Below are 227,811 nucleotides of genomic sequence, written 5' to 3' on the forward strand. Positions count from 1 at the left end.
CGTACGACAGTGCCGCCCTCCCCGGCAGCCGGGGAGGGCGGCACTGTGCTGTGCGCGGGCCGGTCACGCGGGCGTCATGTCGTCCCGGGTCACCTTGCGCTCGCGGATCTTCCAGTCGCCGCCGTCGCGGACGAGGACGTCCTCGCACACGCAGCTCATCCGCAGCGCGGAGGCGCCGCCGCGCGGCGTCTCGAAGACGAGCGCGTAGCACCGTACGTCGAGGGTGTCGGCGTCGCGCGGGGCGACGGCGACCATGCCGTGCCAGTGGCGGCGCTGCGCGCCCTTGGCGGTCAGCTCGGCGTGGGTGCGGCGCACGCCCTCGGTGAGGGCGGCGTGCCCCTGGACGGGCCGGTCGAGCACCTCCGGGTGGAAGTAGCCGTCCTCGGTGTAGGTCCGCGCCCATTCCTCGGCGCGGCCCGCGTCCAGGAGGTGGAAGTGGCGGGCGTAGAAGTCCTGGACCTCGGCGTAGATACGGCCGAAGTCGGTGTCCTGGGCGAGGGTCTGCACGGTCATGTGTGGCTCCTGGGTGGGCGGTTATAGGCGGGAAGCGGTGGGCGGGGCGGGGTCAGTCCTCGACGATCGCGGCGGCGCGGGCCCAGCCCGCGCCCGCGCCCGCGATCTTCACGGGGAGGCAACTGAGGGTGAATCCGTACGGGCGGGGCAGCTCGCCGAGCCGCGCCAGCCGCTCGATCTGGCAGAACTCCCGGTCCCTGCCGATGAAGTGGGCCGGCCACAGCACGCTCCGGTCCTTGGTCTCGGCGTAGGTGCGCAGGATGTGGCCGAAGGGCGCGTCGAGGCTGAAGGCGTCGGTGCCGATCACCTTGATGCCCAGGTCGAGCAGGTAGTGGGTGGCGGAGGCGTCGAGGCCGACGAAGTCGGTGAAGAAGGCCTCGGTGCCCTGGAAGCGGTCGGCGCCGGTGTGCAGGAGCGCGATGTCCATCGGCCGCGGCTGGTAGCCGATGCGGGCGAGTTCCTTGGCGATGTCGTCGGCGGTGAGCGTGGCCGGGCCCGGGACGCCGGAGAAGTCGAGCACGAACGCCGGGCGGTGGAACCAGTCGAGCGGCATCTCGTCGATGGTGCGGGGGCGCCCGTCGCCGTAGCCCGCCCGGCTGCCGTAGTGGGAGGGCGCGTCGATATGGGTACCGGTGTGGCTGTTGAGGCTGAGGTTGTCGATGGACAGCAGCTCGCCGTCCGGCAGTTCGGCCGGGTCGAAGTCGAGCCCGAAGTGGTCGCGCATCTCCTTGGCCATATGGGCGGCGCCCTCGGCCGGGGTCACGATCTCGTGGCTGACCGGCTCGGGCTCCCACCGGGAGGCGTCGATGGCGGAGGACAGATCGATCAGGCGCATGGTGCGGTACTCCTGTCGGCGGGGCGGGAGGTCGGACGGAACAGGTCGTCGCGGATACGGATCGACGGGTTGCCCAGGGCGATGCGGCGGGTGATGCGGTCGCCTATCGGGGTGCGGCTGATCAGCCGCGCGACGCGCGGCCGCAGCGCCCCGGCGATCCGGCCGCCGCCGAACATGCCCTTGGACTGCATGACTTGGAGCTTCATCACGGCATCGATGTCGGGGGAGCGGGCCTGCTCGTACGCGGCCAGGGAGCCCGCCCCGGTGTCGCCGTCGCGCAGGGCGCGGACCAGGACCGGGTGCAGGACCGCGGCGTCCTGGATGGCGAGGTTGATGCCCTGGGCGCCCAGCGGGCTGTGGGTGTGGGCGCTGTCGCCGATCAGAACGAGGCCGTCGCGCACCCAGGTACGGGCGCGGGCGGCGAACACGTCGAGCAGGGTGAGGTCGGTGAGCGCGCGGATGTGCTCGTGGATCGCGTCGGCGTACTCGGGCAGCGCGCGGGCCGCCTCGGCCCGGACGTACTCGATGCCGCGGGCGGCGATCTCCTGGTAGCCCTTGTGCGGCAGGGTCCAGCCGATCTGGATGCGGTCGGGCCACGAGTCGTACGCCAGGGCGGGGGTGGCCGCCGAGCGGTGGATACGGACGACGCCGGTGGGGCCAGCGGGCGCCGGGATCTTGAACCAGAGCACGTCGAGGTCGAACACGTCGTGCCGGTCGTTCTCGATGCCGGCCAGCATCCGGGTCTTGGAGTAGCGGCCGTCGGCGCCGACCACGACGCGCGCGCGGACGGTGCGTTCGCCGCGGCTGTCGCGGAGGAAGGCGCCGCGCACCGCGCCGCCGTCCTCCACGAGGCCGCTGACGCGCGTGCCGTCGAGGTAGGTGAAGCCGTCGTACGGACGGCAGGCGTCGAGCAACTCCTCCAGCAGGTGCCGCTGCGGCACGCTCAGCAGGTGGTCATGGGGCGCCGGCAGCTTCTTGTAGTCGATGTCCATCAGGACGCGGCGGCTGTCGCCGAGCCGGAAGTGGCGCAGCTCGTGGGCGCCGCGCTCGCGCAGGCCCGGCAGCACGCCGAGCCGGTCGAGCAGGGCGAGGCCGCCGGGCTGCAGGATCTCGCCGCGGTACTCGCGCTCGAAGGACCTGGCCCGCTCGACGACGGTGACCGTGGCGCCGGAGCGCAACAGCAGCAGCGCCAGGGTCAGCCCGGCCGGGCCGCCGCCGACCACGCACACGTCGGACGTGGTGTCTTCCACACTCGCTCCTTTCGGATACGTATACGGATGCCTCTACGGAAGGCAGGCCCGGTCCCGGCGTCACGCCGGGACCGGGCCTCGGGGGGGGGTGGGCAGTTGGCTCGGTCAGGCGGCGAGCGCGGTGCCGCCGTCCACGGTGAGGACCTGGCCGTGGATCCAGGCGGCCTCGTCGGTGCACAGCAGCGCCACGGCGTCCGCCACGTCCTCCGGCCGGGTCAGGCGCCCCGCGGGGACGCGGGCCACCAGGCGCTCGACCACCTCCGGGTCGACCGGCGGGCCGCCGGCCTTGTCGAGCTTGGAGGCGGCGACCGCATTGACGGCGACGCCGCGCCCGGCGAGCTCGGCGGCCAGGTAGCGCACCAGGCTCTCCAGGGCGGCCTTGGCGATGCCGAGGCTGACGTAGCGCGGCACGACGGCCCGCGCCCCGGTGCTGGAGACCGCCACGATCCGGCCGGGGCCGCCCGCCATCGCCTCGGCGATCAGCGGGGCGCCGCCGAGCAGCGGGTCGAGGGCCGTGGCGAGATCGGCGCGGACGCCCGCCGGGTCGGCGTCGAGCGTCCGCATCGGGTGGAAGGTCGCCGCGTTGTGCACGAACACGTCGAGCCTGCCGTGCCGCCGGACGACCGTATCGAGCAGGCCGGGAAGGGTCGCCGGGTCGGTGATGTCGCCGCGGTGGGCCCGCGCCGTGCCCTTGAGCCCGTCGAGCGAGCGCAGGGCCGCGTCGGCCGCGGCGTCGTCGTGGGCGTAGGTCAGATGGACGTCGCAGCCCGCGGCGCAGAGCCTGCGGGCCGTGGCGAGACCGAGGCCCCGGGTGCCGCCGGTCACGATGACCGCGCGGCCCTCAAGGCCCAGCGTGGAACGCTCCTGGGGCGCCGGCTCGGCGACGGCGGCCGGGGCGTCCACGTCAGCCCGCCAGGGCGGGCTCGACCGGCTCCGCCACGTCGGCCAGCGCCTCGTTGATGAGGTCGAGCAGCACGCGCGGCGTCTCGGCCTCGCTCACCGCGTCGTCCACGAGGGTGACGCCGTAGATCCGCTCGACGCGGCCCGCGGTCTCCAGGAGGGCGAGCGAGTCGTAGCCGATGTCGATGAAGGGGACGTCGAGGACGTCGCCGGACAGATCGACGCTCTCGTCCTCACCGGCGCTCTCGCGCAGGATCTGCTTCAGCTCGTCCAGGGTCAGTGCGGCCATGGTCAACTCCTTGTACATGCGGTGTGTCGCTGGGTTCTGCGGTGTGCGGTCAGCACGCCGTGCCGCGCACGACGAGCGCCGAGTTGAAGCCGCCGTGGCCGCGCGCCACCACCAGGGCGGTGTCCGCCCGTGTGGCGCGCGGCTCGCCGGTGACCAGGTCGAGCCGGTCGCCGAAGGCGGGCTTGGTGATGTGGGCGGTGTGCGGCAGCACGCCCTCGCGCAGGGCGAGCAGCGCGGTGGCCACGTCGAGCGGGGCGCCGCCCGAGCAGAGCCGCCCGGTCAGCGTCTTGGGCGCGGTGACCGGGACGCCGCGGGGGCCGAACACGGCGCTCAGCGCGTCCGCCTCGGCGCGGTCCAGGTCCGCGGTGCCCGCCGCGTCGGCGAACACCACGCCCACCTGGTCCGGGGCGGTGCCCGCGTCGGTCAGGGCGCCGCGTATGGCGCGCTCCAGCCCGGTCGAGCAGGCCGCGGCTCCGCGCTCCGGCCGCGGGTCGAACGTGGCCGCGTACCCGGCGATCTCCCCGTAGGCCCGGGCGCCGCGCTCGGCGGCCGCCGAGCCGTCCTCCAGGACCAGGAACGCGCCGCCCTCGCCCGGCACATGGCCGGCCGCGTCCTCGTCGAAGGGAAGGTACGCGCGCTCGGGGTCGTCGCCGCGGGCGACCCGGCCGCCCGCCAGGTGTCCGGCCCAGGCGAACGGCGACAGCGAGCTGTCCACCGCCCCGGCGAGCATCAGCCGCGCGCCCTTGCGCAGCGAGCGCCGCCCCTGGGCCATCGCGTCGAGGCCGCCGGCGTGGTCGGCGACGACGGCGGCGCACGGGCCGCGCATATTGTGCCGGATGCCGATCTGGCCGGTGTTGACGGCGTAGAACCAGGCGAACGACTGGTACGCGCCGACGTGCTTGGGCCCCTTGCTCCACAGGTTCTGCAGCTCGCGCTGGCCGAAGTCGTAGCCGCCCGCGGTGGCCGCGGTGACCACGCCGCGCCGGTCGGCGGGCACGGTGTCGAGATCCACGTCCGCGTCGTCCAGGGCCCATTGGGCGGCGGCGAGCGAGAGGCGGGTCATCACGTCGGTCTGCGGCAGCAGCCTGCCGGGGATGTGCTCCTCCGGGACGAAGTCCTTGATCTCGCCGGCCAGCGTCGCCGGGTAGCCGCTCGTGTCGTAGCGGGACAGCGGCGCGACGCCGTTGTCGCCGCGCAGCAGCGCCTCCCAGTACGCCTCGGCGCCGAGGCCGTTGGGCGCGGCGATGCCGATCCCGGTCACCACTGCCGCTGTCATGCCGTCCGCCTTTCGGGCCGTGCGAGCACCATCGCGCTCTGGAATCCGCCGAAGCCGCTCCCGACGCTGAGGGCCACGTCGGTACGGTGCTCGCGGGCGGTGATGGGTACGTAGTCGAGGTCGCACGCCGGGTCCGGCTCGCGCAGGTTGGCCGTGGGCGGGATCACCCCGGTGTCCATGGCCAGCGCGCAGGCCGCGATCTCCAGGGAGCCGATGGCGCCGAGCGAGTGCCCGATCATCGACTTGATGGAGCTGACCGGCGTGGCGCGTGCGTGCTCGCCGAGGGCCAGCTTGAACGCCGCGGTCTCGTGCCGGTCGTTCTGCTTGGTGCCGGAGCCGTGGGCGTTGACGTAGTCGACCGCCTCGGGCGCCAGGCGCGCCTCGTCGAGGGCGGCGGTGATGGCCTGCGCCATCTCCACGCCGTCCAGGCGCAGCCCGGTCATGCTGTACGCGTTGGAGCGGGACGCGTAGCCGGCGACCTCGGCGTAGATGTGGGCGCCGCGCCGCCGCGCGTGCTCCAGCTCCTCCAGAATCAGCACCGCGGCGCCCTCGCCGAGTACGAGGCCGTTGCGGGTGCGGTCGAAGGGCCGGGAGGCGGTCTCCGGCTCGTCGTTGCGGGGGGAGGTCGCCTTGATCGCGTCGAAGCAGGCGACGCTGATCGGGGTGATGGGCGCCTCGGCGCCGCCGGCGACCAGCACGTCGGCCGCGCCCTCGCGGATCAGGTCGGCGGCGTGGCCCAGCGAGTCGAGCCCCGAGGTGCAGCCGGTGGAGACGAGGGCGACCGGGCCCTGGGCGCCGGTGTCCCAGGCGACGTCCCGCGCGATGGAGCTGGGTACGAAGTAGTCGTAGGCGTACGGGGCGGCGTACGTGTGGTCGACTTCCCACTGGCGGCCGCCGTCGCTGGCGGCGACGTACTCCTCCTCCAGGCTGACGCTGCAGCCGACGGCGCTGCCGATCGCCACGCCGGTCCTGGCGGGGTCGAGCTCGTGCAGTTCCAGGCCGCTGTCGGTGACCGCCTCCCGGGATGCCACGAGGGCGAACTGGGTGACCCGGTCGAGCCGCCGGATCTCCTGCGGGGTCAGCCCGTGCGCGGCCGGGTCGAAGTCGACCTGGGCCGCGATGCGCGACCGGAACCGGCTGACGTCGAATCCGGTGAGCGCGCGGGTCGCGGTGCGACCGGCCGTCATCTGCTCCCAGAATTCCTTGGTGCCGAGACCGCCGGGGGCCACGGCCCCGATCCCGGTTATCACTACTCGCCGCGTCATGGCGCCTTCTCCTCCTGTCATCGGCCCGGTCAGCATCCGGCCAGCGGCTCGACGGCCTCTGGAGCCGTCCTGGACACGGGGCGCGGGTCGGCCGGGGCCAGCGCCGCCTGAAGGGCCCCTTCGGTCAACTCCCGCCCGCGGGCGGCCACATAGCCGTCCGGGCGGACCAGCAGCCAACTGCCGGCGCGCGCGCCGAGCGTGCCGCGCAGTACGCCGCCGGGGTCGGCGAGCGGCCCGGGGCCCGCCTCGCCGCGGGCGGTGGCGGTCCGTACGGTCAGCCAGGCGCCGTAGTCGTCGTGCGCGCGCAGGGCGGCGCCGGTGGCGGCGGCCGCGTCGGCGTCCTCGCCGGGGAAGTGCAGGAGCGTCCAGGCCGGCTCGCGCAGTTCCGCGACGAGCTGCCGCCATCCGGGGGACGCGGCCTGCTCGGGCGTCGCCTGGGTGACGCGCTCCCCGGGGGCGGGCCCGGTCGTGCGGCCCGGCTCGTCGGCGCCGGTCAGCGGCGAGTCGGGATAGGACACGTTCAGGCCCGCGACCCGGCCCAGCGCGGTGCGCTGCATCTTCACGCGCAGCGGCGGGACGCGGCGGGCGAGGCCGAAGACGACCGGGAGCGCCACCCCGGCCAGGGCGTTCTTCAGGGCGACCAGCTTGGTGGCCTTGCGGGTGCTGTCGAGCAGTTCGGCGCCGATCGGGACCCTCTCGGGCGAGTAGCTGTCCAGCAGCCGGTCGCCCGCGTGCCCGTGGATCACCGAGGCCAGCTTCCAGGCGAGGTTGTACGCCTCCTGGATGCCGGTGTTCATGCCCTGCCCGGACGCGGGGCTGTGCACGTGGGCGGCGTCCCCGGCGACGAAGCAGCGGCCCACGCGCATGGCCGGGACCATCCGCTGCTGCGCGGTGAACACGGAGATCCAGCCGGGGTCCGCGACCCGCACCGGGTGGCCCAGGCCCGCGGTGAGCTTGCGGGCGAAGCGGTCGGCGACGGTGCGGGCGCAGCCGTCGTAGGCGACGTCCGCGGTGTCGAGCATGCGCCAGCGGGTGGCGCCGGGCATCGGCGCCATCATCAGCATGGTGCCCTCGGCGCGGATCAGGTAGATGCTGTTGCGCGGCAGTTCGGTCTCCACCTCGGCGTCGGCGAGCAGCCAGGTCTCGTTGGCGTCGCCGAGCAGCGCCAGGCCGAGCTGCTTGCGCACGGTGCTGTGTCCCCCGTCCGCGCCGATCAGCCAGGGCACCCGGGTGTCCTGGGCGCCGCCGTCCGCCGTGCGCAGGGCGACGCGCGCGCCGTGGTCGTCGTGGCTCAGGGACTCCAGGCGGGTGCCCCACTCGACGCTCACGCCGGCCGCGGCGAGCGCGTCGCGCAGCACCTCCTCGGTCAGCACCTGGTCGATGGTGGTGCTGAAGGGGAAGCGGGTGGGGGTGGCGGTGTAGTCGGCGTCGAGCCGGATCAGCCGACGGCCGCCCGCGAACACGGTGAACGCGGTGATCCGCCGCATCCGCCGCACCATCTCGTCCAGGACGCCGATCTGGTCGTACGTCTCCAGCGTGCGCGGGTGGACGGCGATGGCGCGGCTGGTGACGGCGGGCCCGTCCGCCGCGTCCACCACCCGTACCCGCACTCCGCGCCGGGTCAGTTCGAGGGCCGCGGTCAGCCCGACCGGGCCCGCGCCCACGACGAGAACGTCTGCTGTTGCCTGCACGGCGTTGCCCCTCCCGTTTCCCCGTCGGTGGATGATCAGGCCGCGACGGCCTCGTGGATGACCTCGTACAGGTCCGGGGTGGGCTTCTCGATCACCCCGGCGAGGCCGGTGACGCGGCTGCGGAAGCCGTCGCTCTGCACGGCGGCCCGGTGGTCCTCGGCCCGCTCCCAGGTGGCGAGCTCGACGAAGACGTTCGGGTCGCGCAGGGAGCGGAGCATCTGGTGGCTGACGTAGCCGGGCCGGCGGCGCATGTAGTCGGTGAGGTCACCGGTGACGCGCTCGAAGTCCTCGATGCTGCCGATGACCTTGAGGGTGTTGACGAGGGTGACTGCCATGACGGTCTCCTAGGCGGTTGCGGTTGCGGTGGGAACAGTGAGAAGAGGGGCAAGGGGGGCCGCGTCGGCGGGCGCGAACTGCTCGCGCAGGGCACGGCGTTGCACCTTGCCGTTGCGCGAGCGGGGCACGGCGTCGACGACGGTGACGTGCCCGATGCGCTGGTACACGGCGAGGCGGGCGTCGGCGAACGCCCGTACGGCATCGGCGACGTGCTGCCGGCCGGCCGCGTCCCGCGGTGGTTCGCGCAGCGCGATCAGGGCGTGGGGCACCTGGCCGCTGAAGGGGTCGGGGTGGCCGAAGACGGCGCACTCGCGCACCGCGGGGTGGGCGGCGACAGCCTCCTCCACCTCGGCGGGGGCGACCAGCTCGTTGTCCCGTTTGAAGACGTCGGAGCGGCGGTCGGTGACGTAGAGGCGGCCGTCGGCGTCGAGGCGGCCCACGTCGCCGGTGGCCAGCCAGCCGTCGGCGTCCAGGTGGGCGCCGGCGGGCTCGCCGAGGTAGCCCTTCATGATCTGCGGGCCGCGTACGTGGATCTCGCCCTTGGCGCCGGGCGGGGCCGCGGCGCCGGTGTCGAGGTCCACGACGCGTACGTCGGTGCCGGCGACGGGGAAGCCGCAGGAGCCGACGGCGGAGCTGCCCGGCGCGTCGATGGTGACGATCGGCGACGCCTCGGCCAGGCCATAGCCCTGGACGACGGGGATGCCGAAGTGGTCTTCGAGCGCCCGGGCCGCGCGGGGCGGCAGGGCGGAGCCCCCTGAGAAGATCCCCCGCGCGCTGCTCAGCCGCAGCCGCTCCAGGCCCGGGTCGGCCGCCAGATGGGCGAGGCGCACCGGCAGGCTGAAGTAGTGCGTGGCGCCCGCCTCATCGGCCGCGGCGAGCGCCGCCGGGGTGTCGCCGCCGGGGAAGAGCACCTGGGCGGCGCCCGCCCAGACGGCGGAGTTGAGGTGCATGAGGTGGAACAGCGGCAATTGGTTGAGCGTGACCGAGGTGTCGTCCAGGCCCTGCGCGTGCGCGGTCTGGGCGGCGTTCACGGTGAGGTTGCGGTGGGTGAGCTGGACCGCCTTGGGCGCCCCGCTGGTCCCGGAGGTGAAGTGCAGACAGGCTGTCGCGTCCGGGTCGGGCGGGGCCGGGCGGCCGCCGCCCGCGGCGCCGGGGTCGTCCGGCGCCGCGAGCAGCGAGCTGACGGTGGTGTCGCCGTCGGCGAGGGTGATACCCGCCGCGTCGAACACCACCACGTACCGCAGATCCGGGAGGTCGTCCCGGAGCCGCGTCACGCGGTCGTACGTCTCCGCGGTGACCACGGCCACCGTGGAGCGCGAGACCGCAAGCACATGGCGCAGCCCCTGTTCGCGCATCATCGGGTTGAGGGACACGATGACGTTGCCGCTGCGGGCGGTCGCGTAGTAGAGGGCGGCGAAGTCGGGGTCGAGCGGGGTGGCGACAGCGATCGCGGCGCCGTCGCCGCCGGTCAGCCGGCGCAGCCCGGCGGCGAGGGCGTCGACGCGCGCGTCGAGTTCGGCGAAGGTGACGGTGCGGTCGCCCAGGCGCAGCGCGGTCCGCCCGGGCCAGCGGCGGGCCGCCCTGCGGGCGAGACCGTCCACGCTCAGCCCCTCGGGGAGAGCGGGCTGCTCAGGCATCGACGGTCTCCTTGCGCCCGTTGTCGGCGATGTCCTCGGCGTACTCCTTGGCGAAGCGCAGGTTGGCGACGCTGTTGGCGCTGAGCACACGGCGCAGGTAGGCGCGGGCGTCCTGGACGGTGGCGCCGGGCCTCAGCAGCTCCAGGTTGGCCGGGTCGATGGTGGCGGTGTGCCGGGCCTCGGCGAGCGTGCCCTCGGGGGTCTCCTCGAAGACCCAGTGGCCGGTGTGGGCGGTGAGCAGCGGCGCCAGGCTGATCTGCTTGTAGACGATCTTCCCGTGCGGGAAGCAGATCCGCACCGAGCGCGTGGTGTGCGGGCGGCCGTCCGGCGTGAGGGTGTCCATGTCGAAGAACTGGACGTTCGGCACGTCCTCCGTCATGTCGATGCGGGTGACGTGCGGGAAGCGGTCGGGCCACTGCTCGGCCCGGTACAGCAGCTCGTACGCGTCCCGCGGCGCGCCGCCGATGAACAGCGGGTCGGCGAACTCGATGGTCAGCTCGGCCAGTTCGGCGTGGCGCTCGGCGGCCTCCTTGAACTCGGCGAGCTGCGCCTCGATGTGCGGCACCGCCCCCCGCGCGGCGGCCGGCACGGCGAAGTCGTGACCGACGGTCAGGGTGGCGGTGCCGTCGTCGCGGGCCTCGACGCGCCACTCGCCCTCGGCGAGCGGGTTGGCGAAGCCGATGCGCAGCGCGTCGCGGTCCAGGGTGCGGTGGTTGGTCCAGTTGCGGACCTGGTTCTCGCCGCGCAGCGCCCAGATCTCCACCTCGTCGGTGCCGGCGTCGGCGCCCGGCGTGTGCTCGACGTGTACGACGGAGGAGAGCAGTTGGGGCCAGCGGGCCACGTCGGCGACGGTGTCGTAGACGACGTCCGCGGGCGCCGCGACCACGGTGCTCCGCACCACGGCGGCGTCCGGTGCGGCTTCGGGGGCCTGGGTGTTCGGCACGAGTGCGGTCCTCTCAGTTGCGGTGACGTTGCCGCAACGTTCGGCCCCGGGCCTCGAACGGTTCTGGACCGGCGGTGGACCGGCCGCCCTCGACCGGGCGTCGAGAGGGCGGCCCAAGGGTCTGCGCATGGACATACGAACTCTGGGCCGCGCCCAGGTCGGCGCCCTCGGTCTCGGCACGCTCGCCCTCACCGGCGGGTACGGGTCCGTGGGCGCCGCCGACGCGATCGCCACCGTGCGTGCCGCGCTCGACTGCGGCGTCAGTCTGCTCGACACCGCCGACTTCTACGCCGGCGGCGCGGTGGAGGAACTGCTCGGCCGGGCCGTCGCGGGCCGCCGCGACGAGGCGTTCCTCGCCACCCGCGGCGGCGCCCTGTTCTCGGGACCGGCGCGGCCCACGTCCTTCGACGGCTCCCCCGGCTATCTGCGCCGGGCGTGCGAGGCGTCCCTGCGGCGCCTGGGCACGGACCGGATCGACCTGTACTGCCTGGCCCGGGTCGACCCGGCGGTGCCGGTCGAGGAGAGCGTCGGCGGCCTCGCCGAGCTGGTCGCCGAGGGCAAGATCCGGCACATCGGGCTCAGCGAGGCGAGCGCCGCGCAGTTGCGGAGGGCGGCCGCCGTGCACCCGGTCACCGCCCTCGCCACCGAGTACTCGCTGTGGTCGCGGGACGTGGCGGACGAGATCCTGCCGACCGCCCGCGCACTGGGCTGCGCCCTGGTGGCGTGCAGCCCGCTGGGCCGCGGCTTCCTCACCGGCGCCCTGACCGGCGCCGACCTGCCGGCCGGCGACTACCGGCGCAACCACCCCCGGTTCAGCCCCGCCAACCTGCCCCGCAACCAGCGGCTCCTCGCCCGCGCCGAACGGATCGGCCGCGCGCACGGGGTGCCGCTGCGGCACCTGGCGCTCGCCTGGGTGCTGTCGCGGGGCGAGGACATCGTGCCCATCCCCGGCACCCGGAGCGTGGCCCACCTCGATGACAACCTGGCCGCCGCCGCGCACCGGCTGCCCGACCGGGCGGCACAGGAGCTCGCCGAGCTGTTCGCCCCGCGGGCCGTGGCGGGCTCGCGCATCCCCGCCCCGCGTGCGGCGACCGTCCGCACCTCGCCGTCCACCGTCAAGGAGGAATCGTGATCGTGGCCTTCAACGTGACCGGGCTCTACCTCGTACTCGTCGGCCCGTCCGGCGCCCCCGAGATCTGGCCGGCGTTCATCGACGTGCCGCCGGACTGGACGGTGTCGCTGGGGGCGTCGTCGCGGGCGGCGTGCGTGGAGCACATCGACGCCTGGTACGGGGGCGTGCCCGAGGAGCCGGCGGCAGTGGCCGCGTGAATCGCCCCGTACGGTACGCGAAGGAGGCCGCCACCCCGAAAAGGGTGGCGGCCTCCTTCGTACCGCGCTCAGCTTCTGCGGCGGCGGCGCCCGAGCAGCAGCGCGCCGATCGCGGCGCCCGCCAGCGCGGCGGGCCCGTGGATGTCCCTGGTCGCCGAGGTCGCGGCGTAGACCGCGGCGCAGGCGCCGACGCCCACGACGGCGGCGAGCGTGCGGCGGACGCCCCGCGGCAGCCGTACTGGCAGCACCTTGCTGCCCTCCTCGGACAGCAGGTACACGGCGAGGGCGCCGATCATGCCGCAGTCGGCGACGGAGTTGCCCGCGCCGTGCGGCTGGAGCGCGTAGCCGATCGCCTCGCCGGCCAGGCCCGAGCCGAGGTATACGGCGAGCATGCCGGCGCCGCCGTAGAACCGCTCGACGTTGACGCCGAGGATCACGATGCCGGTCACCGTCGCCACCGCCTGCCACGGCGGGTCCTGCACGAGGAGCGGGGTGAAGGACCGCCACCACTCACCGTTGGTCACCAGGTCGGGGTCGCGCCGTAACTGGTCGAGGAGGTGCGGGTGGAGGAACTGCCAGACCGTGAACGCGCCGGTGACGAGCAGCACGGTCAGGGTGGCCCGCGGGATGCGTCCGCTCTTCTCGGCGCGGGCAACGGCGGCCGAACGGCGTTGGGGCGTGGTCGAGTCGCGCATGCGCATCACGATGACACAGCGCTGGGACGGCGGCCGATCAGTGCGCTGAGGGGCAGCCCGGGGCGGCTGTGGTGGTCGGCCTCGGTGAGCCCGGCACCGGCCAGCATGGCGCGGTAGTCGGCGGTGGAGTGCATCTCGCCGCCGTCGGTCCACGACAGCATCAACAGCCCCAGGAGGTGGGCGTGTTCCTGTTCCACGGCCGGTGCGTCGCCCGCGGTGAAACCGACCACCGCGAGCCGTCCGCCGGGCGCGAGGAGCCCGGCGAGCCGCTCGACGAGCCGCGCGGCGCGCTCCGCGCCGAGGTGGAAGAGGAGGTTGGCGACGACGACCACGTCGTAGGGGCCGCCGAGGTCCACCCGCTCCACGTCGCCGGGCAGGTACGCCACCCGCTCCCGTACGCCCTGCCGCTTGGCGTGCCCCTCCGCGACCTCCAGCACCTCGGGCCAGTCCTGGGAGACGATCCGGGCGTCCGGGTGCCGGGCGGCGATCTCGTACCCGAACAGGCCGTGCCCGCAGGCGGCGTCGAGCACCCGCGGCGCCTCCGTCTCCGCCAGGTACGGGTCCAGCGCGTCGGCGAGGAGCTCGGCGCCGCGGCGGGTGCCGAAGGTGGTGTGGGTGGCGAAGTCCACCCAGTAGTCGAAGCCGGGGCCGAGCGCGTCCCGGCCGGGCAGCGGCCCGCCCTCGCGCACGGTGCGGGCCAGCACGCCGAGCGCCGTCCACTCACCCGTGCTGCACGCTACGTCGACGATGCCGCCGCAGTACCGCGGGCTGGTGGTGACGAGCAGTTCGGCGCCGCCGGGCGGCAGCCCGTAGCGGACGCCGTCGTGCTCGGCCAGCAGCCCGGCCCCGGCGAGCGCGCCGGTCAGGGCGCGGGCGCCGCGCGGGGCGAGGCCCAGCCGGCCGGCGAGTTCGGCGGCGGTGAGCGGGGCGTCGGCGACGGCGTCGAAGACGCCGAGGGCGACCCCGGTGCGCAGCACGGCGGTCGCCTTGAAGCCGGCCATCATGTGAAAGAGCCGTTGTGGGGTCAGCGGGTTGAGCTCTGCCGTGGCGGAATCGGCCATCCCGGCCTCCTCGGATCGATCCGTTCGTCATGTGCCAAGTGCGCTGGATCGTTCCCGGCCGTACTCAAGGACCGCTCAAGCCGCGGGCGCGACGCTGCCACCCGATGGAGAAGGCGATACGCAGGCGCTGCTCGGGAGGCTGCCTTGAAAGTACTGTTCACGGTCTCGGCGTGGCCGGGCCACTACTACCCCCTGGTGCCGCTGGGCTGGGGGTTGCAGGCCGCCGGGCACGAGGTGCGGTTCGCCTGCGCCCCCTCGCAGCAAGGCACCCTGGCGCGGGCCGGCCTGACGCCCGCGCCGGTGCTCGCCGAGATCGACATGGCGTTCCTGGCCCGGACGCAGAACGTCCGCAAGGCCGCCGAGGGCGCCTGGCCGTACCCGTCTTTGCCGCCGCACCCGGTGACCGGGCGACCCATGGCGGACCTGGCGGAGTTCTCCTTCGAGCGGGAGATCGTGCCGCGGTACGTCAAGCCGCTCAAGGAGAGCTACGCCGCCGCCGTCGAGTACGCCGGCCGCTGGCGCCCCGACCTCGTGGTGCACGAACTGCTCAGCATGGAGGGGCTGCTGGCGGCCCGCGTCCACGACGTGCCCTCGGTGCTGCACCTGTGGGGCCCCGTCGGCACCACGGAGGACCCGGCCCTCGGCCTGGTCCCGCGGGACTTCACCGGAGCCTTCGGCTCCTACGGCGTCGGTGAGCTGGGCCCCGACCTGATCGAGCGGGCGATCGACCCGTGCCCGGCGCCGCTGCGGGGCAGCCTGCCGGCGGGCACGCAACGGCTGCCGATGCGGTATGTCCCGTACAACGGCCCCGGCGCCATGCCCGAGTGGCTGCTCGACGCCCCGGACCGCCCCCGTGTCTGCGTGGTGTGGGGGAACTCGCCGCGTCGCATGGTGGGCGCCGACGCGTTCGCGCTGCCGCGCATCCTGCGGGCGCTGGACGGGCTCGGAGTGGAGGTGGTGCTCGCGGCGGGGCCGAAGGACGCGGCGGAGCTGGACGACCTGCCCCCGTGGGTGCGGCTGCTGGAGGACTTCCCGCTGCAGCAGTTGCTGCCGGCCTGCCGCGCGGTGATCCACCACGGTGGGGCGGGAGCGGTGATGACCGCGGTGGCGCACGGGGTGCCGCAGCTCGTGGTGCCGCACGCGATGGACCAGTTCGCCAACGCGAGCCGGGTCGCGGCGAGCGGCTGCGGCCTCGTGGTGCCGGGCCCCGAGATGTCGGCGGAGGCGGTACGGGAGGCCGTGGTCCGGCTCCTGGACGAGCCGTGCCTCTCGGCCGCCGCCGGGGAGCTGCGCGCCGAGGTCGCGGCGATGCCCAGCCCCCTGACGGTCGCGAACGAGCTGTGAAGGGGGCGGGGAGCCGCGCGGCCGGCCGCCGGGGAGCGCGGTGCCGCCTGGGCCGATGGCGCGGTTCCCCGCCCCCGGGACGGCGCTCTACACCCGTACCTCGTCGCGGCGGTAGAGCCACGCGGCGCCCGCCACGGAGACGAGCAAGTACACCGCCAGCACGGCCACATCCGTGGTGGCGGGCCAGTCCCCGTTCTGGGCGACGTGGCCCAACTGGGCCAGGTGGTACGTGGGCGTGGCCTCGGCCACGAGGCGGAGCCAGTGCGGGAAGCCGTTCACCGGCCAGAACAGGCCGCCCAGCATGGAGAAGCCCATGTTCACGACCATGAGCCCCACCGTGATCGACGTGCTCGTGAAGAGGTAGCCGAGCAGCACGCTGAGCACGCACAAGACCCAGCTCCCCGCCCATACCAGGCCCGCGGACATCACCCACTCCCGGATCGGCATGTGCACGTCGTTGACCAGCGACCCGAGGACGAAGATGGCGACGATCGAGACCAGGGTGACCACGGCGGCGGCCATCAGCTTCACCACGACGTACCGCACGCCCGACATGGCGGTGAGCCGTAGCTGACGGGTCCAGCCGATCTCGCGCTCCATGGCCACGCGCGGGCCGCCGATGGACAGCGCGGCGCCGATCGCGCCGAAGACGGCCATGGAGACCAGGAGATACCGGGCGACCGGCGTGCCGTCGATCGGCTCGTCGAACTGCGCGGCGGTCGCCAGGTAGATCACCATCGGCATGCCGATGGTGAAGAGGATGAGCCGCCAGTCGTTGAAGGCCCGCTTGAGTTCCAGTTCCAGCATGACGTTCATCGGTCGGTCTCCTACTCGTGCGCGTGCGCGGCGGCCAGGGGCGCGGTAGCCTCTTCGGTGATGCTGAGGTAGGCCTGTTCCAGGCCGAGCCCGGTGATCTCCAGGTGGCGTGGGCGCAGCCCGCCCAGGAACAGGGCCTCCGCCGTGGCGTCCGAGTCGGTGCTGCGCAGCCGCACCACGCGGCCGCGCTCGACGACGACGTCCACCGTGCCCGGCAGGGCGCCGAGCACCCGCGGGTCGGGGTCGTCGAGTTCGAAGACCAGTTGGCGGGAGCCGGCCCGGGACTTCATGCCCTCGGGCGTGGTGTCGGCGAGCAGCCGGCCCTGGTGCATGACCAGGACGCGGTCGGCGGCGCCGTCCGCCTCCTCCATGTAGTGGGTGGCGAACAGGACGGTGCGGCCCTGGTCCGTCAGGCCGCGCATGTTCTCCCAGAACCGGGCGCGGGCCTTGACGTCCATGCCCGCGGTGGGCTCGTCGAGGACGATGAGCTCCGGGTCCTCGATGATCGCCAGAGCGAAGCGCACCCGCTGCACCTGCCCGCCGGACAGCTTGTCGACGGGCCTGGCCGCGATCTCCTCGATGTCGGCGCGCCGCATGATCTCGTCCACCGGGAGCGGGTGCCGGGCCACGCGGTGGGCGAGGCGCACCAGGTCGCGGACGCCGACGCCGGGCATGAGGCCGCCGCGCTGGAGCATGGCCCCGGCCCGCCCGGCGCGGATGGCGGCGGACGGGCTCTCGCCGAAGAGGCGCACGTCGCCGTCGTCGGGGCGGAGCAGGCCGAGCAGCATGTCGAGGGCGGTCGACTTCCCGGCGCCGTTCGGCCCGAGCAGGGCGACGGTCTCGCCGGGCCGGACCTCGAAGTCCAGACCGTTCACCGCGCGGACGTCGCCGTAACTCTTGCGCACCCGCCGGAAGGCGATGGCCGCTGTTCGGGTCATGGGGTGGGGTTCCTTTCCTTGGATCGGGGGTGGGGGCCGGGGGGCCGCAGGATCTCGACGACGGCGCTCGACCAACTGAATCCGGCGCCGACCCCCATCAGGAGCACCCGGTCGCCCGGTGCCAGGCGCCCTGCCGCGACGAGCCGGTGCAGGCCCGCCAGTTGGTCGCCCGCCCCGAGGTGGCCGACGGTGCGGGCCCAGTCCCAGGTGGTGCGCCGCTCGTCGATGCCGAGCTGGGCGAGGTAGTTGGCGGTGAGCCTGCGGTGGCCGAAGTGCGGCAGCACGAAGTGGTCGATCTCGCCGAGTTCGGTGTCGGCGTCGGCGAGCGCCTGTTTGAGGGCGCGCTCCTGCCCCGCCCTGCTCCGGGCCACGGTGAACGCCATGCCGGCGCTCCGCAGGTAGGCGCGCTGCGCCTGCTTGAGGTCGACGGTGCGGCGCGCGGCCAGCGGGGCGTCGGCGAACGGGTCGTCGCCGCGGTGCATGCGCTCCAGTTCGGGGTCGCTGACCAGGCTCACCGGGTGCAGCCGCGCGAAGCCGTCCCGGTTGTCGAGGACGCAGGCGGCCGCGCCGTCGGCGAAGACGGTGCCCGGGTCGCTGTGCCAGCGGTCGAAGGACGGCGCCGGGAACCGGTCGCCCGCCGCGACCACGGCCGAGGCCCGCCCGGCGGCCGCCCGCAGCCGGTCGCGGGCCAGGGCGAGGGCCGCCATGCCGCCGTTGGACAGTTGGCGGATCTCCACGGCCGGGCAGTCGTTGCCCAGGGCGGCGCGCTGGATGTACGACGCGGGCGCCCACATGTCGTGGCCCTGGTACCAGACGGTGGCGTACAGCAGGAGGTCGATCTCGTGCGGCGGCGCGCCGGCGGCGCGCACCGCCTCGGCGACGGCGCGCGCCGCCATCTCGGGGGCGGGCACGTCGTCGGAGACGGTCACGGACTCCATCCGCGCGGGGGCCGCCACCGCCGGCCGGCACAGTCCGCGGCGTATCGCGTCGTGCGTGGCGAGCCGGGGCGGCAGCCAGCTTCCGGTGCCGCTGAGGTAAATGCCGTCGGATCCCATGGGCGCAGGCTCGCGGTAGCCGCTTGAGCCCGGCTCGATCAGGCGCCGCCGGGCCCTGGGGCGCTTCTGATGGTTCTCCGTGGGTGAAGGAGCGGCGTCCGGGGCCCTGGCGCGGTCGACCGGGGTTCGAGGCGGCTGGGGCACGGTGCCGGGCGACCGGAACCATCCCCGTGAGCCGAGAGGGACCGTCGTGACCAGCACCGACAACCGCACCGGAAGCCGCATGCTGCGGTGGGCCGCCCCTGACGACGAGGCCGAGGAGGAGGTGCGCGACGAGCTGGCGGCGCGGCTGCGGGCGGCCGGCGGCGATGGCTTCGCACGGGTCGCCGACGACTGGGGCGACGGCCCGGGCGCCGGACCGGTGCGCGGGGCGCTGGTGGCGGCCGACCGGGACGAGGCGCTCGCCGCGCTGGGCGGTACGCGGCCCGGCCGTTGCGCGCCCCGGCACCCGGACCCGGCACGCCCGGTGGCGCTGCTGCTCGCGGGCCAGGGGGTCCAGCAGCCCGGCATGGCGAGCGGCCTGTACGGGACCGAGCCCGCGTTCACCGCGGCGATGGACGCCTACTTCGAACGGCACGCCGGGGACGGCGAGTCGCTGCGCGACGAGTGGCTGGCGGCGCGGCCCGGCCCCGAACTGGACGACATCACCCGCGCCCAGCCGCTGCTGTTCGCCGTCGGCTACGCCGTGGGCCGGATGCTGCTCGACTGGGGCGTGCGGCCGGACGTGCTGCTCGGCCACAGCGTCGGCGAGGTCGCGGCGGCGACGCTGGCCGGGGTCTTCACCCTCGACGAGGCGGCCGAGGTGATGGCGGAGCGGATCGACCAGCTCGGAGCCACCCCGCCGGGCGGGATGCTGGCGGTGGCCGCGTCCGCGGAGCGGCTCGCGCCGTACGTCGCCGGGCCGGTGGCGGTCGGCGCGGTGAACTCCCCGAGCCAGGTGATGCTGGCGGGCCCCGACCCCGAACTGCTCGCCGCGGAGCGGGCGTTGCGCCGGGACGGCTTCACGGTGCGGCGGGCGAGGGCGACCACGGCGTTCCACAGCCCGGCGGTGGCCGAGGCGGCGGCCCTCGCCGTGCCGACCCTGACCCGCATCGGGCCGCGCGCCCCGCGGATACGCATGGTGTCGGCGTACACGGCCGCGGAACTGACGGCACGGCACGCCGAGTCGCCCCGCTTCTGGGCGACGCAGCCCGCGGAACCGGTCCTGTTCGGCCCGGCCCTCGACGCGCTCCTCGCCGAGGGGGACCATTTCCTGGTCGACGGCGGCCCCGCCCAGTCCCTCGCGGCTCTGGCCCGCAGGCACCGCGCGGTGGTCGGGTCCGGCAGCACGGTGGCGGCCGCCCTCCCCGCGGGCCGCCGCGCCCCGGCGGACGACCTCCGCACCACCCTGACCCTCGCGGCCCGGCTGTGGGCGGAAGGGCGCCTCGGGGCGCGGGAAGCCGCGCGAACGGACCACGACGCGCACACGAGCTTCGCCGACGTCCGGTAGCGCCTCGGCACGGTGCACGTCGGCGCGTCCGCCGCCCAGGAAGCCGGCGGCGGACGCGACCGTCACCCTCGCCACCGCCGCCGGGCATGCCGGCGGCGCGCGCTCAGCCCGTGGCCACCCGCCGCCGGACCTCGTTCAGGCAGGGCAGCCCGGCCAGCATCCGCTCATGGTCCGCCACGAAGTCCACCAGGCACGCCACCTCGTCCGCCCCGGCGTCCCGCACCTTCGCGGCGACATCCACGCACTCCTCCACCGACCCGATCAGCGACGTCCCGGCCAGGTACCGGTTCACGCCCAGTTCGGCCACCCGCCGCCGCCCGTTCTCCTCCGCCATCAGCGGATTCCCGCTGCGCCCCCCGCTCATCGACCCGCCGGAGGAGACCGCCCGGGTCTCCAGGTCGAGCGCCGTGAGCAGATAGCGCTTGAGCCAGGGCACCGCGACCTCGCGGGCCTCCTCGGTGGTCGGGGCCACGTACGTGTGCATCATCACGGTGACCTTGCCGCGGCCGCCGACGCCGTGCGCCGCGAACTCCTCGCGGTAGGCGCGGACGTTCTCGCGCAGCGCGCCGAGGTCCTGGTTCTCCAGGTGCGTGAGGACGTTCGTGCCCAGGCGCCCGGCCTGGCGGAACGTCGCCTCGCTGCGGGAGGCGGTCAGCCAGATGGGCAGGTCCTTCTGGACGGGCCGCGGGTACAGGTCGAGGGTGACCTCGACGCCGCGCGGGTTCTCGCCCGTCCAGGTGCCCTCGCGCCAGGCCCGCCGGATGGCCGCCACGTCCTCGGTCACCCGCTGCTTGCGGGTGTCGTAGGCGTCCTTGGCGAGGACGAAGTCGTTGACGTTCCAGCCGGAGCCGATCGAGATGGCCGCGCGCCCGCCGGACACGCTGTCGACGACGGCGAAGTCCTCGACGACCCGCGCCGGGTGGTGCAGCGGCGTGACGACGGAGCCGGCCCGGATCTGTACGTTCTCGGTGACCGCGGCGACGGCCGCGGAGGTGACCGCCGGGTTGGGGAAGGCGCCGCCGAACCGGTGGAAGTGGCGCTCCGGCGTGGAGACGAACGCGAACCCCAGCTCGTCGGCGCTGCGGGCGCCGTCCAGCAGCATCCGGTAGGTGTCGGCGGCCTCGTCGCCCACGGCGGCGAAGAAGAAGATCCCGAAGTCGAGGCCGGAGCCCGTTCCGGCGTCGTGCGCGTGGTCCATCAGATGGTCCTCACTTCCTGTGCTGCGGTGCCCGCCGCCACGGCGGGCAGGACGTAGCGGTCGAGGACCGCTCGGTAGTAGCCGGGGCCGAAGCCGAGGCGCGCCGACTCGGGCACCAGGCGGCGCAGTCTGGTGATGTCGACGGTGTGCGCGCCGCGCACGTCGACGTACGAGCGTTCGGCGCGCACCCCGAGCCGCGCCTGGAGGTGGTCGACGATGCGGTCGACCGGCACGGCCGCGCCGGAGGCCACGTTGACCGTGGCGCGCGGGCCGCACCGCTGAAGCACGGCGTCGACCAGGGTCACCAGGTCGTGGATGCCGATGAGGTCGCGGGCGGCGCCCCGGTGCAGGACGACCCGGCCGGCGGCGAGCTGGGCGAGCAGGCTCGGCAGGAGCTGGTGCGGGGGCTGGCCGGGTCCGACGACGTGACTGAGGCGCAGGATCACGTGGTCGGTGCCGCCGGCGGCGAGCTCCTGCTCCAGGGAGTGCTTGTGGGCGCCGTACGGGGTCTGCGGCGTCACCGCGTCGTCCTCGCGGCCCGTGCCGCCCGATCCGCCGTACATGCCGGAGGAGGCGGTGGAGAAGAAGACGAGCCGGCGCCCCTCGGCCCGGCAGCGTCGCGCGGTCTCGCGGACCAGCTCGGCCTCTCTGCGGAACTGGTCGGCGGCGGTGTCCGCGGCGCACGAGACGCCGGCGGCCAGCACGGTGGTGCCGGGGTGGCGGTGCCGGATGGGGGCGAGGTGCCCGGCGAGGAAGCCGCGCCCGATGATCTCCATCGGTCAGCACGCCCCTTCGGGGGCCGGCGCGGGCACGGCCGTGGTGGTGACAGCCCGCTCGCGTACGGCGTCCAGGAGCCGGGCCTGGCGGACGATCGCCGGGTCCGGGCGGACGCGACCGTCTCGCACCGCGCGCGCGAACGACCGTACGGACAGCGCGAACTGGTGGTGCGGGGCGACGGTGCGCTCGGTGACCGTCCCGTCGCCGTGCTCGACGCGGACCACGGCCGGCCGGTCGTCGGGCGGGGTGAAGGCGCGGTCGAGTACGATCCGGCCCCGCTCCCCGGCGAGCTCGTAGCGGCTGCGGTACGCGTCGGCCATCCCGAAGGTCAACTGTGCGGTGCGTCCGGTGCCGGTGGTGAGCAGCGCGGCGCCGCCCGTGTCGACGCCGTGGCGCGGGTCGTGGCCGAGCACGGCCCCGGCGACGGCGAGGTCGTCGCCGAGGTGCAGTTGGGCGGCGCGCAGCGGGTAGACGCCGAGGTCGAACAGGGCGCCGCCGCCGAGACCGGCCCGGTAGCGGATGTCGTCGGGAGCGAACGGGGGGACGCTGAACGCCGAGGAGAACGAGCGGAGTTCGCCGATGACACCCTCGTCGAGCAGGTCCCGGACCACCTGGTGCTGCGGGTGGTGCAGGAACATGAGGTTCTCGGCGAGGAGCAGTCCGCGGCCGAGCGCCCGCGCGGTGAGGGCGCTCGCCTCGGCCGCGGTGGTCGCGAGGGGCTTCTCGGCGAGCACGTGCTTGCCCGCGGCGAGGGCGCGGGAGATCCACTCGGCGTGCAGGCCGGTGGGCAGCGGCACGTAGACGGCGTCGATGTCGTCGCGGGCGAGCAGCCGCTCGTACCCCACGACGGCCTCGATGCCGAACCGCCCGGCGAACTCCTCGGTCCGGGAGCGGTCGCGGCCGGCGACCGCGACCGGCGTCACCTCGTCGACCCGGGCCATGGCGGGCAGCATCCGCCGCCCGGCGATGGAGGCGCAGCCGAGGACGCCGAACCTGACCGGCCGCACGGCGGCGCTCATGACAGGCTCCGCAGGCAGGCGGTGAGGGTGCGGGCCTCCACGTCGAGGAAGTTGCCGTAGCCGAGCAGCTCGTGCAGTTGGTGCTCGGCGACCCACTGGAACCCCTCGGCGGCGTCGGCCGGGTGGTCGTCCGCGGCGATCAGGGCGTACCGGTTCTCGGCGTGGAGGAAGCGGCCGCCCTCCTCGGAGTGCACCACGTCGTACAGGACCCGGTCCCGCTCACCGGTGAGGGCCCGCCGCACCTCGTCCAGGTACGGCGGCGGCTCGGGGTGGTTGCCGGGGGCGCACTGCACGGTCGGGGCCAGCTCGGCGACGCTGTGCGCGCCGGCCTCGACGCGGGCCCGGGCGAGGACGTGGCGCACGCCCGCGATCCGCTTGACCAGGAACGCGGCGAGGCCCCGGCCGGCGGGGGCCAGGATGGGCTGGGTCCAGGAGGCCACCTCGCGCCCCGTGGCCCGTACGTCGAGGGCGGCGATGCGGAAGAAGCGGCCGTCGTCGCGGGCGATCTCGGTGCCGCCGCGGTGCCATCCGGCGCCGTAGACCTCCCGCAGCGGCACCAGCCGGCGCACCAGTTCCCGCCGGGCCCGGACCTCGGTGAGGGTGCTGAGCACGTCGACCGTGGAGTGCACCGAGAACGCCCCGGGGTCGGCCCCGGTGGGGAGCACCGACAGGACCGTGCGGGAGTCCATGTTGACGAGGTTGTCCTCGGCGAGCAGCCGGTGGAGCTGGCCGAGGGTGAGCCAGCGGAAGTCGTCGTGCTCCTCGACGCCGGCCGTGGTCTCGACGACGAGGTTGCGGTTGCGCTTGGCCAGGAACCAGGAGCCCTGTTCGGACTGGAGCCCGTCCGCCAGGACGCGTCCGGTCCGGCCGGGAGCGAAGTGCTCCAGGTAGCGGATGGGCGAACCGCGGTGGACGCCGGTGTAGTTGGAGCGGGTGGCCTGCACGGTGGGCGACAGTTGGAGGGAGTTGATGTTGCCGGGCTCCATCTTGGCCTGCATCAGCAGGTGCGGCACCCCCTCGAACTCCTTCACCAGGATGCCGAGCAGCCCGATCTCCGGCTGGTTGATGACCGGCTGGACCCAACTGCCGCCGTGCGCCTCGTCGGTGCGCACCCGCAGCCCCTCCACGGAGAAGAAGCGGCCGCTGTCGTGCACGAGGTTCCCGGTGGGCTCCTCGAACCGCCAGCCCTTCAGCTCCGCGAAGGGGATCTCGGTCACCGAGAAGCGGTGGGCCGCGGCGCGCCGGGCGAACCAGGCGCGGACGTCGGCCAGGGAGCCCGCCACCCCCTCGGTGGCCGCGGCGGACACCGCGAGCCGACGGGCGGTCTCCGCGGACCGGCCCGTCCGCGCGGCGGGGACGTCGAGCATGTTCTCCTCCTGTACCTGGAACGGATGGCGGGTGTCGGGGCGGACGGTCAGCGGGCGAGGCGTTCGAGCAGCGGCACGACGGCCGCGGGGGACGGCTGGGCGGCGATCCGGTCGGCGAGGGCGGCGCCGCCCTTGGCCCACTGGGGCTCGTCGAGGAGGCGCGTACAGGCGTCGGCGACCTCGGCCGTGTCCGCGGCGTCCGGCGGCAGGGCGAGGCCCGCGCCCTGGTCTGCGAGCCAGTCGGCGTTGGCGAACTGATCGGCCGTCTGCGGGAGCACGACCTGCGGCACCCCGTGCACGGCGGCGGTCAGCGTCGAGCCCATCCCGCCGTGGTCGATCACCACGTCGCAGGCGGGGGCGACGAGCTCCAGCGGCAGCCAGCCGGCCGCCCGCACCCCCGGCGGCAGCGGGTCCCAGCGCCGGGCCACCCCCTCGTCGACGGCGACCACGACCTCCAGGCCGCGCCCGGTGAGGGAGTCCATCAGCCCGGCCAGCCGCCCGGGGAAGTCGAGCCGCCCGATGGTGGGCAGCATGCTCCCGAGGGTGAGGCAGACCCGGGGACGCTCCCGAGGGGCGAGCGCCCAGTCGGGCTGCACGGCCCGCCCGCTGTAGGGCACGTACCGCAGCGCGGCCGCGCCGTCCGCCGGGTCGGGGCGGAGGCTGAGCCGGGCGGTGGGCTCGGGGAGCCCGTCGCCGAGCCCGAGGGCGTCGAGTTCGGCGGCGAGTTCGGCCCGCGCCCCGACCCGGTATTCGGGCATCGCGGACAGCCAGTCGACCCGTACGGTGGGCACGCCGCGGGCGGCGCCCGCCAGTTGTCCCGCGTACTCGGTGGCCTCGGAGACCACCAGGTCGGGGCGCCACCTCTCGACGAGGTCGAGCGTGCCGTCCAGGGTGCCGGCGGCGAGCCGCCCCCAGCCCCGCCCGCTGTGCGTCAGGCGGGTGGCGCGGTCCGTGCCGGGCGCCGGCGGCGGGACCGCGGCGCCGGAGCGGTCGTGGAACATGAAGCGGACGAAGGGCAGCTCCTCCGCGGTGGGGGCGGCGGGCAGCCCCGCCGCCACGACGGTGGGGGAGAAGTCGCCCGGCGCCGCGACGCGGACCTCGTGGCCGGCGGCCCGCAGCGCCCAGGCGAGCGGCACCAGCGGGAAGAAGTGGCCGCACAGGGGGCCGGTGCCGATCAGGACGCGCATGGCGCGCCCTCCGCCCCCGCGTCCTTGAGCGGCTTCCACCACCGCGGGTTGTCCTGGTACCAGCGCACGGTGTCGGCGAGCCCGGTGGCGAAGTCGACGCGCGGCTCGTAGCCGAGCTCGGCGCGGATCTTGCTGTCGTCGAGCGCGTACCGCAGGTCGTGGCCCTTGCGGTCGGCGACGCGGCGCACCATCGACGGGGCGGCGCCGCAGAGTCGGAGCAGCCGCTCGGTGATCTCGGTGTTGCTGCGCCCGTCGCCGCCGCCGATGTTGTAGACCTCGCCGCCGCGGCCCTTGGTGAGGACCAGGTGGAGGGCGCGGCAGTGGTCGTCGACGTGCAGCCACTCGCGCACGTTGCGCCCGTCGCCGTACAGCGGCACCTCAAGGCCGCTGAGCAGGTTGGTGGTGAACAGCGGTATCAGCTTCTCGACGTGCTGGTAGGGCCCGTAGTTGTTGGAGCAGCGGGTCACGGACACATCGAGGCCGTGGGTACGGGCGTAGGAGCGGGCGATCAGGTCGCTGCCCGCCTTCGACGCGGCGTAGGGCGAGTTGGGCAGCAGCGGCCGCTCCTCCGTCCAGGCGCCCTCGTCGATGGAGCCGTACACCTCGTCGGTGGAGACGTGCACGACGCGGGGCGTGCCCGAGCGGTACGCGGCCTCCATGACGGCCTGGGTGCCGCCGACGTTGGTGCGCACGAACTCGGCCGCGCCGTCCAGGGAGCGGTCCACATGGGACTCGGCGGCGAAGTGCACCACCGCGTCATGGCCCGGCACCAGGTCGCGCAGGAGCGGCAGGTCGCAGATGTCGCCCTGGACGAACTCCAGACGGTCGTGTGCGGCGGGCAGGCTGGCGCGGTTCCCCGCGTAGGTCAGCTTGTCGAGGACGGTGACGTGCGCGTCCTCGAAGCCGGCGTGGCCGCCGTCGAGGAGGGTGCGTACGTAGTGCGAGCCGATGAAGCCGGCGCCGCCGGTGACGAGGATTCTCACGCGGCCACCTCCACGCTGGTGTGGTCGCCGATGACCAGGCGGTGCCGGGTGCCGGCCGTCCCGTCGAGCTCGGCGCTGGCGACGCTGGCGGAGCGGCCGATGAGCGAGCCGTGGATGCCGCGCACGCCGCGCACCGAGACCCCGTCGAGGGTGATCGAGTACTCCATGCCGGCGCCCGCGAGCAGGCAGTCGCGGCCGACGGAGGTGTGCGGGCCGATCCGGGAGTCGGTGACCACGCTGCCCGCGCCGACGATCAGCGGCCCGATCAGTTGCGAGCGCACCACCTGGGCGCCGGGCTCGATGACGACGGGGCCCTGAACGGTGGAGTCCGCGTCGACCGTGCCCTGCACCCGCGGCGGCAGCCCGTCCAGGTACTCGCGGTTGCACTCCAGGACGTCCTCGAAGCGGCCGGTGTCCTTCCAGTAGCCGCGGTAGCGCTCGGCGTCCACGGCGTGCCCCTGTTCGAGGAGCCACTGGAGCGCGTCGGTGATCTCCAGTTCGCCGCGGGCGCTCGGCTCGATCGCGGCGACGGCCTCGTGCACGGCCGCCGTGAAGAAGTACACCCCGATCAGGGCGAGGTCGCTGCGGGGCTGGGCGGGCTTCTCCACGAGGCGGGTCACGCGGCCGTAGCCGTCCAGCTCCACCACGCCGAACGCGCGCGGGTCGGGCACCTGGACGGTGACGACCTGGGCGGCGGGACGGCGGGAGCGGAACCGCTCGGCCTGTTCGCGCACCCCGCCCAGCAGCATGTTGTCGCCGAGGTACATGAGGAAGTCGTCGTCGCCGAGGAAGTCGGCGGCCACGGCCACGGTGTGGGCGAGGCCCAGCGGGCACTCCTGGTGGATGTAGGTGATGCGCAGGCCGAGATCGGCGCCGTCGCCCACGAGGGCGCGGATCTCGTCGCCGCGGTCGCCGACGATGACGCCGACCTCGGTGACACCGGCGTCCTTGACGTTGTCCAGGCAGTGCAGCAGCACCGGCCGGTTGGCGATCGGAATGAGCTGTTTGGGCATCGAGTAGCTGAAGGGTCGCAGGCGGGTGCCCGTCCCTCCGGCCAGTACCAGGGCCTTCATGGTCCCTCCTCGGTCGAAGAACGGTACGGCGCCGACCTTGGGCCCGGCCGGTGGAACCCGCCTCGATCGGCGCCGGACCGGCCGGGTGCCCCCCCGGCGTCAGAGCCTGTGTCATATCCCTGGTCGGATCAGCGCACGGCGTCTGGTGCGTGCGATCGCAAGGCGCCGGAAGGTCCTCGTAGCGGAGCTACTAGGGCAGGGTTCGAGGCCGAACTCGTCGACGAGCGTCTCGCGCAGCCGGCGGTAGACGTCGAGCGCCTGCCACTGCCGCCCGGTGTGGTAGAGCGCGACCATGTAGTGGACGTGCAGGTTCTCGTGCCAGGGGTGCTGGGCGACGAGGACCGACAGTTCGCCGAGGACCGAGTAGTGACGCCCCAGCAGCAGATCGGCCTCGATGCGGCTCTCCAGGGCGATGAGCCGGCTCTCCTCAAGGCGGGTCTGCTCGACGGCCAGCCGGGACCCGGTCCACACGTCGGCGAGCGCGGGGCCGCGCCATACGTCGAGGGCCTCGCGCAGCAGCCCCGCGGCCCGCTCGGCGTCGCCGCCCTCCAGGGCGCGCCGGCCCCGCGCGGCCAGGTCCTCGTACGCGTACACGTCGACGTCCCGCGGCTCGGCGTCGATCAGATAGCCGTTGAAGCGGCTGCGCAGGACGTCCTTGGCGTTGCGGGTGCGGTCGCTCTCCAGGGCGCTCTCCAACTGGCGGCGCAGTTGCAGCACGTACGTCTGCAGGGTGGTCGCGGCGCTGCGCGGGGGCCGCTCGCCCCACAACTCCTCCATCAGGACCGGTACGGACACCACCTGCCCGACGTTCAGCGCGAGCATCGCGAACACCTGCCGCGGCTTGCTCGCCGTCGGCACCACGCACACGTCGTTGACGCGTCCGTCGAGCGGTCCCAGAACCTTGATCTCCATGCTGCTTCTCCCCGTCGTCGAATCCCGGATCAGGACGTCCTCAGGGTGGGCGGAGCGGGGCGCGGGCACCAGTGACGACGACCTCGACCGGGCGTGAGATCGCAAGGGCGCCGGATGTGTTCGTTTCACATATGCCCCATGACGCCCACACTGGCAGCCGGTCCCGGCGCCGGACGAGACTGTGACCACACCCGCGACCGACACACGACAACGGAGTGGACCGATGAACATCGAGAGCACCGGCGTTGCCCCGGCCGCCCACGAGGCGCACCCCGCGGACCTGGTCGTCATCGACGAACTGGACCGCTGGACCGTCCCCGCCGGCGCGCTTTCGGCGCAGACCTGGATCTGCATCCGGGAGGACCGCGGCGCATGACCGTGATACGGGGGACGTCACAGGAAGCGGATACGCCGGCACGCCATGTGCTCGGCTTCGTACGGCACATGAGACCCGAGGTGGTCCCAGGGGTGGCCACCTTCCTCTTCTCCGAGCAGGGCGTGACGGCCCTGCAGGCACCGGCCCTTGAGGAGCTGGCACCACTGCTCGCGACCGGCGCCGACCCGGCCGCGCTCGCGGACGACGCCGCGGCCGGCCGGATCCTGGCGCAGCTCGCCCGGCGCGGCCTGGTCACCCGGCGCGACGGCGCGGCGCGGCGAGAGGGCCCCGACCTCGCGTACTGGCAGGCGGCGGGGCTCGACCCCGTACCAGCGGCCGAGCGCACCGCGGACGCCCGGATCCGGCTGCTCGCCGCGGGCGGCGCGGACGACACCGCGGTCCGCGCGGCCCTGCACGGCAACGGCCTGCGGGTCACTCCGGCGGACGGCGACCCGTCGGCCGCCGAACTGACCGTGGTGGTCTGCGACGACTACCTGGCCGACGACCTGGAGCGGATCGACGCGGCGCAGCGCGCGGCGGGCGCGCCGTGGCTGCTGGCCAGGCCCGACGGCCCGACGCTGTGGCTCGGCCCGGTCTTCGAGCCCGGCGCGGGTGCCTGCTGGCACTGCCTGGCGCACCGGCTGTGGGGGCACCGCGGCGCCGAGAGGTACGTGCAGGAGCGGCTGGGCCGCAGCGGCCCGGTGCCCCGCCCCGCCGCGTCGGTGCCGGCGCTCACCGGCGCCGGGGCGCATCTGGTGGCGCACGCGGCCGCCCGCTGGGTCGCGGGTCACCGGGCGCCGGACCAGTCGGCGGTGTGGACCCTGGACACGTTCACCATGGAGGGCCGCCACCACGACCTGCGCGCCCGCCCGCAGTGCCCGCGGTGCGGCGACCCGGGCCTGATGGCCGAACAGGCCGAGCGGCCCGTGCGGTTCGCCTCGCGCCGCAAGGCCGCCGACGGGGGCAGCGGGCACCGCTCGCGCACCCCGCAGGAGGTGCTGGCCGCCTACGGGCATCTGATCAGCCCCGTCACCGGGGTGGTGAAGGAGATCCGCCGGATCCCCCGGGGCCCCGCCTTCCTCAACTCCTTCGTCGCCGGTTCGAATACGGCGGCCGGCGGCCACAGCATGGAGGCGCTGCGGGCCGGGCTCCGCTGCGCCAACGGCGGCAAGGGCACCACGGCGCTGCACGCCGAGGTCAGCGCCCTGTGCGAGGCCCTGGAGCGGCACTCGGGCCATTTCCACGGCGACGAGCGCGTGATCCGGGGGACGCTACGCGCCATGGGCGAGGCGGCCGTGCATCCGGACGCGTGCCAGCTCTACGACCCGCGGCAGTTCGCGGGCCGCGCCGACTGGAACGCCGCGCACGGGCTGTTCCAGCAGGTGCCCGAGGCGTTCGACGAGCGCGCCGAGGTGGACTGGACGCCCGTGTGGTCGGTGACCGAGGGCCGGCACCGCCTGCTGCCGACCGCGATGCTCTACTACAACACCCCGGCGGGCATGGCCGGTTCACGCTTCTTCCGGGCCGACTCCAACGGCGCGGCCGCGGGCGCCAGCCTGGAGGACGCGGTGCTGCAGGGCTTCCTGGAGCTGGTGGAACGGGACGCGGTGGCCCTGTGGTGGTACAACCGCGGCAGGCTGCCGGGCATCGACCTGGACGGCGACGACGATCCGTGGACCGCGGAGTTCCGCGCCGTGCACCGCTCGCTGAACCGGGAAACCTGGGCGCTCGACCTCACCTCGGACCTGGGCATCCCCGTCGTCGCGGCCTTCTCCCGGCGCACCGACAAGGCGGCCGAGGACATCACGTTCGGGTTCGGCGCGCACTTCGACCCGCGGATCGCGCTGCGCCGCGCGCTGACCGAGGTGAACCAACTGCTCCCGGCCGTGGTCGAGGCCCGCGCCGACGGCACCGGCTACACCTGCGACGACCCGGAGGCGCTGCGCTGGTGGACCCGGGCCACCACACAGAACCAGCCCTACCTGCGGCCCGCCGCGCACGCCCCCGCGCGGCGCGCCGCCGACCTCCCGTACACCCACCACGAGGACCTGGCCCAGGACCTGGACCACGTACGACGGCTGTGCGACCGGCACGGCCTGAACCTTTTGGTGCTGGACCAGACGCGGCCGGACATCGGGCTCCCGGTGGTCAAGGTGGTCGTCCCGGGCCTGCGGCACTTCTGGGCGCGGTTCGCGCCGGGGAGACTGTTCGACGTCCCGGTGGCGCTCGGCCGCAGGGCGGAGCCCCTTCCGTACGGCCAACTGAACCCGGTACCGCTGTTCGTCTGAGCGAACACCGTAAAGGAACGCCGTAAAGGAACGCCGTAAAGGAACGCCGTAAAGGGTCGTTTCACATCTCCCTCACAGACTGCCCATTCGTCGCACACGATGGCTAGAATCGCTCACTCGTAGCCAGAGCACCTGGCGATCGTTTCAGCGAGGGGGACACTGTGACGATAGGGGCCGTGGAGGGCGCCGGGCCGCCTCCCGACGGGGAGCCCGGTGGCAGACACGACGTGAGCCGGCTCGCGCCGCGCCTGACAAAGACCGTGGTCAGCGTGGTGGTATGCGGTCTGGGCCTGGTCGCTCTGCTCAATACGATGGCGGCTGGGCCGGGCGTCGGCGGGGTGTTTCTCGCGCTGGGCTGCATGGGAGTGCTGCTCTTCTTCCAACTGGCGTACTTCACGCGCAGCGCGATCCTGCTCACCTCCCGATGGCGCATTCCGATCTTTCTGCTCAAGGCGGTCTGCGCGTTCGCGCCGCTGTTCGTCTTCCATCAGACCTGGGTGGGCATGCCGGGCTTCATCGCCGGGGACGCGCTCCTGGTCCTCGACAGCACCTGGTGCTGGACGCTGTTCACCGGGGTGGTGGTCGCGATGGGCGGCATGCAGTGGTCGTTCACGCCGGACCTGCCCGACACCGCGTACACGGCGATCTCCACCGCCCTGACCGGGCTGATCGTCTACGGCCTGATCCGGCTCACCGACATGGTCGCCGAGGTGCACCGCACCCGGACGGCCCTGGCGGAGATGGCCGTGGCGCAGGAGCGGCTGCGGTTCGCCCGCGACCTGCACGACCTGCTCGGCTACAGCCTCTCGGCGATCTCCCTCAAGAGCGAGCTGACCCGGCGTCTGATCGGCCACGACGACGCCCGGGCGGTGGCGGAGGTGTCGGACATCATCGAGATCTCGCGTCAGGCCCTCGCCGACGTACGGGACGTGGCCAGCCAGTACCGGGACCTGTCGCTCGTCGCCGAGACCCGCTCGGCCCGTTCGGTCCTCGACGCGGCGGGCATCGAGGTCAGCATGGCCGTGGTGCACGGCTCACTGCCCGACCGGGTGGGCACGGTGCTCGCGACGGTGCTGCGCGAGGGGGTGACGAACGTGCTCGGCCACAGCAAGGCCGAGCACTGCGAGATCACCATCCGGCAGGAGTCCGGGACGGTGCTCATCACCATCGTCAACGACGGCGCGCAGCCCGAACCGGCCGCCCTGCCCGCCCGCCACGGCCTGGGCCTGGCCAGCCTGACCACGCGGGTGGAGGCGCTCGGCGGCCGCCTCACCGCGGGCCTCACGGACCCCGGCCACTTCCGTCTCCAGGCCGAGATCCCCCTGCACAAGCCGATGTTCCCCAAGCAACAGGCTCAGGCTCCGGAAGGCCGCCGCCGCATCGCGCAGTGACGGGGTGCCGGTCAGGAGTACCCGAACGCACGGAGCACCTCCGTGTCCAGCACGCTGCGGCCTGGGTACTCCACTCCTCCGGTCCCGGTGTCGTACAGGGCCACCGCCGCGATGTGCCGGCCGTGCAGCCAGTGCGTGGCGAAGCGCCACTCCTCGCCGGTCCCCTCCGCGCGCGGCGCCCCGTCGGCGCCGCGCAGGCGTGGCGCGCCGTCCTCGTCGCCGAAGCAGAACCCGTTGACCGGGAAGCGCAGGCCCTGCCCGATCGCCTTCGTATACGCCTCCTTCAGCGTCCAGAACCGTACGAGCGCGGGACCGCGCTCCTGTTCGGGCAGTGACGCGAGATAGTCCTGCTCCCACGGGGTGCAGATGTGCGGCGGCGCCTGGCCGCCGGCCAGCTTCCGGTCGGCCTGCTCCACGTCGACGCCGATCAGGCCCCGCGTGGTGACCCCGACGACCAGCATCCGCTCGGTGTGGCTGAGCGTGATGTCCACCTGCCCGTGCCCGCGCAGATAGGGCCGGCCGCTGGGCGCGACGCTCAGTTCGAGCAGTTCGGCCGGTGTCCGCAGCACGGCGCCCGCCGCCTCCTTCAACAGGACCCGCGACGCCGCGAACCGGCGGCGGATGGCCTCGTGCGGCAGCGCGGACCAGCGCTGCCATTCGGTCCCGAGGAGGCGGCGCAGCCGTGGCCCCTCCTCGGTCCACCAACCTGTCGCGGGCCAGACGTCGAGCGCCGCGGCCAGGACGCAGCTCCCGGTCCGCGCCACCTCGTCGCGCACCACGTCCCAGGGCCCTTCGGGCCCGTCGATGTAATGGGGACGCCCCGGCCCCGCCGTGTCCGGCTCCGGCTTTACCTTCGCCCCCGCCTTTACCTCCGCCCCCGCCTTTACCTTCGGCTTCGCCGGTGAAACGGTCACCGCACCTCCATAGGTCGTGCCGCGCCCGCTCATCCGGCGAGCGCCATGCCGTACAGGTCGAAGCTGCGCCGCCGCGCGGCCCGGTCCAGCGCCTCGCCCTCGACCGCCGGCCGGTGCCGCCGCGCCGCCTCGGGCACGGGCAGCCCGAGCCGCCCGCAGATCCGCGCCAGGCAGGCCACCGCCCACGAGGGGTCCGCGAGGAGCGGAGCGTCCGCGCCCCGCCCGTGCCGCCACACCCCGGCGACCGCTCCGGCGGCGAGGAGCAGCATGTAGCGGTCGGCGAGCGCGAACGCCCGGGGATCGGCGGACTCGGCGCGCCCCTGGAGGCACGCGTCGCGGAGCCCGCCCAGCTCCTTCGCCAGCAGCCCGAGCAGCGCGGCCAGGTCCTCCGGCGCGTCCCCGGCGTCCGTGAGGGCGGCGGTCAGGCCGTCGCCCGCCCGGCCGGTGACCGGCAGCGGGGCGAGCGCGGGCAGGTCCTCGCCCGGCCGGAACACCATGGCCGGCGCGGGCGCCTGCCGCAGCCACGCGCGCTCGGCGAGCACCGGCAGCCGGGGCACGACGATGGTGTGGAAGACCGAGGCGCCCGCGTGCCCGCCGGACAGGGCGGGCAGGTCTCGCAGGTGCTTCTCGAAGAGCGCGTGCCCGGCCCGCGCCCCCTGCCCGGTGTCCGCGCCGAACAGCCGCCCGCCGAACACCACGGACAGGTCGTGCAGCGTCTCGCCGAGGACGCGCGGCACCAGCGTGGCCGCCGCGGCCGTATACAACGCGGCCTCCTCGGGCAGCGCATGGGCCGCCCGAGTCGCGACGAGCGCCAGGCAGTCGCAGAGCAGCAGGTCGGCGAAGGCGTCGGCGAACCGTCCGCGCAGCCGCCGCCCGCGCGGCCCGCTCCGGTCCACCTGGCCGTCGGCGACGGCGAACCGCACGGCGGTGTGGAGCGCCGCGTCCGCGGTGCCGAGCGCCATGGACGCCCGTACGCCGTGGACCAGCGGGATCACCGACAGCGCCTGGGCCAGGCCGCTGCCCGGCTCGCCTATCAGCGCCGACGCGGGCGCGCGCAGGCCCTCGAAGCGGGCGCCCGCGGTGGTCAGCGCCCGCAGTCCGGCGGCCGGCCGGTGGCCGGTCACCACCAACTCGCCCCGTTCGCGGGCGGCTTCGGCGTCCAGCAGGACCGCGGACCACTCGGAGCGCCGCTCGCCGGAGTCGGCGCACACCACCAGGGCCTCCGCCCCGTCGACGCAGGGGATCACCGCCTTCTGGCCGAAGACCCGGACGCCGTGGTGGCCGGGGTCGCGGCTGATCCGGACGCGGTTTCGGGTCAGGCCGTTGGCCTGCGCGAACTCCGGCGGGGCCATGGCGATGCGGCCGCCGCGCAGCAGCAGCCCGGACAGCTCGTCGCGCTGCGGCCGCGACCCGGCCGGCCACACGTGCACCGCCGCGGCGAACTGCCCGACGCCGAGCCCGAGTCCGAGCGCCGCGTCCCGGCGCGCGATCGAGCGCAACACGCCGGCCAGCACGTCCGTGCGGTGGAAGCGCCCGCCGTAGGCGCGCGGCACGAGTTCGGCGCCGAGCCCGGCCTCGTGCAGCAGTGCGGCGGCGCCCTCCGGCAGCCGGGCGGCCCGGTCGGCGGCCACGACCGGGGCGCGGCCGAGCGGGCCCGTCGGGTCGCCCGGGTCGCCGAGCGCCACCTCGAACGCACCGACCCGCGCGTCGTCCCCCGCCCGTACGGGGGCGGCGGCGCCGGGTCCGGTACGCGTCACAGCCCCACCCGGCGGACCGTGCCGAGCTGCCGGCTGAGGGCCAGCTCCACCGGGGACAGGGGTATTTCGGGGCACAGCCGCTCGGGGTGGCCGGTCGGCGGCCCCCCGGGTTCGTCCGGCGGCCCACCGGGTCCGGGCGGAGCGTCGTGCGGCATGGCCGGCTCGATCCAGACCGCGCCGAGCGCCACGAAGGAGCGCCCGACGCCGTACATCGCCGCCCGGACGGACCGCCGGACCATCATCCACAAGGTCACCCGCATCATCAGCCTCCAGTCGGCACCGTGGTGGTTCGGGGTGCCGTCAGGCTGAGCAGCGGTACTTGAGATCCGGTCCAGCCGCGCTAAGGCAAGGGGGCGCGCCGGACGGAAGCGGGATTCTCACGTCCGGTTTCGCACACGTGTCTGACTTTGCGGTTACTCTGTGGGCATTCGATCCGGAGATCACAAGGGGGCAAGGTGATACGGATTCTCCTGGCCGAGGACATGCACATGGTGCGCGGCGCCTTGGTGGCGCTGCTCGGCATGGAGGACGACATCGAGGTCGTCACCGAGTTCGACAACGGGGCCGCGGTACTGCCGGAAGCCCTCAAGCACCGGCCTGACGTGGCGGTTCTGGACATCGACCTCCCTGGACTCGACGGCCTGTCCGCCGCCAAGTGCCTCGTGGAACAGGTGCCGGGCTGCCGCGTACTGATCCTGACCAGCCTCGGCAAGCCGGGGATGCTGCGCCGTGCGATGCAGGCGAAGGTCAGCGGCTTCGTCCTGAAGGACGCCCCGCCCTCGCAGTTGGCCGACGCCATCCGGCGCGTCGCCGCGGGCGAGCGGGTCGTCGACCCGCAGCTCGCCCTCGCCGCCTGGGAGGAGGCCGAGTCGCCGCTGACCGGCCGTGAGCTGGATGTGCTGCGCATGGCCGCCGAGGGCGCGGAGGCCCCGGAGATCGCCCGCGACCTGTTCCTCTCCGTGGGCACGGTGCGCAACTACCTGACGACCATCACCACCAAGCTGGGCGCCCGCAACCGCGTCGACGCCATCCGCATCGCCCACGAGCGCGGCCTGCTGTTGTGACGGCGGCCCGCCGCTGACCCCTCCCTCGTTCACCACGTTCCGGCCCCCTCGCCCGCGGGGGTGCCGACGGCGAGCGCCGCGACGCTCGACTCGGCCCGCCAGTCCAGGCGCAGAGCCCGCGCGTCCGTGTCGATGTCCAGCATGGCCAGCGGCACCGCGGCGAGCCGGGCGGCCGCCGCGACCAGGCGCAGCGTGTGCAGGGCGGCCCCGGCGGAGCGCAGCACCAACGCGTATCCGGGTCCGGTGAGTTCACGCTCGATACGGTCGAAGCGGGCGGTGACGGTGATCAGGACGGCGGGGGGACGGGCGAGCTGTGCGCCGATCCTGGCGTGCTCCTGCATCTCGCCACGGGCCGCCGCGTCGGAGTTGACCAGGACCAGGCTGACGTCGGCGCGGTCGTAGCGGTAGATGCCGGGCGCCAGCCCGGCGCAGTCGTCCACGCTCACATACAGCTCCAGTGGACAGCAGGAGCCGGTGGCGGCCGGTGCCGCGTGGAAGAGCAGTTCGGCCAACTGCTCACGGCTGGGGCTCTTCGCCCCGAACTCCCGCTGCCTGCCCGCGCGTGCCATGAGACCGGCGACGCCGGCCGCCTCGCCGCCCCGGACCGGGCGCGGCAGCGGGACCCGCCGGCCCTCCGCCATGGTGGCGCGGGAGCCGGCGCCGCCGCGGCCCGCGCGGCGGCGCACCGCCCCGAAGTCGTAGTCGTGCCGGCCCAGCGTGCTGCGGGTGTGGAAGAGCAGGTCCATGGCGGTCCAGGAGGCCAGCGTCTCGTCCTGCTCCTCCTCGAACGGCGGTCGCCCGCCCGGTGCCACCGTCACCAGTCCCGCGGCGGCGAGCAGCCCGAGGACGCGGCGGACCGCGTCGAGCGGCAGCCCGGCGGTCACCTCGGCCGGGGTCGTCGCCCGGCCCACCATGCCGACCAGGGCCATCGCCTCGGGGCTCGCGAGCCGCGCCCGGTACAGGGACAGCGGCGACTCCATGACGAACCCGTCGCCGGTGGAGCGCAACACGGCGAACCGCGACAGCCGTACGGGCGTGTCCGCCCCCACCTCGCCGCCGGATACGTCGACTTCGGCGTGCGGCGACATCGTCACGAGGCTCAGCAGCGGCCGCACCCCGCCCTCGAACTGAAGGCTGCACTCCAGCAGCGGCCGCAGCCGGTCGACCAGGTCGTCGAGCTCGCCCCCGCTCCGGGCCCCCGGCACGTTCGCCAGGTTCACCGGGCCGAAGTTCATCCGCCGCAGCGCCTCCTGCACCACCGCACGCGGCCGCACCAACCGCTCCGTGCCCCACCGGTGATGCAGCACCACATCCTCGCCGCACTCCAGGTGGGTCCCCGGCCGCAGCGACCACAGCGTCAGCAGACGCCCGCGGGCCAGGGGATGCCGGTCTGAGCTGTTCATTCTGACTCCACGGAGCGGGACGCTGACCCGACAGAGTCTGCGTGCGCCCGACGAGCCTTCGACAGTGCCGCCGTCACCGCCCGACCATGAAGAACTCACGGCCGGCGCATCCCCCTCGTGGCCGGGCGGGGGCCGGGCTCCTGTGCGGCCGGCTCCTTCGGCGAGTCAGGTGTCGTAGACGGTGGAGCGATGGCCGACGTGTACGACCCAGACCACCAACTCGCCGTTGTCGAGGGTGTAGATGACGCGGTAGTCGCCCACTCGCAGGCGGCGGCGGTCGGGCCGGGAGGCGAGGGCGGTGGTGTTGAAGCCGGTGGGGTCGTTCTCCAGCTCGGCCAGTTTGGCGAGAATGCGGAGAGCCGTCTCCCGCGGCACCTTGCGGAGCTCGGCCTGGGCCTCGGGGCGGAAGAGGGTGCGGTACTTACTCACTGCGCTGCAGCGTCTCCCTCATGACGTCCTCGATCGGGACGCCGGGCGCCGGGTCGGCCAGGCGCTCGTCGATGATGCGGTTGATCTCGCGCTCTTCCCATTCCTGGTACTTGCGCAGCACCTCGATGGAGACCACGGCGGCGACTTGCTTGCCGCGCCGGGTGATGACGGTGGGTACGTCGTCCCGGTCGGCCCGCTCCACGACCTCGGCCAGGTGTGCCCGGACATCGCGGATGGACTCTATGGGCATGGGCTGTGTCATGCGCCCAAGGGTACCGAGTGTCCCATGTGTACACAATGGGGACCGGGTACCTCTCTTGCTCCGCGCGGAAAAAATCAGGGGCTGGGTGGGGGGAAACGTGTCAGGCTCTGGGGAGCGTCTAGTTCAGGAGGAGCTCATGGCCGCAGGTGGATCTGCTCAGGACAAGCCTGAAGATGAGATGAAGCGGAAGTTCCGAGAGGCGCTGGAGCGGAAGCGGGGCGCTCGGGGGGAGGGGGCTTCGGGGGGAGCGGGGGCCAGTTCCTCCAAGATTCATGGGGCCCATGGACCCGCCAGTACTCAGCGTTCCTTCCGACGGAAGAGCGGCGGCTGAGTTTCGCACGGATTCAAGTACGGAAAATACCCCCGCCCTCTTTCGGGCGGGGGTTTTCGAGTGTGCCGAATTCTTAATTCGGCGCACCCCTTTCAGGCTGTCCGTCAGACCTTCTCGAAGATCCACTTCTGGTGCTGCTCGCCGGCCCAGGAGGGGAGGGTCAGTTGGGTGCTCTGCTGGCCGCTGGCGAGGTCGACGACGCCGTCCTGGTACGGGAAGTGAATCCGGTACAGGCCGCCGCCGGCGGGCTCGATCGACCACAGCACGTACGTGAACTGCACCGCGATGGACGGCGGGTACTGCCGGGTGCTGCCCAGGTTCAGGTAGATGTCGCCCAGCTTGCTCTTGATGATGTACTCGTTGGCCTGGTTGACCGACTCAAGCTCCCACTGCTGGTTCTCCCCCTTGTGGTAGGGGTAACCGATAATGGGCGTGTTGGGTCGCTTGTCGCTCCCACTCACATCGATGACCCGGTCGTCGTACGCGGCATTCTTGATGGCGTACGTGCCGGGCTCAATGATCGGTGCCACGGGGCCTCCAACCAGAGACGGGATGATGGTCTTTCCGACCCCGCTCACCGTAGGAGGAAAGCCCCTCCCGCGAAACAGGTAGTTTCAGCCGAAGCGCCCCGTTGATTTATTCGGGTCGGGATGTGGAAGTCCTTGCGTCTCCTTCGTGGGTCTGCCGGTGTTTATTGGTATTGGGCTTTCTCGCGTTATCTTTTCGCCTTGTCGTGTTTCTCGTTCGGGGTGGGGCCGGTGGGGTTCGGCCGGCGGCCGGGCCTCCCGCTGGGGCCCGGCGCGGTGGCTCCGCTACCTCCGAACCACACCTCCCTGAGCTGCAATTCACTACATCTAGTGAATCCTTGGCCTTAAGTTGCGAGCCACAACCGACGGTTGCCAAGCTGTTGCGGACTGTCAACCTGTTGGGAGTGGACGTGGCCTTCGGTGACCAGCCCGCATACCTCCGCGTCGCCGGGGATCTTCGGCAGAAGATCGTCGCCGGGGAGTTGCCGCCGCACACCCGGCTCCCCTCGCAGGCCCGCATCCGCGAGGAGTACGGCGTCTCCGACACCGTCGCGCTCGAAGCCCGCAAGGTGCTGATGGCCGAGGGGCTCGTCGAAGGCCGCTCCGGCTCCGGTACGTACGTACGCGAGCAGCCCGTGCCGCGCCGGCTCTCCCGTGGCGGGTACCGCGCGCTCGGCGAGTCCACGCCCTTCCGGCAGGAGCAGGCCGACGAGCGCGTCAAGGGCACCTGGGAATCGCGCAGCGGGCAGGAGGCCGCCGACGCCTCCGTCGCCGGGCGGCTGCGCATCGCCCCCGGCGAGCGCGTGATGCGCACCGACTACGTCTTCCGCGCCGTCGGCGAGCCCGCCATGCTCTCCACCTCCTGGGAGCCGCTCGCCCTCACCGGCCGTACGCCCGTGATGCTGCCCGAGGAGGGGCCGCTGGCCGGGCGCGGCGTGGTCGAGCGCATGGCCGCCATCGACCTCGTCGTCGACAACGTCGTGGAAGAGGTCGGCGCCCGGCCGGGCCTCGCCGAGGAGGCCCTCGCCCTCGGCGGCGTCCCCGGCCACTCCGTGCTCGTCGTCTCCCGTACGTACTTCGCCGGCGGCTGCCCCGTCGAGACCGCCGACGTCGTCGTCCTCGCCGAGCGGTACCGCGTCTCCTACCACCTGCCGGTCAAGTAACCGCCCGGCGGGACCGCCCCCTCGCCCCGCGGTATCGCGTCCCTTACCAGCCACCCGTCGCGCGGCCCGCCCAGGGCCGCTTCGACCTCGCCCCGCCCAGTTTTCCAGTCGGTTATCGGCCATTGGTCGCTGTCTTCCCTCATCTTGGCCATTTCGCCTGCTTCCTGGTTCCCTCGCAGGTCAGTAGGGGGTTCGGGGGTTCTCCGGGCTTCGTCACAGGTCTGTGCCAAGTTGCCGCGGCAGGCCGCTATCACCCTCTTTGCCCCGGTAAGGCCGCCACCCACCCGGTGTTGCAAACCTCACATACGCCCAGGTCAGGGCCTCGTCGCGGAATTTTCGCCCCGTGATCGCTCGTAGGATGGCGCGGTTTGCGTCCTGCCGTGGGAGAGAACGAAGAAAAGGAGATCCGGGGCTTGAGTACCGAGCAGGGTTCCCACTCGAATTACCGCCGCACGCTCGGACCGGTGGCCCTGACGGCCGTCGGTCTCGGGTCGATCATCGGCTCCGGCTGGCTCTTCGGCGCCGAACGCGCCGCCTCCATCGCCGGTCCCGCCGCCATCCTGGCCTGGGTCATCGGCGCCGCGGTCGCGCTGACCATCGCGCTGACCTACACCGAGCTCGGCTCGATGTTCCCGAAGGCCGGCGGCATGGTCCGGTACGGGCAGTACTCGCACGGCTCGCTCGCCGGGTACCTCGCCGCCTGGGCCAACTGGATCGCCATCGTCTCCGTCATACCCGGGGAGGCGACCGCCTCCGTCCAGTACATGAGCTCCTGGGACTTCTCCTGGGCCGCGGGTCTCTACAACGGCAAGGAGCTGACCGGCAGCGGCGTCGCGCTCGCCAGCGTCCTGCTGGTCTTCTACTTCTTCCTCAACTGGTTCGCGATCACGCTGTTCGCCAAGACCAACAACGCGATCACCGTCTTCAAGGTCGTCGTCCCGATCCTGACCGCGGGCGCCCTGATGCTGGCGCACTTCGACACCAGCAACGTCAAGGACAACGGCGGCTTCACGCCGAACGGCTGGAGCGCCGTCTTCACCGCCGTCGCCGTCTCCGGCATCGTCTGGGCGTACAACGGCTTCCAGTCCCCGCTGAACATGGCGGGCGAGGCCCGCAACCCCGGCAAATCGCTGCCCAAGGCCGTCATCGGCTCGATCGTCATCGCGCTCATCATCTACGTCGCGCTCCAGATCGCCTTCCTGATGGCCGTCCCCGCCGCCGACCTCAGCGAGGCGGGAAGCTGGGCGCACCTCTCGTACAACTCCCCGCTCGCCGACCTCTCCCTGGCCTGGGGCCTGAACTGGCTGGCGATGCTGCTGTACGCGGACGCCTTCATCTCCCCGTCCGGTACGGGCATGATCTACGCGGCCACCACCTCGCGCATGATCCACGGCGTACAGGAGAACGGCCACCTGCCGGGCATCTTCGGCAAGGTCGACCCCAAGACCGGCGTCCCGCGCCCGGCGCTCGTGCTCAACCTCGTCGTCGCCTTCCTCTTCCTGGCCGTCTTCCGCGGCTGGGGCTCGCTGGCCGAGATCGTCTCCGTCGCGACCGTCATCTCCTACATCACCGGCCCCGTCGCCGTGATGTCGCTGCGCCGCCTCGCGCCGGACCTCAAGCGCCCGGTCAAGCTGCGCGTCATGCCGGTCGTCGCACCCATCGCGATGGTCTTCGGCTCCCTGGTGCTCTACTGGGGCCGCTGGCCGCTCACCGGCAAGGTCATCCTGATCATGGCCGTCGGGCTGCCCGTCTGGGCCTGGTACGAGCTGCGCAAGCCCTGGGCCGAACTCAAGCCGCACCTCAAGGCGGGCGCCTGGATGGTGGCCTACCTCCTCGTCATGGCCTGCGTCTCGTGGGCCGGCGGCACCGACTTCGGCGGCCAGGGATATCTGGCCGAGGGCTGGGACATCGTCACCGTCGTCCTGATCGGCCTCGTCTTCTACGTGTGGGGCGTGCGCAGCGCGTGGCGCAACCCCTCCCTCGTGGCCGTGGAGCGGGAAATGGCCGCCGCGGCCGAAGCCGAGGCCCAGGCCGAGGCCGCCGGCGCCGCCGATGCCGACGCGGCCCGGCGCGCGTAGCGGGGCAGCGGGGCCGGCCGGGGCAGCGCGGGCGTGAGGGCAGCGGGCAGCGCCGCGCGGGCGGCGCTTCCGGTGGCCGGATGAATGCCTCTTCGTGAATTCCTGTATCCGCTGAGTAAAGGTCGGGCGTAGGCTCGGGCATATGCGGATTGCGGTTTCGTCATGAGGAGTCGAGGGGCGTACGCCGGAGTGCGCCGCGACGGAGAGGGCGGGGCTATGAATGACGGCGACCCGACCCTGCCCTGGCTGGTCGTCCGGCAGGACGACAACGGCAACAGCTACCGCGTGGGCCGCTACGCCACCAAGTCGGAGGCCGAGCAGGTCATCGGCCGGCTCGGGGTGTACGGGCAGGAGCGGCTCTACATCGTCGAGCGGGTCGGCCGCGCGGTCTCCTAGCGGGTTGGGCGTGCGGGCTACGCGCCCCGGCCCGGCTTGGCGCGCCCCGGCCCGGCTCGGCCTGCCCCGGTCCCGGCTTTGTAGGCTCCGCCCATGACGACGGCGCGTGTGGTGGTAGGCGGAGCGGTGCTCGACCAGGGGCGGCTGCTCGCCGCCCGGCGCAGTGCTCCGCCGGAACTCGCGGGCCGCTGGGAGCTGCCCGGCGGGAAGGTCGAGCCCGGCGAGACGCCCGAGCAGGCGCTCGTACGCGAACTGCGCGAGGAACTGGGCGTGGAGGTCGAGCCGCTGGAGCGGATCCCCGGAGAGTGGCCGCTGCGCCCGCCGTACGTGCTCCACGTCTGGACGGCGGGGCTCCTCGCGGGCGAACCGCGCCCGCTCCAGGACCACGACGAACTCCGCTGGCTCGCCCCCGCCGAGGCCGACGACGTGCCCTGGCTCGACTAGGACCGCCCGGCCGTCGCCGAGGCCGTCCGCCGGCTCCGAGCACGACAGTGACGGAGGCGGTGGCGGTGGCAGCGGCGTGGTGGCGGTGACAACGCCGTAGCCGGTCCGTCAGCTCCCGCCGTCGCCGAGGCCGTCCGCCGGCTCCGAGCACGACAGTGACGGAGGCGGTGGCAGCGGCGTGGTGGCGGTGGCAACGCCGTAGCCGGTCCGTCAGCTCCCGCCGTCGCCGAGGCCGTCCGCCGGCTCCGAGCGTGCCAGCCATGAGAAAGCCGTAGCCGGTCCGTCGGCTCGCGCCATCGAAGTCGTATCCGGCGTTCCCGCCGACGCGCGGCCCGTGCGATGTACCGTCAGGTCCCCGGCGCGGGCCTCGGCGCCTCGACGCACGGCGTCGAGGCGCACGGCGTCGAGGCGCACGGCGTAGAGCTGCGCGAATACGCCAATCGTGCCACCGACTTCCCGGGCAAAAGGTAGCAATTGCCCTATAGCGGGTATGTGCTGATTAACTTCCCCGAAGTCGGGCAATCCGGCGGGGCCTGCGAGAGGTCTGGGACGTGGTCGGCGTGAGCGAGAGCGCAGTGCCCCTGGCGTGGACGCCCGGGTTCGCGGAATGGAGCTTCCCCGCCGAGGCGGGTGCCGTGCGCACCGCGCGCACGCTGGTGCGCGACACGCTGGCCGAGTGGGGTCTGGAGTCGGTCAGCGATGTGTCGGTCCTGCTGGTGAGCGAGCTGGTCACCAACTCCCTGCGGCACGCCAGCGGGCCCATCGGCGTCCGCATGTACTCCCGCCGTACCCGCCCGGAGGACGCCCTCCTCCTCGTCGAGGTCTCCGACCCGCTGCCCGATCCGCCGCGGGAGCGCGTCGCCCGGCCGGAGGACGAGGGCGGACGCGGTCTCCAATTGGTGGCATGCGCCTCGCGTCGCTGGGGAACCCGGCGCGGCAAGACCGGAAAAACCGTGTGGTTCGAGCTGACCTTGCCTGGTTAGGAGTCCTACGGCGCGGGTTGAGATCGTGCTGTGATCGTGAAGGCCGTGTTCCGGATGGCCGCGGTGCTGGATACTCGGCCTTCTGATGCCGGTGCGAGCACGAGAGGCCGGAGGGGACGGGCACGTGAGCGAAACGCCAGCGGGGACCACGGGTACGCCGCAGGGAACAGATGCCGCGGTGGTGTGGCAGAGCAGCCTTCCGGGCTCGCTCTACGACTACATCCGGGTCGCCTCGTTCTCGCTAGGAGCGGACGGCCGTATCGAGCAGTGGAGCGAGCGGGCGGCCGACCTGTTCGGCGTGCCGGCGCGGGAGGCCGTGGGCAGGGACCCGGGGGAGGTCTTCCCGCCGCCCGAGGCGGCGGGCCCCGCGCAGGAGGGCGGCGCCACCGCCGGCGAGCGTGAGCGGCGGCGAGCGGCGGAGCGCGCGGACGCCCTCCCCGGTTTCCTCGGCGAGCGCGGCCTCGACGGGCACGAGCGGGTCGCCCTCGTCCCCTACCGCGCCGCCGACGGCCAGTCGGGCCTCGCCGAGATCTTCCTGATGCCGACCGAGAACGAGCGCGGCGAACGCACCGCCCTCTGTATCGTCGTCGACGTACGGGCCCTGCGCGGCATCGAGACCGACCTCGCCGCCTCGCAGGCCGTTTTCGGACAATCTCCCCTCGGGTTCTTCTTCTTCGGCACCGATCTCACCCTGGTGCGCGTCAATGAATCCTTCGCGCAGGCTTTCGGACAGCCCGTCGAGTGGCACCGCGGCCGCACCCCGCAGGACTTCCTGCCCCGCGCCGAGGCCGAGCGGCTCTCCGCCGCCCTGCGCCAAGTCCTCGACACCGGAAAGCCGGTGTCCGACCTCCAGCTCGTCGGGGCGGTCCCCAGCCGTACGGAGCGGCGGCGCTGGTCCGTATCGCTGTACCGGCTGCACAGCGGCAGCGGGCGGCCGATCGGGGTGGCGGGGCTCGCCAGCGATGTCACCGGCCGCCGCCGCGCCGAGCGCGAGGCCGCGGGCGTACGGCGCAACCTGGCGCTGCTCAACGAGGCCGGGGCGCGGATAGGCAACTCGCTCGACCTGGAGACCACCGCCCGCGAACTCCTCGACGTCGCCGTTCCGCAGTTCTGCGACCTGGCCACCGTCGACCTCTACCAGGGGCTGCTGGTCGGCGACGAGGCGCCGCCGGGGCTCGCCGACGGCAGCGCCGAGCTGCGCCGCGTGGCCTTCTCCAGCGCCGTCTCGGGCGCGCCGATCGGTTCCGAGGACGGGGAGTCGAAGCCCATTCAGGTGGGCGAGGTGCATCGTTTCCCCTTCCACTCACCGTGCGCGGTGGCGCTGCGCACCGCGCACCCCAAGGTGGTGCCCGGCCGGGAGGCCGACGAGAGCCCCGAGCTGGGGGCCGTCGTCCAGTCGACGCTGATCGTGCCGATGGTGGCGCGCGACACCGTGGTCGGGCTCGCGCAGTTCGCCCGGACGAAGGGCAGCGAGCCGTTCGGGGAGCGGGACACGGCGCTCGCGGTGGAGCTCGCGGCGCGCGCCGCCGTCTGCATGGACAACGCCCGCCTCTACCGCCGCGAGCACGAGCGCGCGCTGATCCTCCAGCGCAGCCTGCTGCCGCCGGGCGACCCCGAGGCCGCCGGCATCGAGATCGCCTGCCGCTATCTGCCGGGCAACACCGCCACCGAGGTCGGCGGCGACTGGTTCGACGTCATAGAGCTGCCCGGCCACCGGACCGCCATCGTCGTCGGCGATGTCATGGGCCGCGGCCTGCGCGCCGCCGTCGCCATGGGCGAACTCCGGACGGCCGTACGGACGCTGGCGCTGCTCGACCTGGAGCCGGCCGAGGTGCTGTCCGCGCTCGACGAGGTCGCGCACGGCCTCGGCACGCCCGGCGGGAAGCAGTCCTCGGCGCGTTCGGCGCGCGGCAGCGGCAAGGACGCCGACCTCTCCGAGGTGTACCTCGCGACCTGCGTCTACGCCGTGTACGACCCGGTGACGCGGCGGGCCACGTTCGCCAACGCCGGGCATCTGCCGCCCGTGCTCGTCGAACCGGGCGAGCCCGCCCTGCTGCTGGACGTACCGCCGGGCATGCCGCTCGGCGTCGGCGGCGAGCCGTTCGAGGAGACCGAGGTCGACCTGCCGGACGGCGCGCTGCTCGCGCTCTACACCGACGGCCTGGTCGAGTCCCGCGACCAGTCGCTCGACGACGGGCTGCGCGCCTTCCGCGAGGCGCTCACGGACCCGTCGCCCGTGCTGGAGGACGTCTGCGACCATGTGCTCGGCGCGCTCGACACCCACCACGGCGAGGACGACATCGCGCTGCTGATGGCGCGGGTGCAGGGGCTGCCCGCCGAGTCGGTGGGGGACTGGCACCTGCCGCCGGAGCCGCGCTCGGTGGCCCGCGCCCGGGAGCTGGCGCGCGAGAAGCTGACGGCCTGGGGCCTGGACAACCTCGTGGACACGGCGGAGCTGCTGGTCAGCGAGTTGGTGACGAACGCCCTGCGGTACGGGGAGGGCGAGATACGGCTCCGGCTGCTGCTCGATCGCACCCTGGTCTGCGAGGTCTGGGACGGCGGTCTCGTGCAGCCCCGCCGCCGCCGGGCCCGCGACACCGACGAGGGCGGCCGCGGCCTCCAGCTCGTCGGCCTCCTCAGCGCCGCCTGGGGCAGCCGCCGCACCCCGCACGGCAAGACGGTCTGGTTCGAACTCGCCCTCCCGGACGGCGATTCGCCGGGCGTGGACGCGGTGGAGGCGTTGCTGAGCCTGTACTGACGGAGCTCAGCCTGTACTGACGGAGCTCAGCCGGTACGGACGGAGTTCAGCCGGTACTGACGGACGCGGCGGAGCGGGTCACTCCGCCAGCCGTCCCCGGGTCCCCCCGCCGCCGAACGTGGCGGGGAGCAGGCCGCCGAGGATGATGCCGCCCAGCAGCGCGCCGCCGATCGCCCCGGCGGGGTGCGGGGACTGCGGGGCGTACGGGCCGGCGTGGGCGTTCTGGTCGGCGAAGCCGCGTACGTCCCGCTCGGCCAGCTCGCGCGCCTGCCGGGCCAGCGCCTCCGCGCGCCGCGCCTCCGGCAGCAGCCGGGCGGCGGCCGCGTCGTCCGTGGCGTCGGCGGCCTCCTCCGCCCGCGTCAGATGGCGCTCGGCCTCGGCCAGCCGGGTGCGGGCCCGGCTGCCGATCGCCCCGCGGTGGGTGCACACGAAGTCGCGCGCGGCGGCGACGTCGCCGCGCGCCGCGAGCAGGGCGCGCGCCCCCAGCGCCCAGGCGCGCCGCTCGCGCGCCTCCGTCCCCTCTTCGTTCAGCAGCTCGTCGAGCCCGGCCGCCGCGTCCTCGACCCGCTGGAGGGCGGCGAGCGGGTCGTAGCGGCCGCCCGCCAGGTCCCGTCCGGTCTGGGCGAGCGCGCGCTCCGTACGGGCGATACGGGCGCACAGCTCGCTCGCCCGCTCGCCGCCGAGGTCCCCGGCGCGCAGGCCGCTGCGGTCGGCCAGCAGGGCGCGGGCGCGGGCCAGGTCGGCCTCGGTCTCGGGCAGCAGGGCGCGCAGCCGCTTCGCGGCGCGGAGCACGCCGTGCGTGTGGCGCAGTACGGCGGTGGTGAGCGTACGGGCCTGGGCGAGCGCGGCCTCGGCGGCGCGGATGGCGGGGGCCGCGGCGGCCGGGTCGCGCTCGGCCAGCGACCGGCGGGCCTGGGCGAGCCCCGCCGTGGCGAAGGCGAGGCGGTCGCGGGCCTCGGCCGGGTGCTGCGCGACGGGCGCCAGCGCGGACGCGGTGCAGCCGCGCGCCAGATCGGCCAGGGCGGCCTCGGCGTGGTCGATGCGCGGCGCCAGCGCCTCGGTGGCCTCCTCGGCGCGGGCGAGCAGTTGGGGCGCGTTCTCCTTGAGGGCGCGGAGCCGGTCGAACGCGTCGGACTCCGCGTCGAGCCGCCGGTTGGCGCTGGTGCAGCGGGAGAGGATCTCGTCGAGCGTGTACCGGCGGGTTTCGGCGTCCTGGTGGGGCGCGTCGTCGAGCCGCTGCCGCAGCCGGAAGGCGCGTGCGGCCTCCCCCCGGGCGTATGCCACGGCCTCCGCGAACGGCAGCGCCGCCCGCCGGCCGAATTGGTCGATGGCGAGGTCCAGTTCCTCCTCGCTCGTACGGATGGCGTCATCCGTCTCCACGAGTATCTGTGCCGCCTCGGCGTCCAACGCGGTCAGCGGGGTGAGCGGTTGGGCCAACCGGGTGAATCCGGCGAGGGCGGGGGCCGGGGCGGCGGCGCGGCGGTCCCGGGCGCGGCGGCCGCGCCGGGCGAGGAGGTAGCCGCCGAGCGCGCAGGAGCCCATCACGAGGAGGGCGGGCAGCCAGACGCCGCGCCCGCCCGGCACGAGCGCCTCCCCGCCGGGGTCGTCCGCGCCGGGGGTGAGGGCGGGGGTGCGTACGGGCCGCCCTTGGAGCACCGCCTGGTACCCGGCGGCGGCGCCGATGGCCGCGTCGGCCCAGGCGTGCGACGCCAGCGCGGGTTCGATGGCGGCCGTGGCGACGCGGTCGAGCTGGGCGGGGCGGAAGCCGGAGTCGTCGGCGGCCGAGACGGCGTAGCGGCGGTCGTGGGTGGCGATGGCCAGGACCAGGTCGCGGGGGCCGAGGCCGTTGCGGTCGGCGGTGGCGTCGGCCCAGTCGTGGCCCGCGCGGCCGGAGAAGTCCCGCACGTAGGTGACGAAGAGCTGCACCCGCGCCTCGCGGCGCAGCCGTTCGAGGGCCGTGGCCACCTCCGCGCGCCGCTCGCGGAGCGCCCCGACGGTGTCGGTGATCCGGCCCGTGCGCGCCAGGTCGAGGGGGCCGTCGGCGCGCGCGGGGGGCGCCAGGAGCAGGACGCACAGCGCCAGGAGGGCGCACACCGTGGCCCAGCCGGGTGCCCCCGATCCGTACCGCCTCAGAAGCCGCGTCACATTTGGGAGCGTATGACCGTTCCGCCTGCTCCGCGACCGGTCGCGGGGGCCGGGGCGGGAACCGGCCGAGGGCCCCGGGGCGGGGGCCGGACGAGGGACCCGGGCGAACGGGCGCGCCCGGAGCAGCGCCCGCCCCGGCCCGCCGCAGGAGCCATGCCGCGGGAGCCATGCCCGCCACGGGCGCTGTGCCCCTCACTCCCCCCGGCGGCGGATCTTGTTCCCCAGCCAGACCAGCGGGTCGTACTTGCGGTCCACCGCCCGCTCCTTCAGCGGGATCAGCGCGTTGTCGGTGATCTTGATGTGTTCCGGGCAGACCTCCGTGCAGCATTTGGTGATGTTGCAGTAGCCCAGGCCGTGCTCCTCCTGCGCGCTCCGCTTGCGGTCGACGCCCATCTCGTCCGCCGCGTCCAGCGGGTGCATGTCCAGCTCGGCGACGCGCATCAGGAAGCGGGGGCCCGCGAAGGCGGCCTTGTTCTCCTCGTGGTCGCGCACCACATGGCAGGTGTCCTGGCACAGGAAGCACTCGATGCACTTGCGGAACTCCTGCGAGCGCCCCACGTCCTCCTGGCGCATCCGGTACTCGCCCGCCTTCAGGTCCGCGGGCGGCACGAACGCCGGGACCTCGCGCGCCTTCGCGTAGTTGAAGGACACGTCCGTCACCAGGTCCCGTACGACCGGGAAGGCGCGCAGCGGCGTCACCGTCACCGTCTCGTCCTGGCCGAAGACCGACATCCGCGTCATGCATAGCAGCCGCGGCCGGCCGTTGATCTCGGCGCTGCACGAACCGCACTTGCCCGCCTTGCAGTTCCACCGGACGGCCAGGTCGGGCGCCTGGGTGGCCTGGAGGCGGTGGATGATGTCGAGGACCACCTCGCCCTCGTTGACCGCGATCTCGAAGTCCGCGAGGCCCCCGCCGACCGCATCACCCCGCCACACCTTGAAGTGGGCCTGATAGCTCACGGCGTCAGCTCCTCGTCCGTCAGGTACTTGGCCAGTTCGTCCCGCTCGAAGAGGGCGAGCAGATCGGGCCGGATGGGCGGCGACTCGCGCCGCTCCAGGGCGATCTGGCCGAGCGCCGGGTCCGCGGCCGCCGGCCCGGCCCCCTCCTGGGCTGCGGCGAACCGGCACACCAGATTGGCCCGCCGCCACCGCCGGTCCATCTCCGGATAGTCGTCGCGGGTGTGTCCGCCCCGGCTCTCCGTGCGCTCCAGGGCCGCGCGCGCCACGCACTCGCTGACCAGCAGCATGTTCCGCAGGTCGAGCGAGAGGTGCCAGCCGGGGTTGAACTGCCGGTGCCCCTCGACGCCCGTACGCCGCGCCCGGCCCCGCAGATCGGCGAGCCGGTCCAGCGCCTCGCGCATCTCCGGGGCCTTGCGGATGATGCCCACCAGGTCGTTCATCGTCTGCTGGAGCTCCTGGTGCAGGGTGTACGGGTTCTCGGCCGGGCCGCTCGCCCGCGGGTCCGGGCCGCCCTCGGCGCTGAACGGGCGCAGCGCCTCGGCCGCCGCCGCGGCGACGTCCGCCTCGGTGGGGCGGGGCCGTTCGCCGCCGGTCAGCGAGGCCGTGTACTGGGCCGCGTACAGCCCGGCGCGGCGGCCGAAGACCAGCAGGTCGGAGAGGGAGTTGCCGCCGAGCCGGTTGGAGCCGTGCATGCCGCCCGCGACCTCGCCCGCCGCGAAGAGGCCGGGCACCCCGGCCGCGGCGGCGGTGTCGGGGTCCACGTCCACGCCGCCCATCACGTAGTGGCAGGTGGGGCCGACCTCCATCGCCTCGGCGGTGATGTCGACGTCCGCCAGCTCCTTGAACTGGTGGTGCATGGACGGCAGCCGGCGCTTGATGACCTCGGCGGGCATGCGCGTGGAGACGTCCAGGAACACGCCGCCGTGCGGGGTGCCGCGGCCCGCCTTGACCTCGGAGTTGATGGCGCGGGCCACCTCGTCGCGGGGGAGCAGCTCGGGCGGGCGGCGGTTGTTGTCCGGGTCCTCGTACCAGCGGTCGCCCTCGTCCTCGGACTGCGCGTACTTCTCCTTGAACACATCCGGGACGTACCCGAACATGAACCGCTCGCCCTCGCTGTTGCGCAGCACCCCGCCGTCGCCGCGCACGGACTCGGTGACGAGGATGCCCTTCACGGACGGCGGCCAGATCATGCCGGTCGGGTGGAACTGCACGAACTCCATGTTGATCAGCGGGGCCCCGGCGAGCAGCGCCAGCGCGTGCCCGTCGCCCGTGTACTCCCAGGAGTTGGACGTCACCTTGAAGGACTTGCCGATGCCGCCGGTGGCCAGCACCACCGCCGGCGACTCGATAGTGAAGAAACGGCCGGACTCGCGCTCGTACCCGAAGACGCCCGCGACCCGCTCGCCGTCCTTGAGCACGCGGGTGACCGTGCACTCCTGGAAGACCTTCAGCCGCGCCTCGTAGTCGCCGAACTCGCGGAAGTCCTCCTGCTGAAGGCTGACGATCTTCTGCTGGAGGGTGCGGATCAGCTCCAGCCCCGTACGGTCGCCGACGTGCGCGAGGCGCGGGTACTCGTGTCCGCCGAAGTTGCGCTGCGATATGCGCCCGTCCGCCGTGCGGTCGAAGAGCGCGCCCCAGGTCTCCAGCTCCCACACCCGGTCCGGGGCCTCGCGCGCGTGCAGCTCCGCCATCCGCCACTGGTTGAGGAACTTCCCGCCGCGCATCGTGTCGCGGAAGTGCACCTGCCAGTTGTCGCCCTCGTTGACATTTCCCATGCTGGCCGCGATGCCGCCCTCGGCCATCACGGTATGGGCCTTGCCGAACAGGGACTTGCAGATCACCGCGGTCCGCATGCCCTGCTCGCGCGCCTCGATCGCCGCCCGCAGCCCGGCGCCGCCCGCGCCGACCACGACCACGTCCCAGCTCTGCCGTTCCTCGTGCGTCATCAGCCGCGCCCCATCAGAAGAACCTCGGATCGTCGAATACGCCGCTCGCCACCAGATACACATAGAGGTCGGCCGCCATCACGCTCACCAACGACGCCCAGGCCAGCAACGCGTGACGGCTATTCAGTTTTCCTGCCCAGCTCCACAGGCGATAGCGCACCGGATGCTTGGAGAAGTGCTTGAGCCGGCCGCCGACGATATGCCGGCACGAGTGGCAGGAGAGCGTGTACGCCCAGATCAGGACGATGTTGGCGAGCAGCACGAGGGTGCCCAGACCCATGTGGCCCCACTCGCCCCGCTCGTCGCGGAAGCCGAGCGCGGTGTCGTAGGTGAGGATCAGCGCGACGATCACCGCGAAGTAGAAGAAGTAGCGGTGGACGTTCTGGAGGATCAGCGGGAACCGCGTCTCGCCGCCGTACTTCTTGTGCGGCTCGGCCACCGCGCAGGCGGGCGGCGACGCCCAGAAGCTGCGGTAGTACGCCTTGCGGTAGTAGTAGCAGGTCAGCCGGAAGCCCAGCGGGAAGATCAGGATCAGCAGGGCGGGGGACAGCCCCCACCACGCGCCGAAGATCTCCCAGTCCGCGCCGCCCTTCATGGGCACGCAGTTCTCCGCGACGCAGGGCGAGTAGAACGGCGACACATAGGGCGCCGCGTAGTAGTCGTCACCGGCGAACGCCCGCCACGTCGAGTAGACGACGAAGACGAGCAGTCCGGCCGCGGTGCCGGCGGGCACCAGCCACCAGCGGTCGGTGCGCAGATGGCGGGCCGGGATCGCGGCGCGCGACGCGTGGTGCACGCCGCGCGCGGTCATATCGCCGGGCGTGACTTCGGGGTCGGTACCAGTGGTCAAAGGGAACTCCGGAAGGAGTGGGGGTGGAAGTCGGCGTACGGGCTCGGGGCCGCCTCTTCGCTACGGGGCCCCGCGGTCGCGCGCGCCCAGGCCCTCGTCCTCGGCGTCCGCCCACAGCGAGCTGTCGTACGGCGCGTCGGGGATCGGCACCATCACGGGCTTAGGCCGCTCCGGCGGGGCGCTCTCGCGCAGCAGGGCGACGCTCTCGCGCAGATGGTCGGCGTCGGTGCGGACGCGCCTGATCTCCAGGTCGCCGCTGCCGACCCGCTGCTCCAGCCGGACCACGGACCGTACGAGGTCGTCGAGGCAGCGCTGAACAGCCGTCAACTCATCGTTCAGGGACATGACTTGCTCACACCTCCGCGCTGGCGGGTGGCGACGCTCATGCGACTGCGAGTGTTGCGCGTCACACCCCTCAAGGGGAAGACGGCGGTCCCGATCGCGCCTTCGCGGCGGCGCGTTCGGGACGCGGGCCGTACGCGCGCCTGCCCCCGCCGCCGGCCCCGCGCCGCGTCCCTCGCGCCCCCTCGCGCATTCCCGACTCGCACGCCTGTGCGCTTACGCCGTGTTCGTCCAGCCGGGTGGCTTGCCGCCCCGCCCCGCCGTGTCGGCGCGCCATCGCCCGGACCGTCGCCTTCAGTGGCTGGCAGTACATGTGATCAGCGGCACATTAAGCCGAATGTGCCGTACGCGTCCGGGGCCCCGGACCCCAGCCGGGGCCCCGGGAACCCGGCACCGCACCCGTCAGTGAACGAACCAACCCGGCCGCGTCGCAGGAGGCCGGGCGGGCGAGCCCCGGAGGTACCAGCCATGGCCCACGACGGCGTCCCGAGAGGCACCGCACCCCGCACCGGCCCCTGCCGCCGGGCCCGCCGGCGCCGCCGCGCCGCGCTGCTGGCGGCCGGCGCGCTGCTCCCGCTGCCCGCCCTGGCCGGCTGCTCCTCGGACGACGGCCCCGCCGCCGCGCCCCCGGCCCCCATGGACGTGGCGCGCACCGCCCGCGCCGACGTCGCCGACCGGGGCACCCTGCGCTGGGCCGTGGACGAGCTGCCCGGCACCCTCAACGCCTTCCAGGCCGACGCCGACGCCGCCACCGAGCGTGTCGCCGGGGCCGTACTGCCCGCCCTCTTCACCCTCGACCAGCGCGGCCGGCCCCGCCGCAACCCCGACTACCTGCGCGGCGCCGAGACCGTCGAGCGCGAGCCCAAGCAGATCGTCGTCTACAAGCTCAACCCGAAGGCCGTCTGGAGCGATGGCCGCGCGCTGGGCGCCGCCGACTTCGCCGCCCAGTGGAAGGCCCTCAGCGGCAAGGACCACGGGTACTGGACGGCCCGCAACGCCGGCTACGACCGGATCGAGAAGGTCGAAGCGGGCGTTAAGCCGCACGAGGTCAAGGTCACCTTCGCCCGGCCGTACGCCGACTGGGCCGGGCTCTTCACGCCGCTGTACCCGCGCACCGTGATGGGCTCCCCGGACGCCTTCAACGACGACGCCCGCAAGGACCTCAAGGTCGCGGCCGGACCCTTCGCGGTCGCGGGCCGCGACTCCGGCGCCGGCACCCTGACCCTCGCCCGCAACCCGAAGTGGTGGGGCGACCGCGCCAAACTCGACAAGCTCGTGCTGCGGGCCGTACCGCGCGAGCGCCGCGCCGCCTCCCTCACCGCGGACACCGTCGACCTCGCCGCCGTCGACGCCGCCACCGCCGCGCACATCAACGCCGCCCACCGGCCCGTCGGACAGGGCCGCAAGGGCGCCGCCGGATCGCCCGCCGACGGCACGGGCGGGCGCGCGGCGGCGGCCGCGATGCGGGCCTGGGCCGAGGCGCACGGCACGCCGGAGGGGAGCGCGAAGGTCGCCGCCGACGCGCGGCACCGGCGCGAGGAGGCCGCCCGGACCGCGGCCCGCTCGCGGGCCCTGCGCGCGTACACCGTCCGCAAGTCCCTGGAGCCCGCCTACACCCAGCTCGCGCTCAACGGCGCGTCCGGGCCGCTCGCCGACGAGCGGGTGCGGCGGGCCGTCGCCCGCGCCATCGACCGCGAGGGGATCGCCGCCGAGGTGCTCGGCCCGCTGGGGCTGCCCTCGGAGCCGCTCGGCAGCCATCTGCTGATGGCCGGCCAGCAGGGGTACGAGGACCACAGCGGCGCGATCGGCGGCGCGGACGCCCAGGCGGCGCAGGCCCTGCTCGCCGACGCGGGCTGGCAGCAGCACGGCGGCCCGATCGCGCGGAAGAAGGTCGGCGGGAAGGCCGAGGCGGACCTCGGCGCCGGCGCCAAGGCCGACAGGGACACCAAGGGGGCGAGCGGCGAGGGCAGCGACAAGGGCAACGGGAAGGGCAGCGACGGCAAGGAGCATGTGCACGGCCGCTCCGGGCCCGAAGGGCCCAAGGACCCCAAGGGCGTCGCCGCCCCGGTCCGCATGAAGAACGGCCAGAAGCTGTCCCTCCGCTTCGTCCTGCCGCGCGGCGCCGCCGCCGAGCCGCTGCGCGCCGTGGGCGACCGCATCGCCCGCAGCCTGGACGCCATCGGGGTGCGCACGGAGATCACCAAGGTCGCCGACGACAGCTACTTCAAGGACTACATCGCCTCGGGCGGCTACGACCTGGCCCTGTACTCCTGGCCCGCCACCGCCTATCCGGCGACCGACGCCCGGCCGATCTTCGCCAAGCCGCAGCCCGCCCCCGACGGCTCGCTGCTCGTCGAGCAGAACTACACCAGGGTCGGCACCGACCAGATCGACCAGCTCTTCGACCAGGCCGCGGCCGAGCTGGACGCCGGCGCCTCGCGGGACCTCGTCGAGCGCGCGGACGCCCGGATCTGGGCGGCGGCCGGCTCGATCCCGCTCTACCAGCGCCCCGAGCTGATCGCCGCCAAGTCGGACGTCGCCAACGCCGGTGCCTTCGGCTTCGCCACCCCCCGTTACCAGGACATCGGTTTCCGGAAGTGAGCCGCCCGGGGCTCCGGGTGCCGCGCGCCGGGACGCCAGGTGTACGGAACGTGGCGGTGAGACGAATCACCGCAGGTCAGGGCCGGTACGTACGGGCTGAGGCGGCCTAGGTCGCCGCAGCCACGTACCATGGGGTGAGGCCGTGGCGTGATCTGCCCGGCAGGCACGCGTACCGGACCGTACGCGGAGCCACCCACGATTCCGGGAGAAGCGCCGCAAGTATGCCCACGCGCCACGACATTCGTAACGTAGCCATCGTCGCCCACGTCGACCACGGCAAGACGACCCTCGTCGACGCCATGCTGAAGCAGGCCGGCGCCTTCGCTGCCCATCAGCACCTCGACGAACGCATGATGGACTCGAACGACCTTGAGCGCGAGAAGGGCATCACCATTCTCGCGAAGAACACCGCCGTGAAGTACCACCCCAAGGGCGGCGGCGATGTCATCACGATCAACATCATCGACACCCCCGGCCACGCCGACTTCGGCGGCGAGGTCGAGCGCGGTCTGTCGATGGTGGACGCGGTCGTGCTGCTGGTGGACGCCTCCGAGGGCCCGCTGCCGCAGACCCGCTTCGTGCTGCGCAAGGCGCTGGACGCCAAGCTGCCCGTCATCCTGTGCATCAACAAGACGGACCGCCCGGACTCCCGCATCGACGAGGTCGTCAACGAGACGTACGACCTCTTCCTGGACCTGGACGCGGACGAGGACCAGATCGAGTTCCCGATCGTCTACGCCTGCGCGCGCGACGGCGTCGCCTCGCTGACCAAGCCGGAGAACGGCACGGTCCCGGCGGACAGCGACTCCCTGGAGCCGTTCTTCTCCACCATCCTGGGCACCGCCCCGGCCCCCGAGTACGACGAGGGCGCGCCGCTCCAGGCGCACGTCACCAACCTGGACGCCGACAACTTCCTCGGCCGTATCGCGCTCTGCCGCGTCGAGCAGGGCGAGCTGCGCAAGGGCCAGCAGGTCGCGTGGATGAAGCGGGACGGCTCCGTCCAGAACGTCAAGATCACCGAGCTGCTGATGACCGAGGCGCTCACCCGCAAGCCGGCCGAGGTGGCCGGGCCGGGCGACATCTGCGCCGTCGCGGGCATCCCGGACATCATGATCGGCGAGACCCTGGCCGACCCCGAGAACCCCGTCGCGCTGCCGCTCATCACCGTCGACGAGCCCGCGATCTCGATGACCATCGGCACCAACACCTCGCCGCTGGTCGGCAAGGGCGGCAAGGGCCACAAGGTCACCGCCCGCATGGTCAAGGACCGCCTCGACAAGGAGCTCATCGGCAACGTGTCGCTGAAGGTCCTGGACACCGAGCGCCCCGACGCGTGGGAGGTGCAGGGCCGCGGCGAGCTGGCGCTGGCCATCCTCGTCGAGACGATGCGCCGGGAGGGCTTCGAGCTGACCGTCGGCAAGCCGCAGGTGGTCACCAAGGAGATCAACGGCAAGGTCCACGAGCCGACCGAGCGGATGACCATCGACTGCCCCGAGGAATACCTCGGCGCGGTCACGCAGCTCATGGCCACCCGCAAGGGCCGCATGGAGACCATGACGAACCACGGCTCCGGCTGGGTCCGCATGGAGTTCGTCGTCCCGGCCCGCGGCCTGATCGGCTTCCGCACGGAGTTCCTCACGGACACCCGCGGCACCGGCATCGCGCACTCCATCTTCGAGGGCCACGAGCCGTGGTTCGGCGACCTGCGGACCCGTAACAACGGCTCGCTGGTGGCGGACCGGGCGGGCGTCGTGACGCCGTTCGCGATGATCAACCTCCAGGAGCGCGGCGTGATCTTCGTCGAGCCGACCACCGAGGTCTACGAGGGCATGATCATCGGTGAGAACTCGCGCTCCGACGACATGGACGTGAACATCACCAAGGAGAAGAAGCTCACCAACATGCGCGCCGCGTCCGCGGACTCCACCGAGAACGTGGTGCCGCCGCGCAAGCTCTCCCTGGAGCAGTCCCTGGAGTTCTGCCGCGAGGACGAGTGCATCGAGGTGACCCCGGAGACGGTCCGTATCCGCAAGGTCGTCCTCGACCAGAAGGAGCGCGGCCGCGCCGCCGCCCGCGCCAAGCGCTGACATTCCGCTTTCCGCGCCAGGCGCTGACGCATCGCGGCCGGCTACGGCCGGTGCGTATCGACGGCCCGGCATTCCGCATCACGCGGGGTGCCGGGCCGTCGGCGTGATGGGTGATCATGTGTTCGCCGCGCAAGGGAATTAAGAGTGCGTCGTGTCCGGATAGCGGCGATCACTGTCCGAATGGAGTGCTAACAGTCCGTTTCGCGGTTGTCTGTCTGTGATGCGTTTGTCCGGATATCGGGTCTTCGCGCGTAACTGATGTGACCAAAGCGAGACCCTTTAAGTGTGGTTTACGGGCCGCGCGTACTTAATAGTTGGCTCCATTGGGCTCGGGTCAATGGGTCACGCGCTGTGGGGAGCGCCGACTCACGAGCACACTCGGGGGCTCTCTCAGCGCGGTTGTCAGGGGTGTCAGCCACTGCTTTGGGAGCCCGTTTCATAACGACAGTGGACTCCTGAGGAGGCAAACCCATGCGCGGTGCGAAGAGCGCAGCTTGGGTCGCAGGTGCGATAGCCGTGGCGCTGACCGCGACGGCTTGCGGTGGCGGCAGCAGCAGCAAGGACAGCGCCGGTGGCGCCGTGGACCCGGACGGGGTCTTCAGCTACCAGGGCGTCGAGCCGCAGAACCCGCTCCAGCCGGCCAACGCCAACGAGGTCGGCGGCGGTCGCGTCCTGGACAACCTCTTCCGGGGTCTGACCGAGTTCGACCCGAAGACCGGCGCGCTGAAGATGGCCGCCGCCGAGAAGATCGAGACCAAGGACTCCCAGCACTTCACCGTCACGCTGAAGCCGGGCTGGACCTTCCACAACGGCGAGCCCGTCACCTCCAGCTCGTTCGTCGACGCCTGGAACTGGGGCGCGAACACCAAGAACGCGCAGATCAACAGCTCCTGGTTCGAGGACATCAAGGGCTACGAGGACGTCCACCCGGCCAGCGGCGACCCGAAGACCGACAAGATGTCGGGTCTCCAGGTCAAGGACGACAAGACCTTCACCATCGAGCTGAAGCAGCCGGTCTCGTACTTCCAGTACAAGCTGGGCTACGTGGCGCTCTCGCCGCTGCCCAAGGCGTTCTTCAAGGACCCGAAGGGCTTCGGCCAGAAGCCGGTCGGCAACGGTCCCTACCAGTTCGTGAGCTGGGACCACAACGTCAAGATCACGACGAAGCGCTTCGACAACTACAAGGGTGACGACAAGGCCAAGAACGGCGGCGTCATCTTCAAGGTCTACCCGAAGCCCGAGGCCGCGTACCAGGACATCCTGTCCAACAACCTCGACACGCTGGACCAGGTCGACCCGACCGACCTCAGCAAGTACAAGCAGGACCTCGGCGACCGCGCCATCGACCAGCCGATGGCCGGCACCGTCAACATCGGCTTCGCGATGTACGACGACGCCTGGAAGGGCGTCGACAAGGCCAAGGTCCGCCAGGGCCTGTCGATGGCCATCGACAGGAAGAGCATCGGCGAGAAGGTCCTGCAGGGCTCCCGTGAGCCCGCGACCGGCTTCGTGGCGCCCGGCACCGTCGGCTACCAGAAGAACGACAGCGACGTCTTCAAGTTCAACCCCGACAAGGCGAAGCAGCTCATCAAGGAGGGCGGCGGCGTCCCGGGCAACAAGCTCACCATCCTCTACAACAGCGACGGCGGCCACCAGGGCTGGGTCGACGCGGTGTGCAACTCCATCACCCAGGCCACCGGGATCGCCTGCGACGGCAACCCCAAGCCGGACTTCAAGACCGCCCGTGACCTGATCACGTCCAAGAAGCTCAAGGCCGGCGAGATGTACCGCACCGGCTGGCAGGCGGACTACCCGCACAACGCGAGCTTCCTCGCCGATGTCTTCCGTACCGGGGCGGCCTCCAACGACTCCGGCTACAGCAGCAAGGAGTTCGACGAGATGGCGGACAAGGCCGACAAGGCCAAGACGCCCGAGGAGTCGGCGAAGCTGTACGGCGAGGCGGAGAAGATCCTCGAAAAGGACATGCCGCAGATCCCGCTCTGGTACTACAAGTCGAACGCCGGTTACTCGACGCACGTCAAGAACGTGACCTACGACTGGATCGGCCAGCCGGTCTGGACGCAGGTCGAGGTTCTCAAGAAGTAAGTCCGGCCGGCCAACCGCGCGGCGATGCGCGAACGCCGCCGTTAGCGGTCAGACAGATCGCGCGACTGCCGTCGACTCCCCTGAAGGACAGACAGGGGGGTCGGCGGCAGCCGCGCCGATCGCATTGGAGGAACGATGGGGCGTTATATCCTTCGACGCCTGCTCCAGATGATCCCGGTGTTCATCGGCACCACATTGATCATCTTCTTGATGGTGTACGCGCTGCCCGGCGACCCCGTGAAGGCGCTGTTCGGTGACAAGGCCGCGGACCCGGCCACCGTCCTTCGGCTCAAGCACCAATTCGGCTTGGACAAGCCGCTGCTGGAGCAGTACTGGACGTACCTGACCAACCTGGTCCAGGGCGACCTCGGTACGAGCTTCAGCCAGCGTCCGGTGACGGACATCCTGACGGACGCCATCCCCGTGACCATCCGGCTCTCTCTCGTGGCGTTCGCCATCGAGATCGTGCTCGGCATCGGCCTCGGCATGCTCGCCGGCCTCAAGCGGGGCAAGCTCGTCGACCAGCTCGTCCTCGTCGTCACCCTCGTGGTGATCGCCATTCCGGTCTTCGTGCTCGGCTACGTCGCCCAGTCGGTCCTCGGCAACGAGCTGCATCTGATCGATCCGACGGTCAACGACTCGAACGACCTCAGCCAGCTCCTGCTGCCCGGCATCGTGCTCGCGTCGGTCTCCCTCGCGTACGTCTCGAGACTGACCCGGACGAGCATCGCGGAGAACATCCGCGCGGACTACATCCGCACCGCCATCGCCAAGGGCATGCCCAAGCGCCGCGTGGTCGGCATCCACCTCATGCGCAACTCGCTCATCCCCGTGGTCACCTTCCTCGGTACGGACCTGGGCGCGCTGATGGGCGGCGCCATCGTGACGGAAGGCATCTTCAACGTCCAGGGCATCGGAAATACGCTCTACAGGGCAGTCCTCCAAGCCGACGGCCCGCTCGTGGTCGGCCTCGTCACGTTCCTGGTCGTCGTCTACCTCGTCGCCAGCCTGCTGGTCGACCTGCTCTACGCCGTTCTGGACCCGAGGATTCGCTATGTCTGACACCAGTGGCATCACGAGCCCGAGCCACTCCTCCCCCGCGGGCGACTACGCCGCCAAGGAAGAGGTGGCACGCCAGAGCGGCACCGCCCCGCAGCCGTCGGAGCCCAAGAAGACCCAGGCCAGCAGCCTGTGGGCGAACGCCTGGCGCGATCTGCGCCGGCGGCCCGTCTTCATCGTCTCCGGCATCATCATCGTGCTGCTGATCGTCATCGCGATCGCGCCGTCCCTGTTCACCAGCACCAACCCCAAGCCGGGCGACCTCGCGCACTTCATGCAGAAGCCGAAGCTCGGCCACTTCTTCGAGGCCGACTGGTTCGGCTACGACGGCCAGGGCCGCAGCATCTACGCCCGCGTGATCTACGGCGCCCGCGCCTCGATGACCGTCGGCGTGTTCGCCACGCTCTTCGTGACGGTCGCCGGCGGCCTGATCGGCATCCTCGCCGGCTACTTCGGCGGCTGGGTCGACGCCCTGCTCTCGCGGCTGACCGACATTTTCTTCGGCATCCCGCTGCTGCTCGGCTCGCTCGTCATGCTCCAGGCGTTCACCGGCCGTACGGCGTGGACCGTGGCGCTGGCGCTCGGCGTGCTGGGCTGGACGCAGGTCGCGCGCGTGATGCGCGGCTCCGTGATCACGGTCAAGCAGGCGGACTACGTGCAGGCGGCGCGGGCGCTCGGCGCCGGCAACGGCCGCATCATCTTCAAGCACGTGCTGCCGAACGCCATCGCGCCCGTCATCGTCGTCGCCACCATCGCGCTCGGCATGTACATCTCGGCCGAGGCGACGCTGTCGTACATGGGCATCGGCATCCAGAACGGCATCTCCTGGGGCGCCGACATCTCCACCGCCTCCTCGCAGATCCGCAACTCCCTGCACGTACTCCTCTTCCCGGCGGGCTTCCTGACCGTGACCGTGCTGGCGTTCATCATGCTCGGCGACGCGGTCCGCGACGCCCTCGACCCCAAGCTGCGCTGAGGGAGGCGTACGTGACCACCAACGAAACACCCGCGAACGTCCCCGAGCCGGCCGCCGGCAAGGGCGCTCCGCTGCTCGAAGTCCGCGACCTGCACGTGGAGTTCCACACCCGCGACGGCGTCGTCAACGCGATCAACGGCGTCAACTACTCCGTCTCCGCCGGTGAGACGCTCGCCGTCCTCGGCGAGTCCGGCTCCGGCAAGTCGGTGACCGCGCAGGCGATCATGGGCATCCTCGACATGCCGCCCGGGAAGATCCCGAAGGGCGAGATCTTCTTCCGCGGCGACGACATGCTCCGCATGTCGGACGAGGAGCGGCGCAAGATCCGCGGCAGCAAGCTGGCGATGATCTTCCAGGACGCGCTCTCCGCGCTCAACCCGGTGCTCAGTGTCGGCTACCAGCTCGGCGAGATGTTCCGCGTGCACCAGGGCCTGTCCCGCAAGGACGCCAAGGCCAAGTCCATCGAGCTGATGGACCGGGTGCGCATCCCCGCCGCCAAGGCGCGCGTGAACGACTACCCGCACCAGTTCTCCGGCGGTATGCGCCAGCGCATCATGATCGCGATGGCGCTCGCCCTGGAACCGGACCTGATCATCGCGGACGAGCCCACCACCGCGCTCGACGTGACCGTGCAGGCGCAGATCATGGACCTGCTCGCGGAGCTCCAGCGCGAGTACAACATGGGCCTGATCCTGATCACGCACGACCTGGGCGTCGTCGCGGATGTCGCCGACAAGATCGCGGTGATGTACGCGGGACGGATCGTGGAGAACGCGCCCGTGCACGAGCTGTACAAGCGGCCCGCGCACCCCTACACCCGCGGCCTCCTCGACTCGATCCCGCGCCTGGACCAGAAGGGCCAGGAGCTGTACGCGATCAAGGGCCTGCCGCCCAACCTGCAGCACATCCCGGCCGGCTGCGCCTTCAACCCGCGCTGCACCATGGCGCAGGACGTCTGCCGCACCGACGTGCCCGTACTGCACCAGGTGACGGAGCGGGACGGCGCGGAACTGCCCGGCCGCGGCAGCGCGTGCCACTTCTGGAAGGAGACGATCCATGGCTGAGATGAAGAAGAAGGCCGGGGCCGTGGCCGACTCGACGCCGAGCGTCTCCGACGTGGTCGAGAGCGACGCCAGCACCACCACCGAGGTCGAGGCCGCCCTCGACAAGCGGGTGGCGCGCGGCGAGCCGATCCTCCAGGTACGGAACCTGGTCAAGCACTTCCCGCTGACCCAGGGCATCCTCTTCCGGCGGCAGGTCGGCGCGGTCAAGGCGGTCGACGGGATCTCCTTCGACCTCTACCAGGGCGAGACGCTGGGCATCGTCGGCGAATCCGGCTGCGGCAAGTCCACGGTCGCCAAGCTGCTGATGACCCTGGAGAAGGCCACCGCCGGCGAGGTGTTCTACAAGGGCCAGGACATCACCAAGCTGTCCGGCCGCGCGCTGCACGCCGTGCGTCGCAACATCCAGATGGTCTTCCAGGACCCGTACACCTCGCTCAACCCCCGCATGACGGTCGGCGACATCATCGGGGAGCCGTACGAGATCCACCCGGAGGTCGCCCCCAAGGGCAGCCGCCGCAAGAAGGTGCAGGACCTGCTGGACGTGGTCGGGCTCAACCCCGAGTACATCAACCGCTACCCGCACCAGTTCTCCGGCGGCCAGCGGCAGCGCATCGGCATCGCCCGCGGCCTGGCGCTCAACCCGGAGATCATCATCTGCGACGAGCCCGTCTCGGCGCTGGACGTGTCCGTACAGGCCCAGGTCATCAACCTGATGGAGAAGCTCCAGGACGAGTTCAACCTCTCCTACCTCTTCATCGCGCACGACCTCTCCATCGTCCGGCACATCTCCGACCGGGTCGGCGTGATGTACCTCGGCAAGATGGCCGAGATCGGCAGCGACCAGGAGATCTACGAGCACCCCACGCACCCGTACACGCAGGCGCTGCTCTCCGCCGTCCCCGTGCCGGACCCGGAGGCCCGCGAGGGCCGCGAGCGCATCATCCTGACCGGCGACGTGCCGTCCCCGGCCAACCCGCCGTCGGGCTGCCGCTTCCGCACCCGCTGCTGGAAGGCCGAGGAGAAGTGCTCCAAGGAGGAGCCGCTGCTGGCCATCCCGCAGCGGTTCGCGACGACGGACTCGCTGGCGGCGCACGAATCCGCGTGCCACTTCGCGGAGGAGAAGGACGTGGTGGGCGCGGCGTAGCGCATTGGTCGTCTGATAGGCCGCTCAACGCGGGTGGGGCTTCCCGGATCTACGGTCCGGGAAGCCCCACCCGCGTTTGCGCACCGCGATATCGGGAGGCCGCTCGCGACGGCTTCCGCTTAGGGTGAGGGCATGACGATCACGGAGAACGCCGCGGGGGCAGGGGCCGTGAGCCCGGTGGAGGCGCTGATACTGGTGGACGCCCAGGCGGCGTTCATGACGGGCGACGAGGCGGTACCGGCCGCCGCGGAACTGCTCGTACAGCTCAAGAGCCTCCTCGCGAGGGCCCGCGAGGCCGGCGCGCTGATCGTCCACCTCCAGAACGACGGGGCCCCGGGCACGGTCGACGAGCCGGGGACGCCGGGCTGGGAGCTGTACCTCCCGGTGGAGACCGGCCCGCGGGAGAAGGTCGTCCGCAAGACGGAGGACAACGGCTTCGACGGCACGAACCTCGGCGAACTGCTGACGGGGGAGGGCGTGCGCTCCATGGCCGTCTGCGGCGTCATGTCGGAGATGTGCGTCCTGGCGACGGCCCGCGCCGCCCTGGAAGACGGCTACCGCGTGCTCCTCGCGCACGACGCCCACGCCACGTACGACATTCCGGCGGGCCCGGGCAGCGAGGGCGTACCGGCGGCGACGGCTTCGCGGGTGGCGGAGTGGGCGCTCGGCGACGAGATCGAGATCGTGGCGAACGCGTCGTCGGTGTCGTTCACCGAGCCGACTGCGTCACCTATGTAGCCTGCGTCGTCTACGTCGCCTGCGTCGCCTAAGTCCCGAGGCTGAACCAGACGGCTTTGCCGGGCGAGTCGGGGTCGCCCTCGTGGCTCTGCACCCCCCACGCGTCCGCACACGCCTGTACGAGCCCGAGACCCCGCCCATGCTCGTCCTCTCCGGTCGGCGAGTGCCGTCGCGGCAGCCCGGAGCCGGTGTCCCACACGGCGACCCGCAGATCGTGCGGCACCCAGTCGACGCTGACGTACGCGTCGGTCTTGCTGTAGCGGTACGCGTTGGTGGCCAACTCGGACACCAGCAACTCGGCCGTATCGACGACGCAGTGCAGCCGCGCCGCTTTGAGGATGGCCCGCACGGTGGTCCTGACGATCCCGACCGCGCGAGGGTCGTGCGGGATGAACAGGCCGTAGGACCAGGGTTCGTGGGGGTTGGGTGGCTCGGGGGGCTTGTGGGTCTCATCGGGCATGCGCATGGCAGCCTCCAGTTGAGTGCAGTCTGTGACTGAAGCCATACTTAAGGTAGCGTGCATCGTGTTACGACTACAACCCGCCCGGCGGTAGCGGGAGTTCCGCGCGCGGCAGCGGGTTCGTGAACAGGGAGGGCGTATGGGGCTCAGGAGCAACCCCACCTACCGGCAGCGCCGGTTCGGCGCGGAGGTGCGCAAACTCCGCGAACTGGCCGGACTGTCCGTCGCCGAGGCGGCGGGCCGCCTGGGGATGAAGCCGCCGTACCTCAGCAACGTCGAATCGGGCCGTACGGGCCTCTCGGAGGAACGGCTCCGCATACTCATGCAGGATGCAGGTGGTACGACTAAGCCATTCGCCGATGCCTTAACGGAGTTGGGGCGGAGTTCAGGCAAGGGGTGGTGGAGCGAATATCGCGAAAGGCTGCGTCCCTCCCTCATGGATGTAGCTGAACTCGAAGCGAAGGCCACGGCCATCTTCAACTACGAGCCGATGTTTGTGCCGGGCCTTCTTCAGACGCCGGAGTACGCAACTGCCACCGCCAGGGGCGGATATGCGCGGGCATCGCATCATGAGCAGGACTTGGATGTTGAGTTCCGTATGCGCAGGCAGGGGGTTCTGGAGGGGGACGGGGCACCGCGATTTCACGCGGTTATCCATGAAGCGGCCCTGCACGCCTCGATAGGGGGTCAAGGGGTGATGCGCGGCCAACTCCTCCGGCTGGTGGAGGCGTCGAGGATGCCGAATGTGACCATCCAGGTGCTGCCATTCGACGGGGCGGTGGGCTTCGGAACGTCCTTCACGATGGTCGAGCCGGTAGCTCCGGAACTCAGCACGGTCATCGTGGCGCACGTCGAGAGGTCCCTGTACTTGGGCGACCCCGAGTCTATTGCCAGGTACACGGACTGGTTCGCTAGGCTGCGAGAAGTGGCCCTGCCCTCGCTGGACGCGACAGTCCTGCCGGAGGCGCACGTCGCGAAAGACTCGCTGGGGCTGATTCAGCGGCTCCTGTACCCCCTGCTCTAGGAAGGCGTACATGTCTCAGCTCACGTGGCAGAAGTCCAGTTTCAGCGAGCCAGGTTCCGATACGTGCGTCGAGGTCGCCACTGATCTGTCCGGCGGGGCCCACCTTCGCGAGAGCGACGCCCCGACTCAGGTGATCGCCACCACCCCCGCCGCGCTCCGCGCCCTGCTGCGGGCCGTCAAAGCCGGCACCGTCGGCCGGGGGGCCGTCTAACTGGGCGCCCCAGTTGGCGAACGGTGCCAACTGGGGCGCCCAGTCACGCCCGTACGGCATCGCGCGCCGTATAGAGGCAAGCTCAGTCTGCGGCGGTCGACTCGCCGAGAGCCTTGAGCATCAAGGTGTGCAGGGTCTGCTGTTCCTCGGGGGTGAGCCGTTTCAGGAACTGGTCCGTGACCCGCTGGGAGATCTCCTCGGTGCGTGCGACGGCGCTCCGCCCCTTGTCGGTGAGGGTCAGAACGTGCCGGCGCCGATCCTCCGTGTCGCGTTGGCGGGTGACCTTGCCGGCTTCTTCCAGGCGGTCGAGGAGTTTGACGAGGTCGCTGCGGTCCATGCCGAGCCGGTCGGCGACCTGCTGTTGGGCCAGCTTAACCTTCTCGGTCAGGCAGACCAGGACGTAGTAGTCGCGCGTCGACAGCCCCTCTTCCTGGAGGGCCTCGTCCAACATCCGGATGCCCTGGCGGCGGAGCTGGCCCATGGCGTAGGTGGGCCAGCGCAACAGGGCTTGGGGGCGCTGGGAAGTGGTGGGAGTTGCCATGGGTGCACTTTACCGGGGATTCCGCAGGTTGCATCAATTGTGGGGCGCTCCTACAGTTGGGTCATACCGCAAATAACGAAGAAGCATGTCGCGAGCACGGCCGACTCCGGCCTCACGGAGATCCCGCGCCACGTATGGACGGTGACCTGGGTCGTCGTCTTCGGCGCGTTCATCGCCGCGCTCGACTCGTCCCTGGTCAACGTCGGACTGAACAGCATCGGCAGCGACCTCGCCGCCTCCCTCACCTCGGTGCAGTGGGTGGCCAGCGCCTACCTGCTCGCCCTGGGAGCCGCCCTGCCGGCCTCCGCCTGGCTGGGCCGGCGCCTGGGAACCGGGCGCCTGTGGATGTGGTCCCTCGCCGGATTCGTGGTCGCCTCGGTGCTGTGCGCCGTCTCACCGAACCTGACGGTGCTGGTGATCGCCCGCATCCTGCAAGGCGTCACCGGCGGCCTGCTGGTGCCCGCCGGGCAGTCGGTGATCGGGCAGATCGCCGGGCCCAGCCGGCTCGGCCGCGTGATGAGCACAGCCGGCCTGGCGGTCGTGGTCGCCCCCGCGATCGGCCCCACCCTCGGCGGCCTGCTCATCGACTCCCTGTCGTGGCGCTGGCTGTTCCTGATCAACCTGCCCATCGGCCTGATCGCGCTCGTTCTGGGCTTCAGGTTCCTGCCGCTGGAGGGCGGCGCGAGAACCCCGCTGGACGTGCGGGGCCTGGCGCTGCTCGGCGTCGGCATACCGGCCCTCAGCTACGGGATCATCGAGGCCGGCGCCCCGGGCGGCGGCCACACGGCCCAGGTGATCGCCTCGCTCGCTGTCGGCGTCGCGGCCATCGTCGGCTACGTCCTGAGCAGCCGCCGCAGCGCCGAGCCGATCTTGAGCCTGACCCTGTTCAAGAACCGCGTGTACGCGGCCGCCGGCGTGGCCGTGTTCTTCACCGGGGCCGGACTGTTCGGCGGCGTCATCATCCTGCCGCTGTACTTCCAGGTGCTGCGCGGGCACAGCGTGATGGACACCGGCCTGCTGCTGCTGTCCTTCGGCGCGGGCACCGCGCTGACCATGCGCACCAGCGGCAAGCTGACCGACCGGTACGGCGGCGGCATCGTGGCCACCGCCGGTCTGGCGCTGAGCGCCGTGACGATGCTGCCGTTCGTCTTCATGCCCGCCGACGCCAACATGGTGCTGGTGCAGGTGATCCTGTTCCTGCGCGGCATCGGCATGGGCCTGGCCGGCATGCCGCTGATGTCCGCGGCGTTCGCCACCGCCCCCAAGCGGCTGCTGTCGCACGCCACCGCGGAGATCAACATCCTCCAGCGCGTCGCCGGAGCCCTCGGCAGCGCCATCTTCGTCGCGATCCTCTCCGAGAACGGCACGCCCGGCATCGACGCCTTCCACACCACCTTCCTGTGGCTGACGCTCACCTCCGTCGCCGGAACCGGCATCGCCGCCTGGGTCGCCCTCGAAGGACGACGCGCCGGAGCCGCTTCCCGTTCCGTCGCGTAGCGGGGCGTGGCCGGCCTGCGCGGGGCGACTGAGAGCACGGACGCGGAACCGAACGCCGATGCCGCCGTTTCCGGAGGACCCGGTGGACAGCGCGATCGCACGCGAGAATTCCCGCGACGTCGGCGATCATCACCCGGATACTGGTCGCCCATGGATGAGGTCATGGATGAGGTCAAAGTCGTCGTCGCCCATTCCGAGCGCGCGACGCTGCGCGTGGGCGACGTGTTCCTGAAGGTGGACGCCGATCGGGCGCGCGTCGATGCCGAGGTCGAGGCGATGGCCTTGGCGCCCGTTCCGACTCCGGAGGTCCTGTGGCGAAAGCCGCCGGTACTCGCGATCGCCGCACTCCCGGGGGCCGCGCTCGGCCGCCTCGGTGAGCCGTCGACCGCTTCGCCGGAGGCGTGGGCCGCGGCGGGCGCCGCCATCCGGAAGCTGCACGAGGCGCCGCTGCCGCCTTGGTCCGGGCGGCGCCGCAGGGACCCCGGCGAGCTGGCGGCGGAACTCGACGGCGAGTGCGAGTCGCTCGTGGCGAACGGCGTCCTGTCCGCCGATCTGGTGGCCCGCAACCGCGAAGTCGCCGAGGCCGCGATCCGGCCGTGGACACCGGTGTTCACCCACGGCGACCTCCAGATCGACCACGTCTTCGTCGACGGCGACGAGGTCACCGGCATCATCGACTGGTCCGAGGCGGGCCGGGGCGACGCCCTGTTCGACCTCGCCACCTTCACGCTCGGGCACGAGGAACACCTCGGCGACGTCCTCGCCGGCTACGGCACCGATGTGGACGTCGACGTGATCCGCGCGTGGTGGTCGCTGCGCAGCCTGCTCGGGGTCCGCTGGCTGGTCGAGCACGGCTTCGACGCGTTCGCGCCGGGCTGTGAGGTCGACGTACTGAGAGCCCGGATGTGAGGCCACGCACCGGCCCGTTGTCAGTGGTCGCCAGTATGTTCCCGGGCATGGCGACGATGAGAAGACCCTCCCAGCGGTGGCGCGCAGCGGTTGCCGAGGAGGCACGGGGACTGGCGGCCGGCGAACTGGCGCCGCAGGACGCGAGGTTGGCCCAGTACTACCCCGAGACATTGATCCAGGCCGTGGACGACGCCTTCCGTGCCTACGAGGCCGAGGTGGCGGGGCTGGCCGCCGCGTCGGCGGACGCCGACGTACTGGGGGCGGTCGAGCGCGTGGTGCTCGCGCTCAACGACATCAACGAAGACCCCCAACACGGGAACCCCGGATTCGACACCATCGACCGGGAGAACCTGTGCGAATACATCTACGGCGCGCTCGTCGGACGCGGCATAGACATACCGGCCCTCGCCGCGCGCAATGGCATGGAGCCCTACGAGATCACCGACGAGTGGCGTGACTGGTGACGGATGTGGGGGCGAAGATGGACGAAGCTCACGAGGCTGACAAGGCCGATCGCCGCGGAACGCTGGCCCGGCTTGAGCGGTATTACGACGCCGTACCCCGGTCGGGGGCGCGGGCCGAGGACTTCGGACCGCTGACGCTGTTCGTACGGGAAGGGGACGGGGCCGGGTGGCCGTACTACGCGCGGCCGACGCCGGGCCATCGCGGGCCGGTCACCGCCGCCGACGTGGACCGCGTACGGGCGAGGCAGCGGGAACTGGCGGTGCCGGAGAGCTTCGAGTGGGTCGCGGAGACCACGCCGGGGCTCAGGGCGGCGGTCGAGCAGACCGGGCTGGTGGTCCATGAGCACCCGTTGATGGTGCTCGATCCGACAGCGGCGGCGGCCCCTGCCGCGGCCGGCGAAGCCGACGGCGTGGCGGTGCGGGTCCTGCGGCCGGGGGACCCGGCACTGCCCAGCGCCCTCGCCGTCCCCCACCTGGCGTTCGCCGCTCCCGGTACGGGCGTGGGGGCGGCCGGTGCCGCCGAGTTGGCGGAGCTGGTGCGGAGCCAGGCCGGTGACGGCTCGGTGGAACGGATAACGGACCGCATCCGCGCCGGACTGACCTGCCTGGCGGCGGCCGTGGCCGACGGAGCGGCCCTGTGCGCCGGGCAGCACCAGCCCGTCGGGGACGTCAGCGAGATCGTCGGCGTGGGCACGCTGCCGTCGGCACGCCGCCGCGGGCTGGGACAGAAGGTCACAGAGGTACTGGTGGCCGATGCCCGGTCGCGCGGGGTGGAGACGGTGTTCCTGTCGGCCGGCGACGACGACGTCGCGCGGATGTACGCGCGCCTCGGCTTCCGCCGCATCGGTACGGCGCTGATCGCGGAGCCTGCCGAGTAGTTCGCGTTTCCGTGCTGTTTACGAGGATTGCCCGGCCCCGTACGCCCCCGTGGTTGACTTTCCGTTGCGTAAGCGCGTCGCGCGGCCGGCCGGTCGTCCGCCCGCGGCCGGAAGAACGGGGGAGTGCGTGAGGGACGTGAGGAAACAGCGCACCAGGGGCAGCGGTGAGGCTCCAGACGAGGGGCGCGCCCCGCCCCCGGTACCGCCGCGACGGGGGCAGCCCGCATGAGCGCTGAACCACCCCGGCCCCCGGCCGCCGCCCTCGACGAGGCGTTCCACAACACCACGCGCCTGGCGATCGCGGTGTTCCTGTCGGCGTGCTCGGAGGCGGAGTTCGCGATGGTCCGGGACCACTGCCGGGTCTCCGACGCGGCCCTGAGCAAGGCCGCGTCGACCCTTGAGGCCGCCGCGTACGCCGAGACCCGCCAGGGCTACGTCGACAAGCGCCCCCGAACCTGGCTCTCCCTCACCCCCACCGGCCAACTCGCCCTGACCCAACACGTCACAGCCCTCCAGAACATCGTCGCGGCAGCCCGAGCAGCCAGCCTCAACAACGGCGGCCGCCTGTCCTGACACCCGAGCAAGCGAGCTGAAACGACGCGCCACCGCCGGGCGGCGCGCACCTTCCAGACAGAGGAACGCCGCCCCGGATGCGCGCCCACCACGCCGCTCGGGCAGCACACCGCGCTCATAGGAGGAGGGGCCAGGGCTCGCGGGGCGGGGACGTTGACGGGGGCGGCCGGGTGGTAAATCGGGTGCGTGGTGGGTGGGGGCGTGTTGGGATCGGGGGTTATGAACGCTCCCTTGCTCGGTGACGACGACCTGCCGGACCAGATGGAACAGAACCTGGCGGAACACGCCTGTCATCTGCATCGGAGCATGGCGGGCGCGACCGTCACCGAGACGGGTGACCTGCTGGTCGCCGACAGCGGGCTGAACGACGACACCTTCAACATCGTCGCCGCGGCGCGTTTCAGCACCGCCACCGCCCCGGCGCGTATCAGCGTGACCGCCGCCGCGCTGGCCCGTACCGGGCGGCCCTTCTCCTGGTGGGTCGGGCCCGCGTCGCTGCCGGGGGATCTCGGCGCTCGCCTGGCGGCGGCCGGTCTGCCGGCCTCCGAACGCGAGACGGCCATGTGGGCCGAGCTGGACGACACCCTGCCCCCGCCCGCCGCTCACGGGCTGGACATCCAGCCCGTGACCACGCCCGGACAGCTCGACGACTACGCCGCGGTACTCGCCGCGAACTGGAACCCGCCCGCCGACACCGTCCGCCGCTTCTTCGCCCGAGCCGCCCCGCAGGCGCTGGCCACTGACTGCCCGGCCCGCTATCTCGTCGGGTACGCGGAGGGCCGTCCGGTCTGTTCGGCCGAGGTGTTCCTGCACGCGGGCGTCGCCGGGATCTACAACATTTCCACCCTGGCCGATCACCGACGGCGCGGCTACGGCGGAGCCATCACGCTCGCCGCCCTCCACACGGCCCGCGACCACGGCCACCGCATCGCGGTCCTCCAAGCGTCCCCCGATGGCGAACCCGTCTACCGCCGCCTGGGCTTCCGCTCCTGCGGCCAGTTCACCGAACACGCCATCACCCCCTGATCGCTCCCTGAAGAACCCATGTGCGCGTGGGCTCACCGCCGTGGCCCCTGATTACGCCCTGGTCGCCCCGCCCCGGCCCGGCCCGACCCCTGCCCTCCGCGCTCCCAGGGCCACGCGACGCCCCCGGGCCCCGCCCTCAGCCCTCAGCCCTTCGTGGTGCTGTTGAAGAGGGAGCGGGACCAGACGTAGCCGACGAGAGCGATGGCCGCGCACCAGGCGAGGGATATCCAGGCGCTGTTGCCTATTTCGGTGCCGGAGAGGAGGCCGCGGAGTGTTTCGATCATGGGGGTGAAGGGCTGGTACTCGGCGAACCAGCGCAGCCCCGGCGACATCGAGTCGGCCGGAACGAATGCCGAGCCGAGGAACGGCAGGAACTGGATGAGCAGCGGTTTGTTGCTCGCGGACTCGACGGTCTTGGAGATCAGGCCGAGCGCCACGGAGAGCCAGGTCACCGAGAAGGCGATGGCGGCGAGGAGGCCGGCCGCGGCCAGCCACTCCAGCGGGGTCGCGTCGGACCGGAAGCCGACGGCGAAGGCGACGCCGACGACCGGCACGGCGCTCACCATCGTCTGGACGACGCTCCCCAGGACATGCCCGGTCATGAAGGACGAGCGCGTGATGTTCATGGTGCGGAAGCGGTTGATGATGCCTTCGGTCATGTCCGAACAGACCGCGATCGAGGTGGACATCGAGCCGGCGGCCACGCCCATGATGATGATGCCGGGCGTCAGATAGTTCAGATACGCGTCCCGGCCGCCGCCCATGCCGGCACCGATCGAGTCCCCGAAGGCGTACACGAACAGCAGCAGCATCAGGATCGGCGTCATGGCGCTGCCGAGGCCCACGGACGGATAGCGGATCGCGTGCTTCAAATTTCGCCGCAGCATCGTCATCGAGTCGTGCACGGCATAGGTGAGCGTGCTCATCGCTGGGTCTCCTTCGCGCTGGGCGCGGTGTCGGGGTCGGTTTCGTTGATGCCAGTGCCAGTGCCAGTGCCAGTGCCAGCGCCAGCGCCGGTGCCAGCCCCGGTGGCGGTGCCAGCCCCGGTACTCGGGGCCCTGCCGTTGGCACCGTCGCCGGTCAGGGCGAGGAACACGTCGTCGAGGTCGGGGGTGTGCACGGAGAGGTCGGCGGCGCGGACGCCGGCCCCGTCGAGCCGGTCGAGCAGGGCGCGCAGCGCGTCGAGCCCGCCGTCGCCCGCCACGCGCAGCGCCAACTCCTCGTCGTCGCGGGCCGCTTCGGGGAATGCGGCGGCAGCCCGCCCGTACTCCTCGGGGCCGGTGAACCGCAGGCGCACATGGCTGCCGGGTATCTGGGCCTTGAGCTCGTCGGCGGTGCCCTCGGCGACGATCCGCCCGCCGTCGAGGACCGCTATCCGGTCCGCCAACTGGTCGGCCTCCTCCAGGTATTGCGTGGTGAGGAAGACCGTGACGCCCCCGGCGACCAGCGACCGCACGGTCTCCCACATCGTGCGGCGGCTGCGCGGGTCGAGCCCCGTCGTCGGCTCGTCGAGGAAGATCACCTCGGGGTCGCCGACCAGCGTCATGGCGATGTCGAGGCGGCGCCGCATGCCGCCGGAGAAGAACGCGGCCCGCTTGTGCGCGACGTCCGCGATCTCGAACCGCTCCAGCAACTCCCGGGCCCTGGCGCGCCCTTCGCGCTTGCCCAGGCGCAGCAGGTCGGCCATGAGGAGCAGGTTCTCCTCGGCGGTGAGCAGGTCGTCCAGCGCGGCGAACTGCCCCGTGACGCCGATCGCCGCCCGTACGCCGTCCGGTGCCGTCGCCACGTCGTGCCCCGCCACCTGGGCCTGCCCGCCGTCGGCCGCGATGAGCGTGGACAGGATCTGCACCGTCGTTGTCTTGCCCGCGCCGTTCGGCCCCAGCAGCGCGAACACGGTGCCCGCCGGTATCCGCAGGTCGATCCCGTCGAGGACGGTCTTGTCGCCGTACGACTTCCGCAGGTCGGCGGCGGACACCGCGGCCGGCCGCCGCTCGACGTCCTGCTGCTGGACGGCGAGCCGCTGATCGGCCCGCTGCCGGCTGCCCTGCCGCCGGCCGGCCTGCTGGTGCCGCCGGCCCCTGTCGTGCCCGGACGTGGGCGAGGGGTCGGTAGCGCGCCTGAGCGCGGAGGGGGGTGTGGGCGCGGGCGTGACAGGGGAGGGCATGAGGTCCCGTCCTTCTTCATCGTCGTGGCGTCGCCGCCGATGTCGGTGACGCCATAGTGGCACCATCGTGGCGTCACCCGCAACCCCACCCAAGGGTGAATGTGGACCGCCCACCCCTCGACCCGCTTTGATCTGCGGATTCATCTCGGCTCCACCTTCGCGCCAATGTGGCGCCACGCGGTGCCGTAACCCTTCCGACTCCCTCAGCGGCGCCGCGCGGCACCCAATGGCGCCACCACGGCAGCACACTGGCCCCTCACCGCCCCCGAAAACCGGCCCCACGTCCCCGCCTCACGCGTACGGGGGGTTTCCGCGAGCGATCGCCCACGTACGGCATCCACCAAGATGCAGCGCGTAACCACATGGGGTCTTATTTGGGCCTAAGCGAGTCCTGGGACCCGGAGGAGGCACTTCATGCGCGGAGCCACGCGCGCCAAGTGGGCCGTATGGGTGATGGTCGTCGTCGCCCTGGCCGCGGCGGGCTGCGGGGGCGGCAGGAGCGTGGGAAAGGGCGGGGCCGTACGGGCGTCATGGGGTGATCCGCAGAATCCGCTGGAGCCCGCGAACACCAACGAGGTCCAGGGCGGCAAGGTGCTGGACATGATCTTCCGGGGGCTGAAGCGGTACGACCCGAAGACCGGCGAGGCCGTCGACGTCATCGCCGACCGGATCGAGACCGAGGACCAGCAGCACTTCACCGTCACCATCAAGGACGGCTGGTCCTTCAGCAACGGCGAGAAGGTCACGGCGCACTCCTTCGTGGACGCCTGGAACTACGGGGCGGCGATCGGCAACGAGCAGAAGAACGCGTCCTTCTTCCAGTACATCGACGGCTACGACAAGGTCCACCCGGACTCGGGGAGCCCGAGCGCCAAGACGCTCTCCGGGCTGGCGGTCAAGGACGACCGGACGTTCACGGTCAAGCTCAACCAGAAGTTCTCCACCTGGCCCGACACCCTGGGCTACGCCGCGTTCTCGCCGCTGCCGAAGGCGTTCTTCGACGACCACGACGGCTGGATCAAGAAGCCGATCGGCAACGGCCCGTACACCGTGCGCTCGTACGACAAGGGCACCGTGATGCGGCTCGCCAAGTGGGACGCGTACCCGGGGCCCGACAAGGCCCGGAACAACGGCGTCGAGCTGCGGGTCTACACCGACAACAACACCGCCTACACCGACCTCCAGGCCGGCAACCTCGACCTCGCCGACGACATCCCGGCCCAGCAGCTCAGGAACGTCAAGGCCGACCTGGGCGACCGCTACATCAACCAGCCCGCCGGCATCGTCCAGACGCTGGCCTTCCCGATGTATGACAAGGGGTGGTCCAAGAGCGGCATGGCGAAGGTCCGCAAGGGCCTGTCCATGGCCATCAACCGCAAGCAGATCACCGACGAGATCTTCCAGAAGACCCGGGTCCCGGCCACGGACTGGACCTCGCCGGTGCTCAGGGCCGAGGGCGGCTACAAGCCGGGGCTGTGCGGAAGCGCCTGCTCGTACGACCCCGCCCGGGCGAAGCGGCTGATCGCCGAGGGCGGCGGGCTGCCGGGCGGCAAGGTGACCGTCACCTCCAACGTCGACACGGGCTCGCACCGGGTGTGGATGGACGCGGTCTGCAACAGCATCAACAACGTCCTCGACAGCGAGAAGGCGTGCACGGTCAACCCGATCGGCACGTTCGCGGACTTCCGCAACAAGCTCGGCGGACACCAGATGACCGGCCCCTTCCGGGCCGGCTGGCAGATGGACTACCCCCTCATCCAGGACTTCCTCCAGCCCCTCTACTACACCGACGCCTCCTCCAACGACGGGAAGTTCAGCGACCCGGAGTTCGACCGGCTGGTGGACAAGGCGAACGGCGAAAGCGACAAGGCGAAGGCGGTGTCCGACTTCCAGGACGCGGAGAAGGTGCTCGCCGACCAGATGCCGGTGATCCCGCTCTGGTACCAGAACGGCAGCGCGGGCTACTCCGAGAGCATCAGCAACGTCGCGCTGAACCAGTTCAGCGTCCCGGTCTACAACGAGATCAAGGTCAACTGACCGCAGGCAGCCAGGGGTCCGGCGGGCCGCACCGCCCACCGGGCCATCCCCTCCCACCACCCCCGGAGCCCCCATGGGACGCTATGTGATCCGGCGGCTGCTTCAGATGATCCCGGTGTTCATCGGCAGCACGTTCCTGATCTTCTTCATGGTGTACGCGCTGGGCGACCCCGTCGCCGCCCTCTTCGGCGACAAGGCGCCCGACCCCGCCACCGCCGCCCAGATCCGCAAGGACCTCTACCTCGACGAGCCGCTGTGGAAGCAGTACCTGCACTACATGGGGCAGGTGCTGCAAGGGAACTTCGGCACCGCCTTCAACGGCCAGAAGGTCACCGAGCTGATGGGCACCGCCTTCCCCGTGACGTTGCGGCTCACCCTCGTGGCGATCGTCCTGGAGATGGTCATCGGCATCGTGCTCGGCGTCTTCAGCGGGCTGCGGCGCGGGCGCGCGGTGGACACGACCGTACTGCTGCTGACCCTGATCGTCGTCTCCGTCCCGACGTTCGTCAGCGGCTACCTCCTCCAGTACGTGTTCGGCGTGAAATGGGAGACGGCCGCGGCCTCCGTGGCCCCCGAGGCGCCCCTGGGCGAACTCCTGCTGCCCGGCCTCGTCCTGGCGCTGGTCTCCCTCGCGTACGTGACCCGGCTGACCCGCACCTCGATCGCCGAGAACGCGCGCGCCGACTACGTCCGTACGGCCGTGGCCAAAGGGCTCCCCAGACGCCGGGTGATCATCCGGCATCTGCTGCGGAACTCGCTCATCCCCGTCGTCACCTTCATCGGCACCGACATCGGATCGCTGATGGGCGGCGCCATCGTCACCGAGCGGATCTTCAACATCCACGGCGTCGGCTACCAGCTCTACCAGGGCATCCTGCGGCAGAACTCGCCGACGGTGGTGGGCTTCGTGACCATCCTCGTCATCGTCTTCCTGCTGGCGAACCTGCTCGTGGACCTCCTGTACGCCGTGCTCGACCCGAGGATTCGCTATGCCTGAGCCGTACGTTCCCAAGGAAGCCATCTCGCACGGCGACGGCGCCACCGCCAACCTCGCCATGAGCGAGGCCGAGTCCCTGGAGAAGCCCCCGGGGCCGGGCGGCGGACCCGGTGACCCCTCCCTCAAGGCCCGCAGCCTCTGGTCCGACGCCTGGCACGATCTGCGCCGGAACCCGATCTTCATCATCTCCGCGCTGGTCATCCTCTTCCTGATCGTCATCGCGATCTGGCCGTCGCTGATCGCGAGCGGCAGCCCCTACAAGGCGGACCTCTCCAAGGCGCAGCGCGGCGCCTCGCCCGGCCACCCCTTCGGCTACGACACCCAGGGCCGCGACGTCTACACCCGCGTCGTCTACGGGGCGCGGGCATCGATCACCGTCGGCATCTGCGCCACCGCGGGCGCCGCCCTCCTGGGCAGCGTGCTCGGCGGCCTGGCCGGGTTCTTCGGCGGCTGGTGGGACGCGCTGCTGTCACGGATCGCGGATGTGTTCTTCGGCATCCCGATCATCCTGGGCGGCCTGGTCTTCCTGTCGGTGGTCACCAGCGGCTCGGTCTGGCCGGTGGTCGGCTTCATCGTGCTGCTGGGCTGGCCGCAGATCTCCCGCATCGCGCGCGGCTCGGTGGTGACGATCAAACAGAACGACTTCGTGCAGGCGGCGCGGGCGCTGGGCGCGGGCAACGGGCGGATGCTGCTGCGGCACATCGCGCCGAACGCCGTCGCCCCCGTCATCGTCGTCGCCACCATCGCGCTCGGCACCTACATCGCGCTGGAAGCGACCCTGTCGTTCCTCGGCGTCGGTCTGAAGCCGCCGACCGTCTCCTGGGGCATCGACATCTCCGACGCCGCGACCCGTATCCGCAACGCCCCGCACATGCTGCTGTGGCCGGCCGGCGCGCTGTCCATCACGGTGCTCGCGTTCATCATGCTCGGCGACGCGGTCCGCGACGCCCTCGACCCCAAGCTGCGCTGAGGAGACGGCGGATGACGACATCGGTGGATGGTGGGAACGGTCGTAGCGGAGGGAACGGCGGTCCCGGTGGGGTCGGCGGGACCGGTGGTTCCCGTGGGACCGGTGGTCCCCGTGGGACCGGTGGGACGGGGCCCTTGCTGGATGTACGCGACCTCCAGGTCGAGTTCCGTACGCGGGACGGCATCGCCAAGGCCGTCAACGGCGTCTCCTACAGCGTCGACGCGGGCGAGACCCTGGCCGTGCTGGGCGAGTCCGGGTCGGGCAAGTCGGTGACCGCGCAGGCCGTGATGGGCATCCTCGACTCGCCGCCCGGGTTCGTCACGGGCGGCGAAGTGCTCTTCAAGGGCGAGGACCTGCTCACCATGGGGCGCGAGGCGCGCCGCAAGGTACGCGGCGCCAAGATGGCGATGATCTTCCAGGACGCGCTCTCCGCGCTGAACCCCGTGGTCTCGGTGGGCGCCCAGCTCGGCGAGATGTACGAGGTGCACCGGGGGATGTCCCGCAAGGCGGCGCGGGCGAAGGCCGTCGAGCTGATGGAGCGGGTGCGCATCCCGGCCGCGCACCAGCGGGTCGGGGACTATCCGCACCAGTTCTCCGGCGGTATGCGCCAGCGCATCATGATCGCGATGGCGCTGGCGCTCCAGCCGGACCTGATCATCGCGGACGAGCCGACCACCGCGCTCGACGTGACCGTGCAGGCCCAGGTGATGGACCTGCTCGCGGAGCTGCAACGCGAGTACAACATGGGGCTGATCCTGATCACGCACGACCTGGGCGTGGTCGCGGATGTCGCCGACAAGATCGCGGTGATGTACGCGGGCCGGATCGTGGAGACCGCGCCCGTCCACGAGTTGTACAAACGGCCGGCCCACCCGTACACCCGCGGCCTGCTCGACTCGATTCCCCGGCTCGACCAGAAGGGCCAGGAGCTGTACGCGATCAAGGGCCTGCCGCCCAACCTCGTCGCGATCCCGCCCGGCTGCCCCTTCAACCCGCGCTGCCCGCGCGTCCAGGACGTCTGCCGTACGGACCGGCCGCCGCTGTACGAGGTCGCCGAGGACGACGGCACGCCACTGCCCGGCCGCACCAGCGCCTGCCACTTCTGGAAGGACGAGCTCGCCGATGCCTGAGCAGACCGTGGAGAAGGAAACGGCGGCCCCGGCGCGTACCGAGCCGATCCTCGAAGTGCGCGACCTCGCCAAGCTGTACCCGCTGACGCGCGGCATCCTGATGAAGAAGCAGGTCGGGGCGGTACGAGCGGTCGACACCGTCTCCTTCGGGCTGGCCCGCGGCGAGACGCTGGGCATCGTCGGCGAATCCGGCTGCGGCAAGTCCACCGTCGCGAAACTGCTGGTCAACCTGGAACGGCCGACGAGCGGCCAGATCTTCTACAAGGGCGAGGACATCACCCGGCTCTCCGGGCGCGCGCTCAAAGCCGTACGGCGCAACATCCAGATGGTGTTCCAGGACCCGTACACCTCGCTCAACCCCCGGATGACGGTCGGCGACATCATCGGCGAGCCGTACGAGATCCACCCGGAGGTGGCCCCGAAGGGCGACCGGCGGCGCAAGGTGCGGGAACTGCTGGACGTGGTCGGCCTCAACCCCGAGTACATCAACCGCTATCCGCACCAGTTCTCCGGCGGCCAGCGGCAGCGCATCGGCATCGCCCGCGGGCTGGCGCTGCGCCCCGAGGTGATCGTCGCCGACGAGCCCGTCTCGGCGCTGGACGTGTCCGTACAGGCGCAGGTCGTCAACCTCCTGGAGCAGCTCCAGGACGAGTTCGACCTGTCCTATGTCTTCATCGCGCACGACCTGTCCGTGGTGCGGCACATCTCCGACCGGGTGGCGGTGATGTATCTCGGGCGGCTGGCGGAGATCGGCACCGAGGACCAGATCTACGAGCACCCGACCCACCCGTACACCCAGGCGCTGTTGTCGGCCGTACCCGTGCCGAACCCGGAGGCGCGGGAGCGGCGTGAGCGGATTCTGCTCACCGGCGATGTGCCGTCCCCCGCCAACCCGCCGTCCGGCTGCCGGTTCCGCACCCGGTGCTGGAAGGCGGAGGCGGTGTGCGCCGAGAAGGTGCCCGCGCTGGCGGTGCCGGAGTGGTTCCGGGAGGCCGGCGGTCCGGCGGCGCACCCGTCCGCGTGCCACTTCGCGGAGGAGCGGCGGATCGTGGATACGGGGCGGGGCGGGGGTGGGGAAGCCGGTGGGTCGAAGCGGCCCGCCGGGCCGGCCGGATCGGGGGGAAGCGGTGGTTCGGGGCGGTCGGGGGCCTCGGCGGAGCCGCCGGCCGATGGCTAGCAGCTTGCCGGTCGGTGGTCGGCCGCTGGGCAGCCGGTGGTCGGCCGGTGAGTGGCTTCGGGCCGCTGATGAGTGGCCTTCGGGCCGCCGATCAGTGGCCTTCGGGGCGTTGACGAGCGGCTTCGGGCTGGTCGGGCGGGTGTGACGTTCCCGACGCGGGACGATCGGGGGCCGGTTCCGCGCCTATCGTGATCTCGCTGTACGGACAGCGGTACCGCGGGAAGGTGAATGGCGATGAGCGAGCACGAGATCTACTACCGGGACGCGACCGAACTCGCGGAACTCATCGCGGAACGGCAGGTCTCCGCGGTCGAGGTGGTCCGTGCCCACCTGGACCGCGTCGAATCGGTCAACCCGCGGCTCAACGCCGTCGTGACGGTCGCCGCCGAGCAGGCCCTCGACGCGGCGGGCGCCGCCGACCGGGCGATCGCGGCGGGCGAGGCGACCGGCCCGCTGCACGGCGTCCCGTTCACGGTCAAGGACTCGCTGGACGCGGCGGGGACGGCGGCGACGCGCGGCTCGACGCTGTTCCGCGACCGGGTGCCGACGCGGGACGCGACGGCGGTGGCCCGGTTCCGGCAGGCCGGCGGGGTCCTGCTGGCCAAGACGAACCTGCCGGAGTTCTCCTACTGGACCGAGACGGACAACCCGCTCGTCGGCAGGGCCCACAACCCCTGGAACGGCGAGCGGACCCCGGGCGGCTCCAGCGGCGGCGAGTCGGCCGCGATCGCCGCCGGGATGTCGCCGCTCGGTCTCGGCAGCGACGTCGCCATCTCGGTACGGGGCCCCGCCCACGACACCGGCATCGTCGCCCTGAAGGCGACCCGCGGGCGGATTCCGGTCACCGGGCACTGGCCCGAGGTCCCCGGCCGCTACTGGCACGTCGGCCCGATGGCGCGCAGCGTCCGGGACATCGCGACCGCGCTGAAGGTGCTCGCGGGACCGGACGGCGTCGACGGCTACGTACGGCAGGTGCCGCTCGACGCCGATCGGCGGGACGGGTGGCGGGAAGATGGGGGAGCCGGCGGGCGGGACGGCCTTCCGAGCGGGTTGGCCGGGCTGCGGGTGGGGTGGGCGACCGAACCCGCCTTCGGGCCGGTGGACCGCGAGGTCGCGGCCACGGTCACGGCCGCCGCCGACGCCCTGCGGACGCTGGGCTGCACCGTCGAGCCGGCCGAGGCGAACGGTCTGGCCGGGCTCGCGGACATCGACGCCACCGCGCTGAGCGCCGTGCTGTTCACCGCCGAGATCGTGCCGTACTTCCGACGCGCCGCCGCCGGCCACGAGTCCGAACTGCACGGCGTCATCCAGCGGACGCTCGCCGCCCCGGACGTCACGATGGCCGACTACATCGACGCGCAGCACCAGGTCGAGCGGCTCAGCTCGCTGTTCGCCGGGTACTTCGAGCGCTACGACGTGCTGCTGTGCCCCGTCTGCCCCATCCCCGCGCCGCCGCACGCCCTCTCCAAGTTCGACGTCGACGGGGTCACCGTCCCGGCGCGCGGCATCATGCGCGCGACCGTTCCGTTCAACCTCACGGGACTGCCCGCGCTGTCGCTGCCGTTCGGGTCGAGCGGCGAGGGGCTGCCGATCGGCGTGCAGCTCGTCTCGCGCTGGTACGACGAGGGGACCCTGCTGCGGCTCGGCGCCGCGCTCGAAGGGATCAGCCCGGTGCGGGGGCTCCGGCCCGAGCTGGGGTGACGGGGCGGGGGCTGTCGGTGGGCCGGGGCGCGTGGGCGGTCGGCCGTACGTACTCGGCCGGGCTCAGGCGCTCGACCGGCTGTACGTGCGCGGCCTGGCGTACGTACCGTGCCGACGCGTTGGCGTACGTACCGTGCTGGCGCCTTGGCGTACGTACCGTGCCGACGCGCCTTGGCTTACGTATCGTGCCGGCGCCCTGGCGCCCTACGACGGCGCGTCCGTGAGCCGCAGCCGTAGCGTGTCGTACGCCCAGGCGGCGAGCGTGGTCGGGGTGGTGGTGCGGACGGTGCGGGGCTGCTCGGGCACGAAGTCCTCGCGGAGGCCGGTGGACATGCCCAGCACGGCTTCCACCAGCCCGTCCGTCATCCCGGCCTGCCGGAGCAGACCCCGCATGGCGTCGTCGGAGATCCGCTCGGCGCGGACCGGGCGGCCGGTGGCGGCCGTCAGGATGCCGGCGACCTGCCGCCAGGTGAGGTCGGCGGGCCCGTGGACGGCCTGGACGCGCCGCCCGGACCAGTCGGAGGCGAGCAGCCGGGCGGCGGCGACTTCGGCGATATCGCGGGGCGCGACCCATGCCATGGGCAGGTCGAGCGGGAGGATGACCTGGAGGACGCCCGCGCGCAGGGCGTCGAGTTGGAGTTCGAGGTTGGTGAAGAAGTAGCCGCAGCGCAGGTGGGTGACATCGATGCCGAGACCGTCCAGGGCGGTCTCGGTGTGCGCCAGGCCGTCGATCTCCCCCGCGCCCGTCCGCTTCTCGGCGCCGACGCTGCTCTGGAAGACGACGCGGCCGATGCCGTTGTCGGTGACGGCCCGGACCACGCTGCCGGTGGCGCGGGCGTAGTCGGCGAGCGGGTCCGCGCCCTCGGAGGGCGGGTCCACCCAGAACAGCGCGTCGACGCCCTCGGTGGCCGCCGCCACCGACGCGGCGTCGTACTGGTCGACGCGCACGGCGTCCACCTCGTCCCGGATCTCGGGGGAGAGCCGGCCGGGTTCGCGCAGCAGAACGCGCGGCCGGACCCCGGCCCGTACGAGCGCGGTGACGACGTGGCGGCCGACGTTGCCGGTGGGGGTGGTGACGGCGATACGCATGAATTCCTCGCGATCGGTGTTAACGGCGTCAGAGTGCAAATGGCTCAGTGCAAATGGCTCAGTGCGGATGGCGTCAGGGCGGGGAGCTTTCGGCGATTCAGGCTAGGAGCAGAGGCGGCCCGAAACTGTCCGCCTCTCCGGGAAGGCTGGACGCATGGAACTCGACCCGACGATCAGAACCCTGACCCTGCTGACCCTCTTGCAGTCCGGCGGCGAATGGACCGCCGCCGAGCTGGCCGAACGGCTGGGTACGAGCGCCCGTACCGTACGGCGCGACGCGCAGCGGCTCCGCCGGCTCGGGTACACCGTGGAGGCCCGGCCGGGCCCGGGCAGCGCGTACCGGCTGCGCCCCGGAGTCAAGATCCCGCCGCTGCTCTTCACGGCCGACGAGATCACCGCGCTGGTGGCCGGGCTGCGTCTGATCCGCGCCTGGCTCCCGCAGGAGACGGTCGCGTCGAGCGCGCTGCTCAAGCTCGACCAGGTGCTGCCGCGGCCGCTGCGCCGCCGCGCGGCCGCGACGGATCTCGCGACCGAGGTGTTGCAGCAGCCCGGCGCGGCGGTCGAGGCGGCGACGGTCGGGGTGCTCGCCGACGCGGTCGCCGGGGACGGCCGGGTGCGGTTCCACTACGTCGACCAGCACGACCGGCCGTCGGTCCGGCTGGTCGAGCCGTACCGCCATTTCCTGCGCGCCGGACAGTGGTATTTGGTGGCCTTCGATGTCGACCGGGACGACTGGCGTACTTTCCGCCTCGACCGCATCACCGATATCTCAGCGGTGGAGGGCGTTTACGAGCCGCACGAATTTCCCGACGAGTCCATTGAGCACTGGCTGACCACCGACTTCGGGCGCGCGCCGGAGAGTCCGCCGGGCCGCTCGGGCCCGTGCCCGTTCGGTGGCTCCGGCCCGTGCCCGTCCGACGGCTCTGGCCCGTGCCCGCCCGGCCGCTGATCGGCTTGCCCGCTCGGTGAAGGCCCCCCGCTTCCCTGACCAGGCCCAGGCGCGTTCTCGGCCGTGACGACCGAGGCGAAGCCCTCGCGGCGCATGCGTTCGGCTCCCCAGGCGCCGAGCGCCCCGAGTGCTTGATTGAGGGTGCGGCGGCCCGATGGGGCAGGCGATGGTCCGTACCCTCCTCGCCCCTGTCCGGGCTGATGCACGCCACGGCGAGGTGTTGAGGTGCAGGGGCGTACGTACGGGAGCGGGGCGACGGGACGGCCCGTGCTGTGTGTACGTACGGGAGTGGGGGCGGCGGTTCACGCTCTGTGACCGCGACGGCGTACCTGGGGCCGCCTGTTCGGCGGGGCGGCTCGCGAGGGCGCGATCTCGTACACCCGTACGCGCGGAGGGGACCGTCCGTTCCCGTCGGGTGCGGTCGGCAGGGCAGAGGCGGCTGTGCGGCCGGGCACACTTGGGCACTGGGCCGACAAAACGGGCTTAATGCGCGGCAGTTGGCGGCGGAGGCTGAATAGAGGGGGACGGGTGAGGCGGTTGCGCCTCAGGGGAATCGGCCGGACACCGCCCGCGTATGGCCTCACAAGCCCCACAGGCCGCCTGCACACCGCCTTCACAGGGGTCGGAGGCCGTTACGGGGCTATGACAAAGCCAACTTGACAGTCGCTGTCATCACGCAAGTAGGTTCGGCGTGAATCTAGTTTCGACTACAGACCGGCGTCCCCCGCGCCGGGAGAAGGGATGCCCATGGGTTCCCACGCCCGTCCCAACCGGATACACCGCACCGGGGTCCGGGTCGCGATGGTCGCGCTCGTCGGCGCCGCCCTGCCGATCAGCGCCGCCGGACTCGCCGAGGCGGCCACCCCCGGTACGGCGCACTCCGTCGACGAGAAGGGTCAGCAGGGCGCCGAGAACACCGCCCCGGCCGGCCACACGCAGGACGCGCAGCGCCAGGGGCACCCGACCCAGGCGACGCAGACGCAGCAGGCCGTCAAGGACCACCACGGCACCGAGGCCGACCAGCAGACGCACGCCAGGACGGACACCCAGGCCGGTCCCGGCGCCAAGACGAACGACCGGGCGAACGCCAAGACGGACGCCCAGGCGAACGGCAAGTCGGACCACAAGGCGGACAAGGCCCCCGCCGCGCAGGACCCGAAGGACCAGGCCGCCCCCCAGATCAAGGCCGACCACGCCTTCCTGCTGGACGCCCGCGACGGCAGCCAGGAGCGGCCGATGTGGGGCGGGGCCAAGGCCGACGAGAGCGTGCCGATGGCCAGCACCACCAAGATCATGACCGCCGTCGTGGTGCTCAAGCACCCGGAGTGGCTGAACCGTCAGATCGAGGTGAAGCAGGAGTACCGGGACTACGTGCAGAAGGAGGGCGCCAGCACCGCCGACCTCCAGACGGGCGACAAGCTCACCGTCAAGCAGATGCTGCACGCCATGCTGATTCCGTCCGGGTCCGACGCCGCCCGCGCCCTGGCCGACAACTTCGGTTCCGGCGACACCGAGGAGGCGCGGATCGCCGACTTCGTGCGCCAGATGAACGACGAGGCGCAGCAGCTCGGCCTGAAGGGCACGCACTTCGACACCTTCGACGGCATCTCGCACGGCAACAACCACAGCACCGCCCGCGACCTGGCCAAGCTCGGCCAGCGCGCGATGCTCCAGCCGACGTTCGCCGAGGTCGTGAAGAACAAGCAGTTCAAGACCGAGGCCCCGGCGGCCAACGGCCACACCCGGTACTACACCTGGAACAACACCAACGAACTGCTCGGTAGCTACGACGGCATCCTCGGCATCAAGACCGGCAGTGGCCCCGAGGACGGCTACTGCCTCGTCTTCGCCGCCAAGCGCGACAACCGCACGCTGGTCGGCGCGATCCTCCGCGACGACGAGGGCCGCTTCGACGACGCCACCAAGATGCTCGACTGGGGCTTCGCCCACTGACCCCCGCACCAAACGGCCCCCAGGCCCCCGCACCGTCCCCACCCCCACGGTGGACGAGCGGGGGCCTCCGGCGCCCCTTCCCGCTACGCGTCGCTACGGGCCGCGAACGCGACGAACGCCGCCCACGCACCGGGAGATACGGCGAGAACGGGCCCCTCAGGGTCCTTGCTGTCACGGACGGGAACGACGCCATGAGCTACAGCGCCGGGCGCCCACTCGACACACTGCCCGCCCTCGGGCCCGCTGTACGACGACCGGACCCATCCGTCGGCCGTCACGTTGATTGCGTTACGCATAAGTCCGCTCCTTGAACATGCCTTGATGTAGGCGATTGATGTAGGCGATCGACTCATCGGGAGAGACGTGCGCCCGCAGGCGGTAGTAGGTGTCGGAGGCGGTGGCCCCGACGCGGTCCCTGTGGTGGGAGTGTCTGCTTCGGGGGAACACGTGGATGGTGATGTGAGGCGACTCAGGTTCCTGCACGAGGTGTTCGAGCTGCTGGGCCATGACCTGCGGACCTCCCACGCTCGTCATCCCCAGGATGAACATCGTCGAGTAGTCGAGGGCGCTCGCCGCCCGGCGTTCCGGTTGTACGTAGGGGATGAACCATTCGGATGGCCGTCTTCGAGGATGCGCCGAAGCTGGCGTACGAACAGTGTCCCTGTACCGAATGCGTGGTCGCATCCCGCCGCGAACCTTTCACTTGAGGTCACCGTCGCCGACTCGACCTCGCTGACGCAACTCTCCGAATAGGCCGTTGCGTTGCCGAGCCCGCGCTGGCTCATCTTCCGGGACTCCCGCACCTTCGAAGCCCTCATCGAAGCCGGGGGCCTAGCGCTCCTCGTGCCGCAAGTGATCCCTCGGCCCCACGAATTCGCCGCTCCCACCAGCGCGTTGATCGCCCGTGTCAGGGACGGTCTCCGGAGGCGGTTCGGGTGAAGAGTTCCGCGCGTGCGCCCCCGCCCCGCGGACGGCCCCCGAGGAGTTCCGTTGAGCCGTACCTTCCGCTGCGTGCCGTTCACCATCGCCCAGGACACCGCCGCTCACCCCGAGTACCGGGCTGTATGCGTGACGGGTGAGGAGGGGGACTGCGGCGAGATGGTCCGTTCCGGTAGCCCTGGCTGGGTTGAGGAGTGGATGCGTCGCCACACTCAGCACACCGGGCACACTCGCTACTGCCGCACCATTGACGACTACGCCGTTCTCGAACCGCCGCCGGAGTGCGTTGGCCGGCCGGTCATCGGGCAGATGGGGGCCGCCCGGCCCGCCATCCCCGACTCCGGCGGACCGGCGAAGTGCGAAGGGGCCGAGGGGGACGAAGGAGCCGAGGGGAGCGAGGGGACATGAACCGGCTGCATGCCCTTCTTGCGATGGTGAGCGCTTTCGTCAGTGTTCTCGCGTTTACGTTCGTCGTCGCTCGCGGTCGCTGACAGGGGCGCGTCCCCCTGCCCTCAGCCGTCCTCCCCCGCCCCCTCCCCCCCCTGGGCCCGGAGGGCCGGGTCCAGGACTACGGGTTGGGCTATTTCCATGGTGGGGGCCTCGGGGAAGTGGCAGGCGGACAGGTGGCCTTCTTGGTTGCCGTCGAGGCGTTCGAGGGGTGGGGTGACGTGGGAGCAGATGTCCTGGGCTTTCCAGCACCGTGTGCGGAAGCGGCAGCCGGAGGGGGGTGATACGGGCGAAGGGACGTCGCCGGCCAGGCGGATGCGTTGGCGGGGGGCGGTTTCGTCCTCGTCGGCCAAGGACGCCTCCGGGACGGCCGAGAGGAGGGCGCGGGTGTACGGGTGGCGGGGGCGCTGGTAGATGTCGTCCCTGGGGCCGACCTCGACGATCTTGCCCAGGTACATGACGGCGACGCGCTGGGAGAAGTGGCGGACGACGGCGAGGTCGTGGGCGATGAAGAGGAAGGCGATGCCCAGTTCGCGCTGGAGTTCCTGGAGCAGGTTGACCACTTGGGCCTGGATGGAGACGTCCAGGGCGGAGACGGGTTCGTCGGCGACGATGAGTTTGGGGTCGAGGGCGAGGGCCCGTGCCACGCCGATGCGCTGGCGCTGGCCGCCGGAGAACTCGTGCGGGAAGCGGTTGTAGTGCTCGGGGCTGAGGCCGACGATCTCCAGGAGTTCGCGGACGCGGGCCTCGCGGCCGCCCGGCGGGGCGATGCCGTTGATCTCCATGGGCCCGGAGATGATCGTGCCGACGGTCTGGCGCGGGTTGAGGGACGAGTACGGGTCCTGGAAGATCATCTGGATCTCGGAGCGGACCGGGGCGAGCGCCTTGCGGCCCGCGTGGGTGATGTCCTGCCCCTGGTAGGTGATCCGGCCGGCCGTCGGTTCCAGGAGTCGGGTCAGCAGCCGGCCGGTGGTGGACTTGCCGCAGCCGGACTCGCCGACCAGGCCGAAGCTCTCCCCGGCCCGTACGGTCAGGTCGATGCCGTCCACGGCCTGCACCGCTCCGACCCGCCGTTTGATCGGGAAGCCGCCCATGATGGGGAAGTGCTTGGTCAGCCCCTCGGCGACGAGGATCTCGGTCATCTGCGTTCGCTCCTCAGCCCAGCCGGGGCTTGATCTGCTCGGTGAACGTGGTCCGCTTCTGTTCCGCCGTCAGGTGGCAGGCCGCGCCGCGGCCGGCCGGCAGCTCCGGGCGCTCCGTACGGCACCGGTCGCCGGGAACGTCGCCGGAGAAGCCGCAGCGCGGATGGAAGGGGCAGCCCGGCGGCGGCGCCAGCAGGCTCGGGGGCGCGCCCGGTATCGGGGTCAGCGGCTCCGCGACGTTGGAGGCGAGCCGCGGCATCGAGCCCAGCAGGCCCCACGTGTAAGGGTGCTGGGGCGCCCTTAGCACCTCGCGGACCGTGCCGCGCTCGATGACCCGGCCCGCGTACATCACCAGCAGGTCGTCGGCGGTGTTGGCGACCACCCCCAGGTCATGGGTGATCAGGATGATCGCCGAACCGGTCTGCTGCTGAAGGTCCTTGATCAGGTCGAGGATCTGCGCCTGCACGGTGACGTCGAGCGCGGTGGTCGGCTCGTCCGCGATCAGCAGCTCCGGGTCGCAGACCAGCGCCATCGCGATCATCGCGCGCTGCCGCATGCCGCCGGAGAACTGGTGCGGGTAATCGTCCACGCGCAGCGACGCGTTGGGGATGCCGACCTTCTCCAGCATCTCGATCGCGCGCAGCCGCGCGTCCCGCCGGGAGGCGCCGGTGTGCTTGCGGAACGGCTCGGCTATCTGGCGGCCCACCGTGTAGTACGGCGAGAGCGCGGTCAGCGAGTCCTGGAAGATCATCGCCATCTTGTTGCCGCGCAGCCGCTCCAGCGCCCGCTCGCCCGCGCCGGTCAGCTCCTGCCCGTCCAGCAGGATCTCGCCCTTGACCTCGGTGTTGCGCGGGTCGTGCAGGCCGAGGACGGTCAGGTTGGTGACGGACTTGCCGGAGCCGGACTCGCCGACGATGCCCAGCGTGCGGCCCCGGGCGAGGTCGAAGGAGAGGCCGTCGACGGCCTTGACGACGCCGTCCTCGGTGCCGAAGCGCACATACAGGTCGCGTACGGACAGGAACGCGTCGTCCGGGCCGGCGCCCGCGTCCGGGGCGGGGCCGGCGGCGCCGGGCTGGGTCACAGTGGTCACGTCGGTGGTTCTCCAGGCTCCTGGGATGGACGGGGCGGGCTCGAAGCGGCGCTCACGCCGGACGTACGCGGCGCTCACGCCAGACGTACGCGGCGCTCACGCCAGCCGCGCGCGCGGGCGTTCACGCCAGGCGCACGCGCGGGTCGATGAAGGCGTACGCCGCGTCCACGATGATGTTGGCCACGACGATCGCCGTGCAGCCGACGAGCATCACCGCCATCAGCGTCGGCAGGTCCGTCTCGGTCACCGAGGAGACCGCGAGCCGCCCGAGCCCGTGCAGGTTGAAGGTGAACTCGGTGATCATGGCGCCGCCGAAGAGCGAGCCGAGGTCGATGCCGAAGATGGTGACGATCGGCGCGAGCGCCCCGCGCCACGCGTAGCGGAAGAAGACGGCGCGGCGCGACAGCCCTTTGGCCCGCGCCGTCCGTACGTGCTCCTCGCCGAGCTGCTCGATCATCTGGGAGCGCGTCATACGGGTGTAGTTGGCGACGAAGATGATCGACAGCACCAGCCAGGGCAGCAGCATCCCCATGAACCATTTGCCGGGGTTCTCGGTGAACGGGTGGTAGCCCGGTTCGTCCAGGATGCGCAGCCCGCCGCTGACGAACAGGCCGAGCGCGATGACGCCCACGAAATAGATCTGGAGAGAGTTGCCGATCAGCGACAGCGAGCTGAAGAGCTTGTCGACGACCGTGCCGCGGCGGGCCGCGGCGATCATGCCGAAGCCGACGCCGACGATCAGGAAGACGAACGCGCCGCCGAGCGCGAGCGAGAGCGTGGTGGGGTAGCGGTCGACGATGGTGCCCCAGACCGGCTGCTGATTGGAGAAGGAGTAGCCGAAGCAGGGGGCCGGGCAGTGGCCCACGGTCAGGTCGCGGCCCGCGAAGATGCCGGTCATGTAGTGCCAGTACTGGACGGGTACGGGCTGGTCCAGGCCGAGGTTCTTGTTGATGACGGCGAGCGCGTCCGGCGTGCAGTTCTTGCCGCAGGACATCAGGGCCGGCTCGGAGGGCAGCGCGAAGAACAGGAAGAACGTGATCGCGCTGATCAGCAGGATGATGACGAGCGCGCCGAGTGAACGGCGGGCGAGGAAACGAAGCATGGCATCGCGGTTCTTCCGGTACGGGCGCCGTCCGGTACGGGCGCGCGGCGCGTTCTGTGTGGTAGGGGAGTGGCCGTGCCCGCGGGCGGCGGGCACGGCCGTACGTGCGGCCGGGGCTACTTCACGTAGACGCTGGTCGGGTCGACCGTTCCGTACACCGGCTGGTACTTGATGCCGCCGAGCCCCGAACCCCACAGCGAGAACTGCCGGTTGTAGAACGTCGGGATGCCCGGCACGTCCTCCGTGAGGATCTTGTCGGCGAGCTTCATCCACTGCGGCGCGGCCTGCTTGATGTCCGTGATCGCGTTGATGCGGTCGATCTCGGAGTTGACCTTCGGGTTGTCGAGGTGGCCGTAGTTCTGGCTGCCGTCCGCGATCTGCCGGCCGTCGAAGAGCGGCGGCACGACCGTCGAGGGGACCGGCCAGTCAGCGCCCCATGAGGTGCGGTAGATGTCGAACTTGTTGTCCACCTGGGAGATGGCCGTCCGCCAGGTGTTGGCGTCGACCTCCTTCTTCTGGACCGTGAAGCCGGCCTTCTGGAGCGCCTGGGTCACCACCACCGCGACCTTCTGCTCCACATCCGTGTTGCGGTAGGCGTAGACGATCTCCTGGCCGATCTTCCCGGCCTCCTTCAGGAGCGCCTGGGCCTTCTCCGTGTCGCCCGCCGGGTGCGCCTTCTTCCCGTACGGATCGGTGGCCTGGTAGCCGTCCATCGCCGGGGACAGGTAGTTGGTGGCGATGGTGCCGGCGGTCGTGCCGCCGTTCTGCTGGAGAATCTGCCCGTTGGGCATCGCGTACGCCAGGGCCTTGCGGACCTTGACGTCCTTGAGCCGCGTCATGTTGAAGCTGATGTAGTCGACGTACGGCTGGATCTCCACGAAGCGGCGGGCCTTGGTGCCGGCGTCGTTCAGGACGTTCTGCGTCATGCCCGGGTCGACGGCGTTGCTGAACGACATCGCGTTCTTGTCGGCGCCCTGCTGCGCCAGGATGCGCCGCGTCTGGTCCTGGAGCTGATGGCCGAAGCTGACGTCGAACCGGTCGGCGTACTGGTGCCGGATCGGGTCCGTCGCCGGGTCCCAGTTGGGGTTCTTCACCAGCGTCAGCGACTTGCCGACCTTGAAGTCCGCGACCTGGTAAGGACCGGAGGAGAAGGGCGCGTTGTCGTACTTGCGCTGGGTGTCCTTGGCGGCCTTCACCGCCCCGATGTTGGGCATCGCGGTGGCGAACGGGGTGTCCGCGTGCGGCTTGCGGAAGTGCAGGATGACGGTCTTGTCGTCGGGCGTGTCCAGCACCGAGGCCGGCAGATGATCGCCCTTGTACGGGCCGTCCGGCAGCGCCTTGCGGAAAGAGGTCCCGTCGCCCGAGAGCCACTGCGGGATATACATCGGGCCGTCGGTCTCGAAGTCGGCGTAGAGCCGCTCGATGCCCCACCGCACGTCCTTCGAGGTGATCGGCGAACCGTCCTGGAACTTCAGCCCGTCCTTGAGCTTGAACGTCCAGGTCTTGCCGCCGTCGGAGGCGGTGCCGGGGCCGGTGGCGAGGTCGCCGACGACCTTGGCCTTGCCGGAGGGCTCCACCTTGTAGGCGGTGAGCGAGCGGTTGTAGAGCATCTGGGCGGTCAGCATGTCGGAGTAATAGATCTGACCGGGATCGAGATGGTTGAAGGCGTCGCGCTGGAGCACGGTGACGGCGCCGCCCTTTTTCGCTCCGGGCACCGCGGGGGCCGGGCCCTTGGAATCCGCCTCCGTGCCGATCGTGAAGTTGGAGGACTTGTTCTTGTCCGTGGCCGGGCCGCTTTCCTTTCCGTCGCCGCCGCCCCCGCCGCCGCCGCTGCACGCGGTGAGCACGAGGGCTCCGGCGGCCAGGGCTACGGCGGCGAGCCGGGCTCTGTTCTGGTGAGACGAAGTCATGGGTCGTTGCTCCTGCCTCGGGTGTCGGATGGATATCCGCGGCCTTATCCGTAGGTGGGTCCGTAGATGAATCCGTAGCTGAGTCCGTCGGCTAGCGGTTCGTCTTCGGGTCGAACGCGTCCCGGACCGAATCCCCGAGCAGATTGAAGGCGACCACAAAGATGATCATGGCGATGCCCGGGAAGAAGATATAGGTGAGATCGCTCTCGTAGTAATCGGCGCCGGCCTTGAACATGCGGCCCCAGTCGGGCGTCGGCTCGACGATCCCGACGCCGAGGAAGGACAGCCCCGCCTCCACGGTGACCATCGTCGGCAGCATCAGCGTCGTCTGCACCAGGATCGGCGTCCACAGGTTGGGCAGCAGCTCCTTGGTGATGATGCGCCAGGGCGAGGCCCCGGTGACCTTCGCGGCCTCCACGAACTCCCGCTCCCGCAGGCTGAGCACCTGACCGCGGAGCAGCCGGGCCATTCCCATCCAGCCGAGCAGCCACAGCACGAGGATCAGCGTCATCACCCGCAGATACGTGGGCGTCTCCTTCTCCGGGGAGACGAAGAGCGAGTAGACGACGGGCGTGAAGGCCACAAAGGACAATTGGCTGGGAAAGGCCAGCAGCAGATCGATGAAGCGGCCCAGGAAATAGTCGGTACGGCCGCCGATATAGCCGGCGGTCACGCCGATGAGTACGCCCGTGGCCACGCAGAGCAGGGTGGCGATCGCGGCGATCAGAAGCGAGGTGCGGATTCCGTAGACGAGCTGGGTGAACACATCGCGGCCCAGCGTCGGCTCGATGCCGAACCAGAAGTCGCCGGAAATCCCGCCGTTCGGTCTGATCGGATATCCGAACTCATTGAGCAGGCCCGGCCGGTCCAGCCCGTACGTGGTCGTCGGGTCCTTTCCGTACAGCTTGGATATCAGCGGCGCGGCGACGGCGACGAGCAGGAAGAAGAGCACGATGAACGCCGATATGACGCCCGTACGGTCGCGCTTGAAACGCCGCCACATCAACTGACCGGGCGACCTGCCGACCAGTTTTCCCGAATCCCCGCCGCCGTCCGGGGTGATATTCAGCGGGTCGAGAGGGGAGGAGCCGCCGGCGCCCGCCGCCGCGGCCTGGGAAGGACTCGTCATCGCGTGAAGCCCCCGCACTGGTCGTCCGCACTGTCGTCCGCACTGTCAACTCGTGGAGCCGTCGCGGGCGCTGTGTGCGCCGCGAGTTGAGCGGACTTTTGCAATGAAGCCACAGGCAGGTCAAGAGGGCGTCAGCAGCGGATGCGGCGTTCCTCCGTATCTTGAGCGAAGGTTTTGCAGATCGAGGTGACGGCGTGCTTGACAATGGCTTTCGGCGCGCTATCGCGAACCGAATAGCGCGGTGCGCCAGAGGTATTGGGATATTCCGGCGGCTGGATGGACGCAGCGGTTCCGGACGGCGAGCGGCAGCCGGGGCGACGGGCGGTGGGCGGCGAGCGGCAGCCGGGGGCGGCGGACGGCGGGCGATGAGGGATAGCCGGGGGCGACGGGCGCCGGTCGGCTCAGCGCTTGAGCGACGCGGCGTCGCCCATGACGACGACGGGCTTACGGGCCGGGTCAAGGGTCCGCAGCAGCTCGGCCATCCGGTCCTGCGCGACGCTCACACAGCCGTGCGTGGGCCCGCCGTGGTCGACGTGCAGCCAGATGCCGCCGCCGCGGTCCGCGCCCATCGGGCGCGTCCAGTCCAGCGGCGAAGTGCCCGCCTTGCGGTTGTAGTTGATCGCCACGACGTAGTCGAAGGAGCCCGCCAGCGGCTCGTTCGCGAACCCGGTGCCGCCCACGGTGAAGCCGTTGGAGCGGTTGTACGGCAGCTTCGCGCCGGGATCGGCGAGCTTGCCGCCCGCGTCGGTGAGCGTGAACACCCCGATCGGCGACCGCAGATCGCCCATGCGGTGATGGTCCGACCAGCCGCGCAGCGCGTTGTGCGCGGGCCAGGACGCGCCCGCGCGCCAGCCCTCGGACGTCCGCTCGTACACCACCACGGTGGACTTCGGCGAGTCCTTCCCCTCCCCGGTCACCACCACGGCCTGCCGGGTGCCGGTCGGTATCTTCGCGAGCGTGCGGGGCCCGAGCCCGGGCAGTTCGCTCGGCAGGGCCGGGGTGGCGGCGGCCGGCGCGGGCGGGGCGGCGGACGGTGAGGCCGGGGCGCTGCGCACCCCGCCGGCGGACTGCCCGCCGCACCCGGCGAGCGAGCCCGCGCAGACCAGGGCCAGCAGGGACGCGCACAGCGGGCGCGCTGCGAGCGGGAGACGTCGTACGGACATGGGAGCGCCCTTTCAGTAGGCGGGTTGAGTAGGTGAGGGGGCGGGACGGGGCGGGCACGAGGAGCGACGCCCGCGAGCGGCTGGACGTACGAGGTGCCGTGCGCACGGGGCGCCACGTGCACGAGCGCTGATGCGCGTACGAGCCGTGAGGCGTGTACGAGCGAGGGCGCGCGTATGGGCGGTGGCGCGGCTCGGCTCGCTTCACGGCCAGGGTTCCGCCGGGCCGTAGGCGCGGCGCGGCCCGGTCAGCGGCCGGGGGCGTGCGTCCCCGTGGGCGAGGCGCCGGCGAAGACCGCGGTGGCCAGCATCTCGCGGGCCTGCGCCAGCGACGCCTCGGCGGGCTCCCGCAGACAGACGGAGACGGTGACCGCGCGGTCCTCGCCGGTCCCGAGGTCGGGACTGGCCTCGCGCAGGACGGTGCGGGCCGCCGTCAGCTCCCGGGTGCCGCCGATCTTCCGGCACGCAGGCGCCGGCGACTTCGCCGCCTGGAGGCGGAAGGCCGTCTCCGTCGCCGACTTGCCGCCGGGCGCCCGCCCGAACGTGACGAGCGCACCGCCCCTGTCCAGCGCGTCCAGCGGCCCGCAGGGGGCGTCGGCGGCGGTCTTCTCGGTGCACGCCGGCCGCCGGGACAGCGGCTGGGTGGCGGCGAAGGCCATCGGCGAGGGGGCGCCCGGCTGCGTGACGGGGCCCTGCGCGTACCAGCCCGGTGGGAGCCGGTAGCCCAGGCCCAGCAGTTCGGAGTAGTGGACGGGGCGCCCGGTGGGCGCGGAGGCCGCCGGCACCGGCTCCTCGCGCGTCGGTGCGGGGGCGGCGGACGGCCACGACAGCACCGCGGCCACCGCCGCCGCGGCGACGCCCGCGGACAGCCCCGCCGCGCGCCGTCGTCGGCGGCGCAGCACCCGGCGGCGCACCTGGCGCATCCGCTGCTCCGGGGCGGGCAGCCGGGGCACCGCGCGCTCCAGGAGGCGGCGCAGCTCCCGCTCCTCATCGGCCTCGGTCATCGCGCGCACCCCCCTCCGCCATCGCCGCCGGCACCTGAGCGCGCAGCGCCTTGAGCGCCTTCGACGCCTGGCTCTTGACCGTGCCCGGCCGGCAGCCGAGCGTCGCGGCCGTCTCCTCCACGCTCAGGTCCTCGAAGTAGCGCAGCACCACCACCGCGCGCTGCCGCGCCGGGAGCCGCCGGACGGCCGCGCCCAGGAAGGTCTCCAGGTCCACGGCGTCGTACGGGTCGGGCGCGGCGACCGTGTCCGGGAGCTTCCCGTGCGGCACCTCGCCGCGCCACCTGCGCTGCCACCACGAGGCGTGCGTGTTCACCAGCGCCTTGCGGACGTACGCCTCCGGGTTGTCCGCCGTGATCCGGTGCCATTTCGGCCAGACCTTGGCGAGCACCGTCTGGAGCAGGTCCTCGGCCTGGTGCGCGTCGCCCGTGAGCAGCCACGCGACCCGCAGCATCCGTGGCCCCCGCGCGGCGACGAACTCCTCGAAGTCCGGCTCGCCGCCGCCCGTCACCGTCGTGTCCTTGCCATCGAGTCCCTGTCCGCGTCGCTCCTGTCACACTCCTTCGACAGGGTGGGCCGCGGATCGGGTTGCCCCATGGGCCGCGGGAGTTTCGCAACGGCCGACCGGGGGAAGGGGCAGCCGTTTTCCAGCGATCGCTCCGGAGGGTCAGCTTCTGAGCGATCGCTCCGGGGCGTCGGAGATCGCCCCGGAGCGTCAGAGGCCCCCCGGGGCGTCAGGCGATCTTCAGGGACCGCTTGAGGAAGTCCACCTGGAGCAGCAGCAGGTTCTCCGCCACCTGCTCCTGCGGCGTCATGTGCGTCACGCCCGACAGCGGCAGCACCTCGTGCGGGCTGCCCGCCGCGAGGAGCGCGGAGGAGAGTCGCAGGGTGTGCGCGGCCACCACGTTGTCGTCCGCGAGGCCGTGCACGATCATCAGCGGCCGGGCCTCCCCCGCCGCCCCGGACAGCCCCTCGTCCGTGATGAGCGAGTTGGCGTCGTACACCTGCGGCTGCTCGTCCGGGTGGCCGAGATAGCGCTCCGTGTAGTGGGTGTCGTACAGCCGCCAGTCGGTGACCGGCGCGCCCGCGACGCCCGCGTGGAAGACGTCCGGGCGGCGCAGCACCGCGAGGGCCGCGAGGTAGCCGCCGAACGACCAGCCGCGGATGCCGACCCGGCCGAGGTCGAGCGGGTAGCGCTCGGCGAGCGCCCGCAGGGCCGCGATCTGGTCGTCGAGGACCACGTCGGCCATGGTGTCCCGGATGGCCTTCTCCCGGCCCGGCGAGTGGCCCGGCGTGCCTCGGCCGTCGGCGACGATGACGGCGAACCCCTGGTCGGCGAACCACTGCGAGGTCAGGTGCGCGTTGTGCGCGGCGACGACGCGCTGGCCGTGCGGGCCTCCGTAGGGGTCCATGAGGACCGGGAGCGGGCCGTCGCCGTCGCGGTAGCCGGCGGGCAGCAGCACGGCGCACGGGATGCGGTCCGGCCCGGCCTCCGTCAGCTCCGGGCGGGCGGTCAGCTCGGGCCGCTCGGCGTACGACGCCACGACGGCGGCCCGCTTGCCGTCGCGCAGCACCTCGACCGTCGCCCCGCTGCGCTCCAGGACCGCGCCGACCAGCACGCAGACGTCGCCGGACCGTACGGCCGAGTGCACGCCCCGCCCCTGCGAGACGCGCTCCACGCCCAGTTCGTTGACGCGGTAGACGTGCACCTCGCCGGTCTCCGGGTCGGCGGCCTCGGGCCCCGCGGACGCCGAGACGAGCACGTCGTTGCCGCCCACGTGCAGCACGGACCGTACGTGCAACTGCGGCCCGGTCAGGGCGCGGTCGCCGACGACGAGGACCCGCGCGCCGCCCTCGTCCGCGATCCGCAGGAGCTGGCCGTCCGGCGTCCAGGCGGGCACGCCGGGGAACAGATCGAGCCACACCGGGTCCTCGTCGGCGTGCAGCATGCGGGTGGCACCGGTCTCCGGGTCCACGGCCAGGTGGAGTTGGGAGCGCTGGTCGCGGGCCTGCACGAGGAGCAGCGGCGGCCCGTCCGCCGACCAGTGGACGCGCGCGAGGTAGGGGTAGCGGTCGCGGTCCCACACGATGTCCGTGCGGGTGCCGTCGAGGCGCAGCAGGGCGAGGGACACGTCGGCGTTCGGGGTGCCGGCGGCCGGGTACGCCTGCTGGGCGGGGTCGCGGTCCGGGTTGGCGGGGTCGGCGACCCACCAGCGCTGCACGGGGGAGTCGTCGACGCGCGCGGCGAGCAGCGCGTCGCTCTCGGGGGACCACCAGAAGCCGCGGTAGCGGTCCATCTCCTCCGCCGCGATGAACTCGGCGAGCCCCCAGACGGCGGGGTCCTCCGGGCCGTCCGGCCCGGCCAGCGCCCGGTCGCCGGAGCCGTCCGCGGCGACGAGCCGCAGCGCGCCGCCCGCCGCGTAGGCGATGTGCCGCCCGTCGGGGGAGGGGCGCGGGTCGACGACCGGCCCGGGCACGGGCAGTTCGCGCGCCGCGCCCGAGCGCAGGTCGGTGGCGAAGAGCCGGCCGGAGAGCGCGAACGCCGCCAACTCGGCCGCCGTGTCGGTGGCGTAGCCCACGACGCCCGCCGAGCCCTCGCGGGTGCGCTCGCGCCGCGCGCGCTCCTCGGCGGACAGGTCCTCGCCCGCGCCGCCGAGCAGCGCCCCCGGGTCCGCCGCCGGGTACTCGCGGTTCTCGTCGAGGTCGAGGACCCATAGGACGTTCGCTCGATCGGTGCCCGTTCGAGAGCGCAGGAAGACGACGCGAGAACCGTCGGGGGACACCGTGAAGGCGCGCGGGGCGCCGAGGGAGAAGCGCTGGGTACGCGCGTGCTGCCGCGGAAAAGTCATGCCCTGACCCTACGTTTCCCCATCTGACCCCGCGTTTCCGGCCGGGAGTCGGGGTTCTTCACTCGATCTTGCCGTTTGAAACATCAACTGGCTTACGGACGGGGGCATATCCGCCGGGTACGGATGCCGTGGCCGGCACGCGTGTGCGCCCCGGTTTGCTCCCGTGCACCGACTCATGCGCGCGTACGGAAAGTTATGATCACTCGCGCATAGTGGGTATGCATCTCCTCGGCTGCCCCATGCCTGCGTCCCTTGCTGTCCATCCGACCGCGCGTCCCTGGAGGTGAACCGCTGTGGCACTCTCGATTTCGGCGGTGGTGCTGCTGGCGATCATCGTCTTCCTGCTGGTCCGGAAGTCCGGACTGAAGGCGGGACATGCGGCGGTCTGCATGCTGCTGGGGTTCTACCTGGCCAGCTCGTCCGTCGCCCCGACCCTCCACCAGCTCACCACGAACGTCGCGGGGATGATCGGCAACCTCAAGTTCTGACCGGGCGGCGAGTCGTTTCCGGCCGCCGCCCCCGGGTCGAACTCCGACCCGGGGAAGAGCCGGTTCCGGCCGCCCGCCGGGTGAAGCTCCGCCCCGGCGGTGAGCCGGTTCCGGCCGCCCCCCGGCGGCGCGCGGCTCGTACGCTGTTCCCATGAGTGACCTTCCGGCCCGCCGACTGCTCCTGGTGCACGCCCACCCGGACGACGAGACGATCAACAATGGCGCGACCATGGCCACGTACGCGGCCTCGGGCGCCCATGTCACGCTCGTGACCTGCACCCTCGGCGAGGAGGGCGAGGTGATCCCGCCCGAGCTGGCGCACCTCGCCGCCGACCGGGACGACGCGCTCGGCCCGTACCGCTTGGGCGAGCTGGCCGCCGCGACGAAGGCGCTGGGCGTCACCGACCACCGCTTCCTCGGCGGCGCGGGCCGGTACCGCGACTCCGGGATGATGGGCGCGCCGCAGAACGACCGCCCCGACTCCTTCTGGCAGGCGGAGCTCGACGAGGCCGCCGGGTATCTCGTCGAGGTGATCCGCGAGGTGCGGCCGCAGGTGCTGATCACCTACGACCCGCAGGGCGGCTACGGCCACCCCGACCACATCCAGACGCACCGCGTCGCGATGCGCGCCGCCGACCTGGCCGCCGACCCCGCCTTCCGCACGGACCTCGGCGCGGCCCACACCATCGCGAAGATCTACTGGAACCGCGTACCGCTCTCCGTCATCGAGGAGGGCTTCGCCCGGCTGCGCGCCCTCGGCGAGGACGGCCCCTTCCCCAAGATCGCCACGCCCGAGGACCTGCCGGGCGTCGTCGCCGACGCGGAGATCACGGCCGTGGTCGACGGCACGGCGCACGGCGCGGCCAAGGCCGCCGCCATGCGCGCCCACGCCACCCAGATCGCCGTGGAGGGCCCCTTCTTCGCGCTCTCGAACGACCTGGGGCAGCCGCTGCTGTCGACGGAGTACTACCAACTCGTACGGGGCGCGGCCGATGCTCCCCGTGAGGACGACCTGTTCGCGGGGGTGAAGCTGTGATGGCCGCGAGCGACGGCGCGAAGCGCGCCAAGGCCGCTACGGGCGGGTCCGGGAACGACGGCGCGAAGCGCGCCAAGGCCGCTACGGGCGGGTCCGGCAAATCCCGTGGCGCCGGCGGTTCCGGCAAGCCCGGTGGCGCCGGCCGGTCCGGCGGTTCCGCCGGGGCCTCGGCCGAGGCGGCGCGCGCCGTCTTCGGTACGGGACTGGCCCGGCCGATGACCGCGGGCCGGGCCGTCGGCTACCTCGGGCTGCTCGTGCTCGGCGCGCTGGTCGGGATCGCGGGGGCGCTCGTACAGGCCGCCTGGTTCCCCGGCGGGCTGCTGCTCGCGCTGCTCGGCCTCGCGGCCCTGTGCTACGGCGGCGTGAAGGCGACCGGCAGCCGGATCGGCGGGGCCGCGCCCGGCGCGGGCTGGCTGATCATCGTGCTGCTGCTGACCGCGACCCGGCCGGAAGGCGACTTCGTCTTCGGGGCGGGGCTCGGTACCTACGTTTTCCTGCTCGGGGGAATGTTCGCGGCTGTGATGTGTGCCACGCTCCCGAAAGCCGCGCAACCGGACAGATCGCCAGCCCGACTTGGTAAGTGACGTGACGTTTTCCGCTTGACGTCCGATTGCGGAGATCGGTCCGTCGAGCCCCGTACCCGGCCCCCGCGCGCGACGGCCGCCCGCCGGACGTCAAGTTCCCGTGTGCGGCGGACAGTATGGTGGTGCGCGCCGCCGAGCCGCCCGCACGAGGTCATGACGGGCGGCGGAGCTAACTGGGAGAACCTGCATTGAGCCGTGAATCTGACAGTTCGTCCTCTGGGTCCCAGGGGCGCGGTGGCACCGCGTACCCGTCGGGGACCCCGCCGTACGGAGCCCGCCAGTATCCGTCGCTGCATCCCACGCAGGACGAAGTCGGCGCAGGCGCAGAGGAACCGACCCGGGCACCCAAGCCGGAGGAGCCGAAGACCGAGACCACGCTGACCACCCGGATTCGGATCAACATCCCGGGCTCACGGCCCATTCCACCGGTCGTGATGCGCACGCCGGTCGCGGACGACCCGACCCAGACCGGGGGCGGCAACGGCGCTTCCGCCGGGTCCGGAGCGGGCGCCGGTACCGGTGCCGCTTCCGGCAAGGACGGCGAGCGTACGGGCGGCGTGCCCAGGCCGGTCACGCCCGGACCGCGTTCCGAGTCCGACCCGCTGCGGCCCGGGGGGCCGCTCGGCGCGCCGGGGGCCCCGGGACAGGGCTCGGCGCCGACGCCCGGCAGGACGTCGGGCCAGCCGACGGGCCAGGTCCCGGGACCGACGCCGGGGCAGGCATCAGGGCAGACGCCTGGGCAGCGGCCGGGACAGAAGCCGGCGCAGAAGGAGAAGACCAGCGACTGGTTCGCGCCGCGCAAGCCCGCCACGTCCGCCGGGGCGACGGGCTCCACGACTGGCGCGACCCCGCGCCCGGCCGCCGCGGCCGAGACCACCCAGGAGTTCCCCGCCCCGGGCCTGGGCGGCCGCCCCGACCTCCCCTTCTCCGCCGACGCGCCGCACGGCCGTACGGACACCCCGGCGGCCGGCTCCCCGCGCGTCCAGCCGGCCGACGGCTTCCCCGGCAACCCGCCCGCCCGCCCGGCCGGCGCGACTCCCGGCGCCGGCCCGGCCTTCGGCTCCGGTACGGGCACGGGCCGCGGCAGCACGCCCGGCGCGGGCTCCGATTTCGCTTCCGGTACGGGCACGGGTCCGGCTTTCGGCGCGGGTACGGGCTCGGGCTCCGACTTCGGTTCCGGTACGGGCACGGGTCCGGCTTTCGGCGCGGGTACGGGCGCGGGCTCCGACTTCGGGTCCGGTTCCGGTTCCGGTACGGGTTCCGGCTTCGGCGCGGGGCGCGACGCGGGCGGTCCGGGTACCGGCTTCGGCTCGGGTACGGACGCGGGCACGGGCTCCGGTCCGGGCCTCGGCTCCGGTCCGGGCTTCGGCGCGGGGCGTGACGCCACCGGTTCCGGTACGGGCACGGGCCCGGCGTTCGGTTCGGGCGCGGGTTCCGGGGGACCTGGCGCGGGCTCGGCGTCTGGCGGGTCCGGGACGGCGTTCGGTTCCGGCGCGGGCTCCGGTGGTCCCGGTGCGGGGTTCGGCGCGGGCGCGGGGGCGGGCTCCGGTCCCGGTGCGGGCTCCGCTTCCCCCTATGGTTCCGGCTCCGACGCCTTCGGCCCGCGGCCCGGCGGCGACGCCGGCACGGCACCCGGTTCGGGCCCCGGCGGCAGCACGCCCCCGCGCGCCGACGACACCGCGCGACTGACCCCGCAGGCCCCCTTCGGGCAGGAGGAGAAGGCGTCGTCCGGCGGCAAGTCCAAGGCCCCGGGCGGCGCGGCGAGCGCGTCGACGGACCGTACCTCCAGCGACACCCTGGTCAGCGGCATCCCGGTCGTACCGCCGTCCGAGGCGCGCGCCAAGCCGCTCTTCCCGGCGGCGGCGATGGCCGACGGCCAGGTCTCCGGCGCGCCCGGACAGGGCGGCCCCGGCGGCGCGGTCGACAGCGGCGCGCCGCGCGTCGCGGTCCCGGCGCCCAAGCCGGGCGCGGCGGTGCCCGCGCCGCCCGCCGCGAAGGCCGAGCCGAAGAAGGCGAAGAAGCAGCCGAAGAAGAAGGGCCGATCCAAGATCGTGCTGCTCGGCGGCGGCCTCGTGGCGCTCGTCGGCGTCGCGTACGGCGCGGGCCTGCTGCTCGACCACTCGGACGTGCCGTCCGGCACCACCGTCCTCGGCGTCGACATCGGCGGCTCGACGAAGGAAGCCGCGGTCCAGAAGCTGGACAAGGCGCTGGGCAACCGCAAGACGGCGCCGCTCAAGGTGTCGATCGGCGGCAAGCAGACCGAGTTGAAGCCGTCCGTCGCGGGGCTCACGGTCGACACCCAGGCCACCGTGCGCGGCCTGGCGGGCCGCGAGTACAACCCGGTCACCGTCATCGGCTCGCTGTTCGGCGGGGAGCGGAAGGCCGAGCCGGAGATCGTCGCGGACGACGAGAAGCTGACCTCCGCGCTCGACACGCTGGCGGGCAACACGGGGGCGGCGAAGGACGGCACGATCAAGTTCGAGTCCGGCAAGGCCGTGCCCGTCTACGGCAAGGCGCACCAGGGCCTGGACACCAAGAAGGCCATAGCGGCCGTGACCGAGGCCTACCGGCAGCGGGCGGCCACCGGCCAGGACAAGGTGACGGCGCTGCCCAGCACCACCCGGCAGCCGGCGATCAGCAACGCCGAGGTCGACCGGATGATGACGGACTTCGCGAAGCCCGCGATGTCCGGTCTCGTCACCGTCCAGACCGACCCCGCGCACAGCATCCCGTTCAGCCCGGCGCTGTCGCTGCCCAAGATCCTGTCGGTCAAGCCGGTGAACGGGCAGCTCGTGCAGAGCTACAACCTGCCCGTGCTCAAGCAGCTCTACGGGACGACCTTCCAGGGCGTCCTGATCCAGCGCGGCAACGGCTCCAAGACGCCGGTCACCCCGCAGGATGTCGCGGTGGCCCTCGGCAAGGCGCTGCGGGGCAAGACGCCCGCCGAGCGCGTCGGCGTGATCCCGGTCAACGGCACCTGACACGGCCGTACCCGTACGTCCGCGAGAGCCCTCGCACCGCCCGGTGCGGGGGCTCCGTCATGGCGGGATACATGACATCTGTCATCTCCAGGTCACGACTGCTGACACTGCCGCGCGGCGCTCGCATCCGCGAAGGTTGTCGGTATGACCACTTCAGCGATCGAACTCACGGGGGACGGGCGCCACGGCACGGGCGCCCCCGTGGTCAGCTTCGGCAATGTGAACAAGAGTTACGGCAGCGTCCACGCCGTCCGGGAGCTGGACTTCCAGTTGTTCCCGGGCGAGACCGTGGCGCTGCTCGGCCCCAACGGCGCGGGCAAGTCCTCGACCCTCGACCTGCTGCTCGGGCTGCGCAACGCGGACTCCGGCACCGTCGAGGTCTTCGGCACCTCGCCGCAGCAGGCCATCGTGCGGGGCAAGGTCGGCGCGATGCTCCAGAGCGGCGGCCTGATGGAGGATGTGACGGTCCGCGAGATCGTGCGGCTCGCGTGCGACCTGCACCCGCGCGCGTACCCGGCGGAGCAGGTGATGGAGACCGCGGGCATCACGGAGATCGCCGACCGTATGGTCAACAAGCTCTCGGGCGGCCAGGAGCAGCGGGTGCGGTTCGCGCTCGCGACGGCCGGCCCCAATGAGCTGATCGTGCTCGACGAGCCGACCACCGGCATGGATGTGACGGTGCGTCAGGCATTCTGGGGCGCGATGCGGGAGCAGGCCCAGGCCGGGCGCACGGTCCTGTTCGCCACGCACTACCTCGAAGAGGCCGACGCCATCGCGGACCGGGTGATCGTGCTGCACCGGGGCCGGGTCCTCGCGGACGGCTCCGCGGCCGAGATCAAGGCGAAGGCGGGCGCGCGGCGCATCGTCTTCGACCTGGAGGGCCACATCGACGAGAGGACGCTGCGCGGGTTGCCGTGCCTGGCCGCCGTGGAGGTCTCCGGCCGCACGGTGCGCATCCAGTCGCACGACGCCGACGCGACCGTGCACGCGCTCTACGGGCTCGGCCTCTACCCGCGCAACCTTGAGGTCGCCGGGCTCGGCCTGGAGCAGGCCTTCATAGCGATCACCGACGCCGCGACCGCCGAGGAGGGGGGCGACCGATGAACACCCTGGTCAAACTGGAGATCAAGCGCACTCTGCGCAACAAGAAGTTCATGTTCTTCACCGTGCTGTACCCCTCGGCGCTCTATCTGCTGATCGCGGGCGGCGCGAAGACCTCGGAGACGATCGGCGACACCCATCTGTCGCTGCCGGTGCTCTTCATGGTGTCCATGGCGTCCTTCGGCGCGCTGACCGCGGTCCTCATGGGCAACAGCGAGCGGATCGCCAAGGAGCGGGAGAAGGGCTGGGTGCGGCAGCTCCGGCTGACCTCGCTGCCCGGCCGCGGCTACGTGGCCGCGAAGATCGCCTCGGCCGCCGTGGTGACGCTCCCGTCGATCATCGTGGTCTTCCTGGTCGCCGTCATGGTCAAGGGCGTACGGCTGGACGCGGCCTGGCAGTGGATAGCCCTGACCGTCGCGATCTGGGCGGGCAGCATCGTCTTCGCCGCGCTGGGCGTGGCCATCGGCTACCTCGCCACCGGCGACGCGGTGCGCCCCATCACGATGATCATCTACTTCGGGCTGTCGGTCCTCGGCGGCCTGTGGATGCCGACCGCGACGTTCCCGCAGTGGCTGCAGAACATCGCCGACTGGATGCCCACCCACGCGTACGCCGGGCTGGGCCAGGCCATCGAGCTGGGCAACGCGCCGCACACCAAGGACATCGCCCTGCTCGCCGTGTATCTCGTGCTCTTCGCCGGCGCTGCCGCTTGGCTGTACCGCAAGGACACCCGCAAGGCCTGACGGCCGAGGGAGAGGGCGAGCATGACGCGACGGGGCGACTGGAGCGACGGCGGCGACCAGGGCGGCGGCGACGCGAGCGGACACGGCGGCGACGACGGGAGCGGACGCGGCGACGGCCGGCGCGGACGCGCCCACGGCCAGGGCGGACGCGGTGGGCGGGGCGAGTGGTACGGCCGCCCGGCGCGCCGCAGGCTGTGGCGGTATCTGACGAACGAGGACGAGGAGACCGGACAGGGCCTCGCCATCGGCCGGCAGCCCGAGCGCGGCCGGCCAGCCTTCGTCAAGCTGCTGTGGATCGGAATCTGGCTGGCCTATATGGCCGCGCCGGTCTCCGACCTGTTCGACGGCGACCACGGCACGGTCGGCACCGTCCTCGGCTCGGCCGGGCTGGCCGCGTTCATCTCCGCCTACCTCATCCTCGTCTTCCGCCACACCGTGCTCCCGCTCCGCGGGGCCGGCGTCCTGGTCGCGCTGGGCGTTCTGATGGCGCTCGGCATCGTCCTGGCGCTCACCCTCGGCCCGCCCTGGCTGGTGCTCTGCGTCTACGTCTCCGTGGCCTGCGGCGCGGTGCTGCCGGCGCGGGGCGCCCGGATCGTGATCCCGCTCGTCACCGTCGTGCTGCTCGCGGTGGGGCTGCCGATGCGGGGCGACGGCGGCGCCTTGGTGGCGGCCCTGCTGATCCCCTCCCTGCTCGGGGGCTTCGCGATGACGGGGGTGCGCCAGATGGTTCGTACGACCAAGGCGCTGCGCGAGGCCCGTGCCACCGTCGCGCACCTCGCCGCCAACGAGGAGCGCCTGCGCCTCGCCCGCGACCTGCACGACCTCCTCGGCCACTCGCTCTCGCTGATCACCCTCAAGAGCGAGCTGGCCGGGCGGATGCTGCCGGACAGCCCCGAGGGCGCCGCCCAGCAGGTCGCGGACATCGAGCGGGTCAGCCGGCAGGCGCTCGTGGACGTACGGGAGGCGGTGAGCGGATTCCGCCGCCCCACCCTGGAGGCGGAGGTCGCGGGCGCCCGTACGGCGCTGGCCGCCGCGGGCGTCAACGGCGACCTGTCCCGGGTCCCGACCTCCCACCCCGACCTACCGCCGGACGAGGAGGGGGCGCTGGCCTGGGCGCTGCGCGAGGCCGTCACCAATGTCGTGCGGCACAGCGGCGCGCGGTCCTGCGCGGTGACGCTGGAGGAGCGCGGCGACGAGCTGCGGCTGACCGTCGCCGACGACGGCCAGGGCCCCGGGGGCGCGTACGGGAACGGGCTGACCGGCCTCTCGGAGCGGCTCCAGTTGGCGGACGGCCGCCTGGAGACCGGGCCGGGGGAGCGCGGCGGCTTCGTGCTGCGGGCGTACGTACCGCTCTCCCGGCGGACCGCCCCCGAGGCCCCGGCCGCCTCGGACGTGGAGGTGGGCCCCTGATCGTACGGGCGCGGAGCGGCCGGGGCGTACGGCTCCGGGGCTGAGCGGCGGCGGGGCGGGGCCGCGTCGCTGGCTAGGCTTGCCCGCATGAACGACCCCGGGGACGAGCGGCCCACGCGATGCATCCGAGTCCTCCTGGCGGAGGACCAGTCGATGGTCCGGGAGGCGCTGGCCGCGCTGCTGGGGCTGGAGCCGGACATCGAGGTCGCCGTGCAGGTGGCGCGCGGGGACGAGGTGTTGGACGCCGCGCGGGCGCATGGCCCCGATGTGGCCCTGCTCGACATCGAGATGCCCGGAATGTCGGGGCTGGACGCGGCCGTGCTGCTCCGCCGGGAGCTGCCGGAGGTCAAGGTCGTGATCCTGACGACCTTCGGGCGGCCCGGCTATCTGCGCCGGGCCATGGAGTCCGGCGCCGAGGCGTTCCTCGTCAAGGACGCGCCCGCGGCGCAGCTCGCCGACGCCCTGCGCCGCGTGCTGCGCGGCGAGCGGGTGATCGACCCCACGCTGGCCGTCGCCGCGCTCACCGACGGCGCGAACCCGCTCACCGACCGGGAGCGGGACGTGCTGCGCGCCTGCGCCGACGGCTCGACCAACGCGGAACTCGCCGCCGCCCTGAACCTGTCGCCCGGCACGGTCCGCAACTACCTCTCCACGGCCATCCAGAAGACCACCGCCCGCAACCGCGCCGAGGCCGTCCGCATCGCCCGCGACAAGGGCTGGCTGTAACGGCCTGTGACGGCGCAGTTCGGCGGGGGCCGGCCAGGACCAGCCGGGAGCCGGCATCACCAGGCCGGACCAGTGAGGACTTATGTCCCTACGTGCCGTCGCCACGGCACGGGACAATCGACTCCGGCACGGGAGAACCCATACTGGAGTCGCACGCGAGTCCGGCCGCCCGCTCGCAACCCGCTCGTCCGAGGAAGGAACACGCCGCCGCCATGCTCCGTAAGCATTCGCCTGACGGCGGGCGACTCGTCGCCGCGGTCCTGGTCACCTCGATCGTGGCGCTCGCCGTGGCCGACGCGCTCACCGGGCCCCAGCTACGGGTGATCATGTTCGCGGGCGTCGCCCCGCTCCTCGCCGCGCGCCGCTGCTCCTACCGCGGCACCGTCCTCGTCGCGGCCGTCTTCACCGCCGCCCAGACCGCCGTGTACTGCGTGGTCGCCCCGGAATGGTCCACCGCCAGCACCCTCGTCGCCTTCTTCGCGGCGCTGCTCATCGGGTTGTGCGCCATGTCCCTCTCGCGCGCCCTCCTGAAGCGCGAGGCCGTCTACGACCGCACCCGCATGGTCGCCGACGCCGTGCAGCGCACGCTGCTGCGCGAGCTGCCCATCGACGCCGGGTCGCTGTGCGTGGCCGGGTTCTACAACTCCGCCCAGGAGGGCGCCCGGGTCGGCGGCGACATCTACGAGGCCGTCGAGAGCCCGTACGGCCTGCGGATCGTCATCGGCGACGTCCAGGGCAAGGGCATGCCCGCGATCGGCGCGGCGCACGCCGTGCTCACCTCCTTCCGCGAGGCCGCGTACCACGAACGGAGCCTGGAGGACGTCGCCGAGCACCTGGAGGCCGCGCTCGTCCGCCACAACGACGCGTTCTCCCGCACCGGCGCCGACGAGCGCTTCGTCACCGCGCTGCTGCTGGAGATGACGGCACCGGGCGAGGGCCGGGCGCTCTCCTGCGGCCACATCCCCTACTACCTGGTCCGCGGCGACCAGGTGGAGGAGCGGCTGCCCCAGGGCGCCGGGCTCCCGCTGGGCCTCGGCGGGCTCACCGGCCGGCCGCGCCGGGCCGTCGACATGGCGCAGGACGCGGACGACTGGCTGGTCCTGTGCACGGACGGGGTCACCGAGGCGCGCGACGCGGCCGGGGAGTTCTACCCGCTCCGCGAGCGGCTGGCCGGCTGGACCCACCTGAGCCCCGCCGACCTCGCCCGCACGCTCCGCGCCGACCTGGACGCGTACACCGGTGGTGAGCTGCGGGACGACGCTGCGGTGCTGGTGGTGCGGCGCGCCGAGACCGCCCAGCGGCCCGCCGGCGCGCCGCGCGCCGTGGGCGTACCGCGGATGCCGGCGGAAGAGGCGCAGGTCGCCTGAGCCGGGCGGGCGGCCGGGCCCAGGGCGGGCGGGCCGCGGCCCGGCGGCCGGCAGGCGGGCCACGGCCGTGAGGGCCGCGGTCATGCCGCCCCGGCGCTCAGTTCAGCATCGCCCGCGCCGAGCGCGCCTGCCGCCGTACGGACTCGGCGGCGCTCGGCTCCATGGCGGCGATCACATCCGCGTACTCCTCCATCTCCCGGGCGCCGCCGGTGAAGTCCCCGCGCTGTACGAGCAACTGGGCGTGCTCGTACCGGAGCCGGGCCGGGTGGCTGGGCAGCAGCAGCGTCAGCTCGACGGCCCAGAGCTGCACGTCGCTCCGTTCCGGGCGGGCCGTGGCCCAGGCCCGGATGTTGTTGAGGATGCGCTGCACGATCTCCAGGGGCTCCGCCGGGGAGAGCATGGCGGGGGAGAGGGGCGCGCCCGTCGCGCCCGCGACGAGCAGCCCGGCGTCGTCGTCGGAGAGCGGCCGACCGCCCTCGAACGGGTCGGCCAGCGCGTGCGGCCCGTACGGATCGCCGAATCCGATGACGAAGTGGCCGGGCAGCGCCACCCCGTACACCGGGGCGCCCGCCCGCCGCGCCACCTCCAGCCACACCACGGACAGCAGGATCGGCAGCCCGCGCCGCCTGCGCAGCACCTCGTGCAGGAGCGAGGACTCCAGCCTGCGGTAGTCGGCGGGGCCGCCCTGGAAGCCGTGCCGCTCGCCGAGCAGCTCGGCCAGCGCGCGGGCCCATCTCGACGGCTCCGGCCGCAGCCGGGCGGAGGCCAGCGCGGGCAGCTCCCCGGCCAGCCGGTCCAGTTCGATCTGCGCGGCGTCGATGCCGGACTCGTCCAGCCCGTCATCGGCCTCGGCGGCGAGCAGCAGGCAGAGCAGCGCGAGGTCGGGGCGCTCCTCGCGCGCCGCTTCCGCGAACCGCTGCCGTCGGCCGGTGGTCTCGTACATATGTGCCTCGTACCCACTTGTGGCGGTGGACTCGCACGGCTCCTATACGGGGCCGCGCCAGTGGTCGTAACGGTGGTGGGTGACGAATCCCAGCCGGTCGTAGAGCGCGTGTGCGCCCTCATTCTCCTCCTCGACCTCCAGATACGCCGCCGAGGCGCCCTCGCCCAGCGCCTTGTCCGCGAGCGCCGCCAGCACGAGGGAGGCCAGCCCGCGGCGCCTGCGCCCCGGATCGACCTCGACGGCGGTGAACCCCGCCCAGCGGCCGTCCACGACGCACCGGCCGATCGCGGCGGGCGCCTCGCCGGGCTCGCCCGGGACCGTCGCGAACCAGACGGACGGGCCGCCGCACAGCACCCGGAGCGCCTCGGGGCCGCGCCGTGCCGCCCGCCCGTACCGCCGCAGCCAGTCCTCGCCCGGGGTCCGGGTGAGGGCCACGGGGGAGAGGTCCGCCCCGGTGTCCGCGAGGGGCGCGAGCGCCCCGATCCGTATGAGCGCGGCGACCTCCGCGTGCCAGCCCCGCTCGGCCAGCGCGGCCGTCAGCCGCCGGCCGGCGCCCAACGTGCCCTCGCTGACCTGTATGTACGGGGGCAGCCCGCGCGCCGCGTACCACTGCGTGACATGGCGCAGCGCCGCGTCCAGCGGCACTCCGGGGTCGCCCAGCGGCAGCACCGAGTTGGCGCGCCGGGTGAAGCCCGCCGCCGCGCGGAGCTGCCAGCCGCCGAGCCGCTCGCTCTCCACCGGGGGCCAGCCGCGGGCGGCGACCCGGTCCAGTTCCTCGGCGTTGGTGGCGGGAACGCGGCGCCGGGTGGGGGTGGGCGGGACGACCTTTCCCGCGACCACCGTCGCCTCATCCACAGGGATGGTTTCGCCGGTTCTTCGTGTGATCCGCAGCACACCGTCCGCCCAGGATGTGAGAACGCCAACAGTGTCGGTGAATTTCTCGGCCATCCCGCTGGTGTCGATGACGCGCCGCACCGATACCCTTTTGCCCACATCAGCAGGGGTGATCCGAACCTCGAACCGTCCGCCCGTGGTGAATTCCACAGCACTCTCCACCCCTCTTGTTCGTCTCTTGCCCGGGAACGGAGATACTAGGTGCGGGCATCGACGACGCCGCGCTCCCGCGCGAGATGAGCCCTACCGAGGAGGAACGACAGCGTGACCTACGTCATCGCGCAGCCTTGTGTCGACGTGAAGGACAAGGCGTGCATCGAGGAGTGCCCCGTCGACTGCATCTACGAGGGCTCCCGGTCCTTGTATATCCACCCGGACGAATGCGTCGACTGTGGCGCCTGCGAACCGGTCTGCCCGGTCGAGGCAATCTTCTATGAGGACGACACTCCCGAGGAGTGGAAGGACTACTACAAGGCGAACGTCGAGTTCTTCGACGAGCTCGGCTCGCCCGGTGGTGCCTCGAAGCTCGGCCTGATCGAGCGCGACCACCCCTTCATCGCCGCGCTGGGCCCGCAGAACCAGTAGGCGGGCGCGCAGCGCGCCGCCCCGGTCCCGCACGGCACACCCGCCGCGCGGGACCGAGGCGTTTTTCGAGTACGACGCGACGTGAGGAAAGAGAGCACCGTGGGCGCAGTCTCCGCCCGGCTTCCCACCTTCCCCTGGGACCGGCTCGAACCGTACAAGGCGACGGCCGCCGGCCATGCCGACGGCATCGTCGACCTGTCGGTCGGCACGCCCGTGGACCCCGTTCCCGCGGTGATCCGCCGCGCGCTCGCCGACGCGGCCGACAGCCCCGGCTATCCGACGGTGTGGGGCACGGCCGCGCTGCGCGCCGCGCTGACCGGCTGGTGCGTGGAGCGGCTCGGCGCGCGGGACCTGGCGGACACCAACGTGCTGCCGGTGGTGGGCTCGAAGGAGCTGGTGGCCTGGCTGCCGACGCAGCTCGGGCTGGGCGCCGGCGACAAGGTGGCCTATCCGCGCCTCGCGTACCCCACGTACGAGGTCGGCGCGCGGCTGGCCGGCGCGGAGCCCGTCGTCTACGACGACCCGTGGGAGCTGGACCCGGCGGGCGTCAAGCTGCTCTGGCTCAACTCGCCCTCCAACCCGACCGGCCGGGTGCTGGGCGCCGACGAGCTGCGGCGCGCGGTGGCGTGGGCGCGCGAGCACGGCGTGCTGATCTTCAGCGACGAGTGCTACATCGAGCTGGGCTGGGAGGCCGACCCGGTCTCCGTGCTCCACCCGGACGTCTGCGGCGGCTCGTACGAGGGCATCGTGGCCGTCCACTCGCTCTCCAAGCGCTCCAACCTGGCGGGCTACCGCGCCGCGTTCGCGGCCGGCGACGCGGCCGTGCTCGGGGAGCTGCTGCAGATCCGCAAGCACGGCGGAATGATGGTCTCCGCGCCCGTCCAGGCGGCCACCGTGGCGGCGCTCGCCGACCGCGCGCACGTGGACGAGCAGCGCGCCCGTTACGCGCGCCGACGGACCGTGCTGCGCGCGGCCCTGGAGGGCGCCGGGTTCCGCATCGAGCACAGCGAGGCGTCGCTGTACCTGTGGGCCACGCGGGACGAGCCGTGCTGGGACACGGTCGGCGAGCTGTCGAAGCTCGGCATCCTCGTCGCCCCCGGCGACTTCTACGGGCCCGCCGGTGAGCGCTTCGTACGGGTCGCCCTGACGGCCACGGACGAGCGCGTGGACGCCGCCGTACAGCGCCTGACGCAGTAACCGCCCGCCCGGCCGCTCCCCGGGGCGGCCGGTACGGGCGTACGAGCCGCTACGCGCACAGGTGCCCTCCGGCCTCCGACGGCGAGGCCATTTCGGGTTTTCGGCCGGTACGCGCGCGGGGCGGCCTTTCGCGGCAACGGGGCCTCCCGGGGCGCGCCGCGGTAAACGGCCCTCCCGGGGAGGCCCGTACGCGGCTTCCGGTGCCGGGCGTGCGGAAGGGGCCCGGGGAGCTGATGCTCCTCGGGCCCCTTCGGCTGTGCGGACACGGGGCGCGGACGCGCCCGGCCCCCTGGCGGGTCAGCCCAGCGGCAGGCTCTTGACCGGCAGCGAGCTGGTGGGCAGGCCGCCCTCGGTCGCGCCCTTGGCGGTCTCGCCGAGGAGGCCGCCGGCGTCGCTCGTGGCCTTCTGCGCGACCGGGAGGGCGGTCTTGCCGGCCTTGCCGACGACCTTGCCCGCGGCCGGTACGGCCTTCTTCACGGCCTTGCTGCCGGCGTCGCCCGCCACGTTGGAAGCCTTCTGCGAGGCCCCGTCCACCGCGTTGCCGAGGCTGGTGCCGTCGACGGTGGACAGCCCGCCCAGGACCGGGGTGCTCGGCTGGGCCGCCGCCGCGCTCGCGGCACCGGCCGCGCCGATCACGGGAGCTGCCGCCGCGACCAGAAGCGCGGCCCGGGCGATCCGACGCGTGAGGGGGAGAGACATGTTGCTCCTTTGACGGGAGAGGTAAGGACGCTTGCTGTCCGGCGATCGGACGCAGTGACTACCGCGTGAGCCCCCGGAAGGTTGCGGTGGGCCAAGGTAAAGAATGAGCAATGCGTCGCATTATCGGCTCTGCCGAAAACCGGGCGAAAACGGTGGCCCAGGAATGGCAGCGGAAACGTCACATCCCTTGATTCGCAAGGGAGTTGACTCGATTGAGCGGCTGTCACCGCGACGGGTTGCGCACCTCATTCGGCGGCGCCGCGCATGCCGCCTTCGAGGGAACCGGCGCACTATTGCGCGGTGGTGATTCGTACATCCGTGGCGGGCGCGTCGGCGGACTTCCGCCAGCCGTCGCCGGAATGCTCCGACGTCCACCGCCGGCCGTCGAAGGAGACGCTCCGGATGCGCAACGACTCCGCGTGCGCCACCGCCCACCGCGCCAACTCCCAGCCGCGCCGCCGCGGTCCGTCGAACCCGCCGCTCCCCTTCACCGGCACCGTGACCGTGTGCGCGTCCGGGCCGGACCCGGACCCCTCGACCGGCCGCAGCGCCATGCCGAAGTCGGTGCGCAGCTCGGTCCGTACCGCCGATGCCGAGCCCGGCTCGCCGTCGGACGGGCTGATCGTGCACGTGAACGACGCGGCCGGCCGGCCGGTGAGCGCCGAGGCGAGCAGCCCGGCATCCGCCGCGTGCTTCGCGTACGCGTCCGGGAAGGCGCTGTGCTGCACCCGCTGAGCCGCCACGGTCACCGGCAGCCGCTCGTACCCCGCCACCTCGACCAGGTGGTCGTAGAACTTCCCGGCCGAGTACACCGGGTCGATGATCTCCCGCGCCGTACCCCAGCCCTGGGAGGGCCGTTGCTGGAAGAGGCCGAGCGAATCCCGGTCCCCGTGCTTGATGTTGCGCAGCCCCGACTCCTGCATGGCGGTGGCCAGCGCGATGGTCACCGCGCGCTCCGGCATCCGCCGCGCGGAGCCGACGGCCTCGATGGTCGCCGCGTTCACGGCCTGCTCCGGGTCGAGCGAGAACTCCTTGCCGCCGGCCGTCGCGGTGCAGCGCGGCGCCTCCGGACCGGCCGTCATGAAGTGGGCGATCAGATAGCCGATCAGCGCCAGCAGCACGGCGCAGGCGGCCGCGATACGCAGCAGACGGCCCCGCGGTGCGGGAGAGGTGCGGGACATGGCGCATACGGTACTGGAGAGACATAAGAATCTTCCGCGCTGAATAAGTCCATATATTCAGACTTGAGGCATGCTTGGATCGGTCTTGGCGCGGCCCTGGGGCGGCCCTGGGGGAAGCTTCGGGGCCCGGTTAGAGTCGCCGCTATGGATCACGTACTGGACCTGTCCCTGGACGCCGCGGCGCTCACCGCGCAGCTCGTCGACATCCCCTCCGTGAGCGGGGACGAGACGGCGCTCGCCGACGCCGTGGAGCGCGCGCTGCGCGCCCTGCCGCATCTGAGCGTCGAGCGCGACGGCGACGCGATCGTGGCCCGTACGGACCTGGGGCGGGCCGAGCGGGTCCTGCTGGCCGGACACATCGACACCGTGCCCATCGCAGACAACGTGCCCTCGCGGCTCGACGCCGACGGCGTGCTGTGGGGCTGCGGCACCTCCGACATGAAGTCCGGCGTCGCCGTGCAACTGCGCGTCGCCGCCACCGTGCCGGCCCCCAACCGCGACGTGACCTTCGTCTTCTACGACCACGAGGAGGTCGACGCGGAGCTGAGCGGGCTGAAGCGGCTCGGCGACCACCACCCCGAGTGGCTGGCCGGCGACTTCGCGGTGCTGTTGGAGCCCACCGACGGCCTGGTCGAGGGCGGCTGCAAGGGCACCCTGCGGGTCCGCGTCGAGACGACCGGCAAGCGCGCCCACTCCGCGCGCGACTGGCTCGGTGACAACGCCATCCACAAGGCCGCGCCGATCCTCGACCGGCTCGCCGCGTACGAGGCGCGGCACGCGGAGATCGACGGGCTGCTCTACCGCGAGTGCCTCAACGCCGTCATGATCGAGGGCGGCAACGCGGGCAACGTCATCCCCGACGCCTGCGCCGTGATCGTCAACTTCCGGTTCGCGCCCGACCGCGACGAGGCCGCGGCACTCGCGCACGTACGGGAGGTCTTCGACGGCTTCGACGTCGTCCTGACGGACAGCGCCCCCGGCGCGCTGCCGGGGCTCGCACACCCGGCCGCGGCGGCGTTCGTCGAGGCGGTCGGCGCCGAGGTCGCCGCCAAGGACGGCTGGACCGACGTCGCGCGCTTCTCGGCGTTCGGCGTGCCCGCCGTGAACTACGGCCCGGGCGACCCGAAGCTGGCGCACACCCGTGAGGAGCATGTCGCGACGGCGGCCGTACTGGAGGCGGAAGAGCGCCTGCGCGCCTGGCTGACTCGTTGAAGTGTCCGTGCGCGAAACCCCGGTGGGCCTACCCTGAACTGCAAAGATCCGCAGCAGAGGGAGCACAGTATGGGGAACCCCGAAGGGGCGCGCGCACAGCACGAACAGCGCCGGGGACCGGTGGTGCGCCGAAAGGAACAGATGCAGCCGGGGACCACCGACCAGCACCTGCTGGACACCCATGGAGCGACGGACTGGGTGCACGAGGACCCGTTCCGGGTCATGCGCATCCAGTCCGAGTTCGTCGAGGGCTTCGGCGCGCTCGCCGAACTCCCGCCCGCCATCAGCGTCTTCGGCTCGGCCCGTACGCCCAAGGACTCGGCGGAGTACGAGGCCGGGGTGCGGATCGGGCGCGGGCTGGCCGAGGCCGGCTTCGCGGTGATCACCGGCGGCGGTCCGGGCGCGATGGAGGCGGCGAACAGGGGGGCGACGGAGGCCGGGGGCGTCTCCGTGGGCCTGGGCATCGAGCTGCCCTTCGAGCAGGGGCTCAACCCGTACGTCAATATCGGGGTCGACTTCCGGTACTTCTTTGTCCGAAAAACGATGTTTGTGAAGTATGCGAGCGGGTTCGTCGTGCTGCCCGGCGGACTGGGCACCCTGGACGAGCTGTTCGAGGCGCTCACCCTCGTCCAGACGAAGAAGGTCACCCGCTTCCCGATCGTGCTCTTCGGCACGGAGTACTGGCGGGGCCTGGTCGACTGGGTCACGCACACGCTGATCGCCCAGGGCAAGGCCGCGGAGCGGGACCTGGAGCTCTTCCACATCACGGACGACATCGACGAGGCCATCGCCCTGGTCACGAAGGAAGCGGGGGCCTGACCCCGGCGGGCCGGGCCCGAGGGAGGCGGCCTGGGCGAGGCCGCCCCGGGGTTGGCCTAGGCGAGGCCCCGGCGGGCCACCGCCGGGGCCCGGTGGCCCGCGATGGACGCCACCATGTCCAGCACCTGCCGGGTCTCGGCGACCTCGTGCACGCGGTACACCTGAGCGCCGAGCCAGGCCGAGACCGCCGTCGTCGCGAGCGTTCCGATCAGCCGCTCCTTGACCGGCCGGTCGAGCGTCTCGCCGACGAAGTCCTTGTTCGACAGCGATACGAGCACGGGCCAGCCCGTCTCCGCCATCTCCCCGAGCCGCCTGGTCGCCTCCAGCGAGTGCCGGGTGTTCTTCTCGAAGTCGTGGCCCGGATCGATCATGATCCCGTCGCGCCGCACGCCCAGTTCCACGGCGCGCTCGGCCAGCCCCAGCGTCACCCGCAGGATGTCCGCCATCACGTCCTCGTACGCGATCCGGTGCGGCCGGGTCCGGGGCTCGGCCCCGCCCGCGTGCGTGCACACCAGCCCCGCCCCGTACCGGGCCGCGACCTCCGCCAGCTTCGGATCCACCCCGCCCCACGCGTCGTTGAGCAGATCCGCCCCCGCCTCGCAGACCGCCTCGCCGACCTCGTGCCGCCAGGTGTCGACGCTGATCACCACGTCTGGATGGAGCTTGCGCACCTCGGCCACGAACCCCACCGTGCGCCGCACCTCCTCCGCGGCGTCCACCTCGGCGCCGGGGCCCGCCTTGACCCCGCCGATGTCGATGATGGCGGCGCCCTCCGCCACCGCCCGCTCGACGCGCTCCAGCGCCGGGGCGTCGCTGAAGGTGGCCCCCTGGTCGTAGAAGGAATCGGGCGTCCGGTTCACGATCGCCATGATCACGGGCTCGTGTCCGCCGAACTCGCGCCGTCCCAGCCGCAGCATTCCGTCACTCCTTCTCACGTGGTCCGGCAGCGACCTTAACCCTCCCGACCACGCCTCTCCCGGCCCGGCGGGGCCGCGATGCCGCGCGTGAGGGACCGTTGTCAGTGCGGCATGGCACGATCGTGACCGACGGATGACGCATGCCGGACCGGCCGACGGGGGCGCCGGCCGGCGGGTTACGGGCGCACTGCGGGGAGATGGTCGTGTTCTGGTTCTTTCTCATCGCGCTGGTCGTGGTGGTGGGCGCGGTCACGCTCGCCGTCGCGGGCGGCGACGGCGGCGGCCCTGTGCTGAGCGAGGCCGAGCCCGACCAGGTCGCCGATCCGCTGCCGGAGGACCGGCCGCTGCACCGCGCCGACGTCGAGTCGCTGCGGCTGCCGGTCGGCCTCCGCGGCTACCGCATGGCGGAGGTCGACGACGCCCTCGACCGGCTGGCGGCCGAGCTGACCGAGCGCGACTCGCGGATCGCCGAGCTGGAGGCCGCCCTCGCGGGCGCCCAGGCCGCCGCGGTCGGCGGCCCGGAGCTGCTGAAGGGCGAGCGGCCCGCCCCGGCCGAGCCCGACCGGCCGGACGAACCGGGCGCGCAGGGCGCGCAGGGCGCTCCTGGAGATCCGTCATGAGCGGCGTGGCGTTCGGCCCGGACGGCGTGGCGCGCTGCCCCTGGGGGATGGAGTCGGAGTCGATGGCCGACTACCGCGCGTACCACGACACGGAGTGGGGCCGCCCGGTGCGCGGGGACGACGCGCTGTACGAGCGGATGTGCCTGGAGGCGTTCCAGTCCGGGCTGTCGTGGATCACGATCCTGCGCCGCCGGGAGGGGTTCCGGGCCGCGTTCGCGGACTTCCGGATCGAGAAGGTCGCGGCCTTCACGGACGCGGACGCCGAACGGCTGCTCGCCGACCCCGGCATCATCCGCAACCGCGCCAAGATCGCCGCCGCGATCGACAACGCCAAGGTCGCCGCGGAGCTGCCGGCCGGCGAGCTGACCGAGCTGATCTGGTCGTACGCGCCCGAGCGGGCCGGCCGCCCGGCCCCGCGCACCGTCGCCGACGTGCCGCCGCTCACCCCCGAGTCGACGGCGCTGGCCAAGGACCTCAAGAAGCGCGGCTTCCGCTTCATCGGCCCCACCACCGCGTACGCCCTCATGCAGGCGTGCGGCCTCGTCAACGACCACCTGGCGGCCTGCCATGTGCGCGAGGCGGTGGAGAGAGCGTAGGGCTGCCCCTCCCGGGGTGGGGGCCGGCCTCAGCGGCCCAGGTACTTCGGCTTCTCCTTCTTCACGAAGGCCGCGACCGCGATGTGGTGGTCCTCCGAGGCCCCCGCGCGCGTCTGGAGCTCGTCCTCCTTCTCCAGCGTCTCGGCGAGGCCGTGGCCCCCGGCGTAGGCCAGCGATTCCTTGATCGCCGCATAGGCGGCCGTGGGGCCCTCGGCGAGCCGGCGCGCCACGGCCTCGGCCTCGGCGGCCAACTCGGCGGCCGGGACGATCTTGTTGGCGATCCCCAGCTCGTACGCCTCCTCGGCGCCCACACTGCGCGGGAAGAGCAGCAGATCGGCGGCGCGGCCATGGCCCACGAGGCGCGGCAGCGTCCAGGAGACGCCCGAGTCGGCGGTGAGCGCGACCCCCGCGAAGGAGGTGTTGAAGGAGGCGGTGTCCGCGACCACCCGGTAGTCGGCCGCGAACGCGAAGCCCGCACCGGCCCCCGCCGCGACCCCGTTGACCCCGGCCACGACCGGCTTCGGCATCTCGGCGAGCGCGGTGACGATGGGGTTGTAGTGCTCACGCACCGTGCTCATCGTGCGGCTCTCGCCCCGCTCGCTGTCCTCGCCGAGCAGGGCGATGTGCTCCTTGAGGTCCTGGCCCACGCAGAAGGCGCGGCCGGTGGCGGTCAGCAGCACGGCCCGGACCGCCGGGTCCGCCGCGGCCTGCCGCAGGCTGTCGCGGAGCGCGACCTTCGCCTCCGTGTTCAGCGCGTTCATCGCGTCGGGGCGGTTCAAGGTGATCGTCGCGAGTCCGTCGGTCACCTCGTAGAGCACGGTGTCGGCCATGGTGCATCCCTTCCCTCGGGGCTCGGTACGCGCCGCCGCGGCCCGCGAGGGCGGCGCGCAGCGCTCAGCATGCCGGAGATCGCCGGGCGTTGACATGTGACCTGCGTCAAAGAATCGGACCGGGGTACGCATGCGATGGCGGCGCAGTATCGCAGGCCGATCGCCGAATTGGGTGGTTTTGCGCGAGCGCGTTGCACAAGGGATGCCGACCGATGTTGGTCATCGGGTCGTTCGATGCGGGATAATGGCCTTGAAGCAATGTGTTCGATGCCGGTGACACCTGGGTTGTCGGCTGCGATGAGCTGGTTTCAGGAAGGGGAACGAGCATGGCGGCCATGAAGCCGCGGACGGGCGACGGCCCGCTCGAGGTGACCAAGGAGGGGCGGGGCATCGTCATGCGCGTTCCGCTCGAAGGCGGCGGTCGGCTTGTCGTCGAGCTGACACCGGACGAGGCGGACGCCCTCGGGGATGCCCTGAAGAAGGTCGTCGGCTGACACATTTGGCCCGCGTTTTTCTGCGCCGCCCTGCCGTTCGGTGTGTACCGAGCGGTGGGGCGGCGGCATTTCCGCCGCTATTCAGCCGCTCTCGGCGGCGCGCCTCTCACGGGATTGTCCGAATTCCCGCGGCCGGTCCATGGACGGTTCCGGGACCGTCCTACGGCCGATTCGGCGGCCGTTCCCGCGACCGGTTCCGATGCCGCCCCGGCCCTGACCGCTGACCGGGCCGGGCCGTCTTCCGCGGGAGTCTCCGCACGGCCCGTCGAGGAGCCTCAGGCGCGCTTGACCGCGCACAGCAGGCCGTCGCCCACCGGCAGCAGCGAGGGCAGCAGCGCCGTCGACTCGCGTACGGCCCGCAGCAGTTCCCGCAGCCGCTGCACCTCGGCCGGCTGGGCCGCGGAGTCCACGGTGCGGCCGTCGGCGAACACGCCCTCGAAACAGACCAGTCCGCCAGGTCTGAGCAGCCGCAACGATTCGGCGAGGTAGTCGAGGCACTCCAGCCGGTCACCGTCGCAGAAGACCAGGTCGTAACCGCCGTCCGCGAGCCGGGGCAGGACCTCCAGGGCGCGGCCGGGGATGAACCGGGCCCGGTTTCCCGCGAACCCGGCGGCGCGGAACGCCTCACGGGCGAACTGCTGCCGCTCCGGCTCGCTGTCGACGGTCGTCAGCACGCCGTCCGGGCGCATGCCGTGCAGCAGGTGGATGCCGGAGACACCGGTGCCGGTGCCGATCTCGGCGACGGCCTTGGCGTCCACCGTGGCGGCGAGCAGGCGCAGCGCGGCGCCGGTGCCGGACGACACCGAGTGGAGACCTGCCTCACGAGCCCGGTCACGGGCCCAGCGCAACACCTCGTCCTCGGCGACGAACGCATCCGCGAATGCCCAGCTCGTCTGCCGGTTGCCGGTAATGGCCCTCTCCTCTGTCCCCGTAGTCCACGCAACCGTGACTGTATCCGCTGCCCACGGGAACCCGCAGATGGGACCGGGCGTTGGTAAGGGGTGGGGGAAGCCGATGAAGCTGGACCAAATGCAGGTCAAAAATGCTTATCCGGAGCTAACGGGCGAGGTGGATATGGTAGGGGCTCTACTGGACACCACCAGAGCCGATAGGGGAGGTGCGGCTTCGGCCGGCGACCGCAGGGGAGTGCTCAGGCGCTTCCGGAAGTCTTCCGGCGAGCCGAAATCCGTGACCAACACCGCTGACCGTTCCCGCGCCGCAAACTCCGCAGCCACCGCGACTTTCGCCACCGATGCGGACGCGCCGGCGTGGACCCCTCCCACATGGGAGGAGATCGTCAGCACGCACAGCGCACGGGTCTATCGCCTCGCCTATCGACTCACGGGCAACCAGCACGATGCCGAGGATCTCACCCAGGAGGTCTTCGTCCGCGTCTTCCGCTCGCTGTCCACGTACACCCCGGGCACGTTCGAGGGCTGGCTGCACCGCATCACCACCAACCTGTTCCTCGACATGGTCCGCCGCCGTCAGCGCATCCGCTTCGACGCGCTCGGCGACGACGCGGCGGAGCGGCTCCCCAGCCGCGAGCCCTCTCCCCAGCAGCACTTCAACGACACCCACTTCGACGCCGACGTCCAGCAGGCGCTGGACACCCTCGCGCCGGAGTTCCGCGCGGCCGTCGTGCTGTGCGACATCGAAGGTCTGTCGTACGAGGAGATCGCCGCCACCCTCGGCGTGAAGCTCGGTACGGTGCGCAGCCGCATCCACCGCGGCCGCTCGCACCTGCGCAAGGCCCTCCAGCACCGCTCGCCCGCCGCTCGGGCCGAGCAGCGTACCGTCGCGACCGTGGCTCCGCTGAGTGGGGAGGTAGGAATCGCGTGACCGGATCAGGCGGTCAGTCCCCCGCCGAGCAACATCTCGGCGACCGCCTCGCGGCCCTGGTCGACGGGGAGTTGGGGCACGATTCTCGGGAGCGGGTGCTCGCGCACCTCGCCACGTGCGGAAAGTGCAAGGCCGAAGCCGACGCCCAGCGCCGGCTCAAGAGCGTGTTCGCCGAGACGGCGCCCCCGCCGCCCTCGGAAGGGTTTCTCGCGCGGCTCCACAGCCTGCCCGGCGGGGGGCCCGGAGACGACAGGGGCGAGCCGCCGTTCGGCGGCCCGGGAAGAGACGGCGCGCTCGGCGCGATGGGCGAGACGCTGACGCTGCTGCCGGGGATCGCCCCGCAGCCTCGTGAGCGCGGCTTCCGCATCCACGAGGTGGAGCGGCCGGGCCCGCGCGGCCGGCGCTTCGCCTTCGCCGCGGCCGGCGCCGTCTCGCTCGCCGCGTTCGCGCTCGGCGGCGCGCTGCCGCTGGAAGCGGCCATGGGCTCCCCGAGTGCCCGGTCGGACGCGCCGGGGACCACGTCGTTCGGGACGCTCAACACCGACGGCACGCGCCGGGACATCGGGCTCGCGGCGGCTTCGCGGGACCGCTCCGCCGTGTTCAGCACGCCGGGGGAGCGGCCCGGATCGGGGTTCCCGACGGCGACGACGCACGCGCGGCCGCCGATGGGTCCGTTCGTGGCGGGACCGCGCCCCGGAAGCACCGTTCCGCCGCTCGTACGGCCCGCCATGACGGTCGGCGAGCCGGTGCCGGGCCCGGCCGACGTCCCCGCCCCCGCCCAGGCCCCGCCCGCCCCGCCGCCGCCCGACGCCGCCACCCGGCTCGTCACCGCCAACGCCGCCTCCGCGCTCACCTCGCACCGCTGACGGCCCCCTGCGCGAACCCGCGCCGACCTGGTTGAATCTCCAGGTGGGCCATGCGACCGACCGACAGGCCCGCGCCGGGTCGCAGGCGAACTGTGGGGAGATCATGGACGACGCAAAGGCCCCTGGGCCCAAGCCCAAATGGTGGAGCCGCCCGCAGCCGGCCCCGAGCGCCATGAGCGCCGAGGGTGCTGTGGATGCCTCGGAGACGCCGGCCGGCGAGACACCGACTCCGCCGCCCGCCGACACGCCTGCCGGCGCACCCTTCGCCGCCGAGCCGCCCGCCGACGCGGCGGCAGCCCCTGGGGCGCCCGCAGCGCCGTCGGCCTCGGACCGACCGGAGGCGGGGTGGCCGCCTCCGGAAGCGGACGGCCGTGTGCCGGGCTCGGCTCGGCCGGAGCCGGGGGTTCCGGCTGCCCCCGTGCCGTCGGTCGAGCAGCCCGCCGGGGAGCCTCCGATCGACCGGCCCACGGTGGGTCTCGCGGCCGCGGGGCAGGGGGTTCCCGGGAAGCCTCTGCATGATCCTGATCCCTATGGGACGCCTCCGTATGGCGGGCCCGGGCCGTGGGCGCCCGCGCCGCCTGTGCAGCGGCCGATGGCGGCTCCGGGGGACGGCGGGTATGGGCAGCCCGGTCCGTACGGTCAGCAGGGCCCGCACGGCAGTGGGTACGGCGGGGCGTACGGGCCCCCTGTGACGCCGCCTCCGCCGCAGGCGCAGTGGCAGGGGTACGACCCCTGGGGCGAGCCGCGTCCCGAGCCCGTTGAAGGCAAGCCGTGGGGGCGGGGGCGGCTGACGGCCGCGATTCTCGTCGTGGCGCTGGTGGCCGGCGGCATCGGCGGTGGCATCGGCTCGTACCTGGAGCGGAACGGCAACGTCACCGACGTGAGCCTCCCGCAGGCATCGGCCGAGCAGACCAGCCGGGCCCCCGGCACGACGGCGAGCATCGCCTCCGCCGTGCTGCCCGGCGTCGTGACGATCCATGTGCGCGGCGCCAGCGAGCAGGGCACCGGCACCGGCTTCGTGCTGGACAAGCGCGGTCACATCCTCACCAACAACCACGTCGTGGAGCCGGCCGGCGACGACGGCGAGATATCGGTGACGTTCAGCGGCGGCCGGACCACGAAGGCCACCATCGTCGGCCGGGACAGCGGCTACGACCTGGCGGTCATCAAGGTCGACAAGGTCACCGGCCTGAAGCCGCTGGCCCTGGGCAACTCGGACTCGGCGCGGGTCGGCGACCCGGTGGTCGCCGTCGGCGCGCCGTACGACCTGGCGGGCACGGTGACCTCGGGGATCATCAGCGCCAAGGAGCGGCCGATAACGGCAGGCGGCGAGAAGCAGGACGGCAGCGACATCAGCTATGTCGACGCGCTCCAGACCGACGCGCCGATCAACCCCGGCAACTCCGGCGGCCCCCTGGTGGACGCGAAAGCCCGCGTCATCGGGATCAACAGCGCCATCCGCTCGGTGAGCGACGGCTCCGGCCTCGGCGGCGGCAGCGGCCAGGGCGGCTCCATCGGGCTGGGCTTCGCCATCCCGATCAACCAGGCCCGGCGGGTGGCCGAGGAGCTGATCAATACGGGCAAGGCCACCCACCCCGTGATCGGCGTCACCCTCGACATGGCCTACTCCGGCGAGGGCGCCCGGGTGCACACCAAGGGCGTGAAGGGCCCGGCGGTCACCCCGGACGGCCCCGGCGACAAGGCGGGCCTCAAGCCGGGGGACGTGATCACGGAGGTGGACGGCGCGCCCGTGCGCAGCGGCCAGGAGCTGATCGTCAAGATCCGCAGCCACCGGCCGGGGGACGCGCTGGGCCTCACCGTCGAGCACGACGGCCACACGCGCACCGCGCGCCTCACGCTCGGCTCCGCCAGTGGGGACTGACGGCCCGGCCCCGTCGGCCGGCCGCTGTCCGCACGGCGCGTCGCGCCGGAGCTTTGGCCTGATGTTGGTCCGGGCGTCTCCCGTGCGGCACGTGCGGCCAGGTACCGTGATAGGCGGCCTGGCCCGTCGGCCACAGACGTATCAAGGAGCTGCAAGGTGTTCTTCGACATAGGACCCCTAGAGCTGGTCGCGCTCATCATCCTTGCGGTGCTCATTTTCGGCCCGGACAAGCTGCCGAAGATGATCCAGGACGTCTCGCGGACCATTCGGAAGATCAGGGAGTTCTCGGACAGCGCGAAGGAGGACATCCGCTCCGAGCTGGGGCCGGAGTTCAAGGACTTCGAGTTCGAGGACCTCAACCCGAAGACGTTCGTGCGCAAGCACGTCCTGGACAAGGACGAGCTGGGCCTCAAGGAGATCCGCAACGGCTTCGACCTGCGCAAGGAGATGGCGGAGGTCACGGACGCCGTGCACGGCCGCGAGGAGGACGCGCCCCCGCCCGCCGCGCCCGCGTCGCCGTCCTCGCCCACGGGCGGCCCCGACCTGCTGAAGAAGCGGGAGAGGCCGGCCGCGGACGAGCGCCCGCCGTTCGACCCCGACGCCACCTGATCGCCCGTATGGCCTACGGAACGGGCCAGTATGGCTATCCTCCCTTTGTCCGGGACGACGTCCGCGCGGGCGGCTCGTCCGCGACAACGGGGTAATGAGGAGGCGCCGCGCAGATGGAGACGACGAGTCGGGTAGAGGCGCAGGGAGCAGCCGGCACGGCCGAGGCGCCCGACGGCGGGGCCGCGCCGGCGGCCCGGGAAGCGCCGCACGGAGCGCCCCGCGCCCGGCGGTCCGTCGACGGGTATCTGCTGGCCTCGTTCCCCTGGTACGGCCTGGACGACGCGTACACCGGGCCCCGCTGGCTGATGCAGGTCGGCACCGCCGCCGACGACACGGTCGAGCACGGCTCCATCGGCCACGGCGAGGAGCCCTCGCTCCGCCTCGACCAGAGCCCGGACAAGCAGCGCTTCGCGGTCGTGGTGACCATCGCGGACCGCCCGGTGCGGCGCAGCGCGGACGGTACGGGCGTGCTGGAGGCCACCTCGGTCTCCTCGGCCGCCTGGCTGGCCGGCTCCGGGCTGCTGGCGCACACCTGGCCCGCCAAGATGGAGCGCGGGCTGCGCCAGGACTGGCTGGAGCAGCAGACCGCGATCGCCTGGGAGCTGGCGGACGACCTGGAGGGCCCGGACTGGTCGCTGCTGTCGCTGTCCGTGGAGGGCGTGCCGACCGACTTCCGCTACCGCGAGTCCGAGTACGGCTGGGTGCTGGCCGGATCGACCGGGAGCGGGGTCCACGTGGGCGCGTACGGGCGCGGCATGAGCGCGTACGGGCTCGGCTTCTCGGCGATCAAGGACATCGCCTCCTACGAGCGCTGAGCGCTGAGCGCGGCGGCGCGTACAGCCGGGCGGCTGATCACGGCGCCGCGTACGGACGACCGGCTGAGCGCCGAGGGCGTACGGCCAGGCGGCTGAGTGCGGCGGCGCGTACGGGCGAGGTCCGGGCGCGGCCCGTATCGCCGGAAGCCGTGGCGTCGAAGCATCGTGGCGCTGTGGCGCGCGGTAAGGGGCGGCATCCCATGGACGCCGCCCCTTACCGCCGTCAGCTCAGAACTTGTTGCGCGGGGTGATCCCCAGCGACATCCCCGACAGCCCCCGCTGCCGTCCGCCGAGCTTGCCCGCGATCGTGCGCAGCGCGCTGCCCGCCGGGGAGTCGGGGTCGGTGAGCACCACGGGCTTGCCCTCGTCGCCGCCCTCGCGCAGCCGCACGTCGATCGGGATCGCGCCCAGCACCGGCACCTGCGCGCCGGTCGTCTTCGTCAGCCCGTCGGCGACCCGCTGGCCGCCGCCCGTGCCGAAGACGTCGATCATCTCGTCGCAGTGCGGGCAGGGCAGCCCGGACATGTTCTCGACCACGCCGACGATCTTCTGGTGGGTCTGCACGGCGATCGAACCGGCCCGCTCGGCGACCTCGGCGGCGGCCTGCTGGGGCGTCGTGACGACCAGGATCTCGGCGTTCGGCACCAACTGCGCGACGGAGATCGCGATGTCGCCGGTGCCGGGCGGCAGGTCGAGCAGGAGCACGTCCAGGTCGCCCCAGAAGACGTCCGCGAGGAACTGCTGGAGCGCCCGGTGCAGCATCGGCCCGCGCCACACCACGGGCGCGTTGCCGGGGGTGAACATGCCGATCGAGATGACCTTCACGCCGTTCGCCGACGGCGGCATGATCATGTTCTCGACCTGGGTGGGGCGGCCCTCCGCGCCCAGCATGCGCGGCACCGAGTGGCCGTAGATGTCCGCGTCCACGACGCCGACCTTGAGCCCGTCGGCCGCCATCGCCGCCGCCAGGTTGACCGTCACCGAGGACTTGCCGACGCCGCCCTTGCCGGAGGCCACCGCGTAGACCCGGGTGAGCGAGCCGGGCTGGGCGAAGGGCACCTCGCGCTCGGCCGCGCCGCCGCGCAGCGCCGCGGCCAGCTCCTTGCGCTGCTCGTCGCTCATCACGTCCAGCTCGACGGTGACGCCGCGCACGCCCTCGACGGCGGCGACCGCCTCCCGCACGTTCGAGGTGATCGTCTCGCGCATGGGGCAGCCCGAGACCGTCAGATAGACCGCGACCGCGACCGAGCCGTCCGCCGCGATCTCCACCGATTTGACCATCCCCAGCTCGGTGATGGGGCGGTGGATCTCGGGGTCGTTCACCGTCGCGAGCGCGGCGCGTACCGCGTCCTCGCTCGGCGCGGGGCCTTGGGGCGTGTCGGTAGCCATACCGACGATGGTACGGCGGCAGCGGCGCGCGGTGGAGCACGGGCGGGCGGCGGTGGGCGGGGTCACAGTCGGGCGCGCGGGCGACGACATGACCGACGGCAGGAGGGCGGTCGACAAGCCCCCGAGCGGACCCCCGCGCGGCCCCGGCCGGTCAGTGCTCCCGGTCCGGCTCCCGTACGCTCCGCTCGTCGATCTCCTTGAGCAGATCGTGGAGTTCGGAGCGCATCCAGTCCCGCGTCGCCACCTCCCCGAGCCCCATCCGCAGCGCGGCCACCTCCCGCGTCAGATACTCCGTGTCCGCGATGGAGCGCTCGTTCTGCTTGCGGTCCTGCTCCAGATTGACCCGGTCCCGGTCGTCCTGGCGGTTCTGTGCCAGCAGGATCAGCGGCGCCGCGTACGAGGCCTGGAGCGACAGCATCAGGGTCAGGAAGATGAACGGGTAGCGGTCGAACCGCAGGTGGGGCGGGACCGAGGTGTTCCACACCACCCACACGATGATGACGACCGTCATCCAGACGATGAAGCGGCCGGTGCCGAGGAACCGCGCGATCTTCTCCGAGAAGCGGCCGAACGCCTCCGGGTCGTAGGCGGGCAGCAGGCTGCGCCGCCGGTCCCTCGGCTGGTCGAGACGGTTACCGCTCATCGTCGTCCCCCTCCGGCTCGAACTCCGCGCCCGGCGCGTCGTGCAGCTCCCGCTCCCGCCAGTCGTCGGGCAGCAGATGGTCGAGGACGTCGTCGACGGTCACCGCGCCCAGCAGCGAGCCGCTCTCGTCGACGACCGGGGCGGAGACCATGTTGTACGTCGCCAGATAGCTGGTGACGGCGGTCAGCGGGGTGTCCGGGGGGAGCGGCAGCAGATCGCTGTCCACGATCGAGCTGACGAGCGTGAACGGCGGATCGCGCAGCAGCCGCTGGAAGTGCAGGGTGCCCAGGAACCTGCCGGTCGGCGTCTCGTCCGGCGGCCGGCACACGTACACCTGGGCGGCGAGCGAGGGGGACAGGTCGGGGTTGCGCACCCGGGCCAGGGCGTCGGCGACGGTGGCGTCGGGCTGGAGCACGATCGGCTCGGTGGTCATCAGGCCGCCCGCGGTCCGCTCCTCGTAGGACAGCAGCCGCCGTACGTCCGCGGCGTCGCCCGGCTGCATCAGCGTCAGCAGCCGCTCCTTGTCCTCCTCCGGCAGCTCGGAGAGGAGGTCGGCGGCGTCGTCCGGGTCCATGGCCTCCAGCACGTCGGCCGCGCGCTCCTCCTTGAGCTCGCCGAGGATCTCCACCTGGTCGTCGCCGGGCAGCTCCTCCAGTACGTCCGCGAGCCGGTCGTCGTCGAGGGCCGCGGCCACCTCCGAGCGGCGCTTGGCGGAGAGGTGGTGCAGGGCGTTGGCGAGGTCGGCCGGGCGCAACTGCTCGAACGCGGCCAGCAGGTTCTCCGCGCCCTGCCCGTGCTCTTCCAGGGAGAAACCGGTGACGGCCGACCACTCCACGGTCAGCGCCTCCGCCCTGCGGCGCAGCGCGCCGCCCTTGCCCTTGCGCACGAAGACCTTGTCGATCTCCCAGTCGCGGCGGGCCGGCAACTGGGCCATCGCCACGTCCAGGACCGTGACCTCCTCGCCGCTCTCCACCAGCCGCACCCTGCGGTCCAGCAGCTCCCCGAGGACGAGGGTCTCGGAGGCGCGCTGCTCGAAGCGGCGCATGTTGACCACGCCGGTGGTGATGACCTGGCCGGACTCGACCCCCGTCACCCGGCTCATCGGGAGGAAGATCCGGCGCCGGCTGACCACCTCGACCACCAGTCCCAGCACGCGCGGCGGCCGGCCGCCGACGCGCAGGATCACGACGAGATCGCGGACCCGCCCCACCTGGTCGCCGTTGGGGTCGAAGACGGCCACTCCCGAGAGGTGCGAGATGAACACCCGGGGGGCGCCAGACGCCATGTCGCTTTCCTCCTTAAATCTGGCTCGATGTCAGTTTCAGGCTAGCGTGCCCCGGTGAGTACCGCTGTGGGGACGGCGGCCGTACGGTCCCTGACGAGTGCCCCTGGACGGCACGGGTACGCTCCGTACTGCATCGGCATCAGGAGGAAAGAGCAGACGTGCGAACCCGGAACGCGGCTGTGATGGGGGCGATGTGCGCGGGCCTGGCGGCAGCGCTCACGGGGTGCGGTGAGGACCCCGACGCGGGGACGAACGGCGTCGGCAAACTGGCGGCACCCGCCATCGCGGCCAAGGCGCGCACGGCGGCCGAGGGCGCGAGCGCCGTCCACCTCACCGGCAAACTGGTCAGCCGCGGCCATACGTACAAGCTCGACATGCGGCTCAAGAAGAACGGCGGCACGGGCGAGGTCGCCAGCGAGACGAGCACCTTCCAACTGCTGCGCATCGGCGCGGACCTGTATCTGAAGGCCGACGCCGCCTTCTGGTCGCACGACACGCCCAAGGGCCAGAAGGACGGGAAGGACGGCGGCTCCGCCGCCGACAAGCTCGACGCCAAATATGTGAAGGTCCCCGCCGGCGACCCCTCCTACAAGGAGCTCAGCGGCTTCACCGACAAGGCCGTACTGCTGGACGGCGTCCTCGGACTGCACGGCAAGCTCTCCCGCGGCGACCACGGCACCGTCGGCGGCACCCGCACCATCCGCGTCAGCGGAGGCGGCGGCAACGGCGGCAGCCTCGACGTCTCACTCCAGGGCACGCCGTATCCGCTGCGCCTGCAACGGGCCGGGGGAGCGGGCGAGGTCCAGCTCGCCGAATGGGACAAGGACTTCGCGCTCGCCGCCCCGGCCAAGGATCAGATGGTCGACTACGGGCAGAAGATCCCGCACGGGAACTGAGGCTCCCCTGGCCCCGCCTACTGGGTGCCCCCGTGCGTTGTCGGCCGCGGGCCGTCTGTGGTTGCTCGCGCAGTTCCTCGCGCCCCTTGGGGTTAGGGTTTGGCGGTTTTGCGGGGCTTGCGGGTGCGGCGGGACAGGAGTTTGGGGAGGGCCGCGGGGATGGGTTCTCGGGTGGTGGCGGGGGTGGGCATCGGGGCGGCGGACAGCGAGTCGGTCGGGAGGTCCGCGGTGGGGCCGGTCGGGTCCAGGCGGAGGACGCGGCATTCGCGGGCCCAGCGCTCCTCGACGCGGTCGGCGTCGGGCGCGTTCAGGCGCTTGGCCTTGAGGTCGGTGACGGCGGTGGCCCAGGCGTCGCTGTCGGGCGCGAGTTCGCTGACGCGGGCCGTCCACTCGACGAGCCGGCCGCCCTTGTCCTTGCTGCGGACCGTCACGGTCGCCTCGGCCCCGTCGGCGAGGCCGAGGCCCGTGAACGGCTGCTCGCCCGGACCATCGCCGACGAGGTGCGGCGCGCCCTCGTGCCATACGTGCCACAGCGCCCGGCCGGCGGCGCCGGCGCCGCCGGCCCCCGCGCCCCGCACCCAGACCAGGCCGGACTTCTTGGTGGCCTCTTCGATCAGCGCCCGCGTCTGGTGAGCCTGCGTCTGCGTCATACGCCCAGCTTAAGCGGGGGTGCCGACAGCGGGCCGGTCAGAGCCAGCCGTTGCGCTTGAAGCCGCGGTGGATCGTGAAGCAGATCACGACGGTCACGATCATGACGGCCGGGTAGCCGTACTTCCACTTCAGCTCCGGCATGTGCTCGAAGTTCATGCCGTAGACCCCGGCGATCATGGTCGGGACCGCGAAGATCGCCGCCCACGAGGTGATCTTGCGCATGTCCTCGTTCTGCGCCACGGACGCCTGCGCCAGGTTGGCCTGGAGGATCGAGTTGAGCAGGTCGTCGAAGGAGACCACCTGCTCGTGCACGCGCGCGAGGTGGTCGGCGACGTCACGGAAGTACTTCTGGATGTCCGGGTCGACCAGCCGCATGGGCCGCTCGCTGAGCACCTGCATCGGCCGTATCAGCGGCGTGACGGCCCGCTTGAACTCCAGCACCTCACGCTTGAGCTGGTAGATCCGGCTCGCGTCGCCGCCCCGCGAACTCCCCTTGGCCGGGGCCGAGAACACATCGATCTCGACCTCGTCGATGTCGTCCTGCACGGCGTCGGCGACCGCGATGTAGCCGTCGACGACCTGGTCGGCGATGGCGTGCAGGACGGCCGACGGGCCCTTGGCGAGCAGCTCCGGGTCGTCCTGGAGCCGGTGCCGCAGCGCGCGCAGCGACCCCTGGCCGCCGTGCCGCACGGTGATGATGAAGTCCCGGCCGGTGAAGCACATCACCTCGCCGGTCTCCACGACCTCGCTGGTGGCGGTGAGTTCGGCGTGCTCGACGTAGTGGATGGTCTTGAAGACGGTGAACAGCGTGTCGTCATACCGCTCCAGCTTCGGGCGCTGGTGCGCGTGGACGGCGTCCTCGACGGCGAGCGGGTGCAGCCCGAATTCCTGGGCGATGCCGGAGAACTCCTGCTCGGTGGGCTCGTGCAGCCCGATCCAGGCGAAGCCGCCGCCGTTCTCGGCGCGCACCCGCCGCATGGCCTCGGCGGGGCTGACGGGCTCGCTTGCGCGGCGCCCGTCGCGGTACACGGCGCAGTCGACGACGGCGCTGTTGGCGGACGGGTCGCGCGTGGTGTCGTAGTCGTACGGGGCGTGGCCGCGCCGCAGGGCAGGGCGGACGGCGGCGCGCAGGTCGCGAATCATCGACAAGGCTGACTCCTTCACGGGCCGGCCGGCAGCGGGGCACGCGGAGCGCAACGCGGCCCGGAACGTGGACGTGCTGCCTTGGACCAAGGCCACATCCGCGAAGCGGGCGGCGTTCCGTGCGGTGAGGCTGTCGGCAGTTCGCGGAAACCGCTGGGAAAGCGGGAAACGCTGACAATACGGAACAAGCGAGATGAAGGCGCTCTTCCGTCAAGTGCTGCGGACGCGAAAGGACTTCCGGTGTTTGAGGTCTGAGAAGCCGGGTACGGGAGGCTTCAGATCACCGGGAACGCATACCGAGCGGGAGAACGGGAGAACTGTCGGTACTGCACGGTCGACTTGGATCACCCACCGCAGCCCCACCTCCTCCGGCCGGTCCCCGTTGGGGGAACTGACGTAACTCCCTGACACCAGCGGCCAGGCTAGCAGCCATGGCAAGGGCCCCGGTCCGCCTTTGCCCGTTCGATACGCGTTCTATGCTCGCTGCATGGCAGACGTTCTTGAGCTGGTCGAGGCCCGGTTGCGCGCGTCGCTGGGCGAACCGGACGCCCGGGCCGCGGTGACCTTCCTCGGAACGGACCGTATCGAGGTGCTGCGTTTCGTGGCGGAGCCGGGGCCCGAGGAGGACGGCGGCACGGTCCGCTACGCCACGCTCGGCATGTCCGCCCAGCCGATGGCCGACCCGTCCGGCAACCTCGCCGACCCCGTCCGCGGGCCCCGCGCGGAGCTGGTGCTCTCCGTGCGCACGGGCCGCGCCGACACCGACCAGGTGCTCCGCCCGCTGGCCGTCCTCGCGGCCTCGCCGCAGGTCGAGGGCGTCGTCGTGGCCCCGGGGGCCTCCCTGGACACCGGCGAGCCGCTCTGGCCCGGCGCGCCCTTCACGTCCGTACTCGTCGGAGCGGGCGGCGGGCTCGTCCCGGACCTGGCGCTCGACGAACCGATGTCCCCGGTGGCCTTCCTGCCGCTGCTGCCGATGACGGCGAACGAGACGGCCTGGAAGCGGGTGCACGGCGCGGCGGCCCTGGAGGAGCGCTGGCTCCGGCACGGCACGGACCTGCGGGACCCGCTGCGCGGCGGCGTTCCCCTCGGGGACTGACGGGCTCCTCCCGGTGAGGACGGGCGTACGGGCGTAGGGGAGCCCCGCCGCGCGGTGGGGGAAGGGACCGTGCGGCGGGGCGGTTCGGGGGAGCGGCCCGGTTCGGGGGAGCGCCCGGCCGGCTCAGCTCGCGAAGACCGAGACGCTGTCCTCCGTGGCGTGGGCCGGCTCCAGTTCCTCGGCCTCCACGGTCAGCGGGCGGCGGCGGGCCCAGACGATCCCGGCGCCGATGACCGCGGTGGCGGCGGCGACCACGAACGGGATGTGGATGTCCGTCCAGCCCTCGATCTTCGGCGCGAGGAAGGGGGCCGCGGCGGCCGCGAACCAGCGCACGAAGTTGTAGCCCGCGCTGGCCACCGGCCGCGGCGCGTCCGAGACGCCGAGTGCCAGCTCCGTGTAGACGGTGTTGTTGAGGCCGATGAACGCGCCCGAGATGACCGTGCAGACGATGGCCGTCGTGTGGTCGCCGTAGCCGAGGAACAGCAGGTCCACGGCGAGCAGGACGAGGGAGGCGCCCAGCACCTTCAGCGAGCCGAAGCGGGCCTGCGCACGCGGGGCGACGAGCACGGAGAAGACGGCGAGCAGCACGCCCCAGGCGAAGAAGACGCCGCCGGATTTGTAGGGCGACATGTTGAGCACGAACGGCGTGAAGGCCAGCACGGTGAAGAACGCGTAGTTGTAGAAGAAGGCCGAGGCGGCGGCGGAGGCGAGGCCGGGGTGGCCCAGCGCCTTGACCGGGTCGAGCAGCGATGTCCTGCGAGCCGGCTTCGGCTGCTCCTTGAGGAACGCGGTGATGGCGATGAAGCCGATGGCCATCAGCACGGCGGTGCCGAAGAACGGGTAGCGCCACTTCATGTCGCCGAGGATCGCGCCCACCAGGGGGCCGCAGGCCATGCCGAGCCCGAGGGCCGATTCGTACAGCAGGATCGCCGCGGCGCTGCCGCCCGCCGCGGCGCCGACGATGACGGCGAGGGCGGTGGAGACGAAGAGCGCGTTGCCCAGGCCCCAGCCGGCCCGGAAGCCGACCAGTTCGCCGACGGAGCCGGAGGTGCCGGAGAGGGCGGCGAAGACGACGACCAGCGCCAGGCCGGCGAGGAGCGTCTTGCGGCCGCCGATGCGGCTGGAGACGAAGCCGGTCACCAGCATCGCGATGGCGGTGATCAGGAAGTACGAGGTGAACAGGAGGGACACCTGGCTGGGGGAGGCGTCCAGGCCCTTGGCGATGGAGGGGAGGATCGGGTCCACGAGCCCGATGCCCATGAAGGCGACGACCGACGCGCCGGCCGTGGCCCAGACGGCCTTCGGCTGGCGCAGCAGACTGGTGGCGCCCTCGTCGAACGGATCTTCTTCGGCACTGTGCTGCTTCATGCGTGCCCCACCCTTCTCCGGGCGCGTCGATGCGTGTCCGGCGTGTGACCGATGTGTGTACTGGTCTCCGCGGAGATCGTTGACGTTTACACACAATAATTTAGAGGCCCTAATAAGTGCAAGTACCATCTAGTTCTCGCGGGTGGGCGACGTCCGGCCGGGTGATCACCGAGTGATCGTCCTTGACGCGACGACCACCTAAGAGGACCGTTGGGCCTTATGAGGGGCGAACCCAGTTGCCCGAAGTGCGGTGGCCGGGTGCGGGCGCCCGGTCTCTTCGCCGACACCTGGCAGTGCGGCGTGCACGGCGTCGTGCACCCCCTCCAGCCGGTCGTTCCGCCGAGCGTCGAAGCGCTGGCCGTCGTGGTGAACCGCGCCCGGGTCCCCGTCTGGATGCCGTGGCCGCTGCCCGTCGGCTGGCTGTTCACCGGGGTGGCCTGCGCGGGCGACGACCGCGGCGGCGGCCGGGCCACCGCGGTGGCCTGCTCGGGGCCCGGCCCGCTCGGCGGCCCCGGGGAACTGGTGCTCGTGGCGGAGGAGCTGGGCGTCGGCCTCGGCGCGCGCTACGCGGGCATCGCGGGTCCCGACCCCGGCCCGTACATGTGCGTCAACCGCCCGCCCGACGCCAAGGTCCTGGCGGCCGGCCGGCCCACCCCGCTCTGGCACGTCGAGGGCGCGCCCGAGGACCGCGCGGTCTTCGCGGGCGAGGCGCGCGGGCTGTGGCTGTGGGCGGTGGTCTGGCCGGAGCGGTCCGGCCTGATGATGTACGACGAACTGGTCCTGACCGACCTGCGCGAGGCGGGCGCCGAGGTCGACCTGCTGCCGTGCGGCGCCCTCTCGCCGCGCGTCATCGCACCGCCGGAGCCCCGCTGAGGGCGGCCGGTTGCTGACGGGCCGTTCGCGCCGCGTGCGGAGGATGGTGCGTACGGGGCGGCGGTACGTACGAGACGGTGGTGCGTACGGGGCGGTGGTGCGTACGGGGCGGTGGTGCGTACGGGGCGGTGGTGCGTACGGGGCGGTGGTGCGTACGGGGCGGTGGTGCGTACTGCGGGGCTGCGGTACGTGCGAGGGGCCGGGCGGGCGTCGGGGACGGCGGCGTTCGAGCGGCGGTTATCCTGATCAGGTCCCTTTCGTGTCCGAGCCGAGTCTGGAGCCGTGCCGTGCGCATCGACCTGCACACCCACTCCACCGCCTCGGACGGCATGGACACCCCCGCCGAGCTGGTGCGCAACGCCGCCGCGGCCGGGCTGGACGTCGTGGCGCTGACCGACCACGACAGCGTCGGCGGTTACGCGGAGGCCATCACGGCCCTGCCCGCCGGGCTGACCCTGGTCACCGGGGCCGAACTGTCCTGCCGCTGGGCGCCGGAGCCGTCGGAGGGACCGTCGAACGGCGCGGACGCCGGCATCGGCATGCACATGCTCGCCTACCTCTTCGACCCGCGCGAGCCCGAGCTGTACCGCGAGCGCGAGCGCGTACGCGACGGCCGGGTGCCCCGCGCCCAGGGCATGGTCGCCAAGCTCCAGGAACTGGGCGTGCCCATCACCTGGGAGCGGGTGGCGGCGATCGCCGGCGACGGCGCGGTCGGCCGGCCCCATGTGGCCGCGGCCCTCGTCGAACTGGGCGTCGTCGACAGCGTCTCCGACGCCTTCACGCCGCAGTGGATCGGCAACGACGGGCGCGCCTACGTCGACAAGTACGAGTTCGACCCCTTCGAGGCCATCCGCCTGGTCAAGGCGGCCGGCGGGGTCACCGTCTTCGCGCACCCGATGGCCCTCAAACGCGGCCGGTGCGTACCGGAGAGCGCGATAGCCGAACTGGCCGCGGCCGGCCTCGACGGCATCGAGGTCGACCACATGGACCACGACGAGCCGACCCGCGCCCGGCTGCGCGGGCTCGCCGCCGACCTCGGGCTGCTGACCACCGGCTCCAGCGACTACCACGGCAGCCGCAAGGCGTGTGAGCTCGGCGAGTTCACCACCGATCCGGAGATCTACGGCGAGATCACGCGCCGCGCGACCGGCGCCTTCCCCGTCCCCGGCGCGGGCGGCTGAACCCGAGCGCGGCGTCTGTCCGTACGGCTGCGGCGTCATCGGCGTCCGTGGCATCCGTACGGCTGGGGCGTTCGTACGGCCGCGGCGTCTATGCGGTCGCGTCGGTCGTACGGCCGTGGCGTCCGTACGCACGTACGCGCGGTTCGTCGCGGCCCATAGCGCCGCTGCGGGCCCGTAGCGTCGGCTGACCTTCCCCGCGCCTCCTCCGCCTCCTCTGCCTCCCCTCCTTCTGTCTCTCTCCTCACTCGTACTACCTCGTGCAAGGCCATCACTGTGTTCGACTTCGCTGTCTTCGGGTCCCTTTTTGTCACGCTATTTGTGATCATGGACCCGCCCGGCATCACGCCCATCTTCCTCGCCCTCACCTCTGGCCGGCCCGCCAAGATCCAGCGCAAGATGGCGTGGCAGGCGGCCGCGGTCGCGTTCGGCGTGATCGCCGTCTTCGGACTCTTCGGCCACCAGATCCTGGGCCGGCTGCACATCACGCCGCCCGCGCTGATGATCGCGGGCGGGCTGCTGTTGCTGCTCGTCGCGCTCAGCCTGCTGACGGGGAAGTCCGAGCAGCCGACGCAGACGAAGGACGTCAACGTCGCGCTCGTACCGCTGGGCATGCCGCTGCTGGCCGGGCCCGGCGCGATCGTCTCGGTGATCCTCGCGGTGCAGCACGCCCACGGCGTCGGCGAACAGCTCTCCGTCTGGGCCGCCATCGCCGCGATGCATGTGGTGCTGTGGCTGGTGATGCGCTATTCGCTGCTGATCATCCGGGTGATCAAGGACGGCGGGGTGGTGCTGGTGACGCGGCTCGCCGGGATGATGCTCTCCGCGCTCGCGGTGCAGCAGATCATCAACGGCGTCACCCAGGTCGTCCGCGGCGCGTAGCGGCGACGGCCACGCGCGGCGCGTAGCACCGGCGGCCTGCCCCGGCGCGTAACGATGCCCGCTGGCTGACCCGGCGCATAACAGTGCCCGCTGTCGTGCGCGGTCGATGCGCGCGCCCCTGAGAACCACGAAGCGCCCCGTACCGGCATGTACGGGGCGCTCGGCGTCATCGGTGCTGCGTAAGGCGTTACCGGACCGCGGGGGTGTCGGCCGGGCGGATATAGATGCGCTGGCCGATCGCTGCGGCCTGCTGCACGATCCGATTGACGGAGGCGGCGTCCACGACGGTGCTGTCGACGGCGTTGCCGTCCACATCGTCCAGTCGCATGATCTCGAAGCGCATGGCTTCTCCCTTCGTCTGATCCTCCTGAGGAGAACTGATGAGTAGTGGTGCGCGGCGCAGGAGCGCGCCCCGTTCCTGGTGGGTACAACGAGGTGCAGGGTGAAAACATTCCCTACGCTAAAGAAAATTTTCGGGAGCCTAACCATTTGCTTGTGAAGTGGCCAGTTGTGCCCCTACCGGGACCCCCGGACAATGAGGCGCGTATGAACGACGTCCAGCCCTCGGGGCCCATCGACCTCACCACGATCGCCACCGGCATCGAGCGCACCAACGAACTGCTCACGCGCGTACTCGCCGAAGTGGCGACCACCCCCTCCACGCACGCGATCTTCGTGGACGCCGGCTACGTCTACGCCGCCGCGGGCCGCCTCGTCGCCGGTACGGAGGACCGCCGCGCCTTCGAGCTCGACGCGGAAGGGCTGATCGAAGCCTTCATCGACAAGGCGCGCATGATCTTCCCCGACAGCAGACTCCTCCGCGTCTACTGGTACGACGGGGCCCGCCGCCGCATCCACACCATCGAGCAGCAGCGCATCGCCGAGCTGCCGGACGTCAAGGTGCGGCTCGGCAACCTCAACGCCAACAACCAGCAGAAGGGCGTCGACTCGCTGATCCGCAGCGACCTGGAGTCGCTCGCCCGGCACCGCGCCATCAGCGACGCCGCCCTCATCGGCGGCGACGAGGACCTGGTCTCGGCCGTCGAGGCCGCGCAGGGCTACGGCGCGCGCGTGCACCTGTGGGGCATCGAGGCCGCCTGCGGGCGCAACCAGGCCGACCCCCTGCTGTGGGAGGTCGACAGCCAGCGCACGTTCGACCTCGACTTCTGCAAGCCGTACGTGGCCCGGCGGACGAACCCGTGCCAGCCGGAGCCGTACGCCGAACCGGGCGCGGCGCCCGGGGGCGTCGAGGCGGCCGGCCGCGTCGAGGTGCGGTTCGTGGGCGCGCAGGTCGCGGCGCGCTGGCTCGCCGAGCGCGGCCGCGAAGCCCTCGCCGACCTGCTGCCCGGCCACCCCTACCTGCCGGGCCCGGTCGACCAGGAACTGCTGGTGGAGGCGGAGGGGCTGCTCGGGATCTCGCTACGGACCCATGCCGACCTGCGGCGGGCGCTGCGGGACGGGTTCTGGGAACACCTTCGGGCGCAGTACTGACCCCGCCGGCCGGGCCGGCTCGGCGCCGGGACCGGTGCTGAGCCCCGCGGGCCGTCTCAGTGCCGCGTCCAGAACGCCGCCAGCGCCGCCGCCGTCTCCTCGGGCCGCTCCGCGTTGGGGGAGTGCTCCGCGCCCTCGATCACCGTGCGGCGTGCCGAGAGCCGTTCGGCCATCGCGTCCATCAGCGCCACCGGCCACGCGTAGTCGACCGCGCCGGAGACCACGTGCTTGGGCAGCGCCACCGCCGCCAGCTCCGCCACCCGGTCCGGCTCGCTGATCAACTGCCGCCCCGTAGCGATGAGTTGAGCGGCCTCGGTGCCGAGCCAGCGGCGGTGCAGGAACTCGTCCAGGGCCGGCGGCGTCGTGTCGCCCCCGGCGTTCTCCGCGTCCATGGCCTTCATCGCCTGCCACACCGTCTCCTTGTCCCGCGTGGACAAGGCGTCGATGAGCAGCTTCGTACGGGCCTGCTGCTCCGCCGCGATGGCGGCCGGACCGCTGCTCACGATGGTCAGCGAACGGAACGGGGACGCGTCGCGCAGCACCGCCGCGCGCGTGATCAGACCACCGAGCGAGTGGCCGAGCAGATGCACCGGGCCGTCGCCGAGCGCCGCGGCCTGCGCGTGGACGTCCGCGGCCAGCTCCTCCAGCGCGTACGCCGCCTCGTCGGCCGGGCCCTCGCTCTCGTACTGGCCCCGGCCGTCGACCGCCACGACCCGGAACCCGGCCCGCGCCAACGGCTCCAGCAGGGCGTTGAAGTCCTCCTTGCTGCCGGTGAAGCCGGGCACCAGCAGCGCGGTGGCCCGCGGCTCGGCCGCCGGGGGGAGCGCGTCGCACACGGCGAACGTGCCGCGCTCGGTCGTCAGTCCGTACGCACGGGCGCACGCGGGCAAGGTGAGTATCGGCGGCCTGCTCATGCCCCGAGGCTATCCGCCGCGCCGTGACGCCCGTCGGCCAGCCGCCGCCTTCCCCTTCCCGGCGGACCGGCCGCGGATACGCCGAAGGCCCGTAAACCCCGGCGTGCGGGGATACGGACCTTCGGCGATTTCGTACCAGGTCAGCCCTCGGTCGTCGCCTTGGGCTTGGTGGTGCGGGTGCGCTTGGGCTTGGCGGGAGCCTCGGCGGTGGCGTCCGGGCTTTCGTCGGTCGCCTTGGTGGCGCGGGTGGTGCGGCGCTTGGGCTTGGTCTCGGCTGCCTCCTCCGCCACGGCTTCGGCCGCGTCGGCGACCTTGGCCTTGGTGGCGCGGGTGCGCTTGGGTTTCGCCGGGGTCTCGGTGACGGTCGCGTCCGTGCCCTCGGCCGTGTCCACGGCGGTCTTGGCCTTGGTGGTGCGGGTGCGCTTCGGCTTGGCCGGGGTCTCGGCGACGGTGGCGTCCGTGCCCTCGGCCGTGTCCACGGCGGTCTTGGCCTTGGTGGTGCGGGTGCGCTTCGGCTTGGCCGGGGCTTCGGCGATGGTCGCGTCCGCGCTCTCGTCGGTCGCCTTGGCGGCGCGGGTGGTGCGGCGCTTGGGCTTGGTCTCGGCTGCCTCCTCCGCCACGGCTTCGGCCGCGTCGGCGGCCTTGGCCTTGGTGGTGCGGGTGCGCTTGGGCTGCGCCGGGGTCTCGGCGACGGTGGCGTCCGTGCCCTCGGCCGTGTCCACGGCGGCCTTGGCCTTGGTAGTGCGCGTGCGCTTCGGCTTGGCCTCGGTGCTTGCGGCGCTCGCGGTGCTTGCGGTGCTTGCGGTGCTCTCGATGGTCGCGACGCTTTCGACAGCGGCCTCGGCCGGCTCGGCGGTCTTGGCCTTGGCGGCGCGGGTGCGCTTGGGCTTCGCGGGAGCCTCGATGGCGGCCGTGTCCGTGCTCTCGGCCGTCGCGACGGCGGCCTCGGCCTCGGCGGCCTGCGGCTTCGCGGTCCGCGTGCGCTTCGCCTCGGCCTCGGCGGCCATGCTCGCGATCGTGCTCTCGACCGTGATGAACGACGGCTCGTCCACGGCCGGCTTCACGACGCGCGCCCGGCGGCGGCGCGGCTTGACGGGGGCCTCCGGGGCCCCTGCCGCTGTCTCCGCGGCCTTCACGGTTTCCACCGCTTCCACGGCGGCGGGCCGCTCCTTCGCGGCCGGGGCCGTGGCCCGTACGGGGGCGGGGGCGGCCGTCGTGGCCTGCGGGGCGGCGCTCGCGGGGGCCGGCGTCACCGGGGCGGCGGCCTGCGGGGCCGCCGCCGGGGCGGTCGAACCGCTACGGGTACGGCGACGGCGGCGCGGCGTCCGAGGCGTCTTGGGCGCGCCTTCCGCGACGGCCTCCCCAGCGGTCTCGGCGGCCACGGGCGTGGTCGGCGCGGGCGTCACGGCCTGCGCCGCGGCCTCCGCGCCCACCGTCGAGCCACCGCGCGTACGGCGGCGCTGACGCGGGGTGCGGCTGCGGGCCGGGCGCTCCTCGCGCTCGGCGGGCGCCGCGGCGGCGGGCTTGCGGCCACGGCCGCGGCCGCCCGTCTCGCCCAGGTCCTCGATCTCCTCGGCCGCCAGCCCGGCCCGCGTGCGCTCGGCGCGCGGCAGTATCCCCTTGGTGCCCGCGGGGATGGACAGCAGCTCGTAGAGGTGCTCGGAGGTGGAGTACGTCTCCTCCGGCTCGTCGAACGGCAGGTCCAGCGCCTTGTTGATCAGCTTCCAGCGCGGGATGTCGTCCCAGTCGACCAGCGTGACCGCCGTGCCGGACTTGCCCGCGCGGCCCGTACGGCCGATGCGGTGCAGGTAGGTCTTCTCGTCCTCGGGGGACTGGTAGTTGATCACGTGCGTCACGTTGTCGACGTCGATGCCGCGGGCGGCGACGTCGGTGCAGACCAGCACGTCGACCTTGCCGTTGCGGAAGGCGCGCAGCGCCTGCTCGCGGGCGCCCTGGCCGAGGTCGCCGTGGACCGCGCCGGACGCGAAGCCGCGCCGCGAGAGCTGGTCGGCGATGTCCGCGGCCGTGCGCTTCGTCCGGCAGAAGATCATCGCCAGGCCCCGGCCCTCGGCCTGGAGGATGCGCGCGACCATCTCCGGCTTGTCCATGGAGTGCGCGCGGAAGACGTGCTGCGTGGTGTTGCGGACGGTCTGGCCCTCGTCGTCCGGCGAGGTGGCGCGGATGTGCGTGGGCTGCGACATGTAGCGGCGGGCGAGGCCGATGACCGCGCCCGGCATGGTCGCCGAGAACAGCATGGTCTGGCGCTTCACCGGCAGCATGGTGATGATCCGCTCGACGTCGGGCAGGAAGCCCAGGTCCAGCATTTCGTCGGCCTCGTCCAGGACGAGGGCCTTCACCTGCGAGAGGTCGAGCTTCTTCTGGCCCGCGAGGTCCAGCAGCCGGCCCGGCGTGCCGACGATCACGTCGACGCCCTTCTTGAGGGCCTCGACCTGGGGCTCGTAGGCGCGCCCGCCGTAGATGGCGGCGACGCGCACGTTACGGACCTTGCCGGCGGTCAGCAGGTCGTTGGTGACCTGCTGGCACAGCTCGCGGGTGGGGACGACCACGAGCGCCTGCGGGGCGTCGGTGAGCTGCCCGGACGCGGCCCGGCCCGCCTCGACGTCGGCGGGGACGGTGACGCGCTCCAGCAGCGGGAGGCCGAAGCCCAGCGTCTTTCCGGTGCCGGTCTTGGCCTGGCCGATGACGTCGGAGCCGCTGAGGGCCACCGGGAGCGTCATCTCCTGGATGGGGAAGGGGGACACGATGCCGACGGCCTCCAGGGCCTCGGCCGTCTCGGAAAGGATCCCGAGGTCTCGGAAAGTGGACAGAATCTTGCCTCTTCTGTGAGACGCGGAGCGAGGCGGCGAAGGGGGTCGTACCGCGTCGGGTACTCGGCCGGCCATGGCGGGGCCGGATGACGCGGGACCACTGCCTTCGCTCGTGCGCACGTTCCGCGAGCGGTTCCCTGCTTGGCGGGCGTACAGCTCGTACGCGCCGCGCCGAGGGCGGTCGGGTGGAAGCCGATCGGGCCACCGACCGGGCATCCGCTGGAGTCCGGGAGGCTTGCTTCCGGAAGACACAGCATAGGGACGGCCCGCCGGTACTCGGCAGGCGCAATACCACTGTACCCCGGAATCGTGCATATGTGTTGGGGCAAACCTTTGTACGGGTGAGGTACACGTGGCTGACCAGGGGGTTCCCCTTCCCGGCGAGCGGGCTATTGTGCGGACCATGGAGACGCCTGACAACGCCGCTGCCGCCGCCGAAGAACACACCGGGATCGCTGCCCAGGACTGGGCCCGGGCATCCGCCGAACCGCAGTACAAGGCCGCGGTCGTCGACCTGCTGGGCGCGCTCGCCTACGGTGAGCTGGCCGCCTTCGAGCGGCTCGCGGAGGACGCGAAGCTGGCGCCCTCGCTCGACGACAAGGCGGAGCTGGCGAAGATGGCGTCCGCCGAGTTCCAGCACTTCCAGCGGTTGCGGGACCGGCTGACGGCCATCGACGTGGAGCCCACCGGGGCGATGGAGCCGTTCGCCGCCGCGCTGGACGAGTTCCACCGCCAGACCGCGCCGTCCGACTGGCTGGAGGGCCTGGTCAAGGCGTACGTCGGCGACTCGATCGCCAGCGACTTCTACCGGGAGGTCGCGGCCCGGCTCGACTCCGACACGCGCGCCCTCGTGCTGACCGTCCTGGACGACACCGGGCACGCGAGCTTCGCGGTCGAGAAGGTACGGGCCGCGATCGAGGCCGAGCCGCGGGTCGGCGGGCGGCTCGCGCTGTGGGCCCGGCGGCTGATGGGCGAGGCGCTGTCGCAGGCACAGCGGGTCGTCGCGGACCGCGACGCGCTCTCGACCATGCTCGTGGGCGGCGTCGCCGACGGCTTCGACCTCGCCGAGGTCGGCAAGATGTTCTCCCGCATCACGGAGGCGCACACCAAGCGCATGGCCGCGCTGGGCCTCGCCGCCTGAGCCGCTGGGGCTCCCTGAGCCGCTTGACACCTCCTTGAGCCGCTTGAGCTCAAGGGAGCAGCGTCACGGGCCGAGCGCCGCAGCGGGGGCCCGCGCTTCAGCCGGGCGCCGGGGTGCGGTGCCGGGCCGGGGGCGGGGCGGTGGGGGTCCTCCGGGGCTGCATGATTTAGGGGCCCGTGAGCGATGTTGCCTCAGGCACCCTCACCTCAGGCCCACACATCACGCTTTACGCCTCCTCCGAACCCCCACCACCCCGCCCCCTCCTGTCCGGCCTGTCAGGCCGTCACTGATCGCCTGACGCGGCTCGCGGGGCGCAGCAGCAAGGACAGCAGCGCCACGCCGAGCGCGGCTCCCGCGATCAGCGTCGCGATGGCGTGGCCAGGGCCGAGGACGGCGTGGGTGAGGAGGGCGCCGAAGAGGCTCGCGACCGGTCCCGTGCCGAGGGTCAGGGGCCGCGAGGGGAAACGATCGGGCAGCCGCCGCACGGCCCCGAGGGCCATGGCGAAGCCGATGAGGACTGAGCCGAACGCTTCCAGGAAAATCATGGTGCGATCCCTCCCGCTACGGCCGAAGCGCAATTGCAAATCGGTCGTAGCCGGTCTTACCCAAGGGCCATGTCCAGCAACCCTCTCCCGCTCTCCCGCCTCCGGGAGGCCGAAAGGCCGGCTCCCACGGCGGCGCCGGCAGTGGTGATGACAACGGCGGGGCCCCGGTGATTCCCACCGGGGCCCCGCCGTTCAACGCCGAACGCTGATCAGAGCGCGCTGAAACCGACCTTGCGGGCGGTCGGCTCGCCGATCTCGACGTACGCGAGTCGCTCGGACGGCACCAGGACCTTGCGGCCGTGCTCGTCCACGAGGCTCAGCAACTGCGCCTTGCCGCCCAGCGCCTCGGCCACCGCGCGCTCGACCTCCTCGGCAGACTGCCCGCTCTCCAGAACGATCTCGCGGGGCGCGTGCTGCACGCCGATCTTGACCTCCACGGCTTTTGTCCCTCCGATGGTCAGTATGGGTGCGCGGTCAGCCGCGCCGTACGCAGCACACATTAGCCCGGTACGGGCACGTGGCGGGGCGCGGGCCGCACGCCCGCAGCGAACACGCGATCAGCGGCCGGTCGGCCCCGCGCTCCGGGGCCCTATGCCCCGTCCGTACCGTGCAGCGGGAAGCCGGCGATGCCGCGCCAGGCCAGCGACGTGAGCAACTGCACCGCGGTGTCGCGCGGCACCGTGCTGCCGCTGGAGAGCCAGTAGCGGGCGACGACCTGGGAGACGCCGCCGAGACCGACGGCCAGCAGCATCGACTCGTCCTTGGAGAGGCCGGTGTCCTCGGCGATGACGGCGCTGATCGCCTCCGCGCACTCCAGCGACACCTTGTCGACGCGCTCGCGCACCGCGGGCTCGTTCGTCAGGTCGGACTCGAAGACGAGCCGGAACGCGCCGCCCTCCTCCTCGACGTACGCGAAGTAGGCGTCCATCGTCGCGGCGACGCGCTGCTTGTTGTCGGTCGTGGAGGCGAGGGCCGTGCGCACGGCGTGCAGCAGGGCCTCGCAGTGCTGGTCCAGCAGGGCCAGGTAGAGGTCCAGCTTGCCGGGGAAGTGCTGGTAGAGGACGGGCTTGCTGACGCCGGCACGCTCGGCGATGTCGTCCATCGCCGCCGCGTGGTAGCCCTGCGCGACGAATACCTCCTGGGCCGCGCCCAGGAGCTGGTTGCGTCGGGCCCGGCGCGGCAGGCGTGTGCCCCGCGGGCGCGCCTCGGTCTGCTCGATGGCTGTCACGCCGCCTCCCAAGATCATTCCGTGCACGGTGTGCACCGCGCCCGCCATCGTACTTTTGGGTAACAGGGCGGCGCGCGGTCCGGGCGGAGAATTTCACGCAGTGAGCACAGTGGGATATCGGCAAAGCGGAGATTGCCGACAAAGCGCCTTTCTCGCTCGTAGTCGGTCCGTCACCGGTAGTCGTCCTCGTCCGTGTCGACCACGCGGGCCTGCTCGGCGGCGTCCCCCGGGTCGGCGGTGCCGGTGTCGACGCCGCTCAGCGGCGCGTCGCGGTGGGGTGTGAGATCGGCGCGCTGCTCGGCGGTGTCGGCTTCGGGCGCCTCCACGTCGATCTCCGACGCGCCGTCGCCCCGCGGGCCGGTCGCGTCGTCAGTGTTCTCGGGGCTGTCGGGGTCCTCGTCGAAGGTGTCCGGGTCGGTCGGGTCTACAGGCATGATGGGCCCCTTTCCCGGGCGTGCGCCCTTCACACGGGTGACCGGGCGAGCGCCCTGTCCTCCGAGCCTAGGAGAGGCGGCACCGGGCCGCCACGCGATCTGTGACGGCGGACACACGGGCCCGCGACGTGATCGTCTCGTAACATTGCCCGCATGTCTTCGACCGAGTCGCCGGATGCCCGCACTGTTCCCACGGTGCCGCCCGGGGGTTCTGTCCGAAGCGGCGCGGGGGAGGCGCTACGGACCGTGACCCTGCCCGGGCTCACCCTGGCCGTCCGCTCCCGGCCGCCGCTGGCCGAGGGCCTGGCGCCCGCCCTGTACGTACACGGGCTCGGCGGCTCGTCGCTGAACTGGTCCGACCTGATGCTCCGGCTCGCCCACCGGGTGGACGGCGAGGCCGTCGACCTGCCGGGGTTCGGCCACTCGCCGCCGCCGGACGACGGCGACTACTCCATCACCGGACACGCCCGGGCCGTCATCCGCCACCTCGACGCGAGCGAACGCGGCCCGGTGCACCTGTTCGGGAACTCGATGGGCGGCGCCGTCGCCACCCGCGTCGCCGCCGTACGGCCGGACCTGGTCCGTACGCTCACGCTCATCTCGCCCGCGCTGCCGGAGCTGCGCCCGCAGCGGACCGCCGTGCCCACGGCGCTACTCGCGGTGCCGGGGATGGTGCCGCTCTTCGTCCGCGCCACCCAGGGCTGGACGCCGGAGCGGCGCACCCGCGAGGTGCTCGCGCTCTGCTACGGAGACCCGCGGCGGGTATCGGCCGAGAGCTTCGAGGACGCGGTCGCCGAGTACGAGCGGCGGCTCGGGCTGCCTTATTTCTGGGACGTGATGATGCGTTCGGTGCGTGGCATCGTCGACGCCTATACCCTCGGCGGGCAGCATTCCCTGTGGCGGCAGGCGGAGCGAGTCCTCGCGCCCACTCTGCTCGTTTACGGCATGCGGGACCAGTTGGTCGGCTTCCGCATGGCGCGCCGGGCGAGCAGGTCCTTCCGGGACTCGCGGCTGCTGGAGCTCGTCGAAGCGGGACACGTCGCGATGATGGAGGAGCCGGACACGGTGGCGCGGGCCTTCGAGGAACTGCTGGACGACGTCGACGCGCGGCACGCCCGCGGCACGGGAGGGGGCGGAGCGCCCCGTGGGTAAACACAGCGCGCGCGGCCCCGGCCGGACCGCGGACACCGCCCGGCCGACGGCGCCCGCCGCGCCCGGCACCGGGCGCCGCCGCCGTCCGCCCCGGGACCAGCCCGAATCCGACAACGGCGCCATGCCCTCGTCCGGCACACCGCCCGAACACCCCGCCGGCCACCCGGAACCCCGCGAACCCGGCGGCGCCTGGGGCGTAATCGGCCACCAGCCCGGCGAACGCGACGCCCAGTCCCGGCGGTCCGTCGATGAGCCGCGCGAGCGCGGTGGGGCCGCCCGGTGGGTCACCGGGCGGTCGCCTGTGCGTGGGGGCGCGCCCCAGGGGCCCACTGGCGCGTCGTACGAGCGTGATGATGAGCACCGGCGGACTGGCGGGCAGCCGCCTGCGCGCGGTGGCGAAGCCCAGGGGCCTTCTGGGGCGACGCGTCCGTACGGCGGTCAGTCCCGGCGGCCCTCCGATGAGTCACGCGAGCGCGGTGGGGAGTCCCGGTGGTTCGCCGCCGGGCGGTTGTCTGGGCGTGGGGGCGAGGTTTCGAGGCCCGCTGGGGAGTCGCGTCAGCGCGGCGGTGAGGCCCCGTCGACCGTGGGTCGGGCGGCCGTGCGTGGTGGCGGGCCCCAGGGGTCCTCTGGCGAGTCGTACGAGCGTGGCGGCGAGCCCCGGCGGCCTGTCGGGCCGTCGCCCGTGCGCGGCGGTCCGGTCCAGGAGTCCCCCGGCGAGTCGCACCAGGCCGCCGGGGATGCGGTGCCGGGCGGGGGCGAGCCGGGGTTCGCCGGGCTCGGCGGGGAGCAGGGCGTGCGGCCGCAGGGGCCGATGGCGACGGGGCTGGTGCCGCGTCCGCGCCAGGAGTTCATCGACGCTTTCGACTATTTCGACCACGCGGAGCACCGGCGCGACGGGGACCGCCCGCGCGACGGGGCCCACCGGCGAAACGAGGACGATGTGTTCGCCGCAGGAGCCCCCAGCAAGGAGAAGAAGAGCGGCGCCAGAGCCGCCGGGCCGATCGTCGGGCCGACCGTCCCGCCCGTGCCGCCGGGCAAGACGGTGCCGCCGAGCCGGGGCCCGGAGCGCCGTACGCGGACCGCCAAGGGCGGCCTCGCCCGCACGCTCACCGGCGTCGCGGCGGCGGCCGTGACGGCGGTGCTGGCCGTGGCGGTCTCCGGTCAGGTCGCGCACGAGCAGGACGGCAAGGGCGGCGCGCCCCGGGCGGCCGGCGGCGCCGAGCGGCCGCACACGGACGCCGCGACCCGTACGAAGAGCCGCCCGGCCCCCGCGCCGGGCACGGTCGCGGACCAGGCCCCGTACGAGGTCCAGATGGCGCAGAAGTTCCCGATGGACGCCAAGCTCCAGGCGTCCGGGGACTTCGAGGCGGTGCCCGGGCACGACAAGGCCCCCGGCCGCGGCGAGGTGCTGCGCTACCGGGTGGACGTGGAGAAGGGGCTGGGCCTGGACGGCATGCTGTTCGCCGAGGCCGTGCAGAAGACCCTGAACGACGACCGGAGCTGGGCCCATGGCGGCCGGCGCACCTTCGAGCGCGTCTCGTCCGGGGACGCGGACTTCGTGATCAGCCTGGCCAGCCCCGGCACCACCGCGAAGTGGTGTGCGAAGTCGGGCCTGGACACCACCCAGGACAACGTGTCGTGCGACTCGGCGGCCACCGAGCGTGTGGTGATCAACGCCTATCGGTGGGCGCAGGGCGCGGTGACCTACGGCGACGACAAGATGCACGCCTACCGGCAGATGCTGATCAACCACGAGGTCGGGCACCGGCTCGGGCACAACCACGAGACGTGCCCGAAGCAGGGCGCGCTCGCGCCGGTGATGATGCAGCAGACGAAGTTCCTGACGCTGGACGGCGCGACCTGCCGGGCCAACGCCTGGCCGCATCCCGAAGGGTGAGTCCGGGGGCGCGTCGAGCCCCCGCGCGTCTCGAAGGGTGGGCCGTCGAGGGTGTCGCCCCCGCCCCGCGTACCCCGTCCGTCTCAGGGCGTGAGACCTGCTGTCCCTGGTTGTGAGACACCTTTGCCTGCGAACGGATATTCGTCCAGGATTCTCCGCATGTCGCATCGCCATGCCCCCGATGACGCCGGCTTCGAGCTGGCGCTGATCGGCGTGGCCGCGCATGCGATCGCCGACATTCTCTGTCGCTGAGACCGCACCCCCGCGCCTCCTCGCGCGTTCCCCCGCGTCTCACCATCTGATCTCTGTGTGCCCGCCGGGGGCGGTCCAGTGCCCGGCCACCGCATACGGGCTCCTCCCTGCCGCCTTCCGTGGGTGCTCCATGCCGCCACCTTCCGAAAGGCGTCTTCCGTCATGCGTCAACTGCCCCTCATATCGCGCCGCGCGGCCGCCGCCGTCGCCGGAATCGCCCTCGTCGGGTCCGTCGCGGCCTGCGGTCCCAAGGAGGCCGGCGACGCCAAGGGCGGCGGCGCGGCCGGCGACCCGAAACAGGGCGGCACGCTCACCGTCCTCAACCGCGAGCCGCAGAGCGACTTCGACCCGGCGCGCCTCTACACCTCCGGCGGCGGCAACATCCCCTCCCTCGTCTTCCGCACCCTCACCACCCGCAACCGCGCGGACGGCGCCGCCGGCACCAAGGTCGTCCCCGACCTCGCCACGGACCTGGGCACGCCCAGCGAGGACGCCAAGGTCTGGACGTACAAGCTCAAGGACGGGCTCGCGTACGAGGACGGGTCGCCGATCACCAGCGCCGACGTCAAGTACGGCATCGAGCGTTCCTTCGCCGGGGAACTCTCGGGCGGCGCGCCGTACTTGCGGGACTGGCTGGTGGGCGGCGAGCGCTACCAGGGCCCGTACAAGGACAAGGGCGGCGACGGGCTGAAGTCCATCGAGACGCCGGACGCCAAGACCCTCGTCTTCCACCTCAAGAAGCCCGAGGGCGACTTCCCCTACCTCGCCACGCAGACGCAGTTCGCCCCCGTGCCCAAGGCCAAGGACACCGGCACCAAGTACGAGGAGCACCCCGTCTCCTCCGGCCCGTACAAGGTCGTCCGCAACACCGGCGACGGCGAGCGGCTGCTGCTGGAGCGCAACCCCCACTGGTCCGCGAAGACCGACAGCCAGCGGCACGCCTACCCCGACCGCATCGAGGTGAAGTCGGGCCTGGACCCCGCCGTCATCAACCAGCGGCTCTCCACCGGCTCCGGCCCGGACGCCGCCGCCATCACCACCGACACCAACCTCGGACCGGCCGAACTCGCCCAGGTCAGCGGCGACAAGCAGCTCGCGGACCGGGTCGGCACCGGTCACTTCGGCTACACCAACTACCTCGCGTTCAACCCGCGTACCAAGCCGTTCGACGACCCGAAGGTGCGCCAGGCGATCTCGTACGCGGTCAACCGCACCAGCGTCGTCAACGCCGCGGGCGGCTCCTCGCTGGCCGAGCCCGCCACCACCTTCCTGCCGAACCAGAAGGCTCTCGGCTACACCCCGTACGACCACTTCCCGGCGGGGCGGACCGGCGACCCCGGCAAGGCCCGTGAGCTGCTGAAGCAGGCCGGATACGGGGAGGGCGCCGCCAAGGGCCCGCTGACGATCACGCTCACCCACTCCACCGCGCAGGACTTCGAGGCCAGCCCCGAGATCGCGACCGCGCTCCAGGCCGGGTTCAAGAAGGCCGGGATCGTCGTCAAGCTCCAGGGCCTGGAGGACAACGACTACAAGCAGCGGGTCCACTCGACCAAGACCCAGCCCGGCCTCTTCCTCGGCCACTGGGGCGCGGACTGGCCCTCCGGCGGCCCGTTCCTCGCGCCGATCTTCGACGGCCGGCAGATCGTCGAGGACGGTGCCAATTTCAACTCCGCCCGCCTGAACGACCCCGCGGTCAACGACGAGATCGACGAGATCAACAAGATCACCGACCATGACGCCGCCGCGAAGCGCTGGGGCGCCCTCGACAAGAAGATCGGCGAACAGGCCCTGACCGTCCCGCTGTTCCACCCCGTCTACAAGCGGCTCTACGGCAAGGACGCCAAGAACATCGTGATCAGCGACTGGACCGGCGTGCTCGACATCTCCCAGGTCGCGGTCAAGTGAGCGCCGGGACCCTTGAAGAGCGCCCCGCGGCCGTCGCGCCGCCGGCCGCGCCCTCCGGCGCCCGGCAGGTGTGGCGGCGGCTGCGGGCGCGGAAGTCCGCGCTGATCGCCGCCGCCGTCCTCGCCCTGCTGGTCGTCCTCGCGCTCGCCGCCCCGCTGCTCGGCGCCCTGGAGGGCCAGGACGTGGGCGCCTACCACGACGGGCTCGTCGACTCCGCGCGCGGCGGCGTGCCCATCGGCTCGTACGGCGGGGTCAGCGGCGACCACTGGCTGGGCGTCGAACCGGGCACCGGCCGCGACCTGTTCGTACGGCTCCTCTACGGCGCCCGCGTCTCGCTCGCCGTCGCCGCCGGCGCCACGCTCGTACAAGTCTTCATCGGCGTCGCGGTCGGGCTCGCCGCCGGGCTCGGCAACCGGCTCGTCGACAGCGCCCTCAGCCACCTCAGCGACGTGATGGTGGCGCTGCCCATGCTCGTCTTCGCCATCGGCGTCACCGCCGTCGTGCCGTCCTCCTTCCCGCGCCCCGTGCTGCTCGTCTTCGTCATCGGGCTGCTGGCCTGGGGCGGCACCGCGCGGATCGTACGGGCCCAGACCCTCACCCTGAAGAGACTCGACTACGTCGCCGCGGCCCGGCTCGGCGGCGCCTCGCGGCTGCGCATCGCCCGCCGCGAACTGCTGCCCGCGCTGGCCGCGCCCGTCATCACCTACGCCGCGATCCTGCTCCCCACCAACATCGTCACCGAGGCCGGAATGTCCTTCCTGGGCGTCGGCGTCACGCCGCCCACCCCCTCCTGGGGGCAGATGCTGTCCACCGCGACCACCTGGTTCCGCGCCGACCCCATGTACGTACTCCTCCCGGCGCTCCTCCTGTTCACCACCGTGCTCGCCTTCACGGTCCTCGGCGACGGGCTGCGCACGGCGCTCGACCCGCGCGCCGCGTCCCGGCTGCGGGTCGGCCGTACGGGGCGCGCGGCCCGACGGAGGAAGAGGGGGACTCCGGCATGAGGGGCTACCTGCTGCGCAGGGCCATCGGCGCGGTCATCGTGCTCTTCGCCCTCTCGCTCGTCATCTACGCCCTCTTCTACGTCGCCCCCGGCGACCCCGCACGGCTCGCCTGCGGGCCGCGCTGCAACCCCGAACAGATCCGCCAGGTCCGCGAACAGCTCTCCCTCGGCGACCCGGTGTACGTCCAGTACTGGCACTTCCTGCAAGGGCTCGCCGCCGGTCACGACTACTCCACCGGCACGGGCGTACTGCACTGCGACGCCCCCTGCTTCGGCCTCTCCTACCAGAACGACCAGCAGGTCACCGACCTCATCACGCAGCGGCTGCCCGTCACGGCCTCGCTCGCGCTCGGCGCCATGGTGCTGTGGCTGCTGCTCGGCGTCGGCAGCGGACTGCTCTCCGCGCTGCGCCGCGGCGGCACGACCGAACGCGTGCTGACCTGGCTGACCCTGGCCGGCACCGCCACGCCCGTCTTCATCATCGGGCTGCTGCTGCTCATGCTCTTCTGCGCCTACCTGGGCTGGCTGCCCTTCCCCTCCTACGTGGCGCTGACCGAGGACCCCGAGCAGTGGGCCTGGAACCTGCTGCTGCCCTGGACGGCGCTCGCCCTCATCGAATCCGCGAAGTACGCGCGGCTGACGCGCAGTTCGATGCTGGAGACGCTCGCCGAGGACCACATCCGCACGTTCCGGGCGTACGGCGTCGCCGAGCGGTCCATCGTCGGCAGACACGCGCTGCGCGGCGCGCTGCCCCCGGTCATCGCGCTCACCGCCCTCGACCTCGGCTCGATGTTCGGCAACGCGGTCCTGACCGAGACCCTCTTCGGGCTGCCGGGCCTCGGGCAACTGCTCGTACACGCCACGCGGACCGTCGACCTGCCGGTGGTGGTGGGCGTCGTGCTGGTCACGGGCGCGGCCGTCGTCATCGCCAACATCGTGGCGGACCTGCTGTACGCCGTCGCCGACCGAAGGGTGGCCCTCGCATGAGTCCTCTCGACACCCCGGAACCGCTGGTGCAGGTCGCGGACCTCTCCGTCACGTTCCCCGTGGGGCAGGGCGCGGCCGTACGGGCCGTCGACGGGCTGTCCTTCACCATGCCGCCCGGCGGCGCGCTCGGCATCGTCGGCGAGTCCGGCTCCGGCAAGAGCACCGTCGCGTACGGGCTGCTCGGCCTGCACCGCGGCACGGGCGCCGAGGTCACGGGCGCGGTACGGGTCGCCGGCCGGGACGTGCTCGCCGCCGGGGACGCCGAACTGCGCGCCCTGCGCGGCCCGGTGGCGGCCATGGTCTTCCAGGACCCGCTCTCCTCCCTCGACCCCTACGCCGCGATCGGCGACCAGATCGCCGAGGTGTACCGCGTGCACCGGCGCGACGCGTCACGGCGCGCCGCGCGGGCGCGCGCCGTCGAGGTGCTCGACCGCGTCGGCATCCCGGACGCCGCGCGCCGGGCGCGCGCCCGCCCGCACGAGTTCAGCGGCGGCATGCGCCAGCGCGCGCTGATCGCCATGGCGCTGGCCTGCGAGCCCCGCCTGCTCGTCGCCGACGAACCGACGACGGCCCTCGACGTGACCGTACAGGCGCAGATCCTCGGGCTGCTGCGGGAGTTGCGCGCCGAGACCGGCATGGGGCTGCTCCTGGTCACGCACGACCTCGGGGTGGCGGCCGGCAACGTCGACGAACTGCTCGTCATGAAGGAGGGGCGCGAGGTCGAGCACGGGCCGGCGCGCGAGGTGCTGGACGCGCCGCGCGAGGACTACACGCGGGCGCTGCTGGCCGCGGTGCCGCGGATCGACGTACGGCGGGCGGCCGGCGACACGGCGACCGCCGCGGGCGAGCCGCTGCTCGAAGCCACCGGGCTGAGGAGGGAGTTCGGGCGCGGGAAGCGCGCCGTCACCGCCGTGGACGAGGTCTCGCTGACCATCCGGCCGGGCGAGACCGTCGGCGTCGTCGGCGAGTCCGGCAGCGGCAAGACGACGCTGGGACGGATGCTCGTACGGCTGCTGGAACCGTCCGGCGGCGTGCTGCGGTACCGAGGGCGGGACATCGGTGGTCTGCGCGAGCGCGAGCTGCGCGGCTTCCGCGGCGAGGCCCAGATGGTCTTCCAGGACCCCGTCTCCTCACTCAACCCGCGGCGCAGCATCGGCGAGTCGATCGCCGACCCGCTGCGCACGGCAGGGGAGCTGACAGGCAGTGAGATCGAGGAGCGGGTGCGGCGGCTGCTGCACCGGGTGGGGCTCGACCCGGACGCCTACCACCGCTATCCGCACGAGTTCAGCGGCGGCCAGCGGCAGCGCGTCGGCATCGCGCGGGCGCTCGCGCCCGAGCCGAAACTGATCGTCTGCGACGAGCCCGTCTCGGCCCTCGACGTCACCACACAGGCCCAGGTGGTCGAACTGCTCGGGGACGTCCAGCGGGAGTCGGGCATCGCGCTCGTCTTCATCGCGCACGACCTCGCCGTCGTACGCCAGGTGAGTGACCGCGTCGTCGTCATGCGGGACGGCCGGATCGTCGAGGAGGGGCCCGCGGACGCGGTCTACGACGCTCCCCGGCACCCGTACACACGGGGCCTGCTGGCCGCCGCGCCGTCTCTCGCCCCGGCCGAGGCCGCCGCTTAGCGCCCTCCAACGCGCCACGGCCACGAAAGTTACGCCTGTTCACCCCTTCCGGTGGCGCGATGGACAACCGTCCATCGCGCCACCCGCGGCCCCGCATAGCGTGCACTCGCTGCCGTTCGGCGGCTGCCCACAGGGGAGGACGGGGGTACGTTCGTGCGCGTTGGACTGCTTACGGAGGGTGGGTACCCGTATCCGGGTGGTGCGGGGCGGCAGTGGTGCGACCGGCTCGCGCGCGGGCTCGCGGCGCACGAGTTCGAGGTCTTCGAGGTTCCTGGGGGGGCTGGGGGCGCCGGGGGCTTTGGGGGCTTTGGTGCCCGTGGGGCCGGTGGCGCCCGTGGGGCCGGTGGGGCTAGTAGGGCCGGCGGGGCGTCGTCGGTCCTCGCGGAGGCTTCACGGCCGTACGGACGGCGCGAGCGGCGCCGGTTCGCGGAGCACTTCGGGGAATTGGCGGCCGCTGTCGCGGGGGCTTCGGCCGCTGCGAGCCGGGGGGCTCCGACGGGGGCACGGGGCGGGGCTCCGAGAGGGGCTTCCGGTGGGGCTCCCGGCGGGGATACCGAGAGTCGTGGAGGGCTCGGGGGCTCGGAGGACCCCGGGGGTTCAGCGTGGCTGGCGGACCGTTTCGCCAGCGGCCTCTACGGCCTCGCCGAACTGGCCCGCGACGCGGGCGGGCTGCCGCGCGCCCTCCGCTCGGAACAGGCCGTACGCCTCCTGGAGGCCGCCTGCCGCGCGCCGGGCGCGAGCAACCGGGCGCGCGGCGCGCGCGTCGGCGACCTGCTCGCCACCACGGCGCTCCTGGAGCGCGCCCTGCGCCCCCTCTCGCTCGACTGGTACGAGGAGGCCGGCGGTGACGGGGGGCGCTCCGGCGGCCGGGGGCTGGCCGGGGTCGACCTGTGCCACGCCACGGCCGGAGGGCCCGCCGCCCTCCCCGGACTCCTGGCCAAACGCTTCTTCGGTACGCCGCTGCTCGTCACCGAGCACGCCGTGTGGCTGCGCGGCCGCTACCTGGCTTATTGCGATCATCTCGACCGCCACGACCATGCCTGCGGGTCCGGCGGCCCGTCGCCGGCCGTGCGCTCCCTGCGCGCCGCCTTCCACGGGCTGCTGGCCGCCGAGGTGTACGCCGCCGCCGCGCTGATCACCTGCGCCGACGCGCACGCCCGGCGCTGGCAGGAGCGCGGCGGCGCGGACCGCGCCCGCGTGCGCGTCGTGCACCCCGGTCTGGGCGCGCCCTTCGCTCTTGGCGCGCCCCTCAGTCTCGACGCGCCGCTCGGTCTTGACGCGCCGCTCGGTCTCGACGCGGCCTCTGTCGCGGACGTAGGGGAGGGCGGCGCGGACGACGACGGTCGAACTCTCCTATGGACGGGCCTTATCGCCCCCGCCAAGGATCTCGTCGGTCTCCTGCACGCCTTCGCGCTGGTCCGCGCGGCCGAGCCGGCCGCCAGGCTGCGTCTCGTCGGCGCCGTGGCCCCGGAGCGAGGGGCGGTGGCGTACCTGGAGCGCTGCCGGGCGCTCGCCGCCGGGCTGTTCCCCGAGAAGGGCACGGTCTCCTTCGAGATGGCGGAGGGCCCGGGACCCGCGCACCCGGCCGACGCGTACGCGCAGGGCAGCGTCGCCGTCCTGTCCAGCGTCGCGGAGGGCTTCCCCTTCTCCCTCGCCGAGGCGATGTTCCACGGCCGGGCCACCGTCTCCACGGACGTCGGCGCGGTCCGCGAAGTCATCGGCGGTACGGGCCTGGTGGTCCCGCCACGCGACCCGCACGCCCTCGCCGAGTCCTGCGTCGAACTGCTGCGCGCCCCCGAGCGCCGTGCACGCCTGGGCGCGGCGGCGCGCGCCCGCGCGCAGGAGCTCTTCACCGCCGAGCGGAACACCGCGGCCTTCCACGGCATCTACCTCGAAATCGTCGCCCACTGCCCCGTGCGCGGCGCGTCCGTGGACACCGACGGCCAGCCCCTGCCCTTCGCCCGCCCCGCCGAGGCCCACGTCCCCGGCCACTGGTCGGCGGCGCCCCCTTCCTCGGGGCGCGCCGCCCGCTTCCGGCAGTGGCTCCCGGGCGGCGGTCCCGCGCCCCGGACGCGCCCGGCCACGGCCGCCGCCCCGGCGGGCCACGTGCCGGGCTGGGCCCGAGGCGCGGCCGACGGCGGCGGAGACGCGGCGGGCGCGCCCGGCCGACGACTCGCGGCCGAAGCGCTGAGCGCGCCGGCCCGCCGGCCCGAGGAGGACGCGTGAAACGCCCCCGCACGACGACCCCGGGCCGCTCGGCCGCGGAGTCCGGGCCCGCGCCCCAGTCCGTACCCACCCCGGAGAGCCGCCCCGGCGGGGCGGCCGAGGGCGCCCCGGCGGCACCGCGGGAAGCGGGGAGTCGGCCCCGTACGCGGGCGGGGGAGGCGGCCGTCGGGACCGAGCCCGGGCCCGCGACGGCTGACGCCCAAGGCGAGGTCCCAGGGCAGCCGGTACGGCCGGGACAGCCGGAACCAGGCCCGGAAGGCGCAGCCCCGCGCGTACCCGCCGACCCGGTGAAGGCGCTCATGAGCCGCCATCGCGAACTGTGCGCGCGGGCCGTCGATCCGCTGGAGATCGCCGCCGGGCTGGAGGAGCGGGGCGTGACGGACCGGACCGCCGCCGACTGCCGGCACCGGGATGTCTTCACGCTCGCCGAGGAGCTGTACGCGCGCGTGCCGCGCGAAAACGCCCCTGAAGCGGACATCGTCGCCCCGGAGCGCTCCTGTTGGGCGCGCGTGCGGAGTGCCGCCCGGAGTGCCGTGCCGTACTCGCTGCCCGGAGCGGCGTGTGCCGCGACCGTGGCGGCGCTCGCGTCCGCCGGGGCACAGGCCCCGGAAGTACGGACCGGGGTCGGCGCGTGCGGGGCCGCGGCGGTGGCGGCGGCGCTCTGGTTCTGCGCGCGCAGAGGGCGCGGCAGAGGCGCGGGCGGCGGGGTGTCGGGTCCGCTGTCCGTCGGCTGGCTGATCGGGTACGCGCTGTTCGGCGACTGGCTGCTCACCGAGGTTCTCCACGGCGGCCCGGACGCCCTCCCCACCGCCGCGCCCGCCGGTCACGACGGCGCTCCGACGGCTCTCGCCCTGGCCTTCGCCGTGCCGCCCGGCGCGTGGTGCGCCCACTGGTTCGCCGTACGGGCCCGCCGGGCGCTCGCGGGCAGCCGGGGTCTCGCGGAGTTCGCCGGGCGCGTCCGGCCGCTCCTGGCGGCGGCCGTCGCGCTGTTCCTGTGCGCGCCGGCCGTACTTCTCCCGGCGGCGCGCCTGGTCCTCGGCGAGCGGCCGTACGCCGCGTGGGGCGACCTGGCCGCCGGCGGGTCGCTCGCCGTACTCCTCTTCGCCGCCCGGCTGCTCGCGGCGCACGGCTTCGCCGGTGCCGCGGTCGCCGGCCTGGCGGCGGCCTGCTGCGTCGAGGCCCTCGCCGTGTGCGCCGTGCTGATCGCCCGGCTGCCGGGCTGCGACGCGGTCGCCCGCCCGGTCACCGCGGCCGTCACCGCCGAGGGCCCCGCGGCCGTCCCCGTCGCCGCCTGCACCGCCGCCGCCCTGGCCCTGCTGGTCCGCGCCGTCCCCGCCCTCGCCCGAGCCTCCGCCCACACCCCGTCCCGATCGGGCCGGCTGTGACGGGCGGGGCGCGGGCGGGCCGGGCCCGCGTGCGGTGCGGGCGGGGGAGCGCGCGAACGGTGCCCCGCGCCCGTACGCCGTACGCGCGCGGGTCCTGGTGTCCGGCGGCGGCCCGATCGCCGTACGCACACAGGCCCCTTCGCCCGGCGGGGGCAGGGGCCCGCACCCGCTGGACAGGCCCCGGCTGCCCGTTCGCCGACGGCGGGCAGTGAGGCCGTCGTATCCGATCGCCCGGCCGGGACCGTCCCGGCCGGGTGCCCACCACCTTGAGGAGCAACGCAGATGACCGTTCGACCCGCCAGCAGAGTGGCGACGAGGGCCCCGGAGCCCTCCCGGCCGGCCGAGTGGGAGCGAGGGCGTGACCGATGAGGGCCCTGTTGCTCGGTGCCAATGGCTACATCGGCCGGTACGTGGCCGACCGGCTGCTCGCCGATCCCGCCGTCCAGCTCACGGCGCTCGGCCGCGGCGACGACGCCGACGTCCGCTTCGACCTGTCCACGGGCAGCCCCGGCGCGCTGACCAGGTTCCTGGACGCCGTGCACCCCGGCGTCGTGATCAACTGCGCCGGTACGACGCGCGGCGGCGCGCGCGAGCTGACCCGACACAACACCGTCTCCGTCGCCACGGTCTGCGAGTCGCTGCGCCGCAGCGGCTGCGGGGCGCGCCTGGTGCAGATCGGGTGCGCCGCGGAGTACGGGCCCTCGCAGCCGGGCTCCTCGACGGCCGAGGACGCGGTGCCGCGCCCCGGCGGCCCGTACGGCGTCAGCAAGCTCGCCGGCACGGAGCTGGTGCTCGGCTCGGACCTCGACGCCGTGGTGCTGCGGGTGTTCTCGCCGGTGGGCCCCGGCACGCCCGCCGGGTCGCCCCTGGGGCGGCTCGCGGAGGCGATGCGGCGCGCGATGCAGACCGGCGAGACCGAGCTGAAGCTCAGCGGCCTCGGCGTGCAGCGGGACTTCGTGGACGTACGGGACGTGGCCCGCGCCGTGCACGCCGCCTCCCTGTCGGCCGCGCAGGGCGTCGTCAACATCGGGACCGGCCGCGCGGTGCGGCTGCGCGACGCGGCGGCCGTGCTCGCCCGCGTGGCGGGCTTCACGGGGACGCTGCACGAGATGGACGCCCCCACCCTGCGCGGCGGCCCCGGCGATCACCACGGCGGCGCGCCCGTCTACCCCTACCCGGACGGCTGCGGGAGCTGGCAGCAGGCGGACGTGCGCACCGCCCGCGACCGGCTCGGCTGGCGCCCGCGGACCGCCCTGGAGGAGTCCCTCGCGGACATCTGGATGGAGGCCGCATGTCGTATTTGACGCCTCGTGGGGTCGCCGCCCGGGCGCAACGGTCGGGCATGGCCCCCAGGGCGCGCATGGCCGCCCGGGGGAGCGCCTTTCCCGGGGCGGGCCCCGCCCCCGGGGCGGGGCCCGCGCGGCGGCCCGGCGCCGAGGGGCTGCGGCTCGGCGTGCCCGGGTTCGCCCACCCGCTGGTCGCGCCCGCCGAGTGGGGCGAACTGCTCAGCCCGGACGCGCCCTTGGACTGGTCCGTGCTCAACGTCGCCCAGGGCCCGGGCGCCCGCCCGGACCCGTACTGCCTGGCCGTCGCCGGGCGGCTGCGCGGCGCGGGCGTACGGGTCCTCGGCCACCTCGACGCACGCTCGGGGGAGCGGGCCTTCGGCGAACTGGTCTCGGACGCGCACCGCTTCCTGGACTGGTACAAGGTCGACGGCTTCTATCTGGAGCGCTGCCCCACGGAGCGCTCCGGCCTGCCGGAGGTGCGCCGCACGGTGGCCACCCTGCGCACGCTGCTCGACCGCCCGTACGTCGTCCTCGCCCACGGCTCGCAGCCCTTCCCCGGATACGTGGAGAGCGGCGACCAGTTGGTGACGTTCGCCGGAGGGTGGGCCGACTACCGGTGGTCCCAGGTCGCCGAGTGGACCGCGGACTACCCGCCGGAGCGGTTCTGCCACCTCGTGCACGGCGTGCCGCGCCCGCATCTGGAGGAGGCCCTGCGCATCGCCCGCTGGCAGGGCGCGGGCACGGTCTACTTCACCGACCGGGCGCCGCGCCCGGGAGCGGTGGGCGCGGCGGGCGGGGGCGGGGCCTGGGAGGCGATGCCCGGCTACTGGGACGAGATCGTCTCGCGCATCGGACCTGGTGTCTCGGAATGAGAAGGGGCGTGGCAGTGTTACGGGGAGAAGTGCCCCGCGTGAGCGGGGCCGGTCCCGTCCACCGACCAACGGAGTCCCCGTGTCGCTGCCACCCCTGGTCGAGCCGGCTGCCGAGCTCACCGTCGATGAGGTCCGCAGGTACTCGCGCCATCTGATCATCCCGGATGTCGGGATGGACGGGCAGAAGCGGCTGAAGAACGCCAAGGTGCTCTGCGTGGGCGCGGGCGGCCTCGGCTCGCCCGCCCTGATGTACCTCGCCGCGGCCGGTGTCGGCACCCTGGGCATCGTGGAGTTCGACGAGGTCGACGAGTCGAACCTGCAGCGCCAGATCATCCACAGCCAGGCCGACATCGGCCGCTCCAAGGCCGAGTCCGCCCGCGACACGGTCAAGGGCATCAACCCGTATGTGAACGTCGTTCTCCACCAGGAGCGCCTTGAGGCGGAGAACGTCATGGAGATGTTCGCCCAGTACGACCTGATCGTGGACGGCACCGACAACTTCGCCACCCGCTATCTCGTCAACGACGCCTGCGTGCTGCTGAACAAGCCGTACGTATGGGGCTCGATCTACCGCTTCGACGGCCAGGCGTCGGTCTTCTGGTCCGAGCACGGCCCCTGCTACCGCTGCCTCTACCCGGAGCCCCCGCCCCCCGGCATGGTCCCCTCCTGCGCCGAGGGCGGCGTGCTGGGCGTGCTCTGCGCCTCCATCGGCTCCATCCAGGTCAACGAGGCCATCAAGCTGCTCGCCGGCATCGGTGAGCCGCTGGTCGGCCGGCTGATGATCTACGACGCCCTGGAGATGAGCTACCGCCAGGTCAAGGTCCGCAAGGACCCCGACTGCGCGGTCTGCGGCGAGAACGCGACCGTCACCGAGCTGATCGACTACGAGGCGTTCTGCGGCGTCGTGAGCGAGGAGGCCCAGGAGGCCGCGGCCGGTTCCACGATCACGCCCAAGCAGCTCAAGGAGTGGCTGGACGAGGGCGAGAACGTCGAGGTCATCGACGTCCGCGAGCCGAACGAGTACGAGATCGTCTCGATCCCGGGCGCCAAGCTGATCCCCAAGAACGAGTTCCTGATGGGCACCGCCCTCCAGGACCTGCCGCAGGACAAGAAGATCGTCTTGCATTGCAAGACGGGTGTCCGCTCCGCGGAAGTCCTCGCGGTCCTGAAGTCCGCGGGCTTCTCGGACGCGGTCCACGTCGGCGGCGGCGTCATCGGCTGGGTCAACCAGATCGAGCCGGAGAAGCCGGTCTACTGACCCGCCCGACGCGTTCGCGTGGCACACGGGGCCCGCTCGCCCGGAGAAGGCGAGCGGGCCCCGCCGCTGTGCTCCCGCGGCCGCTACGAGCAGGTCTTGCCGTTCTCGGGGACCTTGGAGTCGAGCAGGTAGGCGTTGACCGTCCGCGTCATGCAGCCGTTGCCGCTGTTGTACGCGCCGTGGCCCTCGCCCTTGTACGTGACCTCGACGCCCACGCCCTCGCCCAGCTCGCGGGCCATCCGCCCGGCGCCCTCGTACGGGGTGGCCGGGTCGCCCGTGTTGCCGACGACGAGGATCGGGGCCGAGCCCGCCGCCCGTACCTCCGGGGTCTTCCAGCGGCCCTCGACGGGCCAGCCGGCGCAGTTCAGCAGCGACCAGGCGGAGGACTCGCCGAAGACCGGCGACGCCGCGCGGAACCTCGCCAGCCACGCCTGCACGTCGTTGGCGTCGTAGCGCTGCCGGGCGTCGGCGCAGGTGATCGCTCGGTTCGCGGCCTGGAGGTTGCTGTAGTGGCCGTCGCGGTCGCGCCCGGAGAGCGAGTCGGAGAGCAGTTGCAGGTAGTTGCCGCTGCCCAGGCTCATGGCCTCCTGGAGGCCGCGGGTGAGGTACTGCCAGGTCTCCTTGGAGTACAGCGCGGACGCGATCCCGTTGACGGCCTGGTCCTGGGTCAGCTTGCGGCCGTCCCGGGTGGGCAGCGGCGCGGAGTCGATCTTCTTCAGCAGTGCGGTGATCCGCTTGGTGCCCTCCTCGGGGCCGCCGCCGACCGGGCAGCCCGTGACGTTCTCCGCGCAGTCCCGCATGTAGTCCTCCAGCGCGCGCTGGAACCCCTTGGCCTGGTTGAGGTCGCCCTGGAGCGGGTCCTGCGTGGGGTCGACGACGGCGTCGAGCACCGTGTGGCCGACCCGCTCGGGGAACAAGTGGGCGTAGACGCCGCCCAGTTCGGTGCCGTAGGAGATGCCGAAGTAGTGCAGCTTCTCGTCGCCCAGCGCCTGGCGGAGGACGTCCAGGTCGCGGGCGGCGCTCGTGGTGTCCACGTGCCCGAGGACCTTCCCGGAGTTCTTCCGGCACGCGTCCACGTACGCCTTGTTGGCGGCCAGCGCCGCCTTCAGCTCGTCATCGTCGTCCGGGGTGGCGTCCACGGCGTTCGACGCGTCGATCTCCTTGTCGCCCAGGCATCGGACGCCCGCGCTCGCGCCGACGCCCCGCGGGTCGAAGCTGACGAGGTCGTAACGGGCGCGCAGGGCCTCGTAGTCGCCGGCGAAGCCGGGCAGCGTCGCCACGCCCGAGCCGCCGGGCCCGCCGAAGTTGAAGACGAGCGAACCGGCGCGGGAGGCGCCCTTGCGGGCCTTCGCGCGGATCAGGGCGAGGTCGATCGTGGGCCCGCTCGGCTTCGCGTAGTCCAGCGGCACCTTGAGCGTGGAGCACTCCCACCGGGTGCCGTCGGCGAGCGGCTCCGGGGCCTTCCCGGTGCCGCCCTGCGCGGTGCTGGGGGCGTCGCAGCCGTGCCAGCTCAGCCGCTGCGCGCCCGCGCCCGAACCGCCCGTGGGGGCGGCCGCGGACGCCGTGCCGGGCTTCTCGCCCCCGGTGGCCCCGGCGGCCTTGCCGTCACCGCCGTCGCCGCTGCACGCCGTGGCGGCGAGGGCCACCGCGAGGGCCGTGGCCGCCAGCGTCCGGGCCGGGCGCCTCGGCCGGGTCCGGGGTCGGGTCCGTATGGGGCTCCGCATGGTCCGTCAGTCTCCTGCCTGCCTGTCCGACAGGCTCGAAGTCTTCGGATTTGCGAGCCTGTGACCGGAGGATGCCATATGACCGGGCGCGCGAACCCGTCCGGTGCGTGAACTGGCCGCCATCTACGCCGCCGCACCGCCATCCGCGCCGCCGCCCGTCGGCGCGGCACGACCCGGCACCGCCCGGCGTCCCCGTCGGTGCCCGGCGTCCCTGTCAGCGCGAGGCGTTTCCGGCCGCCGGGCAGCCGGCGGCACGGGAGGCCGCCGTCACGAAGCGCGGGAAGACGGTGCTCGGGTCGTCCAGCGACGTGCCGGTGGTACGGCCGGTGCGCATGGTGTAGATCGCCGGGCGGCCCGCGCAGTCGGCCCGTACGGTCGCCCCCGAGGCGTCCATACGGCCGTACGCGCGCCGGTCCGGCAGCGGTATGCGGTCCCCGGGCAGCCGGGCGGGTCCGGCGGTCCCGTCGAAGAGCGCGACCAGCCGCGGCCGGGCCACCATGGCGAACTGCGCGGCCGGCTCGCCGCGCTGGGACACCACACAGGTCCGGAAGTCGCCCCGGCCGCCGCCGGATATGGAGGCGAGGCCGCCCCGCGCCGTCTCCGCCCGCCCCAGCAGACCCGGCAGCGAGCACGGCTCCGAGGGGGAGGCGGAAGGGGACGGCGCAGCCGAGGCCGTGGGCGCGGCGGCCATCCGCAGCGGCCGCTCCGGCGCGCAACCCGCCCTCCGCATGCCGTGGTTGGCCAGGTCCACGAGGAGACGGCCGGTCCGCGCGAACCCGCCGCCCGCCACCCCGGCCCGCCCGTCGCCCTGCCGCGCGCCGCCCACCGTCACCACGGACGGCCGACCGTCGACATCGCACCGCTCGGGCAGGACCAGCGCGCCGGAGCCGTCGCCGACGAAGCCGGGCAGCGCGCCCGGCAGCGGGTCGCCGCCCCGCGCGAACAGGCCGTCCAGCCACGAGCGCCGGGCGGCCTCGGCCTTCGGCCCCGTGCCGTACCCGACCCGCGCCCGCTGCTGCCGCGCGGCGGAGCCGGTCCCCCGCGACCAGGTGACGGTGCACCGGCCGCGCGGGGCCTCGGGGGTGGGGGAGACTTCGTCGGACGCGCGGTCGCGGTCGCCGTGGTCGAAGAGCGACGCGCCGCCCTCGTCCGGCCAGGCGCCCCAGCAGCGCGCGGCGTGGGTGAGCGGTCCGAACTGCGTCTGCCACAGCGCCGACACGGCCGCGATCAGCGCGACCACGGCCAGGGCGCCGATCAGTACGCGCCCGCGCCCGCGCCGCCCCCGGGCCCGTACCGCCGCGCCGCCCGGCGCACCCCCGTCCGCCACCCCGCCCCCTTCCCGAAACCCCCAGCGGTGGACTGCTGTGCGGGCGATCGTAGCGGGGGGCACTGACAGTTGGCTGGGGCGCACGGGGGCGCAAAGGGGTGGTGAAACGTCACCTCAGCGGCACGGCACCGGCCTGACCTGCGGTCAAGAACAGACCTTGCCGTTCTTCGGAACCGTGCCGTCCAGCAGATAGGCGTCCACCGCCTGCTTCACACACGCGTTGCCGCTGTTGTACGCGCCATGTCCCTCGCCCTTGTAGGTGAGTTCGACGCCGACGCCGGGCCCCAGCCGCCGGGCCATCTTCCGCGCGCCCGCGTACGGCGTCGCGGGGTCCCCGGTGTTGCCCACCACCAGCATCGGGGCCGCCCCCTTGGCGCTCACCTCGGGGGTTTGCCACTCGCCGGACGCCGGCCAGCCGGTGCACTGGGTCAGGCTCCACGCCATGGAGTCGCCGAACACGGGGGACGCCGCGCGGAACGCGCCGAGCTGGCCCTCGATGTCCCGCTCCGAGTAGCGCTGCTTGAAGTCGGCGCAGGTGACCGCGTTGAGCGAGGCCTGAAGGGAGCTGTACGCGCCGTCCTTGTCGCGGCCGTTCATGGAGTCGGCGAGGGCGAGCAGGATCTTGCCGTCGCCGTTCTCGGCGTCCTCCACGCCCTCGGTGAGGTAGTCCCAGTAGTCCTTCGAGTACAGCGACTGGGCGATGCCGCCGCTGGCGAGCGGCTGCGTGAGCTCCCGGCCCTCGGCCGCCGGCACCGGGCGCTCGTCCAAGCGGTCCAGCAGCCGCTTGATCTGGTCCTCGGTGGGGCAGTTGTCCCGGCTCGCGGTGCACGCCCGCAGGTAGTTGCCGAGCGCGAGCTGGAACCCCTTCGCCTGGCCCAGGGCGCTCTGCACCGGGTCGTTGGTCGGGTCCACGACGCCGTCGAGGAGCGCCCGGCCCACCTTCTTCGGGAACAAGTGGGCGTAGACGCCGCCGAGTTCCGTCCCGTAGGAGATGCCGAAGTAGTGCAGCTTGTCGTCGCCGAGCGCCTGGCGCATCAGGTCCATGTCGCGCGCGGCGTTCGACGTCCCCACGTGCGCGAGGACCTTGCCGGAGTTCTTCTCGCAGGCGGCGGCGTACTTCTTCACGCGGTCCAGGAAGGCGCGCCGCTCGCCCCCGTCGTCGGGCGTGGAGTCGGCCGCGTAGTAGGCGTCGAGGTCCTTGTCGCCCAGGCATCTGACGCCGTCGCTGCGGCCGACGCCGCGCGGATCGAAGCTGACGAGGTCGTAGCGGGTGCGGAGGTTCTTGTAGTCCTCGGCGAAGGCGGGGAGCGTGGTGATCCCGGAACCCCCGGGCCCGCCGAAGTTGAAGAGCAGCGAGCCGATCCGGTGGTCCGGGTCGGTGGCCTTCGCGCGGATCAGGGCGATGCCGATGCTGTCGCCCTTGGGGTGGCCGTAGTCGAGCGGGGCGTGCAGCGTGGCGCACTCCCAGGCGTCGCCGGGCGCCCGGCCCGTGGAGGCGTCCTCGCTGTCGCTGGGCGGGGGACAGGACTTCCAGTCCAGCTTCTGGCGGGCGCTCGTGTCGGCCCGCGCGCCGCCCCCGTCGTCGCTGGAGCAGCCGGCGGCCGCGCCGGCCAGCAGCGCGGCGAGGAGCAGGGCCCCGGTCCGTACGGATCTCGCCACGGCGGCTCTCCCGGAGGTCGGCGGTGCGCACGCGGAACGAACGTACGCGGACTGCCATCCTCCGGTCGGGCCGCCGCCGGGCGCGCGCCTCGCGGTCCGTACGGGTGAGGAAGCCCCCCACGCCCGCTCTACAGCGGTACGAACGTGACCTCCGTCGCCTTCACGCTCACCCACACCTGGGAGCCCTCGGCGAGGGCCAGGTCCGCCGCCGCCGACGGGGTGATCTCGGCGACGACCTCGGGCTCGCCGTCGACGAGGACGCGGAGCCGGCCGCCCTGGGCGGCGATCTCGCGGACCGTGCCGGGCCAGACGTTGCGCGGGCTGCCCTCGGGGCGGGCGGTGTGCAGGGAGACGGCCTCGGGGCCGACGACGGCGAGCCCCGGGGTGCGCTCGGCGGGCAGCGGGTCGGCGGCGACGAGGTCCGCGCCGCCCGTCAGCCGCAAGGAGGCGCCCTTCGCCGTCCCGGGCCAGGCGTTGCGGCCGAGCATCCGGGCCACCCAGGGGGAGCGGGGGTGGCGGGTCAGCTCGGTCGGCGTCGCGTACTGGAGGGTCGCCCCGTCCTCCAGTACGAGAATCCGGTCGGCCAGGGAGACCGCCTCCACGGGGTCGTGGGTGACGATCAGACAGACGCCGGGGAAGTCCGCGAGGTGGGTGCGCAGGGTGTGCCGGACCCGGGCGCGCGTGGACTGGTCGAGGGCCGCCAGCGGCTCGTCGAGGAGGAGCAGCCGGGGGCGTGCGGCGAGGGCGCGCGCGAGCGCCACGCGCTGGGCCTGGCCGCCGCTGATGCCGCCGGGCTTGCGCAGGGCGAGGTGGCCGACGCCGAGGGCGTCCAGCCAGTGCTGGGCCTCCGCGTGCGCCTCGGCCTTCGCCGTGCCCTGGGCGCGCAGCCCGTACGCGGTGTTGGCGAGCGCGGTCAGATGCGGGAAGAGCGCCCCGTCCTGCGGGACCCAGGCGATCCGGCGCTTGTGCGGCGGCTCGGCGGAGACCTCCGCCTCCCCGAGGGCCAGGGGGCGCGCGGTGGCGCGGTGGGTGAGGCCGAGGAGCGCCCTTAGCAGCGTCGTCTTTCCGGCGCCGTTGGGCCCGACGACCGCGATGGTGGTGCCGGCGGGAGCGTCGAGCGCGGCGTTGGTGGCGCCGCTGACGGTGGTGCGCAGGGGCGCCGGGTCCGGCTCGGGGCGGCCTCCCTGGGAGGCCGCCCGGGGGGCGGAGACGGCGACGTCGGTCTTCTCGTCGGCGGGAGGCGCCGCGGCGGCAGCGGCGGCGGCACTCTTGGGGGCGGCCGGTTTGCCGCCGAGCCAGCGGCCGCGGAGCGCGAGGAGCACCACCGTGGCGATGACGAGCAGCAGCAGCGAGACCGCGGTCGCGCCCTCGGGGTCGTCCTGGAGCAGCAGATAGACCTGGAGGGGCAGCGTCTGCGTCGTACCGGGCAGGTTCCCGGCGAAGGTGATCGTCGCGCCGAACTCGCCGAGCGCGCGCGCCCAGCACAGCGCGGCCCCCGCGATGAGCCCCGGCGCGATCATCGGCAGCGTGATGGTGCGGAACACCCGCAGCGGCGCGGCGCCCAGGGACGTCGCGGTCTCCTCGTACCGGGGGTGGAGCCCGGCGAGGGACCCTTCGAGGCTGATGACCAGGAACGGCATGGAGACGAACGCCGAGGCGATCACCGCGCCCGTGGTGGAGAACGGCAGGGACACGCCGAACCAGGAGTCCAGCGCCGGGCCCAGCAGCCCGCGCCGCCCGTACCCCTGGAGGAGCGCGACGCCCGCGACCGTCGGGGGCAGCACCATCGGCAGCATCACCAGGCAGCGCACCAGCGCCTTGCCGGGGAACTCCACGCGGGCGAGCAGCCAGGCCAGCGGGATGCCGAGGACGAGCGCGAGCAGCAGCGCCCAGGCGGAGACGAGCAGCGACAGGCCGAGGGCCTGACTGACCTCGTGCGAGGAGAGCCGGCTGACCAGCGTGGACCAGGGGGTGCGGGCCAGCACGCCCGCGAGGGGCAGCAGCAGGAAGACCACCGCGAGCACGGCGGGGATGGACAGGGTGAAGGGCGTGCGCCCCCGGACCGCGCGGCCCGGGCCGGGGGCGCGGCGCGCCTGGGCGTCGGCGGTCACGGCTTCTGGAACCCCGCCGCGCGCAGCAGCTTCTGCGACTCGTCGGTGTTCAGCCACTTGACGAAGGCGGCGGCGTCGGAGCTGTGCTTGGAGCCCTTGAGGACGGCCGCCGGGTAGGAGGCGATGGCGTTCTGCTCGTCGGGCACGTCGACGGTGGCGACCTTGTCGCCCGCCACGGCGGCGTCGGTGGCGTACACGATCCCGGCGTCGGCCTCGCCCAGCTCGACCTTGGTGAGGACGGCGCGGACGTTGGGCTCCTGGGAGGCCGGTTTCACGGTGATGTGCTGCTTGTCGAGGACCTTCTGGCTGTAGCGGCCGACGGGCACCTGGGGCGCGGCGAGCACGACCTTGAGGTCGCTCTTGGAGAGGTCGGAAAGGCCCTTCACATGCTTCGGGTTGCCCTTGCCGGTGACGATGGTCAGCCGGTTCTTGGCGATGACGGACGGGGTTTCCGTGTCGGACTTGAGCCCGTCCATGGTCTTGGTGTCGGCGGTGACGAGCGCGTCGGCGGGCACGCCCTGCCGCACCTGCGAGGCCAGCTCCTGCGAGCCCGCGTAGGAGAACTTCACCGTGACGCCCGGGTGCTCCTTCTCGTACGCGGCGCCCGCCTGCTTGAAGACGTCGGTGAGGGAGGCCGCGGCGAGGACGGTCAGCGTGGTGTTCTTCTTGCCGTCGCCCGAGGCCCCGGAGTCCTTCTTGTCGTCGCTGCCGCAGGCCGCGACAAGCGGTACGAGCAGGGTGGCGGCCAGGGCGGGGAGCGCGGCCCGGCGCATCAGGGCGCGAGGGGCGCGGGGCGTACGGGACGTGGGGGACGTGCGGGACATCGGAACTCCAGAAGCCGGGTGATCAGGCGCGGTCGACATGGACATTGGTGGACTTCACACGGGCCACGGCCTCCATGCCGACGGCCAGCCCCAGCTCCTCGACGGCCTCGCGGGTGAGGAGCGAGACGAGCCGGTGCGGCCCGGCCTGGATCTCCACCTGGGCGGCGACGTCGCCGAGCTTGACGGCGGTGATGATGCCGGGGAAGGCGTTACGCACGCTGGTGTACCCGGAGTCCTCGCTGTCGGAACCGTTCGCGTCCGCGGCCAGTGCCACCGAGAAGGCCGCCAGGTCGGTGCCCTCGATGAGCCGCTTCCCGAACTCGTCCCTGCGCGTGGGGATTCGCTCGGCGTCGGCCCAGCGCCGGACGGTGTCGGGACTGACGCCGAGCAGCCGTGCCGCCTGGCCAATGGTGTAGGACCGCATGTGCGGCACCGTATGGCTATTCGTCCCGCAGATGCAAGGTAAATCCGATTAGGGGACTAGCAAGTGCGGGCCGGGGTAGGGTGGTCGGCAGGAATATTCGGCTCCCCGGGGAGCGCGAAAGCCGCCGGGCATATCCGGCTGTCCCGGGACGCGCGAAAGCCGCCAGGCGTATCCGGCCGTCCCGGGACGCGCGAAAGCACGGTGCCCCCGGGCGCGCGCCGGCATCCCCGCCAGCGTCAGCGCCGATGTCAACGCGATCTCGACCGCGCCCACGCCCCCCGGGGTCGGCGCGGCGGAGCCGATGGCATTGGCGGTGAGGAAGACCACCGCCGTGCTCGCGTAGCTCAGGTCCCCGCCGAAGGCGCGCGTCGCCGCGTCCAGGCACATCACGTTGGCCGCCGTCAGCAGCAGCATCCCGCCGATGCCCGTCGCCAGCTTCTGCGGCCGCTGGAGCACGTCCAGCATGCGCGGCACCACGCCCGCGAACAGCGACCGCACCCGCGTCACGACGAACTTCCGCAGGAACGGCACGGCGGTCACCACGAGTACGAGGACCGCCGCCGTGAGCAGGCCGCCGATCACCGTCCGGGACGGCGACAGCGACGAGGCGCGCTCCGTACCGGTCACGTACCCGAAGGACAGCAGCAGCAGGATGTGGCAGACCATGCCGAAGAGCTGCGACGCCCCGACGCTCGCCACCGCCAGCCCCGGCCGCACCCCCGCGCGCTGCAGGAAGCGCGTGTTGAGGGCGACGCCGCCGACCGCCGCGGGCGCGACCAGCTTCACGAACGAGCTGGCGACCTGGGCGACCACCGTCCGGCGGAAGGAGACCTTCTCCGGTACGAACCCCAGCAGGCTCAGCGCGGCGGCGACCTGCGTCAGCGCCGAGAAGAACACGGCGACCGCCACCCACACCCAGTTGGCGTTGCTGACGATGTCGCCGATCGGGGTGTTGGTGAGCTGCGAGAGCAGGAAGTACGCGGCCAGCGTGCCCGCCATGAAGGTGAACAGCGTGCGCGGCTTGATCCGCTCCAGCCGGACGGGCTCTATCGCCGCCTGCGGCCGGATCAGCAGCACCTGCTGGCGGATCTGGGAGAGCAGGTCGTCCTCGCGGGCGTCCTCGGCGGCCTCGTCGAGCGCCCGCTTCTCCGCCTGCCGCTCGGCCTTGGCCGCCTTGCGGTCGCTGCCGCCCGTCTCGGCCTCGCCGCCGGCCTTGGCTCCCGTCTCGCCCTTGGCCCCCTTGGCAGCCTTGTCTCCCTTGCCGGCCTTGGCCATGCTCACGGAACCGGCTCCGGTGTCGGCCGTGGCCCCGGCCCGCGAGCCGTCCGAGGCCGCCACGGTCCCGGCGACCTCCTCGGCCCCCGTGGTCCCGGCCTCCTCGACGGCCCTCGCGGCCTCCTCGGCTTTCGCCTCCTCGGCCGCCCGCGCGTCCCGCGCCGCCTGCGCGGCCTTGGCCTCCTTGGCGGCCTTGCGGGCCTGCGACGCCTCCAGCACCGCCTCCCGCTCGCGCTGCGAGCGCTCCCGCGCCAACTGGCGCAGCGTGGCGCGGCTGATACGGGTCAGCGCCAGCGGCTGGAGCAGCGGCAGGCTGTCCGCGATGGCGTCCGGGCCGAGCACCTCGACCGCCGCGGCCACCGACCGCTCGGCGCCGACTCGCAGCCCCAGCGTGGTCAGCAACTGCGCGATGTCCATGCGCAGCACCAGATCGCCCGCGGCGATCTCACCGCCGCTCAGGTCCGTCAGCACGACATTGCCGGAACGATCCACCAGGAGCGCGTCGCCGTCCAGCCGCCGGTGCGCGATCCGCCGCGACTGGAGGAACTTGAGCTGCTTCCACGCGCCCGCCAGGAGCTCGTCGGTGATCTCCTCGTCCGGCAGCGCGTCGAGGGTGTGGCCGCCGATGTGCTCGTACACGAGCATGACCGCGTCCGGGCCCAGCTCGGAGGTCGCGATCAGCTTGGGCGCGTTGGCGCCCGCGGCGATGGCCGCGTACGCGAGCAGCGCCTCCTGCTCCAGCGCCTGGCGCAGGGACTGGAGGCTGCGGCGCTGGGTGAAGCCGCGCAGCGCGAGCCGCTGCCAGACGCGGTAGAAGAACCCCTGGGCCTGCTGCTCGCGGTCGACGACCGTCACGTCGAGCGGCGGGCCGTCCTCCAGGGTGACGATGTAGCGGCGGCCGCGGTCGTGGTTGCTGGGGTGGTCGCCGTCCGGCACGTCCTCCGAGCGCAGCGCGGTCACCGGCTTGAAGCCGACGCGGCGCAGCCCGGCGAGCAGGTTCTGGCCGGTGGGCCGCACGTTCGGGGAGCCGACGGCGTACAGCGTGCCGTACGCGACGGTCCAGCCGATCAGCACCGTGACGGCGATCGAGAACGGCGTGGTGTAGCCGCCGACCAGCACCGCGAAGGCGTCCAGCAGCAGCACCGCCCACATCGCGATGCGCCAGCGCGGGCGGCGCGACATGCCGACCGCCGTCATATAGGCGATCACGGGGGCGAGATAGCCGTGCACGGGATCGGTGACGCCGCCGCTCGGCGCGGCCCGGGTGAGCGCGTCGCTGATCGTCTCGGGGGCCGCGCGGGCCACCCAGAGGTCGGTGGCCAGCGAGACGCCGTGCGCCAGGACGGCGGCCAGGACGCCGTCGGCGATCCGCAGCCCGTCGCGCTTGATGAGCCGCTCCATGGCGAACGCCACGGGGACGATGAAGACGGCGATATTGGCCGTCAGCCCCGCGAAGTCCGCCAGGAGCTGCGGCGCCTTGCCGGTGGAGTCGCCGATGTCCTTCTCAAGCCCCGCGGTGGTGCTGTGGGCGAACGCGGCGAGCGCGAGCACCAGCGCCAGACCGAGGATGCCGAGGAAGAGCCGGACCAGGTCGGAGGGGCGGTGCACCCGGGCGGGCAGTAGCGGTTCGTCACCGGAGACCCGGTCGATGTGGGCCCCCTCGCCCTCGCAGCGGTGCTCGTCGGAGCTCTGGGACCCGTCGGAGCAGGGCAGCACTTCGCGGGCGCGCTCCCCCTCGGGATCCCGCGCGCCCTGCTGCTCGTCCGTTTCTTCTTGATCTCGTATCACCAGTCACCGCCCGGAAGATGGTGGCATGGCCACGCCGCACAGGGGGGCATCAGGGTGCATTTCGGGGGGCGCGGACCCGAGATCGTACGCTCCGTCGCGCATCCGGGCACCCATAGTGATCGAAACCGGGGGTGAGCTGGGCCGCTGTCGGTGGGGTGCGGCAGGATGGGCCGGATGAGCGAGCACGTACAAGCGGCCGACGAACTCCCCGAGTACGCGGAGCGGGTGCTGGCGGTCGCCGAGGAGATCCCGTCCGGCCGCGTGATGACCTACGGCGACGTCGCCGAATGGCTCGGCGAGGGCGGCCCCCGCCAGGTGGGCCGCGTCATGGCGCTCTACGGGGGCGCCGTGCCGTGGTGGCGCGTGGTCCGCTCGGACGGCGTCCTGCTGCCCGGCAGCGAGCTGCGCGCCCTGGACCACTACCGCGACGAGGCGACCCCGCTGCGCTCCGCCGCGCGCTCCGCCGAGGGGCACGTGCCGCGGATCGACATGAGGCGGGCCCGCTGGGACGGCGGCGCCGACGCCGGCCCGCCCGACGCTACGGGCGAAGGGCCGGACGGCCTCGCGGGCGGCGGGAAGGGCGGCGGTACGGGCCGCAGCGGTCCGTAGGCGGGCCGGCCCCGGCCTCCCGGGCGGGGCGGCGGCGAAGGTACTCCTCACGTATGACAGCTTCCGCCACCCGAAGGGCGCGGACGCGCATCGGAGCCCGTACGGAGTACGGGCACGATCCCGTTGCCGCCCGCTGGGCCGAACGGGTGAGGCGGCCGCGGCGGACCGGCGGCTCCCGGGACGCGCTGCGCCCCGCCCGCCCTCTGGCGTAGCGTCGGGAACCGTCCTCATCCCCCGGCCCCCACCCGGCACGTACGGCCGCAAGGCACCCAGCACACCCACCAGGACCGGCGATCCACGTGAGCTCCTCCTTCTCGTCCCGCTCGGCGCACCCGCGGGTGCGACCGCCATCGGGCGGCTACCGCCTGCTGCGCACCCGGCCGGGACCCGTGGCCCCTCCTGAGCTGGACGCACGGCAGCGCGCGGTGGTTGACCACCCCGGTGGCCCGCTGCTCGTCCTCGCCGGACCCGGCACCGGGAAGACCACCACCCTCGTCGAGGCCGTCGCCGAGCGCGTGCGCCGGGGCGGCGACCCGGAGCGCGTCCTCGTCCTCACCTTCAGCCGGAAGGCGGCCGTCGAACTGCGCGACCGGATGGCGGCCCGGCTCGGGGCCGGCGCTCCGGCCCCGCAGGCCACGACCTTCCACTCGTACTGCTACGCCCTGGTCCGCGCCCACCAGGACGCCGACCTCTTCGCCGACCCGCTGCGGCTGCTGTCCGGCCCCGAGCAGGACGTCGCCGTACGCGAGCTGCTCGCCGGCCAGGCCGAGCTGGCGGGCGCGGGGCGCGGCGGCGTGCGCTGGCCCGACGAACTGCGCGCCTGCCTCACCACTCGCGGATTCGCCGACGAGGTGCGCGCCGTCCTCGCGCGCAGCCGCGAGCTGGGGCTGGGCCCCGGCGCGCTCGGCGACTTCGCGCGCCGTACGGGCCGCCCCGACTGGGGCGCGGCGGCGGACTTCCTCGCGGAGTACCTGGACGTGCTGGACGCGCGCGGGGTGCTGGACTACGCGGAGCTGGTGCACCGGGCGGTGCTGCTGGCCGAGCGGCCGGAGGTGGCCGCGGAGCTGGCCGCCCGGTACGACGCGGTCTACGTGGACGAGTACCAGGACACGGACGCCGCACAGTTGCGGCTGCTGCGCGCCCTGGCGGGCGGCGGCCGCACCCTCGTCGCCTTCGGCGACCCCGACCAGTCGATCTACGCCTTCCGCGGCGGCGACGTCAACGGCATCCTCGACTTCCCGGACGCCTTCCCGCGCGCGGACGGCGCCCCGGCGCCCGTCGAGGTCCTCACCACCTCCCGGCGCTCCGGCGCGGACCTGCTGGCCGCCACCCGCCTCATCACCCGCCGCATGCCCCTCACCCGGCTCCCGGCCGCCGCCGTACGCGCCCACCGCGACCTCGCGGCCGTACGCCCCGGGGGCCGCGTCGACGCCCTCACCTTCCCCACCCCCGGCGCCGAACTCGACAACATCGCCGACATCCTCCGCCGGGCCCACCTGGAGGACGGCGTCCCCTGGCCCGAGATGGCCGTCCTCGTGCGCGCCGGCGCCCGCTCCCTCCCCGCCGTGCGCCGGGCCCTCACCTCGGCCGGCGTCCCCGTCGAGGTCGACGGCGACGACATACCCCTGCGCCACGAGCCCGCGGTCGCCCCGCTGCTCATGGCCCTGCGGGCAGCCGCGGAGGCCGCCCTGGAGGAGCGGGAGGCCGCCCCCGACCCGCCCCCCGCCCCCCTGGACGTGGAGACGGCCCTCACCCTCCTCGGCTCGCCCCTGGGCGGCATGGACGCCGCCGATCTGCGGCGGCTGGGGCGGGCGCTGCGGGAGGAGGAGCGGGCGGCGGGTACGGGCGTACCGCGGCCGTCGGACGTGCTGATAGCCGAGGCGGTCGCCCAGCCGGAGCGCTTGGTGGCGCACGACCCGGCGTACGCGCGGGGCGCGCGGATACTCGGCGAGCTGCTGCGCAAGACCCGCGAGCTGCTGGCCGGCGGCGGCACCGCCGAACAGGCCCTCTGGGAGCTGTGGTCCGGCACGTCCTGGCCGGACCGCCTGGAGCGCACGGCCCGCAGGGGCGGCCCCGGAGGGCGCAACGCCGACCGCGACCTGGACGCGGTGTGCGCCCTCTTCGAGACCGCCGCGCGCGCCGAGGAGCGCACCGGCGGCCGGGGCGCGCTGAACTTCCTCGACGAGCTGGACGCGCAGGACATCGCCGCGGACACCCTCGCCGGCCGTTCCGTGCGGCCGGAGGCCGTGCGGCTGATGACCGCGCACCGCTCCAAGGGCCTGCAATGGCGGCTGGTGGTCGTCGCGGGCGTACAGGAAGGGCTCTGGCCCGATCCGCGGCGGCGGGGATCGCTGCTGGAGGCCGACCGGATCGGCCGCGACGGGCTCGCCGAACCGCTGCCCCCGGGGGCGCTGCTCGCGGAGGAGCGGCGGCTGTTCTACGTCGCGGCCACGCGCGCGCGCGAGCGCCTCGTCGTCACCGCCGTCAAGGCCGCCGCGGAGGACGGCGACCAGCCCTCCCGCTTCCTCGGCGAACTCGGCACCGAACCCGTGGACGTCACGCAGCGCCCGCGCCGCCCCCTCGCCGTTGCCGCGCTCGTGGCCGAACTGCGGGCCACCACCGTCGACCCGGGGGCCTCGGAGGGGCTGCGGGCCGCCGCGGCCCAGCGGCTCGCCCGGCTCGCGGCGCTGCACGACGAGGAGGGGCAGCCGCTCGTACCGGCGGCCCACCCGTACCGCTGGTGGGGCCTGGAGGAGCCGACGCACAGCGCGGTGCCGCTGCGCGACCGCGACCGCCCCGTCGCGCTCTCCGGGTCCGCCCTGGACCAGCTCGCCAACACCTGCTCCCTCCAGTGGTTCCTCGGCCGCGAGGTGAAGGCCGACGCCCCGGCCACCACCGCGCAGGGGTTCGGCAACGTCGTGCACGTACTCGCCGACGAGGTGGCCTCCGGGCGCACCCCCGCCGATCTCGCGGTCCTCATGGAACGGCTCGACTCCGTCTGGGACGCGCTCGCCTTCGAGGCCCCCTGGAAGTCGCGGCAGGAGAAGGAGAACGCGCGCGCCGCCCTGGACCGCTTCCTGCGCTGGCACGTCATGGAGCGCGGCGGCCGCTCGACCGTCGCCACGGAGCACGAATTCGACGTCACCCTCAAGGCCGACGCCTACCTGGTGCGCATCCGCGGCTCCATGGACCGCGTGGAAGCGGACGCTCAGGGGCGCGCCTACGTGGTCGACTTCAAGACCGGCAAGGCCGCCGTGACGGCCCGGGACGTCGCCCGCCACCCGCAGCTCGCCGCGTATCAGTTGGCGGTGCGCGAAGGGGCGGTGGACGACCTGTTCGGCGGGCGGCGCCCCGAGGACGGCGGCGCGGAACTGGTGCAGCTCCGCCAGGGCGCGGCGAAGAAGGACGGCGGGGACGCCCTGCCCAAGGTGCAGGCCCAGGAGCCCCTCGAAGGGGACTGGGTGAGCGACCTGCTGGCCACCGCCGCGGGCCGGGTGCTCGATGAGCGCTTCGCCCCTCGCCCGGGCCAGCACTGCTCCCGCTGTGCCTTCCGCGGTTCCTGCACGGCGCGTCCGGAGGGGCAGCACATCGTTGAGTGACGCGTGACGCCCGTCGCCCTGGGAGGGCGAAGGCGGCGCGGGCGTCCTCGGGACGCGAGAGCGGCGCCGGGGGACCGGGAGCCCGCTGGGGGCGGGGCGGTCGCCCGTGGGCCGATTGTCAGAGGGTGCCGTTAGCCTCACTGGAGTGGCAGCACGCATCACCGATCCCGAGCAGCTCAAAGAGCTCCTCGGCATCCCGTTCACCCCGGAGCAGACGGCCTGCATCACCGCGCCGCCCGCCCCGCAGGTCATCGTGGCCGGGGCCGGGTCGGGCAAGACGACGGTGATGGCGGCGCGCGTCGTCTGGCTGGTCGGCACCGGCCAGGTCGCCCCCGAGCAGGTGCTGGGCCTCACGTTCACCAACAAGGCGGCCGGCGAGCTGTCCGAGCGCGTCCGCAAGGCCCTCGTCGAGGCGGGCGTCACCGACCCGGAGCCCGTCGACCCCGACCAGGCGCCCGGCGACCCGCAGATCTCGACGTACCACGCGTTCGCCGGCCGGCTCCTCAAGGAGCACGGCCTGCGCATCGGCCTGGAGCCCACCGCCCGGCTGCTCGCCGACGCCACCCGCTTCCAGCTCGCCGCCCGCGTCCTGCGCGCCTCGCCCGGCCCCTACCCGGCGCTCACCCGTTCCTTCAGCGACCTCGTCGCCGACCTCCTCGCCCTCGACGGCGAGCTGTCCGAGCACCTGGTGGACCCCGAGCGGCTGCGCGCGTACGACACCGAGCTGCTGCGCACCCTGGAGGGCGCCAAGCTCAGCAACCCCGACCTGCGCAAGGCCCCCGACGCCGCCCGCGCCCGCCTCGAACTCCTCGACCTGATCGGCGGCTACCGCGCGGAGAAGCGCGACCGCGACCTCATCGACTTCGGCGACCAGATCGCCCTGTCCGCGCGGCTGGCGCAGGAGCGGCCGGAGGTCGGCCGCATCCTCCGAGAGCAGTTCGCGGTCGTCCTCCTCGACGAGTACCAGGACACCTCGGTGGCCCAGCGGCTGCTGCTCTCCGGACTGTTCGGGGGCGGCACGGGCCACGCCGTCACCGCCGTCGGCGACCCCTGCCAGGCCATCTACGGCTGGCGCGGCGCCTCCGTGGCCAACCTCGACGACTTCCCGGCCCACTTCCCGTACGCGGACGGCAGCCCCGCGCGACGCTTCGCGCTCAGCGAGAACCGCCGCAGCGGCGGCCGCCTCCTCGACCTCGCCAACCGCCTCGCCGCCCCGCTGCGCCGCCGCCACGAGGGCGTGCAGGCGCTGCGCCCCGCCCCCGGTGCCGAGCGCGACGGCCTCGTGCGGTGCGCGCTGCTGCCCACCCACGCCGAGGAGCTGACCTGGCTCGCCGACTCCATCGCCCACCTGGTGCGCACCGGCTCCCGACCGGGCTCCATCGCCGTGCTGTGCCGCACGGCCGGGGACTTCGCGCGCGTCCAGGGCGAGCTGGTCGAGCGGGACATCCCGGTGGAGGTCGTGGGCCTCTCCGGGCTGCTGCACCTCCCGGAGATCGCCGACCTCGTCGCCGTCTGCGAGGTCCTGCAGGACCCGACGGCCAACGCGGCGCTCGTCCGGCTGCTGACCGGCCCCCGCTGGCGCATCGGCCCGCGCGACCTGGCGCTGCTGGGCCGCCGCGCCCGTACGCTCGTGCCCTACGGCAGCGGGGAGAGCGACCCGGACCGCAGGCTGGCCGAGGCCGTGGAAGGCGTCGACCCGGCCGAGACGGTCTCCCTGGCCGACGCCCTCGACACCTTCCTCGCGGCCGACGGAGCCGCCCCGGACGACGGGCTGCCGTTCTCCGCCGAGGCCCGGGTCCGCTTCGCGCGGCTCGCCGCCGAACTGCGCGACCTGCGCCGCTCGCTGGCCGACCCGCTCATGGACGTCCTGCACCGGGTGCTCGCCACCACGGGCCTGGAGGTCGAGCTCTCCGCCTCCCCGCACGCGCTGGCCGCCCGCCGGCGCGAGACCCTTTCGAGCTTCCTCGACATCGCGGCGGGCTTCGCGGCCCTGGGCGGCGAGACCACGCTGCTCGCCTTCCTGGGCTTCCTGCGCACCGCCGAGCAGTACGAGAAGGGCCTCGACAGCTCCCTGCCCGGGGCGGAGGACACCGTCAAGGTCCTGACCGCCCACAAGTCCAAGGGGCTTGAGTGGGACGTCGTCGCCGTGCCCGGACTGGTCGGCAAGCAGTTCCCCAGCGAGCAGGCCCGCGAGTCCTGGACCGCCCAGGCCAAGGTCCTGCCGCACGCGCTGCGCGGCGACGCCGGCACGCTGCCGGACATCGGGGCGTGGGACGCCAAGGGCATGGCGGCCTTCAAGACGGCCATGAAGGCCCACCAGGAGACCGAGGAGCTGCGCCTGGGCTACGTCGCCTTCACCCGCCCCCGCTCCCTGCTGCTCGGCTCCGGCCACTGGTGGGGCCCCTCCCAGAAGAAACCGCGAGGCCCCTCCGCGTTCCTGGAGGCCCTGCGCGAGCACTGCGAGGCGGGGTACGGCGAGATCGAGGCATGGGCCGACGCGCCTGAGGAGGGCGCGGAGAACCCCGTGCTCGCCGCGGCGGAAGCGGACCGCGCCTGGCCGCTGCCCCTGGACCCGGAGGCCTTCGCCCGCCGCCGCGCCGCCGCCGACGCCGTGCTGGCGCACCTGGACCGTATGGCGGGGCCCCCTGGCGGCCCGACCGAGCCCCACGCGCACGCGCGCGAGGACGGCCCGTATCCGCACGCCGCGCACCCGGAGGCAGCGGCGGAGCCCGCTCTTCCGACCCCGGACGACGGTCACTTCCCCGGTCACCTCCCCGACGACGACCCGCTGTACGAGCCGCCGCCGGACGACGCCCTCTACGGCGAGCCGGACCCGTACGACGAGTCGTGGGACGACGGGCCGTTGGACGACGAGCCGTACGGACCGCCGCCCGCCGACGGGGACGCCGGCCTCTGGGACGACTGGCCGGCGGCCGAGCGGCCCGGCGGGCACCCGCCCGAGACGACGCCCCAGGGGTCGCCCCTGCCGGGCCCGCGCCGCGGCCAGGAAGGCGGTACGGGCGTCCGTACGGGCCTGGGCGCGGGTACGGGCCCCGCGGCCCGTACGCGCCCCGCGGAGAGCGCCGCCGCGCCCGCCGGACCGGCGCACTCCGCGACCGGCCGGGACGCGGCGCCCGCCCGCGAGCACCCCGCCCCGGCCGGTGAGACGGCCGGTGAGACGGCCGGCGGGACGGCTGCCGGACCGGTACCCGCGCCGGGCCCCGGCGGGCCGTACGGCGCAGTCGCCCCGGGCATCGCCGAAGCCCCCCTGCTGCCCGAGGAGCAGCGCCTCGCGGACTCCTGGGACCGCGACCTCGACGCGCTCGCCGGGGAGCTGCGGCGCACCCGCGCGGCCGTCCGGGACGTCCCCCTGCCGTCCGCGCTCAGCGCCTCGCAGCTCCAGCGGCTCGCCGCCGACCCCGAGGGCTTCGCGCGCGAACTGGCCCGCCCCATGCCGCGACCCCCGCAGCCGGCCGCCCGGCGCGGCACCCGGTTCCACGCCTGGGTGGAGTCCCGCTTCGAGGCGCTGCCGCTCCCGCTGCTCGGCCCCGACGAACTGCCCGGCGGCGCGGACGACGAACCCGAGATCGCCGACGAACGCGACCTCGCCGCCCTCAAGGACGCCTTCGAACGCACCCCGTACGCCCACCGCACCCCCTGCCAGGTCGAGGTGCCGGTCCAGTTGACCCTCGCGGGCCGGGTGATCCGCGGCCGGATCGACGCCGTGTACCGCCAGAGCGGCCCCGGGGGCGACACGTACGAGATCGTCGACTGGAAGACCGGCCACGGCCGCGACGCCGACCCCCTCCAGCTCGCCATCTACCGCCTCGCCTGGGCCGAGCGGCACGGACTGCCGCTGTCCTCCGTCTCGGCGGCCTTCCTGTACGTACGCAGCGGGGAAGTCGTCCGGCCCACCGGGCTGCCGGACCGTCCGGCCCTCGAAAGGCTCCTCCTGGGCCCCGCCGACGGCGGGGAATCCCGGTAATGGGCACGGGCCCCGGGCCGATAGGGTCGATGTCATGAGCAACACCCCGGACAGTGCCGTCCGCACCTACCTCGACGGCCACCGCGCCGCCTTCCTCGACGACCTCGCGGAGTGGCTGCGCATCCCCTCCGTCTCGGCCGACCCCGGCCACGCCGGGGACGTGCGCCGCAGCGCCGAATGGCTGGCCGCGAAGCTGACCGACACGGGCTTCCCGACCGCCGAGATATGGGAGACGGCCGGCGCGCCCGCGGTCTTCGCCGAGTGGCCCTCCGGCGACCCGGCTGCCCCCACGGTGCTCGTCTACGGCCACCACGACGTGCAGCCCGCCGACCGCGAGGACGGCTGGCACACCGGCCCCTTCGACCCCGTCGTCAAGGAGGGCCGGCTGTACGCGCGCGGCGCCGCCGACGACAAGGGGCAGGTGTTCTTCCACACCCTGGGCGTACGGGCGCACCTGGCGGCCACCGGCCGCACCGCGCCCGCGGTCAACCTCAAGCTCCTCGTCGAGGGCGAGGAGGAGTCCGGCTCCCCGCACTTCCCCGACCTGATCCGCGCCCGCGCCGACCGCCTCGCCTGCGACGCCGTGATCGTCTCCGACACCGGAATGTGGTCCGAGGACACCCCGACGGTCTGCACCGGCATGCGCGGCCTCACCGACTGCCAGGTCGACCTCTACGGTCCCGACCAGGACATCCACTCCGGCTCCTTCGGCGGCGCGGTGCCCAACCCGGCCACCGAGGCGGCCCGGCTGGCCGCGGCCCTCCACGACGACGAGCGCAAGGTCGCCGTCCCCGGCTTCTACGACGGCGTCGTGGAGCTGACCGACCGCGAGCGCGAACTCTTCGCCGAGCTGCCCTTCGACGAGGAGCGGTGGCTGCGCACCGCGCACTCCCACGCCACCGCCGGCGAGGCCGGGCACACCACCCTGGAGCGGATCTGGGCGCGGCCCACCGCCGAGGTCAACGGCATCGGCGGCGGCTACCAGGGGCCCGGCGGGAAGACCATCGTGCCGTCCAAGGCCCAGCTCAAGCTGTCCTTCCGGCTGGTCGCCGGGCAGGACGGGGAGAAGATCCAGCAGAGCATGCGGGAGTGGGTCGCCGCGCGCCTGCCGGCCGGCATCCGCCACGAGATCACCTTCTGGGGCGCGACCCGCCCCTGCCTGACCCCGCTCGACCACCCCGCGCTCCAGTCCGTCGTACGGGCCATGGAGCGGGCCTTCGGGCAGCGGGTCCGCTACACGCGCGAGGGCGGCTCGGGCCCGGCCGCCGACCTCCAGGACGTGCTCGGCGTCCCGGTGCTCTTCCTCGGCATCTCCGTGCCCTCGGACGGCTGGCACGCGCCGAACGAGAAGGTCGAACTGGACCTCCTCATGAAGGGCGTCGAGACGGCCGCGTACCTCTGGGGCGACCTCGCCGAGAACTGGACCTCCCATAGCTGACGCGCACGCACGCGCTTCAGTGCCCGCACCGTCGTAAACCACCCGTTCGCAGGGGAAGTTGGAAGCAGCCGTGACCACCACCGATCGCACCGACAGCCGGCCCATCACGCTCAGCGCCGCGAGCGGCATCGACCGCGCCGCGCACCACCGGCTCGACGAGGCGTGGCTGGCCGCGGCCTGGAGCCACCCCACGACGCGGGTCTTCGTGGTCTCCGGCGGTCAGGCGCTGATCGACGACACCCCCGACGGCCGCACCGAACTCGTCATGACCCCGGCCTTCGAGGCCCCGGTCACCGAGACGCACCGCTACTTCCTCGGCGAGGACGAGGACGGCGTGCGCTACTTCGCGCTCCAGAAGGACGCGCTGCCCGGCCGGATGGACCAGTCCGCGCGCCCGGCGGGGCTGCGCGAGGCGGGGCTGCTGCTCTCCCCGCGTGACGCGGGGCTCCTGGTGCACGCGGTGGCGCTGGAGAACTGGCAGCGGTTGCACCGCTTCTGCTCGCGCTGCGGCGAGCGCACCGTCGTGGCGGCGGCCGGCCACATCCGCCGCTGCCAGGCGTGCGGCGCCGAGCACTACCCGCGCACCGACCCCGCCGTGATCATGCTGGTGACGGACGAGGAGGACCGGGCGCTGCTCGGCCGCCAGATGCACTGGCCCGAGGGGCGCTTCTCGACGCTCGCGGGATTCGTCGAACCGGGGGAGTCGATCGAGCAGGCCGTGCGCCGCGAGGTCGCCGAGGAGGCGGGCGTGGTCGTCGGCGACGTCGAGTACGTCGCCAGCCAGCCCTGGCCCTTCCCCTCCAGCCTGATGCTCGGCTTCATGGCGCGGGCCACGTCCTCGGACATCCAGGTGGACGGCGAGGAGATCCACGAGGCGCGCTGGTTCTCGCGGGACGACCTGCGGGCCGCGTTCGACTCCGGGGAGGTCCTGCCGCCCACGGGCATCTCCATCGCGGCCCGGCTCATCGAGCTGTGGTACGGCAAGCCGCTGCCGTAGCCCCGAGCCGCCCCCGGACACGCGTGAGGGCCCGGACCCGAGCGGGTCCGGGCCCTCACCCGTCGGACGGTCAGGCGGCGAGAGCCTGCTTGACCTGGGCCAGGCTCGGGTTGGTCATGACCGACTCCGCGCCGGACTCCGCCACGACCAGCAGCGTCGGCACGGTCTGGTTGCCGCCGTTCGCCTTCTCCACGAAGGCCGCCGAGTCGGCGTCGTGCTCGATGTTGACCTCGGTGTACGCGATCCCCTCGCGGTCCATCTGGCTCTTCAGCCGGCGGCAGTAGCCGCACCAGGTGGTGCTGTACATCGTCACAGTGCCCGACATCAGTCCTCGCGCTCCTTCGTGCTGGCGTGATTGCGGTGATAGAACGCGCGACCGACGCCGACCATTCCCGGCCCCGGTACGCGCCGGACCCGGCATTAGTACGACCGGAGCCGGGCGCCTGTGGACAACCGTCACGGTCGTCTCAGCGGACCTGGCAGCATGGCGGGGTGACAGCAGCAACGCGTTCCACCCTCTTCCCTCAGGTCCCTGACTCTGCCGACGCGGTGCTCGACGGGCTCGACCCCGAGCAGCGCGAGGTGGCCACGGCCCTGCACGGTCCGGTATGCGTGCTGGCCGGGGCCGGTACGGGGAAGACGCGCGCGATCACCCACCGCATCGCGTACGGCGTCCGGGCCGGGATACTCCAGCCCGCGAGCGTGCTCGCCGTCACGTTCACCAACCGCGCCGCGGGCGAGATGCGCGGCCGGCTGCGCCAGCTCGGCGCGGGCGGCGTCCAGGCGCGCACGTTCCACTCGGCCGCCCTGCGCCAGCTCCAGTACTTCTGGCCCAAGGCCGTCGGCGGCGACGTGCCGCGGCTGATCGAGCGCAAGGTCCAGTTCGTCGCGGAGGCCGCCGCGCGCTGCCGCGTCCGCCTCGACCGCAATGAACTGCGCGATGTCACGGGCGAGATCGAGTGGTCCAAGGTCACCCAGACCGTGCCCGAGGACTATCCGGCCGCCGTCGCCAAGGTCGGTCGCGAGGCCCCCCGCGACCCCGCCGAGATCGGCCGGATCTACGCCACGTACGAGCAGCTCAAGCGCGACCGCGGCGTGATCGATTTCGAGGACGTGCTGCTGCTCACCGTCGGCGTGATCCAGGACCGGCACGACATCGCGGAGACCGTCCGCGGCCAGTACCAGCACTTCGTGGTCGACGAGTACCAGGACGTCAGCCCCCTCCAGCAGCGCCTCCTCGACCTGTGGGTCGGCGACCGGAACAACCTGTGCGTCGTCGGCGACGCCAGCCAGACGATCTACTCCTTCACCGGCGCCACCCCCGACCACCTGCTGAACTTTCGCAACAGACACCCGGACGCCACGGTGGTCAAGCTCATCCGGGACTACCGCTCCACCCCCCAGGTCGTGAACCTCGCCAACGGCGTCCTCGCCCATGCCCGCGGCCGAGCCGCCGAGCACCGCCTCGAACTGGTCTCGCAGCGCGAGCCCGGCCCCGAGCCCGCCTTCACGGAGTACGGGGACGAGCCCGCCGAGGCCGAGGGCACCGCCCGCCGGGTCCGCGACCTCATCGCCTCGGGCGTGCCCGCGAGCGAGATCGCGATCCTCTTCCGCGCCAACTCCCAGTCCGCGGTCTACGAGGGGGCGCTCGCCGACGCCGGGGTGCCCTACCAGCTCCGCGGCGCCGAGCGGTTCTTCGAGCGGACGGAGGTGCGCGAGGCGGGGGCGGCGCTGCGCGGGGCCGCCCGCTTCGGCGCCAACGACGCCCTGCTCGACGACATCGTCGACCTGCCCTCCCAGGTGCGGGCGGTGCTCAGCACCAAGGGCTGGACGCCTGAGCCGCCCGCGGGGGCGGGGGCGGCCCGGGACCGCTGGGAGTCCCTGGCGGCCCTCGTACGGCTCGCTGAGGACTTCGTACGGGCCAAGGCCGACGCGACCCTCGCCGACCTCGTCGCCGAACTCGACGAGCGCGCCAACGCCCAGCACGCGCCGACCGTGGAAGGTGTGACGCTCGCCTCACTGCACGCGGCGAAGGGCCTGGAGTGGGACGCCGTGTTCCTCGTCGGCCTCACCGAGGGCATGATGCCGATCGCCTACGCCAAGACCGACGAACAGATCGAGGAGGAGCGCCGGCTCCTGTACGTGGGCGTCACCCGGGCCCGCCGCCACCTCGCCCTGTCCTGGTCGCTGTCCCGCACCCCCGGCGGCCGCGCCACGCGCCGCGCCAGCCGCTTCCTGAACGGCCTGCGGCCCGGCTCCGCGACCCGGCGGCCCGAAGCCGCGAGCACGGGCGGCACAGGCGGCGTGGAGCGCCCCGGCGCCCCCGTTCGCAAGCGGCGCGTCCCCGCCCGCTGCCGGGTCTGCGGCCGGACCCTGACGGACGCGGGCGAAATGAAGCTCATGCGCTGCGAGGACTGCCCCTCCGAGCTCGACGAGGCGCTGTACGCGCGACTGCACGACTGGCGCGCCGAGCGGGCCAAGGGCCTCGGCCAGCCCGCGTACTGCATCTTCACGGACAAGACGCTGCTGGCCATCGCCGAGGCGGTGCCGGAGAACGAGGGGCAGCTCGCGGGCATTTCCGGGGTGGGCGTGCGCAAGCTCGGCAGATTCGGCGCCGACGTCCTGGCGCTGTGCGGGGGCGAGGAGCTGACGCATACCGATGCCGCTGATGCCCCTGAGCACCCGAGCGCCGAGCGCGGCGCGGACGCCTCGAAAAAATCTTCCGAAGACTCTGCGAAAAAATAGTTTGCGCGCGCGGACGGCATACCCATAGCCTTCCGAGCACGAGGTCAACGGCTCTTCCTGGATCCGATGATTTCGTGCTGTACTTAACAACCGCGGACTGGTTCAGCCGGTCCCATGAGACGCCGAGAGGAGGCGGAGACCATGAAGAACTTCACGATCATCAACAAACTGACCGATCGCCCGGTCGCCGCCTCCTGCCTGCGCGGCTCCTTCCTGGCCCCGCTTCCCGCCACCGGTCTGTCCGGCGTCGTGGAATCGCGCTTCACCAAGCGTGAGCGGCCGATTCACGCACAGGCAGTAGTGGCAGCGGCGGCGCAGGCAGGCGCCTTCGCCTCCGCCGAGTCGCTCAGCGGCGCCGGATACGCGACCAACCTGAAGACGCAGAACCAGCACCACACGATGTGGGCCTTCCGTGGCCTCGAACCCTGGAGAGATCCATCCTGATCGGCATGATCAGGTCGGCACCTTCCAGGGCCGCGGAACCCACACCGGGTTTCGCGGCCCTTTTGTTTTGCCATACGCCCGGCCACAAGCCGGACCGACAGACGAGGAAACACAAGACCGTGCAACTCAAGGCACACACCCCGTCAGTAGCAACCGACCTGATCCCCCCGCCCGGTCTTACGGAGGACTCCTTGACCCCGCCCGCCCCGCTCACCGCCCTCACCGACCTCGACGACGCGATCGAGAACCTCGGCGTGCCCGTGCCCTGCCGCTCCTACGACCCGGAGGTCTTCTTCGCCGAGACCCCGGCCGACGTGGAGTACGCCAAGTCCCTCTGCCAGACCTGCCCCCTGCGCGAGGCCTGCCTGGCCGGCGCCAAGGACCGCCGCGAGCCGTGGGGCGTCTGGGGCGGCGAACTCTTCGTCCAGGGCGTGGTGGTGGCCCGCAAGCGTCCGCGCGGCCGTCCGCGCAAGAACCCGGTCACGGCATGAGCACCCTCGGCACCATCGATCGCCCAGCGACGCACGACCCCCAGAAGCAGGACCAGAACATGACCCCACCCATCTCCGAGACCCCCGCCCGTGACACCTCCGGTGCGACGGAGTCGAGCCAGAACAGGACCCTCGAAATGCAACTCATCCCAGAAGCCCTGGCCCGCGCGCATATGAACGATCGGCTGCACGAGGCCGAAACGGAGCGCAGGGCCCTCCGGCTGGCCGCCGCCCGCCGGATGCAGCGCCGCGCGGAGCGCGCCTCGCTCCGCGCCCGCCGCGCCCTGGCCATGGCCGTCATGCACTGACGGCCGAACGGCCACCCGCCCCCGCGCGGCTCGAAGCAGCGAAAGACCCGGCATGACGCCGGGACGGCATGGCGGGCCGGACCTGTCCCCCCGATGGGGGCGGGACCGGCCCGCCATGCCGCGTTGGGCGGGTGTTCGTCGGATGCCGGTCGGCGGCGGACCGGCCACCGGCCGGCTGGAGGCCGCAAGGGTCGGGCATCGAGCAGGTGTTCGTCGGGTGTCGGTCGGGTTGCGCCTCTCCCGCACCGTTCGCGGGGATATCGTCGGGGAGTGGACCAGAAGACGCATGAACAGGTGCCGCCGGACCCGGCGGACCCTGAGACTCCCACCGTGTGCGCCCGCTGCGGCACCGCTGCCGACCGGACGCCGGCGACCTGGACCTGCTCCGTCGAGAACGGCACCCGCCGCTACTTCTGCGACGACTGCGCCCGCGCCAACATCAGAGCGATCGAAGGACGCCTCGACTCGCCCTGGTGGTGAGCGCGGCTCCCGTCAGGCGGGGGCCTCCTCGGACGCCTCCCGCGCCTCCTCGCCCGCGCCGAACCCGGGCACCCACGCCTCCAACTCGTCCCGCAGCCGCACCGATGCCCCGAGCTGGCACAGCACCCCGATGGTGCTCGTCGTCACCCGGTGTATCAGCAGATACGAGGGCGGCAGATTGAGCTGCCGGGCGAGCTGGTGCGCGGGGGAGCGGGGGTCCGCGATCCGCGCCGCCTGGGCCCGCATCCAGCCCCGCGAGAACGTGAACTTCGTCACTTGCGCCGGTTCGATGATCGGCAGCAGATAGTCCAGCACCGCCTCCGGGTCCAGCTCGATCGACGGCTTGACGAACCCCTCCTCGCGCAGCAGGTCCAAAACCCCTTCCGCGTGGCCGTCCAGCGCCATCCGCAGCGCGGTGCCGATGGTCGGCGGCAGCCCGTCCGGCAGCCGGTCCACCGTGCCGAAGTCCAGCACGCCGAGGCGCCACGACTCCGGCGGACCGTCGGCGCCGTCGCCCGTCAGCAGCCGGAAGTTGCCCGGATGCGGGTCGGCGTGCAGCAGCCCCGTACGGGCCGTGCCCGAGAAGAGGAAGCGCGCCAGCAGTTGCCCCGCTCTGTCCCGCTCCTCCTGGCTGCCGCTCTCTATCACCTCGGACAGCGGCAGCCCGCCCAGCCACTCGGTGATCAGCACCTGGTCACCCTGGTGCACCACGTCCGGCACCACCACGTCCGGGTCCTGCGCGAACTCCCGTGCGTGGGCGCGCTGGGCCCGGGCCTCCAGTTCGTAGTCGAGCTCCTCGGAGACGCGGTCGCGCAGCTCGGAGATGAGCGGCTTGAGGTCCATGCCCGGGATCAGCGGCCCCAGCAGCTTCGCGAACCGGCTGAGCTGGGTGAGATCCGACAGCAGCGCCTCGCCGGCCCCCGGGTACTGCACCTTGACCGCGACCTCGCGCCCGTCGTGCCACACCCCCCGGTGCACCTGCCCGATCGACGCGGCGGCGGCCGGCCGGTCCTCGAACTCCGTGAAGAGCTCCCGCCAGTCCTCGCCGAGCCGCTCCTCCAGCGCCGCGTGGACGGAACTGGTCGGCATCGGCGGCGCGGCCTCCTGGAGCTTGGTCAGGGCCGCCCGGTACGGACCGGCGATCTCCTCCGGCAGGGCCGACTCGAAGACGGACAGGGCCTGCCCGAACTTCATCGCGCCGCCCTTCAGCTCCCCGAGCACCTTGAAAAGCTGCTCGGCCGTGCGCTGTTGCAGCTCGCGCCCCACGAGCTCCGCCGACCGGCCGCCGATCCGCTTGCCGAGCCCCCAGGTGGCGCGGCCCGCGAAACCCAGCGGCAACGCGGCCAACTTCGCGGTGCGGGTGACCGCTTTGCGGGGAAGATCAGACATGCACCCCTCCAACTACCTGAACAGCCACGCCGAGTACGACTGTCACCCGACCATTGTCTCGTGCAACGGCTTCGGGGCCGAGGCGCATTCAGGATGGGCGGATTCTGCCGCTCCGCACGAGCATGCCGGATGCGGAGCGATACGCCGAGGAGCCCACCCCGCGCCCGGCAGTGTGACCTCCAGCCGGGTCCCCGCCGACTCCGGCGGCCGCCCGTCCAGGAAGGCCAGCGCCTGCACGGCGGCCAGCCCGCCGACCACCGTGGCGAGCGCGGCATCGCAGGACGGCGCCCCCGCCGCCCGGCCCGACCGCCACTGGGCGAGCATCCGGGGCCAGGTGGGATCGCTCTCGACCCGGCCCAGCTCCAGGCAGCCCGCGCACGCCGATCCGCCCGGCACCACCAGCGGCCCCACCACTCCCGTGCACTCGATGACCCCCGCGTACAGATGAGGCGTCCCGGAGCCGAGGAAGGGGGCGGCGACGGCGGGATCCGGCGCATACGCCGCGAGGCCGTCCCGCGGCGCGAGCACCACCAGCGACAACGGGGGCTCCGGCGCTCCGTCGGGCAGGCCCGTCCCCTCGGGCGGAGCGTCCTTCCGCGGGCGGGCCCGGGGCCGCGGCCCCGGAGCGGACTGCCGGACCAGCCGCCGGGCCGCGGTGTCGCGCCGCTCCCCGATCTGCTCGGCGCGGACCCCGCCGGGCAGCGTGTCCCACGGCTCGACACACCCCCCTTCCACCACATCGACCTGCCCCACCCCCGACGCCGACAGCAGGGCGGCGATCGCCGCCCCCACCCGTCCGGCGCCCCGCACCTGCACCCGAATGGCCCGGCGCGCGCCCAGCATCCGCGACGCGCCGCCCGGCTCCGGGTGCAGCACGGACAGCGACGCCAGGTCGGGCCGCAGCCGGTCCACGGCCGGCCCCGTGTCCCGCAGCGCGGCCGCGGGCTCCCCGCCGCCCAGCGGATCGTCCAGCAGGCCGGCCGCGGACAGCCGCTCCACCAGTGAGTCCGCCCGGCCCTCGGGCAGCCCCATCGCCTTGGCCTGGGCGCGCAGCAGCGGCAGGCCGCGCGTCCCGTCCAGCAGGTCGAGAAAGCTCCCCGTCGCCGTGTCCACCGGACCCAGCAATACCGCGTGCGCGGGCGCCACCCCGAACTGCACGGTGTCGCGGTTGCGCCAGCCGCGCCGCAGCGCGGGCTTGATCATCGGATGCATGCTCGCCTCCCCCATCGGTCGGGACCAGCATGCTCGGACCGGCGGACCTCCGCCGAAAGTTATCCACAGGGGGGCGTGTTTGTCGTACAAGTAGTGCACTCCGATGAGTGTTTCCCCCGACAACCGAGCGAGGTCGGGACTTCCGTCGCCGCCAGCGGGTAACGTCGAGGCGTGTCCGTCGACCCTCTGCACAGTGCCGCAAGATCACCGCGCAGCGCGCCGAGCCCGCAGTCCCGCTCGTCCGGGGCGAACGCGGTCGAGGTCCGCAGGAGCACACGCCGACGCAGAACGGTCTCGGCCTACCGCGAGGGCGACCACACCGTGGTCCTCATCCCGGCCCGGATGTCCGAGGCCGAGGAGCAGCGCTGGGTGGGCGTGATGCTGGAGAAGCTCGCCGCCCAGGAGAACAAGCGCATGCTGGGCGACGCCGAGCTGGCCGAGCGCGCCGAGCAGCTCTCCGACCAGTACCTCGGCGGCCGGGCCCGGCCCGCCTCCGTCCGCTGGGTCACCAACCAGAACACCCGGTGGGGCTCGTGCACGCCCGCCGAGGGCAGCATCCGCCTGTCCCACCGCCTCCAGGGCATGCCGGAGTACGTCGTCGACTACGTACTCGTCCACGAACTCGCCCACCTGCTCGTACCGGGGCACGGCCCGCGTTTCTGGCGCCTCCTGGAGTCCTACCCGCGCACCGAGCGGGCCCGCGGCTACCTGGAGGGCGTGGTCGCCGCGGACCGGCTGCCGCACCTGCCCGCGGCCCGCAGCGAATAGCCCCGCGCCGGGGCCGGGCCGTCCACGCCGCGCGCGCCGCGGTTCGCGGCCGCCGTGGCGTCGTGCCCGTACCGGAGCCGCGGCCCGGCCTGCCACCGGGGTTCGGCAGCCGCTAGCCTGTCGCAACGCAAGCACGGGACGGCAGGGACGGGGGACGGGCTTACGCATGGCCAGGGAATTCCAGCGTGGCCACAAGGCCAGGATCAGTGATCTGACGGCGGGGACCGATCTGTACGTGGGGGTGCGGATCGCCGGGTCCGGCCTCACCTTCGACATCAGCGCGTTCGGCCTCGACGCCGAGGAACGGCTGTCGGACGACCGCTACTTCATCTTCTTCAACCAGCCGAAATCCCCGGAAGAGGCGATCCAGCAGCTCGGCGCGCAAGCGGGGGACACCGAGTCGTTCCGCGTCACCCTCGACCGGGTGCCGGCCGCGATCCACAAGCTCTCCTTCACCGCGACGATCGACGGCGCGGGCCAGATGTCGCAGATCGGCCCCGGCTATCTGCGCATCGTCGCGGGCGGCGAGGAAGTCGCCCGCTACTCCTTCGACGGCACCGAGTTCAGCACCGAGCGCGCGGTGATGCTCGGGGACTTCTACCGCAAGGACGTCTGGCGGTTCGCGGCCGTCGGCCAGGGGTTCGACGGCGGGCTCGAAGCGCTGCTCAAGAACTTCGGCGGCGAAGTCCTGGAAGAGGAGCCCGAACCGCCCGCGCAAGCGGCCGCACCGGGCTTCGCCCCGCCGGCCGCCGAGCCCCCGCCTTTCGCCCCGCCGGCCGCCGAACCACCGGCCTTCGCGCCCCCGGCTCCCGCCGCACCACCGCCGGCCACCCCGGCGCCCGCCCCGGAGCCCGGCCCGCCCCAGGGACATATGCAGTCCCCGCCGGTGCACGCGGCGCCGACGATCGCCGCCCCCATCGCGCACCCCGGCCACCTGCCCGGCCCGCCCCAGGGACACGTCCAGCCGCCGCCTCCGGCCCCGCCGGGCGTGCCCGCGCAGTCGCCGGGCCCGTACGGCCAGGTCGCCCCGCCCGGCCACCCCGCGCCGTACGGAGGCCCGCAAGCCGCCTCCCCGGCGACCCAGCCGTACCCCCAAGGGGTGCCCCAGGAGAACACCGCAGCGCCCGGCGTCCAAGCGGCGCTCGCGCGGTACCGGGAGGCGCCGAACGGAGCGCGCTGGACCCCTCAGAACGACAAGCTGATCCGCGTCGACCTCGGCGCCGACGGCGGTCCCGTCCTCGCCCGGCAGGGCAGCATGGTGCTCTACCAGGGCAAGGTCGACTTCGGCTACAAGGGGGCCGGGTTCGCCGGCCGCATCGTCGGCAATGCCACCGGCCAGGAGATGCAGTTGATGCGCTGCACCGGCCGCGGCCAGGTCTTCCTGGCGGAGAACTCCGCCCACCTGCACCCCATCGAACTCCAGGGCGACGCGATCTGCGTCTCCGCCGACGCCGTGCTCGCCTTCGACGAATCGCTGCACCATGAGGTGCGCCGCATCGAGGGCCACGGCATCCCCGGCGGCGCGCTGTTCACCATGCAGTTCCAGGGCACCGGCACCGTCGTCGTCAAGACGCACGGCACCCCCGTCGTCCTCCCGGTCACCCCGACCACCTTCGCGGACAGCAACGCCATCGTCGCCTGGTCCGCCGCCGCGCAGGTGATCATCTCCAGCCAGGTCCGGCTGCGCCGCCACGCCTACCCCGGCCACTCCGGTGAGACCGTGAACCTCCAGTTCCGCGGCGCGCCCGGAAACTTCATCGTCGTCCAGCCCTACGAGGTCTGAAGGAGCCCGCCATGGACCAGACACTGATCTCGGGCTTCGCCCCGGCCCCGACCGCCGCCCGGATGGAGAACCACGGCAGCAGCATGCTGAAGGTGGCCATGCGCGGCGGCCAGGACCTCTTCGCGCGCACCGGCTCGATGGTCGCGTACGAGGGGTTCGTGCAGTACGAGCCGAACCCGCCGGCCGTGCGCCAGATGGCGTCCCAGTGGCTGACCGGCGAGGGCGCGCCCCTCATGGTCTGCCGCGGCGACGGCCTGCTCTACCTCGCCGACTACGGCGCCGACGTCATCTGCCTCCAACTGAACGGCGACTCGCTCTCCGTCAACGGCACCAATCTGCTCGCCTTCGACGCCCACCTCCAGTGGGGCGTGCAGCGCGTCAAGGGCATGGCGAAATTCGCCGGGCAGGGCCTCTTCAACGTCGCCGTCTCCGGCACCGGCTGGGTCGCGATCACCTCCCGCGGCACGCCGATCGTCGTGGACTGCGGGCGCGGCGAGGACGAGACCTATGTGGACCCGGACGCGCTCGTCGCCTGGTCCAGCGGGCTCAAGATGAAGGGCAAGCGCAGCTTCAAGGCATCCTCGATGATCGGCCGGGGCAGCGGCGAGGCGTACCAGCTCGGCTTCTCCGGCAGCGGATTCGTGGTGGTACAGCCCAGCGAGGACAGCGCCGACCGGCTCCGAGCCCGGGGCTGAGGGGGACGAGGAGACCATGCAGAGCCCGCTTTTCGGCTACACCGAGGCCCAGACCCAGGAGCGCTACGCGCTCCAGAACGCCCAACTGCTGCGCGTCGCGCTCAGCGGCCACGACGACGTACTCGCCCGCAAGGGCTCCATGGTGGCCTACCAAGGGCTGATCGAGTTCGACGGCGAGTACCAGCCCCCCGGGCAGCAGCACGCGCGCGCCCGCACGGGGGAGGGCCTGGACCTGATGCGCTGCTCCGGGCAGGGCACCGTGTACCTCGCCAACCTCGCCCAGCACGTCCATGTGGTGGACGTGGACCACGACGGCCTCACCGTCGACGGCGCGTACGTCCTGGCGCTCGACTCCACGCTGCACTGGGAGGCGATCGCCGTGGACAGCCAGTTCGGCGTCTCCGGCTCCGGCAAGTACAACCTCAACATCTCCGGGCGGGGCAAGGTGGCCCTGATGACCTCCGGGAAGCCCCTGATGCTCCAGGTGACCCCGGACAAGTACGTCAACGCGGACGCCGACGCGATCGTCGCCTGGTCGTCGTCGCTGCGTGTCCAGATGCAGGCGCAGACGCATTCCTCGGGCGTCTGGCGGCGGCGCGGCAGCACGGGGGAGGGCTGGGAGCTGAGCTTCCTGGGCCAGGGCTACGCGCTCGTACAGCCCAGCGAGCTGCTGCCGCCGCAGGGCGCGGAGATCGGCCAGGGGCTCGCCGCCCAGTACGGCTTCGGCTCGCAGGGCGCGCACGGCCAGAACCAGGGCAACATCTGGACCAACCGCTGACGGCACCGCCGACAGCCCCCTGGGGCGCCGCTTCACAAAGCGGCGCCCCAGGACGCATCAACCGTTCGGCCGTCTTCCTATAGACGCACCGGCCGTCTTCTTAAAGAAGAGCGAGCGTGCGCTCCATGAGGCGTACGACCGAGGCGTCGGCCACCGTCGGCACCTCCTCGTACGGGAACCAGCGCAGGTCCAGCGACTCGTCGCTGATCGCCTCGACGGCCTCCGCCGGGGCGAGCGCCGCGTACTGAACGTCGAGGTGCCAGGCGCACGGCGTCGAGTGGCGGTCCAGCAGTACGGGCCCGCCGGGCAGCAGCGTCAGCCCGGACTCGATCCCGGACTCCTCCCGCGCCTCCCGGAGGGCGGCCTCCTCCAGCGTCGCGTCCCGCGGCTCGCAATGCCCGCCCATCTGGAGCCACATCTTCAGCTTGCGGTGCAGCGTCAGCAGGACGCGCGCCCCGGCCGGGTCGATGACCAGCGCGCTGGCGGTCAGATGCGCGTCCGGGCACGCCTTCCACATGCCGTCCGGGCGGGCCGACAGATGGTCCAGATAGGCCAGCCGCAGCTCCTGCTGGGCCGGGTCCGGCGCGGGCCACTCGTCGAGGACCCGCGCCGCGTTCTCGTGCAGGCTCGTCACTTGTCGGCGTCGCCCTCCTCGTGCTTGCCCTTGTTCTTGCCGTCGTCCGCGGCTGTGCCGCCGTCGCCGCCGTCGGAGTCGTCCGTACGGCCCTTGCGGGGCTCGGCCCGGCCGGTCTCCGGGGCGCCGGACTTCGAGGGGCCCGCCTCCGGGGAGTCGGCTTCCGAGCGGTCCCGCTCGTCGATGACCGGCTTGTTGAGGTCGGTCTTGCCCGGCTCGCCGCCCGCCGCCTCGCCGAGCATCTTGTCGAGCTCGGAGAAGTCGAGCTGCTCGTGGTGGACGAACCCGTCCGGGTCGTCGAGGTCCGCGGCCGTCGGCAGCATGTCCGGGTGCTCCCAGAGGGCGTCGCGCCCGTCCAGACCTCGCGCGTCGGTGAGCGAGGCCCACAGCCGCGACGCGTCGCGCAGCCGCCGCGGCCGCAGCTCCAGGCCGATCAGCGTGGCGAAGGTCTGCTCGGCGGGCCCGCCCGAGGCGCGCCGCCTGCGCAGCGTCTCCCGCAGCGCGTCCGCGGACGGCAAGTGCGGGGCCGCCGCCGCGTGCACCACCGCGTCGACCCAGCCCTCGACCAGCGCGAGGGCGGTCTCCAGCCGGGCCAGCGCCGCCTTCTGCTCCGGCGTGTCCTCCGGCTGGAACATGCCCTGCTGGAGCGCGTCCTGGAGCTGCTCGGGGTGCGACGGGTCGAGCTGGCCGACGACGTCCTCCAGCTTGGAGGTGTCGACCTTGATCCCGCGCGCGTACCCCTCGACGGCGCCGAACAGATGCGAGCGCAGCCACGGCACATGGGTGAAGAGCCGCTGGTGGGCGGCCTCGCGCAGGGCCAGGTAGAGCCGCACCTCCTCCTGCGGGATGCCCAGGCCCTTGCCGAACGCCTCGACGTTGACCGGCAGCAGCGCGGCCTTGCCCGCCGGGCCCAGCGGCAGCCCGATGTCGGTCGAACCGACCACCTCGCCGCCCAGCACGCCCAGCGCCTGCCCGATCTGGGTGCCGAACATCGCGCCGCCCATGGACCGCATCATGCCGAGCAGCGGGCCCGCCATGGCCTGCATCTCCTCGGGCAGGACGTCGCCCATGGCCGCGCCGACGCGCTCCGCGACGGGGTCCACGAGGTCCTTCCACACCGGGAGGGTGGCCTCGACCCACTCCGCGCGGCTCCACGCCACGGCCGTGTTCGCGCCCGACGGCAGCGACGTCACGCCGTCCAGCCACAGGTCCGCCAGGCGCACGACCTCGTCGACCCAGGCCCGCTCGCCCGGCGAGACGCTCGCGTCCTTGGTGCCGTCGGCGGTGCCCTGCGCGACGGTCTGCCGCGCGATGTCCTTGGCCATGTCCCAGTTCACGGGGCCGCCCTCGTACGAGAGCATCTGCCCGAGCTGCTGAAAGGCCGCGCCCAGGTCGTTCTGGTTCAGTGAACCGAACATCGAGGCGAACGGATTGTCTCCGCCGCCCGTCCCGCCGAACCCGAACGGATTCGCGGGACCCTGGCCACCACCCTGGCCTCCCTTCTTCTTGCCGTCGTCGCCGTCCTCCGGCTCCTCCGGCGGAAGGCCGAATCCGAATGGGGTGTCACTCACGGGTTTCCTCGGCTCGTAGGGCCGCCGGCCCGGGGCCGACGGCGAATGCCCGACAACACAACCCAGCGTAGACACCGGGCCCGGTTGTGGCCTCGGTGCTCCGCCGGCCCGAGGCCTGCGGCAGGATGGACATCACCTGGTGCGTACGCGTCATCGCGCATGCGTACTGAAGACAACCTCTGGAGACGCCTGGTGAGTTCCCCAGATCCGCACGTTCGCGCAGCGCGAAACGGTACAGCCCATGGTGGCGCGAAGTCCGGCCGACGGCCTGTCGTGGCCGTCACGGGCGCCGCCGCGGGCATCGGCGCCCTGCTCGCGCAGCGCCTCGCCGAGTCCGAGGAGATCAAGCAGGTCATCGCCATCGACGAGCGCCGCGGCGACGTCACCGAGGCGACATGGCACGTGCTGGACGTCCGGGACCCGGCCATCGCGGACAAGCTGCGCGGCGCGGACGTCGTCGTCCACCTCGCCGTCGACCTCGACCTGGAGACCGATCCGGCGGCCCGTACGGCGTACAACGTGCGCGGTACCCAGACCGTGCTCACCGCAGCCGCGGCCGCGGGCGTGCACCGGGTCGTGCTGTGCACCTCCGCGATGGTCTACGGGGCGCTCCCCGAGAACGACGTGCCCCTCTCCGAGGACGCCGAGCTGCGCGCCACCGCGGACGCCACGGGCGTCGGCGACCTCCTGGAGATCGAGCGGCTCGCCAAGCGCGCCCCGCGCGCCCACCCCGGGCTGAACGTCACGGTGCTGCGCCCCGCCGTCCTCGTCGGCGGCACGGACACCGCCCTGACCCGCTACTTCGAGTCGCCGCGCCTCCTGGTCGTCGCCGGTTCCCGGCCCACCTGGCAGTTCTGCCATGTGCAGGACCTGGTCAGCGCTCTGGAGTTCGCCACCCTGGAGAAGGCCGAGGGCGAGCTCGCGGTGGGCTGCGACGGCTGGCTGGAACAGGAGGAGGTCGAGGAGCTGACGGGAATCCGCCGGATGGAGCTGCCCTCGGCGGTCGCCCTGGGCGCGGCCTCGCGGCTGCACCGGCTGGGGCTGACCCCGTCCCCGGCCGGCGACCTCGCGTTCACCATGCACCCCTGGGTGGTCAGCGGCAGCCGGCTGCACGAGGCGGGCTGGCGGCCCCGCTGGACCAATGAGGAGGTCCTCGCCGAGCTGCTGGAGGAGGTCTCGGGCCGCCATACGGTCGTGGGCCGGCGGCTGGGCCGCAAGGACGCCGCCACGACGCTGGGGGCCGCCGGTGCCACGGTCGCGCTGGTGGGTACGGCCGCGCTGGTCCGCCGCGCCCGCAAGGCCCGCCGCCGCCTCTAGAGACCCGGCGGCAGGCCCGGCAGCGGGGGCGGTAGCGGCTCGTACGTACAGCCGGCACCAGGCTCGGCAGCGATCGGCACCAGGCCCGGAAGCGGCGTGTACGTACGGCCGGCACCAGGCCCGGCAGAAGCCCCTGCAACAGGCTCCGCAGCGGCCCGCCGACGGGCTCGTACGGGCTCGTACGGGCTCGTACGCACGGCCGGTGCCGGGCCGGCCGGCCGGTGCGGCACGATGGGGGCATGGCAACCACCCACGACCGCCCCGCCGTCCCCGCCCAGAGCGCCGCCTCCGTCATCCGGCTGCTCGCCGTCCGCGACACCCCGCTGTCCCTGGACGAGGTCTTCGCGGCGGTCGGCGACCGGGCCGCGGGCGGCACCGCGCTCTTCGTCGGCACGGTCCGCGATCATGACGGCGGCGCGGAGGTCGCCGGCCTCGGCTACTCGGCCCACCCCAGCGCCGAGGCGGAGCTGCGCCGGGTCGCCGAGAAGGTCGCGGCGGACTTTCCGGTACGGGCCATGGCCGCCGTCCACCGGGTCGGCGACCTGTCGGTGGGGGACCTGGCCGTGGTGGTCGCGGTCTCCTGCGCCCATCGCGCCGAGGCGTTCGCCGCGTGCCGCAGGCTGATCGACGACCTCAAGCACGAGGTCCCGATCTGGAAGCACCAGCAGTTCGCGGACGGCACCGAGGAGTGGGTCGGCGCCTGCTGAGGCGGAGCGGCGGCGGAAGAGCGGCCGTTGGGCCGAGCGTGTTACTCCGGTTGCGTAACCCGTGTCCCGGTATAAACGTTGACCTGACAGATGGTTAATCTGCTTATCGTTGATTAGGGCTGAGCCGGCGTCGCGACCGGCGCTGTTCGCCTGTCCGCGCGCGATACCCGGTGACACGCACGTATTCCGTGCCGCGCCGGGCGGCGCGCCGGGTCGGATCGCGCCGGCGGGCGCCGAGGGGTCGGGAGGCCGATGTGGGTGCGCTCCTCTGGTTGCTGATTCCGCTGACGGCGGCGATCGCCGCCGCCATATGGGGTAGTTGGGCCACGCGTAACCGGACGTACGGGGACAACGCGGAACTCGCCGGCTACGAACGGTTCCGCGCGGCGATGGAGCGGCCGGCCGCCGGTTCGGAGGCCGCCCAGGCGGCGCCCGGCGGGTCCTGACCCCGGGCCCCGGCCGGGGGCGTGTGGGCGCCCGGCCGCGCCCCCGGAAACGGCTTCGGCCGACACCGTCAACTCGCCGGGCCACGGACGGCCCGGCCCCACGGGTGGGCTGTCGGACCCGTCCCGTACTGTCGTTCCATGCCCCGCCGCACAGCGACGATGCTCGCCTCCCTCCTGATGCTGATCGCGCTGCTCTGCGCGGGTGTGCTGATCCCGGTGCCGTACGCGGACATGTCCCCCGGACCGACCGTCAACACCATCGGGGAGCACGACGGCGAGCCGGTGCTCCAGATCACCGGGCACCAGACCTACCCGACCTCCGGGCACCTCAACATGACCACGGTCCGGGTCACCGGCTCCCAGTACCGGATGAACCTGGTCGAGGCGGTCTTCGGCTGGCTCAACCACGACGACCTCGTCGTCCCGCACGAGACGGTCTATCCGGACGACAAGACCCCGGACCAGGTCAGCCAGGAGAACGCCGAGGAGTTCAGCCAGTCCCAGGAGACCGCCAAGGTCGCCGCGCTCAAGGCGGTCGGCATCAAGGTCGGCAGCCGCATCGTCGTGGGGTCCGTGGTCAAGGGCGGCCCGGCCGAGGGCAAGCTGCACGCGGGCGACGTGATCAAGGCCGTGGACGGCACGGAGATCAAGCGGACCGAGGACGTGGCCAAGCTCGTCACCAAGCACAAGCCCGGCGAGCAGGTCACCTTCACCGTCGTCCCGGTCAAGGAGGCGGCCGAGGCGGAGAAGGCCAAGAGGGAGCCGAAGGAGACCCGGACCGTCGTCCTGAAGACCGTCAAGGCGCCCGAGGACAAACGGGCCATCGTCGGCATCAACGCGGCCGTCGACCACACGTTCCCGTTCTCGATCGACATCAAGCTGCCGGACATCGGCGGGCCCAGCGCGGGGCTGATGTTCGCCCTCGGCATCGTCGACAAGCTCACGCCGGACGATCTGACGGGCGGCAAGTTCGTGGCGGGCACCGGGACCATAGACGACAAGGGCGTGGTCGGGCCCATCGGCGGCATCGCGATGAAGATCGTCGCCGCTCGCGACAAGGGCGCGCGGTATTTCCTGACGCCCAAGGGGAATTGCGCGACCGCCGCCAAGGACACCCCGGACGGGCTCCGGCTCGTCAAGGTCGGGACGATAGACGACGCGCTGAAGGCGCTGGAGAAGATCCGCAAGGGAGACACGGCCGGCCTGCCGCGGTGCACGACAGGCTGACCGTACGGACGTGAGCGGGCCCCCGAGGAGGGCCCGCGGCGGCGCTACGCCTCGAACGTGGCGGCCAGCGCCTCGGCGAGGCCCGGTACGAGGTCGGCCCCGGTGAGGACCTCGGTCGGCGAGTCCTTCTCGCGCAGCCGCAGCGCGGACTCGCGGGCGCCGTCCCGGAGCACCGCCACCGTCATACGGACCTCCTGGCGGTCCGGGTGCTCGGCGACCCACTCGGCGAGCCGCGCCTCGTCGAGGCCGTTGGGCACGGAGCCCTCCGCGGACGGCGGCAGCATCAGCCGCTCCACCGTCATGGCGCAGCCGGTGACCGGGTCGGGCCAGGCGATGGTGGCGAGGAACTCGTCGAGGGCGACGCCCGCGGGCAGCTCGTCCTGCTCGATGGGCGTGATGGCGGCGGGGGCGTCCTCGCCGTCCGCGGCGTCGAGGCCGAGCTGTTCGGCGAGGCCGGGCTCCTGGGCGCGCAGTTTCGCGGTGTCGACGAGGGCGAAAAGGCGGGCCGGCTGATCCCAGCCGAGCCCGGAGGCGTACTCGTCGATTTCGAGCACGGCCCGGGTCAGCGGACTCGCGGCCATAGGGGTGCTGGGGTCGGGAAGGTTGGACATGGTCAATATCGTGCCCTGAAGGTGACCGAAAACGGGAACTGAGTAAAGGCTCAGTAAGTTGCCACACTGGGTCCTACTATCACCGGGGCCGCTCAAACGACTCCCCAACGACATTGAACTTCGAGGTGCGCACCTTGGCTTTCCAGATGCCGGACCGCGGCGGAGGCCCGACAGGGCCACGGATGAGAGTCGGCCGACCGTCCCGGCGCGTCCGGACCCTGCTGATGACCTTGGGTGTGCTGGCCGTGCTGGCCATGCTCTTCGTCATGTTCGCCGGGTTCTGGACGGACTGGCTCTGGTACCGCTCGGTCAAATACTCCTCGGTCTTCACGACCACGCTGGGGACCAAGATCGGGCTGTTCGCCGTCTTCGGCCTGCTGATGGCCGCCGCCGTCGGCTTCAACATCTGGCTCGCGCACCGGCTGCGGCCGCCGCTCAGCGCGATGTCGATGGAGCAGCAGAGCCTCGACCGCTACCGGATGAGCCTCGCGCCGTACAAGAAGTGGGTGCTGCTCGCCGTCACCGCGCTGGTGGGCCTGATCGCGGGCGCGTCCGCCGCCGGGCAGTGGCGCACCTGGCTCCAGTGGGTCAACGGCGTCCCCTTCGGCCAGCAGGACCCGCAGTTCCACAAGGACATCGGGTTCTACACCTTCGACCTGCCGTGGTATCGCTTCCTGCTGAGCTTCGGCTTCGCGGCCGCGGTGCTGGCGCTGATCGCCGCCGCCCTGGTGCACTACCTCTACGGCGGACTGCGGATCACCAGCCCCGGCGGGCGGGCCACCGCCGCGGCCACCGGCCATCTCTCGGTGCTGCTCGGCGTCTTCGTGCTGCTCAAGGCCGTCGCGTACTGGCTGGACCGGTACGGGCTCACGGTGAAGTCCAGCGGCCTGAAATCGACGGCGGGCTGGACCGGGCTGCGCTATGTGGACGCGAACGCGTATTTGCCGGCCAAGACGATCCTCTTCATCATCGCCCTGATCTGCGCGGCGCTCTTCTTCGCGACGCTGTGGCGGCGCACCTGGCAACTGCCGGTGATCGGCTTCGGGCTGATGGTGCTCTCCGCGATCCTGATCGGCGGGCTCTACCCCGCGATCGTGCAGAAATTCCAGGTCCAGCCGAACGAGCAGGCCAAGGAAGCCCCGTACATCAAGAAGAACATCAATGCCACGCGTGAGGCGTACGGCATCGACGGTTCCGATGTGAAGGAGTACGCGGGCAAGAGCGAGCTGAAGGACAAGGACAAGCAGAAGCTGCGCGCCGACGCGGACTCGACGGCCAGCATGCGGCTGCTCGACCCGAACATCGTCTCGCCGACCTTCCAGCAGCTCCAGCAGGTCCGCGGCTACTACCAGTTCCCGTCCACGCTAGATGTCGACCGCTACAAGGAGGACGGCAAGGAGCAGGACACGGTCATCGGTCTGCGCGAGCTGAACATCAACGGCATTCCCGAGCGCAACTGGATCAACGACCACTTCAAGTACACCCACGGGTACGGCGCCATCACCGCGAAGGGCACCGACACCGTGGACGGCGGCGCCCCGGACTTCACCGAGAAGAACCTGCCGACGAAGGGCAAGCTGCCCTCGTACGAGCAGCGGATCTACTACGGCGAGAAGACCACGCAGTACTCGATCGTCGGCGGCCCGCAGAAGGAGCTGGACTACTCCGGCGACAACGGCGAGAAGAGCTACAGCTACGAGGGCAAGAGCGGGGTGAACCTCTCCAACCCGATCAACCGCGCGGCCTACGCGGTGGCCTTCGGGGAGCCGCAGATCCTCTACTCCGGGGCGATCGGCGACGGCTCGCGGATTCTCTACAACCGCACGCCCAAGGAGCGCGTGGAGGCGGTCGCGCCCTGGCTGACCATCGACGGCGACGCGTACCCGGCGGTGGTCGACGGCCGGGTGCAGTGGATCGTCGACGCCTATACCACGACCAACGGCTATCCGTACGCCTCGCGCACGACGCTCGGCGACACCACGGCGGACTCCCTGACCACCGGTCAGCGGTCCGTGGTCGCCCAGCAGAACCAGGTCAACTACATCCGCAACTCGGTCAAGGCGACCGTGGACGCGTACGACGGCAAGGTCAAGCTGTACCAGTGGGACACCAAGGACCCGGTGCTCAAGACCTGGATGAAGTCGTTCCCGGGGACCGTGAAGGCCAAGAGCGAGATCGACTCGGACCTGATGCAGCACCTGCGCTACCCGCAGGACCTCTTCAAGGTCCAGCGCGAGCTGCTGACCCGCTACCACGTCACCGACCCGGGGACGTTCTACACCGGCAGTGAGCGGTGGCAGGTGCCGGACGACCCGACCACCAAGTCGGGGAACGCGGTGCCGCCGTACTACCTGAGCATGAAGATGCCGGACCAGCAGGCCCAGGCGTTCTCGCTGACGACGACGTTCACGCCGAAGAGCAGAGAGAATCTCGGCGCCTTCATGGCGGTCGACGCGGACGCGACCAGTTCGGACTACGGCAAGATCAGAATACTGAAACTGCCATCGGAGACCACGGTCTCCGGTCCACAGCAGGTGCAGAGCAAGTTCAACGGAGATCCCGAGATCGCCAACAAGATCAATATCTTGAAGAGAGGCGACTCCGAGATCGAATACGGCAATCTGCTGACCGTGCCGCTCGACGACGGACTGCTCTACGTCGAACCGGTCTATGTGAGAGGCGCCGGCACCAACTATCCGCTGCTGAAGAAGGTGCTCGTCACCTATGGGGACCGGACGGCCTTCGAGGACGATCTGCCCAAGGCGCTCGACGTGGTCTTCGGGGTGAAGAAGCCGTCCGGGGAGCCGACCCCGCCCGGCGGCGACACCACGAAGCCGCCGGCCTCGGAGAACCCGACCACCAAGCAGGCGGTCAAGGACGCCCAGGACGCGTACGAGGCCGGCCAGAAGGCGCTGCAGGAGCAGGACTGGACCGCCTACGGGAAGGCGCAGAAGGACCTCAAGGACGCCCTGAACCGCGCCGCCAAGGCCGAGCAGGAGGCTTCCGAGAAGGGGAAGAGCGGGAAGCCGGGGAGCTGAGCAGGGGCCGCCCCGCGCCGTGGTAGGGTTGAAACACAACGGCGCGGGGTGGAGCAGCTCGGTAGCTCGCTGGGCTCATAACCCAGAGGTCGCAGGTTCAAATCCTGTCCCCGCTACTCATAGGACAAAGGCCCGGAGTCTTCGGACTCCGGGCCTTTGTCGTGCGTACGGGCGGGTGGCGGCCCGAGCCGGCGGCGGTGCTGGGCGGCGAGGGGCGGGGCGCGACGGCAGGGTCGCGGTGCCTTGGGGCGGCGGGGCTTTGTGTGGGGGTTGTGTGGAGCCTCCGGGCGGTGTTTGGGACGCCACGATGTCGGGAAGTCGACAAAACGCTGAAGTGACCTCACTGGCTGCGGTATACCAGGTGTACGCGGGTTGTGGGTGGTGCGACGATGGGGATCATGGGGGATAGGGCGAGGTTGTTGGAGACACGTCGGCTTGTGGAAGCGCCCGGGGGCGGGCGCGAGCGAAAGACGCCGACACCGGACGGCTACCCGGGCCCCGATCCGGCCGATGACGAGACGGAGTCCGCCCACCGGCGCGCCGCGGCGGCCGGGGACACCGCCGCCATGAGCGTGCTCGGCGCGATGCTGCTGCGCCGCGGCGATCTCGACGGCGCCGAACGGCAGTTGCGGGCCGCCGCCGCGGAAGGCGACCGAGCCGCCGCCAACAACCTCGGCGTCCTGCTGCACCAGCGCGGCTACCCCGACGAGGCGGCCGGCTGGTGGCGGATCGCCGCCGTCGCGGGTTCCGCGCCCGCCGCCCACGCGCTCGGCCGCTACCACCGTGAACGGGGGGACGAGCCCGCCGCCGAGTACTGGCTGCGCCAGTCCGCCGAGTCCGGGCACGCGCTCGGCGCGTACGCGCTGGCCGACCTGCTGGAGCACCGCGGCGACGCCGGGGCCGAGCGCTGGTTCCGCTCCGCGGCCGAGCGCGGCCACCGCGAGGCCGCGTACCGGCTCGCGCGCATCCTCGACGTCCGCGAGCGCGGCCCCGAGAACCTCGAACCGCTCGGGCCCGCCGCCCGCCGCGTCGCCCTGGCCCGCCCCGGCGGCAGCCTCACGCTGGGCTCCGCGGCCCTGGAGGCCCTCGACGACTTCGCCGATCTGCACGACTTCGGCGACTACGGCGACCTGCGCGGTACGGGCCGGGGACGCGCCCGGCCCACCGCCACGGGCACCGGGCTGTGGGACACCGGCCGTTGGGACACGCCGAGCGCGGGGGCGGGCGACGGCCGACGGCGCGCCGAGCGCCCGGCGGGCGGCCGTACGAGCGCGCGTACGGGCCCGTCCGGGGCCGCCGCCCGGACCGGCGAGAGCGGCGCCGGCGGCCTCGCCACGGCCGACCACGGCGCGCGCCGCCCCGCCGACACGGGCACCGGCCTCACGCCCTTCACCAAGGGCGCCCGCCGCCCGGCGGCCCGTCAGGGGGCCGATACGGGCACGGGCCAGGCCGTCCAGTCCACCGGCGCCCGCCGCGCCCCCGCCCGGCACGACTGCGACACCGGGGCGGGCCTCCCCGCCAAGGGCGCCCGCCGCGTGACGGCCCGTCAGAGCGACACGGGCACGGGCCCCTCGACCGCCGCCAAAGGCGCCCGCCGCTCCGCCGCGCGGCCCGAGGCCGGCCCGGATTCCCGTACGGACCTCGCCGCCGACGGAGCGCCCCGTGCCGAGAGCGGGCCCTCGACGGGTGCGCGGCACGCCGTCGGACAGCCGACCGAGGCCGAGCAGTGGTACCGGCAGGCCGCCGCCCGGGGCCACCGGCGCGCGGCGCTGCACCTGGGGACGCTGCTGGAGGAGCGCGGCGAGAACAAGGAAGCCGGCCGCTGGTATCTGTCCGCGGCCAAGGACGGCGAGTCGCGCGCCGCGTGCGCCCTCGGGTTCCTGCTGCGCGACGTCGGCGACATCGAGAGCGCCGCCGTCTGGTGGCTGCGCGCCGCCCAGGAGGGCGACGGCAACGCCGCCAACGCGCTCGGCGCGCTGCACGCCGACCGGGGCGAACCGCAGGCCGCCGAGCGCTGGTACCGCGCCGCCCTGGACGCGGGCGACGTCAACGGCGCGTACAACCTGGGCCTGCTGTGCACCGAGCAGAGCCGCACCGAGCAGGCCGAGCAGTGGTACCGCCGCGCCGCCTACACCGGGCACCGCGAGGCCGCCAACGCGCTGGCCGTCCTGCTGCTCCAGCGCGGCGATTCCGCCGGGGCCGAGCCGTGGTTCTCCAAGGCGGCCGAGGCGGGCAGCGTGGACGCGGCGTTCAACCTCGGCATCCTGTACGCCGGGCGGGGCGAGGACCGCGCGGCCTTCCAGTGGTACGGGCGGGCCGCCGCGGCCGGGCACACGGACGCCGCCCTCCAGGTCGCCATGGCCCTGCTGCGGGACGGCGAGGACGAGGGCGCCGAGCGGTATCTGCGGGTCGCCGTGCGCGGCGGCGGCGCGGAGGCCGCCTTCCGGCTCGGCGCGCTGCTCGACCGGCCCTCGGACGACGACGGCGCGCGCGGCCCGGAACTGGCCGAGTGCGAGGAGTGGTACGAGCGGGCGGCCCGGCAGGGGCACCGGCGCGCCCAGGTCCGGCTCGGGATGCTCGCCGCCATGCGCGGCGACGTCGTGCAGGCCGCGCACTGGTACCGGGAGGCCGCCGAGGCCGGCAGCCGCAACGGCGCCTTCAACCTCGGGCTGCTGCTGGCCCGCGAGGGCAGCGAGCCGGAGGCCGCGCTGTGGTGGACGCGGGCCGCCGAGGCCGGGCACGGCCGCGCGGCGCTGCGGCTCGCGCTGCTGATGGCGCGGCGCGGCGAGCTGGCGGAGGGGCAGCAGTGGTGCACGCGGGCCGTGGAGCTGGGGCCCGCGGAGGTGGCGGAGCGCGCCGCGCGGCTGCGCGAGGCGCTGCGGGAGGAGCTGTCGGCGTGAGCGCGGGGGCGTGCGGCGGGCTGTGCGAACTGGTTTGCGCTGGTCGGGCGTGGCGGGTTAGAGTTTGTTCACCGACGCGGGGTGGAGCAGCTCGGTAGCTCGCTGGGCTCATAACCCAGAGGTCGCAGGTTCAAATCCTGTCCCCGCTACTGCGTACGAAGGCCCGGATCCGATGCGGATCCGGGCCTTCGTCATGTCATGGCAACGGCACGGCCGTCATGCCGCCTCAAGGGGGCCGGCCGTGATGCCGTGACGCGGGGACCGGCCGGTCCGCCGGCCCGGGCTCAGGCGGAGGCGCAGTTGGGGCAGATCCCGCGGTAGGTGACCTCGACGGCGGAGACCTCGAAGCCGAAGCGCTGCTCGGCGGGGAGGTCCGCGAGCGGGTCGCCTGAGGGGTGTACGTCCCGGATGGTGCCGCAGCGCGCGCACACCAGGTGCTGGTGGGCGTGGTGCGCGTTGGGGTCGTACCGCTTGGCGCGGCCGTCCGTGCTGACCTCGATGATCTCGCCGAGCGACACCAGTTCGCCGAGCGTGTTGTAGACGGTCGCGCGGGAGATCTCGGGCAGCCGGTCCGCCGCCTTCGCGTGCACCTCGTCGGCGGTGTAGTGCACATGGTCCCCGTTGAGGACCTCGGCGACGACGCGTCGCTGCGCGGTCAGTCGCCAGCCGCGTCCCCGGAGTCGTTCCAGCAGGTCACTCATGCCAATCACCTATCAGTCAGATAAGGACCAGGGTAGCAGCGGCTCCGTCCACGCCCGGAATCCGTACGGCTTTCCAGTTCTTCTTGACTTAGACATTATCCAATGTAGGATCGACTTCGGTTGAGGCCAAGGTGCGGCTGAGGCCAATGGACAGGACATGAATCAGGAGGCACACGTGTCGGTTCAGAGCGAGACCACCGGACCGCTGACCACGGAGTCCGGCGCCCCGGTCTCCGACAACCAGAACAGCGAGACCGCCGGCATCGGCGGGCCGGTCCTGATTCAGGACCAGTCGCTGCTGGAGAAGCTCGCCCACTTCAATCGGGAGCGCATCCCGGAGCGCATCGTGCACGCGCGCGGCGCCGGTGCGTACGGCACGTTCACGCTGACCCGCGACGTGTCGCAGTGGACCCGCGCGAAGTTCCTCTCCGAGGTGGGCAAGCAGACCGAGACCTTCCTCCGCTTCTCCACCGTCGCGGGCAGCCTCGGCTCGGCGGACGCGGTGCGCGACCCGCGCGGTTTCGCGCTGAAGTTCTACACCGAGGAGGGCAACTACGACCTCGTCGGCAACAACACCCCGGTGTTCTTCATCAAGGACGCCATCAAGTTCCCGGACTTCATCCACACCCAGAAGCGCGACCCGTACACGGGCTCGCAGGAGGCGGACAACGTCTGGGACTTCTGGGGGCTGAGCCCGGAGTCGACCCACCAGGTGACCTGGCTCTTCGGCGACCGCGGCATCCCGGCCTCGTTCCGCCACATGAACGGCTACGGCTCGCACACCTACCAGTGGAACAACGCGGCCGGCGAGGTCTTCTGGGTCAAGTACCACTTCAAGACCGACCAGGGCATCAAGAACCTGACGGCCGAGGAGGCCGCCAAGCTCGCCGGTGAGGACCCGGACAGCCACCAGCGCGACCTGCGTACGGCCATCGAGAACGGCGACTTCCCGTCCTGGACCGTGCAGGTGCAGATCATGCCGGCGGCCGAGGCGGCCACCTACCGCTTCAACCCGTTCGACCTGACCAAGGTCTGGCCGCACGAGGACTACCCGCCGATCGAGATCGGCAAGCTGGAGCTCAACCGCAACCCCGAAAACATCTTCGCCGAGGTCGAGCAGTCGATCTTCTCGCCGGCGCACTTCGTGCCGGGCATCGGCCCGTCCCCCGACAAGATGCTCCAGGGCCGCCTCTTCGCCTACGGCGACGCGCACCGCTACCGCGTCGGCATCAACGCCGACCACCTCCCGGTGAACCGTCCGCACGCCACCCAGGCCCGTACGAACAGCCGTGACGGCTACGCGTACGACGGCCGGCACGGCGGGGCCAAGAACTACGAGCCCAACAGCTTCGGCGGGCCCAAGCAGACCGACCAGGCGCTGTGGCAGCCCAGCTCCGTCACCGGCCAGACCGGTCAGACGCCCGCGCCCTCGCACGCCGAGGACAACGACTTCGTGCAGGCCGGCAACCTCTACCGGCTGATGACCGAGGACGAGAAGGGCCGCCTGATCGACAACCTGGCGGGCTTCATCTCGAAGGTGTCGCGCGATGACATCGCCGAGCGCGCCATCGACAACTTCCGCCAGGCGGACCCCGACTTCGGCAAGCGGCTGGACGCCGCCGTCCAGGCCCTGCGCGGCTGACGGACGCTTGTCGATGAGCCGGAGAGGCCGGACGCCATGGGGCTCCGGCCTCTCCGCATGCCGTTACGGCACGTATGAGCGTGGGCGTACGGGCGTGCGGCGGGGCCTACGGGGGTACGGGCCGGGCTCAGGCCGGGACCGCGTCCGCGGTGTCCGCCGCTTCCGCCGAGGGCGCTGCGGCCGGGGCGGCGGCCCAGCAGCGGATGATGTCGCGCACCGAGACCAGCCCGACCGGCCCGTCCCCGTCGAGGACGATCAGATGCCGGAAGCCGCCGCGCGACATCGCGTACGCGGCCTCCTCCAGCGTCCAGCGCGGCCCGGCGAAGACGATGTCGGTGGTGGTGTGGGTGTGGGCGGTCTCGCGGTCCGGATCCTGGCCGGCGCCGACGGCGTTGAGCACGTCCCGCTCGGTGAGGATGCCGAGCCCGCTGGTGTCGGGGTCCAGGACCACCGCCGCGCCCACCCGGCGGGCGGACATCAACTGGGCCGCCTGGCGGAGTGTGTGGGTGGGGCCGATGGTGAGGACCACCGTGCTCATGGCGTCGCGGACGAGCATGGGCGGAGCCACCTCCTTGGTGAACGAACCCGCTCCGTGAGGGGATTCACAAGTTCACAAGCGTGGGGGCTCTCATAGTCACACGCCGAGTACGGCCACAACAAGGGGAGCGTCAGGGGCGCAGATAATCCAGCAGGTCGTCATGGAGAAGCCCGTTGGAAGCGGCGGCGTCACCGCTGTGCGGCCCCGGCCGCCCGTCGAGCCCCGTGAACCGGCCGCCCGCCTCCTCGACGATGATCGCGTTCGCGGCCATGTCCCACAGCGACAGCTCCGGCTCCGCGCAGATGTCCACGGCGCCCTCGGCGACCATCATGTACGGCCAGAAGTCGCCGTATCCCCGGGTGCGCCAGCAGTCGCCCGCCAGCCGCAGGAAACCCGGCAGCATCCCCCGCTCCTCCCAGCCCGACAGCGAGGAGTACGCGAACGACGCGTCCCTGATCCTTTCCACCCGAGAGGCGGTCAGCCGACTGGCGGACAGCAGGCTGCGGCCGGTGAACGCGCCGGAGTCCTTCGCCGCCCACCAGCGGCGGCCCAGCGCCGGCGCCGACACCAGGCCCACGACGGGCTGGTAGCCGCCCTCGCCCTGGACCATCAGCGAGATCAGCGTCGCCCAGACCGGCACGCCGCGCACATAGTTCTTGGTGCCGTCGATGGGGTCGATGACCCAGCGCCGCGGGCCCGTGCCCTCGTTGCCGAACTCCTCGCCCAGCACGGCGTCGCGCGGCCGCGCCCGCTGGAGGTGACCGCGGATCAGCTCCTCGGCCGCCTTGTCGGCCTCGCTCACCGGCGTCATGTCCGGTTTCGTCTCGACCTTCAGGTCGAGCGCTTTGAACCGGTCCATGGTCACCGCGTCGGCGGCGTCCGCGAGGACATGGGCGAGACGCAGATCATCGTGGAAGTCGGGCATAGCCGAACACTACCCGCGTCCCCGTCCGTTGCCCGCCAAGAGCCTTGACACCGCCTGGCGGCGAGTCAATTCTGTGCCCACAGCCGCCGGGCGAGCCGCCCGGCCGGGGAGGCGACGATGCCTACAGCGCGTGAAGCCTTATTGGACGCAGCTTTCTCCGCACTCGTCTCCCGGCCGTGGGCCGGGGTCCGGATGGTCGACGTCGCGGCGGCCTCGGGGGTCTCCCGGCAGACCCTCTACAACGAGTTCGGCAGCAAGGACGGGCTGGCCCGCGCCCTCGTGCGGCGCGAGGCCGACGCCTATCTCGGCGGCGTGACGCGGGCCCTCGCGGACACCGCGGCCCGCGACGGCGCCGACGCCGGGGACTGCTGCGCCGCCGTGACCGCCTGGACGCTGCGCGCGGCCCGCGCCAACCCGCTGGTACGGGCCGCCCTCACCGGCTGCCGCAGCGAGCGGCTGCCCGCCGTGGCGACGCCCGCGCCCCCGGCCCGTACGGTCTGGCGCGCCGCCCCGCGGCCCGAGCTGGAGCGCGGCGCGGTCCCCCCGCCCCGCGTCCTCGCCGAACTGGTCCGGGACCGCGCCGTCGGCGTCCTGGAGGAGGGCGGGATCAAGGGGGCGGCCACGGTCGGCGACGCGGTACGGGCCTGCGAGGCGGCGGTCCGGATGACGCTCTCGTACGTGATCGCGCCCGCAGAACCGGCGGATTCGGGGGCCCCGGGCGTCCCGCAGGCAGCGGAGGCTCCCGGGGGCCCGGTTTCCGGAAACGCCCCTCCCGGGGGAGCGGTTTTGAGAAACGCGCCTCCCGGGGGAGCGGCTTCGGGAAACGCGCCTCCTGGGGCAGCGGCTTCGGGAAACGCGCCTCCTGGGGCAGCGGCTTCCGGCGATGCGGCTCGTACGGCTGACGCGGCTCGTACGGATGATGCGGCTCCCAAGGGCGCGCGTTCCGCTGGCGCGGCTCCCGGGAGCGGTGTGCCCGGGGAGACGGCCGCGGACCGGGCCGCCGCCGAGCAGGTGGCCCGCCTGGTCCGGGCGCTGCTCGGCCACGAGTGGTGAGGCGGGGCGCCGGGGGCTGGGCGGGCCCGGGGAATCAGAGCCTGTGTCACAGGCTCTCAGGTCAGTGCGCCGACCCCGAGAGCTGGAGGCCGATGACGCCCACGATCACGAATCCGATCGAGACGAGCTTCAGGGTGGAGACCAGGTCGCCGAGGAAGACCATGCCGTAGATGGCGGTGCCCGCCGCGCCGATGCCCGTCCACACCGCGTACGCCGGGCCCACGTCGAGCTTGCGCAGCGAGAGGGTCAGCAGGCCGAAGCTGCCCAGGGCGAAGCAGGCGAACGCGATGGTGGGCCAGAGCCGGGTGAAGCCGTGCGAGAGCTTGAGACAGACGGCGAAGCCGGTTTCCAGCAGACCGGCGACCACGACCAGCAGCCACGCCATCAGTTCTTCCTCCCGCGTCGGTTTCCGCGCCCGTTCTCATGCCCGTTTCCCCTGCGTCAACCCTAGGTTGACACAGCCGTCGGGCGCGGTCATTCGCAAACGTAGACGATCAATCGCCTTCCCGCCGCTCCCGGGTCGCGAGCAGCCGTCGCAGGGAGTAGAGCCGGGCCGGATCGGCGTGCCCGTCGGCCACCCACTGGTCGAGCGCGCACTCCGGCTCGTCGTGGCTGCACGCGCGCGGGCAGCCCTCGGTGCCCGGCACCAGGTCCGGGAAGGCCTGCACGACCCGGGCGGGGTCCACGTGGTGCAGCCCGAAGGACCGTACGCCCGGGGTGTCGATCAGCCAGCCGTCGCCGCCCGGGAGCGGCAGGGCGAGCGCGGACGTCGTGGTGTGCCGGCCGCGTCCGGTGACCGCGTTCACATGGCCGGTGGCCCGCCGGCGGTCCTCCGCGACCAGGGCGTTGACCAGGGTCGTCTTGCCGACCCCGGAGTGGCCGACGAACGCGGTCGTACGGCCCGTGAGCCGCTCGCGCACCCGGTCCGCGGCGGCCCCGTCGGCCAGCTCCTCGCGGCTCGTGACGACGTACCGGACGCCGAGGGTCCCGTACGACTCCAGCAGCGTGGCGGCCGGCGCCAGGTCCGACTTGGTGAGCACGAGCAGCGGTTCGAGCCCGGCGTCGTAGGCGGCGACCAGGCAGCGGTCGATGAGGCGGGGGCGCGGCTCCGGGTCGGCCAGCGCGGTGACGATCGCGAGCTGGTCGGCGTTGGCGACGACGACCCGCTCGAAGGGGTCGTCGTCGTCGGCCGTACGGCGCAGCACGGAGGTGCGCTCCTCGACCCGCACGATCCGGGCGAGGGTGTCCTTGGCCCCGCTGAGGTCGCCCACCACGGCGACCCGGTCGCCGACGACCACGCCCTTGCGGCCCAGCTCGCGGGCCTTCATCGCGTGGATGGTGCGGTCCTCGACCAGGACCGTGAGCCGGCCGCGGTCGACGGTGAGGACGAAGCCCTCGGCGGCGTCCTCGTGCTTGGGGCGGATGTTGGTGCGGGGGCGGTTGCCCTTGCGGTTGGGGCGGACGCGGACGTCGTCCTCGTCGGGGTTCTTGCCGTAGCGGCGCATCGCGGCGGTCTCTCAGGCTCTCGACACCGTCGCCGCCCCGGTCACCGATCCGAGCATCCCGGTCCACATCTCGGGGAAGTCGGGGAGCGTCTTGGCGGTCGTCGCCACGTTCTCGACCTGGACCCCGTCGACGGCGAGGCCGAGGACGGCGGCGGCGGTGGCCAGCCGGTGGTCGTCGTAGGTGTGGAAGACGCCGCCGTGCAGCGCCCGCGGGCGGATGCGCAGCCCGTCGGCGGTCTCGGTGACATCGCCGCCGAGCCCGTTGATCTCCTTGACCAGCGCCGCCAGCCGGTCCGTCTCGTGCAGCCGCAGGTGGGCGACGCCGCGCAGCACGGACTCGGAGTCGGCCAGCGCCGCGACGGCCGCGATGCCCGGCGTCAGCTCGCCGACCTCGCCGAGGTCGATGTCGATGCCGTGCACGGAGCCGGTGCCGGTGAAGGTCAGGCCCTCCTCGGTCAGCTCGCAGGAGCCGCCCATGGCGGTGAAGATCTCGCGGAGGGCGTCGCCGGGCTGGGTGGTGCGCTCGGGCCAGTCGGGGATGGTGACCCGGCCGCCGGTGACCAGCGCCGCGGCGAGGAACGGCTGGGCGTTGGAGAGGTCGGGCTCGACGGTCAGGTCGCGGCCGAGCAGGGCGCTGGGGGAGACCCGCCACATGTCGCGCTCGCCGCCCGACTCCGGGGTGTCCACCCGCGCGCCCGCCATCCGCAGCATGTCCACGGTCATCCGGATGTGCGGCATCGAGGGCAGCGCGCCGCCCACGTGGCGCACCTCCACGCCCTGGTTGAAGCGCGGCGCGGAGAGCAGCAGGGCGCTCACGAACTGGGAGGACGAGGAGGCGTCGATGCGCACCGAGCCGCCGTCCAGGGCGCCGCCGCCGTGCACGGTCATCGGCAGGGCGCCGCGGCCGTCGTCGTCGATGCGGGCGCCGAGCGCGCGCAGCGCGTCGATGACGCCGCCCAGCGGACGCTCGTACGACCTGGGGTCGCCGTCGAAGCGGATCGGGCCGCCGGCGAGGGCCGCGACCGGCGGCAGGAAGCGCATCACGGTGCCGGCGTTGCCGACGTCGACGGTGGCCGGGCCGTGCAGCCCGGCGGGGATCACCCGCCACGCCTCGCCGCTGCCGTCCGGGCCGACGCCCTCCTCGATGCCGACGCCCATGGCGCGCAGCGCCTCGGCCATCAGCAGGGTGTCGCGGGAGCGCAGCGGGCGGCGCAGCCAGCCCGGCTCGGCGGCCAGGGCGGCCAGCACGAGCGCGCGGTTGGTGACCGATTTCGAACCGGGCACGCTGACGGTCGCGTCGACGGCCCCGGTGGCGAGCGGGGCGGGCCAGAGGGCGGGGTGCGCGGGGCTCTCGGTCATGTCTTTACCTTAGTGGCTCCCTAGGAGGGAGAAACCTGATCGGATATGGCGAAACTTGGGCGAAACGTACGGCTGGTAAGAGAGCCGACACGGCGGAACCGGTCACAGACCGAGCAGCCAGCGCCCGCCGCCGATCAGCGAGCACACCGATACGACGTGAAACAGCGTCAGCCACAGCAGCGGCGGTACGTGCGTGAGCCGGGCCAACTGGTCCGCGTCGGAGTCCGGCGCCCCGCCGTACCGGCGCTTGCGCTGCAGCTCGAAAGGCGGACGCACGCCGCCCAGCAGCAGGAACCAGACGACGCCGTACGCGAACGCGGCCTGCACCTCGGGCCCCGTCAGCCACGACACCAGCACGAAGGCCGCGCCGGCGAGCACCACCGTCAGCACCCCGTACGCGTTGCGGATCATCACCAGCATCGCCAGCAGCAGCGCCGTCGCGCCCCACAGCAGCGCGGTGATGTGGTTCGCGGCCAGCAGCCAGGCGCCGGCCAGCCCCAGCAGGGACGGCGCGGTATAGCCCGCGGCGGCGGTCAGGATCATGCCGAGGCCGTGCGGCTTGCCGCGGCTCACGGTCAGCCCGGAGGTGTCCGAGTGCAGCCGGATGCCGTCCAGGCGGCGCCCGCTGAGCAGGGCTATGAGGCCATGGCCGCCCTCGTGCGCGATGGTGATCGCGTTGCGGGTCAGCAGCCACACCGGGCGCGGGCCCACCGCCGCGAGCGCCACCGCCGCGGTGACGATCACCAGCCACGAGGAGGGGTCCGGCTGGGTGCCGAAGACCCGGTCCCACAGATCGTCGGTTCGCGTGCTGTCCATACGGGGGCGGCTCCTTGGTCGGTCGTGGAAGTGTGGCACCCGGCCGTGGCGGGCGCGGAGGCGGCGTCTGCCAGGGTGGGAGCAGGGCGGGATGTGAGACGCGGCAGTCAGGGAGTGGGTATGTGCGGGCGGTACGCGGCCAGTCGGCGGCCGGAGGACCTCGTCGAAACCTTCGGCGTGGAGAAGTGGGACGCGGCGGAGACGCTGGCTCCCGACTGGAACGTCGCGCCGACGGCGAGCGTGTACGCGGTGCTCGAACGCCCCCTTAAAGACGCCGCCGACCTGCGTCCGGTTCGCCAGTTGCGGCCACTGCGCTGGGGGCTCGTGCCGTCGTGGGCCACATCGCCGGACGTCGGCGTCAAGATGATCAACGCGCGGGCCGAGACGGTGCACGAGAAGCCGTCCTTCCGGCGGGCCTTCACCGCGCGCCGCTGCCTGCTGCCCGCCGACGGATACTACGAGTGGGTCACGGAGGCCGCGGAGCGGAAGCTGGAGGAGCAGGGCCGCAAGAAGCGGCCCCGGAAGCAGCCGTACTTCGTGACCCCCGCCGACGGCTCGGTCATGGCGATGGCCGGGCTGTACGAGTTCTGGCGCGACGCCGCGCTGCCGCCCGACCACCCCCAGGCGTGGTGGGCCACCTGCACGGTGATCACCACCGAGGCGGAGACCACGCCGCTGGCGGGCGCCGCGGGCGGGGCCGGGGGAGGGGAGGGGCCGGGGTCGCTGGCGGACATCCACCCCCGCATGCCGCTTGCCCTTCCGGCGGATCGGTGGGACGCGTGGCTGGATCCGGGCCGTACGGACGCCGATGAGCTGCGCTCCCTGCTGGCCCCGCCGCCGGCGGGCGGGGTACGGGCGTACCCCGTGAGCACCGCCGTGAGCAACGTCCGCAACAACGGTCCCGAACTGCTGACGGAACTCCCCGCCCCGGAGGCGGGCACCCTGTTCTGACCACTCAGCCCGCTCAGCCCGGCCCGCCACCGCGCTCAATCGCCGCGCGGGCTGGACTGGGCCGAGGTCAAGGATGGCCTCAAGCGCCGGGCGGGCTGGGGTGGGCTGGGCCCCAAGATGGCCTCAAGCGCCGGCCGGGCTGGGGGGCCGAGCCCAAAGACGGCCTCAAACGCCGGCCGGGCTGGGGTGGGCTGGGCTCGGGCGTGGACTCAAGCGCCCCCCCCGGCTGGACTGGGCCGAGCCGAAAGACGGCCTCAAGCGCCGGCCGGGCTGGGGTGGGCTGGGCTCGGAGCTGGGGCCAGGGATGGTCTCAAGCGCCGGCCGGGCTGGGCTGGGCTCGGGGGGTGCGGATTTGGTGCGGCTGAGTGTGACGGGTCGTACGGGGGCCGGTCGGTGGTTGAGGGCAGGATGGGTGGGTGACGAAGATCGAGAGTGAGACTGTTCCCACCCCCGCCGGTGACGCGCGCGTCACCTGGGGCCGGGCCCGTGAGCCTGGGCTGGTGTTGGCTGTGGGGCACGGGGCCGGTGGGGGGATCGAGGCGCGGGACCTGCGGGCGCTCGCGGCGGGCCTTCCCGCCCACGGGGTGACCGTCGCGCTGGTGGAGCAGCCCTGGCGGGTCGCCGGGAAGAAGGTGGCCCCCGCCCCGAAGGCGCTCGACGCTGCCTGGACGGCGCTGTGGCCCGTACTCGCCGCCGAGGGGCCGCCCGTCGTCGCGGGCGGGCGGAGCGCCGGGGCGCGCGTCGCGTGCCGGACCGCGCGGGAGCTGGGTGCCGCCGCCGTGCTCGCGCTGTCGTTCCCGCTGCACCCGCCCGGCAAGCCGGAGAAGTCACGGGCCGAGGAGCTGGCCGCGCCCGGTCCGCTGCCGACGCTCGTCGTGCAGGGCGGCCGCGACCCGTTCGGCCGCCCGGAGGAGTTTCCGGCCGGTACGGACGTCGTGACCGTGCCCTACGGGGACCACGGCTTCGCCGTGCCCAAGCGGGCCGACATCACCCAGGAGGAGGCCCTGGCGGGGCTCACGGACGCGGTCGCCGCGTGGCTGGACGGGCCCGTACGTGCATCCGTTCGCCCTGGCGCCCGAAAAGGCTGAGCACCTCCACGGGCTCGTCCCCGGCGGCCCCGAACCAGTGCGGCAGCCGGGTGTCGAACTCGGCGGCCTCCCCGGACCGCAGCCGGAGGTCCTGGTCGCCCAGGAGCAGCCGCAGCCGCCCGGAGAGTACGTAGAGCCATTCGTACCCCTCATGCGTCCGCAGGTCCGGATCGGCGTCGGACCGGTCGATGACCAGCTTGAACGCCTGGAGCCCGCCCGGCTGCCGGGTCAGCGGCACGAACGTCATCCCCTCCACCCGGCGCGGCACCGCCCTGATCCGCGGGTCGCCGACCTCCGGCGCGCCCACCAGCTCGTCCAGCGGCACCTGGAAGGCGCGGGAGAGCGGCAGCAGCAGTTCCAGGGAGGCGCGCCGGGCGCCGGACTCCAGCCGGGACAGCGTGGAGACCGAGACCCCGGTCTCCTGCGACAGCTCGGCCAGGGTGAGCCCGCGCTCTTGGCGTACCCGCCGCAGCCGCGGGCCGACGTCCGCCAGTACCTGTTCGTAGCCGCTCATCCCCTCATTGCAGGAACGGCAAGCCGATTTGTCAATCGAGGCCCGTAATGACGCCGGCGTTCCGCTCGCCGGGAATGAGAACCGGGAGGCTGCTGTTGTGCCAGGCGTAGGTACGTACAGGCACGCTCAGAGGAATGGGGACTTCCCGCATGGGTTCGATCGCATGCCCGTCACGCCCGCAGGCCGCCGAGGCCCAGTGGTCGACGCTGCGGGTGGACCAGCCCGGCATGGCTGGAGCGGCGGCCGGACCGGATCGTCGTCTATTCTCCGATTCGAGCGGGTCCGCATCCGGTCCCGCCACCGTCTTGGAGGAGGTGGGTCCGGTCACTGGGACCGACGCAGGGACCGATGACGGCCAGGCGCGGGAGCCCGCGACGCCCGCGGAGAGCGCCCTGGAGCGGAACGCGCGCTTCGAGCGGGACGCCCTCACCTTCCTCGACCAGATGTACTCCGCGGCGCTGCGCATGACGCGCAACCCCGCGGACGCCGAGGACCTGGTGCAGGAGACGTACGCCAAGGCGTACGCGTCCTTCCACCAGTTCCGGGACGGCACGAACCTCAAGGCGTGGCTGTATCGCATCCTGACCAACACCTTCATCAACTCCTACCGCAAGAAGCAGCGCGAGCCGCTGCGCAGCGGCTCGGAGGAGATCGAGGACTGGCAGCTCGCGCGCGCCGAGTCGCACATGTCGACCGGGCTGCGCTCCGCCGAGTCGCAGGCGCTCGACCATCTGCCGGACTCCGACGTGAAGGCCGCCCTCCAGGCGATCCCCGAGGAGTTCCGGATAGCGGTGTATCTCGCGGACGTCGAGGGCTTTGCGTACAAGGAGATCGCCGACATCATGGGTACGCCCATCGGCACGGTCATGTCGCGCCTGCACCGTGGGCGCCGCCAACTGCGCGGCATGCTGGAGGACTACGCCCGTGAGCGCGGGCTCGTCCCGGCAGGAGCCGCGACCGCTTCGAACGCGTCGGACGAGTCGCACGACGGGAAAGGCTCGGACTCATGAGTTGCGGAGAGCCGCACGAGACGGATTGCTCAGAGGTCCTCAGCCATCTCTACGAGTTCCTCGACCACGAGATGCCGGACGGTGACTGCGCCAAGTTCGAGGTGCACATAGACGAGTGCTCCCCCTGCCTGGAGAAGTACGGCCTGGAGCAGGCCGTGAAGAAGCTCGTCAAGCGCTGCTGCGGCCACGACGACGTACCGGCGGACCTGCGGGCCAAGGTCATGGGGCGGATCGAGCTGATCCGCTCCGGCCAGTCGGTGCCGGACATGGACGTGGTGGCCGAGGCGCGGGCCGCCGAGGCCAAGGCCGCCGCCGAGCGGGCGGCGGCCGAGGGCAAGGAGGCCCGGGAGGCGCAGAACGCCCACGAGGCCCAGGAGGCCAAGGGCGGCGCCGAACCGCGGCTGGGCGTCCAGCCTCCGGGGCTGTCCGCCACGTAGGGCGGCTGTCCGCCACGTGGGCCGCCGGCCCGGCGCTGCCGCGGCGCGCGCTGGCACTGCCGCCAGTTTTCGCCCGGCTCGCCCTGGGGCCCGCCGGAACTGCCGCTGGTCCCTAGCCGACACTGCCGTCGGCTGTCCCCGCATAGCCGTACTTTTCACTCGAAGGGGTGCTTTCGGGCGGCCCGCTCGGGCCAATTCGCGGATGTGGCCCACCGGCCTGATGACCCGGCCTATTCTCCCCATCTCGACGCGCAAGCCGACGGGACGGGGAGAGTTTCATGCGCACACTTCCGGCCACGGCCCGCGCGTACCTCCTGTGCGTCGGGTTCACCGCCGTCCTCTGCGCCGCCCCGGCGCTGCGATCCGGCCGGGCCGCCCCCTGGGGCACGGTCGTCGCGCTCGCCGCGCTCTACGCGCTGTGCGAGCGGCTCGCCCGCCGGCCGCCGATGGGCCGGACCGGTGCCGGCGCCTTCTTCCCAGTGCTGCTGGCGGCGGCCTTCCTGCTGCCGCCGCCGCTCGCCGGGCTCGTCGCCGTGCCCGGCGCGCTCGCGAGCCCCGTCGAGCGGAGCCCGGCCCGCGTACGGCGGCTCTGGCACGCGGCCCGGCTCTCCATCGCCGTGCACGCCGCCTCCCACGTCTTCGCGCTCGGCGCGCACCGCACGGTCACCGCGCCCGACTTCCCGTACGTCCTGCTGCCCGCCGCGGCCGCCGCGCTGGCCTTCTCCGTCGTCTCCGCCCTCCTCGACGGCGGCATCCTCGTCACCGCCGAGCGCAGCTCCCCGCGCACCGCCTGGCGCGCCCCGCTGCTCGGCTCGCTCGCGCCGCACCTGGTGCACGGGTTGGCCGGGCTGATGATGGCCGTCCTGTGGCACTCCACGTACGGGCCGGTGGCCGCGCTTCTCGTGCTGCTGCCGATGTACATCTCCTGCTGGGTCCTCGCCCAGTACCACCGCGAGCGTGCCGCGCACCAGGCCACGATCCGGGCCCTGGTGCAGGCCGTCGACATCAAGGACCGGTACACGCGCGGCCACAGCGAGCGCGTCGGCCGCGCGTCCGTGCTGATCGCCCGCGAACTGGGCATGGACGGCGACCGCCTCGAAGCGCTGCGCTTCGCTGGCATCCTGCACGACGTCGGCAAACTCGGCGTCCCCACGCGGCTGTTGCGCAAGAACGGGCCGCTCACCCCGCAGGAGCGGCGCGTCATCGAGCTGCACCCCGAGTACGGGCACGAGATGGTGCGCGGCATCGGCTTCCTCGACGAGGCCCGCGCGGCGATCCTCCACCACCACGAGCGGCTGGACGGCAGCGGCTACCCCTATGGGCTGAGCGGCCATCACATCCCTTTGTTCGCGCGGGTGGTGGCCGTCGCGGACGCCTTCGACGCGATGACGTCGACCCGTTCGTACCGCCGCGGCCGGCCCGTGGCGGCGGCCGTCGAGGAGCTGCGGCGCTGCGCCGGTACGCAGTTCGACCCGCTCATGGTCGGCGCCCTCGCGCGCGCCCTGGACCGCCACGGCTGGCATCCGGCGGTGACCGCGGACGCGGCCGGCGCGGCCGGGGCGGCTGGTGCGGTCGGCGACGTCCCCGATGACCTCAGCGGAAACGTGCCTTCAGGGGCCCTCCCGGGGGTTCTGCCGGGAGTCCTGCCGGGGGCCCTGAGAGCGGTCTCGCCGGCCTCCCAGGGCGTCGGGACGCGCGCTCCCGAGGACTCCCCCCGGCGGCCGTTCCCCGGCCCCAGGGGCGGCACCCGGTGAGCCGGGAGAGCGCGGCGCGCCCGTACGCCACTCCGCACGCCCCCTACGCCCCGCACGCCCCCTACGTCGTCGCCGTCCTGTACTGCGCCGCGGGCGCGCTCGCCGCCGTCTCCCTCGCCGGGACGCTGCGGAGCGGCATCACCGACCCGCACGTCGCGCTCGCCTTCGGCGGCTTGATCGCCGTCGGCGAACTGGCCCGGCAGGGCGCCGGAGCACACCCCGGCGACCGCGAACCCGCGCCGCTCGCCGCCGCGGGGGCGCTCGCCTACGCCCTGCTCGGCGAGACCGACCGCCACCCCACCTCGCACGGCGCCCTCCAAGTGCTCGCCGTCGTCCTCGCCGCCACCCTCGCCGGGGCCGCGCCCCGCCTGGCGGCCGGCCGCGGCCCGGTCCTGGACCACCTCGTACGCCGCCTGCTGACCGTCGGGTTCGCCGCCACCTGCTTCCAACCGCTCTACAACACCGGCGCCTTGGCCCGGTGGCCCGGCCACGGCCCGTACTACGCCCTCTTCCTGCTACTCCTGCTCGCCCTCACGGCCCTGTGCGACGCCGTGCTCCGCGCCGCCCTCGCCCGCGCCCGCACCGGCTGGCCGTACGGGCCGCTGCTCCGCGACGAACTGCGCGGGCTGCTCGGCGTGGGCTCGGCGATCTGCGCGACCGGGGTGGTCATCGCGCTCGCCGTGGCCGTGGCCGGGCTGTGGGCGCTGCCCGTCTTCTGCGTGCCCCTGCTGCTGACGCAGTTCTCGCTGCGCCGCCACGGGGCCGTACGGGCCACGTACGCGCAGACCATCGCCTCCCTCGCCCGGTGCACCGAGATCGCCGGGTACACGCCCGCCGGCCACGCCCGGCGCGTCGCGGCGCTCGGCCGGGCCGTCGGCCGCGAGCTGGGGCTGTCCGAACCGGAACTGACCGTGCTGGAGTACGCGGCCCTGATGCACGACATCGGCCAGCTCTCCCTGGTCGACCCGGTGCCCGCCGGGGCGACCGAGCCGCTGCCGCCCTCCGAGCAGCGCCGCATAGCCCTGCTGGGCGGCGCGGTGGTGCGGCAGACGGGGGTGCCGGAGGAGGTCGCCGCGGTGGTGGAACGGCAGGCCGATCCGTACCGCGACCAGCCGCTCACCGCCCGTATCGTCCGTACCGTCAACGCGTACGACGACCTTGTCGGCCGCTTCGCCGAGGACGGCGCGCACGGCCCGTACGGCCCGCTGCGGGCCCTGGAACGGCTGCGGCTGGCCACGGGGCGGGACTACGCGCCCGCGGTCGTGGAGGCCCTGGCACGCGTACTGGCGCGCGGCGGCGACGTGCGGTAGGGGCGCATGGACGGCCGGCTCGTACCGCTGCCCGTACCGTGCTCGTACTGTCGCTCGTACCTCTGCTCGTAGCGCCCGCTCGTACCGCTGACGGGGCCGGTGCGGCGCCGTCCGGGGCCGCCGAAGATCAACGGAACCCACGGGTAATGAGCGCCCGCCCGCAGGGGCATGGTTGGATGCGAAGACAGGGGTGTCGGACGCGTCGCAGATGGCAAGAAGCTGTGATGGGTCCCCTCCTCGAACGGGAACAGAGGGGCCGGGCTGAGATGTCCGTCAATGTGTGGCAGGTTGGCGTCAGGGAGGACGCGGCCGGTCGCTGTGGCGGCTGGGCGCGGGACCACGGAGAAACCGGCAGGCGGGAATCGTGAGGATCTTCGGCAAGGTACGGCATCGGCCTTCCGCCTCGTGGCGGCAGGCGACCGACCGCGCGTTCACGCTCATCGGCGACGGCCGGTACGAGGACGCGGGCGCGCTGCTCACGCGCGCCGCCGACATGGAGCCGTGGCTCTCGGAGTCCTGGTTCAACCTGGCGCTGCTGCACAAGTTCCGGCACGACTGGGACCAGGCGCGCGCCGCCGGGCTGCGGGCCGTCGCCCTCCTCGACCGCGAGGCCGGCGCCCCCGACTGGTGGAACGTCGGCATCGCCGCCACCGCCCTCCAGGACTGGCCGCTCGCCCGCCGAGCCTGGCAGGCGTACGGGCTCCGGGTGCCCAGCGTCGGCGCCCCCTCGGGCGAACCCCTCGGCATGGAGCTGGGCAGCGCCGCCGTACGGCTGTCGCCGGAGGGCGAGGCCGAGGTCGTCTGGGGCCGCCGCCTGGACCCGGCCCGTATCGAGGTGCTGTCCATCCCGCTGCCGTCCTCCGGGCGGCGCTGGGGCGAGGTCGTGCTGCACGACGGGGTGCCGCACGGCGAGCGCACCACCGCGGCGGGCCCCTCGTACCCCGTGTTCGACGAGATCGAGCTGTGGGCCCCCTCGCCCGTACCCACCTGGGTGGTCCTCCTGGAGGCCGCCACGGAGGCCGACCGGGACGCCCTGGAGCGGCTGGCGGCCGACGCCGGGTTCGCGGCCGAGGACTGGTCCTCCTCCGTGCGCCTGCTGTGCCGTACGTGCTCCGAGAGCCGTATGCCCAGCGACGAGGGCGAGGGCGAGCATCTGGACCCGCACGACCACAGCGAACCGGGCCACCCCGGCCCGCTGGGCCACCGCACGGCCGGCTCCGGCTCGCTGTGGGTGCCCGAGCGCGAGTGCGGCATCGCGGCGCCCTCCGGGCTCGTACGGGGCCTGCTGGACGGCTGGGTCGCCGACAGCCCGGACTCCCGCGAGTGGCGGGATCTGGAAGAGGTCTGCTGACCCGCGGCGGGGCCCCGTACCCTGTATCAGCAGCCTTTTCGGCTGCTGATTTGTAGCGTGGGTTTTTCCAGAGAGGCGTGCGGCGAACATGGCGCAGCAAGACACTGAGCGGCAGTCGGTCGACGAGTTCTTCGACGACACGGTGGACGCCGAGGCGCGCGAGGCCGCGCACCGCGAGCGCGGCACGTCCCGGCCGATCACCGTCGTCGGCAATCCGGTGCTGCACAAGGAGTGCCAGGACGTCACCGAGTTCGGCGACGACCTCGCGCGGCTCATCGACGACATGTTCGCGAGCCAGCGCACCGCCGAGGGCGTCGGCCTCGCCGCCAACCAGATCGGCGTCGACCTCAAGGTCTTCGTCTACGACTGCCCCGACGACGAGGGCGTACGTCACGTGGGCGCGGTCTGCAACCCGGTCCTCGACGAGCTGCCGGCCGCCGAGCGCGTCCTCGACGACTCCAACGAGGGCTGCCTCTCGGTTCCCACGGCGTACGCGCCGCTGGCCCGCCCCGACTACGCGATCGTCCGCGGCCAGGACCCCCAGGGCAACCCCATCGCCGTCCAGGGCACCGGCTACTTCGCCCGCTGCCTCCAGCACGAGACCGACCACCTCTACGGCTACCTCTACATCGACCGCCTCTCCAAGCGGGACCGCAAGGACGCGCTGCGGCAGATGGCGGAGGGCACGCCGCGGTATCCGGTGGTGGAGAACGTCTGACCTTCAGCTCAGGCGCAGCGCCCGTAGGACGGCGTCGTGCGTGTGGTGGGTGCCCTCGGGCGGCGGTGTGGTGCGGGGGCGGGTCTCGTTGACGACGATGCCCCAGGCGGGACCGAGGAGTTGGGCGATGTCGCCCGGCTGGTAGTACTCGGCGGCGGTGTTCGGGCCCGGGCCCGGGGCCGGGAGCGGGTGGGTGGCGTAGAGAAGGGTGCCGCCCGGGGCGACGGCGGCGAGCAGGCCGCACAGCGCGCGGTGGTCCGGCTCGCGGCGCAGCGGGAAATAATGCATGGACACCAGGTCGAAGGCGCCCGCCGGGGGCGGCGTGGCGGCCAGATCGTCCCGCGCCCAGGCCACGCGGTCCCTGACCTCGGCGTCGGCTTCGGCTGCCGCGGCGGCCCGCCGCAGCGCGACCTCGGACACGTCCACCGCCGTGACCCGCCACCCCCGCCGCGCCAGCCACACCGCGTCGGCGCCCTCACCGCACCCGACGTCGAGCGCCTGCCCCGGCCGCAGCCCGGCCGCCTCGGCGACGAGCACCGGGTTGGGATTCCCGCTGAACACCTGATCGCGGCTGCGGTACATGTCATCCCAGTGTCGGGCGTCCATGGCATTCGTCCTCTCGCCTGCGGCGTTCCTGTAGTGAGGCCACGGTGCGCGCCCACCGGGAGCCGAGCAAACCTCTTTGCGGAATCCGCAAAAGGTGGGGCCGGGCTGGGGCCTTTGAAGGCTCTCCTTGATGAATGCGCGGCCGATACGGTCGGCCGGCTGGTGCGGTAGCCGGTACGGTCCACCGAGATCGGGCGGCGGCTCGAAGGCGGCTCGAAGACGGCTCGCGGGGCGAGCGCACGCGCAACGGCTGGTATTACTGGGGCATGCAGGAAGAGACGGCACGTTCCGCGATCGACACGTTCATCTCCGCGTTCAACGCCTCGGACGACAGCTATGTGACGGCCCTGCTCTCCCAGGCCCTGACCTCGGACGTGGTCTTCTGGGGGCCGTTGGGCCGCAGCGAAGGAATCGCGGCGGTCGAGCGATTCGTCCTCGACATCCGGCGCCACCCTGCGGGGACCGGCACGATGGTGCGCTGCTCAGCGGTGGACATGCCCGACGAGTGGGCCCGGTACCAATGGGTCTTCACCACACCGCACGGAGGCCCCCGCCTGGCCGGAACCGACGTCGTCCATCTGCGGCGGAGCCTCATCGACCAGATCATCGTCTTCGCGGGAGAGATCGAGCCGGCCGCCTCCTGAGCCGTCTTACATCCAACCGTCACCACCGCCGACCCGGCGAACCTACGCGGTCACAGCACTAGGGCTAGGCAGCGGTTCGGTACGCGCCGCCGGGAGCCCTGAGTTCGAACCAGAGCATCTTCCCCCGCTTGCCGAAGAGATCATCGCCGAGCAGATAGCTCCCCCACCTGTCGGCGCACGCCTGCACGAGCAGCAGCCCGCGCCCGCCTTCTCCATCCCGGTCGCATTCCCTGGCAGGGGTGGCAGGGGTCAGGCGCTTGCGGAACTGTGTCGGAATCTCGGGATTCGTATCCCACACGCTCACTCGAAGCCGCTCGACCTCCATGCCGTGCAGCCGAAGGGAGGAGGGCCCGCCGGAGTGCAGGTACGCGTTAGTGACCAGCTCGCTGGTCAACAGCTCGGCTGTGTCGACGAGTTCGCTTATGGCGTGTCGGGAGAGAACGGCCCGCAGGGTCGTCCGTGCCACGCCCGCTGCGCGCGGGTCGTGAGGGAGATCGAGGGTGTACGTCCAGGGCTGCTGCGAAGATACGGTTGCCATGGAGCCTCCTGGCGGGAGGTGGAGTTGGAGCCGATTCGACTGCGTGGCGCTGGCAGTTGAAGGGGCGAGTCAAGCCACACGTTAGCGCCTGGTGTGTAAGGTATTCCATCGATGCAGAGGAATGCCTTACAGATCCCCTCGTGTGAGTGACGAGGGGCATTCTGTTCGCGCGAAGAGAGGGCACTCATGCCGTCGGTCAGTTCCCCCACGCTGAGACAGCAACGCCTGGGTGCTGAACTGCGCAAACTACGGGAACGGGCGGGTCTGTCCTCAACCGCTGCCGCCAGTCTGCTCGGTGGCAACCAGGCACGGATCAGCAACATCGAAGCGGGCCGGTACGCGGTGAGCGCGGACCGCGTACGCACTCTGGCCGGCAACTACACATGCCCGGACCCGGACTACGTCGACGCGCTCGCCGGTATGACCGGCACGAGGAAGCGTGGTTGGTGGGAGGAGTACCGGGAGCTCCTACCGAAAACGCTACTGGACCTCGCC

The 227,811-nt window shown here is 72.8% G+C and carries 207 protein-coding genes, 2 tRNA genes and 1 pseudogene (1 of these 210 only partly in view); 115 read left to right on the forward strand and 95 right to left on the reverse strand.

All coding sequences use genetic code 11. The features are described 5' to 3' along the window. Positions 1–63 precede the first annotated feature (63 nt). The 11 genes from IF55_RS19110 to IF55_RS19160 form a co-directional block, all read right to left on the reverse strand. Positions 64–513, reverse strand: a complete 450-nt coding sequence (locus tag IF55_RS19110; RefSeq protein ID WP_037963426.1) for a nuclear transport factor 2 family protein — start codon at positions 511–513, stop codon at positions 64–66. Between the two features lie 52 nt (positions 514–565). Further along, positions 566–1,348, reverse strand: a complete 783-nt coding sequence (locus IF55_RS19115; protein ID WP_030878074.1) for a cyclase family protein — start codon at positions 1,346–1,348, stop codon at positions 566–568. After that, on the reverse strand, positions 1,339–2,598 hold the full coding sequence (locus IF55_RS19120; RefSeq protein ID WP_030878077.1) for an FAD-dependent monooxygenase: 1,260 nt from the start codon (positions 2,596–2,598) through the stop codon (positions 1,339–1,341). The genes IF55_RS19115 and IF55_RS19120 overlap by 10 nt, the downstream gene beginning before the upstream one ends. 105 nt (positions 2,599–2,703) lie before the next feature. Further along, entirely contained in the window at positions 2,704–3,501 is a 798-nt protein-coding gene (locus tag IF55_RS19125) for an SDR family NAD(P)-dependent oxidoreductase (protein ID WP_078644696.1), read from the reverse strand. 1 nt (position 3,502) lies between these two features. After that, positions 3,503–3,787 carry an acyl carrier protein gene (locus IF55_RS19130; RefSeq protein WP_030878082.1) on the reverse strand — a complete coding sequence of 95 codons (285 nt, stop codon included), beginning with the start codon at positions 3,785–3,787 and terminating at the stop codon, positions 3,503–3,505. A 49-nt stretch (positions 3,788–3,836) separates the two neighbouring features. Continuing rightward, the gene (locus IF55_RS19135; protein ID WP_030878084.1) at positions 3,837–5,063 is read right to left on the reverse strand and encodes a ketosynthase chain-length factor; all 1,227 of its coding nucleotides are present in this window, start codon (positions 5,061–5,063) and stop codon (positions 3,837–3,839) included. Further along, positions 5,060–6,328 carry a beta-ketoacyl-[acyl-carrier-protein] synthase family protein gene (locus tag IF55_RS19140; RefSeq protein WP_030878087.1) on the reverse strand — a complete coding sequence of 423 codons (1,269 nt, stop codon included), beginning with the start codon at positions 6,326–6,328 and terminating at the stop codon, positions 5,060–5,062. Before IF55_RS19140 ends, IF55_RS19135 begins: the two co-directional genes overlap by 4 nt. Positions 6,329–6,357: 29 nt before the next feature. Then, positions 6,358–8,019: an FAD-dependent oxidoreductase gene (locus IF55_RS19145; RefSeq protein ID WP_030878089.1), complete on the reverse strand. Its 1,662-nt coding sequence runs from the start codon at positions 8,017–8,019 to the stop codon at positions 6,358–6,360. A 35-nt stretch (positions 8,020–8,054) separates the two neighbouring features. Beyond that, positions 8,055–8,354 carry an antibiotic biosynthesis monooxygenase family protein gene (locus IF55_RS37350; protein ID WP_048832183.1) on the reverse strand — a complete coding sequence of 100 codons (300 nt, stop codon included), beginning with the start codon at positions 8,352–8,354 and terminating at the stop codon, positions 8,055–8,057. Positions 8,355–8,363: 9 nt separating this feature from the next. After that, positions 8,364–9,992, reverse strand: coding sequence for a class I adenylate-forming enzyme family protein (locus IF55_RS19155; RefSeq protein WP_048832184.1), 1,629 nt, complete (start codon positions 9,990–9,992; stop codon positions 8,364–8,366). Further along, a complete protein-coding gene (locus IF55_RS19160) occupies positions 9,985–10,935 on the reverse strand; it encodes an aromatase/cyclase (protein ID WP_245661250.1) in 951 nt (316 codons plus the stop codon). Before IF55_RS19160 ends, IF55_RS19155 begins: the two co-directional genes overlap by 8 nt. 127 nt (positions 10,936–11,062) lie before the next feature. Here IF55_RS19160 and IF55_RS19165 point away from each other — a divergent pair, with 127 nt between their 5' ends. After that, positions 11,063–12,067, forward strand: a complete 1,005-nt coding sequence (locus tag IF55_RS19165) for an aldo/keto reductase (protein WP_030878099.1) — start codon at positions 11,063–11,065, stop codon at positions 12,065–12,067. Next, positions 12,064–12,264: an MbtH family NRPS accessory protein gene (locus tag IF55_RS19170; RefSeq protein WP_037963430.1), complete on the forward strand. Its 201-nt coding sequence runs from the start codon at positions 12,064–12,066 to the stop codon at positions 12,262–12,264. Before IF55_RS19165 ends, IF55_RS19170 begins: the two co-directional genes overlap by 4 nt. 68 nt (positions 12,265–12,332) lie before the next feature. On the opposite strand, the gene IF55_RS19175 is transcribed toward IF55_RS19170, so the two are convergent. Together IF55_RS19175 and IF55_RS19180 are read right to left on the reverse strand one after the other, a co-directional pair. Beyond that, complete coding sequence (locus IF55_RS19175) at positions 12,333–12,959, reverse strand: rhomboid family intramembrane serine protease (protein WP_245661251.1); 627 nt, start codon at positions 12,957–12,959, stop codon at positions 12,333–12,335. Positions 12,960–12,964: 5 nt separating this feature from the next. Continuing rightward, on the reverse strand, positions 12,965–14,020 hold the full coding sequence (locus IF55_RS19180) for a class I SAM-dependent methyltransferase (RefSeq protein ID WP_030878103.1): 1,056 nt from the start codon (positions 14,018–14,020) through the stop codon (positions 12,965–12,967). 144 nt (positions 14,021–14,164) lie between these two features. On the opposite strand from IF55_RS19180, the gene IF55_RS19185 reads away from it, so the two are divergent. Further along, positions 14,165–15,364: a nucleotide disphospho-sugar-binding domain-containing protein gene (locus IF55_RS19185; RefSeq protein ID WP_030878106.1), complete on the forward strand. Its 1,200-nt coding sequence runs from the start codon at positions 14,165–14,167 to the stop codon at positions 15,362–15,364. Between the two features lie 87 nt (positions 15,365–15,451). On the opposite strand, the gene IF55_RS19190 is transcribed toward IF55_RS19185, so the two are convergent. Genes IF55_RS19190 through IF55_RS19200 form a run of 3 tightly spaced genes read right to left on the reverse strand, consistent with a single transcriptional unit; the run spans position 15,452 to position 18,173 of the window. Then, a complete protein-coding gene (locus IF55_RS19190) occupies positions 15,452–16,180 on the reverse strand; it encodes an ABC transporter permease (RefSeq protein ID WP_030878109.1) in 729 nt (242 codons plus the stop codon). An 11-nt stretch (positions 16,181–16,191) separates the two neighbouring features. Continuing rightward, a complete protein-coding gene (locus IF55_RS19195) occupies positions 16,192–17,118 on the reverse strand; it encodes an ABC transporter ATP-binding protein (protein WP_030878113.1) in 927 nt (308 codons plus the stop codon). After that, a complete protein-coding gene (locus tag IF55_RS19200) occupies positions 17,115–18,173 on the reverse strand; it encodes a ketoacyl-ACP synthase III family protein (RefSeq protein WP_048832186.1) in 1,059 nt (352 codons plus the stop codon). Before IF55_RS19200 ends, IF55_RS19195 begins: the two co-directional genes overlap by 4 nt. Positions 18,174–18,363: 190 nt before the next feature. Between IF55_RS19200 and IF55_RS19205 the strand changes: the two genes are divergently transcribed. Then, positions 18,364–19,662, forward strand: coding sequence for an acyltransferase domain-containing protein (locus IF55_RS19205; protein ID WP_063764002.1), 1,299 nt, complete (start codon positions 18,364–18,366; stop codon positions 19,660–19,662). Positions 19,663–19,765: 103 nt separating this feature from the next. On the opposite strand, the gene IF55_RS19210 is transcribed toward IF55_RS19205, so the two are convergent. The 8 genes from IF55_RS19210 to IF55_RS19245 form a co-directional block, all read right to left on the reverse strand. Further along, a complete protein-coding gene (locus IF55_RS19210; protein WP_063764003.1) occupies positions 19,766–20,860 on the reverse strand; it encodes a MupA/Atu3671 family FMN-dependent luciferase-like monooxygenase in 1,095 nt (364 codons plus the stop codon). After that, on the reverse strand, positions 20,860–21,636 hold the full coding sequence (locus IF55_RS19215) for an NAD-dependent epimerase/dehydratase family protein (protein WP_030878125.1): 777 nt from the start codon (positions 21,634–21,636) through the stop codon (positions 20,860–20,862). The genes IF55_RS19210 and IF55_RS19215 overlap by 1 nt, the downstream gene beginning before the upstream one ends. A gap of 3 nt (positions 21,637–21,639) precedes the next feature. Next, positions 21,640–22,656 carry a Gfo/Idh/MocA family protein gene (locus IF55_RS19220; protein ID WP_030878127.1) on the reverse strand — a complete coding sequence of 339 codons (1,017 nt, stop codon included), beginning with the start codon at positions 22,654–22,656 and terminating at the stop codon, positions 21,640–21,642. After that, complete coding sequence (locus IF55_RS19225) at positions 22,653–24,023, reverse strand: NDP-hexose 2,3-dehydratase family protein (RefSeq protein WP_030878129.1); 1,371 nt, start codon at positions 24,021–24,023, stop codon at positions 22,653–22,655. Before IF55_RS19225 ends, IF55_RS19220 begins: the two co-directional genes overlap by 4 nt. 47 nt (positions 24,024–24,070) lie before the next feature. Continuing rightward, complete coding sequence (locus tag IF55_RS19230; protein ID WP_030878132.1) at positions 24,071–25,210, reverse strand: nucleotide disphospho-sugar-binding domain-containing protein; 1,140 nt, start codon at positions 25,208–25,210, stop codon at positions 24,071–24,073. After that, positions 25,198–26,193: a dTDP-glucose 4,6-dehydratase gene (gene rfbB / locus IF55_RS19235; protein WP_030878142.1), complete on the reverse strand. Its 996-nt coding sequence runs from the start codon at positions 26,191–26,193 to the stop codon at positions 25,198–25,200. The genes IF55_RS19230 and rfbB overlap by 13 nt, the downstream gene beginning before the upstream one ends. Beyond that, on the reverse strand, positions 26,190–27,266 hold the full coding sequence (locus IF55_RS19240; RefSeq protein WP_030878145.1) for a glucose-1-phosphate thymidylyltransferase: 1,077 nt from the start codon (positions 27,264–27,266) through the stop codon (positions 26,190–26,192). The genes rfbB and IF55_RS19240 overlap by 4 nt, the downstream gene beginning before the upstream one ends. Before the next feature lie 111 nt (positions 27,267–27,377). After that, complete coding sequence (locus IF55_RS19245; RefSeq protein ID WP_078644699.1) at positions 27,378–28,178, reverse strand: AfsR/SARP family transcriptional regulator; 801 nt, start codon at positions 28,176–28,178, stop codon at positions 27,378–27,380. Between the two features lie 223 nt (positions 28,179–28,401). Between IF55_RS19245 and IF55_RS39440 the strand changes: the two genes are divergently transcribed. The 3 genes from IF55_RS39440 to IF55_RS19255 all read left to right on the forward strand — a co-directional run bounded on the left by IF55_RS39440 (position 28,402) and on the right by IF55_RS19255 (position 32,233). After that, on the forward strand, positions 28,402–28,554 hold the full coding sequence (locus IF55_RS39440) for a hypothetical protein (protein ID WP_157854292.1): 153 nt from the start codon (positions 28,402–28,404) through the stop codon (positions 28,552–28,554). Continuing rightward, positions 28,551–30,842, forward strand: a complete 2,292-nt coding sequence (locus IF55_RS19250) for a TOMM precursor leader peptide-binding protein (RefSeq protein WP_030878150.1) — start codon at positions 28,551–28,553, stop codon at positions 30,840–30,842. Before IF55_RS39440 ends, IF55_RS19250 begins: the two co-directional genes overlap by 4 nt. A gap of 311 nt (positions 30,843–31,153) precedes the next feature. Continuing rightward, positions 31,154–32,233: a sensor histidine kinase gene (locus IF55_RS19255; RefSeq protein WP_078644796.1), complete on the forward strand. Its 1,080-nt coding sequence runs from the start codon at positions 31,154–31,156 to the stop codon at positions 32,231–32,233. Positions 32,234–32,244: 11 nt separating this feature from the next. Here the strand turns inward: IF55_RS19255 and IF55_RS19260 are convergent, their stop codons facing one another. From IF55_RS19260 to IF55_RS19270, 3 genes are read right to left on the reverse strand one after another with little or no spacing between them, the layout of a single operon-like run. Beyond that, complete coding sequence (locus IF55_RS19260; RefSeq protein WP_157854293.1) at positions 32,245–33,147, reverse strand: 4'-phosphopantetheinyl transferase family protein; 903 nt, start codon at positions 33,145–33,147, stop codon at positions 32,245–32,247. 29 nt (positions 33,148–33,176) lie between these two features. Then, on the reverse strand, positions 33,177–34,904 hold the full coding sequence (locus IF55_RS19265; RefSeq protein WP_048832187.1) for an acyl-CoA dehydrogenase family protein: 1,728 nt from the start codon (positions 34,902–34,904) through the stop codon (positions 33,177–33,179). Next, the gene (locus tag IF55_RS19270) at positions 34,901–35,158 is read right to left on the reverse strand and encodes a DUF6059 family protein (protein WP_157854294.1); all 258 of its coding nucleotides are present in this window, start codon (positions 35,156–35,158) and stop codon (positions 34,901–34,903) included. Before IF55_RS19270 ends, IF55_RS19265 begins: the two co-directional genes overlap by 4 nt. A 201-nt stretch (positions 35,159–35,359) precedes the next feature. On the opposite strand from IF55_RS19270, the gene IF55_RS19275 reads away from it, so the two are divergent. Then, a complete protein-coding gene (locus IF55_RS19275; protein WP_030878161.1) occupies positions 35,360–35,968 on the forward strand; it encodes a response regulator transcription factor in 609 nt (202 codons plus the stop codon). A gap of 29 nt (positions 35,969–35,997) precedes the next feature. Here the strand turns inward: IF55_RS19275 and IF55_RS19280 are convergent, their stop codons facing one another. From IF55_RS19280 to IF55_RS19290, 3 genes are all read right to left on the reverse strand, one after another. Beyond that, positions 35,998–37,371 carry a SagB family peptide dehydrogenase gene (locus tag IF55_RS19280; RefSeq protein ID WP_030878164.1) on the reverse strand — a complete coding sequence of 458 codons (1,374 nt, stop codon included), beginning with the start codon at positions 37,369–37,371 and terminating at the stop codon, positions 35,998–36,000. A 165-nt stretch (positions 37,372–37,536) separates the two neighbouring features. Continuing rightward, on the reverse strand, positions 37,537–37,800 hold the full coding sequence (locus IF55_RS19285) for a type II toxin-antitoxin system RelE family toxin (protein ID WP_030878166.1): 264 nt from the start codon (positions 37,798–37,800) through the stop codon (positions 37,537–37,539). Continuing rightward, positions 37,793–38,062, reverse strand: coding sequence for a type II toxin-antitoxin system Phd/YefM family antitoxin (locus IF55_RS19290; RefSeq protein ID WP_030878169.1), 270 nt, complete (start codon positions 38,060–38,062; stop codon positions 37,793–37,795). Before IF55_RS19290 ends, IF55_RS19285 begins: the two co-directional genes overlap by 8 nt. Positions 38,063–38,198: 136 nt before the next feature. On the opposite strand from IF55_RS19290, the gene IF55_RS39445 reads away from it, so the two are divergent. Then, a complete protein-coding gene (locus IF55_RS39445) occupies positions 38,199–38,393 on the forward strand; it encodes a DUF5302 domain-containing protein (RefSeq protein WP_169767233.1) in 195 nt (64 codons plus the stop codon). A gap of 104 nt (positions 38,394–38,497) precedes the next feature. Here IF55_RS39445 and IF55_RS19295 read toward each other — a convergent pair whose 3' ends face one another. After that, complete coding sequence (locus tag IF55_RS19295) at positions 38,498–38,923, reverse strand: RICIN domain-containing protein (RefSeq protein ID WP_030878171.1); 426 nt, start codon at positions 38,921–38,923, stop codon at positions 38,498–38,500. 407 nt (positions 38,924–39,330) lie between these two features. Here IF55_RS19295 and IF55_RS19300 point away from each other — a divergent pair, with 407 nt between their 5' ends. The 7 genes from IF55_RS19300 to IF55_RS19325 all read left to right on the forward strand — a co-directional run bounded on the left by IF55_RS19300 (position 39,331) and on the right by IF55_RS19325 (position 46,742). Then, entirely contained in the window at positions 39,331–40,083 is a 753-nt protein-coding gene (locus IF55_RS19300; RefSeq protein WP_030878175.1) for a GntR family transcriptional regulator, read from the forward strand. Between the two features lie 413 nt (positions 40,084–40,496). Further along, positions 40,497–42,161, forward strand: coding sequence for an APC family permease (locus tag IF55_RS19305; RefSeq protein WP_030878177.1), 1,665 nt, complete (start codon positions 40,497–40,499; stop codon positions 42,159–42,161). Positions 42,162–42,377: 216 nt separating this feature from the next. Beyond that, positions 42,378–42,557, forward strand: coding sequence for a hypothetical protein (locus IF55_RS19310; RefSeq protein WP_030878179.1), 180 nt, complete (start codon positions 42,378–42,380; stop codon positions 42,555–42,557). Positions 42,558–42,650: 93 nt separating this feature from the next. Next, the gene (locus IF55_RS19315; protein ID WP_048832188.1) at positions 42,651–43,001 is read left to right on the forward strand and encodes a (deoxy)nucleoside triphosphate pyrophosphohydrolase; all 351 of its coding nucleotides are present in this window, start codon (positions 42,651–42,653) and stop codon (positions 42,999–43,001) included. A 339-nt stretch (positions 43,002–43,340) separates the two neighbouring features. Then, positions 43,341–43,472: a hypothetical protein gene (locus IF55_RS41220; RefSeq protein WP_281180992.1), complete on the forward strand. Its 132-nt coding sequence runs from the start codon at positions 43,341–43,343 to the stop codon at positions 43,470–43,472. 80 nt (positions 43,473–43,552) lie between these two features. Continuing rightward, the gene (locus tag IF55_RS19320; RefSeq protein WP_030878184.1) at positions 43,553–43,984 is read left to right on the forward strand and encodes an ATP-binding protein; all 432 of its coding nucleotides are present in this window, start codon (positions 43,553–43,555) and stop codon (positions 43,982–43,984) included. An 85-nt stretch (positions 43,985–44,069) separates the two neighbouring features. After that, entirely contained in the window at positions 44,070–46,742 is a 2,673-nt protein-coding gene (locus IF55_RS19325) for a SpoIIE family protein phosphatase (RefSeq protein WP_078644702.1), read from the forward strand. A gap of 78 nt (positions 46,743–46,820) precedes the next feature. Here IF55_RS19325 and IF55_RS39780 read toward each other — a convergent pair whose 3' ends face one another. The 5 genes from IF55_RS39780 to IF55_RS19350 form a co-directional block, all read right to left on the reverse strand. Continuing rightward, entirely contained in the window at positions 46,821–48,887 is a 2,067-nt protein-coding gene (locus IF55_RS39780) for a TPM domain-containing protein (RefSeq protein ID WP_078644704.1), read from the reverse strand. A 192-nt stretch (positions 48,888–49,079) separates the two neighbouring features. Then, positions 49,080–49,847 (reverse strand): succinate dehydrogenase/fumarate reductase iron-sulfur subunit, encoded by a 768-nt coding sequence (locus IF55_RS19335; RefSeq protein WP_030878191.1) that lies wholly within the window; start codon positions 49,845–49,847, stop codon positions 49,080–49,082. Next, on the reverse strand, positions 49,844–51,793 hold the full coding sequence (locus IF55_RS19340) for a fumarate reductase/succinate dehydrogenase flavoprotein subunit (protein ID WP_030878194.1): 1,950 nt from the start codon (positions 51,791–51,793) through the stop codon (positions 49,844–49,846). The genes IF55_RS19335 and IF55_RS19340 overlap by 4 nt, the downstream gene beginning before the upstream one ends. A gap of 13 nt (positions 51,794–51,806) precedes the next feature. Then, on the reverse strand, positions 51,807–52,643 hold the full coding sequence (locus tag IF55_RS19345; protein WP_030878197.1) for a hypothetical protein: 837 nt from the start codon (positions 52,641–52,643) through the stop codon (positions 51,807–51,809). Positions 52,644–52,703: 60 nt separating this feature from the next. After that, the gene (locus tag IF55_RS19350; RefSeq protein WP_030878199.1) at positions 52,704–52,988 is read right to left on the reverse strand and encodes a hypothetical protein; all 285 of its coding nucleotides are present in this window, start codon (positions 52,986–52,988) and stop codon (positions 52,704–52,706) included. 465 nt (positions 52,989–53,453) lie between these two features. On the opposite strand from IF55_RS19350, the gene IF55_RS19355 reads away from it, so the two are divergent. The 8 genes from IF55_RS19355 (at position 53,454) to IF55_RS19390 (ending at position 64,760) form a co-directional block, all read left to right on the forward strand. After that, positions 53,454–55,586, forward strand: coding sequence for an ABC transporter family substrate-binding protein (locus tag IF55_RS19355; protein ID WP_030878202.1), 2,133 nt, complete (start codon positions 53,454–53,456; stop codon positions 55,584–55,586). 221 nt (positions 55,587–55,807) lie between these two features. After that, positions 55,808–57,673 (forward strand): translational GTPase TypA, encoded by a 1,866-nt coding sequence (typA, locus tag IF55_RS19360; RefSeq protein ID WP_030878206.1) that lies wholly within the window; start codon positions 55,808–55,810, stop codon positions 57,671–57,673. 471 nt (positions 57,674–58,144) lie between these two features. After that, entirely contained in the window at positions 58,145–59,779 is a 1,635-nt protein-coding gene (locus IF55_RS19365; protein WP_030878208.1) for a peptide ABC transporter substrate-binding protein, read from the forward strand. Between the two features lie 135 nt (positions 59,780–59,914). Then, complete coding sequence (locus IF55_RS19370; RefSeq protein WP_030878211.1) at positions 59,915–60,841, forward strand: ABC transporter permease; 927 nt, start codon at positions 59,915–59,917, stop codon at positions 60,839–60,841. Then, a complete protein-coding gene (locus tag IF55_RS19375) occupies positions 60,834–61,814 on the forward strand; it encodes an ABC transporter permease (protein ID WP_030878214.1) in 981 nt (326 codons plus the stop codon). Before IF55_RS19370 ends, IF55_RS19375 begins: the two co-directional genes overlap by 8 nt. Before the next feature lie 11 nt (positions 61,815–61,825). After that, positions 61,826–62,878, forward strand: coding sequence for an ABC transporter ATP-binding protein (locus IF55_RS19380; RefSeq protein ID WP_030878217.1), 1,053 nt, complete (start codon positions 61,826–61,828; stop codon positions 62,876–62,878). Next, a complete protein-coding gene (locus IF55_RS19385) occupies positions 62,871–64,022 on the forward strand; it encodes an ABC transporter ATP-binding protein (protein ID WP_030878220.1) in 1,152 nt (383 codons plus the stop codon). Before IF55_RS19380 ends, IF55_RS19385 begins: the two co-directional genes overlap by 8 nt. 132 nt (positions 64,023–64,154) lie before the next feature. Further along, positions 64,155–64,760, forward strand: a complete 606-nt coding sequence (locus IF55_RS19390) for an isochorismatase family protein (protein ID WP_048832190.1) — start codon at positions 64,155–64,157, stop codon at positions 64,758–64,760. Between the two features lie 28 nt (positions 64,761–64,788). Here IF55_RS19390 and IF55_RS19395 read toward each other — a convergent pair whose 3' ends face one another. After that, the gene (locus IF55_RS19395) at positions 64,789–65,226 is read right to left on the reverse strand and encodes an ATP-binding protein (protein ID WP_245661252.1); all 438 of its coding nucleotides are present in this window, start codon (positions 65,224–65,226) and stop codon (positions 64,789–64,791) included. A gap of 133 nt (positions 65,227–65,359) precedes the next feature. Here IF55_RS19395 and IF55_RS19400 point away from each other — a divergent pair, with 133 nt between their 5' ends. Both IF55_RS19400 and IF55_RS19405 read left to right on the forward strand, forming a co-directional pair. Next, positions 65,360–66,244: a helix-turn-helix domain-containing protein gene (locus tag IF55_RS19400; RefSeq protein ID WP_030878228.1), complete on the forward strand. Its 885-nt coding sequence runs from the start codon at positions 65,360–65,362 to the stop codon at positions 66,242–66,244. A gap of 10 nt (positions 66,245–66,254) precedes the next feature. Next, on the forward strand, positions 66,255–66,455 hold the full coding sequence (locus IF55_RS19405) for a DUF397 domain-containing protein (RefSeq protein ID WP_030878231.1): 201 nt from the start codon (positions 66,255–66,257) through the stop codon (positions 66,453–66,455). A gap of 82 nt (positions 66,456–66,537) precedes the next feature. On the opposite strand, the gene IF55_RS19410 is transcribed toward IF55_RS19405, so the two are convergent. Beyond that, a complete protein-coding gene (locus IF55_RS19410; RefSeq protein ID WP_030878233.1) occupies positions 66,538–66,996 on the reverse strand; it encodes a MarR family winged helix-turn-helix transcriptional regulator in 459 nt (152 codons plus the stop codon). A 39-nt stretch (positions 66,997–67,035) separates the two neighbouring features. Here IF55_RS19410 and IF55_RS19415 point away from each other — a divergent pair, with 39 nt between their 5' ends. From IF55_RS19415 to IF55_RS19440, 6 genes are all read left to right on the forward strand, one after another. After that, positions 67,036–68,493, forward strand: coding sequence for a DHA2 family efflux MFS transporter permease subunit (locus IF55_RS19415; RefSeq protein WP_157854296.1), 1,458 nt, complete (start codon positions 67,036–67,038; stop codon positions 68,491–68,493). A 162-nt stretch (positions 68,494–68,655) separates the two neighbouring features. Beyond that, positions 68,656–69,402, forward strand: a complete 747-nt coding sequence (locus tag IF55_RS19420; RefSeq protein WP_030878239.1) for a phosphotransferase family protein — start codon at positions 68,656–68,658, stop codon at positions 69,400–69,402. A gap of 47 nt (positions 69,403–69,449) precedes the next feature. Continuing rightward, the gene (locus IF55_RS19425; RefSeq protein WP_030878241.1) at positions 69,450–69,866 is read left to right on the forward strand and encodes a hypothetical protein; all 417 of its coding nucleotides are present in this window, start codon (positions 69,450–69,452) and stop codon (positions 69,864–69,866) included. Positions 69,867–69,883: 17 nt separating this feature from the next. Continuing rightward, positions 69,884–70,744, forward strand: coding sequence for a GNAT family N-acetyltransferase (locus tag IF55_RS19430; RefSeq protein WP_048832231.1), 861 nt, complete (start codon positions 69,884–69,886; stop codon positions 70,742–70,744). Between the two features lie 225 nt (positions 70,745–70,969). Further along, positions 70,970–71,317: a transcriptional regulator gene (locus IF55_RS19435; RefSeq protein WP_037963445.1), complete on the forward strand. Its 348-nt coding sequence runs from the start codon at positions 70,970–70,972 to the stop codon at positions 71,315–71,317. A 261-nt stretch (positions 71,318–71,578) separates the two neighbouring features. Further along, positions 71,579–72,343 carry a GNAT family N-acetyltransferase gene (locus IF55_RS19440; protein WP_030878250.1) on the forward strand — a complete coding sequence of 255 codons (765 nt, stop codon included), beginning with the start codon at positions 71,579–71,581 and terminating at the stop codon, positions 72,341–72,343. Between the two features lie 143 nt (positions 72,344–72,486). Here IF55_RS19440 and IF55_RS19445 read toward each other — a convergent pair whose 3' ends face one another. Together IF55_RS19445 and IF55_RS19450 are read right to left on the reverse strand one after the other, a co-directional pair. Further along, positions 72,487–73,269, reverse strand: a complete 783-nt coding sequence (locus IF55_RS19445; RefSeq protein WP_030878253.1) for an ABC transporter permease — start codon at positions 73,267–73,269, stop codon at positions 72,487–72,489. After that, positions 73,266–74,507 carry an ATP-binding cassette domain-containing protein gene (locus IF55_RS19450; RefSeq protein ID WP_078644712.1) on the reverse strand — a complete coding sequence of 414 codons (1,242 nt, stop codon included), beginning with the start codon at positions 74,505–74,507 and terminating at the stop codon, positions 73,266–73,268. The genes IF55_RS19445 and IF55_RS19450 overlap by 4 nt, the downstream gene beginning before the upstream one ends. Before the next feature lie 414 nt (positions 74,508–74,921). On the opposite strand from IF55_RS19450, the gene IF55_RS19455 reads away from it, so the two are divergent. From IF55_RS19455 to IF55_RS19480, 6 genes are all read left to right on the forward strand, one after another. Next, the gene (locus IF55_RS19455) at positions 74,922–76,544 is read left to right on the forward strand and encodes a peptide ABC transporter substrate-binding protein (RefSeq protein WP_030878259.1); all 1,623 of its coding nucleotides are present in this window, start codon (positions 74,922–74,924) and stop codon (positions 76,542–76,544) included. Positions 76,545–76,617: 73 nt separating this feature from the next. Next, positions 76,618–77,541, forward strand: coding sequence for an ABC transporter permease (locus IF55_RS19460; protein WP_030878260.1), 924 nt, complete (start codon positions 76,618–76,620; stop codon positions 77,539–77,541). Beyond that, on the forward strand, positions 77,534–78,511 hold the full coding sequence (locus IF55_RS19465) for an ABC transporter permease (protein ID WP_030878262.1): 978 nt from the start codon (positions 77,534–77,536) through the stop codon (positions 78,509–78,511). The genes IF55_RS19460 and IF55_RS19465 overlap by 8 nt, the downstream gene beginning before the upstream one ends. 134 nt (positions 78,512–78,645) lie before the next feature. After that, a complete protein-coding gene (locus IF55_RS19470; protein ID WP_030878264.1) occupies positions 78,646–79,641 on the forward strand; it encodes an ABC transporter ATP-binding protein in 996 nt (331 codons plus the stop codon). Beyond that, positions 79,634–80,818 carry an ABC transporter ATP-binding protein gene (locus IF55_RS19475; protein ID WP_078644718.1) on the forward strand — a complete coding sequence of 395 codons (1,185 nt, stop codon included), beginning with the start codon at positions 79,634–79,636 and terminating at the stop codon, positions 80,816–80,818. The genes IF55_RS19470 and IF55_RS19475 overlap by 8 nt, the downstream gene beginning before the upstream one ends. Before the next feature lie 234 nt (positions 80,819–81,052). Further along, entirely contained in the window at positions 81,053–82,519 is a 1,467-nt protein-coding gene (locus tag IF55_RS19480) for an amidase (protein WP_030878269.1), read from the forward strand. A gap of 204 nt (positions 82,520–82,723) precedes the next feature. Here IF55_RS19480 and IF55_RS19485 read toward each other — a convergent pair whose 3' ends face one another. Beyond that, positions 82,724–83,608: an NmrA family NAD(P)-binding protein gene (locus tag IF55_RS19485; RefSeq protein WP_030878272.1), complete on the reverse strand. Its 885-nt coding sequence runs from the start codon at positions 83,606–83,608 to the stop codon at positions 82,724–82,726. A gap of 154 nt (positions 83,609–83,762) precedes the next feature. On the opposite strand from IF55_RS19485, the gene IF55_RS19490 reads away from it, so the two are divergent. Together IF55_RS19490 and IF55_RS40710 are read left to right on the forward strand one after the other, a co-directional pair. Continuing rightward, positions 83,763–84,557: a helix-turn-helix transcriptional regulator gene (locus tag IF55_RS19490; protein ID WP_078644721.1), complete on the forward strand. Its 795-nt coding sequence runs from the start codon at positions 83,763–83,765 to the stop codon at positions 84,555–84,557. A 747-nt stretch (positions 84,558–85,304) separates the two neighbouring features. Continuing rightward, a complete protein-coding gene (locus IF55_RS40710; protein WP_030878277.1) occupies positions 85,305–86,510 on the forward strand; it encodes a D-alanyl-D-alanine carboxypeptidase family protein in 1,206 nt (401 codons plus the stop codon). An 83-nt stretch (positions 86,511–86,593) separates the two neighbouring features. Here IF55_RS40710 and IF55_RS37360 read toward each other — a convergent pair whose 3' ends face one another. Both IF55_RS37360 and IF55_RS41480 read right to left on the reverse strand, forming a co-directional pair. Then, positions 86,594–86,806: a DUF397 domain-containing protein gene (locus IF55_RS37360; protein WP_078644724.1), complete on the reverse strand. Its 213-nt coding sequence runs from the start codon at positions 86,804–86,806 to the stop codon at positions 86,594–86,596. After that, positions 86,799–87,194, reverse strand: a complete 396-nt coding sequence (locus IF55_RS41480) for a Scr1 family TA system antitoxin-like transcriptional regulator (protein ID WP_425428523.1) — start codon at positions 87,192–87,194, stop codon at positions 86,799–86,801. Before IF55_RS41480 ends, IF55_RS37360 begins: the two co-directional genes overlap by 8 nt. 306 nt (positions 87,195–87,500) lie before the next feature. On the opposite strand from IF55_RS41480, the gene IF55_RS40095 reads away from it, so the two are divergent. Further along, on the forward strand, positions 87,501–87,857 hold the full coding sequence (locus tag IF55_RS40095) for a DUF7848 domain-containing protein (RefSeq protein WP_063764005.1): 357 nt from the start codon (positions 87,501–87,503) through the stop codon (positions 87,855–87,857). A 104-nt stretch (positions 87,858–87,961) separates the two neighbouring features. Here the strand turns inward: IF55_RS40095 and IF55_RS19510 are convergent, their stop codons facing one another. The 9 genes from IF55_RS19510 to IF55_RS19550 all read right to left on the reverse strand — a co-directional run bounded on the left by IF55_RS19510 (position 87,962) and on the right by IF55_RS19550 (position 99,279). Then, positions 87,962–89,038: an ABC transporter ATP-binding protein gene (locus IF55_RS19510; protein WP_037963450.1), complete on the reverse strand. Its 1,077-nt coding sequence runs from the start codon at positions 89,036–89,038 to the stop codon at positions 87,962–87,964. 13 nt (positions 89,039–89,051) lie between these two features. Continuing rightward, the gene (locus tag IF55_RS19515) at positions 89,052–90,119 is read right to left on the reverse strand and encodes an ABC transporter ATP-binding protein (protein WP_245661260.1); all 1,068 of its coding nucleotides are present in this window, start codon (positions 90,117–90,119) and stop codon (positions 89,052–89,054) included. A gap of 130 nt (positions 90,120–90,249) precedes the next feature. Next, entirely contained in the window at positions 90,250–91,230 is a 981-nt protein-coding gene (locus tag IF55_RS19520; RefSeq protein ID WP_030878288.1) for an ABC transporter permease, read from the reverse strand. A 116-nt stretch (positions 91,231–91,346) separates the two neighbouring features. Further along, on the reverse strand, positions 91,347–93,140 hold the full coding sequence (locus IF55_RS19525) for an ABC transporter substrate-binding protein (protein ID WP_030878290.1): 1,794 nt from the start codon (positions 93,138–93,140) through the stop codon (positions 91,347–91,349). 91 nt (positions 93,141–93,231) lie between these two features. Then, on the reverse strand, positions 93,232–94,269 hold the full coding sequence (locus IF55_RS19530; protein WP_078644726.1) for an ABC transporter permease: 1,038 nt from the start codon (positions 94,267–94,269) through the stop codon (positions 93,232–93,234). A 401-nt stretch (positions 94,270–94,670) separates the two neighbouring features. Next, a complete protein-coding gene (locus IF55_RS19535; RefSeq protein WP_030878295.1) occupies positions 94,671–95,432 on the reverse strand; it encodes a L,D-transpeptidase family protein in 762 nt (253 codons plus the stop codon). Between the two features lie 245 nt (positions 95,433–95,677). Further along, a complete protein-coding gene (locus IF55_RS19540) occupies positions 95,678–96,433 on the reverse strand; it encodes a hypothetical protein (RefSeq protein ID WP_157854297.1) in 756 nt (251 codons plus the stop codon). Beyond that, entirely contained in the window at positions 96,417–96,884 is a 468-nt protein-coding gene (locus tag IF55_RS19545; RefSeq protein WP_106980434.1) for a SigE family RNA polymerase sigma factor, read from the reverse strand. The genes IF55_RS19540 and IF55_RS19545 overlap by 17 nt, the downstream gene beginning before the upstream one ends. A 280-nt stretch (positions 96,885–97,164) precedes the next feature. Further along, positions 97,165–99,279: a S9 family peptidase gene (locus IF55_RS19550; protein WP_030878304.1), complete on the reverse strand. Its 2,115-nt coding sequence runs from the start codon at positions 99,277–99,279 to the stop codon at positions 97,165–97,167. Positions 99,280–99,572: 293 nt separating this feature from the next. Between IF55_RS19550 and IF55_RS19555 the strand changes: the two genes are divergently transcribed. The 9 genes from IF55_RS19555 (at position 99,573) to IF55_RS19595 (ending at position 109,715) form a co-directional block, all read left to right on the forward strand. Next, entirely contained in the window at positions 99,573–99,767 is a 195-nt protein-coding gene (locus tag IF55_RS19555; RefSeq protein ID WP_030878306.1) for a hypothetical protein, read from the forward strand. A 151-nt stretch (positions 99,768–99,918) separates the two neighbouring features. Next, complete coding sequence (gene mshB / locus IF55_RS19560; RefSeq protein WP_030878308.1) at positions 99,919–100,803, forward strand: N-acetyl-1-D-myo-inositol-2-amino-2-deoxy-alpha-D-glucopyranoside deacetylase; 885 nt, start codon at positions 99,919–99,921, stop codon at positions 100,801–100,803. After that, on the forward strand, positions 100,803–101,387 hold the full coding sequence (locus IF55_RS41485; RefSeq protein WP_063764006.1) for a DUF6113 family protein: 585 nt from the start codon (positions 100,803–100,805) through the stop codon (positions 101,385–101,387). Before mshB ends, IF55_RS41485 begins: the two co-directional genes overlap by 1 nt. A 188-nt stretch (positions 101,388–101,575) precedes the next feature. Next, positions 101,576–104,368, forward strand: a complete 2,793-nt coding sequence (locus IF55_RS19570) for a hypothetical protein (protein ID WP_030878313.1) — start codon at positions 101,576–101,578, stop codon at positions 104,366–104,368. 144 nt (positions 104,369–104,512) lie between these two features. Beyond that, complete coding sequence (locus IF55_RS19575; protein ID WP_030878316.1) at positions 104,513–105,472, forward strand: ABC transporter ATP-binding protein; 960 nt, start codon at positions 104,513–104,515, stop codon at positions 105,470–105,472. Then, positions 105,469–106,212 (forward strand): ABC transporter permease, encoded by a 744-nt coding sequence (locus IF55_RS19580; protein ID WP_030878319.1) that lies wholly within the window; start codon positions 105,469–105,471, stop codon positions 106,210–106,212. Before IF55_RS19575 ends, IF55_RS19580 begins: the two co-directional genes overlap by 4 nt. A 21-nt stretch (positions 106,213–106,233) precedes the next feature. Continuing rightward, positions 106,234–107,622 carry a sensor histidine kinase gene (locus tag IF55_RS19585; RefSeq protein ID WP_078644729.1) on the forward strand — a complete coding sequence of 463 codons (1,389 nt, stop codon included), beginning with the start codon at positions 106,234–106,236 and terminating at the stop codon, positions 107,620–107,622. 87 nt (positions 107,623–107,709) lie between these two features. Further along, on the forward strand, positions 107,710–108,348 hold the full coding sequence (locus IF55_RS19590; RefSeq protein WP_030878325.1) for a response regulator transcription factor: 639 nt from the start codon (positions 107,710–107,712) through the stop codon (positions 108,346–108,348). A 212-nt stretch (positions 108,349–108,560) separates the two neighbouring features. Next, positions 108,561–109,715: a PP2C family protein-serine/threonine phosphatase gene (locus IF55_RS19595; protein WP_048832193.1), complete on the forward strand. Its 1,155-nt coding sequence runs from the start codon at positions 108,561–108,563 to the stop codon at positions 109,713–109,715. Positions 109,716–109,812: 97 nt separating this feature from the next. On the opposite strand, the gene IF55_RS19600 is transcribed toward IF55_RS19595, so the two are convergent. Together IF55_RS19600 and IF55_RS19605 are read right to left on the reverse strand one after the other, a co-directional pair. After that, positions 109,813–110,658, reverse strand: coding sequence for a transglutaminase-like and tetratricopeptide repeat-containing protein (locus tag IF55_RS19600; RefSeq protein WP_030878328.1), 846 nt, complete (start codon positions 110,656–110,658; stop codon positions 109,813–109,815). 42 nt (positions 110,659–110,700) lie between these two features. Next, positions 110,701–111,702: a GNAT family N-acetyltransferase gene (locus tag IF55_RS19605; RefSeq protein WP_078644731.1), complete on the reverse strand. Its 1,002-nt coding sequence runs from the start codon at positions 111,700–111,702 to the stop codon at positions 110,701–110,703. Positions 111,703–111,816: 114 nt separating this feature from the next. Here IF55_RS19605 and fdxA point away from each other — a divergent pair, with 114 nt between their 5' ends. Next, positions 111,817–112,137: a ferredoxin gene (fdxA, locus tag IF55_RS19610; protein ID WP_030878332.1), complete on the forward strand. Its 321-nt coding sequence runs from the start codon at positions 111,817–111,819 to the stop codon at positions 112,135–112,137. A 99-nt stretch (positions 112,138–112,236) separates the two neighbouring features. Continuing rightward, on the forward strand, positions 112,237–113,334 hold the full coding sequence (gene dapC, locus IF55_RS19615; RefSeq protein WP_030878333.1) for a succinyldiaminopimelate transaminase: 1,098 nt from the start codon (positions 112,237–112,239) through the stop codon (positions 113,332–113,334). Positions 113,335–113,631: 297 nt separating this feature from the next. On the opposite strand, the gene IF55_RS19620 is transcribed toward dapC, so the two are convergent. Both IF55_RS19620 and IF55_RS19625 read right to left on the reverse strand, forming a co-directional pair. Then, the gene (locus IF55_RS19620; RefSeq protein WP_030878334.1) at positions 113,632–114,033 is read right to left on the reverse strand and encodes a hypothetical protein; all 402 of its coding nucleotides are present in this window, start codon (positions 114,031–114,033) and stop codon (positions 113,632–113,634) included. A 290-nt stretch (positions 114,034–114,323) separates the two neighbouring features. Then, positions 114,324–115,214 carry a VldE C-terminal domain-containing protein gene (locus IF55_RS19625; RefSeq protein ID WP_030878336.1) on the reverse strand — a complete coding sequence of 297 codons (891 nt, stop codon included), beginning with the start codon at positions 115,212–115,214 and terminating at the stop codon, positions 114,324–114,326. A 144-nt stretch (positions 115,215–115,358) separates the two neighbouring features. Here IF55_RS19625 and dapE point away from each other — a divergent pair, with 144 nt between their 5' ends. Next, positions 115,359–116,426: a succinyl-diaminopimelate desuccinylase gene (gene dapE / locus IF55_RS19630; protein WP_030878339.1), complete on the forward strand. Its 1,068-nt coding sequence runs from the start codon at positions 115,359–115,361 to the stop codon at positions 116,424–116,426. Between the two features lie 69 nt (positions 116,427–116,495). Beyond that, the gene (locus IF55_RS19635) at positions 116,496–117,245 is read left to right on the forward strand and encodes an LOG family protein (protein WP_030878343.1); all 750 of its coding nucleotides are present in this window, start codon (positions 116,496–116,498) and stop codon (positions 117,243–117,245) included. Between the two features lie 56 nt (positions 117,246–117,301). On the opposite strand, the gene folP is transcribed toward IF55_RS19635, so the two are convergent. Continuing rightward, entirely contained in the window at positions 117,302–118,162 is an 861-nt protein-coding gene (gene folP / locus IF55_RS19640; protein WP_030878346.1) for a dihydropteroate synthase, read from the reverse strand. 203 nt (positions 118,163–118,365) lie between these two features. On the opposite strand from folP, the gene IF55_RS19645 reads away from it, so the two are divergent. Further along, entirely contained in the window at positions 118,366–118,782 is a 417-nt protein-coding gene (locus IF55_RS19645) for a DivIVA domain-containing protein (RefSeq protein ID WP_037963614.1), read from the forward strand. Then, entirely contained in the window at positions 118,779–119,378 is a 600-nt protein-coding gene (locus tag IF55_RS19650) for a DNA-3-methyladenine glycosylase I (RefSeq protein ID WP_030878350.1), read from the forward strand. Before IF55_RS19645 ends, IF55_RS19650 begins: the two co-directional genes overlap by 4 nt. A gap of 29 nt (positions 119,379–119,407) precedes the next feature. On the opposite strand, the gene chcB is transcribed toward IF55_RS19650, so the two are convergent. Further along, positions 119,408–120,208, reverse strand: a complete 801-nt coding sequence (gene chcB, locus IF55_RS19655; RefSeq protein ID WP_030878353.1) for a 2-cyclohexenylcarbonyl CoA isomerase — start codon at positions 120,206–120,208, stop codon at positions 119,408–119,410. A 326-nt stretch (positions 120,209–120,534) separates the two neighbouring features. Between chcB and IF55_RS37370 the strand changes: the two genes are divergently transcribed. Further along, on the forward strand, positions 120,535–120,702 hold the full coding sequence (locus IF55_RS37370) for a DUF3117 domain-containing protein (protein WP_003966491.1): 168 nt from the start codon (positions 120,535–120,537) through the stop codon (positions 120,700–120,702). 275 nt (positions 120,703–120,977) lie between these two features. Here IF55_RS37370 and IF55_RS19660 read toward each other — a convergent pair. Then, a pseudogene (locus IF55_RS19660) lies at positions 120,978–121,645 on the reverse strand (O-methyltransferase). Between the two features lie 131 nt (positions 121,646–121,776). On the opposite strand from IF55_RS19660, the gene sigE reads away from it, so the two are divergent. From sigE to IF55_RS19685, 5 genes are all read left to right on the forward strand, one after another. Further along, positions 121,777–122,544 carry an RNA polymerase sigma factor SigE gene (gene sigE / locus IF55_RS19665; RefSeq protein ID WP_078644734.1) on the forward strand — a complete coding sequence of 256 codons (768 nt, stop codon included), beginning with the start codon at positions 121,777–121,779 and terminating at the stop codon, positions 122,542–122,544. Next, on the forward strand, positions 122,541–123,410 hold the full coding sequence (locus IF55_RS36045; RefSeq protein ID WP_078644737.1) for a zf-HC2 domain-containing protein: 870 nt from the start codon (positions 122,541–122,543) through the stop codon (positions 123,408–123,410). Before sigE ends, IF55_RS36045 begins: the two co-directional genes overlap by 4 nt. 103 nt (positions 123,411–123,513) lie before the next feature. Next, positions 123,514–125,292 (forward strand): S1C family serine protease, encoded by a 1,779-nt coding sequence (locus IF55_RS19675; RefSeq protein WP_030878364.1) that lies wholly within the window; start codon positions 123,514–123,516, stop codon positions 125,290–125,292. A 156-nt stretch (positions 125,293–125,448) separates the two neighbouring features. Beyond that, on the forward strand, positions 125,449–125,901 hold the full coding sequence (locus IF55_RS19680; RefSeq protein WP_030878365.1) for a sec-independent translocase: 453 nt from the start codon (positions 125,449–125,451) through the stop codon (positions 125,899–125,901). 113 nt (positions 125,902–126,014) lie between these two features. Continuing rightward, positions 126,015–126,716 carry a hypothetical protein gene (locus IF55_RS19685; RefSeq protein WP_030878367.1) on the forward strand — a complete coding sequence of 234 codons (702 nt, stop codon included), beginning with the start codon at positions 126,015–126,017 and terminating at the stop codon, positions 126,714–126,716. A 228-nt stretch (positions 126,717–126,944) separates the two neighbouring features. Here IF55_RS19685 and IF55_RS19690 read toward each other — a convergent pair whose 3' ends face one another. From IF55_RS19690 to IF55_RS19700, 3 genes are all read right to left on the reverse strand, one after another. Then, positions 126,945–128,105, reverse strand: a complete 1,161-nt coding sequence (locus tag IF55_RS19690) for an Mrp/NBP35 family ATP-binding protein (RefSeq protein ID WP_030878369.1) — start codon at positions 128,103–128,105, stop codon at positions 126,945–126,947. Positions 128,106–128,256: 151 nt separating this feature from the next. Then, entirely contained in the window at positions 128,257–128,748 is a 492-nt protein-coding gene (locus IF55_RS19695) for a DUF1003 domain-containing protein (protein ID WP_037963459.1), read from the reverse strand. Further along, positions 128,738–130,033, reverse strand: coding sequence for a magnesium transporter MgtE N-terminal domain-containing protein (locus IF55_RS19700; RefSeq protein WP_030878376.1), 1,296 nt, complete (start codon positions 130,031–130,033; stop codon positions 128,738–128,740). Before IF55_RS19700 ends, IF55_RS19695 begins: the two co-directional genes overlap by 11 nt. A 158-nt stretch (positions 130,034–130,191) precedes the next feature. Here IF55_RS19700 and IF55_RS19705 point away from each other — a divergent pair, with 158 nt between their 5' ends. Next, positions 130,192–130,929 (forward strand): hypothetical protein, encoded by a 738-nt coding sequence (locus tag IF55_RS19705; RefSeq protein WP_030878378.1) that lies wholly within the window; start codon positions 130,192–130,194, stop codon positions 130,927–130,929. 92 nt (positions 130,930–131,021) lie between these two features. Here the strand turns inward: IF55_RS19705 and IF55_RS19710 are convergent, their stop codons facing one another. Continuing rightward, positions 131,022–131,579 carry a hypothetical protein gene (locus tag IF55_RS19710; RefSeq protein WP_030878381.1) on the reverse strand — a complete coding sequence of 186 codons (558 nt, stop codon included), beginning with the start codon at positions 131,577–131,579 and terminating at the stop codon, positions 131,022–131,024. A gap of 37 nt (positions 131,580–131,616) precedes the next feature. Next, a complete protein-coding gene (corA, locus tag IF55_RS19715) occupies positions 131,617–132,729 on the reverse strand; it encodes a magnesium/cobalt transporter CorA (RefSeq protein WP_030878385.1) in 1,113 nt (370 codons plus the stop codon). A 481-nt stretch (positions 132,730–133,210) separates the two neighbouring features. On the opposite strand from corA, the gene IF55_RS19720 reads away from it, so the two are divergent. After that, positions 133,211–133,819 (forward strand): suppressor of fused domain protein, encoded by a 609-nt coding sequence (locus IF55_RS19720; RefSeq protein WP_030878388.1) that lies wholly within the window; start codon positions 133,211–133,213, stop codon positions 133,817–133,819. A 123-nt stretch (positions 133,820–133,942) separates the two neighbouring features. Here IF55_RS19720 and IF55_RS19725 read toward each other — a convergent pair whose 3' ends face one another. Then, positions 133,943–135,187 (reverse strand): MFS transporter, encoded by a 1,245-nt coding sequence (locus IF55_RS19725; protein WP_030878390.1) that lies wholly within the window; start codon positions 135,185–135,187, stop codon positions 133,943–133,945. Positions 135,188–135,406: 219 nt separating this feature from the next. On the opposite strand from IF55_RS19725, the gene IF55_RS19730 reads away from it, so the two are divergent. The 3 genes from IF55_RS19730 to IF55_RS19740 all read left to right on the forward strand — a co-directional run bounded on the left by IF55_RS19730 (position 135,407) and on the right by IF55_RS19740 (position 138,120). Beyond that, positions 135,407–136,060 carry a DUF6758 family protein gene (locus IF55_RS19730; RefSeq protein ID WP_030878392.1) on the forward strand — a complete coding sequence of 218 codons (654 nt, stop codon included), beginning with the start codon at positions 135,407–135,409 and terminating at the stop codon, positions 136,058–136,060. Between the two features lie 287 nt (positions 136,061–136,347). Next, a complete protein-coding gene (locus IF55_RS19735; protein WP_030878395.1) occupies positions 136,348–137,241 on the forward strand; it encodes a PHP domain-containing protein in 894 nt (297 codons plus the stop codon). A 273-nt stretch (positions 137,242–137,514) separates the two neighbouring features. Continuing rightward, positions 137,515–138,120, forward strand: a complete 606-nt coding sequence (locus IF55_RS19740) for a MarC family protein (RefSeq protein WP_030878398.1) — start codon at positions 137,515–137,517, stop codon at positions 138,118–138,120. A gap of 187 nt (positions 138,121–138,307) precedes the next feature. Here the strand turns inward: IF55_RS19740 and IF55_RS39785 are convergent, their stop codons facing one another. Next, positions 138,308–138,463 carry a hypothetical protein gene (locus tag IF55_RS39785; protein ID WP_169767236.1) on the reverse strand — a complete coding sequence of 52 codons (156 nt, stop codon included), beginning with the start codon at positions 138,461–138,463 and terminating at the stop codon, positions 138,308–138,310. Between the two features lie 203 nt (positions 138,464–138,666). Here IF55_RS39785 and IF55_RS19745 point away from each other — a divergent pair, with 203 nt between their 5' ends. Continuing rightward, a complete protein-coding gene (locus tag IF55_RS19745; RefSeq protein ID WP_030878402.1) occupies positions 138,667–139,611 on the forward strand; it encodes an NYN domain-containing protein in 945 nt (314 codons plus the stop codon). Positions 139,612–139,667: 56 nt separating this feature from the next. Here the strand turns inward: IF55_RS19745 and IF55_RS19750 are convergent, their stop codons facing one another. Beyond that, positions 139,668–140,525, reverse strand: coding sequence for an alpha/beta fold hydrolase (locus tag IF55_RS19750; RefSeq protein WP_030878405.1), 858 nt, complete (start codon positions 140,523–140,525; stop codon positions 139,668–139,670). Positions 140,526–140,665: 140 nt separating this feature from the next. Further along, on the reverse strand, positions 140,666–143,287 hold the full coding sequence (locus tag IF55_RS19755; RefSeq protein WP_398243183.1) for a DEAD/DEAH box helicase: 2,622 nt from the start codon (positions 143,285–143,287) through the stop codon (positions 140,666–140,668). Between the two features lie 469 nt (positions 143,288–143,756). On the opposite strand from IF55_RS19755, the gene IF55_RS19760 reads away from it, so the two are divergent. Further along, on the forward strand, positions 143,757–144,494 hold the full coding sequence (locus IF55_RS19760; RefSeq protein WP_030878409.1) for a ferritin-like fold-containing protein: 738 nt from the start codon (positions 143,757–143,759) through the stop codon (positions 144,492–144,494). A 275-nt stretch (positions 144,495–144,769) separates the two neighbouring features. On the opposite strand, the gene IF55_RS19765 is transcribed toward IF55_RS19760, so the two are convergent. From IF55_RS19765 to IF55_RS19780, 4 genes are all read right to left on the reverse strand, one after another. Next, positions 144,770–145,039 (reverse strand): hypothetical protein, encoded by a 270-nt coding sequence (locus IF55_RS19765; protein WP_030878412.1) that lies wholly within the window; start codon positions 145,037–145,039, stop codon positions 144,770–144,772. Positions 145,040–145,248: 209 nt separating this feature from the next. Beyond that, positions 145,249–145,476 (reverse strand): DUF3107 domain-containing protein, encoded by a 228-nt coding sequence (locus IF55_RS19770; RefSeq protein ID WP_048832197.1) that lies wholly within the window; start codon positions 145,474–145,476, stop codon positions 145,249–145,251. Between the two features lie 152 nt (positions 145,477–145,628). Next, positions 145,629–146,267, reverse strand: a complete 639-nt coding sequence (locus IF55_RS19775) for a TetR/AcrR family transcriptional regulator (protein ID WP_030878415.1) — start codon at positions 146,265–146,267, stop codon at positions 145,629–145,631. Positions 146,268–146,437: 170 nt separating this feature from the next. After that, positions 146,438–146,701 carry a hypothetical protein gene (locus IF55_RS19780; protein ID WP_030878418.1) on the reverse strand — a complete coding sequence of 88 codons (264 nt, stop codon included), beginning with the start codon at positions 146,699–146,701 and terminating at the stop codon, positions 146,438–146,440. 153 nt (positions 146,702–146,854) lie between these two features. Between IF55_RS19780 and IF55_RS19785 the strand changes: the two genes are divergently transcribed. The 12 genes from IF55_RS19785 to moeZ all read left to right on the forward strand — a co-directional run bounded on the left by IF55_RS19785 (position 146,855) and on the right by moeZ (position 162,552). Beyond that, positions 146,855–147,853, forward strand: coding sequence for an alpha/beta fold hydrolase (locus tag IF55_RS19785; protein ID WP_030878421.1), 999 nt, complete (start codon positions 146,855–146,857; stop codon positions 147,851–147,853). A 598-nt stretch (positions 147,854–148,451) separates the two neighbouring features. Continuing rightward, complete coding sequence (locus IF55_RS38675; RefSeq protein ID WP_425428524.1) at positions 148,452–149,750, forward strand: DUF3152 domain-containing protein; 1,299 nt, start codon at positions 148,452–148,454, stop codon at positions 149,748–149,750. A gap of 159 nt (positions 149,751–149,909) precedes the next feature. Further along, positions 149,910–150,002, forward strand: coding sequence for an Ms4533A family Cys-rich leader peptide (locus tag IF55_RS41345; RefSeq protein WP_342668325.1), 93 nt, complete (start codon positions 149,910–149,912; stop codon positions 150,000–150,002). 162 nt (positions 150,003–150,164) lie between these two features. Continuing rightward, on the forward strand, positions 150,165–151,907 hold the full coding sequence (locus IF55_RS19795) for an ABC transporter substrate-binding protein (protein ID WP_030878426.1): 1,743 nt from the start codon (positions 150,165–150,167) through the stop codon (positions 151,905–151,907). Further along, positions 151,904–152,911: an ABC transporter permease gene (locus tag IF55_RS19800; RefSeq protein WP_030878428.1), complete on the forward strand. Its 1,008-nt coding sequence runs from the start codon at positions 151,904–151,906 to the stop codon at positions 152,909–152,911. Before IF55_RS19795 ends, IF55_RS19800 begins: the two co-directional genes overlap by 4 nt. Further along, entirely contained in the window at positions 152,908–153,897 is a 990-nt protein-coding gene (locus IF55_RS19805) for an ABC transporter permease (RefSeq protein WP_030878430.1), read from the forward strand. The genes IF55_RS19800 and IF55_RS19805 overlap by 4 nt, the downstream gene beginning before the upstream one ends. Further along, a complete protein-coding gene (locus tag IF55_RS19810; RefSeq protein WP_030878432.1) occupies positions 153,894–155,525 on the forward strand; it encodes a dipeptide ABC transporter ATP-binding protein in 1,632 nt (543 codons plus the stop codon). The genes IF55_RS19805 and IF55_RS19810 overlap by 4 nt, the downstream gene beginning before the upstream one ends. Before the next feature lie 153 nt (positions 155,526–155,678). Continuing rightward, entirely contained in the window at positions 155,679–157,751 is a 2,073-nt protein-coding gene (locus IF55_RS19815) for a glycosyltransferase (protein WP_048832199.1), read from the forward strand. 299 nt (positions 157,752–158,050) lie between these two features. Further along, positions 158,051–159,136 carry a hypothetical protein gene (locus IF55_RS19820; RefSeq protein ID WP_037963634.1) on the forward strand — a complete coding sequence of 362 codons (1,086 nt, stop codon included), beginning with the start codon at positions 158,051–158,053 and terminating at the stop codon, positions 159,134–159,136. Positions 159,137–159,501: 365 nt separating this feature from the next. Further along, positions 159,502–160,440, forward strand: coding sequence for an NAD-dependent epimerase/dehydratase family protein (locus IF55_RS19825; RefSeq protein WP_030878440.1), 939 nt, complete (start codon positions 159,502–159,504; stop codon positions 160,438–160,440). Between the two features lie 38 nt (positions 160,441–160,478). Continuing rightward, complete coding sequence (locus IF55_RS19830) at positions 160,479–161,294, forward strand: spherulation-specific family 4 protein (RefSeq protein ID WP_169767240.1); 816 nt, start codon at positions 160,479–160,481, stop codon at positions 161,292–161,294. Between the two features lie 79 nt (positions 161,295–161,373). Further along, positions 161,374–162,552: an adenylyltransferase/sulfurtransferase MoeZ gene (gene moeZ / locus IF55_RS19835; protein ID WP_030878448.1), complete on the forward strand. Its 1,179-nt coding sequence runs from the start codon at positions 161,374–161,376 to the stop codon at positions 162,550–162,552. An 83-nt stretch (positions 162,553–162,635) separates the two neighbouring features. On the opposite strand, the gene IF55_RS19840 is transcribed toward moeZ, so the two are convergent. The 7 genes from IF55_RS19840 to IF55_RS37380 form a co-directional block, all read right to left on the reverse strand. After that, on the reverse strand, positions 162,636–164,276 hold the full coding sequence (locus IF55_RS19840; RefSeq protein WP_030878452.1) for an alpha/beta hydrolase: 1,641 nt from the start codon (positions 164,274–164,276) through the stop codon (positions 162,636–162,638). Between the two features lie 214 nt (positions 164,277–164,490). Beyond that, a complete protein-coding gene (locus IF55_RS19845; RefSeq protein ID WP_030878455.1) occupies positions 164,491–165,603 on the reverse strand; it encodes a hypothetical protein in 1,113 nt (370 codons plus the stop codon). A 144-nt stretch (positions 165,604–165,747) separates the two neighbouring features. After that, the gene (locus IF55_RS19850; protein ID WP_030878458.1) at positions 165,748–167,262 is read right to left on the reverse strand and encodes an alpha/beta hydrolase; all 1,515 of its coding nucleotides are present in this window, start codon (positions 167,260–167,262) and stop codon (positions 165,748–165,750) included. 128 nt (positions 167,263–167,390) lie between these two features. Continuing rightward, a complete protein-coding gene (locus IF55_RS19855; RefSeq protein ID WP_048832201.1) occupies positions 167,391–169,373 on the reverse strand; it encodes an ABC transporter permease in 1,983 nt (660 codons plus the stop codon). After that, positions 169,370–170,197, reverse strand: coding sequence for a molybdate ABC transporter substrate-binding protein (modA, locus tag IF55_RS19860; protein WP_398243173.1), 828 nt, complete (start codon positions 170,195–170,197; stop codon positions 169,370–169,372). Before modA ends, IF55_RS19855 begins: the two co-directional genes overlap by 4 nt. A gap of 22 nt (positions 170,198–170,219) precedes the next feature. Continuing rightward, the gene (locus IF55_RS19865; protein ID WP_030878467.1) at positions 170,220–170,621 is read right to left on the reverse strand and encodes a TOBE domain-containing protein; all 402 of its coding nucleotides are present in this window, start codon (positions 170,619–170,621) and stop codon (positions 170,220–170,222) included. Positions 170,622–170,669: 48 nt separating this feature from the next. After that, positions 170,670–173,684: a lysylphosphatidylglycerol synthase transmembrane domain-containing protein gene (locus IF55_RS37380; protein WP_078644747.1), complete on the reverse strand. Its 3,015-nt coding sequence runs from the start codon at positions 173,682–173,684 to the stop codon at positions 170,670–170,672. A 165-nt stretch (positions 173,685–173,849) separates the two neighbouring features. Here IF55_RS37380 and IF55_RS19875 point away from each other — a divergent pair, with 165 nt between their 5' ends. The 5 genes from IF55_RS19875 to nudC all read left to right on the forward strand — a co-directional run bounded on the left by IF55_RS19875 (position 173,850) and on the right by nudC (position 184,312). After that, positions 173,850–174,293, forward strand: coding sequence for an MGMT family protein (locus tag IF55_RS19875; protein ID WP_037963466.1), 444 nt, complete (start codon positions 173,850–173,852; stop codon positions 174,291–174,293). A 299-nt stretch (positions 174,294–174,592) separates the two neighbouring features. After that, positions 174,593–177,892, forward strand: a complete 3,300-nt coding sequence (locus tag IF55_RS19880) for an ATP-dependent helicase (RefSeq protein WP_037963469.1) — start codon at positions 174,593–174,595, stop codon at positions 177,890–177,892. A gap of 145 nt (positions 177,893–178,037) precedes the next feature. Continuing rightward, entirely contained in the window at positions 178,038–181,877 is a 3,840-nt protein-coding gene (locus IF55_RS19885) for a UvrD-helicase domain-containing protein (RefSeq protein ID WP_030878479.1), read from the forward strand. A 34-nt stretch (positions 181,878–181,911) separates the two neighbouring features. Beyond that, a complete protein-coding gene (locus IF55_RS19890) occupies positions 181,912–183,315 on the forward strand; it encodes a dipeptidase (protein WP_030878481.1) in 1,404 nt (467 codons plus the stop codon). 70 nt (positions 183,316–183,385) lie between these two features. Then, positions 183,386–184,312: an NAD(+) diphosphatase gene (nudC, locus tag IF55_RS19895; RefSeq protein WP_030878484.1), complete on the forward strand. Its 927-nt coding sequence runs from the start codon at positions 183,386–183,388 to the stop codon at positions 184,310–184,312. Between the two features lie 70 nt (positions 184,313–184,382). Here nudC and IF55_RS19900 read toward each other — a convergent pair whose 3' ends face one another. Further along, positions 184,383–184,637, reverse strand: a complete 255-nt coding sequence (locus IF55_RS19900) for a mycoredoxin (RefSeq protein WP_030878486.1) — start codon at positions 184,635–184,637, stop codon at positions 184,383–184,385. A 167-nt stretch (positions 184,638–184,804) separates the two neighbouring features. On the opposite strand from IF55_RS19900, the gene IF55_RS19905 reads away from it, so the two are divergent. From IF55_RS19905 to IF55_RS19925, 5 genes are all read left to right on the forward strand, one after another. Then, positions 184,805–187,057, forward strand: coding sequence for an ATP-dependent DNA helicase UvrD2 (locus tag IF55_RS19905; RefSeq protein WP_037963473.1), 2,253 nt, complete (start codon positions 184,805–184,807; stop codon positions 187,055–187,057). 141 nt (positions 187,058–187,198) lie between these two features. Further along, positions 187,199–187,501: a hypothetical protein gene (locus IF55_RS19910; RefSeq protein WP_030878491.1), complete on the forward strand. Its 303-nt coding sequence runs from the start codon at positions 187,199–187,201 to the stop codon at positions 187,499–187,501. Between the two features lie 119 nt (positions 187,502–187,620). Next, entirely contained in the window at positions 187,621–187,992 is a 372-nt protein-coding gene (locus IF55_RS19915) for a WhiB family transcriptional regulator (protein ID WP_030878493.1), read from the forward strand. Then, entirely contained in the window at positions 187,989–188,300 is a 312-nt protein-coding gene (locus IF55_RS19920) for a hypothetical protein (protein WP_030878497.1), read from the forward strand. Before IF55_RS19915 ends, IF55_RS19920 begins: the two co-directional genes overlap by 4 nt. Before the next feature lie 270 nt (positions 188,301–188,570). Next, positions 188,571–188,780, forward strand: coding sequence for a hypothetical protein (locus IF55_RS19925; protein WP_030878499.1), 210 nt, complete (start codon positions 188,571–188,573; stop codon positions 188,778–188,780). A 12-nt stretch (positions 188,781–188,792) separates the two neighbouring features. On the opposite strand, the gene IF55_RS19930 is transcribed toward IF55_RS19925, so the two are convergent. Both IF55_RS19930 and IF55_RS19935 read right to left on the reverse strand, forming a co-directional pair. Beyond that, positions 188,793–190,169: an ABC1 kinase family protein gene (locus IF55_RS19930; RefSeq protein ID WP_030878503.1), complete on the reverse strand. Its 1,377-nt coding sequence runs from the start codon at positions 190,167–190,169 to the stop codon at positions 188,793–188,795. 42 nt (positions 190,170–190,211) lie between these two features. Next, complete coding sequence (locus tag IF55_RS19935) at positions 190,212–191,381, reverse strand: ThiF family adenylyltransferase (protein ID WP_030878506.1); 1,170 nt, start codon at positions 191,379–191,381, stop codon at positions 190,212–190,214. A gap of 171 nt (positions 191,382–191,552) precedes the next feature. Between IF55_RS19935 and IF55_RS19940 the strand changes: the two genes are divergently transcribed. The 4 genes from IF55_RS19940 to IF55_RS19955 all read left to right on the forward strand — a co-directional run bounded on the left by IF55_RS19940 (position 191,553) and on the right by IF55_RS19955 (position 195,405). Then, positions 191,553–192,149, forward strand: a complete 597-nt coding sequence (locus IF55_RS19940; protein ID WP_063764008.1) for a M48 metallopeptidase family protein — start codon at positions 191,553–191,555, stop codon at positions 192,147–192,149. Positions 192,150–192,315: 166 nt separating this feature from the next. Beyond that, positions 192,316–193,932 (forward strand): TerD family protein, encoded by a 1,617-nt coding sequence (locus IF55_RS19945; protein ID WP_030878512.1) that lies wholly within the window; start codon positions 192,316–192,318, stop codon positions 193,930–193,932. Between the two features lie 11 nt (positions 193,933–193,943). Beyond that, positions 193,944–194,627, forward strand: coding sequence for an AIM24 family protein (locus tag IF55_RS19950; RefSeq protein WP_030878514.1), 684 nt, complete (start codon positions 193,944–193,946; stop codon positions 194,625–194,627). A gap of 16 nt (positions 194,628–194,643) precedes the next feature. Beyond that, complete coding sequence (locus tag IF55_RS19955) at positions 194,644–195,405, forward strand: AIM24 family protein (RefSeq protein ID WP_030878517.1); 762 nt, start codon at positions 194,644–194,646, stop codon at positions 195,403–195,405. 100 nt (positions 195,406–195,505) lie between these two features. Here IF55_RS19955 and IF55_RS19960 read toward each other — a convergent pair whose 3' ends face one another. Then, on the reverse strand, positions 195,506–196,039 hold the full coding sequence (locus IF55_RS19960; RefSeq protein WP_030878519.1) for an NUDIX hydrolase: 534 nt from the start codon (positions 196,037–196,039) through the stop codon (positions 195,506–195,508). After that, a complete protein-coding gene (locus IF55_RS19965; RefSeq protein WP_078644750.1) occupies positions 196,036–197,610 on the reverse strand; it encodes a zinc-dependent metalloprotease in 1,575 nt (524 codons plus the stop codon). The genes IF55_RS19960 and IF55_RS19965 overlap by 4 nt, the downstream gene beginning before the upstream one ends. A 192-nt stretch (positions 197,611–197,802) precedes the next feature. On the opposite strand from IF55_RS19965, the gene IF55_RS19970 reads away from it, so the two are divergent. From IF55_RS19970 to IF55_RS19985, 4 genes are all read left to right on the forward strand, one after another. Continuing rightward, on the forward strand, positions 197,803–198,927 hold the full coding sequence (locus IF55_RS19970; RefSeq protein WP_030878525.1) for an NAD-dependent epimerase/dehydratase family protein: 1,125 nt from the start codon (positions 197,803–197,805) through the stop codon (positions 198,925–198,927). 239 nt (positions 198,928–199,166) lie between these two features. Further along, positions 199,167–199,634 carry a molybdenum cofactor biosynthesis protein MoaE gene (locus tag IF55_RS19975; RefSeq protein WP_030878529.1) on the forward strand — a complete coding sequence of 156 codons (468 nt, stop codon included), beginning with the start codon at positions 199,167–199,169 and terminating at the stop codon, positions 199,632–199,634. A gap of 254 nt (positions 199,635–199,888) precedes the next feature. Further along, positions 199,889–200,080 carry a hypothetical protein gene (locus IF55_RS19980; protein ID WP_030878531.1) on the forward strand — a complete coding sequence of 64 codons (192 nt, stop codon included), beginning with the start codon at positions 199,889–199,891 and terminating at the stop codon, positions 200,078–200,080. 138 nt (positions 200,081–200,218) lie between these two features. Further along, positions 200,219–201,307, forward strand: a complete 1,089-nt coding sequence (locus IF55_RS19985; RefSeq protein ID WP_030878534.1) for a YlbL family protein — start codon at positions 200,219–200,221, stop codon at positions 201,305–201,307. Positions 201,308–201,351: 44 nt separating this feature from the next. Here IF55_RS19985 and IF55_RS19990 read toward each other — a convergent pair whose 3' ends face one another. Then, positions 201,352–201,918 (reverse strand): PPA1309 family protein, encoded by a 567-nt coding sequence (locus IF55_RS19990; RefSeq protein WP_245661256.1) that lies wholly within the window; start codon positions 201,916–201,918, stop codon positions 201,352–201,354. A 146-nt stretch (positions 201,919–202,064) separates the two neighbouring features. Between IF55_RS19990 and IF55_RS19995 the strand changes: the two genes are divergently transcribed. The 4 genes from IF55_RS19995 to IF55_RS20010 all read left to right on the forward strand — a co-directional run bounded on the left by IF55_RS19995 (position 202,065) and on the right by IF55_RS20010 (position 208,005). After that, on the forward strand, positions 202,065–204,956 hold the full coding sequence (locus IF55_RS19995) for a UPF0182 family membrane protein (RefSeq protein ID WP_078644810.1): 2,892 nt from the start codon (positions 202,065–202,067) through the stop codon (positions 204,954–204,956). Between the two features lie 42 nt (positions 204,957–204,998). After that, a tRNA-Met gene (locus IF55_RS20000) sits at positions 204,999–205,072 on the forward strand. Positions 205,073–205,345: 273 nt separating this feature from the next. Further along, positions 205,346–207,856: a tetratricopeptide repeat protein gene (locus tag IF55_RS36380; protein ID WP_063764009.1), complete on the forward strand. Its 2,511-nt coding sequence runs from the start codon at positions 205,346–205,348 to the stop codon at positions 207,854–207,856. 75 nt (positions 207,857–207,931) lie between these two features. Next, positions 207,932–208,005: transfer RNA gene (locus IF55_RS20010), tRNA-Met, on the forward strand. A 135-nt stretch (positions 208,006–208,140) separates the two neighbouring features. Here IF55_RS20010 and IF55_RS20015 read toward each other — a convergent pair. After that, positions 208,141–208,557, reverse strand: coding sequence for a Fur family transcriptional regulator (locus tag IF55_RS20015; protein ID WP_030878544.1), 417 nt, complete (start codon positions 208,555–208,557; stop codon positions 208,141–208,143). 157 nt (positions 208,558–208,714) lie between these two features. Here IF55_RS20015 and IF55_RS20020 point away from each other — a divergent pair, with 157 nt between their 5' ends. Next, entirely contained in the window at positions 208,715–210,199 is a 1,485-nt protein-coding gene (locus tag IF55_RS20020; protein WP_030878546.1) for a catalase, read from the forward strand. Positions 210,200–210,326: 127 nt separating this feature from the next. Here IF55_RS20020 and IF55_RS20025 read toward each other — a convergent pair whose 3' ends face one another. After that, the gene (locus IF55_RS20025) at positions 210,327–210,755 is read right to left on the reverse strand and encodes a CBS domain-containing protein (protein WP_030878548.1); all 429 of its coding nucleotides are present in this window, start codon (positions 210,753–210,755) and stop codon (positions 210,327–210,329) included. A gap of 112 nt (positions 210,756–210,867) precedes the next feature. Continuing rightward, positions 210,868–211,662 carry a histidinol-phosphatase gene (gene hisN / locus IF55_RS20030; protein WP_030878553.1) on the reverse strand — a complete coding sequence of 265 codons (795 nt, stop codon included), beginning with the start codon at positions 211,660–211,662 and terminating at the stop codon, positions 210,868–210,870. A 141-nt stretch (positions 211,663–211,803) separates the two neighbouring features. Here hisN and IF55_RS41350 point away from each other — a divergent pair, with 141 nt between their 5' ends. Continuing rightward, complete coding sequence (locus IF55_RS41350; RefSeq protein WP_342668326.1) at positions 211,804–212,715, forward strand: TetR/AcrR family transcriptional regulator; 912 nt, start codon at positions 211,804–211,806, stop codon at positions 212,713–212,715. A gap of 61 nt (positions 212,716–212,776) precedes the next feature. Here IF55_RS41350 and IF55_RS20040 read toward each other — a convergent pair whose 3' ends face one another. From IF55_RS20040 to IF55_RS20055, 4 genes are all read right to left on the reverse strand, one after another. Further along, positions 212,777–213,100: a DMT family transporter gene (locus IF55_RS20040; RefSeq protein WP_030878558.1), complete on the reverse strand. Its 324-nt coding sequence runs from the start codon at positions 213,098–213,100 to the stop codon at positions 212,777–212,779. Between the two features lie 109 nt (positions 213,101–213,209). Further along, on the reverse strand, positions 213,210–214,220 hold the full coding sequence (gene rsgA / locus IF55_RS20045; protein ID WP_030878561.1) for a ribosome small subunit-dependent GTPase A: 1,011 nt from the start codon (positions 214,218–214,220) through the stop codon (positions 213,210–213,212). Positions 214,221–214,232: 12 nt separating this feature from the next. After that, positions 214,233–215,579, reverse strand: a complete 1,347-nt coding sequence (aroA, locus tag IF55_RS20050; protein ID WP_030878564.1) for a 3-phosphoshikimate 1-carboxyvinyltransferase — start codon at positions 215,577–215,579, stop codon at positions 214,233–214,235. Positions 215,580–215,681: 102 nt separating this feature from the next. Further along, positions 215,682–216,395 carry a M50 family metallopeptidase gene (locus tag IF55_RS20055; protein ID WP_030878567.1) on the reverse strand — a complete coding sequence of 238 codons (714 nt, stop codon included), beginning with the start codon at positions 216,393–216,395 and terminating at the stop codon, positions 215,682–215,684. A gap of 120 nt (positions 216,396–216,515) precedes the next feature. Here IF55_RS20055 and IF55_RS20060 point away from each other — a divergent pair, with 120 nt between their 5' ends. Beyond that, positions 216,516–217,346 carry an SOS response-associated peptidase gene (locus IF55_RS20060; protein WP_030878569.1) on the forward strand — a complete coding sequence of 277 codons (831 nt, stop codon included), beginning with the start codon at positions 216,516–216,518 and terminating at the stop codon, positions 217,344–217,346. 425 nt (positions 217,347–217,771) lie between these two features. After that, complete coding sequence (locus tag IF55_RS20065; RefSeq protein ID WP_037963651.1) at positions 217,772–218,434, forward strand: alpha/beta hydrolase family protein; 663 nt, start codon at positions 217,772–217,774, stop codon at positions 218,432–218,434. On the opposite strand, the gene IF55_RS20070 is transcribed toward IF55_RS20065, so the two are convergent. After that, positions 218,361–218,948 (reverse strand): helix-turn-helix domain-containing protein, encoded by a 588-nt coding sequence (locus tag IF55_RS20070; protein WP_030878580.1) that lies wholly within the window; start codon positions 218,946–218,948, stop codon positions 218,361–218,363. The genes IF55_RS20065 and IF55_RS20070 overlap by 74 nt on opposite strands. Positions 218,949–219,262: 314 nt before the next feature. Here IF55_RS20070 and IF55_RS20075 point away from each other — a divergent pair, with 314 nt between their 5' ends. From IF55_RS20075 to def, 6 genes are all read left to right on the forward strand, one after another. Next, positions 219,263–219,958: a sigma-70 family RNA polymerase sigma factor gene (locus IF55_RS20075; protein ID WP_030878583.1), complete on the forward strand. Its 696-nt coding sequence runs from the start codon at positions 219,263–219,265 to the stop codon at positions 219,956–219,958. Next, a complete protein-coding gene (rsrA, locus tag IF55_RS20080; RefSeq protein WP_078644759.1) occupies positions 219,955–220,395 on the forward strand; it encodes a mycothiol system anti-sigma-R factor in 441 nt (146 codons plus the stop codon). Before IF55_RS20075 ends, rsrA begins: the two co-directional genes overlap by 4 nt. Before the next feature lie 278 nt (positions 220,396–220,673). Beyond that, positions 220,674–222,149, forward strand: coding sequence for an HD-GYP domain-containing protein (locus IF55_RS20085; protein ID WP_078644762.1), 1,476 nt, complete (start codon positions 220,674–220,676; stop codon positions 222,147–222,149). Between the two features lie 77 nt (positions 222,150–222,226). Beyond that, on the forward strand, positions 222,227–223,459 hold the full coding sequence (locus tag IF55_RS20090) for an HD-GYP domain-containing protein (protein ID WP_030878589.1): 1,233 nt from the start codon (positions 222,227–222,229) through the stop codon (positions 223,457–223,459). Positions 223,460–223,823: 364 nt separating this feature from the next. Beyond that, positions 223,824–224,810, forward strand: a complete 987-nt coding sequence (locus IF55_RS20095; RefSeq protein ID WP_030878592.1) for a tetratricopeptide repeat protein — start codon at positions 223,824–223,826, stop codon at positions 224,808–224,810. An 88-nt stretch (positions 224,811–224,898) separates the two neighbouring features. Further along, positions 224,899–225,528: a peptide deformylase gene (gene def, locus IF55_RS20100; RefSeq protein WP_030878594.1), complete on the forward strand. Its 630-nt coding sequence runs from the start codon at positions 224,899–224,901 to the stop codon at positions 225,526–225,528. Between the two features lie 3 nt (positions 225,529–225,531). On the opposite strand, the gene IF55_RS20105 is transcribed toward def, so the two are convergent. After that, positions 225,532–226,134, reverse strand: a complete 603-nt coding sequence (locus IF55_RS20105) for a class I SAM-dependent methyltransferase (RefSeq protein ID WP_030878597.1) — start codon at positions 226,132–226,134, stop codon at positions 225,532–225,534. A gap of 266 nt (positions 226,135–226,400) precedes the next feature. Here IF55_RS20105 and IF55_RS20110 point away from each other — a divergent pair, with 266 nt between their 5' ends. After that, positions 226,401–226,778, forward strand: coding sequence for a nuclear transport factor 2 family protein (locus IF55_RS20110; RefSeq protein WP_030878600.1), 378 nt, complete (start codon positions 226,401–226,403; stop codon positions 226,776–226,778). Between the two features lie 64 nt (positions 226,779–226,842). Here IF55_RS20110 and IF55_RS20115 read toward each other — a convergent pair whose 3' ends face one another. Further along, a complete protein-coding gene (locus tag IF55_RS20115) occupies positions 226,843–227,316 on the reverse strand; it encodes an ATP-binding protein (protein WP_030878604.1) in 474 nt (157 codons plus the stop codon). Positions 227,317–227,502: 186 nt separating this feature from the next. On the opposite strand from IF55_RS20115, the gene IF55_RS20120 reads away from it, so the two are divergent. After that, positions 227,503–227,811: the 5' end (the start) of a helix-turn-helix domain-containing protein gene (locus IF55_RS20120; RefSeq protein WP_030878606.1), read on the forward strand. Its footprint extends 552 nt past the window's final position; the window shows 309 of its 861 coding nt (coding positions 1–309); it begins with the start codon at positions 227,503–227,505; its stop codon lies off the right edge, out of view.

The sequence above is a fragment of the Streptomyces varsoviensis genome, assembly GCF_000718635.1.
Lineage (GTDB): Bacteria > Actinomycetota > Actinomycetes > Streptomycetales > Streptomycetaceae > Streptomyces > Streptomyces varsoviensis.

Coding starts and splice junctions, on each gene's coding strand:
- IF55_RS19110 (WP_037963426.1), bottom strand. CDS start 513: ATGACCGTGCAGACCCTCGCCCAGGACACCGACTTCGGCCGTATCTAC.
- IF55_RS19115 (WP_030878074.1), bottom strand. CDS start 1,348: ATGCGCCTGATCGATCTGTCCTCCGCCATCGACGCCTCCCGGTGGGAG.
- IF55_RS19130 (WP_030878082.1), bottom strand. CDS start 3,787: ATGGCCGCACTGACCCTGGACGAGCTGAAGCAGATCCTGCGCGAGAGC.
- IF55_RS19135 (WP_030878084.1), bottom strand. CDS start 5,063: ATGACAGCGGCAGTGGTGACCGGGATCGGCATCGCCGCGCCCAACGGC.
- IF55_RS19140 (WP_030878087.1), bottom strand. CDS start 6,328: ATGACGCGGCGAGTAGTGATAACCGGGATCGGGGCCGTGGCCCCCGGC.
- IF55_RS37350 (WP_048832183.1), bottom strand. CDS start 8,354: ATGGCAGTCACCCTCGTCAACACCCTCAAGGTCATCGGCAGCATCGAG.
- IF55_RS19155 (WP_048832184.1), bottom strand. CDS start 9,992: ATGCCTGAGCAGCCCGCTCTCCCCGAGGGGCTGAGCGTGGACGGTCTC.
- IF55_RS19165 (WP_030878099.1), top strand. CDS start 11,063: ATGGACATACGAACTCTGGGCCGCGCCCAGGTCGGCGCCCTCGGTCTC.
- IF55_RS19175 (WP_245661251.1), bottom strand. CDS start 12,959: ATGCGCGACTCGACCACGCCCCAACGCCGTTCGGCCGCCGTTGCCCGC.
- IF55_RS19180 (WP_030878103.1), bottom strand. CDS start 14,020: ATGGCCGATTCCGCCACGGCAGAGCTCAACCCGCTGACCCCACAACGG.
- IF55_RS19190 (WP_030878109.1), bottom strand. CDS start 16,180: ATGAACGTCATGCTGGAACTGGAACTCAAGCGGGCCTTCAACGACTGG.
- IF55_RS19195 (WP_030878113.1), bottom strand. CDS start 17,118: ATGACCCGAACAGCGGCCATCGCCTTCCGGCGGGTGCGCAAGAGTTAC.
- IF55_RS19200 (WP_048832186.1), bottom strand. CDS start 18,173: ATGGGATCCGACGGCATTTACCTCAGCGGCACCGGAAGCTGGCTGCCG.
- IF55_RS19210 (WP_063764003.1), bottom strand. CDS start 20,860: ATGGACCACGCGCACGACGCCGGAACGGGCTCCGGCCTCGACTTCGGG.
- IF55_RS19215 (WP_030878125.1), bottom strand. CDS start 21,636: ATGGAGATCATCGGGCGCGGCTTCCTCGCCGGGCACCTCGCCCCCATC.
- IF55_RS19220 (WP_030878127.1), bottom strand. CDS start 22,656: ATGAGCGCCGCCGTGCGGCCGGTCAGGTTCGGCGTCCTCGGCTGCGCC.
- IF55_RS19225 (WP_030878129.1), bottom strand. CDS start 24,023: ATGCTCGACGTCCCCGCCGCGCGGACGGGCCGGTCCGCGGAGACCGCC.
- IF55_RS19230 (WP_030878132.1), bottom strand. CDS start 25,210: ATGCGCGTCCTGATCGGCACCGGCCCCCTGTGCGGCCACTTCTTCCCG.
- IF55_RS19240 (WP_030878145.1), bottom strand. CDS start 27,266: ATGAAGGCCCTGGTACTGGCCGGAGGGACGGGCACCCGCCTGCGACCC.
- IF55_RS19245 (WP_078644699.1), bottom strand. CDS start 28,178: ATGGAGATCAAGGTTCTGGGACCGCTCGACGGACGCGTCAACGACGTG.
- IF55_RS39440 (WP_157854292.1), top strand. CDS start 28,402: ATGAACATCGAGAGCACCGGCGTTGCCCCGGCCGCCCACGAGGCGCAC.
- IF55_RS19250 (WP_030878150.1), top strand. CDS start 28,551: ATGACCGTGATACGGGGGACGTCACAGGAAGCGGATACGCCGGCACGC.
- IF55_RS19255 (WP_078644796.1), top strand. CDS start 31,154: ATGGCGGCTGGGCCGGGCGTCGGCGGGGTGTTTCTCGCGCTGGGCTGC.
- IF55_RS19280 (WP_030878164.1), bottom strand. CDS start 37,371: ATGAACAGCTCAGACCGGCATCCCCTGGCCCGCGGGCGTCTGCTGACG.
- IF55_RS19290 (WP_030878169.1), bottom strand. CDS start 38,062: ATGACACAGCCCATGCCCATAGAGTCCATCCGCGATGTCCGGGCACAC.
- IF55_RS39445 (WP_169767233.1), top strand. CDS start 38,199: ATGGCCGCAGGTGGATCTGCTCAGGACAAGCCTGAAGATGAGATGAAG.
- IF55_RS19310 (WP_030878179.1), top strand. CDS start 42,378: ATGAATGACGGCGACCCGACCCTGCCCTGGCTGGTCGTCCGGCAGGAC.
- IF55_RS19315 (WP_048832188.1), top strand. CDS start 42,651: ATGACGACGGCGCGTGTGGTGGTAGGCGGAGCGGTGCTCGACCAGGGG.
- IF55_RS41220 (WP_281180992.1), top strand. CDS start 43,341: ATGTACCGTCAGGTCCCCGGCGCGGGCCTCGGCGCCTCGACGCACGGC.
- IF55_RS19325 (WP_078644702.1), top strand. CDS start 44,070: ATGCCGGTGCGAGCACGAGAGGCCGGAGGGGACGGGCACGTGAGCGAA.
- IF55_RS19340 (WP_030878194.1), bottom strand. CDS start 51,793: ATGACGCACGAGGAACGGCAGAGCTGGGACGTGGTCGTGGTCGGCGCG.
- IF55_RS19350 (WP_030878199.1), bottom strand. CDS start 52,988: ATGTCCCTGAACGATGAGTTGACGGCTGTTCAGCGCTGCCTCGACGAC.
- IF55_RS19355 (WP_030878202.1), top strand. CDS start 53,454: ATGGCCCACGACGGCGTCCCGAGAGGCACCGCACCCCGCACCGGCCCC.
- typA (WP_030878206.1), top strand. CDS start 55,808: ATGCCCACGCGCCACGACATTCGTAACGTAGCCATCGTCGCCCACGTC.
- IF55_RS19365 (WP_030878208.1), top strand. CDS start 58,145: ATGCGCGGTGCGAAGAGCGCAGCTTGGGTCGCAGGTGCGATAGCCGTG.
- IF55_RS19370 (WP_030878211.1), top strand. CDS start 59,915: ATGGGGCGTTATATCCTTCGACGCCTGCTCCAGATGATCCCGGTGTTC.
- IF55_RS19375 (WP_030878214.1), top strand. CDS start 60,834: ATGTCTGACACCAGTGGCATCACGAGCCCGAGCCACTCCTCCCCCGCG.
- IF55_RS19385 (WP_030878220.1), top strand. CDS start 62,871: ATGGCTGAGATGAAGAAGAAGGCCGGGGCCGTGGCCGACTCGACGCCG.
- IF55_RS19390 (WP_048832190.1), top strand. CDS start 64,155: ATGACGATCACGGAGAACGCCGCGGGGGCAGGGGCCGTGAGCCCGGTG.
- IF55_RS19395 (WP_245661252.1), bottom strand. CDS start 65,226: ATGCGCATGCCCGATGAGACCCACAAGCCCCCCGAGCCACCCAACCCC.
- IF55_RS19400 (WP_030878228.1), top strand. CDS start 65,360: ATGGGGCTCAGGAGCAACCCCACCTACCGGCAGCGCCGGTTCGGCGCG.
- IF55_RS19405 (WP_030878231.1), top strand. CDS start 66,255: ATGTCTCAGCTCACGTGGCAGAAGTCCAGTTTCAGCGAGCCAGGTTCC.
- IF55_RS19410 (WP_030878233.1), bottom strand. CDS start 66,996: ATGGCAACTCCCACCACTTCCCAGCGCCCCCAAGCCCTGTTGCGCTGG.
- IF55_RS19420 (WP_030878239.1), top strand. CDS start 68,656: ATGGATGAGGTCAAAGTCGTCGTCGCCCATTCCGAGCGCGCGACGCTG.
- IF55_RS19425 (WP_030878241.1), top strand. CDS start 69,450: ATGGCGACGATGAGAAGACCCTCCCAGCGGTGGCGCGCAGCGGTTGCC.
- IF55_RS19430 (WP_048832231.1), top strand. CDS start 69,884: ATGGACGAAGCTCACGAGGCTGACAAGGCCGATCGCCGCGGAACGCTG.
- IF55_RS19435 (WP_037963445.1), top strand. CDS start 70,970: ATGAGCGCTGAACCACCCCGGCCCCCGGCCGCCGCCCTCGACGAGGCG.
- IF55_RS19440 (WP_030878250.1), top strand. CDS start 71,579: ATGGAACAGAACCTGGCGGAACACGCCTGTCATCTGCATCGGAGCATG.
- IF55_RS19445 (WP_030878253.1), bottom strand. CDS start 73,269: ATGAGCACGCTCACCTATGCCGTGCACGACTCGATGACGATGCTGCGG.
- IF55_RS19450 (WP_078644712.1), bottom strand. CDS start 74,507: ATGCCCTCCCCTGTCACGCCCGCGCCCACACCCCCCTCCGCGCTCAGG.
- IF55_RS19455 (WP_030878259.1), top strand. CDS start 74,922: ATGCGCGGAGCCACGCGCGCCAAGTGGGCCGTATGGGTGATGGTCGTC.
- IF55_RS19460 (WP_030878260.1), top strand. CDS start 76,618: ATGGGACGCTATGTGATCCGGCGGCTGCTTCAGATGATCCCGGTGTTC.
- IF55_RS19465 (WP_030878262.1), top strand. CDS start 77,534: ATGCCTGAGCCGTACGTTCCCAAGGAAGCCATCTCGCACGGCGACGGC.
- IF55_RS19475 (WP_078644718.1), top strand. CDS start 79,634: ATGCCTGAGCAGACCGTGGAGAAGGAAACGGCGGCCCCGGCGCGTACC.
- IF55_RS19480 (WP_030878269.1), top strand. CDS start 81,053: ATGAGCGAGCACGAGATCTACTACCGGGACGCGACCGAACTCGCGGAA.
- IF55_RS19485 (WP_030878272.1), bottom strand. CDS start 83,608: ATGCGTATCGCCGTCACCACCCCCACCGGCAACGTCGGCCGCCACGTC.
- IF55_RS19490 (WP_078644721.1), top strand. CDS start 83,763: ATGGAACTCGACCCGACGATCAGAACCCTGACCCTGCTGACCCTCTTG.
- IF55_RS40710 (WP_030878277.1), top strand. CDS start 85,305: ATGGGTTCCCACGCCCGTCCCAACCGGATACACCGCACCGGGGTCCGG.
- IF55_RS37360 (WP_078644724.1), bottom strand. CDS start 86,806: ATGCGTAACGCAATCAACGTGACGGCCGACGGATGGGTCCGGTCGTCG.
- IF55_RS41480 (WP_425428523.1), bottom strand. CDS start 87,194: ATGCGACCACGCATTCGGTACAGGGACACTGTTCGTACGCCAGCTTCG.
- IF55_RS19510 (WP_037963450.1), bottom strand. CDS start 89,038: ATGACCGAGATCCTCGTCGCCGAGGGGCTGACCAAGCACTTCCCCATC.
- IF55_RS19520 (WP_030878288.1), bottom strand. CDS start 91,230: ATGCTTCGTTTCCTCGCCCGCCGTTCACTCGGCGCGCTCGTCATCATC.
- IF55_RS19525 (WP_030878290.1), bottom strand. CDS start 93,140: ATGACTTCGTCTCACCAGAACAGAGCCCGGCTCGCCGCCGTAGCCCTG.
- IF55_RS19530 (WP_078644726.1), bottom strand. CDS start 94,269: ATGACGAGTCCTTCCCAGGCCGCGGCGGCGGGCGCCGGCGGCTCCTCC.
- IF55_RS19535 (WP_030878295.1), bottom strand. CDS start 95,432: ATGTCCGTACGACGTCTCCCGCTCGCAGCGCGCCCGCTGTGCGCGTCC.
- IF55_RS19540 (WP_157854297.1), bottom strand. CDS start 96,433: ATGACCGAGGCCGATGAGGAGCGGGAGCTGCGCCGCCTCCTGGAGCGC.
- IF55_RS19545 (WP_106980434.1), bottom strand. CDS start 96,884: ATGCTGCGGGTCGCGTGGCTGCTCACGGGCGACGCGCACCAGGCCGAG.
- IF55_RS19550 (WP_030878304.1), bottom strand. CDS start 99,279: ATGACTTTTCCGCGGCAGCACGCGCGTACCCAGCGCTTCTCCCTCGGC.
- mshB (WP_030878308.1), top strand. CDS start 99,919: ATGAGTGACCTTCCGGCCCGCCGACTGCTCCTGGTGCACGCCCACCCG.
- IF55_RS41485 (WP_063764006.1), top strand. CDS start 100,803: ATGGCCGCGAGCGACGGCGCGAAGCGCGCCAAGGCCGCTACGGGCGGG.
- IF55_RS19575 (WP_030878316.1), top strand. CDS start 104,513: ATGACCACTTCAGCGATCGAACTCACGGGGGACGGGCGCCACGGCACG.
- IF55_RS19580 (WP_030878319.1), top strand. CDS start 105,469: ATGAACACCCTGGTCAAACTGGAGATCAAGCGCACTCTGCGCAACAAG.
- IF55_RS19585 (WP_078644729.1), top strand. CDS start 106,234: ATGACGCGACGGGGCGACTGGAGCGACGGCGGCGACCAGGGCGGCGGC.
- IF55_RS19590 (WP_030878325.1), top strand. CDS start 107,710: ATGAACGACCCCGGGGACGAGCGGCCCACGCGATGCATCCGAGTCCTC.
- IF55_RS19595 (WP_048832193.1), top strand. CDS start 108,561: ATGCTCCGTAAGCATTCGCCTGACGGCGGGCGACTCGTCGCCGCGGTC.
- IF55_RS19600 (WP_030878328.1), bottom strand. CDS start 110,658: ATGTACGAGACCACCGGCCGACGGCAGCGGTTCGCGGAAGCGGCGCGC.
- IF55_RS19620 (WP_030878334.1), bottom strand. CDS start 114,033: ATGTCTCTCCCCCTCACGCGTCGGATCGCCCGGGCCGCGCTTCTGGTC.
- IF55_RS19625 (WP_030878336.1), bottom strand. CDS start 115,214: ATGTCCCGCACCTCTCCCGCACCGCGGGGCCGTCTGCTGCGTATCGCG.
- dapE (WP_030878339.1), top strand. CDS start 115,359: ATGGATCACGTACTGGACCTGTCCCTGGACGCCGCGGCGCTCACCGCG.
- IF55_RS19635 (WP_030878343.1), top strand. CDS start 116,496: ATGGGGAACCCCGAAGGGGCGCGCGCACAGCACGAACAGCGCCGGGGA.
- folP (WP_030878346.1), bottom strand. CDS start 118,162: ATGCTGCGGCTGGGACGGCGCGAGTTCGGCGGACACGAGCCCGTGATC.
- IF55_RS19650 (WP_030878350.1), top strand. CDS start 118,779: ATGAGCGGCGTGGCGTTCGGCCCGGACGGCGTGGCGCGCTGCCCCTGG.
- chcB (WP_030878353.1), bottom strand. CDS start 120,208: ATGGCCGACACCGTGCTCTACGAGGTGACCGACGGACTCGCGACGATC.
- IF55_RS37370 (WP_003966491.1), top strand. CDS start 120,535: ATGGCGGCCATGAAGCCGCGGACGGGCGACGGCCCGCTCGAGGTGACC.
- sigE (WP_078644734.1), top strand. CDS start 121,777: ATGGTAGGGGCTCTACTGGACACCACCAGAGCCGATAGGGGAGGTGCG.
- IF55_RS19675 (WP_030878364.1), top strand. CDS start 123,514: ATGGACGACGCAAAGGCCCCTGGGCCCAAGCCCAAATGGTGGAGCCGC.
- IF55_RS19685 (WP_030878367.1), top strand. CDS start 126,015: ATGGAGACGACGAGTCGGGTAGAGGCGCAGGGAGCAGCCGGCACGGCC.
- IF55_RS19690 (WP_030878369.1), bottom strand. CDS start 128,105: ATGGCTACCGACACGCCCCAAGGCCCCGCGCCGAGCGAGGACGCGGTA.
- IF55_RS19695 (WP_037963459.1), bottom strand. CDS start 128,748: ATGAGCGGTAACCGTCTCGACCAGCCGAGGGACCGGCGGCGCAGCCTG.
- IF55_RS19700 (WP_030878376.1), bottom strand. CDS start 130,033: ATGGCGTCTGGCGCCCCCCGGGTGTTCATCTCGCACCTCTCGGGAGTG.
- IF55_RS19710 (WP_030878381.1), bottom strand. CDS start 131,579: ATGACGCAGACGCAGGCTCACCAGACGCGGGCGCTGATCGAAGAGGCC.
- IF55_RS19720 (WP_030878388.1), top strand. CDS start 133,211: ATGGCAGACGTTCTTGAGCTGGTCGAGGCCCGGTTGCGCGCGTCGCTG.
- IF55_RS19725 (WP_030878390.1), bottom strand. CDS start 135,187: ATGAAGCAGCACAGTGCCGAAGAAGATCCGTTCGACGAGGGCGCCACC.
- IF55_RS19730 (WP_030878392.1), top strand. CDS start 135,407: ATGAGGGGCGAACCCAGTTGCCCGAAGTGCGGTGGCCGGGTGCGGGCG.
- IF55_RS39785 (WP_169767236.1), bottom strand. CDS start 138,463: ATGCGCTTCGAGATCATGCGACTGGACGATGTGGACGGCAACGCCGTC.
- IF55_RS19745 (WP_030878402.1), top strand. CDS start 138,667: ATGAACGACGTCCAGCCCTCGGGGCCCATCGACCTCACCACGATCGCC.
- IF55_RS19750 (WP_030878405.1), bottom strand. CDS start 140,525: ATGAGCAGGCCGCCGATACTCACCTTGCCCGCGTGCGCCCGTGCGTAC.
- IF55_RS19760 (WP_030878409.1), top strand. CDS start 143,757: ATGGAGACGCCTGACAACGCCGCTGCCGCCGCCGAAGAACACACCGGG.
- IF55_RS19765 (WP_030878412.1), bottom strand. CDS start 145,039: ATGATTTTCCTGGAAGCGTTCGGCTCAGTCCTCATCGGCTTCGCCATG.
- IF55_RS19780 (WP_030878418.1), bottom strand. CDS start 146,701: ATGCCTGTAGACCCGACCGACCCGGACACCTTCGACGAGGACCCCGAC.
- IF55_RS19785 (WP_030878421.1), top strand. CDS start 146,855: ATGTCTTCGACCGAGTCGCCGGATGCCCGCACTGTTCCCACGGTGCCG.
- IF55_RS41345 (WP_342668325.1), top strand. CDS start 149,910: ATGTCGCATCGCCATGCCCCCGATGACGCCGGCTTCGAGCTGGCGCTG.
- IF55_RS19795 (WP_030878426.1), top strand. CDS start 150,165: ATGCGTCAACTGCCCCTCATATCGCGCCGCGCGGCCGCCGCCGTCGCC.
- IF55_RS19805 (WP_030878430.1), top strand. CDS start 152,908: ATGAGGGGCTACCTGCTGCGCAGGGCCATCGGCGCGGTCATCGTGCTC.
- IF55_RS19810 (WP_030878432.1), top strand. CDS start 153,894: ATGAGTCCTCTCGACACCCCGGAACCGCTGGTGCAGGTCGCGGACCTC.
- IF55_RS19820 (WP_037963634.1), top strand. CDS start 158,051: ATGAGCCGCCATCGCGAACTGTGCGCGCGGGCCGTCGATCCGCTGGAG.
- IF55_RS19825 (WP_030878440.1), top strand. CDS start 159,502: ATGAGGGCCCTGTTGCTCGGTGCCAATGGCTACATCGGCCGGTACGTG.
- IF55_RS19830 (WP_169767240.1), top strand. CDS start 160,479: ATGGCCCCCAGGGCGCGCATGGCCGCCCGGGGGAGCGCCTTTCCCGGG.
- IF55_RS19840 (WP_030878452.1), bottom strand. CDS start 164,276: ATGCGGAGCCCCATACGGACCCGACCCCGGACCCGGCCGAGGCGCCCG.
- modA (WP_398243173.1), bottom strand. CDS start 170,197: ATGTCCCGCACGTCCCCCACGTCCCGTACGCCCCGCGCCCCTCGCGCC.
- IF55_RS19865 (WP_030878467.1), bottom strand. CDS start 170,621: ATGCGGTCCTACACCATTGGCCAGGCGGCACGGCTGCTCGGCGTCAGT.
- IF55_RS19875 (WP_037963466.1), top strand. CDS start 173,850: ATGGGCCGGATGAGCGAGCACGTACAAGCGGCCGACGAACTCCCCGAG.
- IF55_RS19890 (WP_030878481.1), top strand. CDS start 181,912: ATGAGCAACACCCCGGACAGTGCCGTCCGCACCTACCTCGACGGCCAC.
- IF55_RS19900 (WP_030878486.1), bottom strand. CDS start 184,637: ATGTCGGGCACTGTGACGATGTACAGCACCACCTGGTGCGGCTACTGC.
- IF55_RS19910 (WP_030878491.1), top strand. CDS start 187,199: ATGAAGAACTTCACGATCATCAACAAACTGACCGATCGCCCGGTCGCC.
- IF55_RS19920 (WP_030878497.1), top strand. CDS start 187,989: ATGAGCACCCTCGGCACCATCGATCGCCCAGCGACGCACGACCCCCAG.
- IF55_RS19930 (WP_030878503.1), bottom strand. CDS start 190,169: ATGTCTGATCTTCCCCGCAAAGCGGTCACCCGCACCGCGAAGTTGGCC.
- IF55_RS19935 (WP_030878506.1), bottom strand. CDS start 191,381: ATGCATCCGATGATCAAGCCCGCGCTGCGGCGCGGCTGGCGCAACCGC.
- IF55_RS19945 (WP_030878512.1), top strand. CDS start 192,316: ATGGCCAGGGAATTCCAGCGTGGCCACAAGGCCAGGATCAGTGATCTG.
- IF55_RS19950 (WP_030878514.1), top strand. CDS start 193,944: ATGGACCAGACACTGATCTCGGGCTTCGCCCCGGCCCCGACCGCCGCC.
- IF55_RS19955 (WP_030878517.1), top strand. CDS start 194,644: ATGCAGAGCCCGCTTTTCGGCTACACCGAGGCCCAGACCCAGGAGCGC.
- IF55_RS19975 (WP_030878529.1), top strand. CDS start 199,167: ATGGCAACCACCCACGACCGCCCCGCCGTCCCCGCCCAGAGCGCCGCC.
- IF55_RS19985 (WP_030878534.1), top strand. CDS start 200,219: ATGCCCCGCCGCACAGCGACGATGCTCGCCTCCCTCCTGATGCTGATC.
- IF55_RS19990 (WP_245661256.1), bottom strand. CDS start 201,918: ATGTCCAACCTTCCCGACCCCAGCACCCCTATGGCCGCGAGTCCGCTG.
- IF55_RS19995 (WP_078644810.1), top strand. CDS start 202,065: ATGCCGGACCGCGGCGGAGGCCCGACAGGGCCACGGATGAGAGTCGGC.
- IF55_RS36380 (WP_063764009.1), top strand. CDS start 205,346: ATGGGGATCATGGGGGATAGGGCGAGGTTGTTGGAGACACGTCGGCTT.
- IF55_RS20015 (WP_030878544.1), bottom strand. CDS start 208,557: ATGAGTGACCTGCTGGAACGACTCCGGGGACGCGGCTGGCGACTGACC.
- IF55_RS20020 (WP_030878546.1), top strand. CDS start 208,715: ATGAATCAGGAGGCACACGTGTCGGTTCAGAGCGAGACCACCGGACCG.
- IF55_RS20025 (WP_030878548.1), bottom strand. CDS start 210,755: ATGCTCGTCCGCGACGCCATGAGCACGGTGGTCCTCACCATCGGCCCC.
- hisN (WP_030878553.1), bottom strand. CDS start 211,662: ATGCCCGACTTCCACGATGATCTGCGTCTCGCCCATGTCCTCGCGGAC.
- IF55_RS20040 (WP_030878558.1), bottom strand. CDS start 213,100: ATGGCGTGGCTGCTGGTCGTGGTCGCCGGTCTGCTGGAAACCGGCTTC.
- rsgA (WP_030878561.1), bottom strand. CDS start 214,220: ATGCGCCGCTACGGCAAGAACCCCGACGAGGACGACGTCCGCGTCCGC.
- aroA (WP_030878564.1), bottom strand. CDS start 215,579: ATGACCGAGAGCCCCGCGCACCCCGCCCTCTGGCCCGCCCCGCTCGCC.
- IF55_RS20055 (WP_030878567.1), bottom strand. CDS start 216,395: ATGGACAGCACGCGAACCGACGATCTGTGGGACCGGGTCTTCGGCACC.
- IF55_RS20060 (WP_030878569.1), top strand. CDS start 216,516: ATGTGCGGGCGGTACGCGGCCAGTCGGCGGCCGGAGGACCTCGTCGAA.
- IF55_RS20070 (WP_030878580.1), bottom strand. CDS start 218,948: ATGAGCGGCTACGAACAGGTACTGGCGGACGTCGGCCCGCGGCTGCGG.
- rsrA (WP_078644759.1), top strand. CDS start 219,955: ATGAGTTGCGGAGAGCCGCACGAGACGGATTGCTCAGAGGTCCTCAGC.
- IF55_RS20085 (WP_078644762.1), top strand. CDS start 220,674: ATGCGCACACTTCCGGCCACGGCCCGCGCGTACCTCCTGTGCGTCGGG.
- def (WP_030878594.1), top strand. CDS start 224,899: ATGGCGCAGCAAGACACTGAGCGGCAGTCGGTCGACGAGTTCTTCGAC.
- IF55_RS20105 (WP_030878597.1), bottom strand. CDS start 226,134: ATGGACGCCCGACACTGGGATGACATGTACCGCAGCCGCGATCAGGTG.
- IF55_RS20110 (WP_030878600.1), top strand. CDS start 226,401: ATGCAGGAAGAGACGGCACGTTCCGCGATCGACACGTTCATCTCCGCG.
- IF55_RS20115 (WP_030878604.1), bottom strand. CDS start 227,316: ATGGCAACCGTATCTTCGCAGCAGCCCTGGACGTACACCCTCGATCTC.